The sequence below is a fragment of the Streptomyces sp. GL_141 genome (assembly GCF_057834385.1).
Window position 1 is genome coordinate 8,110,250 of sequence record NZ_CM174402.1, and the last position, 230,686, is coordinate 8,340,935.

The 230,686-nt window shown below is 72.4% G+C and carries 186 protein-coding genes, 7 pseudogenes and 1 riboswitch (2 of these 194 cut by a window edge); of the genes and pseudogenes, 110 read left to right on the forward strand and 83 right to left on the reverse strand.

Annotation, left to right across the window (positions count from 1 at the left end; genetic code table 11):
* The 5 genes from AC3IX6_RS36115 to AC3IX6_RS36135 all read left to right on the forward strand — a co-directional run.
* Window positions 1-1,833 carry the 3' portion of a DUF8189 domain-containing protein gene (locus tag AC3IX6_RS36115; protein WP_489367494.1) on the forward strand. The gene continues 195 nt to the left of window position 1, outside the view, so 1,833 of the gene's 2,028 nt are visible here — the last part of the coding sequence; its start codon lies beyond the left edge, outside the window; its stop codon occupies window positions 1,831-1,833.
* A 476-nt stretch (window positions 1,834-2,309) separates the two neighbouring features.
* Window positions 2,310-3,119, forward strand: a complete 810-nt coding sequence (locus AC3IX6_RS36120; protein WP_489367495.1) for a serine/threonine protein kinase — start codon at window positions 2,310-2,312, stop codon at window positions 3,117-3,119.
* Window positions 3,116-4,555 carry a serine/threonine-protein kinase gene (locus AC3IX6_RS36125; protein ID WP_489367496.1) on the forward strand — a complete coding sequence of 480 codons (1,440 nt, stop codon included), beginning with the start codon at window positions 3,116-3,118 and terminating at the stop codon, window positions 4,553-4,555. The genes AC3IX6_RS36120 and AC3IX6_RS36125 overlap by 4 nt, the downstream gene beginning before the upstream one ends.
* Before the next feature lie 110 nt (window positions 4,556-4,665).
* On the forward strand, window positions 4,666-5,460 hold the full coding sequence (locus tag AC3IX6_RS36130; RefSeq protein ID WP_489367497.1) for an SDR family NAD(P)-dependent oxidoreductase: 795 nt from the start codon (window positions 4,666-4,668) through the stop codon (window positions 5,458-5,460).
* A gap of 69 nt (window positions 5,461-5,529) precedes the next feature.
* Window positions 5,530-6,411 carry a helix-turn-helix transcriptional regulator gene (locus tag AC3IX6_RS36135; protein WP_489367499.1) on the forward strand — a complete coding sequence of 294 codons (882 nt, stop codon included), beginning with the start codon at window positions 5,530-5,532 and terminating at the stop codon, window positions 6,409-6,411.
* 41 nt (window positions 6,412-6,452) lie between these two features.
* On the opposite strand, the gene AC3IX6_RS36140 is transcribed toward AC3IX6_RS36135, so the two are convergent.
* The 3 genes from AC3IX6_RS36140 to AC3IX6_RS36150 form a co-directional block, all read right to left on the reverse strand.
* Window positions 6,453-8,630: a serine/threonine protein kinase gene (locus AC3IX6_RS36140; RefSeq protein ID WP_489367500.1), complete on the reverse strand. Its 2,178-nt coding sequence runs from the start codon at window positions 8,628-8,630 to the stop codon at window positions 6,453-6,455.
* 103 nt (window positions 8,631-8,733) lie between these two features.
* The gene (locus AC3IX6_RS36145) at window positions 8,734-11,088 is read right to left on the reverse strand and encodes an outer membrane protein assembly factor BamB family protein (RefSeq protein ID WP_489367501.1); all 2,355 of its coding nucleotides are present in this window, start codon (window positions 11,086-11,088) and stop codon (window positions 8,734-8,736) included.
* 38 nt (window positions 11,089-11,126) lie between these two features.
* Window positions 11,127-13,154 (reverse strand): serine/threonine-protein kinase, encoded by a 2,028-nt coding sequence (locus AC3IX6_RS36150; protein ID WP_489367502.1) that lies wholly within the window; start codon window positions 13,152-13,154, stop codon window positions 11,127-11,129.
* Window positions 13,155-13,356: 202 nt separating this feature from the next.
* On the opposite strand from AC3IX6_RS36150, the gene AC3IX6_RS36155 reads away from it, so the two are divergent.
* Window positions 13,357-13,947 carry a DinB family protein gene (locus tag AC3IX6_RS36155; protein ID WP_489367503.1) on the forward strand — a complete coding sequence of 197 codons (591 nt, stop codon included), beginning with the start codon at window positions 13,357-13,359 and terminating at the stop codon, window positions 13,945-13,947.
* On the opposite strand, the gene AC3IX6_RS36160 is transcribed toward AC3IX6_RS36155, so the two are convergent.
* A complete protein-coding gene (locus tag AC3IX6_RS36160; RefSeq protein ID WP_489367504.1) occupies window positions 13,931-14,461 on the reverse strand; it encodes an NUDIX domain-containing protein in 531 nt (176 codons plus the stop codon). The genes AC3IX6_RS36155 and AC3IX6_RS36160 overlap by 17 nt on opposite strands.
* 257 nt (window positions 14,462-14,718) lie before the next feature.
* Here AC3IX6_RS36160 and AC3IX6_RS36165 point away from each other — a divergent pair, with 257 nt between their 5' ends.
* From AC3IX6_RS36165 to AC3IX6_RS36175, 3 genes and pseudogenes are all read left to right on the forward strand, one after another.
* Complete coding sequence (locus AC3IX6_RS36165; RefSeq protein ID WP_489367505.1) at window positions 14,719-16,020, forward strand: RICIN domain-containing protein; 1,302 nt, start codon at window positions 14,719-14,721, stop codon at window positions 16,018-16,020.
* Between the two features lie 160 nt (window positions 16,021-16,180).
* Window positions 16,181-18,367, forward strand: a complete 2,187-nt coding sequence (locus tag AC3IX6_RS36170) for an RICIN domain-containing protein (RefSeq protein WP_489371665.1) — start codon at window positions 16,181-16,183, stop codon at window positions 18,365-18,367.
* A gap of 83 nt (window positions 18,368-18,450) precedes the next feature.
* A pseudogene (locus AC3IX6_RS36175) lies at window positions 18,451-18,966 on the forward strand (ThuA domain-containing protein); the annotation flags it as partial.
* Between the two features lie 138 nt (window positions 18,967-19,104).
* Here AC3IX6_RS36175 and AC3IX6_RS36180 read toward each other — a convergent pair.
* Together AC3IX6_RS36180 and AC3IX6_RS36185 are read right to left on the reverse strand one after the other, a co-directional pair.
* Window positions 19,105-20,319: a M4 family metallopeptidase gene (locus tag AC3IX6_RS36180; protein WP_489367506.1), complete on the reverse strand. Its 1,215-nt coding sequence runs from the start codon at window positions 20,317-20,319 to the stop codon at window positions 19,105-19,107.
* A gap of 52 nt (window positions 20,320-20,371) precedes the next feature.
* A complete protein-coding gene (locus AC3IX6_RS36185) occupies window positions 20,372-21,769 on the reverse strand; it encodes a hypothetical protein (protein WP_489367507.1) in 1,398 nt (465 codons plus the stop codon).
* 141 nt (window positions 21,770-21,910) lie between these two features.
* On the opposite strand from AC3IX6_RS36185, the gene AC3IX6_RS36190 reads away from it, so the two are divergent.
* Window positions 21,911-22,114, forward strand: a complete 204-nt coding sequence (locus AC3IX6_RS36190) for a hypothetical protein (RefSeq protein WP_489367508.1) — start codon at window positions 21,911-21,913, stop codon at window positions 22,112-22,114.
* A 33-nt stretch (window positions 22,115-22,147) separates the two neighbouring features.
* Here AC3IX6_RS36190 and AC3IX6_RS36195 read toward each other — a convergent pair whose 3' ends face one another.
* The 5 genes from AC3IX6_RS36195 to AC3IX6_RS36215 all read right to left on the reverse strand — a co-directional run bounded on the left by AC3IX6_RS36195 (window position 22,148) and on the right by AC3IX6_RS36215 (window position 30,464).
* The gene (locus AC3IX6_RS36195) at window positions 22,148-23,221 is read right to left on the reverse strand and encodes a trypsin-like serine peptidase (RefSeq protein WP_489367509.1); all 1,074 of its coding nucleotides are present in this window, start codon (window positions 23,219-23,221) and stop codon (window positions 22,148-22,150) included.
* 30 nt (window positions 23,222-23,251) lie between these two features.
* Window positions 23,252-24,382, reverse strand: coding sequence for a trypsin-like peptidase domain-containing protein (locus AC3IX6_RS36200; RefSeq protein WP_489367510.1), 1,131 nt, complete (start codon window positions 24,380-24,382; stop codon window positions 23,252-23,254).
* Between the two features lie 6 nt (window positions 24,383-24,388).
* Window positions 24,389-28,561, reverse strand: a complete 4,173-nt coding sequence (locus AC3IX6_RS36205; protein ID WP_489367511.1) for an AAA family ATPase — start codon at window positions 28,559-28,561, stop codon at window positions 24,389-24,391.
* Window positions 28,562-28,624: 63 nt separating this feature from the next.
* A complete protein-coding gene (locus AC3IX6_RS36210) occupies window positions 28,625-29,572 on the reverse strand; it encodes an alpha/beta fold hydrolase (RefSeq protein ID WP_489367512.1) in 948 nt (315 codons plus the stop codon).
* Window position 29,573: 1 nt separating this feature from the next.
* Complete coding sequence (locus tag AC3IX6_RS36215; RefSeq protein ID WP_489367513.1) at window positions 29,574-30,464, reverse strand: DNA/RNA non-specific endonuclease; 891 nt, start codon at window positions 30,462-30,464, stop codon at window positions 29,574-29,576.
* A 192-nt stretch (window positions 30,465-30,656) separates the two neighbouring features.
* Here AC3IX6_RS36215 and AC3IX6_RS36220 point away from each other — a divergent pair, with 192 nt between their 5' ends.
* Window positions 30,657-31,511, forward strand: coding sequence for a caspase family protein (locus AC3IX6_RS36220; protein ID WP_489367514.1), 855 nt, complete (start codon window positions 30,657-30,659; stop codon window positions 31,509-31,511).
* Between the two features lie 27 nt (window positions 31,512-31,538).
* Here AC3IX6_RS36220 and AC3IX6_RS36225 read toward each other — a convergent pair whose 3' ends face one another.
* Window positions 31,539-34,400, reverse strand: a complete 2,862-nt coding sequence (locus AC3IX6_RS36225; protein ID WP_489367515.1) for a peroxidase family protein — start codon at window positions 34,398-34,400, stop codon at window positions 31,539-31,541.
* Between the two features lie 413 nt (window positions 34,401-34,813).
* Between AC3IX6_RS36225 and AC3IX6_RS36230 the strand changes: the two genes are divergently transcribed.
* Window positions 34,814-36,520 (forward strand): thiamine pyrophosphate-binding protein, encoded by a 1,707-nt coding sequence (locus AC3IX6_RS36230; protein ID WP_489367516.1) that lies wholly within the window; start codon window positions 34,814-34,816, stop codon window positions 36,518-36,520.
* Between the two features lie 24 nt (window positions 36,521-36,544).
* The gene (locus AC3IX6_RS36235; RefSeq protein WP_489367517.1) at window positions 36,545-37,936 is read left to right on the forward strand and encodes a hypothetical protein; all 1,392 of its coding nucleotides are present in this window, start codon (window positions 36,545-36,547) and stop codon (window positions 37,934-37,936) included.
* A 128-nt stretch (window positions 37,937-38,064) separates the two neighbouring features.
* Here AC3IX6_RS36235 and AC3IX6_RS36240 read toward each other — a convergent pair whose 3' ends face one another.
* From AC3IX6_RS36240 to AC3IX6_RS36255, 4 genes are read right to left on the reverse strand one after another with little or no spacing between them, the layout of a single operon-like run.
* Window positions 38,065-41,121, reverse strand: a complete 3,057-nt coding sequence (locus AC3IX6_RS36240) for a hypothetical protein (protein WP_489367518.1) — start codon at window positions 41,119-41,121, stop codon at window positions 38,065-38,067.
* Window positions 41,122-41,134: 13 nt separating this feature from the next.
* On the reverse strand, window positions 41,135-42,190 hold the full coding sequence (locus AC3IX6_RS36245; RefSeq protein ID WP_489367519.1) for a hypothetical protein: 1,056 nt from the start codon (window positions 42,188-42,190) through the stop codon (window positions 41,135-41,137).
* A gap of 3 nt (window positions 42,191-42,193) precedes the next feature.
* Window positions 42,194-43,189, reverse strand: a complete 996-nt coding sequence (locus AC3IX6_RS36250) for a serine/threonine-protein kinase (RefSeq protein WP_489367520.1) — start codon at window positions 43,187-43,189, stop codon at window positions 42,194-42,196.
* 42 nt (window positions 43,190-43,231) lie between these two features.
* The gene (locus tag AC3IX6_RS36255) at window positions 43,232-44,140 is read right to left on the reverse strand and encodes a hypothetical protein (RefSeq protein ID WP_489367521.1); all 909 of its coding nucleotides are present in this window, start codon (window positions 44,138-44,140) and stop codon (window positions 43,232-43,234) included.
* Window positions 44,141-44,435: 295 nt separating this feature from the next.
* Here AC3IX6_RS36255 and AC3IX6_RS36260 point away from each other — a divergent pair, with 295 nt between their 5' ends.
* The 3 genes from AC3IX6_RS36260 to AC3IX6_RS36270 all read left to right on the forward strand — a co-directional run bounded on the left by AC3IX6_RS36260 (window position 44,436) and on the right by AC3IX6_RS36270 (window position 48,691).
* On the forward strand, window positions 44,436-45,590 hold the full coding sequence (locus AC3IX6_RS36260; protein ID WP_489367522.1) for a N(5)-(carboxyethyl)ornithine synthase: 1,155 nt from the start codon (window positions 44,436-44,438) through the stop codon (window positions 45,588-45,590).
* Between the two features lie 273 nt (window positions 45,591-45,863).
* Window positions 45,864-46,397, forward strand: a complete 534-nt coding sequence (locus tag AC3IX6_RS36265) for a hypothetical protein (protein WP_489367523.1) — start codon at window positions 45,864-45,866, stop codon at window positions 46,395-46,397.
* Window positions 46,394-48,691, forward strand: a complete 2,298-nt coding sequence (locus tag AC3IX6_RS36270; RefSeq protein ID WP_489367524.1) for a M48 family metalloprotease — start codon at window positions 46,394-46,396, stop codon at window positions 48,689-48,691. Before AC3IX6_RS36265 ends, AC3IX6_RS36270 begins: the two co-directional genes overlap by 4 nt.
* Window positions 48,692-48,736: 45 nt before the next feature.
* Here AC3IX6_RS36270 and AC3IX6_RS36275 read toward each other — a convergent pair whose 3' ends face one another.
* Window positions 48,737-48,919, reverse strand: coding sequence for a hypothetical protein (locus tag AC3IX6_RS36275; protein WP_489367525.1), 183 nt, complete (start codon window positions 48,917-48,919; stop codon window positions 48,737-48,739).
* A gap of 206 nt (window positions 48,920-49,125) precedes the next feature.
* On the opposite strand from AC3IX6_RS36275, the gene AC3IX6_RS36280 reads away from it, so the two are divergent.
* The gene (locus AC3IX6_RS36280) at window positions 49,126-53,097 is read left to right on the forward strand and encodes a tetratricopeptide repeat protein (protein WP_489367526.1); all 3,972 of its coding nucleotides are present in this window, start codon (window positions 49,126-49,128) and stop codon (window positions 53,095-53,097) included.
* Window positions 53,098-53,118: 21 nt separating this feature from the next.
* On the opposite strand, the gene AC3IX6_RS36285 is transcribed toward AC3IX6_RS36280, so the two are convergent.
* Window positions 53,119-53,859, reverse strand: coding sequence for a hypothetical protein (locus AC3IX6_RS36285; RefSeq protein WP_489367527.1), 741 nt, complete (start codon window positions 53,857-53,859; stop codon window positions 53,119-53,121).
* Between the two features lie 227 nt (window positions 53,860-54,086).
* Here AC3IX6_RS36285 and AC3IX6_RS36290 point away from each other — a divergent pair, with 227 nt between their 5' ends.
* The 3 genes from AC3IX6_RS36290 (at window position 54,087) to AC3IX6_RS36300 (ending at window position 57,493) form a co-directional block, all read left to right on the forward strand.
* Window positions 54,087-55,250: a PP2C family protein-serine/threonine phosphatase gene (locus tag AC3IX6_RS36290; protein ID WP_489367528.1), complete on the forward strand. Its 1,164-nt coding sequence runs from the start codon at window positions 54,087-54,089 to the stop codon at window positions 55,248-55,250.
* A gap of 99 nt (window positions 55,251-55,349) precedes the next feature.
* Window positions 55,350-56,738, forward strand: coding sequence for a serine hydrolase domain-containing protein (locus AC3IX6_RS36295; RefSeq protein ID WP_489367529.1), 1,389 nt, complete (start codon window positions 55,350-55,352; stop codon window positions 56,736-56,738).
* 122 nt (window positions 56,739-56,860) lie between these two features.
* On the forward strand, window positions 56,861-57,493 hold the full coding sequence (locus tag AC3IX6_RS36300) for a pyridoxamine 5'-phosphate oxidase family protein (protein WP_489367530.1): 633 nt from the start codon (window positions 56,861-56,863) through the stop codon (window positions 57,491-57,493).
* Between the two features lie 26 nt (window positions 57,494-57,519).
* Here AC3IX6_RS36300 and AC3IX6_RS36305 read toward each other — a convergent pair whose 3' ends face one another.
* Together AC3IX6_RS36305 and AC3IX6_RS36310 are read right to left on the reverse strand one after the other, a co-directional pair.
* Window positions 57,520-58,890 carry a pyridoxal phosphate-dependent decarboxylase family protein gene (locus AC3IX6_RS36305; RefSeq protein WP_489367531.1) on the reverse strand — a complete coding sequence of 457 codons (1,371 nt, stop codon included), beginning with the start codon at window positions 58,888-58,890 and terminating at the stop codon, window positions 57,520-57,522.
* A gap of 76 nt (window positions 58,891-58,966) precedes the next feature.
* Entirely contained in the window at window positions 58,967-61,465 is a 2,499-nt protein-coding gene (locus tag AC3IX6_RS36310; protein WP_489367532.1) for a SpoIIE family protein phosphatase, read from the reverse strand.
* Window positions 61,466-61,773: 308 nt separating this feature from the next.
* On the opposite strand from AC3IX6_RS36310, the gene AC3IX6_RS36315 reads away from it, so the two are divergent.
* The 8 genes from AC3IX6_RS36315 to AC3IX6_RS36350 all read left to right on the forward strand — a co-directional run bounded on the left by AC3IX6_RS36315 (window position 61,774) and on the right by AC3IX6_RS36350 (window position 68,648).
* Window positions 61,774-62,616: a CAP domain-containing protein gene (locus AC3IX6_RS36315; protein ID WP_489367533.1), complete on the forward strand. Its 843-nt coding sequence runs from the start codon at window positions 61,774-61,776 to the stop codon at window positions 62,614-62,616.
* A 215-nt stretch (window positions 62,617-62,831) separates the two neighbouring features.
* Complete coding sequence (locus AC3IX6_RS36320) at window positions 62,832-63,395, forward strand: hypothetical protein (protein WP_489367534.1); 564 nt, start codon at window positions 62,832-62,834, stop codon at window positions 63,393-63,395.
* A gap of 273 nt (window positions 63,396-63,668) precedes the next feature.
* Complete coding sequence (locus AC3IX6_RS36325) at window positions 63,669-64,436, forward strand: thioredoxin family protein (RefSeq protein WP_489367535.1); 768 nt, start codon at window positions 63,669-63,671, stop codon at window positions 64,434-64,436.
* A complete protein-coding gene (locus AC3IX6_RS36330; RefSeq protein WP_489367536.1) occupies window positions 64,433-65,059 on the forward strand; it encodes a TlpA family protein disulfide reductase in 627 nt (208 codons plus the stop codon). The genes AC3IX6_RS36325 and AC3IX6_RS36330 overlap by 4 nt, the downstream gene beginning before the upstream one ends.
* Window positions 65,056-65,862: a cytochrome c biogenesis CcdA family protein gene (locus AC3IX6_RS36335; RefSeq protein ID WP_489367537.1), complete on the forward strand. Its 807-nt coding sequence runs from the start codon at window positions 65,056-65,058 to the stop codon at window positions 65,860-65,862. Before AC3IX6_RS36330 ends, AC3IX6_RS36335 begins: the two co-directional genes overlap by 4 nt.
* Window positions 65,863-65,907: 45 nt before the next feature.
* A complete protein-coding gene (locus AC3IX6_RS36340; protein WP_489367539.1) occupies window positions 65,908-66,489 on the forward strand; it encodes a hypothetical protein in 582 nt (193 codons plus the stop codon).
* Window positions 66,490-66,516: 27 nt separating this feature from the next.
* Window positions 66,517-67,248, forward strand: a complete 732-nt coding sequence (locus AC3IX6_RS36345) for a response regulator transcription factor (protein ID WP_489367540.1) — start codon at window positions 66,517-66,519, stop codon at window positions 67,246-67,248.
* Entirely contained in the window at window positions 67,245-68,648 is a 1,404-nt protein-coding gene (locus tag AC3IX6_RS36350; protein WP_489367541.1) for a sensor histidine kinase, read from the forward strand. The genes AC3IX6_RS36345 and AC3IX6_RS36350 overlap by 4 nt, the downstream gene beginning before the upstream one ends.
* A gap of 56 nt (window positions 68,649-68,704) precedes the next feature.
* On the opposite strand, the gene AC3IX6_RS36355 is transcribed toward AC3IX6_RS36350, so the two are convergent.
* The 8 genes from AC3IX6_RS36355 to AC3IX6_RS36390 form a co-directional block, all read right to left on the reverse strand.
* Entirely contained in the window at window positions 68,705-69,340 is a 636-nt protein-coding gene (locus AC3IX6_RS36355; protein WP_489367542.1) for a TetR/AcrR family transcriptional regulator, read from the reverse strand.
* Window positions 69,341-69,475: 135 nt separating this feature from the next.
* Window positions 69,476-70,336 (reverse strand): 3-hydroxybutyryl-CoA dehydrogenase, encoded by an 861-nt coding sequence (locus AC3IX6_RS36360; protein WP_489367543.1) that lies wholly within the window; start codon window positions 70,334-70,336, stop codon window positions 69,476-69,478.
* A 70-nt stretch (window positions 70,337-70,406) separates the two neighbouring features.
* Complete coding sequence (locus tag AC3IX6_RS36365) at window positions 70,407-71,582, reverse strand: acyl-CoA dehydrogenase family protein (protein ID WP_489367544.1); 1,176 nt, start codon at window positions 71,580-71,582, stop codon at window positions 70,407-70,409.
* Window positions 71,583-71,647: 65 nt separating this feature from the next.
* Window positions 71,648-72,823, reverse strand: coding sequence for an acyl-CoA dehydrogenase family protein (locus tag AC3IX6_RS36370; protein WP_489367546.1), 1,176 nt, complete (start codon window positions 72,821-72,823; stop codon window positions 71,648-71,650).
* 67 nt (window positions 72,824-72,890) lie between these two features.
* Entirely contained in the window at window positions 72,891-74,966 is a 2,076-nt protein-coding gene (locus AC3IX6_RS36375) for an acetate--CoA ligase family protein (RefSeq protein ID WP_489367547.1), read from the reverse strand.
* A gap of 1 nt (window position 74,967) precedes the next feature.
* Complete coding sequence (locus tag AC3IX6_RS36380; protein WP_267041223.1) at window positions 74,968-75,159, reverse strand: ferredoxin; 192 nt, start codon at window positions 75,157-75,159, stop codon at window positions 74,968-74,970.
* Complete coding sequence (locus tag AC3IX6_RS36385; protein ID WP_489367548.1) at window positions 75,156-76,472, reverse strand: NADH-ubiquinone oxidoreductase-F iron-sulfur binding region domain-containing protein; 1,317 nt, start codon at window positions 76,470-76,472, stop codon at window positions 75,156-75,158. Before AC3IX6_RS36385 ends, AC3IX6_RS36380 begins: the two co-directional genes overlap by 4 nt.
* Complete coding sequence (locus tag AC3IX6_RS36390; RefSeq protein WP_489367549.1) at window positions 76,469-76,927, reverse strand: hypothetical protein; 459 nt, start codon at window positions 76,925-76,927, stop codon at window positions 76,469-76,471. The genes AC3IX6_RS36385 and AC3IX6_RS36390 overlap by 4 nt, the downstream gene beginning before the upstream one ends.
* Before the next feature lie 415 nt (window positions 76,928-77,342).
* On the opposite strand from AC3IX6_RS36390, the gene AC3IX6_RS36395 reads away from it, so the two are divergent.
* The 7 genes from AC3IX6_RS36395 (at window position 77,343) to AC3IX6_RS36425 (ending at window position 85,547) form a co-directional block, all read left to right on the forward strand.
* Window positions 77,343-78,530, forward strand: coding sequence for an aromatic ring-hydroxylating oxygenase subunit alpha (locus AC3IX6_RS36395; RefSeq protein WP_489367550.1), 1,188 nt, complete (start codon window positions 77,343-77,345; stop codon window positions 78,528-78,530).
* A gap of 53 nt (window positions 78,531-78,583) precedes the next feature.
* Complete coding sequence (locus AC3IX6_RS36400; protein ID WP_489367551.1) at window positions 78,584-79,714, forward strand: polyamine ABC transporter substrate-binding protein; 1,131 nt, start codon at window positions 78,584-78,586, stop codon at window positions 79,712-79,714.
* Between the two features lie 103 nt (window positions 79,715-79,817).
* Window positions 79,818-80,639: an ABC transporter permease gene (locus AC3IX6_RS36405; protein ID WP_489367553.1), complete on the forward strand. Its 822-nt coding sequence runs from the start codon at window positions 79,818-79,820 to the stop codon at window positions 80,637-80,639.
* 59 nt (window positions 80,640-80,698) lie between these two features.
* Window positions 80,699-81,547: an ABC transporter permease gene (locus AC3IX6_RS36410; RefSeq protein WP_489367554.1), complete on the forward strand. Its 849-nt coding sequence runs from the start codon at window positions 80,699-80,701 to the stop codon at window positions 81,545-81,547.
* Window positions 81,548-81,552: 5 nt separating this feature from the next.
* Entirely contained in the window at window positions 81,553-82,650 is a 1,098-nt protein-coding gene (locus AC3IX6_RS36415) for an ABC transporter ATP-binding protein (RefSeq protein WP_489367555.1), read from the forward strand.
* Between the two features lie 88 nt (window positions 82,651-82,738).
* Window positions 82,739-84,055 (forward strand): flavin monoamine oxidase family protein, encoded by a 1,317-nt coding sequence (locus tag AC3IX6_RS36420; RefSeq protein ID WP_489367556.1) that lies wholly within the window; start codon window positions 82,739-82,741, stop codon window positions 84,053-84,055.
* A 154-nt stretch (window positions 84,056-84,209) separates the two neighbouring features.
* Window positions 84,210-85,547 (forward strand): aldehyde dehydrogenase family protein, encoded by a 1,338-nt coding sequence (locus tag AC3IX6_RS36425; protein WP_489371666.1) that lies wholly within the window; start codon window positions 84,210-84,212, stop codon window positions 85,545-85,547.
* Here AC3IX6_RS36425 and AC3IX6_RS36430 read toward each other — a convergent pair.
* From AC3IX6_RS36430 to AC3IX6_RS36440, 3 genes are all read right to left on the reverse strand, one after another.
* Window positions 85,537-86,112: a putative glycolipid-binding domain-containing protein gene (locus AC3IX6_RS36430; protein ID WP_489367557.1), complete on the reverse strand. Its 576-nt coding sequence runs from the start codon at window positions 86,110-86,112 to the stop codon at window positions 85,537-85,539. The genes AC3IX6_RS36425 and AC3IX6_RS36430 overlap by 11 nt on opposite strands.
* Before the next feature lie 74 nt (window positions 86,113-86,186).
* Window positions 86,187-86,639 carry an Ohr family peroxiredoxin gene (locus tag AC3IX6_RS36435; protein ID WP_489367558.1) on the reverse strand — a complete coding sequence of 151 codons (453 nt, stop codon included), beginning with the start codon at window positions 86,637-86,639 and terminating at the stop codon, window positions 86,187-86,189.
* 75 nt (window positions 86,640-86,714) lie between these two features.
* A riboswitch (guanidine-III (ykkC-III) riboswitch) is annotated at window positions 86,715-86,777 on the reverse strand.
* Window positions 86,778-86,829: 52 nt separating this feature from the next.
* Entirely contained in the window at window positions 86,830-87,849 is a 1,020-nt protein-coding gene (locus AC3IX6_RS36440) for an AraC family transcriptional regulator (RefSeq protein WP_489367559.1), read from the reverse strand.
* Window positions 87,850-88,088: 239 nt separating this feature from the next.
* On the opposite strand from AC3IX6_RS36440, the gene AC3IX6_RS36445 reads away from it, so the two are divergent.
* Window positions 88,089-88,844 (forward strand): type 1 glutamine amidotransferase domain-containing protein, encoded by a 756-nt coding sequence (locus AC3IX6_RS36445; protein ID WP_489367560.1) that lies wholly within the window; start codon window positions 88,089-88,091, stop codon window positions 88,842-88,844.
* A 37-nt stretch (window positions 88,845-88,881) separates the two neighbouring features.
* On the forward strand, window positions 88,882-91,014 hold the full coding sequence (locus AC3IX6_RS36450) for a discoidin domain-containing protein (protein WP_489367561.1): 2,133 nt from the start codon (window positions 88,882-88,884) through the stop codon (window positions 91,012-91,014).
* Between the two features lie 84 nt (window positions 91,015-91,098).
* Here the strand turns inward: AC3IX6_RS36450 and AC3IX6_RS36455 are convergent, their stop codons facing one another.
* The 3 genes from AC3IX6_RS36455 to dhaM are packed head-to-tail and all read right to left on the reverse strand — an operon-like array spanning window position 91,099 to window position 92,773.
* Window positions 91,099-92,070, reverse strand: a complete 972-nt coding sequence (locus AC3IX6_RS36455; protein ID WP_489367562.1) for an aldo/keto reductase — start codon at window positions 92,068-92,070, stop codon at window positions 91,099-91,101.
* Between the two features lie 39 nt (window positions 92,071-92,109).
* Entirely contained in the window at window positions 92,110-92,394 is a 285-nt protein-coding gene (locus AC3IX6_RS36460) for an HPr family phosphocarrier protein (RefSeq protein ID WP_489367563.1), read from the reverse strand.
* On the reverse strand, window positions 92,378-92,773 hold the full coding sequence (gene dhaM / locus AC3IX6_RS36465) for a dihydroxyacetone kinase phosphoryl donor subunit DhaM (protein ID WP_489367564.1): 396 nt from the start codon (window positions 92,771-92,773) through the stop codon (window positions 92,378-92,380). The genes AC3IX6_RS36460 and dhaM overlap by 17 nt, the downstream gene beginning before the upstream one ends.
* A gap of 57 nt (window positions 92,774-92,830) precedes the next feature.
* Here dhaM and AC3IX6_RS36470 point away from each other — a divergent pair, with 57 nt between their 5' ends.
* The 14 genes from AC3IX6_RS36470 (at window position 92,831) to AC3IX6_RS36535 (ending at window position 107,261) form a co-directional block, all read left to right on the forward strand.
* Complete coding sequence (locus AC3IX6_RS36470; protein WP_489367565.1) at window positions 92,831-93,607, forward strand: IclR family transcriptional regulator; 777 nt, start codon at window positions 92,831-92,833, stop codon at window positions 93,605-93,607.
* 374 nt (window positions 93,608-93,981) lie between these two features.
* Window positions 93,982-94,752 carry an MIP/aquaporin family protein gene (locus AC3IX6_RS36475; protein WP_489367566.1) on the forward strand — a complete coding sequence of 257 codons (771 nt, stop codon included), beginning with the start codon at window positions 93,982-93,984 and terminating at the stop codon, window positions 94,750-94,752.
* Window positions 94,749-95,747 carry a dihydroxyacetone kinase subunit DhaK gene (dhaK, locus tag AC3IX6_RS36480; RefSeq protein WP_489367567.1) on the forward strand — a complete coding sequence of 333 codons (999 nt, stop codon included), beginning with the start codon at window positions 94,749-94,751 and terminating at the stop codon, window positions 95,745-95,747. Before AC3IX6_RS36475 ends, dhaK begins: the two co-directional genes overlap by 4 nt.
* A 115-nt stretch (window positions 95,748-95,862) precedes the next feature.
* On the forward strand, window positions 95,863-96,486 hold the full coding sequence (dhaL, locus tag AC3IX6_RS36485) for a dihydroxyacetone kinase subunit DhaL (RefSeq protein ID WP_489367568.1): 624 nt from the start codon (window positions 95,863-95,865) through the stop codon (window positions 96,484-96,486).
* Entirely contained in the window at window positions 96,486-98,171 is a 1,686-nt protein-coding gene (locus tag AC3IX6_RS36490; RefSeq protein WP_489367570.1) for a phosphoenolpyruvate--protein phosphotransferase, read from the forward strand. Before dhaL ends, AC3IX6_RS36490 begins: the two co-directional genes overlap by 1 nt.
* A 298-nt stretch (window positions 98,172-98,469) precedes the next feature.
* Entirely contained in the window at window positions 98,470-100,317 is a 1,848-nt protein-coding gene (locus tag AC3IX6_RS36495; RefSeq protein WP_489367571.1) for a glycosyl hydrolase family 18 protein, read from the forward strand.
* Window positions 100,318-100,487: 170 nt separating this feature from the next.
* Window positions 100,488-102,839 carry a chitinase C-terminal domain-containing protein gene (locus AC3IX6_RS36500; RefSeq protein ID WP_489371667.1) on the forward strand — a complete coding sequence of 784 codons (2,352 nt, stop codon included), beginning with the start codon at window positions 100,488-100,490 and terminating at the stop codon, window positions 102,837-102,839.
* Between the two features lie 110 nt (window positions 102,840-102,949).
* Window positions 102,950-103,099 carry a hypothetical protein gene (locus AC3IX6_RS36505; RefSeq protein ID WP_489367572.1) on the forward strand — a complete coding sequence of 50 codons (150 nt, stop codon included), beginning with the start codon at window positions 102,950-102,952 and terminating at the stop codon, window positions 103,097-103,099.
* A 16-nt stretch (window positions 103,100-103,115) separates the two neighbouring features.
* Window positions 103,116-103,274, forward strand: coding sequence for a hypothetical protein (locus AC3IX6_RS36510; RefSeq protein WP_489367573.1), 159 nt, complete (start codon window positions 103,116-103,118; stop codon window positions 103,272-103,274).
* Window positions 103,275-103,300: 26 nt separating this feature from the next.
* The gene (locus tag AC3IX6_RS36515; RefSeq protein ID WP_489367575.1) at window positions 103,301-103,537 is read left to right on the forward strand and encodes a hypothetical protein; all 237 of its coding nucleotides are present in this window, start codon (window positions 103,301-103,303) and stop codon (window positions 103,535-103,537) included.
* Between the two features lie 17 nt (window positions 103,538-103,554).
* Window positions 103,555-103,791, forward strand: a complete 237-nt coding sequence (locus tag AC3IX6_RS36520) for a hypothetical protein (protein ID WP_489367576.1) — start codon at window positions 103,555-103,557, stop codon at window positions 103,789-103,791.
* A 445-nt stretch (window positions 103,792-104,236) separates the two neighbouring features.
* Window positions 104,237-104,599 (forward strand): transglycosylase family protein, encoded by a 363-nt coding sequence (locus AC3IX6_RS36525; RefSeq protein WP_489367577.1) that lies wholly within the window; start codon window positions 104,237-104,239, stop codon window positions 104,597-104,599.
* Window positions 104,600-105,115: 516 nt separating this feature from the next.
* Window positions 105,116-105,544 carry a hypothetical protein gene (locus AC3IX6_RS36530; protein WP_489367578.1) on the forward strand — a complete coding sequence of 143 codons (429 nt, stop codon included), beginning with the start codon at window positions 105,116-105,118 and terminating at the stop codon, window positions 105,542-105,544.
* 241 nt (window positions 105,545-105,785) lie between these two features.
* Complete coding sequence (locus tag AC3IX6_RS36535; RefSeq protein WP_489367579.1) at window positions 105,786-107,261, forward strand: oxygenase MpaB family protein; 1,476 nt, start codon at window positions 105,786-105,788, stop codon at window positions 107,259-107,261.
* Between the two features lie 135 nt (window positions 107,262-107,396).
* Here AC3IX6_RS36535 and AC3IX6_RS36540 read toward each other — a convergent pair whose 3' ends face one another.
* From AC3IX6_RS36540 to AC3IX6_RS36550, 3 genes are all read right to left on the reverse strand, one after another.
* Entirely contained in the window at window positions 107,397-108,647 is a 1,251-nt protein-coding gene (locus AC3IX6_RS36540; protein WP_489371668.1) for a peptidoglycan-binding protein, read from the reverse strand.
* A 189-nt stretch (window positions 108,648-108,836) separates the two neighbouring features.
* Entirely contained in the window at window positions 108,837-110,618 is a 1,782-nt protein-coding gene (locus AC3IX6_RS36545) for a methyltransferase (RefSeq protein ID WP_489371669.1), read from the reverse strand.
* A gap of 173 nt (window positions 110,619-110,791) precedes the next feature.
* On the reverse strand, window positions 110,792-112,012 hold the full coding sequence (locus AC3IX6_RS36550; protein ID WP_489367580.1) for a 4-hydroxybenzoate 3-monooxygenase: 1,221 nt from the start codon (window positions 112,010-112,012) through the stop codon (window positions 110,792-110,794).
* 159 nt (window positions 112,013-112,171) lie between these two features.
* Between AC3IX6_RS36550 and AC3IX6_RS36555 the strand changes: the two genes are divergently transcribed.
* Complete coding sequence (locus AC3IX6_RS36555; RefSeq protein WP_489367581.1) at window positions 112,172-114,556, forward strand: ATP-binding SpoIIE family protein phosphatase; 2,385 nt, start codon at window positions 112,172-112,174, stop codon at window positions 114,554-114,556.
* A 30-nt stretch (window positions 114,557-114,586) separates the two neighbouring features.
* On the opposite strand, the gene AC3IX6_RS36560 is transcribed toward AC3IX6_RS36555, so the two are convergent.
* Window positions 114,587-116,062 (reverse strand): carboxylesterase/lipase family protein, encoded by a 1,476-nt coding sequence (locus AC3IX6_RS36560; protein WP_489367583.1) that lies wholly within the window; start codon window positions 116,060-116,062, stop codon window positions 114,587-114,589.
* 119 nt (window positions 116,063-116,181) lie between these two features.
* On the opposite strand from AC3IX6_RS36560, the gene AC3IX6_RS36565 reads away from it, so the two are divergent.
* From AC3IX6_RS36565 to AC3IX6_RS36575, 3 genes are read left to right on the forward strand one after another with little or no spacing between them, the layout of a single operon-like run.
* Entirely contained in the window at window positions 116,182-117,030 is an 849-nt protein-coding gene (locus AC3IX6_RS36565) for an MBL fold metallo-hydrolase (RefSeq protein WP_489367584.1), read from the forward strand.
* 3 nt (window positions 117,031-117,033) lie between these two features.
* Complete coding sequence (locus tag AC3IX6_RS36570) at window positions 117,034-117,981, forward strand: LysR family transcriptional regulator (protein WP_489367585.1); 948 nt, start codon at window positions 117,034-117,036, stop codon at window positions 117,979-117,981.
* Window positions 117,982-118,038: 57 nt separating this feature from the next.
* On the forward strand, window positions 118,039-119,094 hold the full coding sequence (locus AC3IX6_RS36575) for a tartrate dehydrogenase (RefSeq protein ID WP_489367586.1): 1,056 nt from the start codon (window positions 118,039-118,041) through the stop codon (window positions 119,092-119,094).
* Window positions 119,095-119,131: 37 nt separating this feature from the next.
* Here the strand turns inward: AC3IX6_RS36575 and AC3IX6_RS36580 are convergent, their stop codons facing one another.
* On the reverse strand, window positions 119,132-120,457 hold the full coding sequence (locus tag AC3IX6_RS36580) for a M20/M25/M40 family metallo-hydrolase (protein WP_489367587.1): 1,326 nt from the start codon (window positions 120,455-120,457) through the stop codon (window positions 119,132-119,134).
* Window positions 120,458-120,694: 237 nt separating this feature from the next.
* Between AC3IX6_RS36580 and AC3IX6_RS36585 the strand changes: the two genes are divergently transcribed.
* The gene (locus AC3IX6_RS36585) at window positions 120,695-121,447 is read left to right on the forward strand and encodes a class I SAM-dependent methyltransferase (protein WP_489367588.1); all 753 of its coding nucleotides are present in this window, start codon (window positions 120,695-120,697) and stop codon (window positions 121,445-121,447) included.
* A 142-nt stretch (window positions 121,448-121,589) separates the two neighbouring features.
* Here AC3IX6_RS36585 and AC3IX6_RS36590 read toward each other — a convergent pair whose 3' ends face one another.
* Complete coding sequence (locus AC3IX6_RS36590) at window positions 121,590-121,754, reverse strand: hypothetical protein (RefSeq protein ID WP_489367589.1); 165 nt, start codon at window positions 121,752-121,754, stop codon at window positions 121,590-121,592.
* A gap of 617 nt (window positions 121,755-122,371) precedes the next feature.
* Here AC3IX6_RS36590 and AC3IX6_RS36595 point away from each other — a divergent pair.
* Window positions 122,372-123,112: a CAP domain-containing protein gene (locus AC3IX6_RS36595; RefSeq protein WP_489367590.1), complete on the forward strand. Its 741-nt coding sequence runs from the start codon at window positions 122,372-122,374 to the stop codon at window positions 123,110-123,112.
* Window positions 123,113-123,478: 366 nt separating this feature from the next.
* Here the strand turns inward: AC3IX6_RS36595 and AC3IX6_RS36600 are convergent, their stop codons facing one another.
* Window positions 123,479-124,078, reverse strand: coding sequence for a hypothetical protein (locus AC3IX6_RS36600; RefSeq protein WP_489367591.1), 600 nt, complete (start codon window positions 124,076-124,078; stop codon window positions 123,479-123,481).
* 239 nt (window positions 124,079-124,317) lie between these two features.
* On the opposite strand from AC3IX6_RS36600, the gene AC3IX6_RS36605 reads away from it, so the two are divergent.
* The 5 genes from AC3IX6_RS36605 (at window position 124,318) to AC3IX6_RS36625 (ending at window position 129,290) form a co-directional block, all read left to right on the forward strand.
* A complete protein-coding gene (locus AC3IX6_RS36605; RefSeq protein WP_489367593.1) occupies window positions 124,318-124,641 on the forward strand; it encodes a plasmid stabilization protein in 324 nt (107 codons plus the stop codon).
* 71 nt (window positions 124,642-124,712) lie between these two features.
* On the forward strand, window positions 124,713-125,168 hold the full coding sequence (locus AC3IX6_RS36610; protein WP_489367594.1) for a DNA polymerase ligase N-terminal domain-containing protein: 456 nt from the start codon (window positions 124,713-124,715) through the stop codon (window positions 125,166-125,168).
* 524 nt (window positions 125,169-125,692) lie between these two features.
* Entirely contained in the window at window positions 125,693-127,114 is a 1,422-nt protein-coding gene (locus AC3IX6_RS36615; RefSeq protein ID WP_489367596.1) for a purine-cytosine permease family protein, read from the forward strand.
* Between the two features lie 52 nt (window positions 127,115-127,166).
* Window positions 127,167-128,336, forward strand: a complete 1,170-nt coding sequence (locus AC3IX6_RS36620) for an agmatine deiminase family protein (protein WP_489367598.1) — start codon at window positions 127,167-127,169, stop codon at window positions 128,334-128,336.
* Between the two features lie 294 nt (window positions 128,337-128,630).
* Complete coding sequence (locus tag AC3IX6_RS36625; RefSeq protein WP_489367600.1) at window positions 128,631-129,290, forward strand: transcriptional regulator; 660 nt, start codon at window positions 128,631-128,633, stop codon at window positions 129,288-129,290.
* Window positions 129,291-129,398: 108 nt separating this feature from the next.
* On the opposite strand, the gene AC3IX6_RS36630 is transcribed toward AC3IX6_RS36625, so the two are convergent.
* Complete coding sequence (locus AC3IX6_RS36630; protein WP_489367601.1) at window positions 129,399-130,835, reverse strand: nucleobase:cation symporter-2 family protein; 1,437 nt, start codon at window positions 130,833-130,835, stop codon at window positions 129,399-129,401.
* Window positions 130,836-131,318: 483 nt separating this feature from the next.
* Between AC3IX6_RS36630 and AC3IX6_RS36635 the strand changes: the two genes are divergently transcribed.
* From AC3IX6_RS36635 to AC3IX6_RS36645, 3 genes are read left to right on the forward strand one after another with little or no spacing between them, the layout of a single operon-like run.
* On the forward strand, window positions 131,319-133,838 hold the full coding sequence (locus AC3IX6_RS36635) for a twin-arginine translocation signal domain-containing protein (RefSeq protein ID WP_489367603.1): 2,520 nt from the start codon (window positions 131,319-131,321) through the stop codon (window positions 133,836-133,838).
* Window positions 133,805-134,938 carry an NAD(P)/FAD-dependent oxidoreductase gene (locus AC3IX6_RS36640; protein ID WP_489367605.1) on the forward strand — a complete coding sequence of 378 codons (1,134 nt, stop codon included), beginning with the start codon at window positions 133,805-133,807 and terminating at the stop codon, window positions 134,936-134,938. The genes AC3IX6_RS36635 and AC3IX6_RS36640 overlap by 34 nt, the downstream gene beginning before the upstream one ends.
* Window positions 134,939-134,958: 20 nt before the next feature.
* Window positions 134,959-135,588 (forward strand): hypothetical protein, encoded by a 630-nt coding sequence (locus AC3IX6_RS36645; RefSeq protein WP_489367606.1) that lies wholly within the window; start codon window positions 134,959-134,961, stop codon window positions 135,586-135,588.
* Window positions 135,589-135,674: 86 nt separating this feature from the next.
* On the opposite strand, the gene thpD is transcribed toward AC3IX6_RS36645, so the two are convergent.
* The 5 genes from thpD to AC3IX6_RS36670 all read right to left on the reverse strand — a co-directional run bounded on the left by thpD (window position 135,675) and on the right by AC3IX6_RS36670 (window position 141,128).
* Complete coding sequence (gene thpD, locus AC3IX6_RS36650; RefSeq protein WP_489367607.1) at window positions 135,675-136,577, reverse strand: ectoine hydroxylase; 903 nt, start codon at window positions 136,575-136,577, stop codon at window positions 135,675-135,677.
* Window positions 136,578-136,638: 61 nt separating this feature from the next.
* The gene (locus AC3IX6_RS36655) at window positions 136,639-137,043 is read right to left on the reverse strand and encodes an ectoine synthase (protein WP_489367608.1); all 405 of its coding nucleotides are present in this window, start codon (window positions 137,041-137,043) and stop codon (window positions 136,639-136,641) included.
* Window positions 137,044-137,088: 45 nt separating this feature from the next.
* On the reverse strand, window positions 137,089-138,357 hold the full coding sequence (gene ectB, locus AC3IX6_RS36660; RefSeq protein WP_489367609.1) for a diaminobutyrate--2-oxoglutarate transaminase: 1,269 nt from the start codon (window positions 138,355-138,357) through the stop codon (window positions 137,089-137,091).
* A 110-nt stretch (window positions 138,358-138,467) separates the two neighbouring features.
* The gene (gene ectA, locus AC3IX6_RS36665; RefSeq protein ID WP_489367610.1) at window positions 138,468-139,037 is read right to left on the reverse strand and encodes a diaminobutyrate acetyltransferase; all 570 of its coding nucleotides are present in this window, start codon (window positions 139,035-139,037) and stop codon (window positions 138,468-138,470) included.
* A gap of 1,068 nt (window positions 139,038-140,105) precedes the next feature.
* Window positions 140,106-141,128 (reverse strand): hypothetical protein, encoded by a 1,023-nt coding sequence (locus tag AC3IX6_RS36670; RefSeq protein ID WP_489367611.1) that lies wholly within the window; start codon window positions 141,126-141,128, stop codon window positions 140,106-140,108.
* Between the two features lie 151 nt (window positions 141,129-141,279).
* Between AC3IX6_RS36670 and ligA the strand changes: the two genes are divergently transcribed.
* Window positions 141,280-143,346 (forward strand): NAD-dependent DNA ligase LigA, encoded by a 2,067-nt coding sequence (ligA, locus tag AC3IX6_RS36675; RefSeq protein WP_489367612.1) that lies wholly within the window; start codon window positions 141,280-141,282, stop codon window positions 143,344-143,346.
* A 66-nt stretch (window positions 143,347-143,412) separates the two neighbouring features.
* Window positions 143,413-143,886, forward strand: coding sequence for a GNAT family N-acetyltransferase (locus AC3IX6_RS36680; RefSeq protein WP_489367613.1), 474 nt, complete (start codon window positions 143,413-143,415; stop codon window positions 143,884-143,886).
* Window positions 143,887-143,924: 38 nt separating this feature from the next.
* Here AC3IX6_RS36680 and AC3IX6_RS36685 read toward each other — a convergent pair whose 3' ends face one another.
* The 9 genes from AC3IX6_RS36685 to AC3IX6_RS36725 form a co-directional block, all read right to left on the reverse strand.
* Complete coding sequence (locus AC3IX6_RS36685; protein WP_489367614.1) at window positions 143,925-144,338, reverse strand: rodlin; 414 nt, start codon at window positions 144,336-144,338, stop codon at window positions 143,925-143,927.
* A 111-nt stretch (window positions 144,339-144,449) separates the two neighbouring features.
* A complete protein-coding gene (locus AC3IX6_RS36690) occupies window positions 144,450-145,721 on the reverse strand; it encodes a lipase family protein (RefSeq protein ID WP_489367616.1) in 1,272 nt (423 codons plus the stop codon).
* A 187-nt stretch (window positions 145,722-145,908) separates the two neighbouring features.
* Complete coding sequence (locus AC3IX6_RS36695; RefSeq protein WP_489367617.1) at window positions 145,909-147,696, reverse strand: S8 family serine peptidase; 1,788 nt, start codon at window positions 147,694-147,696, stop codon at window positions 145,909-145,911.
* A gap of 166 nt (window positions 147,697-147,862) precedes the next feature.
* Window positions 147,863-150,649 carry an ATP-binding protein gene (locus AC3IX6_RS36700; RefSeq protein ID WP_489367618.1) on the reverse strand — a complete coding sequence of 929 codons (2,787 nt, stop codon included), beginning with the start codon at window positions 150,647-150,649 and terminating at the stop codon, window positions 147,863-147,865.
* A gap of 98 nt (window positions 150,650-150,747) precedes the next feature.
* Entirely contained in the window at window positions 150,748-152,223 is a 1,476-nt protein-coding gene (locus AC3IX6_RS36705; RefSeq protein ID WP_489367620.1) for a type 1 periplasmic-binding domain-containing protein, read from the reverse strand.
* Window positions 152,224-152,227: 4 nt separating this feature from the next.
* The gene (locus AC3IX6_RS36710) at window positions 152,228-154,228 is read right to left on the reverse strand and encodes a hypothetical protein (RefSeq protein WP_489367622.1); all 2,001 of its coding nucleotides are present in this window, start codon (window positions 154,226-154,228) and stop codon (window positions 152,228-152,230) included.
* Window positions 154,229-154,345: 117 nt separating this feature from the next.
* Window positions 154,346-154,876, reverse strand: a complete 531-nt coding sequence (locus AC3IX6_RS36715; protein WP_489367623.1) for a DoxX family protein — start codon at window positions 154,874-154,876, stop codon at window positions 154,346-154,348.
* Window positions 154,877-155,052: 176 nt separating this feature from the next.
* The gene (locus tag AC3IX6_RS36720; RefSeq protein WP_489367624.1) at window positions 155,053-155,424 is read right to left on the reverse strand and encodes a hypothetical protein; all 372 of its coding nucleotides are present in this window, start codon (window positions 155,422-155,424) and stop codon (window positions 155,053-155,055) included.
* Between the two features lie 71 nt (window positions 155,425-155,495).
* Window positions 155,496-157,133 (reverse strand): phospholipase D family protein, encoded by a 1,638-nt coding sequence (locus tag AC3IX6_RS36725; protein WP_489367625.1) that lies wholly within the window; start codon window positions 157,131-157,133, stop codon window positions 155,496-155,498.
* Window positions 157,134-157,301: 168 nt separating this feature from the next.
* Here AC3IX6_RS36725 and AC3IX6_RS36730 point away from each other — a divergent pair, with 168 nt between their 5' ends.
* The 3 genes and pseudogenes from AC3IX6_RS36730 (at window position 157,302) to AC3IX6_RS36740 (ending at window position 158,725) form a co-directional block, all read left to right on the forward strand.
* Window positions 157,302-157,607, forward strand: a complete 306-nt coding sequence (locus AC3IX6_RS36730) for a flavin reductase (protein WP_489367626.1) — start codon at window positions 157,302-157,304, stop codon at window positions 157,605-157,607.
* A pseudogene (locus AC3IX6_RS36735) lies at window positions 157,544-158,011 on the forward strand (AI-2E family transporter); the annotation flags it as partial. The gene AC3IX6_RS36730 and the pseudogene AC3IX6_RS36735, both read left to right, overlap by 64 nt.
* A 177-nt stretch (window positions 158,012-158,188) precedes the next feature.
* Entirely contained in the window at window positions 158,189-158,725 is a 537-nt protein-coding gene (locus tag AC3IX6_RS36740) for a DUF5133 domain-containing protein (protein WP_489367627.1), read from the forward strand.
* Between the two features lie 14 nt (window positions 158,726-158,739).
* On the opposite strand, the gene AC3IX6_RS36745 is transcribed toward AC3IX6_RS36740, so the two are convergent.
* Window positions 158,740-159,015, reverse strand: a complete 276-nt coding sequence (locus tag AC3IX6_RS36745) for an isoamylase early set domain-containing protein (protein ID WP_489367628.1) — start codon at window positions 159,013-159,015, stop codon at window positions 158,740-158,742.
* Window positions 159,016-159,189: 174 nt separating this feature from the next.
* Between AC3IX6_RS36745 and AC3IX6_RS36750 the strand changes: the two genes are divergently transcribed.
* A complete protein-coding gene (locus AC3IX6_RS36750) occupies window positions 159,190-159,612 on the forward strand; it encodes a hypothetical protein (protein ID WP_489367629.1) in 423 nt (140 codons plus the stop codon).
* Between the two features lie 20 nt (window positions 159,613-159,632).
* Here AC3IX6_RS36750 and AC3IX6_RS36755 read toward each other — a convergent pair whose 3' ends face one another.
* Window positions 159,633-159,899, reverse strand: a complete 267-nt coding sequence (locus AC3IX6_RS36755) for a DUF4235 domain-containing protein (protein WP_489367630.1) — start codon at window positions 159,897-159,899, stop codon at window positions 159,633-159,635.
* Between the two features lie 165 nt (window positions 159,900-160,064).
* Here AC3IX6_RS36755 and AC3IX6_RS36760 point away from each other — a divergent pair, with 165 nt between their 5' ends.
* From AC3IX6_RS36760 to AC3IX6_RS36785, 6 genes and pseudogenes are all read left to right on the forward strand, one after another.
* Entirely contained in the window at window positions 160,065-160,220 is a 156-nt protein-coding gene (locus AC3IX6_RS36760; RefSeq protein ID WP_489371670.1) for a CsbD family protein, read from the forward strand.
* Between the two features lie 362 nt (window positions 160,221-160,582).
* Window positions 160,583-162,004, forward strand: a complete 1,422-nt coding sequence (locus AC3IX6_RS36765; RefSeq protein ID WP_489367632.1) for a D-alanyl-D-alanine carboxypeptidase family protein — start codon at window positions 160,583-160,585, stop codon at window positions 162,002-162,004.
* Window positions 162,005-162,367: 363 nt separating this feature from the next.
* Window positions 162,368-162,772 carry an ATP-binding protein gene (locus tag AC3IX6_RS36770; RefSeq protein ID WP_489367633.1) on the forward strand — a complete coding sequence of 135 codons (405 nt, stop codon included), beginning with the start codon at window positions 162,368-162,370 and terminating at the stop codon, window positions 162,770-162,772.
* Between the two features lie 110 nt (window positions 162,773-162,882).
* Window positions 162,883-163,071: a hypothetical protein gene (locus AC3IX6_RS36775; protein WP_489367635.1), complete on the forward strand. Its 189-nt coding sequence runs from the start codon at window positions 162,883-162,885 to the stop codon at window positions 163,069-163,071.
* Between the two features lie 402 nt (window positions 163,072-163,473).
* Window positions 163,474-163,641, forward strand: a pseudogene (locus AC3IX6_RS36780) (Ku protein); the annotation flags it as partial.
* A gap of 58 nt (window positions 163,642-163,699) precedes the next feature.
* On the forward strand, window positions 163,700-164,155 hold the full coding sequence (locus tag AC3IX6_RS36785; RefSeq protein ID WP_489367636.1) for a hypothetical protein: 456 nt from the start codon (window positions 163,700-163,702) through the stop codon (window positions 164,153-164,155).
* Window positions 164,156-164,167: 12 nt separating this feature from the next.
* On the opposite strand, the gene AC3IX6_RS36790 is transcribed toward AC3IX6_RS36785, so the two are convergent.
* Together AC3IX6_RS36790 and AC3IX6_RS36795 are read right to left on the reverse strand one after the other, a co-directional pair.
* A complete protein-coding gene (locus AC3IX6_RS36790; RefSeq protein ID WP_489367638.1) occupies window positions 164,168-164,710 on the reverse strand; it encodes a cation diffusion facilitator family transporter in 543 nt (180 codons plus the stop codon).
* A gap of 85 nt (window positions 164,711-164,795) precedes the next feature.
* Window positions 164,796-165,017, reverse strand: a pseudogene (locus tag AC3IX6_RS36795) (cation efflux transmembrane domain-containing protein); the annotation flags it as partial.
* A 93-nt stretch (window positions 165,018-165,110) separates the two neighbouring features.
* Here AC3IX6_RS36795 and AC3IX6_RS36800 point away from each other — a divergent pair.
* On the forward strand, window positions 165,111-165,599 hold the full coding sequence (locus AC3IX6_RS36800) for a DUF6328 family protein (protein WP_489367639.1): 489 nt from the start codon (window positions 165,111-165,113) through the stop codon (window positions 165,597-165,599).
* A gap of 142 nt (window positions 165,600-165,741) precedes the next feature.
* Entirely contained in the window at window positions 165,742-166,827 is a 1,086-nt protein-coding gene (locus tag AC3IX6_RS36805; protein ID WP_489364848.1) for an IS630 family transposase, read from the forward strand.
* Here the strand turns inward: AC3IX6_RS36805 and AC3IX6_RS36810 are convergent.
* The 6 genes and pseudogenes from AC3IX6_RS36810 to AC3IX6_RS36835 all read right to left on the reverse strand — a co-directional run bounded on the left by AC3IX6_RS36810 (window position 166,824) and on the right by AC3IX6_RS36835 (window position 170,844).
* Window positions 166,824-167,515: pseudogene (locus tag AC3IX6_RS36810) on the reverse strand (integrase core domain-containing protein). The gene AC3IX6_RS36805 and the pseudogene AC3IX6_RS36810 sit on opposite strands and share 4 nt — an antisense overlap.
* A 106-nt stretch (window positions 167,516-167,621) precedes the next feature.
* A complete protein-coding gene (locus AC3IX6_RS36815) occupies window positions 167,622-168,137 on the reverse strand; it encodes a DUF5133 domain-containing protein (RefSeq protein WP_489367640.1) in 516 nt (171 codons plus the stop codon).
* Window positions 168,138-168,360: 223 nt separating this feature from the next.
* Window positions 168,361-168,714, reverse strand: coding sequence for a DJ-1/PfpI family protein (locus tag AC3IX6_RS36820; protein WP_489367642.1), 354 nt, complete (start codon window positions 168,712-168,714; stop codon window positions 168,361-168,363).
* 328 nt (window positions 168,715-169,042) lie between these two features.
* A complete protein-coding gene (gene hypE, locus AC3IX6_RS36825; protein WP_489367644.1) occupies window positions 169,043-170,107 on the reverse strand; it encodes a hydrogenase expression/formation protein HypE in 1,065 nt (354 codons plus the stop codon).
* A pseudogene (gene hypD / locus AC3IX6_RS36830) lies at window positions 170,100-170,734 on the reverse strand (hydrogenase formation protein HypD); the annotation flags it as partial. The gene hypE and the pseudogene hypD, both read right to left, overlap by 8 nt.
* Window positions 170,647-170,844: a hypothetical protein gene (locus AC3IX6_RS36835; protein ID WP_489371729.1), complete on the reverse strand. Its 198-nt coding sequence runs from the start codon at window positions 170,842-170,844 to the stop codon at window positions 170,647-170,649. The pseudogene hypD and the gene AC3IX6_RS36835, both read right to left, overlap by 88 nt.
* A gap of 429 nt (window positions 170,845-171,273) precedes the next feature.
* On the opposite strand from AC3IX6_RS36835, the gene AC3IX6_RS36840 reads away from it, so the two are divergent.
* The 3 genes from AC3IX6_RS36840 to AC3IX6_RS36850 all read left to right on the forward strand — a co-directional run bounded on the left by AC3IX6_RS36840 (window position 171,274) and on the right by AC3IX6_RS36850 (window position 175,014).
* Complete coding sequence (locus tag AC3IX6_RS36840; protein WP_489367645.1) at window positions 171,274-171,501, forward strand: hypothetical protein; 228 nt, start codon at window positions 171,274-171,276, stop codon at window positions 171,499-171,501.
* 51 nt (window positions 171,502-171,552) lie between these two features.
* A complete protein-coding gene (locus AC3IX6_RS36845) occupies window positions 171,553-174,003 on the forward strand; it encodes a SpoIIE family protein phosphatase (protein ID WP_489367646.1) in 2,451 nt (816 codons plus the stop codon).
* A 108-nt stretch (window positions 174,004-174,111) separates the two neighbouring features.
* On the forward strand, window positions 174,112-175,014 hold the full coding sequence (locus tag AC3IX6_RS36850) for a SigB/SigF/SigG family RNA polymerase sigma factor (RefSeq protein WP_489367648.1): 903 nt from the start codon (window positions 174,112-174,114) through the stop codon (window positions 175,012-175,014).
* Between the two features lie 3 nt (window positions 175,015-175,017).
* Here AC3IX6_RS36850 and AC3IX6_RS36855 read toward each other — a convergent pair whose 3' ends face one another.
* From AC3IX6_RS36855 to AC3IX6_RS36870, 4 genes are all read right to left on the reverse strand, one after another.
* Entirely contained in the window at window positions 175,018-175,380 is a 363-nt protein-coding gene (locus AC3IX6_RS36855) for an STAS domain-containing protein (RefSeq protein ID WP_489367649.1), read from the reverse strand.
* Window positions 175,381-175,382: 2 nt separating this feature from the next.
* Window positions 175,383-175,562 carry a CsbD family protein gene (locus tag AC3IX6_RS36860; protein WP_250739977.1) on the reverse strand — a complete coding sequence of 60 codons (180 nt, stop codon included), beginning with the start codon at window positions 175,560-175,562 and terminating at the stop codon, window positions 175,383-175,385.
* Between the two features lie 97 nt (window positions 175,563-175,659).
* A complete protein-coding gene (locus tag AC3IX6_RS36865; RefSeq protein ID WP_489367650.1) occupies window positions 175,660-175,896 on the reverse strand; it encodes a DUF6213 family protein in 237 nt (78 codons plus the stop codon).
* Between the two features lie 49 nt (window positions 175,897-175,945).
* Entirely contained in the window at window positions 175,946-176,101 is a 156-nt protein-coding gene (locus AC3IX6_RS36870) for a DUF6131 family protein (RefSeq protein WP_489367651.1), read from the reverse strand.
* A gap of 179 nt (window positions 176,102-176,280) precedes the next feature.
* Between AC3IX6_RS36870 and AC3IX6_RS36875 the strand changes: the two genes are divergently transcribed.
* Window positions 176,281-177,360, forward strand: coding sequence for an MFS transporter (locus AC3IX6_RS36875; RefSeq protein ID WP_489367652.1), 1,080 nt, complete (start codon window positions 176,281-176,283; stop codon window positions 177,358-177,360).
* 9 nt (window positions 177,361-177,369) lie between these two features.
* Entirely contained in the window at window positions 177,370-177,762 is a 393-nt protein-coding gene (locus tag AC3IX6_RS36880; protein WP_489367653.1) for a hypothetical protein, read from the forward strand.
* A gap of 71 nt (window positions 177,763-177,833) precedes the next feature.
* Here AC3IX6_RS36880 and AC3IX6_RS36885 read toward each other — a convergent pair whose 3' ends face one another.
* Both AC3IX6_RS36885 and AC3IX6_RS36890 read right to left on the reverse strand, forming a co-directional pair.
* Window positions 177,834-178,250: a GNAT family N-acetyltransferase gene (locus AC3IX6_RS36885; protein ID WP_489367654.1), complete on the reverse strand. Its 417-nt coding sequence runs from the start codon at window positions 178,248-178,250 to the stop codon at window positions 177,834-177,836.
* Window positions 178,237-178,992, reverse strand: a complete 756-nt coding sequence (locus AC3IX6_RS36890) for a lyase family protein (RefSeq protein WP_489367655.1) — start codon at window positions 178,990-178,992, stop codon at window positions 178,237-178,239. The genes AC3IX6_RS36885 and AC3IX6_RS36890 overlap by 14 nt, the downstream gene beginning before the upstream one ends.
* Window positions 178,993-179,021: 29 nt before the next feature.
* On the opposite strand from AC3IX6_RS36890, the gene AC3IX6_RS36895 reads away from it, so the two are divergent.
* Together AC3IX6_RS36895 and AC3IX6_RS36900 are read left to right on the forward strand one after the other, a co-directional pair.
* Entirely contained in the window at window positions 179,022-179,675 is a 654-nt protein-coding gene (locus AC3IX6_RS36895) for a 5'/3'-nucleotidase SurE (protein WP_489371671.1), read from the forward strand.
* A gap of 99 nt (window positions 179,676-179,774) precedes the next feature.
* A complete protein-coding gene (locus AC3IX6_RS36900; protein ID WP_489367656.1) occupies window positions 179,775-180,491 on the forward strand; it encodes a 6-phosphogluconolactonase in 717 nt (238 codons plus the stop codon).
* A 51-nt stretch (window positions 180,492-180,542) separates the two neighbouring features.
* Here AC3IX6_RS36900 and AC3IX6_RS36905 read toward each other — a convergent pair whose 3' ends face one another.
* Together AC3IX6_RS36905 and AC3IX6_RS36910 are read right to left on the reverse strand one after the other, a co-directional pair.
* Window positions 180,543-181,874 (reverse strand): putative Ig domain-containing protein, encoded by a 1,332-nt coding sequence (locus AC3IX6_RS36905; protein ID WP_489367657.1) that lies wholly within the window; start codon window positions 181,872-181,874, stop codon window positions 180,543-180,545.
* Window positions 181,875-182,031: 157 nt separating this feature from the next.
* Window positions 182,032-182,925, reverse strand: coding sequence for a LysR family transcriptional regulator (locus tag AC3IX6_RS36910; protein ID WP_489367659.1), 894 nt, complete (start codon window positions 182,923-182,925; stop codon window positions 182,032-182,034).
* A 507-nt stretch (window positions 182,926-183,432) separates the two neighbouring features.
* On the opposite strand from AC3IX6_RS36910, the gene AC3IX6_RS36915 reads away from it, so the two are divergent.
* The 9 genes from AC3IX6_RS36915 to AC3IX6_RS36955 all read left to right on the forward strand — a co-directional run bounded on the left by AC3IX6_RS36915 (window position 183,433) and on the right by AC3IX6_RS36955 (window position 205,582).
* Complete coding sequence (locus AC3IX6_RS36915; protein WP_489367660.1) at window positions 183,433-192,483, forward strand: SDR family NAD(P)-dependent oxidoreductase; 9,051 nt, start codon at window positions 183,433-183,435, stop codon at window positions 192,481-192,483.
* 151 nt (window positions 192,484-192,634) lie between these two features.
* Window positions 192,635-197,449 carry a beta-ketoacyl synthase N-terminal-like domain-containing protein gene (locus tag AC3IX6_RS36920; protein WP_489367661.1) on the forward strand — a complete coding sequence of 1,605 codons (4,815 nt, stop codon included), beginning with the start codon at window positions 192,635-192,637 and terminating at the stop codon, window positions 197,447-197,449.
* Window positions 197,439-197,795 carry an acyl carrier protein gene (locus AC3IX6_RS36925; RefSeq protein ID WP_489367662.1) on the forward strand — a complete coding sequence of 119 codons (357 nt, stop codon included), beginning with the start codon at window positions 197,439-197,441 and terminating at the stop codon, window positions 197,793-197,795. Before AC3IX6_RS36920 ends, AC3IX6_RS36925 begins: the two co-directional genes overlap by 11 nt.
* 7 nt (window positions 197,796-197,802) lie before the next feature.
* Window positions 197,803-198,666, forward strand: coding sequence for an alpha/beta fold hydrolase (locus tag AC3IX6_RS36930; protein ID WP_489367663.1), 864 nt, complete (start codon window positions 197,803-197,805; stop codon window positions 198,664-198,666).
* Window positions 198,663-199,838 (forward strand): glycosyltransferase, encoded by a 1,176-nt coding sequence (locus AC3IX6_RS36935; RefSeq protein ID WP_489367665.1) that lies wholly within the window; start codon window positions 198,663-198,665, stop codon window positions 199,836-199,838. The genes AC3IX6_RS36930 and AC3IX6_RS36935 overlap by 4 nt, the downstream gene beginning before the upstream one ends.
* Entirely contained in the window at window positions 199,835-201,883 is a 2,049-nt protein-coding gene (locus tag AC3IX6_RS36940) for a class I SAM-dependent methyltransferase (protein WP_489367666.1), read from the forward strand. The genes AC3IX6_RS36935 and AC3IX6_RS36940 overlap by 4 nt, the downstream gene beginning before the upstream one ends.
* The gene (locus tag AC3IX6_RS36945; protein ID WP_489367667.1) at window positions 201,880-202,905 is read left to right on the forward strand and encodes a galactokinase; all 1,026 of its coding nucleotides are present in this window, start codon (window positions 201,880-201,882) and stop codon (window positions 202,903-202,905) included. The genes AC3IX6_RS36940 and AC3IX6_RS36945 overlap by 4 nt, the downstream gene beginning before the upstream one ends.
* A gap of 84 nt (window positions 202,906-202,989) precedes the next feature.
* Window positions 202,990-204,276 carry an alkaline phosphatase family protein gene (locus AC3IX6_RS36950; RefSeq protein ID WP_489367668.1) on the forward strand — a complete coding sequence of 429 codons (1,287 nt, stop codon included), beginning with the start codon at window positions 202,990-202,992 and terminating at the stop codon, window positions 204,274-204,276.
* Window positions 204,277-204,325: 49 nt separating this feature from the next.
* Complete coding sequence (locus AC3IX6_RS36955) at window positions 204,326-205,582, forward strand: MFS transporter (RefSeq protein WP_489367669.1); 1,257 nt, start codon at window positions 204,326-204,328, stop codon at window positions 205,580-205,582.
* A 9-nt stretch (window positions 205,583-205,591) separates the two neighbouring features.
* Here AC3IX6_RS36955 and AC3IX6_RS36960 read toward each other — a convergent pair whose 3' ends face one another.
* A complete protein-coding gene (locus AC3IX6_RS36960; RefSeq protein WP_489367670.1) occupies window positions 205,592-206,887 on the reverse strand; it encodes an MFS transporter in 1,296 nt (431 codons plus the stop codon).
* 99 nt (window positions 206,888-206,986) lie between these two features.
* Between AC3IX6_RS36960 and AC3IX6_RS36965 the strand changes: the two genes are divergently transcribed.
* On the forward strand, window positions 206,987-209,044 hold the full coding sequence (locus AC3IX6_RS36965) for a prolyl oligopeptidase family serine peptidase (RefSeq protein WP_489367671.1): 2,058 nt from the start codon (window positions 206,987-206,989) through the stop codon (window positions 209,042-209,044).
* A gap of 51 nt (window positions 209,045-209,095) precedes the next feature.
* Here the strand turns inward: AC3IX6_RS36965 and AC3IX6_RS36970 are convergent, their stop codons facing one another.
* A complete protein-coding gene (locus tag AC3IX6_RS36970; RefSeq protein ID WP_489367672.1) occupies window positions 209,096-210,778 on the reverse strand; it encodes a flavin monoamine oxidase family protein in 1,683 nt (560 codons plus the stop codon).
* Window positions 210,779-210,942: 164 nt separating this feature from the next.
* Window positions 210,943-211,638 (reverse strand): TetR/AcrR family transcriptional regulator, encoded by a 696-nt coding sequence (locus AC3IX6_RS36975; protein WP_489367673.1) that lies wholly within the window; start codon window positions 211,636-211,638, stop codon window positions 210,943-210,945.
* A 129-nt stretch (window positions 211,639-211,767) separates the two neighbouring features.
* Between AC3IX6_RS36975 and AC3IX6_RS36980 the strand changes: the two genes are divergently transcribed.
* The 11 genes from AC3IX6_RS36980 to AC3IX6_RS37030 all read left to right on the forward strand — a co-directional run bounded on the left by AC3IX6_RS36980 (window position 211,768) and on the right by AC3IX6_RS37030 (window position 223,443).
* Entirely contained in the window at window positions 211,768-213,462 is a 1,695-nt protein-coding gene (locus AC3IX6_RS36980; RefSeq protein WP_489367674.1) for an amidohydrolase, read from the forward strand.
* A gap of 143 nt (window positions 213,463-213,605) precedes the next feature.
* Window positions 213,606-215,309 (forward strand): ABC transporter substrate-binding protein, encoded by a 1,704-nt coding sequence (locus tag AC3IX6_RS36985; RefSeq protein ID WP_489367675.1) that lies wholly within the window; start codon window positions 213,606-213,608, stop codon window positions 215,307-215,309.
* Complete coding sequence (locus AC3IX6_RS36990; RefSeq protein WP_489367676.1) at window positions 215,306-216,286, forward strand: ABC transporter permease; 981 nt, start codon at window positions 215,306-215,308, stop codon at window positions 216,284-216,286. Before AC3IX6_RS36985 ends, AC3IX6_RS36990 begins: the two co-directional genes overlap by 4 nt.
* The gene (locus tag AC3IX6_RS36995) at window positions 216,283-217,173 is read left to right on the forward strand and encodes an ABC transporter permease (protein WP_489367677.1); all 891 of its coding nucleotides are present in this window, start codon (window positions 216,283-216,285) and stop codon (window positions 217,171-217,173) included. Before AC3IX6_RS36990 ends, AC3IX6_RS36995 begins: the two co-directional genes overlap by 4 nt.
* On the forward strand, window positions 217,170-218,180 hold the full coding sequence (locus AC3IX6_RS37000; protein WP_489367678.1) for an ABC transporter ATP-binding protein: 1,011 nt from the start codon (window positions 217,170-217,172) through the stop codon (window positions 218,178-218,180). Before AC3IX6_RS36995 ends, AC3IX6_RS37000 begins: the two co-directional genes overlap by 4 nt.
* Entirely contained in the window at window positions 218,177-219,040 is an 864-nt protein-coding gene (locus AC3IX6_RS37005; RefSeq protein WP_489367679.1) for an ABC transporter ATP-binding protein, read from the forward strand. The genes AC3IX6_RS37000 and AC3IX6_RS37005 overlap by 4 nt, the downstream gene beginning before the upstream one ends.
* A 231-nt stretch (window positions 219,041-219,271) precedes the next feature.
* Window positions 219,272-220,117 (forward strand): ABC transporter substrate-binding protein, encoded by an 846-nt coding sequence (locus AC3IX6_RS37010; RefSeq protein ID WP_489367680.1) that lies wholly within the window; start codon window positions 219,272-219,274, stop codon window positions 220,115-220,117.
* Complete coding sequence (locus AC3IX6_RS37015; protein WP_489367681.1) at window positions 220,114-220,914, forward strand: amino acid ABC transporter permease; 801 nt, start codon at window positions 220,114-220,116, stop codon at window positions 220,912-220,914. The genes AC3IX6_RS37010 and AC3IX6_RS37015 overlap by 4 nt, the downstream gene beginning before the upstream one ends.
* Window positions 220,915-220,921: 7 nt before the next feature.
* On the forward strand, window positions 220,922-221,755 hold the full coding sequence (locus tag AC3IX6_RS37020) for an amino acid ABC transporter ATP-binding protein (RefSeq protein WP_489367682.1): 834 nt from the start codon (window positions 220,922-220,924) through the stop codon (window positions 221,753-221,755).
* 204 nt (window positions 221,756-221,959) lie between these two features.
* A complete protein-coding gene (locus AC3IX6_RS37025) occupies window positions 221,960-223,084 on the forward strand; it encodes a mechanosensitive ion channel family protein (protein ID WP_489367683.1) in 1,125 nt (374 codons plus the stop codon).
* A 107-nt stretch (window positions 223,085-223,191) separates the two neighbouring features.
* Window positions 223,192-223,443, forward strand: coding sequence for an EF-hand domain-containing protein (locus tag AC3IX6_RS37030; protein WP_250740005.1), 252 nt, complete (start codon window positions 223,192-223,194; stop codon window positions 223,441-223,443).
* Between the two features lie 70 nt (window positions 223,444-223,513).
* Here AC3IX6_RS37030 and AC3IX6_RS37035 read toward each other — a convergent pair whose 3' ends face one another.
* From AC3IX6_RS37035 to AC3IX6_RS37050, 4 genes are all read right to left on the reverse strand, one after another.
* Complete coding sequence (locus AC3IX6_RS37035) at window positions 223,514-224,761, reverse strand: cytochrome P450 (RefSeq protein WP_489367684.1); 1,248 nt, start codon at window positions 224,759-224,761, stop codon at window positions 223,514-223,516.
* A 24-nt stretch (window positions 224,762-224,785) separates the two neighbouring features.
* A complete protein-coding gene (locus AC3IX6_RS37040) occupies window positions 224,786-226,180 on the reverse strand; it encodes an NAD(P)/FAD-dependent oxidoreductase (RefSeq protein WP_489367685.1) in 1,395 nt (464 codons plus the stop codon).
* The gene (locus AC3IX6_RS37045) at window positions 226,173-226,415 is read right to left on the reverse strand and encodes a ferredoxin (protein ID WP_489371672.1); all 243 of its coding nucleotides are present in this window, start codon (window positions 226,413-226,415) and stop codon (window positions 226,173-226,175) included. Before AC3IX6_RS37045 ends, AC3IX6_RS37040 begins: the two co-directional genes overlap by 8 nt.
* Before the next feature lie 108 nt (window positions 226,416-226,523).
* Window positions 226,524-227,180 (reverse strand): hypothetical protein, encoded by a 657-nt coding sequence (locus tag AC3IX6_RS37050; protein WP_489367686.1) that lies wholly within the window; start codon window positions 227,178-227,180, stop codon window positions 226,524-226,526.
* 135 nt (window positions 227,181-227,315) lie between these two features.
* Between AC3IX6_RS37050 and AC3IX6_RS37055 the strand changes: the two genes are divergently transcribed.
* The 3 genes from AC3IX6_RS37055 to AC3IX6_RS37065 are packed head-to-tail and all read left to right on the forward strand — an operon-like array spanning window position 227,316 to window position 229,011.
* Window positions 227,316-227,798 (forward strand): hypothetical protein, encoded by a 483-nt coding sequence (locus AC3IX6_RS37055; protein ID WP_489367687.1) that lies wholly within the window; start codon window positions 227,316-227,318, stop codon window positions 227,796-227,798.
* Entirely contained in the window at window positions 227,792-228,043 is a 252-nt protein-coding gene (locus AC3IX6_RS37060; protein WP_489367688.1) for a helix-turn-helix transcriptional regulator, read from the forward strand. The genes AC3IX6_RS37055 and AC3IX6_RS37060 overlap by 7 nt, the downstream gene beginning before the upstream one ends.
* Window positions 228,040-229,011, forward strand: coding sequence for an NAD(P)-dependent alcohol dehydrogenase (locus AC3IX6_RS37065; protein ID WP_489367689.1), 972 nt, complete (start codon window positions 228,040-228,042; stop codon window positions 229,009-229,011). The genes AC3IX6_RS37060 and AC3IX6_RS37065 overlap by 4 nt, the downstream gene beginning before the upstream one ends.
* Before the next feature lie 206 nt (window positions 229,012-229,217).
* Here AC3IX6_RS37065 and AC3IX6_RS37070 read toward each other — a convergent pair.
* A pseudogene (locus AC3IX6_RS37070) lies at window positions 229,218-229,859 on the reverse strand (VanW family protein); the annotation flags it as partial.
* A gap of 314 nt (window positions 229,860-230,173) precedes the next feature.
* A protein-coding gene (locus AC3IX6_RS37075; protein ID WP_489367690.1) for an MFS transporter crosses the window boundary here: on the reverse strand, window positions 230,174-230,686 show its final stretch. 735 nt of this gene lie beyond the right edge of the window; 513 of the gene's 1,248 nt are visible here — the last part of the coding sequence; its start codon lies beyond the right edge, outside the window — the gene reads right to left on this strand; it ends in the stop codon at window positions 230,174-230,176.

Genomic DNA, 230,686 nt, shown 5'->3' on the forward strand with positions numbered 1-230,686 from the left:
ATCCGGGCGAACGGCCGGTGGCACCTGTTCAGCATCGTCGGCAACAGTGCGGCGCCCGGCGAGGCACCGGACAGTGCCGCGGAGATCTCCTTCGCGCACGCCTCCGCGCCCGCCCCGTACGGCCCCTGGACCACCCACGCCGACGCGCTGACCGTCGACCCGGGCTACCACGGCGAGGAGCACCTGTGGGCCCCGCATGTCATCGAGGCCGGCGGCAGGTTCTGGATGTTCTACGCGGGCGGCGGCGCGAGCGGCGCCGCGATCAGCCTCGCCACGTCGGACGATCTGTTCACCTGGACGCGCGAGCCGTCCGGCCCGCTGTTCCGCGGGATCGCGGCCCGTGACCCGATGGTGCTGCGGGCCGGCGGCGAGTGGGTCATGTACTACACGGAACTCTCGAGCCCGGGCGGCAGGCACGTCGTCGCCCACAGGCGCTCCACCGACCTGCTGCACTGGAGCGAGCCGGGCATCGCGTTCGCCGACGCGGCCACGTACCCGACCGTGTCGGTCACCGAGTCGCCGTACGTCGTCGAACGGGACGGCTGGTACTACCTGTTCATCGGTCCAAGGGGCGGCTACGAGGGTACGGACGTGCTGGCGTCCCGGGATCCGCTCCGCTTCGACCTCACCGGGTACGCGGGCCACGTGGCCGGTCACGCCGTGGAGGTGATCGCCGACGGTGAGGCCTGGTACGCCTGCGCCGCGGGCTGGTTCCGCCACGGGCTGCACGTGGCGCCCCTCCAGTGGCGGGACACACCGCTGCCGTGGCAGAGCGCGGACAACCCGGTGGCCGGACTCGACGCCGCCGGCCGCCTCACGGTGTTCGCGCTCGACGCCTCCGACCACTCGATGCTCCGGCGCGTCCAGGTCGACCCGGACACCGACTCCTGGTCGCCGTGGGAGACGTTCGGCGGGCCGGCGGGTGCGGTGCCCACGCTCGGCCGCAACGCCGGCGGCGCGCTCGAGGTGTTCTCGCTCGCCCCGGACGGAGCCAACCTGCACCACCGGGCCCAGCGGCCGGACGGCGGCTGGTACGACTGGGAGGAGTTCGGCGGGCCGGCCGGAGCCGCCCCCGCCGTCGCCCGCGACGCCGCCGGCAGACTGGAGGCGTTCGCCCTGAGCCCCGGCGGCGCGTCCGTAGCCCGGCGGCGGCAAGCGGCACCGGGATCCCGGGCCTGGGATCCGTGGGAGACGGGCTTCGGCGGCGCCGCGGGCGCGCCCCCGGTGGTCGCGGCCAATGCCGACGGCCGGCTCGAGGTCTTCGCCCTCGCTCCCGGCGGGGCCGGGATCTTCCACCGGTGGCAGGAGACCCCGGGTGGTGCCTGGACCCCCGCGTGGCAGCGCTTCGGCACCGCGGCCGGTGCCGCGCCGCGCGTGGCGGGGGACGGCAGCGGCCGGCTCACCGTCGCCGCGATCGGACCGTCGGGCGTGGGAACCTTCAGCCGTCGGCAGTCCGTGCCGAGCGGAGGCTGGGACGCGTGGCTGCCGATGTTCGACTGGAGCGCCGCCGCCCCGGCTTTCAACGCGAACGCCGACGGCCGCCTCGAGGCGTTCTCGCTGTCGCCCGGTGGCTCCCGGCTCGGCCACCGCCGGCAGACCACCCCCGGTGGAAGCTGGGATTCCGGCGGGGAGTTCGGGGAGCCCGGTATCAGGCTCGCCGCCACGCCCGCCGTCGTGTCCGATCCCACCGGGCGCACCCACGTCTTCGCCGTCACCACCGAAGGCAGGATGCGCACCCGCGTGCAGGATCGGCCCAGCGGCGGGTGGCGGCCGTGGACGGCCTTCGGTGACCGGACGGTCGCGCCCGTCGTATCGGGCCGTCCCGCACGGTGATCCCGGAGTGCGGATCGCGCCAAGTAAAAGGGGCGAAAGGGCGGTTCGGTGGGGTCGTGATCCTCCCGGCACGGTGACCTTCCCCACCCCGGCAGGTTCCGTACGCGACGTTTCGCGGCCGGGGGAGCGAGGGCCGGTCACGCACGGCCGACCGCGGTGGGCGGTGTGCCGCACTCGCCCGCCGCGGGCCGACAACTTCCCCCGAACCGCGCGCCAGAGAGTCGAAAACGACCCCAAACCGCCATCGCCGCAGAGGGCCGGAGTGACCGCGGACACGGGGCGAACCGCCCGGGGGGAGAGGGCCGACGGGCCTCCCGGCCAGGGGGCTCGGAGGGCCTCCCGGGGCAGCCGGTGCGGGCCGTCCGACCCGGCGGGCCGTCCCGGCCGAAGTGGCTGAAGTGCGCCGATGAACTCCCTTGAGAGATGAGTATTGTTCAACTCGTCGGTCCGGCACGACGCGTGGAACGGGGGGAGCGGTGAGCGGGGTAGTCGTCCATCTGCCGCAGGGGTGCAGTGGCGCCGACGGCGGCGAACCGTACGGCGATGCGGTGACGTTACGGCTCGGACCGGGCGAAGTCGCCCGCTTCGGACGCGGATCCGCGAAGATCCCCGTTGAGCTGCGCCTCGCCGACGCGGCGATCTCCCGCCTCGCCGGTGAGATCCACGTGACCGACGACCACTGGCAGTTGACGAACCACAGCACCACCCACAGCTACCTCGTGGAGAACCCGGAGGGCGCCGGGGAGTACCTGAGGGTCCCGCCCCGCCGGGTCGGGGCACCCGTCCCGTTCGAGTTCTCGCGCGTCGTGCTGCCCACCCGCAGCGACGTCCCCGTCTCCTTCCAGGTGTTCGCTCCCGATCACGTCTACCTGGACCCGGAGGCCATGGGCGCCCCCTGGGGCCGACTCACGGTCACCGCCTACTCGCTGGACGAGACGGCCACCTACTTCCTGGTGCTCCTCGCGCTCTGCGAACCGCGCCTGCGCGACCAGTCCCGCGTCGCGGTCCCCACCACGCCCCAGATCGTCGAACGGCTCAGGGGCCACGTCGCCTGCGCCACACTGACCGCACGAGCGGTCAGCTCGCACATCGACTACCTCGCCGACGAGAAGCTGCGCATCGGCGCCGCGGACCCGCGCGACCCCGGCAAGGGCGACCGCCGCAACGGCAAGCGGGAGGAGATCGTCGGGCTCGCCCTGCGGTTCGGGCTCGTGCGCGAGGAGCACCTGACGCTGCTGCCGCCCCTGACGGGGGTCGGCGGGCGGGAGCGGCAGACCGCGCGATGACGACGCCCCACGCCCTGCGCGGCATCACGGAATGCGACGGCACGGATCTGCTCCCACCCGGCCACCGGGTGCAGGGGTGGACGATCACCGACCTGATCGGGGCCGGCGGCTGGTCCACGGTCTACGCCGCACGGCCCGCCGACCGGTACCCGGACCGGACCGGCCGGGCCCCCGCTCACCCGTCCGCGGCGCCCGCCGACATCGCTCTCAAAATCATGCCGACCGCCGGGTATGCCCCGCGCCAGACGCGCAGGATCGTGGAATCCGCCCGCCGGGAGGTCGAACTGGGACGCAGGGCCGGGCACGCGCGGCTGATCCGCCTCCTGGACTCCTTCGTCCTCGAGGCACCGGACCGCCCCGCCCTGGACGGCGCGATCGTGCTGGTCATGGAGCGGGCCGCGGGCAGCCTGCGGGAACTCCTCGACGCCGGGGTGGCCGAGGCCGACCGGGCCCGGCTCATCGCGGGGATCTGCGAGGGACTCGCCCACCTCCACCGGTCGGGCTGGGTCCACGCCGACCTCAAGCCGGAGAACGTCCTGCTGGACGGCGGCCGTTGCGTGAAGCTCTCGGACTTCGGGCTCGCCACCCAGATGACGGGAACGTCCGGGTACGCGCCCCCCATGGGCACCTTGGACTACCTTCCGCCCGAGCGCTGGCGGGCCCCCCTCGGGGAGCTGGGCGTGAAGGTCCGGCCGAGTGCCGACATCTGGGCCCTGGGCATCATCATCCACGAGGTGTTCGGCTCCGGCGCCTCCCCGTTCTCCGGCGCCACGCCCATGGCGCGCGGCGCCGCCGTCCAGGAGTACGGGGAAGGGCGCGCGCCGCTGCGCATGGACCAGGCCGTACCGCCGTTCTGGCGCGAGCTCGCCGCCGACTGCCTCGCTCCGACCCACGAGGCGCGTGCCCCGCACACCGCCGAGAGCCTGCTCGCCCGCATCACCGCCGAACAGGAGGCGCGCGGGAGGGGCACGGGACGGCTGTGGGGCCGGGCCCGCGCCGCGATCCTCACCACCGCGCTCTGCGGGATCGCCGGTACGACCCTGTGGTCGGACGCGGCACGGGCGAGCTCCTCCGCACTGGACGGCCTGAAGGGTGCGGCGGCCGGCACGATCCGGGTGTTCAACGCGGAGAAGGGCTGCCAGGAGCGGGCCGACCGGGACCCGCAGTGCAGTCTGGGCCTGGCGATCGACCCGATGCGCCAGTACACCGCGGACAACGTCGTACCGACCCGGGTGTGGCACGGCGACGTCCTCGCCGTCGACTGCCAGTTGCCGGACGGCCGGGCCATCATCGACGAGGCGGACCTGCAGTCCACCCGCTGGTTCCACGTCCGCCTCCCGCCCGGCTCCACACCTCCCACGGCATGGCTCCCCGCCGTCCGCACGAAGGACCGTCCGGCGCTGCGGGGGTGCCCGCAGCCCGCGGCCGGGCGCTGACGCTCCCGGCCGGTACCGGCACGTTCTCGGTCGCCCCGCAGAAGGGGGGCTGGGAGACCCGGGTTGATCCGGTCCTGGCCGGCCCGAAGACGGGTGGCGAAGCTGTGGCCGTGACCGACAACAACAGCGATGTGACCGGCTTCCACGACCGTGTCGTCCTGATCACCGGCGGAACCAGCGGGATGGGCCTGGCGACCGCGCGCCTGCTCCTGGAAGCCGGCGCCCACATCGTCATCACCGGCCGCGACGACGCCCGCCTCGACCGCGCAGCCCGGCAATTGGACCAGGCGTCCGACCAGGGTGCCCGTCTGCTCACGGTCCGGGCCGACTCCGCCGACCTCGCCGATCTCGACCGCCTGGCCGCCCTGATCCGTGAACGGCACGGACGTCTGGACGGGGTGTTCGCCAACGCCGGGGTCGGCGTGTTCCAGCGCAGCGACGAGGTCACCGAGCGGGACTTCGACCTCAGTGTCGACGTCAACTTCAAGGGGGTGTTCTTCACGGTCCAGAAGGTGCTGCCGCTCCTCGACGCGGCGGGTGGCGGATCCATCGTGATCAACGCCTCGTGGACCCTGCACCGGGGCCTGGCCGGCGCACCGGTGTACGCGGCCACCAAGGCCGCCGTCCACAATCTGGCCCGCACGCTGGGCAGTGACCTCGCCGGGCGCGGCATCCGGGTGAACTCGATCAGCCCGGGCTACATCGTCACCGAGATGTTCGATGCCGCCAACCCGGACCCCGCCTCGCACGATGCCATCCGCGCCCAGGTGCCGCTGGGGCGGCTCGGCCGGGCCCAGGACGTCGCCGAGACCGTGGCCTTCCTCCTCTCCCCGAGGTCGTCCTACATCACCGCCCAGGACATCGCCGTCGACGGGGGCCTGGCGACCGCCATCCCCGCCCCCTGACCGCGGTGGCGGCTGCCTGGCCCTGACAGGGCCAGGCAGCCGCCCGTGCCGACCGGCGACAATCGCCGTATGAGCACAGCCACCAACCTGGGCGAGTTCCTCCGCACCCGCCGCTCCCTCCTGCACCTCGAAGACGTCGCACTGCCGGACTTCGGAGGCAGGCGCAGGGTCGCGGGTCTGCGCCGGGAGGAGATGGCGCAGCTCGCCGGAGTGAGCGTCGACTACTACACCCGGATGGAACAGGGCCGCGTGCCCAACCCTTCGGACGCGGTGCTCGACGCCCTCGCCCGCGCCCTGCGGCTGGACGAGGATGCCGCCCGGCACGTGTACCGCCTCGCCCGACCGCAGCCCGCCGCCCGGCACGCACCCGTGCGCCGGCCCCGGCCGCAACGCGTGCGCCCCATGCTCCAGCGGCTGCTGGACGACCTGGTGGACATGCCGGCGATGGTGATGGGCCGGCGCATGGACGTACTGGCCTGGAACGCGGCAGCGGTCGCCCTCTTCGGCGACTACGCGGAGCTGGACCCGGCCGAGCGCAACATCGCCCGCATCACCTTCCTCGACGAGACCTCCCGGGAGCTGTACGCGGACTGGGCCTCCTGCGCCCGCGAGAACGTGGCCTACCTCCACCTGGACGCGGGACGGCACCCGCAAGACCCGAGACTGGCGAGCTTGATCGGCGAACTGTCGATGAGGAGCGAGGACTTCCGCCGCTGGTGGGCCGAGCATCCGGTGCAGGACAAGACCTCGGGCACCAAGCGGTTCCACCACCCCGTGGTCGGCGATCTGGAACTCGCCTACGAGACCCTGCGCACGACGGACGACCCGGATCAGGCCTTGATCACATATGCCGCCGAGCCGGGCAGCCCCTCGCACGACGCCCTGCGGATGCTGCTGGCCTGGGCCACCGAGGCCCCTTCCTCCAGGCCGGCCGACGACCGCGCGCGCTGACCTCCCGGGCAGTCGCCCCCATGGCCGGGGCGCGGCGCAACTCAGTCGAGCGGTACGGCCGCGAGGCGGTCGACGGTCTGGGGGTAGAGCCGGTTGCCGCGCTGGACGATCATGGTCGGTCCGTCGGGCATGTTCACGGCGCCCGCGGCGAGCGTCCACGCGACGCGGCGGGCGGCGACGTCCACCGCGACGACCGCCTGACCGGCGCCGCCGACCGCCGCGTAGAGCTCCCCGCGGAACGGGGCGGGAGCCGCCAGCATGGAGACGTACGCGCCCGGGTCGTGGGTCCACACCTTCTTCCCGGTCGACTCGTCGAAGGCCTGGAGCGCCCCGTCCGCGGCGTACACGGTGCCGTTCACGCAGACGGGCGCGCTCAGCAGTTTCGTGCCCTCCGGCTCCAGCTTCCAGGCCACCGCTCCCGTCACCAGGTCCACCGCCGTGATCCGCTCCTCGAAGTCGAAGACGTGGCGGTCCGAGGCGACCGGAGGGTTGATGCCTCCCGACTGGTTCGGCGACACCGCCTCCTGGTCGGTGCGGACCCGGCAGGCCCACAGGACGCGGCCGTCGCGCAGGTCCACGGCGAAGACGCGTGCGGGATCCGAGCAGATCAGCCGGCCGCCGGAGATGACCGACGACATCATGAGGGAGCCGAGCGAGTCCAGGACGGCGCCCTCGACGCGCGTGCGCCAGCGCAGCTTCCGGGCTACCAGCTCGTAGGAGAGCAGCCACGCCTGCTCCTGCTGTTGCCGGTCGCCGGATCTGAAGTACGCCTTGAGGTAGAGGCATTCGGCGTCCGCGGCCAGGAGCTGCGTGGTGTGGGCGAGGTCGCCCAGGACGGCCGGGTTGGCGGCGTCGGCGGCGAGGTGGCCGGTGCGCGGGTCCAGGTATCCCGCGCTCGCGTTGCCCTCGTCGTCGAAGACGAAGCCGACGAGCTCGTCGCCCGCCACGGCCACGTCGACCTTGGCGGTCTGGGTTTCCCACAGGATCCGGCCGTCGGCGGTCGAGATCCCGCTCAGGACGTCGCCCGTGTGGATCAGGACCTCGTCGGAGGCGACGGCCGCGGAGGCGGAGAAGGGGGACGGGACCGACCACAGCGGGGCCGGAGCGGTGCCGGGCGGGCGGGAGGACCGGCCGGGACCGGGCACCGCGGTACGGTCGGCCGAGCCCGGGCCGGGGCCCGAACCGGAGCCCGAACCGGGGAGGTTCCCGGTGGCCCACAGCGCCGAGGCGCCGCCCGCGACGGCGAGCCCGGCGGCCGCCGCGCCCGAGATCAGGGCGCGGCGGGAGAGCGCGCGGCGCGGGGCGGGGGCGCGCAGCGGAGCGGAAGCGACGCCGGCGACGTCACCGATCCGGCGGGACAGGTCGGCGAGGAGCGCCTGCGGCAGCAGCTCGGCGAACTCCCCGGGGTCGAACGGCCCCCACGCGTCGCGCAGCCGGCCGGGCGCGGGCCGGTCGCCGGGCTCCGGCGACAGGCAGGCGGCGAGCGTCCCGCGCAGTCCGTCCGGCAGGCCCGTCAGGTCGGGGTCGGCGCCGTCCCGCAGCAGTTCGAGGGTGCTCTGCCGGCCGCGGGCGTCGTAGGGGCCGTGGCCGGACGAGGCGAACACCAGGACCGCCGCGAGGGCGAACACATCGCCTTCCGGGCCGGGCGGCCCCCCGCGCGCCTGCTCCGGTGACATGTACGCCGGTGTGCCCGCGAGTCCCCCGGGCTCCGTGAGACGGGGGCTGCCCGGGGCCTGGGCGAGCCCGAAGTCGATGAGCCGGGGGCCCTGGGCCGTGATCAGTACGTTCGACGGCTTGACGTCCCGGTGGACGAGCCCGGCACGGTGCAGGGCGGCGAGCGAGGCGGAGAGCGCGGCGCCGAGTCCGCGGACGACCGGTTCGGGCAGCGGCCCCCCGGCCGCCACCGCCTCGGCCAGCGAGGGCCCGATGAGGTAGGCCGTGGCCAGCCAGGGCCGCGCCGTGTCGGGGTCGGCGCCGAGGAAGGCCGCGGTGTGCTCCGCTCCCAGGGCCCGTACGGCCTCGGCCTCCAGCGTCAGCCGCTGACGGTAGCCGGGCTGGTCGCGCAGGTCGGACCGGACGGTCTTGACCGCGGCGAGGCGGCCGCCGGCGGTGCGGGCCAGGAAGACGGTCCCCATGCCGCCGCCGCCCAGCCTGCCGAGGAGGGCGTACTCCCCGAGCCGTTCGGGATCGTCGGGCAGCAGGGGCAGGAGCGTGGACATGACCGGTGGACTCCTTCGGGGCGGCGGTCGGACCTGTGCGTGCGTGCTTGCGTGTGCGGGCGGCGGCGTGGGGGTGAGGGCGCGCGGGGGAGAGGGCGCGGGGTCAGTCCGCCGGGAGGGCGACGACGGCGGACGGCCGGGCGACGAGCAGGGCGCCGGGTACCGCCGCGAGTTGGAACGGCTCCCGGGCCTCCACCCCCGCGAGCCCCGTCTGCCACAGCCGTTTGCCCGACGGGATGCCGGTCGCGGTGACCTGGTGCAGGGTCGCGAGGTAGAGGGTGCGTCCCGAGGCGCTCGCGGTCATGCTCCCGAGCATGTTCCACTCCAGGTTCTCGGTGAGCGTCTGCTCCCACAGGGTCCGGCCGGTGTCCGGGTCGACGGCGACGACGGGGCCCGTCCCGTCGTCGGCCAGGTACAGGGTGCCGCCGCTGAACAAGGGCGGGGCGTTGGTCCCGGCGACCAGGGCCTGCGACTCCCACAGCCGGGTGCCGGTCTTCAGGTCGTAGGCGTGGGCGCGACCGCGGGAGAGCAGGAACAGCCGCCCGCCGCCCGCCGGGTCCACCACGGAGGCCGGGCCGCCGTGCACGTCGGGGTGGGAGCGGTTCCAGAGCACGCGTCCGCTGCTCCGCTCGAAGCCCGCGATCGGGAGGGTCCGGACGGCCGTGACGTCCCGGAACATCGGCCGGGGTACCTGCACCTCCACGACGACCGTCTCGGGGCCGACGGCGATGACGAGTTGCTCGCCGCCGAATCCGCTCGGCAGCGGGGTGCGCCACAACTCCTTGCGGCGCTCCAGGTCGAACGCCGCCAGCAGGTATCCGCCCGTCGGACTCCCGTCCCCCACGCGCAGCCACGCCGTGGAGCCGTCGGCGGCGAGCACCCCCGCGAGCTGCTCGTCGCGCTGGAGCCACTGGGTCCGGCCGTCACGCATCGAGCAGAGCGACAGCCCCTCGCGGGTCGCCGTCAGGAAGCGGTCGCCGGGCACCTGGACGGGCGGGGTGCTGCCGCCGGCGGGCAGCTGCCACACCTCCTTGCCGGTGCGCAGGTCGTGCCCGTACAGGACGTCGCCGCGCGTCATGAGGCAGTGGTCGGCGCTGCTCACCGGGAGGAGCCGGATGCGGGCCGTCGGGTCGTCCAGGCGCCACAGGGCGGCCGGTGGCATCCCGGGCACGCGGGGGCTCGTACCGGAACCGCCCCCTGCCGCGGACGGCCCGGTGCGGCTGTCCTCGCGGGTCAGTGCGGACCGGGCGAGGGTCCCGAAGACCCCCAGGGCCGCCCCTGCCGCGCCGGCCAGCAGGCCGGACAGCACCCGGCGGCGGGTGGGCGGGGCGGGCGCGTCGGGGGTGGCCGGGGCCGGAACCGGGCCGGGGGCCGCCGCCTGGGTGGCGGGGTGCGGGGGCTCGTGCGCGCCGGCGCCCGCCGGGGCCCGGCCGTCCGCATGCCCGTGCCCGTCCCCGTTCCCGTCCGCATCCGCATCCGCATCCGCATCGGGGATCTCCAGGTCGGCGATCGCCTGTGTGCGTACGGCCAGTGCGGCGACGACCCGGCCGGGCAGCGGGTCCGGTGTCCGCTCCGCGTCCTGCCCTCCGGGGGCCAGCGTCCGGCGCAGCTCCGTGGCGGTGGGGCGGTCCGCCGGGGAGGCGGCCAGCGCCGCGGCCACCACCTCGCCCAGCTCTCCCGGCAGTTCGGGCAGTTCGGGCCGGTCGTGGCGGGCGCGGTAGGCCAGTACGGGCGGCGGGCCGTCCCCGAAGGGGAGCCGCCCGGTGGCCGTGTGGAGCAGCAGCACCGCCAGGGAGTACACGTCGGCAGCGGTGGAGGAGGGCCGCCCCGCGGCCACCTCCGGGGCCATGAAGGCGGCGGGCACGGTCGACACCCGGCTGTGCGGTGCGGGCCGCCCGGGCCCCGCGTCGGGTCGCGGCCCTTGGCCCGGCCCCCGCACCCGGCCCGGCACGGACGCCACGGACGGCATGCGGCACGCGTGCAGGGCCATCAGCAGCGGGCGGGCCGTGGTGAGCCAGACGCCGTCGGGTGCCACCGCGCCGTAGCTGATGCCCAGGGCGTGCAGGGCGGCCAGGGTTTCGGCGATCTCCGCGGCGAGCCGCACCGACTGATCCAGGGGCAGGATCCCGGACTCCGTTCCGGGCCGCCGCCCCACGTCGGACAGGGACACGGCAGGGGTGTGTACGAGGGCCACCCACGCGGGCTCGGTCCCGGTGCTCAGGTCCAGTACGGCGGGCACTCCCGGCACGGCCCGACGGTGCAGCGCCTCGGCCGCCTCGTACGCGGCCGGGGGCAGCAGGCACACCACGGCGTGCCCGTGGTCCCGGTCGCGGCCCACGTACATCCCGCCCCGCGCCGGCACCGGCCGGGGGCCGGGCCAGCGGGCCAGCAGCCGGTACGGCCCGGCCGACCGCGGGTCCTCGGGGCGCAAGCCCTCCTCCAGACGTCCGCCCCCCACGCGTTCCCCCCTCACCTCGTGACCCCGCCCGGGGCCGGTCACATGCCCGGCAGGGCGCGGACCGCGCTGCCGCGCTGCCAGATGACGCTGCCTCCGGCGACCGCTCCCCGCCAGGGAACGTCGGCCCGGCCCTCCCCGGCCGGGGCCGGTGCGAACACGTACTGCTCGGCCGCCCGCCCGCCGTGCACCACGAGGATGCCGAGCTCGGGCCTCCGCAGCGGCGCGAAGATCCCGGATCCCGCCACCAACGGAGCCTGGTCCTGCGCCAGTTCCTCGGCCGCCAGCACGGTCCAGGCGGAGGCTCCGGTCTTCGCGTCGACGCTCCGGAGCTGGCGGCCGTCGGCGACGTACACGGTGTCCCCGGCCGGCGTGGGCACGCCGAAGCCCGCGCTGTCGTCCGCGGGCAGGGTCCACAGCTGTTCGCCGCGCCCCCGGTCCAGGCAGGTCAGCGTTCGGTCTCCGGACCCGCCCAGCAGCACTCCGTTCGCGGACAGGGCCGTCCGCGAACCGTCCGTGCCGGCGGGCCGCCGCCACACGGGGCCGCCGTCGGCGGCGGACAGGGCCACCACCCCTCCGGAGGCGGAGGCCAGGAGCAGCCGACCGTCCTCGGCGGCCGCCGAGAGCACCGTGCCCGACACGGGGACGGGCACACGCCAGCGCACCGCGCCGTCCGCCCGTTCGAGCGCGGCCAGGCGGCCGTCGGCGTCGAGGACGTACACCTGGTCCTCGTCGGCGGCGAGCAGCCCGGTCACCCCGTCGCGCGCGCGGTGGCGGACCGTACCGCTGCCGGGGTCCAGGAACAGCAGGGAGCCGTCGGGGTCCAGGGCGACGGGACGGCCGCCGCCGACGAGGTCGCGCACCACCGGTCCGCGCCAGCGCTGTTCGCCCGAGACCGGGTCGTGGAGGAGGAGCTCGCCGCCGCCGTCCGCGAAGCACACCCGGCCGTCGACCTCGACCGGCCCGAAGGCCGGCTGCGCCGCGGCGCCGTCGTACGACCACAGGGGCCCCGGCACGGTGCCGGGCGGGCCGCTCCAGCGGGGGGCGGGGGTACGGCCGGGGCCGTCGTCCTGCTGGAGGGTGCGCAGGGCGGTGGCACCGGTCGCCGCGAGGAGCACGGCCGCTCCGGCGCCGGTCAGCACCCTGCGCCGGGTGGGCAGCCGTGGGCCGGCGCCCAGGGCGGCTGCGGCCCGCGCCATCTCGGCGGCGTCGGCGAGCACCGTGGGAGGCAGCCAGCGGGTGGCGGCGCGCAGGGCGGCTCCCCGCGGGTCGAGTTCCGCGGCCACCTCCGCGGCGGCGGGCCGGTCCGCCGGCCGCTTTTCGAGGCAGCCGCGGATCACGGGCGTCAACTCTGCCGGTACGCCGGTGAGGTCGGGGGCCTCGTAGGCGATGCGGAAATCCGAGCGAACGGGGTCTCCGTCGTAGAAGGCGTGCCGGCCGGTCAGCGCGAAGACGAGCAGCGCACCGAGGCAGAAGACGTCGCTCGGTGGTCCGAGGGGACCCTTCACCACCTGCTCGGGCGACATGTAGCCGGGCGTTCCGGGGCGCTGCCCGGTCGCCGTCAAGGTGGCGTCCCCGGTCACCCGGGCGATGCCGAAGTCGACGACGCGGGGGCGGTCGGCGCCGAGGATGACGTTCGACGGCTTCAGATCGCGGTGTACGACCCCGGCCGCGCCCAGGGCCGTCAGGGCCCGGCCGAGCGCCCCGGCAAGGACCCGCACGGTGGGCGCGGACAGGGGGCCGTGCCGCAGTACGGCGGCGGAGAGGGTCGCCCCGGGGACGAACTCGGCGGCGATCCAGGGAACTTGCCCGGCGGTCGAGGAGCCGAGCACGTGGGCGACGAAGGGGTTGCGGACCGCTGCCGCGGCGGCGGCCTCGCGGGCGAACCGCTCGCGCAGGTCCGTGTCGCGGAAGAGTTCGGGCCGGATGGTCTTCAGGGCGACCGCCCGTCCCCGGCGGCGGGCGAGGTAGACCGTCCCCATGCCGCCGGCCCCGAGCACCCCAAGGACCCGGTGACCTCCGAGCTGCGCGGGCGTACCGCCCGGCAAGGGGGCGATCACTGGTGTCATATCGTTGATCGTATGGGTGCACCCGTCAACCATGTTTGAAATCAAGGAAGTTGACGTACTCCGGCGAGGCGGGGGCGCACCTCGGCCGCACCGGACGCGCCGGGTGCGCGGGGCATCCGTGTGCCTCGGGCGCCGATTCGAGCCCGAGCCGGGCTGTACGTGATCTTGAGACTGCGGGCAGTCCGTGGCAGGCTCATGTCGCATGATCGATGAATTCGCGAAGGACAACCTGCACGGGAGACTGCGGCGGGACCGCGAGGCGCTGCTCTGGAAACTCGACGGCCTGTCCGAATACGACGCCCGCCGACCTTTGACGGCGACCGGGACCAACCTCCTCGGCCTGGTCAAACACGTGGCCACCGTCGAGGCCAGGTACTTCGGCGAGGTCCTCGACCGCCCTTCCCCGGAACCGCTGCCCCGGTGGCAGGACGCCAACGGCAGCGATCTGTGGGCGACCGAGGACGAGACCCGCGATCAGATCACCGGGTTCTACCGGCGCACATGGGAACACTCGGACGCGACGATCGACGAGCTTCCCCTGGACGCCCCGGGCCACGTGCCGTGGTGGCCGGAGCCGCATGCCGACACGAACCTGTTCGCCATCATGGTCCATGTCCTCGGCGAGTCCATCCGCCATGCCGGGCACGCCGACATCCTGCGCGAGGGCCTCGACGGCCGGACCGGGTTGCGCGCCGAACACGAGAAGCGGATCGACGAGGAAGCCCGTGCGGCCTACCGCGCGAGGATCGAGCAGGCCGCCAGGTCGGCCGCACCCGTCAAAGCCACCCTCTGAGCGAGATCTGCGGCCCCTCGGTGAGGAACGAGAGCAAGGCGATGCGAGTCGTGGGGACGAACTCGGACGGCAATGCGGCCGCGTTCACCCAGCGGACCTGAGCGTGCTTGTGGGGCTCGCGGTTCTCGGGGTCGCCGGTCCATTCGTACGTGGCGAAGACGACGCTGAGGAAACCGTTGGGAGCTTCCACGCCCCGAGCGCCATGGATGACGTGGGCGACCACGAGGGACTCGGGCTTCACCGTGAGGCCGGTTTCCTCGTAGAGCTCGCGCACCGCGGTTGCCGTGACGGGCTCACCCGGCTCACTCTTGCCGGCGGGCAGGTCCCACAGCCCCTGGGCGAACTTCGCGTTCTCGCCGCGCTGGAGCAGGACGACTCGGTTCGTGGCCCGGTCGTGGACGATGACGGCCGCGACCAGCACCGTCATCGAGTCGAAGGCCGGTGTGAGGGCTCGGGAGCGCTCGTCGTCGTGCTGCGCCACGAGGACTCCCTTCACCGGGTGGGTTGTTGGCATGTTAGGCGAAGGGGCGCGTCCGCGACGGGCGACGGAGATCCGTGATGCGGATGCCTTCATGAATGTGGTCCAGACCAAGCCCTTGACAGGGTTTTCGTTCACTACTTAAATCACTTTGTGATGAAAGGGTCCCACCGGGCTCGCCTCCTCGCCCCCCATCCCTGTCGGCGCGGCAACCATGCGGGCCCCCACGCCCCGCGTTGTCATCTGCATGCCGCAGGGCGACATGTTCGTCACGCTCCCCGGAAGGGAGAGTCATGCACCCCCCACACTTATCCCGACGCCTGCTGCTGTCTCTGGTCTCGGTCCTGACCCTCGCCTCGCTGTCCACCGGACTTGCGCAGGGTGCGCCGGCGCCCGGGCCGGCGGCGCGGCCACCCGCGACCGCGGCCGCAGCAGCCGCCGCCGTCACCTTCTCCGACGAGTTCGACGGACCTGCGGGCTCCGCCGTGGACGGCCGGAAGTGGCAGATCGAGACGGGCGACAACGTCAACAACCACGAGCGGCAGTACTACACGGCGGGCAACCGCAACGCCGCCCTCGACGGCCAAGGCCACCTGGCCATCACCGCCCGCCGCGAGAACCCGGCCAACTACCAGTGCTGGTACGGAAGATGCGAGTACACCTCCGCGCGGCTGAACACGGCCGGCACGTTCACCACGACGTACGGCCGCGTCGAGGCCCGGATGAAGATCCCGCGCGGACAGGGCATGTGGCCCGCGTTCTGGATGCTGGGCGGCGACATCGGCCAGGTGGGCTGGCCCAACTCCGGTGAGATCGACGTCATGGAGAACGTGGGCTTCGAGCCCTCCACCGTCCACGGCACCCTGCACGGTCCCGGGTACTCCGGCAGCGGCGGAATCGGCGCCGGGTACACCCTGCCCGGTGGTCAGGTGTTCGCCGACGCCTTCCACGCCTTCGCCGTCGACTGGAGCCCCGACGCGATCACCTGGTCCGTCGACGGCACGGTCTACCAGCGCCGCACCCCCGCCGACCTCGGCGGAAAGCAATGGGTCTTCAACAAGCCCTTCTTCCTCATCCTCAACCTCGCGGTCGGCGGCTACTGGCCCGGAGACCCGAGCGGCAGCACGGTCTTCCCCCAGCAACTCCTCGTCGACTACGTGAGGGTCAGCACCGACAGCGGCCAGCCGGGCGGCGGCGGTCCCCTCACCGGCCTCGGCGGGAAGTGCGTGGACGTCGCGGGAGCGGGTACCGCCAACGGAACCCCCGTACAGCTCTACGACTGCAACGGCACCGCCGCCCAGCGCTGGAGCGCGGGAACCGACGGCACCATCCGCGCGCTCGGCAAGTGCCTGGACGTGGCCTCGGGAGGTACGGCCGACGGTACGCCGGTCCAGCTGTGGGAGTGCAACGGCAGCGCCGCCCAGCGGTGGGCCGTCCCCGCCGCCCGGGACATCGTCAACCCGCAGGCGAACAAGTGCCTGGACGCCGCGGGAGGCAGCTCGGCCAACGGCACCCGATTGCAGATATGGACCTGTACCGGGGCGGCCCACCAGAAGTGGACGGTGACCCGCGTCCTCGCCCAGTACAACGGCTGACCCCTCCACCCCTCCCGTCTCACCCACCCCCCACTCAGGCCGTACAGCCGGCACAGGAGAAGACGTGCTCAGCTCCCCACACACGCACACGCACAAGCCCGGAGCGGTTCGCCACGGCGCAAGCCGGGCCCGCGTCACACGGCCCTGGGTCGCGGCCCTCGTGGTCGCCGCCTCGGCCGCTTCGGTCCTCACCGCCCTCCATCCCAGCCAGGCCGCCACCCCACGGGCCGCCACGCCGAACGCTTCCGCGAAGGCGGCGGCCGACCTGCCGACGGGCTGGTCCACCGTCGTCAATGCCGGCAGCGGCAAGTGCGTGGACGCACGGTCGGCCGCGACCGCGAACGGCACGGCGGTGCAGCAGTACTCCTGCAACAACAGCACCGCGCAGCAATGGAGCTTCACGCCGACCGGCGACGGCTTCGTGCGGATCGGCAACCGCAACGCGAGCACCCAGGTCGTCGACGTGAGCGACACCTCCTCGGCCGACAACGCCGCCCTGCACCTCTGGGCGTACGGCGGCGGCAACAACCAGCAGTGGCAGGCCGTCGACGAGGGCGGCGGCGCGTACCACTTCGTCAGCCGCCACAGCGGGAAGTGCCTGGACGTCCCGGCCGCCTCGACGGCCGACAGCGTCCAGCTGGTGCAGTACACCTGCAACGGCACGGCGGCCCAGCGCTTCCAGGTGGCGCCCGTGAACACCGCGCCCGGGGACGTGGACCTCGGCCCGAACGTGGTCGTCTTCGACCCGTCGATGCCGTCGTCCACCATCCAGAGCCGGCTGAACTCCATCTTCCAGCAGCAGGAGACCAACCAGTTCGGCTCCCAGCGCTACGCCGTGATGTTCAAGCCGGGTACCTACGGCAACGATGTCAACGTCGGCTTCTACACCCAGGTCCTCGGCCTCGGCCAGTCGCCCGACGCGGTGACGATCAACGGCGCCGTGCACGTGGAGGCGGACTGGTTCCCGCCGCAGAACGCCACCCAGAACTTCTGGCGCGGCGCGGAGAACCTGTCGGTGAACCCGACCGGCGGCACAGACCGTTGGGCGGTCTCGCAGGCGTCCGGGTACCGGCGCATGCACGTCCGCGGCAACCTCGAGCTGAGCGACGGCGGCTGGGCCAGCGGCGGATTCATGGCCGACAGCAAGATCGACGGCCAGGTCCGGTCCGGCACCCAGCAGCAGTGGCTGACCCGCAACTCCCAGCTCGGCAGCTGGACCGGGTCCAACTGGAACATGGTGTTCGTCGGCAGCCAGGGCGTGCCGGGCAACACCTTCCCCAACCCGCCTTACACCACGGTGAACCAGACGCCGACGGTCCGCGAGAAGCCCTTCCTGTACGTGGACGGCGCGGGCGCGTACAAGGTGTTCGTACCGTCCCTGCGCACCGACTCCACGGCCACCAGCTGGGCCGGCGGGAATGCGGCGGGCAGCTCGCTCGGCATGGACCAGTTCTACGTCGTCAAGCCCGGAGCGACGGCCGCACAGATCAACGCGGCACTGACCGAGGGGAAGAACCTGCTGGTCACCCCCGGTGTCTACCACCTCAGCCAGACCTTGAAGGTGACCCGCCCCGACACCGTCGTCCTCGGTCTCGGCCTCGCCACCTTCATTCCTGACAACGGTGTCACGGCCATGACGGTGGCCGATGTCGACGGCGTGAAGGTCGCAGGCGTCCTCTTCGACGCCGGAACCACCAACTCGCAGACCCTGATGGAAGTCGGCCCCGCCGGCGCCGCCGCGAACCACGCGGCGAACCCCACCTCCCTGCACGACGTCTACTTCCGGGTCGGTGGCGCCGCGGTCGGCAGGGCGACGACCAGCCTGGTGGTCAACAGCGATCACGTCATCGGCGACCACATGTGGATCTGGCGCGGCGATCACGGCAGCGGCATCGGCTGGAACAGCAACACGGCGGACACGGGGCTCGTCGTCAACGGCGACGGTGTCACCATGTACGGCCTGTTCGTCGAGCACTACCAGAAGCACCAGACCATCTGGAACGGCAACGGCGGGCGGACGTACTTCTACCAGAACGAGATGCCGTACGACCCGCCGAACCAGGCGGCGTGGATGAACGGGTCCACGCAGGGCTACTCGGCGTACAAGGTCGCGAACTCGGTCACCAGTCACCAGGCGTACGGGCTCGGCAGCTACTGCTACTTCAACGTCAACCCGAGCGTGACCGCCGAGCGTGCCTTCGAGGCCCCCAACAACTCGAACGTGCGCTTCCAGAACATGGTGACCGTCTCGCTCGGCGGCACCGGGACCATCCGGCACGTCATCAACGACCGGGGCGGACCCTCCAACGCGTCCACCAACGTGGCCAACCTGGTGAGCCACCCGTGAGGCGGCTCGTAGCACGGCTGCTGGTCCTGTTGGCCTGACGGCCCCGGCCTCCCGGTTCCTGGTCGGCGTGTAGGTGAAATCGACTGCTGGCGAACGGAGGGGTCAACGACTACCAGGTCGTCATGTTCCTGGACGACGCACCCAAGACGGGCGCCCAGCGGGCCGGCTTCGAGCGGTACGTGAGGGCCGGCGGCGGCTGGATGGGCTTCCACTCCTCGGTGTTCACCACCAACGCCGGCTCATGGCCCTGGTACTACAACGGGTTCCTCGGCAGCGGGAACTTCCGGACCGACACCTGGGGTCCGACCACGGCGGTGCTGCGCACGGAGGACCGGACGCACCCCTCGACCGCGGGGCTGCCCGCGACATTCACCTCGGCGGTCAGCGAGTGGTACGGCTGGTCGAACGACCTGCGCGCCAACGGGAACATCAAGGTCCTGGCATCGGTCGACCCGACGAGCTTCCCCCTGGGCACGGACCCGAACCAGTCCTGGTACAGCGGCTACTACCCGATCCTCTGGACCAACACCCAGTACAAGACGGTGTACGCCAACTTCGGGCACAACGCCATGGACTACGGCTCCAACACCCGGCTGTCCCGGATCGCGGTCCGGGGCGATCCACAGTCCACCTGACCGCTCACCCCTGAGGCTCTGCCTCCCCCTGATGTCCACGTTCGGGAGAACAGCCTGTACCGCCCGGGTCGCCCCCGGGAGGTACAGGCTCGGTCGCTGCCTTCACTTGGTCGCCTTCAGCGCGTTCACGTCCTTGGCCAGCGCCGTCACCTTGGCACTCAGTTCCCCGAGTTGCCTGCTCAGGTCTGCCAGGCCGTCCTGCCGGCCCAGGCTGCCGTTCCCGTTGGCCGCCGCACGGCTCCGTGTTCGGGCGGCCCCGGCCGGGAGGCCCTGGATGGAGATCTCCACTTCCTGCCATGCCGTCAGCACGGCCGACTGTTCGGGGCTGCCTGCGCCGAACAGTTCGCCGGCCTTATGGAAGGTGGTGCGGGCGAAATCATGGAACTGGGCCTCGGCGCCGGACACTTTGAGCGATTCGAACCAGATCGGCCCGGCGGCCTCCCAGGCGAAGCCGCCGATGCCCACGGCGGTCAGGTAGAACGCCCTGTTCGGAATGCCGGAGTTGAGGTGTACCCCGCCGTTGTCCCCTTCCTCGGTGTCGGGGAGGTGGATGAACTTGCTCATGCGGTCGGGCTGGGGGTCCCTTCCGAACAGCGGATTGTTGTACGCGTGCCCCGGGGCCTTCATCGATCGCAGGGCGTCGGCATCGATTCCGGGGGTCCACACGTCGGCGCCGATCAGCCAGTCCGCCTCCTCGGCCGCCTGCTTCAGCGACCACTGCTTGACCAGCGACCCGAAGACGTCCGAAACCGACTCGTTCAGGGCGCCCGACTGGTTGTGGTACTCGAATCCAGCGGTGTGCTCCGTCACTCCGTGCGTCAGCTCGTGGGCGATCACGTCGAGGGATCCGGTGAGGTCACCGAGCACCTTTCCGTCCCCGTCGCCGAAGACCATCTGCCGTCCGTCCCAGAACGCGTTGTTGAACTTCACGCCGAAGTGGACGAACCCGTCCAGCCGCATCCCCCGGCCGTCGATCGAATCGCGCTGGAAGACCTCTCCGAAGAAGTCGCGCGTCAGACCGAGTCCGTCGAACGCCCGGTTGGTGGACTCGTCCACGGACTCCGGTCCGTCTTCCGACCTGGCCAGGACAGCGGTCGGGAGGAAGCTCTTCTCCTCGCAGTCGAAGACGGTGCGGCGGCCGTTGCCGGGGGCGGCCGCGCCGGCGAAGGAGGCCCGGACCTCTCGCTGGCCACGCAGGCGAGCAGTGGTCAACATGGTGTCCAGGGCCGCCTGGCGCACCTCGCTCTGGTCGCTCTCCAGGAGCCTCCTGAGGAGGTACGGGGGGATGATGCAGTTGAGTCGCGAGGTCCTGCTCATAGGGCGACACCTCATGGATAGGAAGGACGGTTGACCTGAGCGGACTGGCCCCCTACCCGCCTGAGCGGGCCTTCTCCAGGAGCTCCAGGTAGGGCGTCTCCGCCGTGGAGCCGCGTACCGGCGAAAGACCGTACCGGTCGATGTTCTTCTCGGCCGCGTTGGGATTTAGATTGAGGGGATCGAACTCGATCCGTTCATCCGGTGGCGACACGTCCACGACTACGCGCGGCCACTCGCCATTGTCCACTCTGAACACGGTGATCTGCTGTCGACCCCGGGTCACGTTCAGAATTTCACTGCTGTTCGAGATCTCGGATCGATACCTGTACTTCGTGTCGGCAGGATATCCTTGCTCCTTCTTGGCATCCTCTGCGAGCTTCTTGCCTCCGACCCCGGAACGCTCGTACGCAGTGGGCATTTTCATTCTGTCTTTCCTGATCACGTACACCTCGGTCTGGGCCCGGATGACTTCCCACTTGCGCTTGTCCGGATCCTTGACCTCGATGACCACGTCCTGCGCGACCTCCGCCCCTGGATTCAGCACGGTGCCCACCGGCGTGACGAAGGCGCCATCGTAGATCAATTCGAATGCGCCGGTCTTGGTGTCGGCGCTGTTGTTCGCGGGCCCGCCATGGATCCAGTACTTGCTGTCGAGGATGTAGACGGGAACTTCGCCCGCGTTCTTCACGTACAGATGGACCGTGACGTGCAGCTGAGACGCGCCTTTTTGCAGACTCGACTCTTTGAACTGCGCCCCGCTCTGTATCAGCGGGGTTCTCACATAGGGAAGATAGATTTGCGAGTAGGCCAGGTTGGCGCCGGCGAGAAGGGTGGAGACGATGACCCCGATCGCGATCGTCTTGGGATTGCGGAGACCTTTCCACGCCCGCAGCCTGATGAGTCCGACCAGCGCCACCGAAGCCCAGACGCAGAGGGCGATCCCGATCAGGGTGTAGCCGGTGAACCGCTCGCCGATCTGCAGCAGGAGGAGGCAGATCCCGCAGAGGAGGGCGATGACGACTCCGCCCAGAACGGCCACCCCCGAGTAGCGCCATCGCCGCTTGCCCCAGTAGTCGACCGCCGCCGCGGCGGCAGCCAGTTCCACCATGGCGGCAACGAGGACGGTAACTCCTGCGATCCGTCCGCCGTAGGTCAGGGCATCGCCGCTGTCCGACATTCCGATCTGGAAGAGCGGGTACGCGGTCGCGAGGAATCCGAAGACCATGAGAAGGCCGATGGTCAGGCGCCGAACGGGCCGGTCCGGCCAGACACCGCAGTCCCCGCCGAGCCATTGGATGTCGTGGTGCCCGACCGACACACCGGCACGATCCAGGATCCTCCGGAGCTCCCCGGCAGACCGGGCCTCTCCCACGCGGTGGCCGTCGATCAGGACCTTCCGCACGCCGAGGTCATCAGGCGGTCCTACGGATACCTCGGGGGTGTTCGCCATGACATCAGCCTCCTCTCAGTCCGAGGGAGGTGCCCCCGGAGCATGCCCCCTGAGCGCTGCCGCGTCAGGGTGCGGTCAAGGTGGCGCAGGGCGAAGCTGGAGTTGACGTGTAGGTATCGCTCGTCCCCGAAGGGAGCTCCCATGCGTAGGCGCATTCTCGGATTCACCGCCGCACTCGTACTGGCCGTTCTCGGCACCGCAGTCCCCGTCGCGTCGGCCGTCGTGCCGACGGTCACCGGACCGGAGTGCGTGGCCGACAAGGTGGGGAAGGTGGAGTACGACTCCAGTACCGGCCTCTTCACTTGCATAGGCGGCGCGCTCGACGGCGAACCGATCACCGGGTGAACGCGGCCTTGGGCATGCATGTGCGACACCGGCCTACACCCAGTTGACTTCCGCCCGCTCCAGCAGCGGGTCGTCCGTCAGCTGGAACAGCGGCACGGCGAAGTTGCCCGACCTGAACCGGCCGCCGAAGTGGAGGCCGAGGACCCGGTGGTCGGCCAGGTCGAAGACGGGGGAGCCGCTGTTGCCGCCGAGCGTGGAGCAGTCGTGCGTCATGGTGAACCCGGGACCGTCCGGAACCAGCGCCGTCGCCGTGCCCGGCTGGAGCCGCTTCACGTTGTAGATGTCCATGAAGATGCGGCTCATGGCCTCCGGTTCGTTGCGGCGGCCGTCCGCCGCCGGGTAGCCGACCACGTACACGGGCCGGCCCTCCAGGTCCGGCGGAGCATCGGCGGCGACCGGCAGCGGCGTCGGCAGCGGACCGCCGCCGCCCGCCACCGGGGACACCCGGAGCAGCGCCATGTCGACGTCCCGGTGGATGCCGATGACCTCGGTGACCTTGAACTCGAACGATCCGTCGGTGGCGGGCACGCCGAGTTCCTCGGCGGTGTCGATGCGCGCACCCATGCCCTGGCGGAAGGTGAACCCGCCGTCGCCGTCCGCACGGCTGAACTCGGCCGCGACATGGCGGTTGGTCATCACGGCGAACGGCGAGACCAGGAAGCCCGTGCCCAGCCAGTCCAGGTCCGCGTGGCCGGAGACCTCCACCCGGCCGACCCGCTCGATCGACGCCCTGATGCCCGGCCGCTGCCCGTCGAGCAGGGCCCAGTCGCCCGCCTGCGAGGCGAAGTCCTGGCCCTGGACCAGGATCGCCGGGCGGCCTTCGAGCAGGACGATCGCCTCCACGCCGAAGGACTCGTCCGCGTCGACGTCGTCCCTGCGGCCCGCCGCCAGCTTCTCCAGCCCGCGCACCCCGGCTTCCAGCACCCTGGCCCGCTCCTCCCGGGCGGCGCGACCGATCTGCGCGGCCGCCTCCTCCTCCCGGGGAAGCTCCTCGGCGGACTCGGGGATCTCGGCGTCCAGCCCCTTGCGCACGCGTGCGGCCACCTCCAGCAGATCCTCTCGGAAGACCTGCTCGGGCCCGGTCGCCACCGGTGATCGACCGCGCATCTCACACCTCCTGTGATCGTGCCCGTCGCGTCAGCGCGACTGGGCCGCCGCGATCTCGTCGTGGATCTGCGGGGTGTGCTCCCGCAGGTGCCGCATGATGGCACTCAGTTGCGTGCCGACGTTCACGAAGGCCGTGCTCTTGCCCTGGAAGCTGACGTCCGTCACGCGCCGCGTGCCGCGGTGCAGGGCCACCACCGTCCAGTCGTCGGTCAGCACGGGCGAGCCGGAGGAGCCGCCCCGGGTGTCGGTGAAGTAGCGCACGTCCGTGTCGTCCGCCTCGAAGGCGAGGTTGTTGCGCAGCGCGATCCGCTTCGGCTCTCCACCCGGGTGCTGAATGATGTTGAGTGCCACCGGCGTGTCCTTGTCCACCGCCAGCGGCGCGGTGGCGATGCGGAGGAAGGTGTCGGGCGGGGCGCCGGTCAGACGCAGCACGGCGTAGTCGAGCTCCTCGTCCCAGGCCACGAGTTCGCTGGCCGGTACCTCCTCGACGTTCGTGTCGTCCTCGCTCAGGTAGTCGAACCGGGAGCGTGATCCCTGGGCCTGGAGCCGGAGGTCCGACGGGTCCGCCACCTGCTGTTGGCCGTCGGTGCGCTTGCGGGCGTTGACCACGTGGTGGTTCGTGACGAGGAGGCCGGGGGCGATGAGCCATCCCGTGCCGCTGTGTGGCAGCGCCACCGGCTGGAGCAGGGCGCCCCCCTGGTACGGCAGCACCTTGATGCGGGCGACCGAGGAGCCGGCCAGCGCGCCGCCGGTCAGGAAACCGAAGGGCACCGTGTCGTCCCGGAAGACGATCTCTTCCTTGGTTTCCCCGGTGCGGACGTCGGGTGCCACGTCGGGCTCACCCGCCGCGTCGCGCGCCACCCGGTCCAGTGCCTTGAGTATCACGTCGCGGGCGGCGGCGTCGGTCAGTTGGTCGGCGGCGTTGCGGAGCCAGACGGACAGCGGAACGGTGCCGTCGATCAGCCGCTCCACGTGGTTCATCTCGTTGAGGTCCGAGTGGACCTGCTGGAGGGGCGCCGCGAGGAGTGGCAGCGAGCCGATGTACTTCGGGAGGATTCCCGCGAACAGCAGCTTCCGGAGTGCCGGGTCCGACAGTCCTGCCTCCACCGCCGTGTCCCGCAGCTGTACGACGTCGTCCTGGGAGAGATACGTGTCGCTCATGGTCGATCAGGCCGCTCGGTGGCCGTTCCCTTCGGCTGGACTCTCCGCTGAGAGGTCCGCCCCGCCCGGCTGAGGGGCGACCGGCCGCGTGCCCGTGGGCACGGCCGGGCCGGGGGTGGCGGCCGGGCCGGGGGCGGCGGCGCCGGCGCCCATCGCCGCCGCCACGCCCGAGGCGAGCTCGCCGCTCCCGCCGTCGAGGGCCAGGAGGCGCCCGGCGAGCCGGTCGAGCGTCCCGAGCCGGCGCGCCTCACGCAGCATGCCCTGCACCCCCTGGTGGGTGGCTCCGGTCGCGGACCGCAGGACAGTGGCAGAAGGATCGGGCGGGCCGGCGGAGTCCTCCAGAAGGCGGAGCAGCGGGGCCCGCAGCTCCGGCCGGCCGGCCACCACCCGGGCGATCGCCTCGCCGAGTATGTCCAGGACCCCGTCCTCGGTCGCGGGCAGGCCCACGACGTCCAGGGCGTGCTCCAGGATCAGCGGGTGGTCGTGCGAGACCTCGGCGACCGCGGCACGCACCAGGGCGGGCTGGCGGACGAGCTCCGCGTCGGGCAGCCGACGCAGTCGCTCGGCGAGCCTGCTCCCGGCATCCTGATCGTGTTCCTCGGTGCGGGACGCCAGCTGTGCACGGGTCAGCAGGGCGCCCAGCGCCTCGAAGTCCTTGCCCAGGCCCGTGGCGATCTCCTCGGCCTCGGCGAGGTCGTCGCCGGCCTCGGCGAGGTCGCCGTCCGCCTCTGCCAGCCGCGCCGAGACGAGGAGCAGCTCCAGCTGCAGTGCCGGGAAGCCGTCCTCATCGGCGCGCTCCACGGCCGCGTCGGCGGCCGCCCGGGCTTCGGCACGACGGCCCAGCCGGTCCAGGATCTCGACCCACAGCGGGTGCAACGGGCTGCCCGAGGTCCACGGGCGCCGCCCCTCGATCCGGGCGGCGGCCTCCTCCGTGTACCCCTGCGACAGCAGGTCCTGGACCTCGCGGGCGGCGATGCGCTCCCAGTCCTCCTGCTCCGCCTCCGCCATCACCTCGTCCGGGGTGTGGCCGCCGAAGCGCCCGGCGAGGTACGCGGCGGACCGCCCCGCCATGTCCTCGTCGGCCCCGACGAGGAACCGCTCTACACCGGGCAGCCAGCGCAGGTCCACGTCGCGCGGGCTCTCGTTCAACCGCAGCCGGTGGTAGATCTCCTCGGCCCGCGGCTCCAGGCCTTCGCGTACCGCGTAGTACGCGACGGCACGCCGCCCGACCGCCCGCATCACGTCCGCACGGGCGCGGTCGGCCAGCCGCAGCATGATGGCGCGCAGATCGGCCCGGTGGCGTACGGTCCCGGGGCCGGCGGATTCCACCTGGTCGAGCCGGGAGAACAGCTCGAAGAGGCGCTCCGCCTCCCCGTCGGAGTCCACCGTCAGTCCGCACGGTCCGGCGAGGACCTCCCGGATCAGCGCGGGGGTGATGGTCCGCAGTGCCAATCCGGCCTGCGCGAGAGCGCGGACGTCCGGGTCCCCGATGCGCCTGAGGATCCGCTCGTAGAGGGTCCCCTGGATGAGCATCTGGTCGACCTTGCGGTAGAAGTGGCGGCGCCGCCGGGGCAGGCTCTCGATCAGTTCGTTCAGCGATTCGGCCCGGTTGCCCTCCTGCTCGGCTGCCCGCGCCGCCAGCTTCAGACTCAGCGGGTTCCCGCCCACGCGGTCGGCGAGCTTCTCGGCGAGACGTTCGTCGGTCACCCCGCAGGAGACCAGGAGGGCCACGGAGGCCTCCGGGCCGAGGTCGTTCAGCTCGATCGTCAGGGGCTCCACCACTCGGGCCGGATGGTGCTTCAGCAGCCGCCCCGCGACGACGGTCCGCAGCCGCGGGTGCACCTTCTGGAGGGCCGACCAGAGACCCCACATGCGGCCGAGCTCCGGGGAACCGCTGTACTGGGCCTCCTCGAAGGAGTCGATCACGAGAACCAGGGGCGGCTGCTCCGCCGCGGGCACCCCCACTGCCTGGACGACGAGTGTCGCGAGCTGCGCCGCCAGCAGGCCTTCGCGTGCCGAGGCCAGGGCGTGCACCCCCGACTGGGAGAGCCGTGCCATCGTCGCCCGGGTGGTGGCGAGCTCGTAGAGCTCTTCGACCGTGCCCTCTTCGGCCCGGTGGAGGCCGACGGTCTCCTCGCACGTGTGCGCCAGGGCGTCGAAATCGGCGTGGTGCCCGGGGTACTGGACGCTGAGCTGCCGGGCCATCTCCGCGATCAGGGTGGCCGGTTCGCGGGCCGAGAGGGTGGGCCTCGCGAAGTCGACGTACGCGAAGGGGAACGTGGTGGGGAAGTCGCGCAGGCTGTCCCGGAGGAACGTCGCGAGCAGGGTGCTCTTGCCGACGCCGCCCAGCCCGTGGACCAGTACCGGCCGCTTCGTGCCGGCGGCGACCGCGAGGGTGAACTCGTCCTGGAGCGGCGTGGGCAGTCCGATGTAGGCGCGCAGTCGGGCGAGTTCCTCGGCGCGCCCCTGGAAGGAGCCGCGTGCGAGGCGTTCCAGGGGCTGCATCAGCCGCGCCCGGTCCAGCAGCCGCTGGACCTCCGCGCTCTCGGGGATGCCGGTGATGCCCGGGATCTGCGCGAGCCACAACACCGCCTGGAGCGTGTGCGGCAGTTGGCCCAGCTTCTGGTGGGCGAGGTCCGGGGGCGTGCCGTCGAGGTAGGCCAGCGCGATGCTTGCCGGGCCCGTGCCGGGCGGGATCTGCTCCAGGTTGGCCAGCAGGGCGCGGCGGGCCCCTTGCGGACCGGCGAAGCCGCGCAGCGCCGTGTCGCGGACGTCCGACTTGAGTACCCAGGTGAAGGTGTTGCGCGCGCCGACGGCCCGGCAGTCGGGCAGCAGCTCCACCCCGGCCGCCCCGGAGGGCTCCCCCTCGCCGGGCAGCTTCAGCCGTGAGGGGTCGAACCTGCTCAGCAGGGACGCCGCTTCCCGGTAGGCCTTGCGCAGGTCCGACACGTCTGCGGGGCCGGCGGAGGCCACGGCGGTGCTCAGCTGCTCGCTCAGGCGCGCGCCGAATTCCTCGCCGGCGGCGAGCTTGCCGTAATGGCGGACCGACGCCGCTGCCGCCGTGGAGATCTTGCGCATGTAGCTGTCGGGGCCGCAGGCCTCACAGGCTTGGAGAACGGCGGGGACGGCCGTTTCGACGAGGGCGGAGATCCGCTGGACGTCCGGGGGAGTCGAAGGCGAAGCCTCGGTGAAGAACTGCCGGAAGAACTCGCGCAGATCCTCCGGGCCGAACATCCGGGCGGTGTCCCTGACCTCGTCCCTGCGTATCTCGTAGGGGAGCTGGCGCATCGTCGGCGAGTACCCGAGCAGCACCAGCCGGGGCGGTACGTTCGGCGGCGTCGGCCTCTGCTCGTGGATGGTCAGGGCCAGCTTGCCGATGCAGTCCCAGACGTCGGAATTGGGGTCGAGCTTGTCGCAGTCGTCCAGCACCAGCCAGTACTGCCCCTGCGCGGTGGTGGCCTGGTTGACGGCGCGGTGCACCGCCGCATCGATCTCGGGTAGTGGATCGTTCAATTGTGTCGGATTCAACGGCGGGAGGGGAGGGAGGGGCGGGAGGGCCGTGCCCGAGAGCGTCGACGGGACCGGGCTCGGGTCCGCGACGCACTCGGCGAGCCGCTGGACCACCTGCTCGGCGGTCGAGGCCCGGTTCAGCGTGACCCGCACCGGGCGGAAATTGCAGTGCTCGCCTATGTGCCGGATCAGCTTGTAGCTGTAGGAGCGCCCACTGTCCGGCTCTCCGTCCACCACCAGAACGGTCTTGTCGGGATTCTCGAGGAACTCGCGGATCCGCTTCCTGAAATCCGCCCGGTCGATGAACACCTCGGCGCCGTTGCCGAGCACATTGCTGAGGAAGAAGTCCTGGGTTGAAACGTGGAGCCGTACGGCCTCCTCCAGCTCGTTCCTGAGGCGCTTGGCCTCCACCGCGGCCGGGAGGACGTCGAGCGTGCCCAACCGCACGAGCGTGCTGAGGAGGAGGAGTTGCATTTCGACGCCGCTGTTCCGCACTGCCTCGACCAGGGCGACAGCATTGTCGTGGCTCACGTAGTTCAGCGGAATTCTGCTCACGTACTCGGGCGAGAACCCGAACTGGATCAACTTGCGTCGGGGTTCGCCGTCGATGAAGAGGTGATCTCGCACCAAGTCGGTGACGAGTCCCCATTCGGTATCCTTGGGAGACATACCGCACCTGCACAGCCGCCGTAGCGGCGCGGAAAGACGGACTGCCTGATACCTGCCATGGTTTCACTCGCCCCGGTCGCTCGCAACGCGGCCGAACAGGGTGCGCAGCTCCTGCTGGACGGGCGCGCTGCGCAGGTACTCGGCGATGCCGTGGTGGTTGCCGCTGTCGTTCCTGACCAGGTGGTCAGTGATGAGGGCGGGTGGATCGTACTCGGGCCGCAGCCAGTGGTCGAGCGCCACCAGGTCCCGCAGGTCCGAGACGTTGGACCAGGCCGCCACACCCGCCGGGACCGCCGTCGGGAGCGCGAGCCGGTCCTGGACCTCGGTGATGCCGAGGGGGGACCCCACGCTGACGAGCAGCGTGACGTCCCGTCGCTCCTCGCGGAGCACCTCGTAGGCGATGACCGAGCCGAGGCTGTGCCCCAGCACGGCGAGCGGCCCGTCGCCCACGCCGGCCAGCTCGCCCCGGACGACCTCGCGCATCGCCTCGCCGAGGCCGCCGAAGAAGTACGCGAACACGTCCTCGAAGGTGAGCTTCACGAGCAGCTCGAAGACGGGCGCGCGCATGAAGAGGGGCAGCGGCAGCGCCTCGGCCAGGTCCGGCGGGGCCGGTGCGGGCGCCGCGTCCTCGGTCCGCCCGAGGGTCTCGGCCGAGTAGGCCATCTTCGCCAGCCAGTGGGCCAGTTGCTCCTCCCCGGCCTGCGCCGACCGACTCCCGAGCGCCGGACCTGCCGCCCGGCGCGCCTCGCGCAGCGTCTGCTCGACGAACTCCTCCGGAGTCCGCGGCACCCCCGGGTCCGGGAGTTCCGGGGCGGGCGGCGGGCCGCCGGCCAGCGGGTCGGGCTCGTCGTCGGGCAGGGGAGTGCCGTACCGGACCGGCGCCCAGTAGGCCATCCGCGACGCCGCACCCATGTCCCTGCCGAACAGCGCCCCGTCCCACTGGGCCTTGAGCAGTTCCTTGCGGACCTTGTTCCCGTTCCCGTGGACGTAGACGACGGTGGCGTCGTCCATCTCAGCCGTCCAGGACCACGTCGTCGTAGCTCTCCAGCCGCTTCCAGCGCTCCGCGGGTGCGCGGGTGACGGGCATGAGGTCGGCGGCCGGCAGCGGTCCGAAGTCGAGGTCGGTGAGCTCGACGATGTCGGTGACGGGCACCTGGAAGGTGCGGAACGCGCCGAGCGGTGGCGGATCGCCGGGCCTGGCGCCCGCCATCGCCCGCTCACGGTCCCGGCTGAGGTCCGGGCTCTGGTCGAGGATGTACCCGGTCGAGGCCAGTTCGCCGTTCTGGATGAAGGCGGCCACCTTCCAGAACCGTAGCGGCACCTGGATGCCCCGGTAGGGCGGGTCGGAGTCGTGCAGTACGGGACCGGTGAAGACGGACAGCTTGCGGTCGAACTGGGCCGCGTGGTCCAGCAGATGGTTCTCCAGCCCCTGCCACAGCGCCTTGCCCTGGTTGAAGACGTCCTGCTGCGGGGCCGCGTTGGTGAAGTAGAAGGTGTCGACGTTCGCGCGGTCGGCCTCGGCCGCGGCACCCCAGACCGGGTCCAGGCGGCGGACCAGGTGCCCCCGGTCCAGGGAGTTGTCGCGGTAGATGTCGTTGCCGGCCTGCTGGGACTCGGGCACGCGGGGGTCGAATCCCCAGTTGTCGTCGCGGGGTACGTCCTCCACGAGGAGCTCGCCGTCGATGCAGACGGCGGTGGAGGCGGCCAGCCTGCGGTCCGGGCGCAGGACGACGGTGAAGTGGGTGTAGGGCAGGACCACGGTCCCGATCCCGCCCGCGGCCGGGACGGGGAGCGGGACGACGGTACCGAGGAAGGACTCGTCGTAGCCGGTGCGATCGGCGAGGGAGCCCTGCCGCGCCGTGGCGTCCGCAGCCCGGTCCGGTGGCGTGTCAATTGCGTTCATAAGATAGCAATACCGCGCGCAAGTGATCATTTACGGTGCGATGCGACGGGCCACCCGAACAGCGGCCCTCCGGCCGGCTCCCCTGGACAGGCCCGATCGGGGGGCGTCCCCGAGACCCCGGTTCAGGCGGCGGCCGCCGCGGAACCCATGCTGTCGACCCCCCTGCCCCCGCCACGCTCCCGAGGAGTACCCGTGCCCACTGGCCTGTCCATCCACGTCGGTCTGAACAAGGTCGATCCCGCGGCGTACGACGGCTGGGACGGCAAGCTCCTAGCCTGCGAGAACGACGCCCGCGACATGGCGTCGGTCGCCCGCGCCGGCGGGTTCGGCGACACCGTGATCCTGACCGGCGACGGCACCGTGGAGAACATCACCGGGGAACTGCGCAAGGCGGCCGGACGGCTCAAGAGCGGGGACATCCTGCTCTTCACCTACTCGGGCCACGGCGGCCAGATGGACAACGTCGCCGGATCGGACGACGAGCCCGACCGGCTGGACGAGACGCTGGTGTTCTTCGACCGCCAGTTCCTCGATGACGAGCTGTACCGGGAGTTCCGGCGGTTCGAGGAGGGGGTCAGGATCTTCGCCCTGCTGGACTGCTGTCACAGCGGCAGCGCCATCGAGTCCCTCCAGGGGCTGCTCACCCCGGAGGCGCTGCAGTCGCAGTTCCAGACCCGTGACCCGGAGCAGGTGGAGGCGGCGTCCCGGCTGATGCCGCTGCTCAAGCAGCAGGAGATCTTCGCCCGGGACCGGTCCTTCTACGAGGGCCTCCAGCGCGAACTCAAGGACGCCGACGGCGGCCGCCCGGCGCCCGGCGCCGTACTCATCGCCGCCTGCCAGGACAATCAGGTGGCGTCCGACGGAGACGTCAACGGACTGTTCACCGCGAACCTTCTCGAGGTGTGGGGGAAGGGAGCCTTCCTGGGCGACTACCGCACCTTCCACCGCGACATCCAAAAGCGCATGCCCGCCAACCAGAGCCCGAACTTCTACACGACGGGCAGCCCGTCGGACGGATTCCTCAAGCAGAAGCCGTTCACCATCTGACACGGGCAGCCCGAACGAGCGGGCCCCTCAGCCGCGACCGTCTCCGGTCCCCTTCGCCGTGGCCAGGCGCCAGGGCGCGAAGGCACTGGCCGTGCGGGGCAGGAGGCCCGCCAACTCGGGGCAGTGCCGCGCCACCACACTGCTCATGCCATTGCGCTCGATCCAGTCGATGCCCAGAGGGGTGTACACCTCGGGCCTGAAGTCGACCGTGAGGAACCGGTCGCTCTGCAGTCGGCGGGTCGCCATCAGGATGAAGACGCGGAAGGCGGTGTCGCTGAAGCCGAAGCCGTGAGGCGGGTTCTCGGCGAAGAGACCGACCATGGTGTCGATGTGATCGACATCGCGGTAGACCTCCTTCAGGCGTGCGACGGTCTCCGCATCGCTCGACACGTCCTCGAACCGCCGCACGCGCGGCTTGTGCAGACCGGCCCGGAAGTCGTTGTAGCGCGGTACACCGCGACGCCGGGTGCGTACCAGATCGACCACGGACAGGTCGATGACCTCGCCGTCCCGCTCGAACGACCGCAGGGCGTGCGGGTAGTTGTTCAGCGTGATCGCGCCGGGATGAGCGATGCCCAGCGAGTACAGCGAGTTGGCCAGACCGGTCTTGCGGATGAGCGCCTCCGCGGCGGGGCCCTGCACGTCGTTGAAGCCGAGGGTGTCCAGACGCCGGCCGAGCCGGTGGTCCACGATCTCGAAGTCGTCGGGGAGCAGCGGGTGCATGCGGTAGACGGTGACGAAGTCCTCGGTGAGCGAGTACGGAGCGGCGTGGTGGTCCGGCAGGGTCTCGGGGATGCCGGTCAGCGAATGCGCCTCGAAGAGCCACAGTCCCAGTTGTTCGAGCCACTTCTTCGGCGGTCCCTGCCAGTTGGTCTTCAGGCCGACGTCGATCACTTCGGTGGCGAGGATCGCGGGAGTCCACTCCACGGTGTGGATCTTCGCGATGAGAGCCGAGACGACCAGTCGCGCCGTGTGGTAGACACGGTCCTCGCTCAAGGCCGGGTACTCCTGCCGCAGTGCCGCGCACACGGCGTTGTGCTCGCGGGCGAAGAGGGTCTGCATGGCGCTGAGGCCGTACCACCAGCTCTCGGCGAACCCCGTGAGAGGGAGGCCGTCCGGCCCGGCCGGCAGGTGGCCGTCCTCCAGGCTCAGTGAGGCACCGCCCCCCGGCTCGCGCAGCGACCTTCCGGTGTCCTCGTTGCCGCCGTAGATCTCGGAGCCGTCCCACCACTGGGACGCCGCGTTGGCGAACTGCGTCGGCGGGCCCTTGCCGTCGGCCGGGTACAGCCCCTCGTTCTCGGCGAAGCGCATGACGTCCTCGGGACGTCCGCCCGGAGTGTTCCGCCACGTGACACCGGGAGGGAGCGGCACCTCTACGCTCTTCGTGCCGGTGGGGTAGCGCTTGTGGTTGACCCAGTCGTGCACCTGGAACTGGATCCAGGCGGCGGCCAGGACGTTGAGCGAGCGTGCCGGAATGAAGACGTCGCGGTGCAGCAGCTCGCGGCTGACGGTGACCGGGTTCGGTACGTCGAACAGTTCCGGCTGGTGGACGGGCACGAGGTTGCGGCCGAAGGCGGACCCGACAGCGCCCATCTTCGGAGCGGACAGGTCGTTGTAGGTGCCGTCGTAGCTCCGTGCGAGCCGCATGTCCTCGTCGATGGGATCGGGTACGGGCCGGGCTCTGGGCGGCGCCTCGTGGAGCTCGGTGTCGAGCAGATTGTCCTGGCGCAGCTTCTGCCGGAAGGCCAGGAGGTTCAGCAGACCGAGGCTCGTGGGCAGCCGGTGCCAGGGGACGAACCGGTTGAGGCCGCGGAAGGCGGCGCGCAACGGCACGCCCAGCACGGTGTTGCGCCGCGGCTCGACGTTGGCGAACCGGTGGCCCAGGCGGTGGGAGCTGCTGGCTTCGTAGGCGACCTTGCGCGCACGGTTGAGGTTTCCGAGGGGCCGGAAATCCTCCGTCGTGTTCCACGGGTTGAAGGCGAGCTCGTCGACCCGTGCGGCTGCGGCGCGTGCCTCGGCCGAGCTGATGTCATGGCACGGGACGGTCAGCGTTGCCACCCGCACGAGAGGCGTATCGGCCTCCTTCCACTCGGCCGCGCCGTCTTCGATGGGCGTCCGGCGGGCATCCACGTAGCGCTGGACGTACAACTCGAAGACGACATCGGCCTCCTTCAGCCGCCGACCGAGTTCGTGCTGCAGGAAATCGGGGTCACTGCCGGAGGGTGCGGGGGCCGACGGGGCATCGTGTGCCGGGCGCAGCTGATAGCGCACCGGCCCCGCGTCACCCCACAGGATGGCGCCCCGGCTCCAGTACGTCTCCAGCGCCAGGCTGCTCACGGGGCGGCTCGTACCCGCCCGCACGTTGCGGCGCATGCGCGCGGCCGTGGACCAGCCGACCGCGAGCGGCAGGGTGACGAACAGCGCGACGGCCTTCCGCGGCGTCGAGTCGGCGCCCGCCATGGCCTTCGCGAATTCGACGAACTCCACCGCGTCGCGCGCGTGCGAGACCGGATGGCTCGTCATCAGCAGGTCGTGCGCTTCGCCGGCTCCGGCCGTGATGCGCAAGGCCGCTCCGCGCATATCGGGGGCGTGGTCCGGCTGGCGGGCGCCGTTCGCATTGGAGAGCCGCACGGTGACGGGGTACTCGGCACCCGGTTGGGCGAAGCCGGACCGCAGGTCGGGGGGCAGGTCGCCGACGAAGGCCAGACGCGCGTTCTCCGCGCCGAGAACGGCCTTGGCGTGGAACGTCCGCGCGAGGCCGGAGGCGCCGCTGCGCCTCATCGACTTGAGCTGGACCCGCATGAGCTCGCGGGCGAGCCGCTCGAAGACGAGCCGTTCCGCCTCGGGGTTGCCGCCCATGTACTGCTCGTACTGGCTGGTCTCGGCCATGTGTGCCTCTTCGCCAAGGCGCACCCCGCTCTCCGGACGCAAGGCCGGCGGACGACGAGGTGACGCTGCACGGCTGCCCGGGGGACTGGTCCGCGGGCACCTGGGTTACACACGGCAACCCTGACTCAGTGGTGCGGCCGCGTCGCGCGGAACAACGCAGACGGGTGGCATCCGCCCGTACGGCCCGCCCGTACGGCCCACTCCAGGTGCGGGAGCGGGATGCGTCGAGTACTGGCAGACTGGTTCAGGAAGGCCGCACGGCATGCTGTCCGGCGCGTGCGAGCGCTTCTTCCCGCCATCAGTGGGCCGCTACGGCCACCACAGCTCCTCGCCCGAGGCGTCATTCCCGCATTCTGACGGGGACGCTCGGGGCGTCTCCGTCAGAATGCGGGGGAGTGGACGAGGGAACGGCGATGAGGGTTTACGAAGCCATAGTCAAGGGCCTGGAAGAGGTCGGAGTCCGGGCCGCTTTCGGCGGTGCCGGAGAGAACGCCGCCGGCCTGATGCTGGCGCTGAAGCATTCGCAGCAGATCCGGCCGGTCATCACACGGCACGAGCAGGCCGCGTCCTTCATGGCGTGCGGCCACGCGATGTACACGAACGAATTGGGCTTCTGTTTCGCCACGGCAGGTCCCGGTGCGTTCAACCTGTTCTCCGGTCTGGCCGTCGCGATGTCCGACTCCTACCCCGTCCTGGCCGTCTCGGGATACGCCTCCAGGGAATGGGAGGGATGGGGCTCCCTCAACGAAACCTCGGGCCTGAACCGGACGCCCGACTCCCGGGCCATGTTCGCCGCCACGACGAAGAAGTCCTTCCTGCTCGCCGACGCCGACGCCACGTGCGACGTGCTCGAGGAAGCCGTCAACGTCGCCTTCGAGGGAAGGCCCGGGCCGGTGCACATCCACGTTCCCGAGGACCTCACCCACCGCGGCGTCGAGGTGACGAACTTCCGGCACATCCGGCTCGACGTGGCCCCGGTCGTCCCGGATCCGGCCCGGGTGGCGGAGATCGCCGCGGTGCTGGCCGACGCCCTCACACGGCACAAGCGCATCGTGGCCCTCGTCGGGTTCGGCGCGATCCGCAGCGGAGCGGGAGCGGAGGTCCGGCGCTTCATCGAACGGTTCCAGATTCCCCTGCTCACCACGCTGGACGGCAAGGGCATCGTCTCCGAGGGACACCCGCTCTCGGTGGGTGTCTTCGCGGACAGCGGGCACGCCAGTGCGTGGAAGGCGTTTCGCGAGGCCGATGTCGTGCTGTGCGTCGGCAACTCCCTGAACCAGCACGCCACGTTCAACTACCGCGAAGACCTCTTCGAGAACAAGGTGCTCGTCCATGTGAACATCTCCGAGGCCGAGTTCCACAAGGCCTACCGGCCCGACCACGCGCTGCTCTCCGACGCGCGCCTCGGGCTCGCCGCACTTCACGAGGCGCTGGACGAACGGGTCGGCGAGGTCCCGCCGGTCGACGTCGACGGCCGCGACTACGAAGCCCGTCACATCACGCACCTGACCGGGAAGATCCACCCGGGGGAGCTGGCCCAGACGATCGGCAGGATGCTGCCCCCACGAGGTGTTCTGCTCGCCGACGCGGGAGCGCACCTCGCCTGGCTCGGCTACTACGTCGAGCTGGAGGAGGGGCAGAACTTTCGCAAGGTCGGCTCCTTCGGGCCGATGGCCGGCCATGTCAACGGCGCCATCGGAATGAAGGTCGCGCACCCGGAACGCACCGTCGTCGTCGGGTGCGGCGACGGGTGCTACTCCTTGTCGGGTTTCGAGCTGATGACCGCCGTCGAGAACGACATCCCCGTCATCTGGATCGTCTTCGACGACCAGGAATTCAAGCTGATCAAACTGTTCCAGCTCGTCACGTACGGGGAGACGGGGCTCGTCGAGTTCCAGAACCCCGACTTCGCCGCGTACGCGCGGGCGTGCGGCGCCGACGGCTACCGCGTCGAGACGCTGGAGGAGTTCGAGAAGGCGTTCCGCGCAGCGCTCGCCTCCGGCCGGCCCTCCCTGATCGACGCCCGGATCACGCGATGGGCCGTCCCCCACTACAGCCCCTCGCCCGACGGAGTCATCGCCGGCCTCGTCGAGACCATCGAGGCACGCTTGCGCGGCTGACGGCGTCCGGGAAGGGACAGCGCCATGAACGACCCGATGAACACCCACAGCCGCGCCGGGTTCGAGGCCCTCGTGAACCGCCCTCTGCTCCAGTCGATCTGGCGTCGCCGCACCCACCGGGTCAGCCGCGGCAGCTCGGTCGAGGCCGGTTCGATGAGCTGGGCCTCCACCGCGCCACGAGCCCCGCTGACAGAGCTCGAAGAGGCCGTCCTCATCGCCATCACGGGCTGCTCCGGCCTCACCATGCCGGACCGTCCTTTCGCAGATCCCCGCGACGGCAAGCCCATCATGGCCAAGCCGAACCTCAACATGGCCGGCCGGACCGCGGGCAGCCCCGACAACGCCCAGGGCACGCACTTCTTCCTGATCAACGACAGCGGCACCTACTTCCTGCGCAACCTGCCCCCCGCATCCGACGGCGGGGCGACGGCGTTCGACGCGGAGACCCTCTGCTCCCGCGCCGCCGAGGCGAAGGTTCGGCTCCTCGACCACCGCATCGACGTACCGGAAGGAGGCCGGGACTTCCCCGCCTACCTCGACTCGAACCGGTTCCTGTCGAACCTCCCGGGCACCACCCTCCTCTTCCCCGTGGTGGACCTGTCACGGCAGTACATCAACGGGCTGATGTACCTGCTGACCCAGCCCGAGGGGGCACGGCCGGCGATCGTCGACGACCGGAACCTCTACCGCTCGGCGGGCGTCCGGAAATGGGTGAAGTCGGGGTTCCTCAACGAGGACATCAAGCTGCCCCTGGGCTTCATCTGGGCCATGCGGACGCAGATCGAGGCCGACCTGCTGCTCCAGAACCTCATGCTCACCGCCGACGCCATGGGTCTCGGAGCCTGGATCCACGCCTCGATCGCCCCGTCGATCATGCTGGGAGACCCGAAGTTCCGTCCCGCCTACGGTCCCATGCTCGATTTCGACTGGACCGTCCCGCGGTGGAGGCCGGCGGACCTCCTGCGCTGGCAGGTGCCGCTGCCGCGCTACGCAGACCTGAGGGCGACCGCCGTGGGCCTGCGCCACAACGGCGAACATCTCATCAAGGCGATGTGTCCGCCCAACTACGCAACCATGGGCGAGGCGGTCGACGCCGTCGTGGCGGGCAAGTTCGGGCCGACCGGCATCTACTCCGACGAGGGACTGTTCGCGCGCATCTACCGGGGGGACTTCGGAAGGAAGTACCTGCACGAGGCCAGCGACTACTCCGCCGACGTCATCGCCTGCACGCGGGACATCTGCACCTACATCTACGAGACGCACGGGCGGTTTCCCGCCCACTGCGACACGATCCACGTACCGGGCGTGTGGCTGCAGGCCCATCACCTGGAGAACGCCTACTACGAGCGGTACTTCCGCGACGGCCTGACCGAGGCCCACCGCACTCACGACGAGTACTGGCACGGGGCAGGGTGACGGGCCCCCACCTCAGTCGAACCGTACACAGATGGCCACCGGCAGTCTCGGCGACCAGGTTTCGGTGCTGCCATGGTGCGCTCCGCCGGTCGGCTCCGCCACGCGCGGACCTTCGGCGGCTCCAGCCGCTACCGCCGAGTACCTCCGGATCCGCGACGCTTGGCACCGCACCTCTTCTCATGGGCACGGCCCACCTCCGCGGCCTTGGTGCCGAGATGGTGTCCGAGCGCCCGGTAGGCGTCGAACTGGGCGTGGTCGAACCACTGGTCGAAGGTGGCCTGGCGGGGGAACGCCTTCTCCCGGAGGGCGTAACTGAGCAGCTCGTACGGCATGTCGGGGGTCAGGCCGGCCTTGACGTAGATGATCGTCCCCTTGGTGTCGGCCGGTGCATCGGGCGAGAACTGGACGGGTTCCGGGTACTCGATCGTGCCGCGCACCACGCAGGTGGCGGAGAACCGGCCGTTCAGGGAGGCCATCGGCACTTCGGGCGCGAGCGGTTTCGCGCTGCCGGGAACCAGGTTCAGCAGACTCTGCCCCTCGTCGTCGAAGGTGATCGTCACTCCGAGGTCCTCGTAGGCGAGCGTGATCGCCTGCGCGAGCGTGGTCGCCAGCGGCGGCGAGTCGCCCGAGGCGTCGATGACATAGACGGTCCGGCAGCGCAGCCGCAGCATTTCGACCAGACCGAGATTGTCGAAGTGCCCGCCGTCGGTGCACAGCAGTAGGGGAGTGGTGTCCGAGTACCGGCCCACCAGCTCCTGGAGTTGGTACCGCAGCCGCCGTACCCGCGGCAGCCGCGGCATGATCCGGTCGGGCCCGTACGTCGCCAGTTCCGCGAGGTACAGGGGGTTGGGCACCCAGGTGCCGAGCCGCACGTTGGACAGCGCGAGCAGCCGCTCCATGAACATCGTCTGGGTGCCCATCGCGGAGGCGAAGGCCGCTCCGGACACGGCGACGGCGGACTGTACGGTCAGGTCGCGCCCGATCAGCGGCGGGGCCGTCTTCTGCAGGGTGCCGGTGCGGACCCACCCCGTGTCGGGTCCGCCGCAGTAGTCGGAGGCGAAGGTGAAGGGGACGGCGGGCCGGCCGGGCGCGGTGCGGTTGCGCAGCGAGACGGCCGCGGAGGCGGCGAAGATGACCTGGGGGAAGCCCTCCACCCGCTGGGCGTAGGGGTTCAGCAGGGTCGGCTCGTTGTTGTAGTCGTACGGCAGGGCGCCGACCGAGCCGTCCTTCAGCACCGCGCGGCGCACGGCGAAGGCGCCGGCCAACCGCTGTCGGTAGAAGGGGTGCAGGCTGAAGGTGGTCTGGTCGATCACGAGCGTCAGCACGACGAGGGCGATCGGCACGCCCCACTGCCACCCCGGGTGCCAGCTGCCCGCGTAGACGGCGGCCCAGGACATGAGGGCGAGGCCGAAGAACGCGACCAGGAGCAGCACCAGCCAGCACACCACGGCTTTCACCCAGCTCGTGCCGACCTGCGTGACGAGGGAGGTGCCGCCCCTGGCGAACGGACCTGCCTGCTCACCGTCCGGCCTCAGCCTCTTCACCGTTTTGTGGACCGCGATGAACCACGTACCCATGGCGGTCGCCGCCGCGGTGATCGCGCCGAGCAGGGCCACTCCCGACCCGCTGTCGTCCCAGTACCCCCCTTTGTCGGCCTTGTGGGCCAGAGAGGCGAAGAACCAGATCACCGAAGGAATGACGATCGAGTACGCGGCGACCGCCAGCGCGAGGCCGGTGAGCGTGTTCACCGTGCTGCGCAGCCATGCGGGCCGGGACGTGTCGCTGCCGGCCCGCGCGAAGGCGTACCCGACGGACACCAGGCCGGCCAGCCCGAACAGGACGAGGACGGGGCGCCAGGCGTTCGGGTGGAGATCGAGGGACGCGACGAACACCCCCGCTCCCGCCCCGAGGGAGCGGAGATCGGTCAGCGGAACGTTCGAGTAGAACCGGTGCAGGAACTGGCCCGCCACGGCGAAGACCAGCGCCAGCATGCCGAAGGAGACGGCCATCCCCCGCAACACCGCCCCCGCGGCGTTCAGCTTCTCCTTGGGCGCGTCCGCCAGGTACTTCGCGTGCCGGCGGATGTGGTCCTCCTCCGGGCTGCCGGGCGCGAACACGTCCGCGGGCTCCGCGAGACCGGGCCGCACCGACGGGCTTCCGTCCGGGGCCCGGAGCCGGGCATCGGTCAGGGCCAGTTGGAAGGCCCCGGCGGTGTACCCGCCGCCGGACACCGAGACCAGATACCTCGCCTCGAGCAGTTGCCCGCGCAGTGCCTGCAACGCACCGAGGGTGACCGAGGCCGACCGGATGCCGCCGCCGGAGACGCAGAAGCCGACCTCCGCGGGCTGGCGACCGGGCGGCTGGTACGCGCGGGTACGCCAGCGGGTCACCGCGCTGTCCTTCGGGCTCGGGGCCTCGGCCCGGCGTGGTTGTCCCGGGTCGGGGGCGGTCCAGCTGGGCCGGGCCTCCCAGTCGTGGGGCGCCGCGGGCGGGAGGATCACGTCCGGATCGCTCCACTGGCTCTCCGTGCCGTCCACGAGCCTGTGGGCGCGGGCCACGACGGGACGGGGACGGTCCTCCCGCGCACTCCGGACGACGGAGGGGCCCAGGACCCGGCGGCAGTAGAGGATGACGACGATCAGGATGGCCGCTGCCACCAGCGGGACGACGAGCGCCCATTTCGCCTGGGCGAAACAGGCCGCCCACGTCAGGTCCGGTACCGGGTCGGCGGCGAGCCGGTTCAGGGCCCGCCAGAGGAAGATGTTCTCCACGCAGTCCGCGACCACCGGCACGGGGGTGAGGGCGAGGGCGCGCCGGGCCCACAGTCGCGCGGACTCCCGGTAAAGGAAGAGGTGCCCGAGCCCGAAGGCCCCGGCAAGGGCCGCCGCGTACCCGGGAATGAACATGCGCCAGTCGAGCACGAGGCCGTCCTGGAACAGCTTGCCGCCGTCCCCGTCGTTCCTGCCGTCCGCGCCTTCGACGCCGTTCACGATGGCGCGGGCCTCTTCGGCCGTCGCCGCGAACTGCAGGAGCACTTCGGCGTTCCCCGGGGGCTTGTCGAGGAACGGGAGATCCACCGCGTACCAGATGATCATGCAGAGACCGGCAGCGAGCCCGAACAGACACAGCCCCACCGCCCAGCCCGGAACCTTACGCAGCCTCGACTGCGCCGGAGCATTCGGCATGTACGCAGAGTAGTCAACCGTATCCCGGCCGGACGTCATTTGTGCCGGTGTTATCGGGCGGTTTTGCCCGGAAGGAGTCGAGTTCCGCGGCACGTTCGTGGTACGGCAACCGCGACATCTTGGAGACCAGGGCCCACATCCGGCGCTCGCCGGCCAGCTCTCCCGGAAGGAGGAGGCCGAGGGATTCGGCGAGCGGTTTGCGTCCCGAGTTCACGAGTGCTCGCACGGCCGCAGCCCACTCGTCGGTTGCCGAAACGGCCGCGCGGTACCACACCGGAATCAGGACGCCCGGCAGGACCACGGCCATGAGCAGCAGCGGCACATCGGGGCGAGCGGTGGTCAGGGCTGCCGCCGCACACAGGACGACGGCGCAGTGACCGAAGACGAGGGCAACGAAGAAGTCGACGTTCGCGCGTGCGAGATCGACCTGCCGGCGGACCTGTTCCGGCGCATTCCCGGTCAGTTCGTTCCACATCACCTGGGTGTCGAGGCGGAATCGGTCGTAGCCGTACTCCTCAAGGCGCCGGATCGCATTCCCCAGCTTCGTCGGTGCCAACTGCTCGGGGGCGACGGGGTAGCGGGCGAGTCGTTCGCGGAGCAGCGCTCGCTGTACGGCGGTGCGCCGCCGGTCCTTGCGGGCAGCCCGCGCGATCCGCGGGTGGGCGCGCAGGGCGGTCAACCGGACGAGGTCCTCCGCTGCCAGCCGGTTCTCCCGCTCCTCGCGCTCCAGCCGCATCAGCGTGATCCGGTCCTGCAGGTCCTGCTTGGCCTGCCGCCGCCGAGCGCACCCGTACGCGGCGAACGCGCTCGGCCAGAGGGCGTACCCCTCGAGCACGCGGTAGAGAGGGTTCTGCAGGGCGCTGAGGGCCAGCCCGAGGAGTACCGAGACGCTCAGCACTCCGACGGACAGCGGCGTGACACCCGCGGACCACAACTTCGCGGACCAGCCGCGCCCCAGGCTCGGCCAGACGGCCACGACGAAGAGGCACACGTTCAACGCCGTCGGCAGGAGCCATCCCACCAGCAGGGTCCAAGCTCCACCCAGAGCGGTTTTGGCGATGTCACCCATGGGTCACCACTCGTCGTCATCGTCGTCGAAGGGTGGTCCGGGCGGTGTGCTCTCGGCTGACCCGTCAGGCGGGGGCGGGGCCGCGCCGGGGGGCGGAGGCAGGTAGGGCATCGGTGCGGCACGGGGCTGCTCGGGCGAGCGAATCTCGGCGGAGCGCAACTCGGCAGGGCGCAACTCGGCAACGAACTCCAGGCACGAGGCGTAACGATCCTCAGGACGCTTGGCCAGCGCCTTGGCCATCACGGCATCGACACCGGGCGCGATCTCCGGACGCCTCTCGGAGAGGGCTGGGGGCGGATCGTGCATGTGTGCCCACAGCAGCGCCATGTCGCTGTCGCGCTCGAACGGCGGCCCGCCGGCGAGGGTTTCGTAGACGACACAGGCGAGGCTGTAGAGGTCGCACCTGCCGTCGACGGGGCCCCCGGAGATCAGCTCCGGTGCCATGTAGTCGACCGAGCCGGCGAACGCGCCCGCGCTGGTGACGCCGGCGAGCGACAGCGACATCTTCGGCACACCGAAGTCCGTGAGGTAGACGTGCTCGCCGTCGGCGCCGGCGGCGACCAGGATGTGGCCGGGCTTGACATCCCGATGCAGCAGACCGTTCGCATGGGCCGCGTCGAGTGCGGATGCCACTTGAGCGGCGATGCTCAGCGCGGTCGGAACGGGGAGCGGGCCCTCCAGGTCCAGCAGGGTCCGCAGGTCCGGCCCGGGGACGTAGCGCATGGCGAGGTACAGGACGCCGTCGGTCTCACCGACTTCGAAGATCGGCAGGATGTTCGGGTGGCCGATCGACGCGGCACTCCGCGACTCGTGAGCGAAGCTGCGTCGGAAGGCGTCGTCACGGTGGAGCTCGGGGGCGAGCAGCTTGAGCGCGACCGTACGGTCCAGGCGCAGGTCCTTGGCGCGGTAGACGACGGACATGGCCCCACGGCCGATCTCGCGCTCCAGCCGGTAGCCCGCGATCTCCGTGCCTTCCGGGAAACCTCGGGGTGCCTCCATCGATCAGCCACCGCCTTCACGCCGCTTGCCGAGTCCTGGTGGTCACACACCACCCTCGATGAGGGTCCAGCCCGAGGAGACCTGGGCGAGCGGGCCGACGTTGGCGTAGGTGCCGTTGACGAGCGTCGAGGTCCAAGCGGTGCCGTCGTTCTTGTAGAAGAACAGGCTGTCCGAGGTCCGGCCCACCTTGTCCCAGATGCCGGAGGTGCCTATCTTGCGGAAGTCGATGCCGGAGCCGTCGGTCGCCTTGGACACCCGGAACTCGAGTTCGCCACCGGCCCTCGCCCAAGACAGCACGGAATCCTTGGTCGCGGTCAGTTCCCCCAGGAAATCGTCTCTCGGAATGCTGCCCGTGTCCGTGTAGACGCCGCCCGCGAGGGTTCCGTAGCCCACGTTGCTCCAAGGGAAGTCGACCGACCCGTGCCTGGCCGCCGAGACCAACGTGTCGCACGATGCCGCCATGGTCCCCCAGCCCTTGCTGAAGTTGTCGTACACGCGCACCTGCCGGTAGACGCCGTTCTTGAGGGTGCCTGTGACGCCGTGGCCGGTGTTCCCGTTGTAGAAGATCACGGAGTCGCCGGACGCTTCGACGAAGGTCCAGCCCGTGGAGAAGTTGTCGAAGGTCTGGGTGCGGGAATACCTCCCGCCCGTGAAGGTGCCCACCTCCCCGGCGCCGGTGTTCTTGTCGTACAGCACCAGGGAGTCGCGGCTCGCCGCGGCGTGCGTGTAGCCGGCCGGGAGGTTGAACGCCGACTTGTACTGCCAACGGCCGGCGGAGAGGGTGCCGGTGCCTGCTTCGCCGCTGCCGGCCTTGTAGAACAGGATCGAGGTGCTCGGCGTCGTCTCGTTGCAGTACGGCGAAGCGGCGGACGCGGATGTCACCGGGCCGGCCAGCAGGACGGCCGTCGCGGATGTTGCGGTGGCCAGTGCGGCCACCAGGTATTTCTTCATGATTCTCTCGACTTCCTCGCACGTGGGCGCCGGGATTCCCCTGCGCCCACGCGCGCGAATCTGAAGGAGGACGCACGTGCGCGCAGCCGGCCCCCACGGCGCCGCACGGCCGCCGCAACCGAGCTCGTTCCACGCTCGTGCACAGACGTCCTCGTTCATCGTGCGCCGCCCATGGCCGCACCGCATCTCGTTGCGGCGGCAGGCAGTCCCGAGGGTGAGGGTGTGGCCGCACGATGTCCGACAAGGTCGCCCATGCTCCGGGGTGTGTTAAACATGAACTAATCAAAGGGGCATTTTGCAGCAGCTCAAGCTCGGAATCATGTCGCAGTCCCGTAAAGAGAACGAGCACCGACTGCCGATCCACCCAGCGCACTTCGAAAACATCGATGCGGATCTTCAGTCCAGTATTTATCTGCAGACCGGTTATGGAGAGCACTTCGGTGTCCCGGACCGGCAGCTTGCACCGTGGGTCGCCGGTTTCCGCTCACGTGAAGAGCTGATCGCAGAGTGTGACGTCATCCTCCTGGCCAAACCACTGCACGAAGATCTGGCCGACCTGCGGGACGGGCAAGTGCTGTGGGGGTGGCCGCACTGCGTACAGGACGAAAGGGTCACGCAGGCCGCCATCGACCGCAGGCTCACGGTGATCGCTTTCGAGGCGATGAACCACTGGACCCGGGACGGTGGATTTAGTCTGCACGTTTTCCACAAGAACAACGAGCTGGCCGGCTACTCGTCGGTGCTGCATGCCATGCAGCTGACCGGGGCGACCGGTGACTACGGGCGTCGGCGGCGTGCGGTGGTGATCGGTTTCGGCGCCACCGCACGCGGTGCGGTTACCGCGCTCAGCGCGCTGGGCGTGCACGATGTGGACGTACTGACTGCCCGCGGCATCGCCGCCGTCAGCTCACCGATCCACTCCGCGCGGATCGTGCACTTCGATCACGACGTGGCCGACGACACCCTCGACCCGCGGCGCAGCATCGTGGTCACCGAGAACGGTCCGGAGCCGCTGGCCGACTTCCTCGCCGGACACGACATCATCGTCAACTGCGTGCTCCAGGACACCGCGGCGCCGCTGATGTTCCTGATAGAGGAGGACCTGCCGAAGCTCGCGTCCGGCACCCTCGTCATCGACGTCTCCTGCGACGAGGGCATGGGTTTCGCGTGGGCTCGGCCCACCACCTTCAACGCGCCGATGTTCACCGTCGGCGACCACGTCCACTACTACGCCGTGGACCACAGCCCCTCCTACCTGTGGGATGCGGCTACCTGGGAGAACAGCGAGGCGCTGATCCCGTTCCTGCGGTCGGTCCTCGAAGGGCCGGCCGGCTGGGACGGCAACGGTACGATCCGCCGAGCGATCGAGATCCGCGGCGGCACCATCCAGAATCCCGCGGTCGTGGCCTTCCAGCACCGCGCCGAACAGTTCCCGCACGCGCTGCTCTGAACCGGCCGGGCGGATCGGTTCACTGATCCGGTTCACTGATCGAGGCGCGGGCGACGGCCGCGCCCTGGGCGGATCCCTCGGCGTCGCCGTATGCACAAGCCATCGGGACCCGCGGGCCCGGAACGCCTCCGTGTCAGCGGGTGCGAGGGCGGGGCACCGTGCTGATCGCGGACGGGGTTCTGCGAGGGGGCGGAGGGGTACGGACCCAACTGATCCTGCTGGGTGGGCTGGGCCGCCATGAGGTGGCCGAGGGGTACGGAGGGTGGGGGCTTCATGAGCGAGGACCTGCGGAAATCCGATCGCGGTCAGGGCATCGACGTCGAGCGCCTTGCTCTCGCGGCGCTGGGAAAGGTCGCACCGGAAGAGGTGCCGGCCTTTGAGCAGGGAATAGCCGGGTACGTCGAGGAGGCCCGCGAACACCTCGGCGGACGGAGGCGCCGGCGGCGTGCCAAGCCCGGCGAGATCGACGCTCCCGAAATCTGGGGGGTCGTCGGTCCCGCCGTCGTCTACGTGGTCGTCGCACTGTGCGACGGCGTACTGGACGGCGTCAAGCAGCAGCTGAGCGGCGCGACGGAGCGCCGTACGGACAGTGCCGTGAAAGGGGTGCGCCGCCTCTTCGGCCGGCAGGAACGGGGAGAGGACCCTGCCGTGCAGGAGGCCCCGGAACCCGGGACCGTCGAGCCGGGCGTCGCGCGTCGCGCCGGCATCGTCCGGCTCAGCCGCGAGGTGGGTCTGGACGAGGAGCAGGCCGCTCGTCTCGCCGACGCCATCGAGGAGTTCCTGGACGGTCAGGGCGAGACCGGGTGATCCTGGGCAGGGTCCGGGGCAGTGCGGCGCACCGTGACCTGGCGGATCGACCGCGGCGTTCCGCCGCGTTCGACCTGTTCGCCTTCCCCCTCAACACGCGGCTCCTGCTCCTGCTGATGGCAGCCACGGTGTACGCGGGGAACCTGTTGGCATCGGCGCTCGGCTCCTACCCGCACTCCGGTGTCCGGGGCCTCGCCCATCCGGTCCTGTCCGCCCAGTGGGTCGTCTACCTCTCCGTCGGCACCTTCGCCTTCCGCGACCGGCTGCGGCGCCGGGGGTGCACCCCGCTCGACCCGGACGTGTTCCCCGCCATCGTCGCGCGCATCGGCGCACTGTCGCAGGAGATGGGGATACGGCGGGCTCCGACGCTCCTCAAGGAGAACCGCAGGGCCAAGAGCCGCAGCACGGGCCCCGGAACGAACCGGTTCGGCATGCGTCCCTACGCGATGGCATCCGGGACGGACCTCTTCGGCATGCGCCCCTATCTCGCCCTGGGGCCGGTGATCCTGGCCCTGGGAAGCAAGAAGGAAACACACTTCGCCCACAGCTTCGACGCGATCATCCGGCACGAACTGGCCCACCTGCGGAACCGGGACATCCCCTTGCACAACCTGGCCACCGGCGTCCGGTGGGCCAACGGCGCGCAAGTGCTGGCCGTGGTACCGGTGAGTCTCGTCTTCGGGATCCTCGACGGACGCCGGGAACTGATCGTCGCCGCCGTCGCCGCTACGCTCTTCGCGCTGGCGGTCGAGTTGATGGTGCTGGAGTTCTACCGCGCCCGGGAGGACTACGCGGATCAACGCGCGGCCCAGTACGGGGAGAACGGCGCGGAAGACCTCGCCTGGACCCTGTACGACGGCGAACGGACCGGCCCGCGCCACAGACGGCCCGGCAACCGTCCGGTCGGCCGGCGGCCCCACCTCTTTTCGCCCCACCGCCCCTCCGAGCAGCGCGCGTCCCTGATCCGCGACCCGGCTCCGCTGCTGCGGTTCAGCCCCGGGTACGCACTCCTCGCCGGGTTCCTCGTGGGCGCATTGCTGGCCACCGTGCCCCACGCGCTGTCGGTCTGGTACCGCTACGGGCCGGCCGAGGACGGGATCGTCCTCGCGACGGCCGCACTCGCCGGGGCGCCCTTGGGCGTCTTCGCCGCGCTCGGCATGTGGAGGCACACCTGGAACAGCGAGGCGGCCGGACGATCGCCGCGGCCTCTGCGCCATGCGGGTCTCCTCGCCCTGGGAGTGCTGCTGGGCACGGAGCTCACCCCGTACGGGGCGGACTCCGCGCGGATTCCCCTTGCCCCCCTGCCCCTGATCTCCCTTCTCGCCTGCTGTTCGCTGCTGACCTGCTGGCCGTGGGCCGTAGCCCGTGCGGCGTCCGCAACTGCCCGTGCACCCGGCGCTCCCGGTGTCGCGCACCTGCTCCTGCCGACGGCGGGGGCGGCCGTCGTGGGTGCCGGCTCCTTCGCCCTGCTGATGCTGGGCGGCTTCGAAGTCCTGGTGTTCTGCGCGCTCGTGACCGCGGCTCCGCTGCTCGCACTGCGGCTCGTATTCCTCGCCGCCCCCGCACACCTCACGGACCGGATCCGGCGCGTGGTGCGGACCGGTGGTGCGACGGTGCTCGGGGCATGGACCCTCGTCCTGCTCGTGACCTGCACGGCCGCCGCGAAGGAATCCGTCCGCATCATCGAGGAGGACAACGAGCGCGTACGGAACATGCTCGGCGCCCTCGGAGCCCTCGGGGACGGCCGGGCATGGATCCTTGCCTTCGCGCTCGCCGCCTTCGCGGTCGCGGTGCTGGGGCCACGAGGAGCGGGCGGACCGGGCCGGCTGCGCAGGACGGTCCTGGTGATGGGCCTGGTGCTCGCGACGGTGACCACGGCGGGGGCCTGGCGCAGCCAGGACGCGGCGGCGGTCCTCTATTGCTCCCCGTACTCCCCGTGGGACGGGAAGGTGTTCGTCGAGCTGGGCAGCCGGGACAGGAGGCTCGAGTTCCCGGATTGGCTCCGAACCGTCGAAGCGGACCTGAAGGCCGTCGACGGCGAACTCGGACGATTCGCTGTCGACGGCACGCCGCGGTACGTCGGTCCGGCCGAGGGCGTGGAGAGGTACCGGCGCATGCGGCCGACCAGTCCCCTCGGCCCCGAGCTGACCCCTGAAAGTTTCCGCGAGGCCACGTACCGCTTCGAACTCAGCGACCCCGCTGCGTTCCCCGAGCTCAGGACCGTGCTGCTCCGACTCGACCGCACGGGTCGACTGGAGCCGCACCACGTCGACCCCTGCCATCCCGAGCGATGAACAGCCCTGTTCGCGTACGAGCTGTCACCGCGGGGACGAGGGCATTCAGTGCTGGGGGCCGCCCAGGCGTTCGAGAAGCCAGGTGACGACCGCACGCGCGGCGCCGCCGGCGGATCCGCGCACCACCGCGTCGGCAAGGGGGTGGGCGGGGGGTGTGCCTCCGGCCGCGGCCGGAGGCTGCTGGGGTGCGGGGTGGGCGCGCTGCGTGCGCCTGGGGGAGCGGGACACGGAGTCCTCCAGCGGACGTTGTCGTGAGTTCGGGTCAGCCGGCCGGCCTGGGCACTACCTTGGTGGCGCGGAAGGGCCGGTAGGGGATCCGCGGACGGATGCGGACGCTTGCGGATCCGGCCCAGGCCGGGCTGGGGAACGGCCTGCCATGGCGGCCCGTCCGGCGGACGGGCGCGGCAGCGCGTCGGATCAGGGGTGGTACGCGGGTGGCAGCGGGAGACAGTCCGCAGGCGCAGGAAACGCTGCGGCGGTTCGCCGTCCGGATGAAGGAGCTGCGGATCGATGCCGGCAGCCCGTCCGGTCCGCAGATGGAGGAGTTCTCGCGCAAGTCCATCGACCGGCGCGTGGTCAGCGAGCTGCTGGTGGGACGTGGCGGGAGCCGACGGGTGCCGGGCTGGGAGAAGGTCGAGGCGTTCGTCACCTCCTGCCGGCGGTACGCCGCGGCGACCGGGGCGCCTCTCAGCGCGGTGCGGGCGGACCTCGACGAATGGAAGCGTGCGCACGCGGACCTCGTCCGGATCGTGGAGGAGTTCGACCGCGCTCACACCGCCGCGGGGGACATGTCCGCCGCTCCGGCCGTTGGCCGGCTGGGACGGTCCGGCTACCTGAACCAGGTCCGCCGGCTCGGATCCCCGGACCTGATCGGGCGGGAGGCGGAACTGGCGGTGATGGCCGCGTTCGGCACGGCGGCCGAAGGTCCCGGCTACTTTCGATGGCTGGCACCGGCCTGGGCCGGGAAGACCGCGTTGATGGCCTGGTTCACGCTGAACCCTCCCCCCGATGTGCGCGTGGTGGCGTTCTTCATCACCGGGCGGCTGTCGAGCCAGTACGACCGGCTGGCGTTCTGCGAGGTCGTACAGCGACAGCTGTACGAAATCCTCGGCGAGGAGGAGCCGCCCGTCACCGAGTACACGCGCGACGAACAACTGCTGCACGCTCTTGACCGTGCCGCACTGCTGTGCGCGGAACGCGGGGAACGGCTGCTGCTGCTCGTGGACGGCCTGGACGAGGACCGGGGCGTCGTGGTGGGGCCGGGCAGCCACAGCATCGCGGCGCTCCTTCCCGCCGAGCCGCCCGCCGGGATGCGGGTCGTGGTGGCGGGGCGTCCCCATCCGCCGGTCCCCGACGACGTCCCCGAGCACCATCCGCTGCTGCGGCCCGGCACCTCTCACGTGCTGTCGGTGTACCCGTCGGCGACGGCGGTGCGGCGGGACATGCTGGACGAGTTGGACCGGCTGCTCGCGGCCAACGGGGTGGAACGGGACCTGCTGGGCTTCCTGACCGCTGCGGGCGGTGGCCTCAGCGCGGCTGACCTGGGCGAGCTCACCGGATGCGGATCCTGGACGGTCGAGCGGCACCTCCGGTCGGTGTCGGGCCGCACGTTCCGGACGAGCGAGCACCAGTGGATCACCGGACCGGAGCTGTACCTGCTCGGCCACGAGGAACTCCAGCAGTTCGCCGTGCGCAGCCTGCACGGCGAACTGGACGACTACCGCGGACGGCTGCACGCGTGGGCCGACCGGTACCGGGACCGCGGCTGGCCGGCAGGTACGCCGGAGTTCCTGCTCCGTGGCTACAACCAGCTGTTGCGCGAGACGGGCGAGGTGGCCCGACTGGTCGGACTCGCACTCGATCCGGCCCGCCAGGAACGGCTGTTGGACCTCTCAGGAGGAGATCTGGAGGCCCTCACCCAGATCGCCGCCGCCCAGGACCTGCTCCTCACCCAGGAGACGGTGGACCTCGACGCGATGCTCGCCCTGGCCGTACACCGTGATGCCCTCCACGACCGCAACGGCAACTTCAGCCGTCAACTGCTCGTACTGTGGGCGAGCCTGGGCCACTTCGAGCGGGCCGTGAACCTGGCCCGGTCGCTCGCCGATCCGGACCGGCAGCTGACGGACCTGTACGCGATCATGGCGGCGCCGGTCGTCGAGGGCGCACGTGGACTCAGTGATCAACAGATCGGCAGCCTGATCCAGGACGCCGCCGGCATCAGACACACCATGCACGAGGAACGGGACCGGGAAGGAGCGCTGGCAGGCCTCGCGGAGACGCTCGCCGACATGGGAAGGATTCCGCATGCCCTGGAAATCGTCCGGACGATGACGGACCTCGAGTACCAGGCCGCTGCGTTGGCGTGGATCGCCGACGCACTCGTCGAGACGGGTGACACCGAGGAGGCCCTCGCCGTGGCGCGGCAAGCCGGCGCCGTCGCCCGCACGGTCATCGACCCGGACGGACGCATCCGAGCGCTCCGCGATGTCGCCGGGTGCCTGGTCGGGGCAGGGGACGCCGACGGGGCCTTCGCCCTGGCTCGACAGGCACTCGAAGTCGCCCGCACCATCACCGACGCCGAGGATCGGGCATGGGACTTTCGTGACCTCGGTGAGACCTTCGTCGAGGCGGGCGACGCGGAGCAGGCGCTTTCCCTCGCCCGGCAGGCCATCGAGGTCGCCCGCACCATCGTCAGTCCGGATCGTCGGACGTGGGTCCTGACCGACATTGCCGAAACCCTGGCCAAGGCGGGTGACGTGGAGCGGGCCCTCGCCCTCGCCGGAAGCCTGGCGGACCTCGATCACCGGGCCCACGCGACAGCCAAGATCGCCGTGGCCATGGCCACGGCCGATTCCCGGGAAGACGGGATCAAGCTCGCCCGCAGCATTGCCGTCCTGCGACAGCGAGACATGGCGATGCAGGGGATAGCCGACGCCTTGATCGCCGAAGGACAACTCGAACAAGCGCTCACCCTCGTCCGAACCGTCCATGACCCCGCGGAGCGGGTGCGGAGCCTGACCGAGGTGGGGAACGCTTTCGTCGGGGACGGCCATGCAGGACGGGCCCTTGCCGTCGCCCGGGAAGCCGCCGAAGTCGCCCATACCATCAGCGACCCCAAATTCCGGTCTGATGCCCTCGCCGAGATCGGGAGCACCTTGGCCCGGGCGGACAGCTTGGAGGATGCCCTCGCGCTGGCCCATCAGGCCACCAGCCTCGCACGCACCGCCTATGACACCTTCGCGGGAGTCAAGGCGATGGCTCTTGTCAGCAGAGCTTTCGCCTCCACGGGTGACGCGGAACAGGCACTCGTCCACGCCCGCCTCGCCGGCGCCATCGCCCGCACCCATGCTCATCCCGATTGGCCGCAGTGGGGGCTGCTCTGGGTCGCCGACTCCCTGGCGGCAGCGGGGGACACCGAGCAGGCATTCGCCCTCGCTCGTCACACCGCCCGTGACCTCGCCCGCGACGTCCGCAGCCTCGATGGCTCGATGGAGATCTTGATCCGCACGATCGGATGCCTGGCCGAGGCGGGCGCGAGCGAGGAGGCCGTCACCCTCGCCCGCCAGGTCTGTGACCTGGCACGCACCCTCATCGACCCGGAGGAACAGGCCCAGGCTCTGGCCGAGATCGCCGAGGCCGTTGCCGAGGCGGGGAACCCGGAGCAGGCCCTCTTCCTCGCCCGTCAGGCAGCCAGGATCACGCGCACCATCACCTCCGGCAGCGAGCAGGCAGACAGTCTGATCTGCGTTGCCTCCGCCTTCGCGGCCGCGGGACGGCCGCGCACTGCCGTTCGAGCAGCCGAGTGGGCCATCGCCGTCGCCCGTACGGGTACCCGCGACCAGGCGCGCATCACGGCCCACGCCGCTGCCGCTCTCGCACGTGCCGGGGAGCCCGAGCGGGCGCTGGTCCACGCCGGGACGATCGCCGACACCTACTGGCAGATCCACGCGCTGGCCGCCATCGCCAAGACCCTCGTTTCGGCAGGAGGCCTACGGCAAGGGCTCGGCCTTGCCCGGCAAGCGGCCTCCAGTGCCCACACCATCACCGATGCCGAGGAGCGGGCGGAGAGTCTGACGGTCATCGCCGAGGCCTTCGCGGAGGCGGGTGAACGGGAGCGGGCCGTCGACCTCGCCGGCCAAGCCACCGCCTTCGCCCGCAGGATCACCGACCCTCAGGGGAAGGCCGAGGCCCTGACGCGCATCGCCGCGCTCATGGGCTCGGCTCACCCCGCCCGGCGCCTCTGCGCGGAGGCACTACGTCTGAGCAGGTGGGACACAGTCGTCGTCGTGCTGAGTGCCGTCGCTCCGGAGTCGCTGTACGCGCTGTCCCGTGCCTTGCACGGCATCAGTGGCATCAGTGGCATCGAGCACGTCGAGTCGTTGTCGTTCCCGGCTCGTGAGTGACGCTCCCCGAAGACGTCCGTACTACTGGAGCCGGGAGACGTCGACCGAGTCGGCGGGTGCGGGGGGATCGGCCGGGACGGGCTCGTCGAAGGCGGAGAAGGATGCCTCGACCCGCCTGCCGGGTGCTTCGGTGCCCTGGATCCGCAGGAGGTACGGCTCGTCCTCGGTGGACACCTGGTACGTGCCCGTCTCGTCCTCGTTCCGGCTCGTGACCGTGATCGCCGGACGGCCGTCGACGGCGGTCCGCGGTCCCTTGGCCAGCTGTTCGTTCGACGGCTCCGAAGAGAGCTCCTTCTTGAAGGAGTCCAGGTCGCACAGTTCGGCGAAGTTCCGCAGCAGGGCGCTGCGCGTAGTGCCGTGCAGATAGCGGCCGTTGACGAGCGCGATCGCGTCCTCGGCCGCCGCGCCCGGTATCTGGGCCCGAAGGAGGGCGTCGTCGAGCTTCATCCACACGTCGTCGCCGCGTTTGACGATGTCAGCCGTGCCCGAACCGCCGGGAGGCGTGACGGTGCCGACGCAGTTGCCCCGCTCGTCGAACCGGAGGTCCAGCGCGGTGGTGCCCGACGTGTCGGTCACCTCGGCCACCATGCGCATGGACGTGACGCCGGACATGGCCTGACGAGAGGCGTCCGCGATGGCCCGGGCGCTCTGGTCGGCGATGCCGTTGTCATCGGCCCCGGCGGCTCCCGCGCCCGCGAGGATCAGCAAGCAGGCAGCTCCGGCGGCCGCGCAGTGGGCCGTGGCTGCCCGGGGTACGGACATCCGGCCTCACCTCCCTCCGGCCGCCTCCGGACGGCATCCGCCGTGGCTGCGGCCATGGCCGTAGTCATGGTCTCCGGACCGGTACGGACGTCACCTGATCAGCGTAGGTCCGGGCCGCGGCAGGCGCAGTCCGGGCGACCGCCGGCACGATCCGTCCGGACTGCGGCCTGCGCTGGTCACGGGCTTCCCGGGAGGCCCTGGCGGCTTTCGCGAGGCAGGCTGTTCCCATGAGGTCACATCCTCGATCGCCCGTACGGCCAGGAGTGTCCTCCCGGCCGGGAGCGGGCGGTCACGGAGAGGTCCTGTTCACGCTGGCGCAGTGGGCGCCCTTCGCGATCGCGCTGGGCGTGCTGGGGATCGAGCTCTCGCCCGCACACGATCTGGTCACGGGTCCCCTCCTCACCACGACGCCGGCGCTGGCCGCGCTGACGATGGGCCCGGTGGGCACGCTGTCCGCGGCAGCCATCGCGGTGGGTGTGAACGTGACCTCGGCGACCTACAACCAGTCGTGGGGAACCCAGACCCAGCTGATCATCGGCAACTTCCTGGGGCTGATCGTGGTGTCCGTGGCCAGTGTCATCCTGAGCAACGCGGTGCGCACGCGCAGGCAGAGCGAGCTCGACCAGGTCCACCGGATCGCGGTGGCGGCGCAGGAGGTCGTCCTGAGGCCCGTACCCGAGGTTCTGGGCCCCGTACGGGCGGCCAGTCTGTGCCTCGCGGCCGGGACGGGGGCCCTGGTGGGCGGCGATCTGTACGAGGCCGTGCACACGCGCTACGGCGTCCGCCTGATCGTGGGGGACGTCCGGGGGAAAGGGCTGTCGGCCATCCGCGCGGTCGCGGTGGCGCTGGGCGCGTTCCGGGAGGCCGTTCACTACGAGGAAGACGTGCAGGAGGTCATGAACCATTGCGCGGCCGCGCTGCGGCGAGAAGCCGCCGTAACGGGTACGTACTCGCAGGCGGAACTCCCCGAAGTGCTCATGGAGGGTTTCACCACCGCGCTCATCGCCCAGGTGGCGGACGAACCGGTGGTGCGGCTGGTCAACCGGGGCCATCCGCCTCCGCTGATGCTGCGCGAGGGCAAGGTCCGGGCCCTGATGCCCGCCTCGCCCATGCCGCCGCTCGGTCTCGAAGACCTCGTCGAGGGTCCTCCTGCCGAGCCCGAGAGCCACCCGTTCCTGATCGGCGACCGGCTGCTGCTCTACACCGACGGCGTCATCGAAGCCCGCAACCGCGACAACGACTTCCTCCCGCTGCCGGAGATCATGGAGGAGATACCCGCCGGCACCTCCCCGCAGGAGTTCCTGGACGAACTGCACAAGGCGCTCGTCCGCCACACCGAGGGCCGCCTGACGGACGACGTGGCGATGATCCTCATCGACCGGCTCGTATGAACGCGTAGGCCCTTCCCTTGTCGGCCGCCCCTGCGTAGCTTCGCCGCTGCCGGGCAGCACCGCCCGGTGATGTCGACACGGGGGAGAGCGATGAGAGGCATGCGCAGAACACGCGGAACACACACCACACGCACCGCACGGGGCCGCCTCGTGGTGGCCGCCGCGACGGTCCTGGTCGTGGCCATGGGCCTGCCGTCCACGCCGGCCGGCGCACACGACAGCCACGAACCCCTCCTCGCCGCCCTGCGCGCCCAGGCGGGGACCGCCGTCGGCGGCGACGGCATCCCCGGCGTGATCGCCCGTACCTACAAGGACGGCGTCTCCTGGACCGGTACCGGAGCCATGGACGCGGGAACACCCGTACGCAATCCCGACAGCCCCTTCCGGGCCGCCTCGATCACCAAGACCTTCACCGCGACGACCGTCCTCCAGCTCGTCGCCGAGGGCAGGCTCAGCCTCGACGACGACGTGTTCGGCCTGCTGGGCCCGGTCTTGAAGACCAACCCCGTCGCGGGCTGCAACCCGGGCACCGGGCAGTGCTTCAACCCGCCGCCCGGCAGCCCGCCCATCACCGTACGGAACCTGCTCCAGCACTCCAGCGGCGTCTTCGACTACCTCGGCGACCTGGGGGTGCTGGCGAGTGCCGGCAGCAGTTTCCCCAACCTGCCCGACTACTCCGCCCAGCAGCTCGTCGACGAAGGCGCCTCCCACGGACCGCAGTTCGCGCCGGGCGCCGGTATGCACTACAGCAACACCAACTACGTCCTGCTCGGCATGGTCATCGAGCGGGTGACCGGACGCCCGTGGGCCGACGAGGTCACCCGCCGGGTCATCCAGCCGCTCGGCCTCACCCACACCGTGCTCCCCGGATCCACGACCACCCTGCCGACGCCCCACGACCAGTTCTTCACGAACTACCTGCGACCGCGCGGGGTGTTCGGCCACCTCTCCCGTCCGGCCGCCGACTGGAACCCGTCGATCGGGGGCGCGGCCGGAGCCATCGTGTCCACCAGCGGTGACCTGGTGACCTTCATCCGCGCCCTGCTCACCGGCCAACTCCTGCCTCCGGCGCAGCTCGCGCAGATGATGACCGACCTGAACCCCACCGGGGCCGGAGCCCCCGGCTCCCCGCTCCCCGGCGTCCCCTGCGACCCGGCCCGCGCCTGGCCGGAGTGCATCGTCAACCCGTCCATCAGCACGGTCAGTTCGGGCGACAGGGCCACACCCGGCTACTGGTACGCGAGCCGCCCCTGGAAAGCGGTCCAGGCCGACTACGGACTCGGGCTCACCCGCCGCACGATCACCTGCGCGAACGGCTCCACCGTCGTCCTGTACGGGCACAACGGCGGCGGATTCGGCTCGCTGAGCTACCTCTACGCCACGGCGGACGGCAGCCACGCCATCGTGCTCAACATGAACGGCGACTGGCCGCTCTGGGAGCTGTACAGCCTGAACGGCTTGCTGGCGGCCGAATTCTGCACCGCCTGACAGCTGTCCGGCACAGGCTTCATGATCGACATCACCCTCCGGAGGACCGCTGCCTTGCGGACACCCGTGGCATAGTCGCGGCAAGGCGGCGGTCCGGCCGCACGGGCAGACGGGGGCGGGCAGTGGACGCAGGAGCGTACGAGGAGATCGGTTCCGCGGAGGAACTGCGCGAGCTGCTCGGCGAACCCACCGCCGTGGCCCGCGACAAGGAACGGCAGGCCCTCCACGAGCACCACAAGCAGTGGCTCGCCCGTTCCCCCCTCTGCCTGATCTCCACCTCCGCCGCCGACGGCACCTGCGACGTCTCGCCCAAGGGCGACCCGCCCGGTTTCGCCAAGGTCCTCGACGACACCACCCTCGTGATCCCGGACCGCCCCGGGAACCGCCGTGCGGACGGCTACCACAACGTCCTGACCAACCCCCACGTCGGTCTGCTCTTCCTCATCCCGGGCCGCGGCGACTCCTTGCGCGTCAACGGCCGGGCCCGGCTGCTCCGCGAGGCACCCCTCTTCGACGACCTGACCGTCAAGGGGCACCGCCCCACGCTCGCCCTCCTCGTGGAAGTCGAACAGGTCTACTTCCACTGCTCCCGGGCCTTCGTACGCTCCGCCCTGTGGAAGCCGGAGACCTGGAACCCCGGGGCGGCTCCGTCCCGGGCCAGCATCTCGAAGAGCCTGGAGCGCACGGAGGAGTCCCTGGAATCGCTGGAGCGCTACTACGGGCCCTCGTACGACGAGAAGAACATGTACATCTGACCGGCGGTACGAGCCGGCCGGACCGCTCAGGCGCCCGCGGCGGCGCGCCGGATCGTGGCGAGTGCGCGTGCCACGTCGTCGTCGGTGGTCGACCAGTTGCTCACCGAGATGCGCATCACGCGCCGCCCGTGCCAGGTGGAGCCGCTGATCCATGCCGTCCCGTCGTCGAGCAGGCGGGCGAGCACCCGCTCCGTGCGCGCGTCGTCGCCGAACTCGGCGCAGACCTGCGTGAACACCACGTCGTTGAGGACGGTCGCACCGTCCGTCGCGGTGATGCCGGTGGCGAACGCGGCCGCGTGCCCGCACAGCCGCTCGACGAGGTCGGCCACGCCCGACCGGCCGAGGGACCTGAGCGCCGCCCACACGGTGAAGGCCCTGCCGCGCCGGGAGAGTTCGGGGACCTTGTCGGTGGGGTCGCCCTGCTCGTGCTGGATGAGGTAGTCGCCGCGCAGACCCATCGCCGCCCGGACCGCGGAGGGGTCGCGCACGATGGCGAGGCCGCAGTCGTACGGGACGTTCAGGGTCTTGTGGGCGTCCGTCGCCCAGGAGTCGGCGTCCGCGCAGCCCGCCGTCAGGTGCGCGTACGAGGGGGACGCGGCCGCCCACAGCCCGAAGGCGCCGTCCACGTGCACCCACGCGTCCGCCTCGCGAGCGGCGCCGATCGCCTCGGCGAAGGGGTCGAAGGCCCCCGAGTGGATGTCTCCGGCCTGCAGGATCACGATCGTGGGGCGCTGCCCGCGGCCCTGCGCCAGGGCCTGCCGCAGGGCCGCGGGCTCGATGCGGCCCTGCCCGTCCGCCGCGATCAGTTCGGGCTGCCCGAGCCCCAGGTAGCGAAGCGCCAGGTCGATGGCCATGTGGCGGTCCTCGCCGGCGAGGACGCGTACCGCGGGCCCGCCCGTGAGGCCGTCGCGTGCGACGTTCCAGCCGGCGCGCCGCAGCACCGCGTCGCGCCCGGCGGCGAGACAGGTGAAATTGGCCATCGTGGCACCCGTGGTGAAGCCGACGGCGCTGTCGCCCGGCAGGCCGAGCAGGTCCAGCAACCACGCCCCGGCCACCTCCTCCACCGCCGCGTACGCGGGCGAGGCGGCACGCATGACGCTGTTCTGGTCCCAGGCGCTGACGAGCCAGTCGGTGGCGAGCGCGGCCGGTTCGGTGCCCCCGACCACGAACCCGTAGAAGCGGCCACTGGGAAACGCGGTGAGGCCTGGCTCGCAGGCCGTGGCGAGCAGGTCGACGACATCGGCCGGCGTACTGGGAGCGGCGGGCAGTTCGCGGCCGAGCGCGCGCACGATCTCGTCGACCGAAGCGCGGGCGGGAACCCGGCGGTCGTTCAGGCTCGCCAGCCAGCGGACGGCATGGTCGTGGGCCCGTCGGAGCGCTGCCTCGCGCGCGTCCATACCTCGGACTATGAGGCAGCGGCCACCGCCCCGCAAGCCACGGTCGCACCGGCGGCCCCAGGCCGGGCACGGGCCGTCACGGGAGGGGCAGGATCTGTTCGGACCAGACGGTCTTGCCTCCCCTGGCGTAGCGGCTGCCCCAGCGGTGCGAGAGCTGGGCGACGATGTACAGGCCCCGGCCGCCTTCCTCGGAGCTCCGCGCACGCCGCATCCGCGGTTGCGTGTTGCTGGAGTCCGAGACCTCGCACGTCAGGGTGTCCGCCCGGATCAGCCGGAGCCGGATCGGGCCGCCCGCGTGGCGAACGGCATTGGTGACCAGCTCGCTGACGATGAGCTCCGTGCTGAAGGCGAGCTCGTCGAGGTCCCAGGCGGTCAGCTGCGCCAGGACGAGGTGGCGCGCGTCGGCGACGACCGCCGGGTCGGCGTCGAGCAGCCACGTCGCGAGGGAGCCGGCGTCCACCACCCGGGTACGGGCCAGCAGGAGGGTGACGTCGTCCCTCAGCCTGCCCGGCGGCAGCCCCTCCACGATGTCGTGACGGGCCTCGCGCAGCGGCCGGCCGAGTACGTCCGCGCGCAGCAGCCGGGCCGCCAGGTCGCCCATGCCCTGGTCGATGTCCCCCTCTCCGCGTTCGATGAGCCCGTCGGTGTACAGGGCGAGGACGCTCCCCGGTGGCAGCTCGCGTTCGACCGCCTCGAAGGGCCAGCCGCCGACCCCCAGGGGCGGGCCGGGGCTCAGCTCGACGTACTCCACGGTTCCGTCCGGGCCGACCACGGCCGGCGGCGGGTGCCCGGCGCTCGCCATGACGCACCCGCGGGTCACCGGGTCGTAGACGGCGTACAGGCAGGTGGCCCCGGCCGGTCCGCCGGGCACCGGCGGGCCCGCGTCCCCGTCTTCCGCGCTGTCGCTCTCGGCCTCGGCGCCGACCTGCAGGACCATGTCGTCCACGTGCGCCAGCAGTTCCTCGGGCTCCAGCTCCAGATCCGCCATCGCGCGTACGGCGCTGCGCAGGCGACCCATCATGGCCGTGGCGTGCAGCCCGTGACCGGTGACGTCCCCGACCACCAGGGCGACACGGGCCGACGACAGGGGGATGACGTCGAACCAGTCGCCGCCCACTCCGCTGTCCGCGTCGGCGGGCAGGTACAGGCCGGCGGCTTCCACCGCGGGTGTTTCCGCGGTGGCCGGCGGCAGCAGGCTGCGCTGCAGGCCCACCGCGGTGCGGCGCTCCTTGGTGTACCGGCGCGCGTTGTCCACGGCGACGGCCGCACGGGCCGCGATCTCCTCCAGGAGCGCCAGGTCGTCGGCCTCCAGCGGGGGAGCGTCCCCCGTGCGCCAGAGCGTGATCCGGCCGAACCCGATGCCGCGTGCACACAGCGGCGCCGTCATCGCCGAGTGCGCACCCGGGACGGCGGTGGCCCACGTCGGCGGGTCGCTCCCTGGTCCCTCAGGTGCCGCTCCGAGGAGCGTGACCAGCTCTCCGCGGCATTCCCGGGCCCCGGTCGCGGCCGGTTCGGGCCCTCCCGCCCCGGTCGCCGCCGGGTGGGCGCCGGCCGTGGCGAGCGGAGCCGCGAACCGGGTCGTACCCGTACGCAGCGCGTCCGCCGCCGATCCGGCGACGGCCATCCGGATCAGGGGCAGCGGGAGGTGATGCCCGTCGGCGGGTGGTTCGCCGCCGCTCAGAACGGTCTCCACGAGATCCACCGCGGCGCAGTCGCCGAACGAGGGTGCCAGTACGCCGACCAGGTCCTCGACGGTGCGCAGGACGGACAGGGAACCGCCCAGCGCGCCGGTCGCGCGGTACAGCAGGTCCAGGCGCCCGCGCGATCGCTCGTGGTCGGTGACATCGGTGAACACCGCCGCCACGCCCATCGGCCGTCCGTCGGGTTCCTGGAGCCGGAACGCCTGGATGGTCACGATCCGCCCCCCTCGGGAGTCGTCCAGGGTGCGCGCGGTCGTGTTGAACCCGATCAGCGGGTTCCCGCCGCGCAGGACCTCCCGCAGCCGGTCGTCGATGATCCGCGCGTCCTCGGCCCACAGGAAGTCGGCCAGGCGCCGGCCCTTCAGGTCGACGGGCACTCCGGTGTAGGGCAGCAGGTGCGTGTTCGTCCGCAGCAGGCGCAGGTCCGCGTCGAAGACGGCCAGGCCCACCCGCCCCTGCAGGAACAGCTCATGGGTGAAGGCGTGGTCCTGCCGCCACCGGGCGACCAGCTCCAGGGGCGCGCCGAGTACGAGGAAGCGGCTCGCGAGCCCCGGCGTGCCGTCGTTCAGCGGGATGACGCGGAAGCCGATCTCCAGCTCCCGCCCCGAGCCGTGGCGCAGGGTGGCCCGGCCCTGCCACCCCTCCCGGCGGTTGTGGCTGCCCTGCGCCAGCACCGCTTCCCAGCCGCCCGCGTCCGGGTCCGGGTCGGCGAGGAGCTCTCGGGCCGGTCGGCCGCACACGTCCGCGGACCGGCGATCCAGGAGCGCTTCGGCCGCCGGTGTCCAGGCGACGATCGTCCCGGCACCGTCCAGGAGTGCCGCGGCCGTGTTCGTGACGGCGAAGGGATAATCCTGGTCGCTCTCCGTGGCGCGCATGCGTGCCCATCTCGTCAGCCCGGTCCCGGTCCCACTGTCCCCATGCTGGTCGAAGTCCGGAACGGGAGCCAGAGGCGTTGCGCCGTCCGGTACGGCTTCGGACGTCTGTCAAGTGTCTCGCGCACAGTGTCTCGCGAGCATCCGCGCGGTGCGCGACCCGCGGGCGCCCGGGTGAGCGGCCCGTTCCTGTGCCCACCCTGCGGGCTTCCTTAAGGGACCTTGAAGAACGCCTCCGGATCGCCATTTCCGCTGGTCACCACCCTAGGCTCGGGGAACCGTCTCCCCTTCCCGCCGAGAGGTCCCCAGGCATGAGCCGCAGCAGAACCCCCGGAACTCCGTCCCGCGTCGAGGCGCGACGGAAGAAGACGGTGCGCACGCGCATCGTGCTGTCCCTCACCGCGGCGGCCGGGGTGGTGGCGGTCGGGGTCGCGGGGGCCGTCTCCGACGACGGCGCACGGGCCACCGCGGCGAAGTCCCGGGCGGCCGTCTCCGGTGGTGAACAGGCGGCGGAAACCCCCTCCACCCCCTCCGCACCCGCACGCGCCGCCGATGCCGCCTCCGAGACGGGCGCGATGCCGTCGGCGGCGCCCGGCACCGACTCCACGGGATCCGCCGCCCCCACGAAGTCGGCGGCGCAGGACACCCCGGCCCCCGCGGCCCCGGCCCCGGCCGCCAAGCCCAAGCCCACCCGTACGCCCACCGCGACCACCGGCGGCGGTACAGGCGGATCGGGCGGCTCCTCGGGTTCCTCCGGCTCCTCGGGCTCCTCCGCCGTGGAGTCCGCGGTCCTGGCCCTGGTCAACAAGGAGCGGGCCGCGGCCGGCTGCGGCGCGCTGACCTCGAACGCCAAGCTGAGCGCCGCGGCACGGGCGTACAGCGACACCATGGCCCGCAGCGGCGTCATGTCCCACACCGGACCCGACGGGTCCACCATGACCTCCCGCGTGGAAGCCGCCGGATACGGCTGGTCCCGCCTGGGCGAGAACATAGCCCGCGGCCAGGCGGACGCCGCCGCGGTCATGAAGGCGTGGATGAACAGCCCCGGCCACAAGGCCAACATCCTCAACTGCGGCTTCCGGGAGATCGGCATAGGTTTCCACAAGGGCGACGGCGGCCCCTGGTGGACGCAGAACTTCGGAACGGGCAAGTAGGAGAACCTTCACCCGCCCCGCACCCACGGGGCCCGGCACACGTCGTCCTCCGACCCGTACGCGGGTCAGGAGGACGTCTGCGTTCCCCGCGCATCCAGGGCCGTCCTAGGGTCGTACGGGGGTCATACGGGGGCAGTACGGGGCCGACCCGCGGGCCGGGTTCGTTACGGGGGAGGCGGTGACGGGCGGCCGGGCGGGTCGGCCACTATGGGGCCGTGCCCCGAATTCCGCGCTACCTGCTCATATGGCTGTCGTGCACGGCCGCCAGCGTGACCGCCGTGCTCGGCACGGTCCAGTTCGTCGTCGGGTCGACCAGGCACACGCCTCCGGTCGCGCGGTCCGCCCCCGTGGTCGTCGAGACGCCGCCGGCCTGGACGGCGGCGCCGGAGCAGTCACCGAGCCCGCAATCCCCGGGCGCCACCCCCGGCGGTTCTCCCGTGGCGACCGAGCGGCCGTCACCCCCGGCTTCGACACCCACCTCCGTGAAGGCCCCGACGGCGACGCCCCGTACGACAGCGCCCAAACCGACGGTCGACTGCAGCGGGGGCGGACTGGGCCTGCACACCGTCCCCTCGGAGGGCGGCAAGGTCACCGTGCGCTACGGCAACCGCGGCGTGTGCCTGATCTCCGCGGTACCCGGGCGGGGATACAAGGCCGCCACCTCACAGACCGCGGACGACACCCTGACCGTGACGTTCTCCAGCGCGGACCATCGTTCGGTGATCACGGCCACGATCACCCCGTCGGCGCGGGCCAGCGTGCGCGAGTCGTCCTTCTGACTGATCCCTTTTCCGGTTTCACCCCCTTGTGGACACCTATCTCCCGAGCCCCGGTGAAGCGGAAGGTGAGCTGTTCCTTAGGGGAACCTCAAGATCACGTCCAGCCGGTTCCGGCGGCCCCCGGCGGTCCTATGCTCGCCTCAGCCGAGCGGCCTTCGGCGCCCGGGCACCACTGCCCCGGTGACCCGTAAAGCTGTCGTGCCATCGGCTCCACCGCTCCGGAAGGCGCTTCGCGCCTCCGTACTCCGAACCGTGCCCTGGGGTGTCTTCGCCATGACTTCTCGCATACTCCGACCCGCCCGTGCCACCCGCCGCACGCCGCGTTCCGCCGCGCCGCTCGGCGTACGGCTGCCCCTGGTGGCCGCGGCCGTGGTCGCCGCCGGGCTGACCGCGGCGTGCGGTCCGTCCGCCCAGCCCACCGGTGCCGCCGCGCCGGTCGCGGCCGGACAGGCGTCGCAGAGCCTCGCGGCCGTAACGGAGTCCGCGTCCACCGAGGCCTCCCCGACCGCGTCCGCCGCGCCGTCCGCGCCGCCGTCGGCGTCGGCCGGTACCCCGGCCGGCGCCTCGCCCACCCCCTCGCGCGCCCAGCCCGCGAAGCCCGCTCCCAAGCCCTCCCGCACCTCCGCGGCGCCCGCCCCGGCGGCCCGGATACCCGGCCCCGGCTACGACAGTTCGGCCGACGCACAGAAGCTGATCGACGCGGCGCTGCGATCGGCCAAGGCCGACGGCCGGATGGTGCTGCTCGACTTCGGCGCCAACTGGTGCGGCAACTGCAAGGCGGCCGACAAGGTGTTCGCCCAGCCTCAGACGGCGTCGCTCCTCGGAGCCTCGTACCACCTGGTCAAGGTGGACATCGGCGGCAACAGCTCCGCCAACTCCGCGCTCCTGCGCAAGTACAGCCCCTCGGGCGGGACGTACAAGATGCCCGTCCTGGTCGTCGTCTCGCCGTCCGGCACGGTGCGCACCGACACGCACGTCACCGGCAACCCAGCCCTGACCCCGGACGGCCTCGGCTCCTTCCTCCGCCAGTGGGCGTCATGAGACGACCGGTTCCGCGCTCCACCGCCCTGGCCGGTGCCGGCCTCGCGGTGGCGCTCGCCGGGTGCCTCTACGCCGCTGCGGGCACCGCCTCCGGCGACGGTGGCGGCGACGGCGGGGAGGCGCCCGGCCCGGGGAGCGCCGCCGTCAGGCCCATGTCCGCGGCCGCGGTCGTGGATTCCGGGGTCCGGCCGCACGCGCCCGCGCTGGCGGGCGCCGACCTGGACGGAAAGCCGGTCAGCCTCGCCGAGTTCCGGGGCGAGGTCGTCGTGCTCAACGTCTGGGGCTCGTGGTGCGGACCCTGCCGGGCGGAGGCCGACGACCTCGAACGGCTCAGCGGGCAGACCCGCACCCAGGGCGTCCGGTTCCTCGGGATCAACATCCGCGACCGGGACCGCGCGGCGGCGCAGTCCTTCGTACGCGCGCACGGCCTGGGATTCCCCAGCCTCCACGACCCCACCGGCGAACTCCTGCTCCGCTTCCCGCCCGCGCTCCTCAACCCGCAGACCATCCCCTCGACGCTGGTGATCGATCGCCACGGCCGGATCGCCGTCAGCATCGGGGGAGCGGTCACCGACGAGGAACTGAGGCCCTTGCTCGTCCGCGTCGCGGAGGAGACGGCATGACGGCCCTCACCGGCATGACGGCGCTCACCGGCACGACGGCGCTCGCCGCTGCCGAAGCAGCCCCCTCCCTCCTCCACGGCACGCTGGCCTTGGCCGTCCCCGTGGCCTTCTTCGCGGGACTCGTCTCCTTCCTCTCGCCCTGCGTCCTGCCGCTCGTGCCGGGCTACCTCAGCTACGTGACCAGCCTGTCGGTCTCCGACCTGGCGGACGCCCGCGGCGGGCAACGCAGCCGCATGGCGGCCGGCGCGGCGCTGTTCGTCCTGGGTTTCACGGCCGTACTGGTCTCCGGAGGCGCCCTGTTCGGGTACTTCGGCCGCACCCTGCTGGCCCACCAGCAGGTGGTCACCCAGGTGCTCGGCGTCTTCACCGTGCTGATGGGGCTGTCCTTCATGGGCTTCCTGCCGGGTTTCACCCAGCGGGAGTTCCGCAGCCACCGGCGGCCCGTGCTCGGCCTGGCGGGCGCGCCGCTGCTGGGGGCGGTGTTCGCGGTCGGCTGGACCCCGTGCATCGGCCCGACGCTGGCCGCCGTACAGGCGCTCGCCTGGAGCGAGGCCAGCGCGGCCCGCGGCGCCCTGCTGATGGCGGCCTACTGCCTCGGGCTGGGCCTGCCCTTCCTCCTCGCCGCCCTGGCCTTCCGTCGGGCCCTGAGCGCCTTCGGCCTGGTCAAACGGCACTACCAGTGGGTCCTGCGGACCGGCGGCGGCCTGCTCGTCCTCGTCGGCGTGCTGCTGGCCTCCGGCGTGTGGAACGACCTGGTCTACCGGCTCCAGTTGTGGAGCGCGGCGTTCACCACCGCCGTCTAGAGCCGCCCCCCATTCCCCACTCCTTTCCTGACGAAGGCACAGCCGATGAACGCTTCCCCGTACGCGAGGGACTCCCGCAAGGCCGGCGTCGCCGCCGCCCTGCTCACCCTCTTCTCCCTGGCCTCCCTCGCGGCATGCGGCGGGCAGCCCGCCGAGACCGGCTCAGCGACCCGCTCCGCGCCCACGACGAGCTTCACCGAGAACGGGGTCACCGTCACGCTGTCGGTCTCCGACTGGCAGCCGCCGCGAGGCACCTTGACCGCGGTCTTCACCCCCGAGGAGAAGGGGTTCCACCTCTACAGCACCGATCTGCCCGCCACCGGAATCGAGGGCGTCGGCCGGCCGACCTCCCTGGACGTCACCGGCGTCCTGCGGGCCGACGGGAAGCTGACGGCCGCGGCGGACGTACGGACGATCAGCGTGCCCGGCGTCGACGCCCCGGTCCCCGTCTACCCGGACGGCCCGGTCACCACCACCCTGCCCGTCCGCCTGGACGGCAACGGGGACGCGACCGTCCTGCTCGGGTACGCGAGCTGCAGCACGCAGGAGGGCTGCACCATTCCGGTCTCCGACCGCCCCGTCCACCTGCACGTCACCGACGAGGGCCCGGCCTTCGGCGCCCGATAGGAACGAGCGTTCACCTAAGGTGTGCCCATGCCGAGCGTCCTGGTCGTCGAAGACGACCCCAGCATCCGCCAGTCACTCATCGAAGTCCTGGCGGAGCACGGCTATGCCGTACGCAGCGCGGGCGACGGTTTCGGCGCCCTGCGCGAGGTCACGCAGTCGCCCGTCGACGCGGTGGTCCTCGACCTGGGGCTGCCCGATCTGGACGGAGGAGACGCACTGCGCATGATCCGGGGCATCTCCTCCGTACCCGTCCTGGTGGCCACCGCCCGCGACGACGAAGCCGAAATCATCCGGCTCCTCAACGCGGGCGCCGACGACTACCTGGTCAAACCCTTCTCCGGGGGACAGCTCATCGCACGCCTCTCCGCCGTCCTGCGGCGCACCCACCACCTGCCGCCCGCCCATGCCGTGCACGGCGCCCGGGGTGCGCGGCCGGCGCCGGCGGCCGAACCGCTGCGCCCCACCACCGTGGGCGAGCTCGCGGTGGACCCCGGGGCGCGCACCGCGCACCTGTCCGGCGTCGAGCTGCGGCTCACCCGCCGCGAGTTCGACCTCCTGGCCTTCCTCGCCCACCACACCGGCCAGGTCGTCTCCAAACGGCGGCTGCTGACCGAGGTCTGGCGCGAACCCTACGTCGACGACCAGACCGTCGACGTGCACCTGTCCTCGCTGCGCCGCAAGCTCGGCGAACGCGCGGCGGCCCCGCGCTACCTGCTGACCGTCCGCGGCGTCGGCATCAAGCTGGTGGCGCCGCGGTGAGACGCTCACTCGCCGGAGTGGCGCTCGCCGTCACCTCGATGGTCGCCCTCTCCTTCCTCATACCGCTGGCCGCCCTGGTGATGTCGCTCGTCAAGGAGCAGAGCGTCACCGCGGCCGAGCAGCGGGCCGCCGCCCTGGCCCCCGTACTGGCCCTGACCACGGATCCGTCCGCCCTGCGGGAATCCGCCGCCAGCCTGGACGCGGCCGAGTACGTGGTCGTCCACCTGCCGGACGAACCCGCCCTCGGCGCCTCCCGGGCCCCGGCGGCCCTGCTCGAACGGGCCCAGCAGGGCCGCGAGTCCATCTCCCAGCGGATGCCCGGCGGATGGATCTGCCTCCAGCCGGTGGTGCTGCCCGGGGACCAGGTCGCCGTCATCGAGAACTTCGTCCCCGAAGAGGAGCTGACCCGCGGGGTCACGGCCTCCTGGACGGTCATGCTCCTCCTCGCGGTGGGACTGGTCGGCGGTTCCGTCCTGGTCGCCGACCGGCTCGGCGCGAAGGTCGTCAGGTCCTCCAAGAGGCTCGCCCACGCCTCCCAGGCCCTGGGCCGGGGCAATCTGGACGCCCGCGTGGACCCCATGGGACCCAGGGAACTGCGCGAGGCCGGCATCGCCTTCAACACCATGGCCCACCGGATGACCGAACTGCTCGCCGTCGAACGCGAACTGGTCGCCGACCTGTCCCACCGGCTGCGCACCCCGCTGACCGCCCTGCACCTGGCCACGGAACGCATGGCCGGCTCACCGGAGTCGGCCAGGGTCGAGGCCGCCGTGTGCGCCCTGGAAACGGAACTCCGGGCCATCATCACCGCGGCCCGCACCCCGCTCGCCGTGGGCCCGATGGGTCAGGGCATGCTCGGCCCGGAGACGGGCACGGCACACCACGCCACGAACCCGGGACCGGCCGGCCCTCGCTGCGAGGCGGCGGACGTCGTGCGCCACCGGACCGCCTTCTGGGCGGTCCTGGCGGAGCAGCAGAACCGTCCCTGCTCCCTCGACCTCACCCAGGAGCCCGCGGCCGTCGGCCTCTCCGAAGACGATGTCGCCGCCGTGGTGGACGCGCTCATCGGCAACGTCTTCCGGCACACCCCGCCCGGCACCGCGTTCGCCGTGCGCGTCGCCCGTACCGCCCAGGCCGTGGAGCTGGTCGTGGAGGACGAGGGTCCCGGCATCCCCGAACCGGACCAGGCACTCTCCCGCGGAAGCAGCACCGGTTCCTCGGGCCTCGGCCTGGACATCGCCCACAGGGCCGGGTCCGTCACCGGCGGCTCGGTGCGCATCGCCCGCGGCTCCCGCGGCGGCGCCCGGATCACCGTCGTCTTCGGCCTGGCCGCACCCCTGCCGTCCGGGCGCGCCCCGCGCGGCTCCCGGAGGCGTACGGGATGGCCGCGCGGCCGGTGAAGGACCGGTACGGGCCGCGCGGTCGGACGGCCGGGGGAAACCTCCGGCGCGACCTCTCAGGCCGCCGGTGAAACCTCCGGCGCGACCTCGGGGAAGACCGGGGCGATCCCGAGGGCCGGCGCGATCGCCCGCCAGATCGTCGACTGGGCCGTGGCGAGGTCGATGCGGGGGTCCTCCAGCATCAGACGGTTGCCGAGGCCGTCGCACAGCGCCAGCACCAGCGTGCCCACCTCGGTGACGTCGCAGTCGGTGAACTCGCCGGAAGCGATGCCCCGTTCCACGACCCCGGCCACCCACGCGTGCAGCTGGTCGTACAGGTCGACGGCGAGGTCCCGGGCCGTGCCGTCGCGCAGGGCGCGCACCCACAGCTCCTGCCAGAGCTTCCAGTCCTGGCGGAGCTCGGCGTCCGTGGGCAGCATGCTCCGTACGATCCGGGCCAGGACGACGGCGGCCGGGAGCGAATCGTCCTCGCTGCCGGTGTCCGTGCCGGTCTTGGCGAAGGAGTGCGTCATCGCCTCGGCGAAGAGCTTCTCGCGGGTGTCGAAGTGGTAGTGGAGCAGGGCCTTCGAGACACCGGCGTGCTCGGCGACCTTGCGCATGCTGACGTGCTCGAAACCGATGTCGGCGATCACTTCGCACGCCGCGTTAAGGATTCGCTCCCGCGTTTCGAGTGCGCGCTCGGCCTTGGTCACGTTGGCTGCTCCCCGTGTCGGCACCCGTCGGATCGGGTGCGTGGGTGGGCGGAAGGCCCCGGCGGCCCGGCCCGCCGAACCCCCATCCTCGCGCATGGGGGATCCGGGCGGTCCCGGGCCGCCGGGACACCGCGGTCAGGAATAGGTGTGGAACCCCCGGCCGGTCTTGCGGCCGAGCAGGCCCGCGTCCACCATCCGGGCCAGCAGCGGCGGCGGGGCGTACAGCGGCTCCCGGTACTCCGCGTACATCGACCGGGCGATGGCCTGGACGGTGTCCAGCCCGATGAGATCGGCCAGGGCCAGCGGACCGAGCGGGTGCGCGCACCCCAGGGTCATGGCCCGGTCGATGTCCTCGGCCGACGCGGTCCGCGCCGCGGCCATCCGTACGGCGGCCAGCAGGTACGGAACGAGGAGCGCGTTCACCACGAACCCGGCCCGGTCCTCGGCGTGGACGACCTGCTTGCCGAGCACGCCGGAGGCGAACTCCCGTGCGCGCCGGAGGGTTTCCGGGGAGGTGAGCAGGGAGGGCACCAGTTCCACCAGGGCGAGCACCGGGACGGGCTGGAAGAAGTGGAGGCCGACGACCTGCCCGGGCCGCGACGTGGCCGCCGCCAGCCGGATGACCGGGATGGAGGAGGTGTTCGTCGCGAGCACCGCGTCCCGGCGCCCGACGGTCCGGTCGAGCCGGGCGAAGACCTCCAGCTTCGCCCGCTCGTCCTCGGCCACCGCCTCGATCACGAGGTCCCGGTCCGCCATCGCCTCCATGTCCGTGGTCATCGCGATCCGGCCCGCCGCCGCCTCACGTTCGGCGTCGGTCAGCTTCCCGGCGGCCGCGGCCCGGGCCAGGGAACGGGTGATCCGCTCCAGGCCGGCGTCCGCGGCCGCCCGGCTCGTCTCCACGACCACCACGTCGCGTCCGGCGCGGGCACAGACCTCGGCGATGCCGGAGCCCATCAGGCCGCACCCCACGATCCCGACGCGTTCGACATCGGTCATCGGCCTCCCCCTTCGGACGCTGCGTATGCGGTGGATGCGGCGGATCCGTCGGATGCCTCGCCCGCGGAGGTCACCCGGCCGACGGCATCCGCAGCACGCCCGTGCCGCGCTTGACGAGTTCGCCCGCGATGATCAGGCGCTGGATCTCGGAGGTGCCCTCCCAGATCCGGTCGACGCGCAGTTCGCGGTAGAGCCGTTCGACGGGGTACGAGCGGTCGTAGCCGCGGCCGCCGAAGATCTGCAGGCAGCGGTCGACGACCCGGCCCGACGCCTCGCTCGCCGACAGCTTGGCGATGGCCGCCTTCGCGTGCAGCGTCTTGCGGTCGAGGGCGCCCTCGTCGACCTCCCAGGCGACCTGGTGGGTGTAGGCGCGGTTGACGGCGATGTCGACGGCGCAGTCGGCGAGCATGCCCTGGATCAGCTGGAAGTCGGCGATGGGGGAGCCGAACTGGCGCCGCTCGACCGCCCAGTCCCGGGCGAGTTCCAGGGCCCGCTCCGCCGCTCCGATCGTGCGCGCGGCGATCATCAGCCGTTCCTCGGTGAACCAGGAACGGGTGATGTCGTAGCCGGTGCCCACCTCCCCGAGCACGGCGTCCGCGGGCAGCCGGACATCGGTGAAGGTGAACTCGGGGTGCTCGTAGACGAAGGTGTGCATCCAGCGCGGCACCCGGGTCATCTCGATGCCCGGGGTGTCCTTGTCGACGAGGAACAGGGTCGGTGCCCGCTCCTCCCCGGCGGCCGCGAGCACGATCATGAAGTCGGCGTGGTCGCCCACGGTGACGAACCACTTCTCGCCGTTCAGCACCCAGCCGCCGTCCCCGGCCCGCGTCGCCGTGGTCCGCAGGCTCTGCGGGTCGGAGCCGGCCTCGGGCTCGCTGACCGCGTAGCAGTCGCGGCGCTGTCCCCGGATCACCGGGACGAGGTACCGCTCGCGCTGCTCCGGCGTGCAGAAGGACAGGGCGTTGGCCGGACGCCACACCATGTCCCACAGGGCGCCGGTGAGCCGTCCCAGTTCGGCCTGGACGGTGACCTGCTCCAGGATGCTCAGGCCGGCGCCGCCCCATTCCACGGGCATGTTGACGGCCTGGAGGCCGCTGTCGAGGACGGCGTCGCGGATCTCGGTGTGGGCCTGCGGGGGCAGGCCGTTGTTCTCCTCGCAGTCGAGCTCGTACTTCGTGATGAACCCGGTGAGGGCGCGCGCCGAGTCGCGGAGCTCTTCCTGACGGGCGGTGAGGCGGAAGTCCATGGGGTGTTCGTCCTCGTGATCGTGGTGGAGGGGCAGGTGGTGGCGGTGGCGGTGAAGGGGGCCCGTCAGGTGCGGCCGGGCAGCGCGAGTGCCCGCGTACCCCGTTTGACGAGTTCGTTCGCGATGATCAGGCGCTGGATCTCGGAGGTGCCCTCCCAGATCCGGTCGACGCGCAGTTCCCGGTACATCCGCTCGACGGGGTACGAGCGGTCGTAGCCGCGGCCGCCGAAGATCTGCACGCACCGGTCGATGACCCGTCCCGCGGCCTCGCTCGCGGCGAGCTTGGCCGTGGACGCCTTGGCGTGCAGGGTCTTGGGGTCGGTGTGCGGCCGGTCGGCTTCCCAGGCGACCTGGTGGGTGTAGGCGCGGTTGACGGCGATGTCCACGGCGCAGTCGGCGAGCATGCCCTGGATCAGCTGGAAGTCGGCGATGGGGGACCCGAACTGGCGGCGCCCGACCGCCCAGTCGCGGGCGAGTTCCAGGGCCCGCTCGGCCGCACCGACGGTCCGGGCCGCGATCATCAGCCGCTCGTCGGTGAACCACTCCTTCGTCAGCTCGTAGCCGTTGCCGACACCGCCGAGCACGTCCTCGTCGGCGACGAAGACGTCGGTGAAGGTGAACTCGGGATGCCCGTTCACCGCGGAGTGCATGAACCGGGGGACCCGGGTCATCTCGACGCCCGCCGCCCCCTTGTCCACGAAGAACAGGGTCGCGGCCCGCTCCGGGCCCGCATCGGCCTGCACCAGCAGGAAGTCGGCGATGTCACCGCAGGTGACGAACCACTTCTCGCCGTTCAGCAGCCAGCCGCCCCCGGTGCGGGTCGCGGTGCTCGTGCACGAGCCGGGGTCCGAGCCGGCCCCGGGTTCGGTGACCGCGAACGCGTCGAACCGCTCGCCCCGGATGACGGGGAGGAGGTACTTCTCGCGCTGCGCCTCCGTGCCGTGGGCGAGGACGTTCGCGGGCCGCCAGGGGATGTCCCAGAGACAGTTGGTGACCTTGCCGAACTCCTCCTCGACGATGACCTGGTCCAGCAGGGACAGGCCGGCCCCGCCCCAGGCGGCGGGCATGTTGATCGCGTAGACGCCGGCGTCCATGGCGGCGCGGGTCAGTTCGCGGACCGTCGCGGCGGGCAGCGGGCCGCCCGCTTGCTCGGACTGGTCCTCGTACCCCATCAGGAGGTGTGCGTAGGCGGCGGCGCGGGCCTTGAGGTCGGCCTGCTCGGGCGTGTAGCGGAAGTCCAAGGCGTGCTCCGTGGGTGGAAGGGTCGTGAGGAAGGGGGGACTTGGGGTGAGGGAGGGCGGTACGGGGTCAGACCAGGACGGCTCGTGCGTCCAGCGCCAGGGCGCCGTCCGGGCGGACCAGCAAGGGGTTGACCTCCAGCTCCGCGATCTCCGGATGCGCGGCGGCCACCGTCGTGATCCGTTCGATCACGGCCGCCGCGGCGGCCACGTCCACGGCCGGCCTGCCGCGGACACCAGCGAGCAGGGCGGCGGTCCGCAGCCCCCGCAGCAGCTCCTCGGCCCGCCGCGCCGGTACGGGAGCCAGCGCGAAGGCCACGTCGCGCAGGGTCTCGGTGAGGACCCCGCCGAGCCCGACCATGGCCACCGGTCCGAAGCGGGGGTCGCGGTTCACGCCCACGATCAGCTCGATGCCGTCCGAGAGGTCCGCCATCGCCTCGACCGAGTACGAGCCGGCGCCGAGCCGGGCGCGCATGTCCCGGTAGGCGGCGAGGAGCGCGTCCCGGTCCGCGAGGCGCAGCGCCACGCCACCCGCATCGGACTTGTGCAGGAGGTGCAGGGCCTTCAGCACGTACGGGCCCTCGAACTCCCCGGCCGCGGCCAGCACTCCGGCCTCGTCGGTGACCTCACGGGCGGCCGGGAACGGCACTCCGGCGGCGCCGAGCAGTGCGCGTACCCCGTGGTACCCCACATCCCGCAGCGGCGCTGCGGCGGCGGGCGGCGAGGGGAGCCCCGGTGCGGAACCCGCCGCGCGGCCGGCCATCGCCGACAGCGCGCGGGCGGCGTCCTCGGTGGCGGCGAACACCGGTATCCCGGCCCCGGCCAGGATCCGGCAGCTCGGCGACCCCGGATACATCGACTGCACCACCAGGGGCTTCGCCGATCCCGCGACGTGCGCGACGATCTTCTCGGCGGCCCGGGTCTCGCCCTCCGCGAGCGAGGAGCCGCCCGCCTGCCCGCCGCCCAGGCCGCCCTCGGACGCCGCGTACCCGCCGAAGTACCCCGTCATCAGGACGGCGTCGACCTCGTCGGCGGCGAGCAGGTGCCCGACCGTGTCGGCGTACGACAGGGGCTCCTGCTCGCCCCTCCCCGCCAGGTCGACCGGATTGGCGACCGCCGACTGCTGCCACAACACGGTGCGCAGTCCTGCCTGGGTCGCCTCGGCGAGCTCCGGCACCTCCAGCCCGGCGTCCTCGGCGGCGTCCGCCGCGATCGCCCCGTGGCCGCCGCCGTCGGTGAAGACCGCGGTCCGCCTTCCTCCCGTACGAGCCCCGGGGCGGCTGCTCACGGCGGCCAGGACGACGGTCATCTCCCGCGGCGTGCGCACGAGTTCCACCCCCGCGTCGCGGCAGGCGGCGGCCACGACATCGGCCGAGGTGGTGAGCGCCCCGGTGTGCGACCGGGCGCTGCGGGCCGAGGCGGAGCCGCGCCCGGCGGTGAGCAGGACCACCGGTTTGCCCGCCGCGGCGGCGGCCCCGGCGAAGGCCCTGCCGTCGCCGAAGTCCTCGGCGTACACGGCGATCGCGGTGGTGGCCTCGTGGCGGGCGCAGTCCTCGACGAGGTCGACGAGGGTGACGTCGGCCTGGTTGCCGAGGGAGACGAACCGGGAGAAGCCCAGCCCGTGCGGAGTTCCGCGGAGCTGGAGTTCGAGTGCGAGGTTGCCGCTCTGGCTCAGCAGGGCGACGCCGCCGGGTGCGAAACGGTCCGAGGCGAGGTACAGCTCGGTCGTGTTGTCGGCGATGCCCAGACAGTTGGGTCCGACGAGCACGGCTCCGGCCGCCCGGACCCGGGCGACGACCGCGCGCTGGCGGGCCGCTCCCGCCGGGCCGGCCTCGGCGAAGCCCGCGGTGATGCCGACGATCGCCTTCGCCCCGCAGGCCAGGGCCTCTTCCACGGCGGCCTCGAAGCCGCTGCCGGGGACCGAGATCACCACCAGTTCGACGGGTTCGCCGATCGCGGTGAGGGACGGGGCCGCCCGTCTGCCGAGGACGGTGCCGCCGCGCCGGTTCACCAGGTGCACCGGGCGCCGCCCGTCGGCGCGCAGGGCCTGCGAGGCCACCGCGTGGCCGTACTTCGCCGGGTCGTCGCTGGCGCCGACCACGGCGACCGAGCGGGGGTCGAAGAGAGCGCTCAGATCACGTTCCATGTCACTTCTCCACTCGGAGCGCGGAGTTGGGGCAGCTCTCGGCGCAGGCGCGCGCCGCTTCCTCGGCGCCGGGCGGGACGGTGACGGAGAGGACCTTCGCGTAGCCCCACTCGTCGAGTTCGACCAGGTGGGGTGCGTGTTCCTGGCACAGTCCGTAGCCCTGGCAGCGGGTGGAGTCCAGCAGGAGTTTCACGGTGTTCCCTTCAGGGCGGGCAGGCGGGCTCCGGTCCGGTCGTCGGCCGCGTCGGCCGCGTCGGCGACGTCCGGTACGGCCACGGCGAGGCGGCTCCCGTGACCGCCCGCGGGCGAGGAGGCGGTGGCGCAGCCGGGACAGGGTGCGTGCAGGTGGGAGCGGACGAGTTCGGGGAAGGCGCGCAGGAGGCTGCGGGCCAGGCCCGCGGCGGCGTCGAGCAGGCCGCACGCGCCGCGCCCGGGCAGGCCGCGCGACCACCGGTCCAGGTGGGTGAGGGTGTCGGGGCCGGCGGTCCCCGAGGCGAGGGCGTACACGGCGTCGCGGACGGCCGCGGTGCCCGAGACGCAGACCCCGCACTGCCGCGCGCTCTCCGCCGCGAGGTGGCCGACCGCGTCGGCGGCGGTGCCCACCGGGCAGGCCCCGGCGGCGAGGAAGCGGATCGCTCCGCAGCCCAGTGCCGTGTCCGCCGCCGCGAGCGCGCCGGGTTCGAGGGGGAGGTCCAGGGCGCGGGCGTCGACGAGTCCGCCGAACAGGCCGCCCATCAGGGCCCCGGCCGCGTCCGGAACGCCGAGCTCGGCGGCCAGCGCGCGCAGGGGGACTCCGTAGGGGACCTCGGTGAGGACGGGGGTCGCGCTCCCGCCGGACAGGGTGACCAGGGTGGAGCGGGCGATCGGCTGCCGCAGGCCGGGACGGGTGGCGGTGAGGGCGATGCGGGCGAGCGTCTCGACGTTGGAGACCAGGGTCGGCGCACCGCCGACACCGCGCTCGAAGGGGCGGGGCGGCTTGGCCGTGGGCAGGGCCGGCCCGCCGTCGATCCGGCGGACCACCGCGCTCTCCTCCCCGGCGACGTAGGTGTGGGCGGTCACGACGACTTCGACGGGCAGGCACGGTTCCCGTTCGGAGAGGGCCCGGCGGACGCGGTCGGCGGCCACCGGGTCCGAGAGGTAGACGTAGCCGCGTACGGCGCCGGTGACCGCGGCGGCGCGGGCGAGGCCGTCGAGGACCAGATGGGGCCTGGCCCGCAGCAGCCAGCGGTCCTTGACCGAACCGGGCTCGCCCTCCTCGCCGTTCGCCACCACCACCGGGACGCCGCCGCCCTCGCGGACGGCACGCAGCTTGACGGCGGCCGGGAAGCCGGCCCCGCCGCGCCCGCGCAGACCGGATGCGGCGAGGTGGCGCAGCAGTTCGTCCGGGCCGGTGGCGTCGGCGTAGCCGCCGGTGGCGAGGTACGCCTCGACGTCTTCCGCCGTGCCCGGCACGGCGCCGAGCACGGAGCCGGGTGGCCGCCCCGTCGGGAATCGGATGGTGGTCATCGGCTGCTTCCTGTCCGGGGGTTGGCGCGCAGGGTCCGTACGGCGCTCTCGAGCGCGGTGCGGTCCCCGGCGGTGCGGGCGTATCCCGTTCCCGGGAGGCCGATGAGCATGCGGTGGTGGTCGAGGACCACCTCGCCGGCGAGCAGGGCGGCCGCGCGGTCGCCCTGCCCGTGGCCGCCGGCCACGGCGGTCACCAGTGCGGCGACCTCGGCCAGGTAGCGCAGCCAGTCGCGCCGGCTGCCCCGCAGGATCAGGCGCTCCAGGCGGCGTCGCTCGGAGGCGACCAGCTCGGGCGGCGGTGCGGGTGGGGGACTGGGTGGGGGAACGGGTGGGGGAGCGGGTGGAGGATCGGGCTCGGTGGGTGAGGAAGCGCGCAGGGCGGCGACCGCAGCGGGCAGTTCCCGCTCCGGTTCGGGGGTGAGCCCGAGCCAGTCCAGACGCCGACGACCGCTCATGCGTGCCTCCGGGAGGAGTGGGGGCGCCGTGGCGACCGGGCCGTGCCGGGAGCCGGGGGCGGTGCGGGGATGCCCGGGGCTCACCGCAGGGACGCCGATGGCGCGCGGCGGGAGATGGAGAGGGAGGGGGAGGAGAGGGAGTGCGAGCCCGGGCGGATGCCAGGGCGGCGGGGCTGCATCCGGCCGGACAAAAGGCTCAGAAGAGGGTGAACTCCGGTGCGGCGACGAGAATTACGCTAGCTGACCGATCGGTCAGCGTACAAGTCTTGACCCAGCGGAAATCAGCCAGCAATCTGACTGTCCAATCGGTCAGCAAGGCCTCGGCGTCCGCCCCGGCCCGCTGCCCGCCGCCGGGTCGTCTCGCTGCCCCTCGCCGAGACCGATCGCCGCACCGCCGGTACGGAGGAGTCACCCGATGCACTCCAGAGCCCCCGAGAAGCCCCCGGCCGACCAGCCGGTCCCGCACGTTCCCGGGCCCGCCCTGTCAGCCCGCCACTACACCGATCCCGATGTCGCCGCCGAGGAGATCCGGCACGTCTTCGCCAAGTCCTGGCAGCTCGTCTGCCACGAGTCCGACCTGCCGAACCCGGGCGCCCGGCTCGCCGCCACCGTCGCGGGCCGCGAGGTACTCGTCGTCCGCACCGAGGACGGCGCCCTCGCCGCCCACCTCAACGTGTGCCGCCACCGCGGAACGCGCCTGGTCACCGCCCCCGAACCGGCCGGCAAAGCGATCCGCTGCCCCTACCACGGCTGGACCTACCGCCTCGACGGAAGCCTGGTCGGAGCCCCGGAGGCGCGGCAGATCCCCTGCCTGGACAAGCCCGCGCTCGGCCTGCTCCCGGCCCGCGTCGAATCCTTCCTCGGGTTCGTGTTCGTCAACCTCGACCCCGACGCCGTGCCCCTGGCCCAGCAATGCGCCGGGCTCGCCGGGGCCGTGGGCCACTACGCCGGGGCCGGCCTGGTACCGGTCGGCCGCGCCCGGATCCACGACCTGGCCGCGGCCGAGGTACAGGAGGCCAACTGGAAGGTGACGGTCGACAATTACCTGGAGGGCTACCACGTACCGGTGGCCCACCCGGGGCTGATGCGGCTGCTCGACTACCAGGGCTACACCTGCGAGATCCAGGAGTCCTACGCCCTGTTCGCCTCGCCCCTGCGGGACAAGCCGTCCTCGAACTGGGCCGAACGCCTCTACCAGCGCATCGCCGCACCCATGCCCGGCCTCACCGAAGCCGACCGGCGGGTCTGGCGGTACGCGGTCATCTACCCGAACACCCTCATCGACTTCTACCCCGACCACGTCCTGGCCTGGACCGCGATCCCGACGGCGGTGGACCGGGTCGCCGTCCCCGGCGCGTTCTACACCCGGCGCGGCACGAGCCTGCGCACCCGCATCGCCCGCCGCCTGAACATCCACATCGGCTGGATCACCAACGACGAGGACGTCGAGCTGGTCGCCCGCGTGCAGCAGGGGCTCTCCACCCCCGGCTTCGAGCCCGGCCCGCTGTCCCGCCGCGAGGCGGCGGTCGGCTGGTTCGCCGGCCGCATCCGGGCGGACCTGGACGCCGTCGCGGATCCCGGCCCGGCCGGCGCCGAGCACTGAACCGAGCCCGAGTCTCCCTTTGTTACCCAGGCCCCCTACGGAGAGGACCCCGCATGTCCCCCGAGGCACGCTCCCTGTCCAGACGCTCCCTCCTCCGCGCCGGCACCGCCGCCGCACTCGGCCTCACGGCGGCCGGCTGCGGGTTCGCCTCCGGTGACGACCCGGCCGGACGAGCGACCGCGCAGACGCCGATCGACGTCAAGGTCGACGGCGACCTCGTCTACTTCAACTGGGCCGACTTCGTCGACCCGGCCGTCTTCGAAGGCTTCGAGAAGGAGTACGGCGTCAAGGTCGTCCAGTCGAACTTCGACTCGATGGAAGGCATGGCCGCCAAGCTCAACTCCGGGAACCAGTACGACATCATCTTCCCCACGGCGAAATGGTCCCAGCGCCTCGCCGCCGGCGGGAAGCTGCGGGCCATCGACCACACCCGGCTGAAGAACGCCGAGGCCGTGTTCGCCGGCTACGACTACTTCGCCGACCCCTGGTACGACCCCCGCTCCCGGCACACCGTGCCCTTCACCATGTACAAGACCGGCATCGGCTGGCGCCGCGACCGGCTCGGTGACCTGACCGGTTCCTGGGACGACCTGTGGAACGAACAGGCCAAGGGCAAGGTCTTCGTGCTCGACGACCGCGACGAGGTGCTCGGCATGGGCGCGCTCAAGCTCGGCCTCGGCCTCACCACCGACGACCAGGACGACCTCGCGCGCGTCACCGACACCCTGCGCTCGCTCCGCCCCCGCCTGCGCGGCTTCTCCAGCGACAGCTACAACAACCTGCTCAACGGCAACGCCGACATGACACAGGCGTGGAGCGGGGACATGGCCGCCATGCTCGCCCAGGCCGAGGATCCCGCCGTCTTCGGCTTCGAGGTCGCCCGTGAGGGCGCCCCCCTCAACTCCGACTGCTACGCGATCCCCGCCAACGCGCAGCACCCCGGAACCGCGATGCTCTTCATCGACTACATGCTCCGCCCCGAGAACGTGAAGAAGAACATCGAGTACATCGGCTACCCCATGCCGGTCCGCGGCAGCGAGGACACCTACACCGCGCTCGTGGAGCCGTTCCCCCAGTGCCAGGTGACGGCGGCCGACCTCAAGGACGACCTCTACTTCCGCAACGGCACGGCGAAGGGCGAGCAGCACCGCGACGCCGCCTGGACCGATGTGAAGGCCGGCTGACATGCCACGACCTGATCTCCCGGGTCCGCGGGACCGATCCCTCGCGCCCCGTCCGCCGCGCAGGGGACGGGCCGGGAAGGAGGCGCGGCTGTGGACCTGGTTCATGCTCCCCGGCACCCTGTGGATGACCGGGTTCCTCCTCGCCTCCCTGCTCCTGGTGGCCACGCTCTCCCTGGGCACCACCGACCCGCTCGGAAACCCGCGCTTCGGGCTCAACTTCGAGAACTTCGCCGCGCTCGCCGATCCGGCCTACCGCACCGTCCTGCTCCGCTCGCTCGGCTACGCGCTGATCACCTGCCTCATCTGCCTGGCCGTGGCCTACCCCGTCGCCTACGCCATCGCCCTGCGCGGCGGCCGCTTCAAGAGCCTGCTGATCGCCGCGATCGTCGTCCCGTTCTTCGCCAACTACCTGGTACGGATGTACGGCTGGTCCGTGGTGCTCTCCGACGACGGGCCGGTGCTGAAGGCCCTGCGCGCGATCGGCCTCGCCGACGGCGACACCAAGATCCTCCAGACCGCCCCGGGGGTCATCGCCGGACTCGTGTACGGCTTCGTCGTCTTCATGATCATCCCGTTGTACGCGGCCATGGAGCGCATGGACACCTCGCTCATCGAGGCCGGACGCGACCTCTACGGCGGCCCCTTGAGGACCTTCCTCTTCGTCACCGTGCCCGCCACCCGCCAGGGCGCGGCCGCCGGCTGCGTCCTCGTCTTCCTGCCCGCCATGGGCGACTTCGTCAGCGCCCAGCTCATGGGAGGCCCCGACCAGATCATGATCGGCAACCTGATCCAGGACAAGTTCTTCCAGGGCCAGAACTGGCCGCTCGGCTCGGCCCTGACCATCCTGCTGATGGCGGTCCTGCTCCTCGGGATGCTCGGCTACCTGAGGCGCACCCGCAAGGACGAGGCGGAGGCGGTCCGATGAGCCCGCGCCCCGTTCCCCGTACGGCACCTTCACCTTCACCGTCACCAGACCCGTCACCGGTGCCGTCACCTCGTACGCCGCGCGGGAAGCGGCGCCGCGGAGCCGACCGCCGGCCCCGCTTCGCCATCGCCGTCACCGCGGTCTTCTTCGCGCTGCTCTACCTCCCCGTCGGCGTCGTCGTCCTGTTCTCCTTCAACGCGCAGAAGTCCCTGACCGTCTTCGACGGGGTGAGCCTGCGCTGGTACCGCGCGTTCCTCCGCGACGACGTGCTCGTCGGCTCGTTCGGCATGAGCCTGCGGGTGTCCCTGGTCGCGATGGCCGTCTCGCTCGTCCTCGGCGTGACCCTCGCCCTGGGCCTGGTCCGCGGCCGTGGCCGCCTCGGCTCCTTCGCCGGCCTGGTCATGCTCGTACCGCTGGTCACCCCGGAGATCGTCACCGGTGTCGCGTCGATGATGCTCTTCAAGGGTCTCGGCATCACCCTGTCCACCACCACCGTGATGCTCGCCGAGGTCACCTTCTCCATCTCCTACGTCACGGTCATCCTGCGCTCCCGCATCGCCGCCCTGAACCCGGAGGTCGAGGAGGCGGCGATGGACCTCGGCGCCACCCGCGGACAGGCCCTGCGCCTGGTGACCCTGCCCGCGCTGCTGCCCGGCATCCTCGCGTCCGGGGTACTGATCTTCGCGCTGGTCTTCGACGACTTCGTCCTCGCCTACTTCACCACCGGCGTCGACCCGCAACCGCTCTCCGTCCGCATCTACTCGGCGATCAGGTTCGGCGTCCAGCCCACCATCAACGCCGTCGGAACCCTGATGCTCGTCGGGTCCATCGCCCTCATCGCCTTCGCGCTCTCCATCCCGCGCCTCTTCGGCCGCCGAGGCGGCCTCGATCTGCTCCCGGGGAAGTGACATCGATGCACCACCCGAACCCGCACCCGAACCCGCACCCTGCCGTCCGGCTCGACCACGTCGCCAAGCGGTACCGCACCACGGACACCTACGCCGTCCACGACGTCAGCCTCGACATCGCCCCGGGCGAGTTCTTCTCCCTCCTCGGCCCCTCCGGCTGCGGAAAGACCACGCTGCTGCGCATGACCGGAGGCTTCGTCGACCCCACGGAGGGCAGCGTCCTGCTCGACGGCGAGGACGTCACGGGCCTGCCGCCCAACAAGCGCAACGTCAACACCGTCTTCCAGAGCTATGCCCTCTTCGACCACCTCTCGCTCGCCGACAACGTGGCCTTCGGCCTCAAGCGCAGCGGCGTACCCCGCGCCGAGATCCGCCGACGGGTCGGCGAGATGCTGGACCTCGTGCAGCTCGGGGAGCTGGCCGGCCGCAAACCGCCCACGCTCTCCGGCGGCCAGCGCCAGCGCGTGGCCCTCGCCCGCGCCCTGGTCAACCGGCCCCAAGTCCTGCTCCTGGACGAGCCGCTGGCAGCCCTTGACCTGAAACTGCGCCGCCGGATGCAGGTCGAGCTCAAGCAGATCCAGCGCGAGGTCGGCATCACCTTCGTCTTCGTCACCCACGACCAGGACGAGGCCCTGACCATGTCGGACCGCCTCGCCGTCATGAACGAGGGCCGCATCGAGCAGTGCGGCACGCCGGAAGACGTGTACGAGCGTCCCACGAGCAGCTTCACGGCCTCCTTCATGGGCACCTCCAACCTGGTCCCGGGGACCTACCGCTCCGGCCGCGTCGTCCTCGACCAGGGCCCCGCCCTGCCCGTCGGTCCCCGGTCCGGCGTCCCGGACGGCAGCCGGGTCAGCCTCTCGATCCGCCCGGAGAAGATCTGGCTCTCCGGCTTCGAACCGGGCATGGCCCAGGTCAGCGGAGTCGTCCGGGAAACCGTGTACTGCGGCCCGACCACCACCTACCTCATCGAACTGGCCCCCGGCGTCACGGTGTCCGTCCTGGAGCAGAACACCGTCCGCTCCCGCATGGAGGACCGCTGGAGCGGCGGCGAGCAGGTCGAGATCGGCTGGAACCCCGAACACTGCCTGGTCCTCGACTGACCCCGCTCCTAGCCTGACCGGCCCTCGACTGACCGGTCCTCCCCTCGCCCCCGCCCTCACCCGGCACCGACCGAAGGAAGCACACCCCATGAACCACGACGTCATCGTGCTCGGCGCCGGACTGGCAGGTCTCGCCGCCGCGCGCGACCTGGCCGCGGGCGGGGCCGACGTCCTCGTCGTCGAGGCCCGCGACCGGGTCGGCGGACGCGTCGAGCAGACCAGCCTCCCCGACGGCCGGCTGGTCCAGCTCGGCGGCGAGGTGGTGGGCCGGGCCCACACCGCCTACACCGCCCTGGCCGCGGAACTGGGCCTCACCCTGGTCCCGAGCTACGTCGCCGAGCCCGGCGCCCTCGTCCGCGCCACCCCCGAAGGAGTCTCCGCCGGGGACCCGCCCCACTGGTTCGGCCCAGGCGACGACGCCTGCCACGCCAAGGTCGGCGCCGCTTTCACGGCGCTCGCCGCCGGCGTGGACCCGGCCGACCCCTGGGCCCACCCCGAGGCCGCGCACCTGGACCGGCTGTCCGTCGGCGACTGGCTCCGCTCCCAGGGCGCCACCCGGGCGGTCGTACGCCTCTGGGAGATCGGCCAACTCGCCCTCGCCGACGGCTCCTGCGAACGGACCTCCCTGCTCGCGGCCCTCCGCAAACACGCTGCCGTACCCGGCACCGGCCACTACGAGTACGAGGCGTGGGAGGGCCTGCGCGTGGCCGAGGGTTCGGCGACCGTGGCCCTGCGCATGGCCGAGGGCCTCGGCGGCCGGATCCGTACGGGCTCACCCGTCGAGGCGGTCGCCGTACGGCGGCCCGGCCGCAGCTCCGTACGCCTGGCAGGCGGCGAAACCCTCACCGCCGCCGCCGTGGTCAGCGCGCTTCCGGCCGGACCGCTCCGCGCGGTCGCCGTCACCGGGGTCTGCGCTGAACGGCTCGCCTCCCTGCACCGCCAACGCCACGCCCTCGCCGCCAAGTTCACCGCCGCGTACGCCAGACCCTTCTGGCGCGACCAGGGCCTCAGCGGCCTCTCCGAAAGTGAGGGAGTCCTCGGCAGCACCTGGCCCCAGAGCGAAGGCATCCTCTCCGCCCTCGTCCCGCCCGAACGCTACGGCGTCCTCCTCGGCACGCCCGGCCCCCTGCGCACCGCCGAACTGCTGGCCGACATCGCGCGCCTCTACGGAGACGAGGCGTACCGGCCGCTCGCCACGTTCATCCGGATGTGGGGCACCGACCCGTGGACCCAGGGGTACGTCACCCAGTGGACCCCCGGTGACGTCATGGCCGTCGGCCCCCGGCACGGCACCCACGAACCCCCCTTCTACGTCTGCGGGTCCGACCAGTGGGTGGCCGGATACATGGAAGGCGCCGTCCGCACCGGACGCGCCGCCGCCGAGGAGGCCCTGCGCCGTGGCTGACGCTCCGCACGACTTCATCGCGCCGCACGACCCCACCGCGCCGCACGACCAGACCGGGCCCGCGCACGACCAGACCGCGCCCTCGCAGGGCCACCCCGGGCCCCTGCACAACCACATCGGGGGAGCGGACCGGCCCGCCGCCTCCGGCGCGACCATGCCCCTCACCGACCCCGCCACCGGGCGCGTGCACCGTCACGCCCCGCGCTCGGGCCCCGCCGACACGGACGCGGCCTGCTTCGCGGCGGCGGCCGCGTACGGGCACTGGTCCACCACCACCCCGGCAGTCCGCCAGCGCGCCCTCCTCGGCATCGCCGACGCCATCGAGGCGCACGCGGAGGCCTTCACGGCCGCCGAGACCGGGGACACCGGAAAGCCCGCCGCGCAGTTCAGGGACGAGGAGCTGCCCGCGATCGTCGACGCCGTCCGCTACTTCGCCGGAGCCGCCCGGAACCTCCCGGGCGCCGCCGCGGCCGAGTACACCGAGGGCCGCACCTCCCTGCTGCGCCGCGAAGCGGTCGGGGTCTGCGCCCAGATCACCCCCTGGAACTACCCGCTGATGATGGCCGCATGGAAGATCGCTCCGGCCATCGCCGCCGGCAACACCACTGTGCTCAAGCCCGCCGACACCACCCCGACCTCGTCCGTACTCTTGGCCCGGATCGCCGCGGATCACCTGCCGCCGGGCGTGCTCAACGTCGTCTGCGGGGACCGCGACACCGGCCGCGCCCTCACCGCCCATCCGGCGGTCGCCCTGATCGCCGTCACCGGCAGCGTCCGCGCCGGACAGGAGATCGCGGCGGCCGCCGCGGCCGGCCTCAAACGGGTCCACCTGGAACTCGGCGGCAACGCACCCGCCATCGTCCACGAGGACGTGGACGTGGAGGCCACCGCCGCAGCGCTCGCCGCGGTCGCCTTCTACAACGCCGGCCAGGACTGCACCGCACCCACCCGGCTCCTGGTCCACCGCCGGATCCACGACGCGTTCCTCGCGGCCTTCGCCGCCCACACGGCCGGGCTTCGCGCCGGCGCAGACTTCGGCCCCCTCAACAGCTCCGTCCAACTGGCCGCCGTACAGGGCCTCCTGGACCGTCTCGCACCCCACGCCGGGATCGTCGCCGGCGGCAGCAGGCTCCCGCGCCCCGGCTTCTTCCACGAGCCGACCGTGGTCGCGGGCGTCCGCCAGGACGACGAGATCGTGCAGGAGGAGATCTTCGGACCCGTCGTGACCGTCCAGTCCTTCGCGGACGAGGCAGAGGCCCTGCACCTCGCCAACGGAGTGCGCTTCGGCCTGGCCGCGAGCGTGTGGACCACCGACCACGACCGCGCGATGCGTGCCACCCGCGCCCTGCACACCGGCATCGTCTGGGTGAACACCCACGGCACCACCGTCTCCGAGATGCCCCACGGCGGAGTCAAACACTCCGGCTACGGCAGCGACCTCTCCCTGTCCGGCCTCCTGGACTACACCCAGGCCAAGCACGTCATGCTGTGAGCGAGGCGGCCAGGGAGGGGTAGTCCAGGACCAGACCGTCCTCGTCGAAGACGATGTCCGCGCGGAAGCCGTCGGACGCGTAGCGGACGCGCGCGCCGTGCTCGGCGCGCGCGAGATGCGTGTACGTCTGCCGGTCCGCACTGACGGCGAGGTCCGGGACCGAGACCCAGGCCATGAGGAAGTGGTGCGGTCCGGTTCCGGGCCGCTGGTGCAGGCCGTGGCGGAGCACGGGCATGGTGTTGGTCAGCGGGCAGAGGCCCAGGTCGCAGTCGAACGCGCCGTCGAGATCGGGGCGGTACGCGCCGTCCACGGTCCAGCGTCCGGAGTCGTTCCGCAGGTCCAGCTCGCGGGTCGACGCCGCCGTCTCGACCGTCAGGTGGAGGCGCGAGGTCACGTAGCCGTCGGACGTTTCGAGCGCGTACGCCAGCCAGTACGGCTCGGGGTCCAGACCGACGGCGCGCCCGCGCGCGGCCAGGGCGCCCTGACCGAGGTCGACCCAGGCGGTCGAGTAACCCGAGCCGGGGAAGACCTCCCAGGTGCGCACGAGGCGCCGGGATCCGCTCATGCCGTCACCGTATCCGCCCGCGCGGTGCCCGGCCGGCAGCCGCAGGCGTCCTCCCGCGCCGCGTCGCGCCGGGCTCAGGCTCCGTCGCCGGTGGCGGGGTCGTCCACCGCCAGGAGCGTCAGCGGGATGTTGCCGCGCACGGCCTGCGCGTAGGGGCAGACCGCGTCCGCCCGGTGCAGCAGCGGCTGCAGGTCCGCGGCCCGCCACCCGGGCAGGCTGACGGTGAGGGCCACCGCGAGGCCGTAGCCCGCCGGCGTGTCCGTCGTGCCGAGCTGTACTTCGCACGCCACGTTCGCGGCGGAGGCGTCCGCCCCGAACTCGGCGGCGACCTCCGCGAGCGCGGAGGTGAAGCAGGCGGCGAAACCGGCCGCGAAGAGCTGCTCGGGGTTGGTGGTGCCCGGGACCTTCTTGCGCGGCGGGGCGAGGCGGACGTCCAGGCGCCCGTCGTCGGTGCGGACGGACCCGGTACGGCCCCCGGAGGCGTGCGCGGTCGTCCGGTACAGGCTGCGGGTGAGTGGCACGGTCATGGCGTTCGGCCCATCTTGCTCGACGAGGACGCTGCCCGGGCGCGGACAGCGGAAGGCGCCGCTCGTGCGGCACCTCGCGCGTCGTCGTGCGTAACCGGGTACGGCGCATCTCGTCCGGGGCCTTGGGTCGGCCGCCGGACAATCTAGCAACGGGGACGGCCGTCCGGGGCGTCACCCGCGGTGACCCTCCTCACCCGCGCCCGGCCCCGTCGCGATCCGCGGACGCGGGCCGGTGCCTGCTCCGGTACGCCCCCGGCGGCATGCCCTCCCACCGGGTGAAGGCACGGACCAGGGCCGTCGCGCCGCTCAGGCCGACGAGCGGCGCGATCCGGTCCAGCGGCAGGTCCGTGGTCTCCAGCAGCCGCCCGGCCCGGCCGTGGCGGGCCGTGTCGAGGAGCGCGCGCCACGACGTGCCCTCCGCGTGCAGGGCCCTGCGCAGGGTCCGGACGCTGAGGCTGAGCTCCCCGGCGGGGCCCTCGGGGCCGGCGTCCGCCAGCGCGGCGTCCTCCAGCCACTGCCGTACGCGCTCGGCGACGGTCCCGGCGGCGGACAGCCGGTCCAGCAGCCGGTCGGCGTAGGAGCGGTGCAGGGCGTTGAGCGCCGGGTCGTAGAGGGGGCGGCGCCGGTCGAGGTCCGCGTCGGCGACCGTGATCGCCGTCTCCGGGGCGTCGAAGGCGACGGGACAGCCGAGGACGTCGGCGTACGGCTGCGCCGCGCCCCTGCGGGGGTGGGCGAACGACACGGCCAGGGGTGCCCAGTCGTCGCCGGCGATCCAGCGGCCCGCCCGCACCATGCTGCTGACGACCGCCTCCACCTGCTGGGGGTGCATGGCCGCGGGGGCGACGGTCGGCCGGTAGCAGACCCGGCCGACGCCGTCGTGGCGGTGCAGGGTCACCGTGCCGGCCTGGCTCACCAGCGGGTGGTAGCGCTCGGCCGCCTGCGCGGCGTCCGCGAGGCTGGCGCAGGTGAGGACGAGGTGGCCCAGGATGTGCAGGCCCTCGGGCCTGATGCGGTCACCGACGAGGAGCCCGGTGTGCGGGCCCGCGCCCACGGCGCCGAGCACTTCGTCCCACAGGGCGCGCATCTCGCCGAACTCCAGCCGGTCCGTGGGCAGGGCCCAGGAAGCCGGCCCGCGGGCGCCCTCCACCGTGGCGCTCAGGACGGCGAGGGCGTAGCACGCGGTGACGGAGGGCGGCTCGATGACTGACACATCGGTCAGTCAATGCGGGCGCGCCGCCCCCGTCAACACCGCACCCCACCCCACCGCCCCGGGGGACGACCGCCCGGGCGGGTCCGGAGAGTCAACGGGTTGGCCGCCGGAGTCAATGACGGGGCCGCGGGCCGCTCCTAAGGTCGGCCTGCGGGCAGCGGGGGACTCAGGGCCTCCGCAGCGCCGGGGACGTTCTGCCCCGCCGCCGTCCCGGTCACCACCGCTCAGAGGAGTACGCCGTGATTCTCTTCCTGCTCCCCGCGGGCGACTACGACCCCACCGAGGCGGCCGTGCCCTGGGCCGCGCTGCGGGACGCCGGCTTCGATGTGCGGTTCGCGACCCCGGACGGGAAGGCCGCGTACGCCGATCCCCGGCTCACGGACCTCGGCTTCTCCTGGCTGTCTCCCTGGCTGATGACCCGCCGCGCCGAGCTCGCCGCCTACCGGTACCTCACCGAGGACCCCCATTTCCTCGCCCCCTCCTCGTACAGGGAGGTGGACCCGGCCGACATCACGGGCCTGTTCGTCCCCGGCGGCCACGCCGCGGGCATGCGCACGCTGCTGGAGGACGCCACCGCCCAGTACCTGTTCGCCCGGACCTTCACCCAGGGGCTGCCGGTGGGGGCCGTCTGCCACGGCGTGCTGCTCGCCGCCCGCGCCAAGGATCCCGCCACCGGGCGCTCGGTCCTCCACGGCCGGCGGACGACGGCCCTGACGTCCCTGCTGGAGCTGACCGGTTGGAACCTCACCCGGCTCTGGCTGGGCCGCTACTACCGCACGTACCGCACCACCGTTCAGCAGGAGGTCACCGCGGCCCTTGCCGATCCGGCCCACTTCCTCGCCGGCCCGCCGCTGCCCGTCCGCGACACCGCCGCCCGGCCCGGACGCGGCTTCACCGTCAAGGACGGCAACTACGTCTCCGCGCGGTGGCCCGGCGACTGCCACCGGCTGGCGGCCGACTACCTGGCCCTGGTCCGCACCCACGTCATGTCGTGAAACGCATCGTGAAAGAGAAAAGGAGAAAGGGATGGGGATGAACCGACGAAGAGCCCTCGGGCGAAGGAGAGCCCTCGGGCGAAGCCGGTACCTGTTAACCGGCCTGGTCCTCGCACTGGTCACCCTGCTGCTCGGCCCCTCGGCCGCCGGCGCGTCGGCGGGCCCGCAGTGGTGGGAGCCGGTGGCGCGCCCGGCCCCGGACTCGCAGGTCAACGTCACGGGGGAGCCGTTCACCGGGACCGACGCCCAGGGCCGGGTCCGCGGATACGTGGACGGGCACGTCCACCTGATGTCCAACGAGGGCTTCGGAGGACGGCTGGTCTGCGGAAAGGTCTTCTCCACGGCCGGGGCGGCGGACGCGCTCGGGGACTGCCCGGAGCACTACCCGAACGGCGTCCTCGCCCTCTTCGACATGATCACCAAGGGCGGTGACGGCCGGCACGACCCCACCGGCTGGCCGACGTTCCGCGACTGGCCGGCCCACGACTCCTCCACCCACCAGCAGACGTACTACGCCTGGGTGGAGCGGGCCTGGCGGGGCGGCCAGCGGATCCTGGTGAACGACATGGTCACCAACGGCGTCATCTGCTCGCTGTACTTCTTCAAGGACCGCGGCTGCGACGAGATGACCGCGATCAGGCTCCAGATCCAGAAGACGTACGAGCTCCAGGACCACGTCGACGCCATGTACGGCGGCCCCGGCAAGGGCTGGTTCCGGGTCGTCACCGAGCCGGGCCAGGCCCGCAAGGTCATCGAGGAGGGCAAGCTCGCCGTCGTCCTCGGGGTGGAGACCTCCGAACCGTTCGGCTGCAAGCAGGTGCTGGACGGTGCCCGCTGCACCATGGCCGACATCGACCGTGGCCTCGACGAACTCCACCGGCTGGGCGTGCGCAGCATGTTCCTGTGCCACAAGTTCGACAATGCCCTGTGCGGAGTCCGGTTCGACTCGGGCACCCAGGGCATGGCCATCAACGCCGGCCAGTTCCTGTCGACGGGCACCTTCTGGAGCACGGAGCCCTGCCCCGGCGCCGCACACGACAACCCGATCGGCTTCGGGCTGGCCGCCGAGGGCCATGAGGGGACGGGCGCCGCCGTGACGGCCGAGAACACCGCCACCTCCCGCGAGGAGGCGGAGGCCAGGATCCGGAGCGCACTGCCGGAGGGTGTCGAACTGCCCGACTACGGCGCCTCCTTGCAGGCGGCGCAGTGCAACCGCCGGGGCCTGACCGCCCTGGGCGAGTACGCGGTGCTCGGGATGACCAAGCGCAACATGATGCTGGAAATCGACCACATGAGCGTCAAGGCGGCCAACCAGGCGCTGCGCGTGCTCGAAGCCGAACGCTACTCCGGCGTGCTCTCCACCCACGGCTGGATGGACGACAGCTGGACCGAACGGGTCTACCGCCTGGGCGGCTTCATCACGGGCCACATGTACGAGGCGCCCGCCTTCGCCGCCGAGGCGCGCCGGCACGCCTCCCTGCGGTCCAAGTACGGCGCCGGGTACGGGATCGGCACCGACATGAACGGCTTCGCCTGGCTCCCCGGTCCCCGGGCGGCGGCCGGGAACCCCGTCCGCTACCCCTTCCGCAGCCCCGACGGCGGCTCGGTCCTCGACCGCCAGGTCACCGGCTCGCGCGTCTGGGACGTCAACACCGACGGCGGCGGCACCCACTACGGCCTCGTACCGGACTGGATCGAGGACATCCGGGTCACCGGCGGTCAGGACGTGGTCGACGAGCTCATGCGGGGAGCCGAGGGGTACCTGCGCACCTGGGCGGGAGCCGCCGGCCACACCACCCCGTACGTACCACTGGTCCGCGGCCACCGCCCCTACGCCGGTCACCTGGCCTCCTCGCGCCCCCTGCCCGCGGGATTCACCCACGAGGGAGTCTGGAAGCTGCTGCGGGACCCCGCGCCCGGCACGGTACGGCTCTACGAGTGCAAGGTGGCGAACCACTCGCTGCTCACCCCCGACCCGGGGTGCGAGGGGCAACAGCCCCTGGGCGCGGTCGGATACGCGTACACCAGGGCGGTACCGGGCTCGGTCCCCCTCTACCGGTGCTACGCACCTTCGGTGTTCGACCACTTCGTCTCCAACAGGCCCGACTGCGAAGGGCCTTACGTGAAGGAAGGCCTGCTCGGCCACGTCATGCCGGTGGCTGCCCCGTAGCGACACGACGCCCACACGACACAAAGGTGCCCCCGGCGCGTGCGACCCGGGGGCACCCTCGTGCGGAGCAGAGCTCCGTACCCGCTAGTTCCACGGCAGCCGGGATCTGTGGGACCAGTAGGCCTCAGGTGTCTCGGCCAGGGCCGAGAGCCGGGTGAGCTGCTCGGCGTCGAGGTTCACCCCGGTCGCCTGCAGGTTGGCGGTGAGGTGCCGGGTCGTGGCGGCACCGGAGAGGACGATGCGGGCCCACGGCTGGTGGAGTGCCGCGGCCAGGGCGACGGCGTCGAACGGGGCGTTCGTCGCCTCCGCGAGCGAGGCGAGGACCGGAGGGACGGGCTGCGTCCCGGCCAGACGTCCGTTGGCGAGGGCCTCCTTGACGATGACGGTCAGGCCGGCTTCGTGCGCTTCGGCCAGAGCCGGTCCGGCGGAGGTCTCCAGCAGGTTCCAGGTCGCCTGCACGCTGCCGAACAGCGGTCGGCCGTCGACGGTGAGCTCCAGGGCGGCGCGGATGGCGTCGCGCTGGCCGGGGCCGCTCGTCGTCAGGCCCACGGTGACGCCCGCGGTCGCGAGCGCGGCGAGCCGGCGGTGCAGGGCGGTGTCGGTGAGGGCCGGGCTGTCGGGGGTGACCGAGTGGACCTGGTAGAGGTCGAGCCGGCTGCCGAGCCACGACCGGGTCTCGGCGACCTGCCGGTCGTAGGCGCCGATGCCGTGGTCCTTGACCTCGGGGACCGGGGCGCGGGTGTTCCAGGAGCCGGTGTAGGTGTATCCCCACTTGCTGCCGACGAGCAGGCTCCGCGGGGGCCTGCGGCTGGTCAGCCAGTTGGAGAGGAACTCCTCGGCGTGGCCGTAGGAGCGCGCGGTGTCGACGTAGCGGATCCCGCGGGCGTGGGCCAGGTCGAGGAGTTCGTGGGTGCGGCGGCGCATCGCGGCGAAGGTGCGCGCGGCCGGCAGGTCGCGTTCGCGTCCGAGGGTGATGTAGCCGGGCCGGCCGACTGCGGCCAGGCCCAGTCCCATCCGCTCGACCGGCGACTGGGGGCGTGCGGGAGGTACGGGCATGGCCGGCGGCTCTTCCGGTGGAGTGGCGGCGGGGCGGTGCTATTCGGCGGTGGCGAGGATATCGGCCAGCGCGGTGGCGGCCTCGTGCGCGTCGGAGCCTTCGGCACGCACGGTCACGGTGCTTCCGGCGGTTGCGCCCAGGCCCATTACGGCGAGGACGCCGGTCGGGTTGACCGTCCTGCCGCCGTGTTCGAGCCGTACGGAGCTGGCGAAGCCGGCGGCCGCCCGGGCGAGCTTGCCCGCGGGGCGGGCGTGCAGGTTGGCGGGCAGGACGACGGTGATCTCGTGCGGCGTCGTGGTGGCGGTCTCAGAACTTGACTGCATGGCGAGCCTCTCTGGCTGCGTGGGAGACCGTCTCCAGGTCGGCCCCGGACGAGGCGGTGACCACGGCGGCGACGGCTCCTTCGACGAAGGGCGCGTCGACGATCAGCACGTCGGCGCGGGGGTGGTCTTCCAGGACGGTCTTGGTGGTGAGGACGGAACTGCCGAGGTCGGGGATGACGAGGACGCCGGCTCCGCGGTCCGCTTCCGTGATCGCTGCGAGGACCAGGTCGTAGCTGGTGCCGATCCGGCCGTCCTCGGTGCCTCCGGCGGTGGTGACGGGGACGTCATCCGAGCCGAGCTGCTCGAGCAGCAGGCGAAGGCCCGCCGCGAGCTCGGCGCTGTGTGAGACGAGTACGATGCCGACAGGTGTGGTGCTCATGAACAATGACACTAATTCTCGAAACGAGATTCAGCAATGCTGAACGGGGAGTAACTTATGGTTCAGGCGGTACAGCGGGCGGCCCGCATCTTGCGGGAGCTCGCGACCACGGGGCCCCGGCTGGGTGTGACCGAGCTGGCCGACCGCCTGGGCGTGTCCAAGCCCACCGTCCACGGCCTGCTCCGCACACTGGAGGCCGAGGGCATGGTGGTCCAGGACAAGGATTCCTCCAAGTACCAGCTCGGGCCCGCCCTCGTCCGGCTCGGCAACGCCTACCTGGACACCCAGGAGCTCCGGACCCGGTCGCTGACCTGGGCCGACCAGCTCGCCATCCGGACCGGTGAAGCCGTTTGGGTGGCCGTACTCACCGACGATCACGTCCTGGTGGTCCACCACGCCTTCCGCCCGGAAGGCGCCGTGCAGATCCTCGAAGTGGGCGCCACCATCCCGTGGAGCACTTGCGCCCTCGGCAAGGCCGTCGTGGCCTGGGCGCCGCCCGCCGTGCGCGAGCAGCTGCTCGCCGGCGAACTCGCGGTGCTCACCGGCTCCAGCGTCGTCGACCGGCAGCAGCTGGCGGGTCAGCTGGACGAGGTCCACAGGACGGGCTACGCGCTGGAGGACCAGGAGTCCGCCATCGGTGACGCGGGCATCGCGTCCCCCGTCTTCGACCGTTCGGGTGATGTGGTGGGGGCCATCGGGATCGTGGGTCCCGTCGAGCGCCTGCTGGCCGAAGCGGCGCGCGGGGAGCTGGCCGTCGCGGTCCGGGAGACCGCCCGCAACCTCTCCCGCGACCTGGGTGCGCCCAGGGGGACCGCCCGGCGCGCGGGCGCCTGACCTTTCGGTCCGCTCTGCTTCGCACCGCGTACCCGCCCGACGCTCCTTACGTCCCCGCATCCGACCGAAGCCCGTCCAGGAAGCCCCCGCACGCCTTGTTCCAGGCGCCGGGCCGCCCTGGGCGGGCTTTCGCCTTCCCCGTGCGGAACGGTGGCCCCCAGGACCTCTTGACAGGCCTGAAACGTGGGCTTAACTTCCGAACAACGTTCATCAATGATGAACGTTGATTCCGGGAAATGCCTTTCCGGTTCCCCTTGAGCCGGCCGCCAGGCTGGTGACCCCGACCCCCCAGCCTGGCGGCCACCTCCCCTTGATTCCCGCCCCGCGCGGAGGAGGTGAGACGCCCCATGCGCCGCTCGGCGCCGGGCGCCATCATGGAAGAGAACACTTACCCCCAAAAGCTCCTCGCCGAAATGCTGGGCACCGCGATGCTGGTGTTCATCGGCGTCGGATCGGTACCCGCGACCCTGATCATCGGCGGTGAGGCCCCCTTCACCATGGCCGAACTCGGAATGATCTCGCTGGCGTTCGCCACGGTCGTCATCGCCCTCGTGTACGCGATCGGCCACATCTCCGGCTGCCAGATCAATCCGGCGATCACCCTGGCGCTGGCCGTCACCAAGAAGATGCCCTGGCGGGACGTCCCCGGCTACATCGCCGCCCAAGTGACCGGCGCGGTACTGGGATCCCTGGCCATCGTCGGCGTGCTCGGCCACGAAGCGGTGGACGTCGGTCTGGGCATCGCTTCCTTCGGAGCCCGGACGAGCAGCACGCAGGCGTTCTTCGCAGAGGCCGTCGGCACCTTCATCCTCGCCTTCGTCGTGTTCGGCGCCATCGACCGAAGATCGGCCGGAGGCTTCGCCGGTCTCGCCATCGGACTGGCCGTGTTCGCCATCATCATTCCGATCGCGCCCGCCACGGCTGCCGCCATCAACCCCGCCCGTGCCATCGGTCCCATGGTCACGGGTCAGGTTTTCGGGGCACAGGTCCACTGGGATCAGTTGCCCGTCTACCTCGTCGCCGAGATCGCCGGTGCGGTGGTGGCCGGGTTCCTGTATGCCTTCCTCAATACCCGCCGTTCCGAGGTCGCTCAGGCCGAGCCGTCGGTCGCTCCGGCCCCGGCCGTTGAAGGAGTCCTGTCGTGAAGAAGCTCATCAATGCTCCCGAGGCGGTGCTGGACGAGGCCCTGGCCGGCATGGCCGCCGCCCATCCCTCGCTGGCGGTCGACACCGAGAACAGGGTGATCCGCCGGGCGGGCGGCATGCGGCTCGGCAAGGTCGCGCTCCTCTCCGGCGGCGGCTCCGGGCACGAACCGCTGCACGGCGGCTTCGTCGGATTCGGCATGCTGGACGCGGCCTGTCCGGGGGAGGTGTTCACCTCACCCGTCCCCGGTCAGATGCTGAACGCCGCCCAGGCCGTGGACGGTGGCGCGGGCGTGCTCTTCATCGTGAAGAACTACACCGGCGACGTCCTCAACTTCCAGATGGCCGCCGAACTGGCCACCGAGGAAGGTGTCCTGGTCGAGACGGTCCTGGTCGACGACGACGTCGCCGTCAAGGACTCCACCTGGACGGCGGGACGCCGCGGGACCGGCGCCACCGTCTTCGTCGAGAAGATCGCCGGGGCTCGCGCCGAGCAGGGGGCCGACCTCGCCACCGTCGCGGAGACGGCCCGGCACGTGAACGCCTCTTCCCGCTCGTTCGCCGTCGCCCTGACCGCCTGCAGCACTCCCGCCTCCGGCAAGCCAGGCTTCGACCTGCCCGAGGACGAGATCGAGGTCGGGGTCGGCATTCACGGCGAGCCCGGACGCAGCAGGGAGAAGATCCGGCCGGCCAAGGAGATCGTGGCGACCGCCCTGGAGGCGATCCTCGACGACCTCCCGCTGACGGACGGGGACGAGACCATCGTCATGGTCAACGGCCTGGGCGGCACACCCCTGCTGGAGCTGTACGTGGTCTTCAACGACGTCGCCGCCGCGCTCGGTGCCCAGGGCGTCGTCATTGCCCGCAGCCTGGTCGGAAACTACATCACCAGTCTCGACATGGCCGGTGTTTCCATCACGGTGTGCAAGGCCGATCCCGACATGCTGGCCCTGTGGGACGCACCCGTCAGCACGCCCGCCCTGCGCTGGGGAATCTAGAGCCGGGCGGGTCCGACCACGTGAGGGTTCGGACCCGCCCCCTGTAGGCCCCCGTACGCCCCCCTTTGAATCGCCGCCACCCCGACCGGCGTGACCCCCGAGAACGGAGACTTCCGTGGACACCGACCTTGCCCGCACCTGGGTGCAGGCGATCGCCTCCGCCGTGGAGAAGCAGCAGGACCATCTGACCCAGCTCGACTCGGCCATCGGTGACGCCGACCACGGCGTCAACATGCAGCGCGGATTCTCCGCCGCCACCAAGGCCCTGGCCGATTTCGAGCCGGGCACCGTGGGAGACGTGCTGGTCAAGACCGGCACCACCCTCATCTCCAGCGTCGGAGGCGCCTCCGGCCCGCTCTACGGCAGCGCGTTCCGCGCCATCGGCAAGGCCCTCGACACGCCGACCGTCGAGGCGGAAGCGTTCGCGGGAGCCCTTGAAGCCGGCCTGGACAGCGTACGGAAACTCGGTGCGGCATCGCCCGGGGACAAGACCATGATCGACGCCTATACGCCGGCGCTGGACGCGTTCCGCCGGACGGTCGAAGCCGGCGGCGACTTCGCCGCGGCCGCCCTCGCGGCCGCCACCGCCGCCGAGGAAGGCATGCAGGCCACCACGCCCATGCAAGCCCGCAAGGGACGCGCCTCCTACCTCGGCGCCCGCAGCATCGGCCACCAGGACCCCGGTGCCACCTCCACCGCGCTGATCTTCCGCGCCCTGGCCGAAACGGTAACGCCCTGATGATCCGCCGCAGTTACTCCGGCCACCCTGCCTCAGGCGGTACCGCTCTGGGCGTCCTGCACCGTACGGACCGCCCGCGCACCACCGTGGTGCTGCCGCGCCGCAGCGCCGGCGACCCCGTCCAGGAGGTGACCGGCGCCTTCGACGCCGTCGCAGGCCAGCTGATCGCGCTGTCCACCACCCTGCGCGAGCAGGGCAAGGACGAGCAGGCCGACATCATGGAGGTCAACGGCTACATCGCACTCGACGAGGACCTGCGGGGGCAGGCGGTCGAGCGGACCCGTCAGGGGCTCCCCTCCTCCGTGGCGGTCCGCCAGGCCATCGACACCTACGCCGCGGTCATCGGCTCGCTCGACGATCCCACGCTCGCGGAACGCGCGGCCGACGTGCGCCAGGTCGGCCGCCGCGTCCTGGCCCACCTGCACGGCGACACCGGCCCCCTGCCGGACCAGCCGCTCGTCCTGGCCGCCCACGAGATAGGCGCGGCTGACCTGCTCGAACCCGGACAGACGGTGATCGCCGCCGTCTCCGTCACGGGCGGCCCCAACTCGCACGCCGCGATCATCGCCCGCTCCCTCGGGATCCCCCTCCTCCTGGCCGTCGACCCGAGGTTCCTGGAGCTGCCCGACGGCCAGGAGGTGCTGCTGGACACCGGGGGCGCCGCGGCGGTGACCCACCCCGACGAGGACGAACGCGCGGCGGCGCTGGCAGCCATGGACGCGGCGCGGATCCTGCGGGCCACGCTCGCCAAGGAGCGGCACCTGCCCGCCGAGACGCTCGACGGGCAGCGCGTCACCCTGCGCGCCAACGTGGCCACGCCCGCCGAGACCCGCAGGGCGCTGGAGGCCAGAGCCGAGGGTGTGGGCCTCCTGCGCACCGAACTGCCGTTCCTCAACGCCCGTACCTGGCCGACCCGAAGCCAGCACGCCGCCGCCATCGGCCCGGTGCTGCGCGCGCTCGAAGGACAGGTGGTCATCGCCCGCACCCTGGACTTCGCGGACGACAAGCTGCCCCCCTTCCTCGCCGACGGCAACGGGGACCAGCGGCTGGGGCGGGGCCTTCCGTACATGCTCGCCGAGCCGGACGCCTTCGCCGATCAGTTCCGCAGCCTGCTCGCCTCGGGCAGCGGGACCGACTTGCGCATCATGATCCCCATGGTCGCCGACGTCCACGAGTTCCGCGCCTGCCGACGGCTGCTCGCCGCCGCCGCCGACGAGCTGGGGGTGTTCGCGCCGCCCCTGGGCGTCATGGTCGAACTCCCGGAAGCGGTCGCCGCCGCCGACGACCTCGCCCGCGAGGCGTCGTTCCTCTCCATCGGCAGCAACGACCTCACCAGCCAGATCCTCGGCATGGACCGTCGCGACCCGGCCGCCACCCCGGCACTCGCCGCCCACCCCGCCGTGCTCCGCGCCATCGCGCAGGTCGTCACCGCGGCACGCCGTCACCATCGTCACGTCTCGGTGTGCGGTGACGCCGCCGCGCACCCCCTGGTGACCCCGCTCCTCGTCGGGCTCGGCTGCGACTCGCTCTCCGTCTCGCCCGCGGTCCTCGACGAGGTCCGTGCCCGCGTCCGCCGGCTCAGCCACCAGACCTGTGCCGACGTGGCCGCCACCGCCCTGTCCCGGGAGAGCGCCGAGGACGTGTGGGAGCTCGTACGGCAGCACTGCCTGCCGGCCTTGCCCTGAGGTCACCCCGTCTTCGGTCATGCCCTGAACCCTGTTGCGGATCACCCTCCGCAACAGGCTTCCGGCGTTCCCACGCGCCGGGCTTCGTGCTGTCCAAAATCCCCTCCTGCATCCTCAAGTTGCCCTGAATTACGGTCAGTTGATCGCTGCGGAATAAGACATTCTGTTAATGGTCTGGACCTATTGACTAATTGGTCCAGACCTTTCTAGTCTCGCCGCAGCGCCATCGGCAAAGGCCGCACAGTGCGCATCACGGACCACCCCCATGAGTTGCCCGTCCGCACCTTGAGGAGCACCGTTGAACCCCCAATCCACCCCGAACCGCAGTCGGTTCAGATCCAGGACCCTCGCGGGTCTGACCGCGCTGCTGCTTCCGCTGGCCGCCATGGTCGGCCTCGCGGCCCCCGCGGAGGCCGCCACCTCGGCGACCGCCACCTTCAGCAAGCCCTCCGACTGGGGCTCCGGCTTCGAGGGCAAGTGGACGGTGAAGAACACCGGAACCACCGCACTGACCTCCTGGACCGTCGAGTGGGACTTCCCCTCCGGCACCACCGTCACCTCCGCCTGGGACGCCGTCGTCACCAGCTCCGGGAACCACTGGACCGCCAAGGACAAGGGCTGGAACGGAAGCCTCGCCCCCGGAGCCTCCGTCACCTTCGGCTTCAACGGCACCGGCACCGGCTCGCCCAGCGGCTGCAAGCTCAACGGCGGCTCCTGCGACGGCGCCGGCACCCCCGCAGACAGCGCCCCCTCCGCCCCCGGCACCCCGAGCTCCTCCGACATCACCGACACCTCGGTGAAGCTGTCCTGGGCCGCTGCCACCGACGACAACGGCATCAAGAACTACGACGTCCTGCGCGACGGCACCAAGGTCGCCACCGTCACCGACCCGGCCTACGCGGACACCGGCCTCACCGCCGGCACCGACTACGCGTACACGGTCAAGGCCCGCGACACCGCCGACCAGAGCGGTCCCGCCAGTGAGGCGCGCTCCGTACGCACCACGGGCGGCTCCACGACACCGGTCCCCGGTTCCACCGTCAAGCTGGGGTACTTCGCGAACTGGGGCGTCTACGGGCGCAACTACCACGTCAAGAACCTGAAGACCTCCGGCTCCGCCGGCAAGATCACCCACATCAACTACGCCTTCGGCAACGTCAAGGACGGCAAGTGCGTCGTCGGCGACGCGTACGCCGACTACGAGCGGTCGTACACGGCCGAGGAGTCCGTCGACGGGGTCGCCGACACCTGGGACCAGCCGCTGCGCGGCAGCTTCAACCAGCTGCGCGAGCTGAAGAAGGAGAACCCGGATCTCAAGGTGCTGTGGTCCTTCGGAGGCTGGACCTGGTCCGGGGGCTTCGGCAAGGCCATGGAGAACCCGGACGCCTTCGCGCAGTCCTGCTACGACCTGGTGGAGGACCAGCGCTGGGTCGATGTCTTCGACGGCATCGACCTCGACTGGGAGTACCCCAACGCCTGCGGCCTGACCTGCGACACCAGCGGCCCGGACTCCTTCAAGGCCATGATGAAGGCCATGCGCGGGAAGTTCGGCACGAACAACCTGCTCACCGCGGCCGTCACCGCCGACGCCTCCGAGAACGGCACCATCGACAAGGCCGACTACGCGGGCGCCGCGCAGTACATGGACTGGTTCAACGTGATGACCTACGACTTCTTCGGATCCTGGGCGGACAAGGGCCCCACCGCACCGCACTCCCCGCTCACCGCCTACGAGGGCATCCCCAAGGCCGGCTACAACTCGGCCGACGCGATCGCCAAGTACAAGGCCAAGGGAGTCCCGGCCGACAAGCTCCTCCTCGGCATCGGCTTCTACGGCCGCGGCTGGACCGGCGTCACCCAGGACGCCCCCGGCGGAACCGCCACCGGAGCCGCCGAAGGCACCTACGAGAAGGGGATCGAGGACTACAAGGTCCTCAAGTCCTCCTGCCCGGCCACCGGCACGGTCGCAGGCACCGCCTATGCCCACTGCGGCACCAACTGGTGGAGCTACGACACCCCGGAGACCATCACGTCCAAGATGGGCTGGGCCAAGGAGCAGAAGCTCCGCGGAGCGTTCTTCTGGGAGTTCAGCGGCGACACCGGCGACGGTGAGCTGGTCGGAGCCATCGACAGCGGCCTGAAGTAGCCGATGCCGTCTCCCCTGCGCGCCGACCCCCTGCGCCCCGATTCCTTGTGCACCGACCCCTTGTGCACCGGTCCCGCACGCGCCGACGCTCCCTCCCGGAGGAACGAGTGTTGATCCGATCCAAGCCCGCGCGGCGCCCCGCCGCCGGCCGTCGGACGTCCGGCAGCCGGGTGGCCTTCGCCGCCGGCGCCGCGGCGGCCACGATCGCCGGACTGCTGGTCGCCGCCACCCTCGGAGCCGCGCCCTCACAGGCCGCCGCCCCCGCCGACAACCAGGCGTGCCGCCCCGACGGCATGTACACCACGCCCGGCGTGGACGTCCCGTACTGCTCGGTCTACGACACCGAGGGCCGCGAGAAGATGGGCGCCGACCACCAGCGCCGCGTCATCGGCTACTTCACCGGCTGGCGCACCGGCAAGGACGGCACTCCCGCCTACCTGGTGAACAACATCCCCTGGGACAAGGTCACCCACCTCAACTACGCCTTCGGACACGTCGGCGCCGACAACAAGCTCTCGGTCGGCACGGACGGCCCGGACAACGCCGCGACCGGGATGACCTTCCCCGGTGTCACCGGTGCGGACATGGACCCCGACTACGCCTACAAAGGTCACTTCAACCTGCTGAGCAAGTACAAGAAGCAGCACCCGGACGTCAAAACCATGATCTCGGTGGGCGGTTGGGCCGAAACCGGCGGCTACTTCGGTGACGACGGCAAGCGCGTCGCATCGGGCGGCTTCTACTCGATGACCGTCAACGCGGACGGGACCGTCAACCAAGCCGGCATCGACACCTTCTCGGACTCCGCCGTCGCCTTCGTCAAGAAGTACGGCTTCAACGGCGTCGACGTCGACTACGAGTACCCGACCTCGATGAAGGATGCGGGCAACCCGCTCGACTGGTCGATCGCCAACGACAAGCGCGGCTCCCTGGTCAAGGGATACGCGGCCCTGATGAAGACGCTGCGCGAGAAGCTGGACCGGGCGGGCGCAGCCGACGGCAAGCACTACCTGCTGTCGATCGCCTCCCCGTCCTCCGGCTACCTGCTGCGCGGCATGGAGACCTTCCAGGTCACCCAGTACCTGGACTACGTCAACATCATGTCCTACGACCTGCACGGCGCCTGGAACAAGTACGTCGGCCCCAACGCCTCGCTCTTCGACGACGGGAAGGACGCCGAGCTCACGGCGGCCAACGTGTACGGAACGGAGCAGTACGGCGGGATCGGCTACCTCAACACCGACTGGGCCTACCACTACTTCCGCGGAGCGATGCCCGGCGGCCGCATCAACATCGGACTTCCCTACTACACCCGCGGCTTCAAGAACGTGCAGGGCGGCACCGACGGTCTGTGGGGCACGTCCTCGACCAGCACCTGTCCGGCCGGCTCCGGCCTGACCAGCTGCGGCGACGGCGCCTCCGGCATCGACAACCTCTGGCACGACAAGGACGACAACGGCAACGAGTCCCCGGCGGGCTCCAACCCGATGTGGCACGCCAAGAACCTGGAGAAGGGAATCGTCGGCGACTACGCCACCACGTACGGCTTCCCCGCGAACACCACGCTGACCGGCACCTACACCCGCACGTACGACTCGACCCTGGTCGCACCGTGGCTGTGGAACGACACCAAGAAGGTGTTCCTCTCCACGGAGGACGAACAGTCCGTGGCCGCCAAGGCCGACTACGTCATCGACCAGGGCGCCGGCGGCACCATGATCTGGGAGCTCGCGGGCGACTACCGCTGGGACGCCGCCGCGCACGGAGGCAGCGGCCAGTACGTCTCCGGCTCCACCCTGACCACGCTGATGTACGACAAGTTCAAGAACGCCACGGCGTACTCCGCGACCCGCTCGACCGTCGCGCTGCCACAGCAGACCCTCCCGATCGACGTGACGTTCACCGGCTTCGCCCTGGGCGACTCCAACTACCCGATCAACCCGAAGATCCACATCGTCAACAACTCGACGGTGAGCCTCCCGGGAGGAACGGAGTTCCAGTTCGACTACGCCAACTCGGCTCCCGGAAACGCCAAGGACCAGTCCGGCTTCGGCCTGAAGGTGATCCGTCAGGACCACACGGCCGCCCACAACATCGGCGGCCTCAAGGGCACCTACAACCGCGTCTCGGTCAAGCTGCCGTCCTGGCAGACCCTGGCCCCGGGCGGTTCCGTGGACATCGACTTCACCTACTACCTGCCCGTGTCGACCCCGGCCAACTGGACGGTCGACATCGGGGGCACCCCGTACGGCCTGACCGGCGACCTGACCCGCGGCACGACGCCCGGCAGCAGCCCGTCCCCGTCCCCGACCGGGAGCCCCTCCGGCTCGCCGTCCTCCTCGCCGTCCTCGACGTCGGGCAGCTGCACCGCACCGAGCTGGAAAGCCGACACCATCTATCCCGTCAAAGGCACCCAGGTCTCCTGGAAGGGCCGCACCTACACGAACAGGTGGTGGAGCCTGAACGAGGACCCCTCCACCACGGGCCAGGACGGAGTCTGGACCGACAACGGACCCTGCTGATCCCCGACGCATGACCCGGAAGGGTCTGGCCGGCATCCCGCGGGATGCCGGCCAGAGCCTTGCCCGGCGGCCACCCGAACGGCCCGCCGGCCGCGCGGCACTCCCTTGCCGTGCCGGAGGCTGAAGGCCGCCGCCCCGTTCCGCACTCGGCGTACAACACGGTCGCCGAGGCCCACGACAACAGCTTCAAGCACATCTTCCCGAGGCTCTCCGAGGTGGACACCACAGATCACGTGATCGAGCTGCTCAAGGCCCGCTGAGACGGTTGTGGTCCTGATGGGCGTACGCGGCTCCGCCGGCCGGATCAGGGACGTGGTCCTGTCCCGGGAAGAGGGCGGACGCTATGCGTGGCGCCTGGGCCTGGGCGCCATGGCCGGGATGCTGGTGCCGCTCCTGATCGGCATCGTCACCGGCCACGTCGCTACGGGAAGCTGATCGCCCTGTCCGCCTTCCTCTTCGGCATGGACGTTCCGCGCGGCTCCACGGCCGCCCGTACGGCCGTCTGTGCCCGTCGGACCCTCCTGTTCACCGCGGCCGCGGCCCTGGGCATCGAGGTCGAGGGAAACCTGCCCGCCACCGTGGCCGCCATCGCCCTGGTCAGCCTCCTGGTACAGGTGCGCGGCGTCGGACCCGGACCACTCATCCTGCTGCCGTTCATCACCGGCCCCCACACCTGCCGCACGGGACCTGGGTACTGATCGGCATCGTCACCACCATGCGCCCCAGCTGGGGCCAGCCGAACGAGCGCATCGTCAAACGCCTGGTCGGCACCGTTCTCGGCGCAGCCGTCGCGGCCTCGGCCACCCTGCTGCTCTGGCCCCACCACGAAGAGACCAACGTGCCGGGCCGCATCGCACTGCTGCTCAGCGCCCAGGCCTGCTGGCTCGACCGGGCCGCCTCGGTCATCGGGCATCCGCTGCCCCAGGAACGACTGCAGCCCGCCGCGGCGTAGAAGCCGCCGAGGCGGACCTCACCGCCTCCCGCGCCCGCCTGGCCGCACAGCCACACCCCGCAGCCGAACTCCTCGCCGAACTGGACGCCACCACGGCAGCATCGGCCCGGCTGCGGGAACTGATCCACGCGCACTACCCCTACGACGCGTCCGAGCTGCCCTTCACCGCCGATGAACTGCGCCGCATCGCAGGCGACCTGCGCTCGGCATCCGGGCGTTCGGTCCGGAACGGGCCGGCAGCCCCTTCCGGCCGCTGGCGGAGGCTGTTCGCGGCTGCGTGAGGGCCGTAGAGCGTCCGTTCGGGTGGCGTTGTCCCCTCCCCGATGGTAAGTGCGCCTGGATGCACGCCGGTCCGTGCTGTGCTGTGGCCACGACCCGACCACGGTCGTACGCGGGCCCGCCCGCTGTTCGCGGCAGGTACGGCCCCAACAGCGAAGGAGGACTGATGTCGCACTACCGGAAGGACCGGCGAAGCCGGAGCAGGATCGGTCAACTGCTCGTCCTGATCATGGTGTTGGCAGTTCCGCTCCTGGAGGTTTCCGGAGCCCGTGCCGCCACGGTCCACTCCAAACAGGGCCCCGACTGGGATGCCATCGCCCGCTGTGAATCCGGCGGGAACTGGCGGGCGAACACCGGCAACGGCCATTACGGCGGCCTGCAGTTCACCCAGTCGAGCTGGAAGGCGGCCGGGGGCCGCAAGTACGCACCACGCGCCGATCTCGCCACGAAGGCGCAGCAGATCGCCACGGCGAGGAGGCTCGCCAAGATCCAGGGCATGGGGGCCTGGACCTGCGCACGCCGCATCTGAGGGACCCGCCGCATCGGATCGCCGGGCTCCAACAGGGCGATTCGGCCGCCTTGTTGGAGCGGCTCCTTGGACGGCGAGGCCGTCGATCAGTTCGGCGCCGGGGATCTCCGTGAAGCGCTTCCCGGGCGCGATGAGTTTCCCGCGGCGGCGCCCGCTGTCGATCAGCACGTACGGCATGTCACGGACGGCCGTGGCCATCAGAAGAGGCCTGGTCGTTCGGCAGCCCCTGCCCGCAGACGCGCCCCTGGGCTCCGTTGCGCTGCTCTGGTGCCGGTCTGACACCGCTCTGGCCGGCGGAGCGGTACACGGCCGGGCGAGGTGGGTGTAGACGGCATGGGTCCGGTCGGGCTGGAGTGCCGTCTGACGGGCCGCCCACCCTGTCTGACCTGCCGATTCATGCGAAATGCAGGTGGGGTGGGGGTGTGGTGTGCGGATGCGGGCCCGGGGGCCCTGTGTCAGCTTGGAACGAGTGGGGGCTGGACCGGGGGGCGTCTTCCCCGAAGGGGTGCATCACAGATGAACCGACTTCTCGCCACGGCCGTGAGCACGGCCGCCGCAGCACTGCTCGTGGCCGGCGGGGCCGCCTCGGCCTTCGCCGCCGCGCCCACCGACGACGCGACCACGGAGCTGTGCAGCAGTCTGACCGAACTCAAGGCAGACAACGCGAAGTTGCGTGCGCTCGACCCGGCGACAGCCACCAAGGACCAGATCAAGGACGCCCACAAGGCCGTCCAGGACGACTGGAAGACCGTCGCCGAGTCCACCGCGCAGTTCAATGCCGCTCAGAAGGACGCGGTCAAGACCGCGGCCAACGATGTGAAGAAGACGTACGAGGACCTGCCCGGCGACACCACCGGCGCCGAGGCCCTCACCAAGCTCACCCCTGACCTGCAGAAGCTCGACACGGCCGTCGCGAGCGCCCAGACCGGCCTCCAGTGTGGCTGACCGGCTGACCGGCTGACCGGCTGACCGGCTGACCAGCGGACCGGCTGACCAGCGGACCGGACGCATCGCCGGGCGGGGCGCGGTACGGGCGCGCCCCGCCCGGCGATGCACTGTCGTCGGCGCCGTGCGGGCAGGAGTTCGGGGGCGCCCACATCAGGGTGATCCACGCGGTTGACCGGACCCGGGCCACCGCCAAGGACGTTGTAGGTCCGATCGGTCCCAGCGCCCCCAGGAGCCCCGCGTGCCCCACTTGCCCTTGCCCTTACCCGCCACCCCCGACTCAACCCCCGACTCCACCGCCACCCCCGACTCCAGCTCCGCCCCCGTGCCCGCCCCGAGCCCCGGCCCGATGCGCCAGACCCTCGGTGAGTGGCGCATCGGGCTCGTGGCCTGGCGGCTGCTCGTCCTGCAGACGGCGCACCCCGTCGTCGCGGCCGGTACCGCCCGTTACTCCACCTACCGCGCCCACCCCTGGCGGCGCATCGAGCACACCATGGACAGCGGCAGCCGGCTGTTCTTCGGGGGCCCCGAGGAGCGCCGGCGCGAGATCGCCCGCCTGCAGCGTGCCCATCGCCGGATCCGCGGCACCGACGATGTCGGGCGCCCGTACAGCGCCGAGGACCCGGAGGTCCGCGCCTGGGTGATGGTGACGCTCTACGAGGCCATGACGGCCATGCGCGAGCTGTCCGGCGACCCCCTGAAGCCGGCCGAACTCGATGTGCTCTACGGGGAGTTCAAGGAGGTCTGTGAGGCCCTGGGCATCACCGGCGAGGTCCTCCCGGCGACCGCCGCCGATGTGCCCGGCTATGTGGAGCGGACCGTCCGTGAAGTCCTCGAATGCGGCGACACGGTCCGCTACCTGCTCTTCGACATGCTCCGCGAGGCCCCCGCGCCCCGGCGCCTGGGGTGGCTGCGGCCCGCCTGGCCGCTGCTGCGCGCCGTGGCCGCCCGCACGCTGATCACCCTCACCCTCGCCGACCTGCCCTCGCCCTGGCACGAGCGCTTCGGCATGCCCCGGACCCGGACGGCGGCCGTCCTGTCCTGGGTGGTGCACCGCGGCATGCGCCAGGTCATGACCCGGCTGCCGGACCACATGCGCTACCGCGGCCAGTCCGGCGACAGCCACCGCCCCGACGCCCGCCGGTCGGCGCCCCCGCGCCTGCCCCGGCCCCGGGCGTCCGACTCCCGGCCGGCCCGGCTCGAAGCCTTCTTCCGGCAGGTGCTCGATCAGACCGGCGACGGCCGCGTCGACTCCGCCGACCTCCAGGCCATGGTCCACAACGTGTGCTGGCAGCTCGAACTGCCCACTGCCCACGAGGACCGGCTCTACGCCGCGTTCGAGACCTGGTGGAAGCAGCTGTGCGCGGGCATGGACACGGACGGGGACGGCGCGGTCGAGTGCGCCGAGTTCGTGACGGCCATGCTCAACGGCATGGATCAGGAGCCGGATTACCTGGAGAACGGCCTGAAGCCCGCGATGCGCGCCCTGTTCCGGACCGCGGACACCGATGGCAGCGGACACCTGTGCGCGGACGAGTACCGGATCCTCTTCGGCGGCACCCGCGTGCACCCGGCCGAGCTCAATCACGGCTTCCGGGAACTGGACGCGGACGGCGACGGCAGGATCAGCGAAGAGGAATTCGTCGCCGCGTTCACGGAGTTCTTCACCGCCCTCACGGAATCGACCGCCGGCACGGCCCTCCTCGGCCGCCCCTGACACGGACCCGCGTACCTCGCCGCCGCGGATCTCGAAGGGGGTCTTGACGCCCCGGCGTACCGACCGGCCCGCACCATAGGGCCGGTCGGCACGTTTCACCCGCCCGCGCCGCAGAACCGCGAGGGCGGCCGGGTCTTACGCGAAGAGCCGGCGCCAGGTCTCAGGACCCGGGTAGCCGTCCGCCTCCGCGCCGCTCCAGCCCTGTGCCCGCTGGAACGCCTCGACGTTGCGCCGGTCGCTCTCGGACCAACGGGGTCCGGGGCTTTCGGAGTAGTGCCGCCCGTAGCCGCGCTCCACGAGCCGGCGTCCCAGCTCGGCCACGTGGCCGTTGGACTGCCCGGGCCGGAAGTGCTGCCGGCCGGGGAAGGCGGAGCCGGTCGCCGATCCGTCGCTGCCGGAGGCGATGTCCCGTCCCCCGCCGCCGGTGAGCAGGGCCCAGGTGGCCGGGCCCGGGACGCCGTCGGCCTCGGCGCCGCGCCATCCCTGCGCCTCCTGGAAGGCCTTGGTGGCGGCCCGGTCCGCCGAGCTCCACACGGGTCCCGGACCGGAGGTGTAGAAGCGCCCTCCGCCTCGGGCCACGAGCATCTTGCCGAGCCGGGTGACGTGCGCGTTGTTCGCCCCGGGGCCGAAGGCCTGCGCGCCGGGGAACGAGCCGCCGGAGTCCTCGTCTCCGCCGCCCTCGCGCAGGCCCGTGTAGCGGTAGGCCACGTAGCGCGAGGAGTTGTTCCAGTACGCGTACGGGGTCGTGCGCTTCAGGGTGTGCGGGCGGGTCTGCTCGTAGGCGGTGTACTGGGTCCTGGCCGAGTCGGCCCAGCCGCCGAAGATCACCACGTGGGAACCCGCGCCGGGGTTCGAGGGGTTGTGGAACAGCAGGATGTCGCCGGGCTGCAGTTCGGACTTGGAGATGCGCTGCCCGTACTGGTCCAGGCTGCCGGTCCACTGGTTGGAGCCGAGGCCCCAGGCCATCGACACGAAGCCGGAGCAGTCCGTCCGGTAGCCGTCCCGGTAGGCGTTCATGCTGTACGGAACCTGCGCGTCGACCCACTGCCGGGCGCGGCGCATGATCTCGGCCCGGGTGGTGGCGGTGGCGCCCGGGGAGGCGTTCAGGCGCGTCGTGGGGGCTTCCAGGAGCGGGCCGGCCGGACCCTGCGGAGTGGACTGCGCGCCGTCGGGGGAGGGGGTGCGACTCGTTTCGACGGCCTGGGCCGAGGCGGCCGGCCCGGGCAGGACGGCCAGGCCGCAGGCTCCGGCGACGGTGGCCACGGCCATGGCGCGGACCCGCCCGCGCGGTGCGTGCCGGGCGACGGAGGCTCGGCGCTCGGACCGGCAGCCCGGGCAGGGGCAGTTCGTGCCCGGCTGTATCTCGGTGAACTCGATCATCGATATGATGGGACAAATCCCTCCTGGTAGGAACATATAGGACCCAACTTGATCATGGTCCATGGTCTGCCGGGAGGGGCTCAAGTCCTGCCGGGGACAATCCGGCGTGTCGGACGGCTCGCGCCGCCGGCCCCCTCTCCCGGCCCTCGCTCACGACGGACCTGGAGAGGGGGCCCACCGCCCGGCGGGCCTCGCCTACCGGGCCTTGCGGGCGTGCAGGACGTACGCCTCCAAGGGGAGCGGGGTGCGGTCGAGCAGCTCCAGTCCGGCGTCGGCGAGCAGGCGGGCGTAGTGCCCGGCGCGGCGTTCGCGACCGCCGACGTTGCACATCATGTGGAGGTCCCAGGCCGTGGCCAGCGAGGGGGAACCGTCGACCGGCAGCAGCCGTTCGACGATCAGCAGGTCGGCGTGGGCGGGCATCGCGCGGGCGCAGTGGCGCAGGATCTCCCGGCACCGGTCGTCGTCCCAGTCGTGCAGGATCCGGGAGAGGACGTACACGTCACCGCCGTGCGGTACGTCCGCGAAGTCGCCGCTGCGGTAGTCGCAACGGGCACCGCAGCCCGCGGAGTCGAGCGAGCGGCGCGCGGCCTCGACGGCGTGCGGGCGCTCCAGGAGCATGCCCCGCAGCCCCGGGTGCGCGGTCAGGATGCGCCCGAGGAGTTCGCCGTTCCCGCCGGCGACGTCGACGACGGTCCGCGGGGTGGACGCCCGGGCCGCCGTGGTGATCACCGGGTGGTCGGGGAGCGGTTGGAACATCCGTGAACTGGCGGCCATGGAACGGTCGAAGAGATCGGCGAGTTCGGGGTCGCGCGCGAAGTGGTCGAAGTGGTTCTCGCCGAAGAGGCGGTCGAAGGCCGGCTGTCCGGTCCGCACGGTGTGGTCGAGCGCGGCGAAGGACCGGTAGAAGGGGCCCGCGTACATCAGGGCCAGCGGGCGCATCGTGTCCGGGGAGTCCGCGCGGAGCAGGGCTCCGAGCGGGGTGAGGCGGAAGCTTTCCTCTTCTACGGTGTCCTTGGTGCTCTCCGTTTTCTCGGTGCCCCCGGTGCCTTCCGTGTGCTCGGTGTGCCCGGTGTACTCGGCCACGACGTCGAGCATCGTGAGGTAGCGCAGGAGCGTGGCGAGGCTCTCGGGCCGGGTTGCGGTACGCCGGGCGAGTTCCCGGGTGCCGGTGGCCGCGTGCGGGTCCATGGCGTCGGGCAGGCCCAGACGTGCGAACGCGCCGAGCGCCTGTGTGGTCCACGCTCCGGTGAGGAGGCGTAGGAGCGTCTCGGCGGGGCGGCCCGCGTCCGGGCGCTCCTGCGGATCCGCGCGGAGGTGGTCGTCGAGGGCGTCCCGGTGGTCGCCGGGTGTGTAGAGCTCGAGGCGGCGGTAGCCGCACGCCCCGGACGCCGGGGTGGTGAAGTAGAGGACGGTGCCGTCCTCGTGCGGGTTGTACCCGCCGCCGTCGGGGCGGGCGCCGTGCCGGGCGAGCACCGCACACAACCCGCGCAGCACCAGTGGGTCCGGGTGCTCCAGTTCGAGGGCCAGGTGGGTCTCGTGGCCCCGGGCGCGTTCGTGCGCGGCGATCGCGCCCAAGTCCGACTGCGGGGGGACCGTGAGGGCGAACACCTCCACCGCGCGGCGCTCTCCGGCCGGGCCCTGGACGCGGGGGCGCAGGATCCGGACGTCGAGCTCGGCCAGGTCGCGGCGGTGGCGCCGGGCGAGCCGTTCCCGTACGACGACGCTGGGCTGGGACGGCGTGTCGACGGCGAGCCCGCAGTCGGCGAGCCGGCGGCGCAGGTCCTGCGGATCGGTGGGGAAGAGCAGCAGGCCGGCGTGGGCGAAGCGGCAGTGCGGGGCCAGGGACTCCAGTTCACGCCCGCGCAGCCCGGGCAGCAGGAGGGGCAACAGGGTGGCGGTGTCGTGTTCCCGCACGAAGGCTACGGCCGCGCGCAGGCGGGCCGTGTCGTCGGGAAGCATCGTGCCGTCGGGAAGCATCGTTTCGCCTCGAAGCGTCGCTTCGGCGGGGCGGGTCGCTTCGTCGGGGAGGGTCGTCGTCATCGCGGAGGTTCCTCGGGCGGTGCTGGGGCGGTGCTCCGGCGGAGCGGGGCATGGGGGACCGACTGTGCGGTGATTGAGGGAAAGGCGGATGGTGAGGGGAAGAGCGGTGGTCACACGCCGACGTAGTTCTCGGCGAACCAGTCCTGGTGGGCGCGGGAGGTGCGCAGGGAGTCGAGGCGGGCGCGCCGCAGGGAAGCCTGGAAGAACGATCCGCCTGACGGGCCCGGGCCCGGATCCGGGATCGCGTGCAGCAGCCCGGTCATCCACTGGGTGAACTCCTGTGCGCGCCAGATGTGCGCCAGGGATTGCGCCGAGTAGCGGTCGAGGGCTGCGTCGTCTCTTCCGGAGAGGGTCTCGGCGAGGGCTCCGGCCAGGATCTCCGCCTCCAGCACGGCGAGGTTCGCGCCCTTCGCGGCGGCCGGCGCCGTCAGGCTCGCGGCGTCGCCGGCGAGCAGGAGCGAGCCGTGGCGCAGCGGTTCGATCACGTCGCACGCGAGGTCGACGACGCCGCGCTCGATGATCGGCCCCCTGTGCAGCGGACCGTGCTCCGTGGCGCGCATCCGCAGGTCGAGTTCGTCCCAGATCCGCTGCTCGGACCAGGCGTCGGCGGGGGCGCCGCGCCGGCACTGGAGGTAGTAGCGCGTGATCTGCGGGCTGCGGGCCATGTGGCCGGCGAAGCCGCGGTCGTGGACGGCGTAGGCGACGGCGTCGAGGCTGGGAGGTGCTTCGGCGAGCAGGCCGAGCCAGCTCACCCCGTGGTCGTGGTGGTGGCGGACCGCGTCCGGTGGCAGTGAGCGGCGGGACGCTCCGTGGCGGCCGTCGCAGCCGGCGACGTACCGGGCGTCCCATCGGGAGGGCCGGCCGTCCGGCTCCCGGGTGGTGACGTACGGCCGGGCGCCGTCGGCATCGTGGACCGACAGGGCCTCGGTCTCGAAGTGGATCCTGCCACCGGCGCCGAGGTAGTGCGTCAGGAGGTCCGTGACCAGGTTCTGCTGCGGGTAGACGGTGTGCTGTTCGCCCCGGCCCAGGGAGCCGTAGTCGAGGCGGAAGCGGCCGTCCCCGGTACGGAACTCGCACGTGCCGTGGGTGCGTCCGTGCCGGTGCAGCCCGTCGGCGAGGCCGTGGCGGTCCAGGACCCGCACGGTGTTCGGTGCGAGGAAGCCGGCTCGGGCCCGGGTCTGGACGTGTAAGCGGTCGGCGCGTTCGAGAACGACGCAGTCGATCCCGGCGGCGAGCAGGAGGTTGGCGAGCACCAGGCCGGCGGGGCCGGCGCCGAGCACGACCACATCGGCCGAGGCGCTTAAGCGTCGACAATTCTGACTTTCTGTCATAGCGCCGGAATCATAAGCACGGAAAAACCCGATGAAGATCACCAATAACCCACATGCAGCAATAGAGTGAAAATCACTGGATCACTCGCCGGTGCGTTGCCGACGCCCGGCGGCGACGCGGGTGGCGGGTCCGCGTAGAGACATTGCGTAACCGGGCTGATGGTCCGCACCGTCGAGATCCTGGGCCGCCGGCTCGGCCGCGTGGACCCGCGCGCACTGCGGACGCGCATCGGCCTGGTCTCCAGCGCGCAGCGCGTTCCGGAGAGCGAGACCGCGCACACGGTCGTCCTGACCGGCTCGACCGGCACCGTCCAGACCTCTGGCGCATGGACCCGCGTCCGAGCCGCACTGACCGCCTCGTCGAGGCCCTGGCCTGCTGCGCGGTCGCCGGGTCCGGCCCCCGGGACGATACTGAAGGTCACGGTGCGTGGAGGCGACATGCGTGAACCGGAGCGTCGCGGCCCGAGGCGGGCCTCGGTGCCCGTCAGTGCCGTCAGTCAAACGGCAGCGGTCGTCCTGGACGAGGCCGGCGTGGTCCTCGCGCGTTCGCAGTGGGCTGCGACGCTCCTGGGCTGCGCGCCGGGCCAGACGTGTGCGCCCCTGCTGGGGGTGCTGCCGCGCGCCGGAACGGAGGGGGCACCGGGCGGCGGTCACCTGGTCACCATTCCGGGTGATGCTGACGGTGCTGGTCACGGTGGCGGCGACGCGGGTCACGCGGTCACGCTGGTCTGCACCGTTGTCCGGCTAGCGGCCCGCACCCCGGGCGATTCCCCCGCCGAGGCGCAGTGGCTGGTCCTGGTCACCCCGTCGGAAACCGAGGCGGAGGCGGCCGAGCGCGATGCGTGGCGGCGCCGGAAGGGGCTGTCGCACGCCGCCGCAGCGGGCATCGGCACCTCCCTGGACGTGACCGAGATGGCCGAGACCCTCGTGGATCTGCTCGTCCCCGACTTCGCCGACCTGGCGACCGTCGACATCGCCGAACAGGTGCTGGTGGGCGACGAGCCCCCGCACCTCGACACCAGCGGGGACGTCCGCCTGCGCCGGATCGCCGCCGCGCAGAGCCCGGAGATATCCGCCGAGGACCTCCTCGCGGTGGGTGAGGCGCTCCCCCCGGTGGCGGACAGTGCGTTGATGCGTCCCCTCATGAAGGGGCTGCCCGTGCTGGTCCCGGACGTTGCCGTCCTGTACGCGAAGCTCGGCGTGGATCCGGAGAGCATGCCGCTGTTCGTCCCGAGCGGGGCTCACTCGTCCGTGGCGGTGCCGCTCTACGCACGAGGTCTGATCCTCGGCTGCGTCACCGTCTGGCGCAGTCAGCTGCCCTCCGCGTTCGGCGAGGAGGACGCGGCCCTGCTGCACGACCTCGTCTCCCGGGCCGCCTTGGGCGTGGACAACGCGCGCCGCTACACCAAGGAACACCAGTCGGTACTGGCCCTGCAGCGGAGCCTGCTGCCGCGCTCGGCCCTGGACTCCGCCGCCGCGGAGACGGTGGGCGTCTACCAGCCGGCCGGCGGCGGTCTCGGAGTCGGCGGGGACTGGTTCGACGTGATCCCGCTGCCGTCGTTGCGCGTGGCGTTCGTCGTCGGGGACGTCGTCGGCCACGGCCTCGATGCCACCGCGGCCATGGCGCGCCTACGGACCGCGGTGCAGACTCTCGCGGACCTCGACCTGGACCCGGGCGAGCTCCTCACGCACGTGGACGACCTGGTGCTCGGTCTCTCCAGCGAGGACGCGACCGGCGATTCCCGCTCCGAGACGGCGGTGCTCGGCGCGACCTGCCTGTACGCCGTCTACGACCCGGTGACGAGGAAGTGCGCCGCTGCCACGGCGGGACATCCGCCGCCGGCCGTGCTGGCGCCCGGTGAGGAGCCGGTCTTCGTCGACACGATGCCGGGACCGCCCCTGGGGATCGGCGGAATGCCCTTCGAGGTGACGGAGTTCGACGTACGGCCCGGCAGCACCCTCGCGTTCTTCACGGACGGACTCGTCGAAAGCCGCGGCGGCGACATCGAGGAGGGGATGGAGAGACTGCGGGCCGCGCTGGCCGCTGCGGACTCGAACCGGCCCCTGGGTGAGATCGGCCAGAGCATCTTCGACAGCGTGCTGCCCCGAGAACCCTCCGACGACGTCGCCCTGTTGCTCGCCCGCCCCCATGCCCTCTCATCCGATCAGGTCGCCGAGTGGCAGCTCGCAGCCGACCTGTCCCTCGTCGCGCAGGCCCGTGAGCTGGTGGTCGGGCAGCTCTCCAGCTGGCAGTTGGACGAACTGAGCTTCGTGACGGAACTCGTCGCGAGCGAGCTCGTCACGAACGCGATCCGGTACGCCGGGGGACCGGTCGGACTCCGCCTGATCCGCGACCGCGTGCTCGTCTGCGAGGTGTCCGACCCCAGCAGCACCCAGCCCCGCCTGCGCCGCGCACGGGAGTCGGACGAGGGCGGGCGCGGCCTGTTCCTCGTGGCCCAGCTCACCGACCGGTGGGGCTGCCGGTTCACCAGTACCGGGAAGACGATCTGGACGGAGCAGCCCATAGGCGAGGGGCCCGCCTAGGCGCGCCCCTCGCCTAGGCGCGCCCCTCGCCTAGGCTCCTGCGGCCCCGAAGCGCAGGGTGGTGCGCGAGGGCAGGTCGTACCGGTCCCAGTGCGGCACGGCCGGGTGGTGGGGGTCGCCGGTGCGTACGAACGAGATCCAGGCCTGGTGCACGCGCCGGGCGAGATCGTCCCTGATCCGGGTGTCCATCCCCGCCAGGAACGGCGCGTGCGACCACGTGGCGAAATTGTTGAAGACGAACGGCAGGTCCAGGCAATGCGGCGCACCCAGCCGGCCGTCGTGTGCGGGGGTGGGGAAGGCGAACTCGTACGTCCAGACCGGGCGACCTCGTGCCGCCCGCGCTCGCGCGAACGCCAGGGTGGGCTTCCTGAACAGCTCGTCGGTGGTCAGGTCGATGAGCACGTCGACCGGTCGGCCACCCGGGCGGGCGGCCTCGTACGCCGCGTAGGCTTCGGCCGCGCCGTCACCGAAGCTGTCCCGTGCCCGCCGGAGCACCTGTTCCCTGGTCGCCGACGCGTACGCCTCGCCCAGCGCGAAGACGAAGGCGGTCTCTTCCCCGGTCCAGCCGATGAGCACGTCGATGTCCGCGCCCGGACCGTCGAGCAGGTTCTCGACCGGTTGCCGCGCCGCCGTCACGCCGTCGAGGACCGGCATGAACGGCGTGGTCCAGTGCCCCCATCGCGTGGTGGCCGCGAGGAGCTCGGCGGTGGCTTCGACCAGTCGCGGCCACGGCACCTTCCGCAGCGCGTCCACGTCCTTCGCGCCGACGATCTCCAGGTAGGCGGCGGTGCGGGCCAGCGCCTCGGCCGGTGTGGCGAGGGGCATGGCGAGCGGCAGGCTCTGGAGGATAGCCCTGCGGAAGAGCCGGCCGCCGCCGGCGTGGCCGGCGAGCGCCGCCGCGGACAGGGCGCCGGCGGACTGGCCGGCGACGGTGACGTTGTCGGGATCCCCGCCGAAGGCCGCGATGTTCTCCCGCACCCAGCGCAGCGCCGCGAGTTGGTCGGTGAGCCAGACGTTGCCGCCCTCCGCGCCGTCCTGCTCGGCGAAGTACAGCAGTCCGAGCGGTCCGAGCCGGTAGTTGAGGTTCACCACCACCAGGTCGCCGTTCCGCGCGAACGTCTCGCCCGAGTAGTTCGGCATCGCCCCGGACCCGGAGATGAAGGCGCCGCCGTGGATCCAGACCAGGACGGGGCGGCGGGCGTCATCGAGGCCGGGCGTCCACACGTTGAGCGTCAGACAGTCCTCGTCGAAGGGCGCGAAGCCGTGGCCGCCGAGCAGCGGGTCGACCTCGCGGACGATCTGCGGCGCACTCGGGCCGTACGCCGTCGCGTCGAGGGTGCCGCTCCATCCGGGGTGCGGCTGCGCGGGGCGCCAGCGGAGGGTCCCGACGGGCGGCGCCGCGTACGGCACGCCCTTGAACACGGCCAGGTCGCCCTCGGCGACGCCGCGGACCGGACCCGATCGCGTGTGGGCGACGGGCGCGGTGCGGTCCTGAGTGAAACCCATCCTGTGCGTCCTTCCAGGCCGGCCCGGATCCAGGGGACCCAGGGATCGTGAGCCTCACGGTATTGCGTATTTCTTGCGAACGTCAATATTCTTCGATTAATCATCAAGGGGAGGCCCGTATGACGGCGTGGCGCATCGGTACGACGGTGATCCACAAGGTGCTGGAGGCGGAACTCGCCGTGCCCCTGTCGGGGGTCCTGCGGACGGACGACACCGCACTCCTGAAGAGGTACCCGTGGCCCGCTCCCGACTTCAGCAGGGCCGACGGCACCTTCGTCCTCTCGGTCCACGGGCTGGTCGTGGACACCGGTGCGCGCCGGATCCTCGTGGACACGTGCGTGGGCAACGCCCGGGCGTCGGTTCCGTTCCTGCGCATGCTGGACTCGACGTGGCTCGAAGACCTCGCCGCCCTCGGCTACCCTCCGGAGTCGATCGACACGGTCGTGTGCACCCACCTCCACTTCGACCACATCGGATGGAACACACGCCTGGTGGACGGGAGTTGGGTGCCCACCTTCCCCCGTGCGCGCCACCTCGTCACCCGGGTGGAATGGGACCACTGGGCCGACGACGCGGACACAGACCTCGACGACACGATGCGGCCCCTGATCGATGCGGGGCTCGTCGACCTCGTCGGGAACGACCACCGGGTCTGTGACGGCGTACGCCTGGAAGCCGCCCCCGGGCACACCCCGGGCCAGGTCGCGGTCGTGATCGAATCCGGCGGGGAACGCGCCGTGATCACCGGCGACCTCGTGCACCATCCGGTGCAGTTCACCGAACCGGACGTGGCCGGCTTCGCCGACACCGACGCGGTGCAGGCCGCCGCCACCCGGCGGGCCTTCGTCGACCGGTACGCCGACACGGGAACGCTCGTGATCGGCACCCACTTCCCCGCTCCTACGGCCGGCCTGCTCCGGCGCGGCGGCGACGGGGGCGTCCGGTTCGTCGTGGACGGCCTGCGCTGAACCGTGGACTTCCGGCAGCTGACGTACTTCCTCGCCATCGTCGACCACGGCGGCTTCACCCGCGCGGCCGCGGCGCTCTACGTGTCCCAGCCGTCCCTGTCGCAGGCGATCCACGTCCTGGAGCGGGACGTGGGCAGCAGCCTGTTCCACCGGATGGGCCGGAAGGTCGTCCTCACCGAGGCCGGCTCCGCGCTGGTCGCGCCGGCACGCGACGCCCTGCACGCCCTGGAGCTGGCCAGGTCCGGCGTCGGCGCCGTCCGGGAACTGCGCGCCGGTCGCCTGGAGATCGCAGCGATGGCCTCACCGACGATCGAACCCCTCAGCACCATGCTCCGGCGCTTCGCCGAGCACCATCCGGCGGTGTCGCTCAGCCTGCGCCTGGCCCTCACCCGCGAGGACGTGGTCGAGAGGGTACGTACGGGAGCCTGCGAGCTCGGACTGCTGACCACCGCCACCGTCACCACCAGCGCTGCCACCGTCACCTCCGGTGCCGTCACCACCGCCTCCTCGCCGCTGCCGCATGCGGACGTCGTCCCGTACCACGTCGGAGATCACCGGCTCGTCCTGGTCACGCCGCCGGACGGCCCGTTCCCGGCCGGCCGGGCAGTGCGCCGCGAACAGCTCGAAGGGCACCGCCTGATCGTCGGGCAGCGGGGGACCGGGATCCGCGCCTACGTCGACGACCTGATGGCACAGGGCATCGACATCCGCATCGCGGTGGAGAGCGAGCACCGCATGGCCTTCCTGCCCTTGGTGCTCGGAGGCGTCGGGCTGGCGGTGGTGACGGAATCCTGGGCCGACCTGGCGGAGCGGGCGGGAGCCCTCGTCCTCGACCTGGAACCGGCCTGCGTCCAGCGCAACGTCCTGGTGAGCCGCAAGGGGCAGCTGACACCGGCTGCGCGCGCCTTCCTCGGCATCGCCGTCCCACCGGCCCATAGGAGCAGCCTATGAGTCACATCGGGGATGCGTGTTGGACCCGGGCGGCTGACGATTGCTGGAATGCGAGCCATGACGAACCACAGCATCGCCCTCATCCCCGGCGACGGCATAGGCACCGAAGTCCTCCCGGCGGCACGCGAGGTCCTCGACACCGTCGGCAAGCGCCACGGCATCACCTTCGCCTACGAGCAGTTCGACTGGTCCTGCGAGCGCTACCTCCGCCTCGGGTCGATGATGCCCGAGGACGGACTGGAGCGGCTCCGCCGCCATGACGCGATCCTGCTCGGCGCCGTCGGCTACCCGGGCGTGCCGGACCACGTCTCCCTGTGGGGACTGCTCATCCCGATCCGCCGGGCCTTCCACCAGTACGTCAACCTTCGCCCCATCCGCGTGTTCGACGGCCTCCCCAGCCCCGTCCGCACGGCCCTGCCCGGCGAGGTGGACTTCGTGGTCGTCCGGGAGAACACCGAAGGCGAGTACAGCGAGATCGGCGGTCGGATGAACCGCGGGCTCCCCGATGAAATGGCCGTGCAGCAGGCCGTGTTCACGCGGGCAGGTGTGACCCGCGTCCTCGACTTCGCCTTCCGCCTCGCCGAACGGCGCGGCGGCCCCCTCACCTCCGCGACCAAGTCCAACGGCATCGTGCACACCATGCCGTTCTGGGACGAGCTGGTGGCCGAGCGCGCCGCCGAGCACCCCGCGGTCGAGTGGAACCAGGAACACATCGACGCACTGGCCGCCAAGTTCGTCCTCGACCCCGCACGCTTCGACGTCGTCGTCGCGTCCAACCTCTTCGGGGACATCCTCAGCGACCTGGCGGCGGCCGTGGCCGGCGGCATCGGCATTGCCCCGTCCGCCAACCTCAACCCGCAGGGCGCGTACCCGTCCATGTTCGAGCCGGTCCACGGATCGGCCCCCGACATCGCCGGGCAGGGCATCGCCAATCCGATCGGCGCGATCTGGTCCGCCGCCATGATGCTCGACCACCTCGGCCACCCCCGGGCCGCGGCCGAGATCACCGATGCCATCGCCCGGGTCCTGGCCACCACTCCCGTACGCACCCGCGACCTCGGCGGCCGCGCCTCCACCGCCGCGTTCACCTCCGCCGTCCTCCAGCACCTCTGACGGAAGACCGGCGCCGCCGCGCCGGGGGCGGCTTCCTTTACGCGGACAGTCTGAGGACCGCGTCGAGGAGGCATGCCCCGCCGAACATCAGGTCGGTGATCCGGGCGTGCTCGTCAGGTGCGTGGATGAGCCGCATGATGTCCGCGTCACTCGCGGACGGAAAGAATCCGACGACCTTCGTGTCGGGGAAGGCGCGGGCATCCGTGGCGGCCGGATTGATGTACGGCAGCACGCGCGCACCCGGTTCGTGGGCCGCGACGGTATCGCCCAGGACGCGCAGGAGTTCCGGGTCGTCGTGCGTGCCGCGGCTCACCCGGCCGTGCAGCAGAGACACCTCGACACGGTCACCGACCGCCCTCTGGATCTCCGCCACCCAGCGCTCGGGCCGTTCGCCCGGAAGGAGACGGCCGTCCAGCACCACCTCGGCTTCGACGGGCACCACGTTCTGGCGCTGCCCCGCGGACAGCATGGTGGGAGTCGCGGTGTTGTGCAGGCCGGCGCCGACGAACTCCCGCAGGACGGGATCGATGGGCAGGTGGTGCGCCCGGGCCCAGGTCGGGTCCTTCAGCAGCTGTTCGATCGCCACCGCACCCGGGCCCCGGTGCAGGTCCGCCAGGGTGCCGAGCATGCGCCGCGAGGCCGGAAGCAGTACCGACTCCGGGGCGAACGCGCGCAGCCGCAGCAGGGCCTCGGCCAAGGTGAAGACCGCCGACTCCGAGCGCGGGACGGAGGCGTGGCCGCCCGGCCCGCGGGCGGTGATCCGCATCCGGGCGCTGCCCTTCTCGGCCACTTGGGCGGTGTAGACGGGGCCGCCGGGCGTCATGAAGCGCTGGCCGCCGCCTTCGTTGAACGCGAACTCGGCCTCGACGAGGCTGCGGTGGTTCTCCCACAGCCAGTACGCCCCCAGCCGGCTGCCGGCTTCCTCGTCGGCGGTGACCACCAGCAGCACGTCCCGCCGGAGCGGGATCCGGTGCGCTGCGAGGAGTTGCATGATCAGCAGGCTCGCGGCGACCTGCCCCTTCATGTCGAGGGCCCCGCGGCCCCACACGCAGCCGTCGGCAACCTCGCCAGAGAAGGGGGGACGGCTCCATCCGCCGGGCTGGGTCCCGACCACGTCGGCGTGGCCCAGCAGCATGAGCGGCGGTTCCTGTCCGGTCCCGGGCAGCCGGGCGACCAGGTTGGCCCGTCCGGGCGCGGACTCCAGGACCTCGTGTGCGATGCCGGAGGCGGACAGCTCGCGGGAGAGGTGTCGTGCGACGGCGATCTCATGGCCCGGAGGGTTCGAGGTGTCCAGGCGGATGAGCGCGGAAAGGTGGCTGACGAGGTGGCGTTCCTGGTCGGCCCAGGAGAAGGGCAGAGGCATCGGCCGAGGTGAGGTGGACATCTGGGCTTCGAAGCCTCCGTGGCTTGGCGCTGTGCGCAGAGCTGCCGTTACACGTGTAACGATAAGGGAAGTACCTGTCTGGCACCGTCGGATGCTCCGGGCCGGCCCGATGGCCGGGTGTGTTCCGAATCGTGACCGCGCACTCCTCTGCGAGGGCGTTCGGTCGAACCGAAATCCGTATGCCTGCGCGGCGGGTGTGGGGTTAGCGTGCCCACCATGACGACCGCCGGCGGCTACGAGAAGCACATCGAGGAAGCCCTGCGGGCGACCATGTCGGGCTGGGACTTCGGCTGGCTGCGGGGCCGGGCCACCGGAGAGGGCCCCTCGTGGGATTATGAACAGCAGGCCCGGGCCCTGCTTCCGCACGCGCGAAGCCTCCTGGACATCGACACCGGCGGCGGCGAACTCCTGGCCTCGTTCGCCCCGTTGCCGCCGCAGAGCGCGGCCACCGAGAACTGGGCCCCCAACCTCCCCCTGGCGCGGCAACGCCTCGCCCCGCTGGGGGTGGAGGTCCACCATGCGTCGGGCTCGAACCTGCCGCCCGGCCCCTTCGATCTGATCCTCAACCGCCACGGGTCGCTGGACGCGGCGAGCATCCGCACGGCACTCGCGCCGGGCGGCCGGCTCCTCACCCAACAGGTGGGCAGCCGCAACCAGTTGGAACTCAACGAAGCCCTCGGCATCCCCTCGCCGAGCCACCCCGACGCGTGGACCCTGGAGGTCGCCGTACGGGCGCTGGAAGACGCGGGCCTGCACGTGACCACGGTGCGCGAGGAGATGAACCCGTACACCTTCCACGACATCGGGGCGGTGGTCTTTCAAGTACGCGCCATCCCATGGCAGTTCCCCGGATTCGACCCTTCCGGGCACGAACCGGGGCTACGCCGACTCGACCGGCATCTCAGGGCCGCAGGCGGTTTCACGGTGCACGACCACCGCTTCCTGATCGAGGCCCAAGCTCGGCGCTGACGGCGCGGCCGACCGCATCCGGGCCCGGGCCCGGATGCGGGCACGGTGGGCCGGCCCCGTCACCCCTGGACGCGGGGTTCGTGGCGATGGGGCCCGGAAGAGGCCGCCCTCCGGGGCCCCTCCCGGGCCCCTCCCGGGCGCGTCAGGGAGGGCCGCGCCTCGGCCCGCGCCGTGCGGGATGCGGGTCGGTCTCGGGCAGCAGCCCGAGCATGTCCAGCAGCAGCGCCAGCTCGCTCGCGTCGGCGGCCCGTGAGGCGACAAAGCGGCGCGCTGCCGCACGGTCGGTGGTCCCGGTACACGTCAGCAAAGCCGGCTCGTCACAACCAAAGGGATCCTTCACCCGGCCGATCCCACCACGCCGTCCCGCTCTGTGCACGTGCAGTGGTCCGCTTGATCGACCGGCGTCCGAGTGGGCGGATCCCTTCGGGGCGCCAGGGTTGCGATCCGAAGATCCTCGGCCCCCACCCCCTGTCGGCCTGACGTGCTGCTCGGCGAGCGTGGCGCACTGGCCGGAGGGAACGCCGCCGCCGTCCGGTTCCCCCTCCGGACTGTGACATGCGTCATGCCCCATAGGTCACCCAGTAGCCCTCCGTGGAGATCCTTTGCCTCTGCACATTTCCGCGTATGTCCCTGTTTGGCGAAGACATGCCCCACTCCGACGAAACCGGAATCAGGCACTCCCATTTCTCCGGTTCCAACAGGGCTGACAGGGATGGGATCTGGCGGCGGGCCAGGCGGCCGGCGCAGTGGCCGCGGCGGTGGAATGCACGATCTTCGGGCTGTTTCAAGCCTTGCCCCGAACGCTCCGCGCGTCCGAGCGGCGGCGGCTTGCCAGGCTGCTGGAGGGCTTCTAAGAATGGCGATTCCTCCGGCGCCTTCGCGGTCCGGCGCCGGGAGCTTCGCGATCACCGAGTGAGGTCCCGCATGAAGAAGCACCGTAAGAAGACGCACCACAGGAAGATGGTCATCGCGGTGGGGGTGCTCGCCCTCGTGGCCATACCCACCACGGCCATGGCCTGCCTCGACCCGCAGACGAGCGACCCGATGCGGCCCGTCGCGGCCGAGCGTGACAGCCGTCCCTGGTACGGCGACCCCGGTGCCCAGCAGCCTGCGGAGGTCCCGGTTCAGCCCGACGCCCCCACGGAGATCGTCGATCTCCCGGTCGCCCAGCCGCCCGTCGAGCCGGTCCCGGAGTACGCGCCTCCCGCGCAGCCCGAGACGCAGCAGCCGGTGGAGCCGCCCGCCGAGCCGGCCGTAACCCCCGGACCCCCGGACTCCGCGGCGCCCTCCGGCGCGGCGGCCGAGGTCCTCGCGCTCGTCAACCAGGAGCGCGCCGCGGTCGGCTGCCCCGTACTCACCGTGAACGCGAAGCTCACGAAGGCCGCACAGGACCACAGCGAGGACATGGCCGCCCACTCCACCATGTCCCACACCGGCTCCGACGGCTCCGACCCGGGTCAGCGGATCACCCGCGCCGGGTACCAGTGGCGTACGTACGCCGAGAACGTGGCGTACGGCTACCCCACCGCCGCCAAGGTCATGGAGGGCTGGATGAACAGCCCGGGGCACAAGCGGAACATCCTCGACTGTGACCTCAAGGAGATCGGCATCGGCCTCGCCCAGCCCGGCCAGTACTGGACACAGGACTTCGGCGCCACCCGCTGAAGCCCTGGTCAGCGCCGGACGGCGCCGGCCAGTGGCGCGGTGTCGAGCCCGGCGCCGTGGCGGAGTCCCACCAGGAAATCCTGAAACGCCTCCGTGGAGGTGTGGGAAGGGGAGCAGCCCAGTTCCTCGGATCGTGTGTGGGCTGGAACTTCCATGCCAGGTGCACCACGGCGTCGGCGCCGCGGAAGAGCCGGTCCAGGTCGCTGCCGCCGGGAGTTACGTCCGGCGCCTCCCAGTGCACTCCGTCCACCCGGTGGCCGGGCCGGCGGCGGGCCGCACCCGTCAGGTCGGACACGGCCGGATCGCCGGCCAGCGCGTCGATCGCGCTCGTGCCCGCGTTGCCCGTCGCTCCCGTCACCACGACCTTCATGACGCCCACCCCGCCTTCGGCATCCGCCCCGCGACGTGGCGCGGAGCGGCCGGTGCCGCTCGGGGTGCGTCGCGCAGGGCGCGGCCCACGGCTGCCAGCCGCAGCGCTTCCAGGGTGTCGGCCTGGCGCTCGGCGCGTGCCAGCAGCCGGCCCATGGCGTCTACGTCCAGCAGGGGATCAGAGCGGGCCAGGGTGTGCAGGGCCCGCCAGAGCTCCTTCTTGCCCTCGACACCGAGCCTGATGGCCTCCAGTTCGAGGACGTCGCTCAGGGGCGAGCGGGAGAGCAGCCTGCCGTTCGGCTTCAGCCGCCCGGCCTGTGCCGCGGCGATGGCCATGAGCATGCGGAGGTTGTCCGCGGGAACGTCGAGAGCCATCATGATCTCGCGCAGGCTGTCGCGGTACTCCGCGATGTCCTCAACGAGGGCGGCCAGGCGCGGCCCGGCGTCGGTGCCGCGGTGGGCGCGTGCCGTCCGCTTGACGAGGGCGATGCCCGCCCCCGCACCGGCGAGGTGGTCGTTGAGGTAGAGGCCCAGCAGGCGGTGGGCGTCCTGCGCGGTGCGCTTCTTGTGAGAGGTCTGCGCTCGGGGGTGTTCCATGGCTCTGCTCCTTCCCCGGCCGGTCCGTCGGTCCGTCGGCCACTCCGGCGCCTTCCCGCTCAGGAGCCCGGCACACGATGCCTCCACCCACCTGTCCCGGGGGGAGGGGCGTCTCGACTCCGATGCTGTCCGGGTCGACTTTTCACGGCGTCCGTGGTGTGCGTCGCACGCGTGTGGGCAGGCGCCGTGCGGGGTCCGGTGGATCCGGCCACGGGACCGGCGCGATACGAGGAGCTGCCATGCCTCGCGGTTCAAGTCCCAAGCGTGAACGGCAGTACGAGCACATCAAGGAGAGCGCCGAGCAGCGCGGTGAGAGCACGAAGCGGGCGAAGGAGATCGCGGCCCGCACGGTCAACAAGGAACGGGCGCGTTCCGGCGAGTCCAAGACCGCCAGCCGGTCCTCGATACAGGACGTGTCTTCCGCGAAGCGGGGCGGCCAGCGCTCGCACAGCGGCGCGCGGGGCCCCACGAAGGAACAGCTGTACAACGAGGCGAAGCAGCGCAACATCCAGGGCCGCTCCAAGATGGACAAGGCCGAACTCAAGCGCGCCCTCGGCCACTGACCGGGCAAGCCGAGGAGGCAGTGCTCCCTCTGTCCGGAACGGCGAGGCACCCGATGCGCTGACGCCGGACAGTGAGGCGCGGCGCCGTCGCGGTACCCAGGGGTCGTTCCGGTGACCCGCACGACAGGCGGTTCGCCACGCCGACGGAGGACCATCCGCTGGAGTACCGCGAGTTCGAGGGCGTGATCCCGCACGGTGAATACGGCGGCGGCACGCTGATCGTCCGGGACGAAGGGACGTACCGCAACCTCTCCACCGACCGGGGCGGGCACGAAGTCCCGCTCGCCGGCGCGCTGGAGCCAGGGCACGCTTCGTTCGAGCTCGTCGGCCGCACACTGCACGGTGCATACTCACTCACTCGTATCCGCACCGCGCAGCCCGAGGGGCGAGAGGCCTGGCTGCTGGTCAAGCACGCTGACGACAGGACGAGGCCCACGGGCACGCCGGACCCGCGGCGGGAACGGTCGGCCCGTACCGGCCGCACGCTGCGACAGGCCGCCGCCGGCCGACCGACGGGTGAACGGTGATGACAGCACCCCGTGTTTGCGGGCGGGCCGGCGCACCGTCGAGCTCAGCCGACCGGAGAAGGTCCTCTTCCCGGAGGACGGCATCACCAAAGCGGACCTGGCCGGCTACTACCGCTCCGTAGCCCGCCGGATGCTGCCGCACCTTCGCGGCCTGCAGAGGAGGCCGCCACCGTGACCCGCAACCGGGCCGCCCTCTCCGACGTGGACGCGGCCGGTTCAGGATGAGCGGAGCGTACTGAAAATTCCGTCAGTGTCAATCCGTGGGGGCCGAGTCCTGTGTGTGCACACCGCATCGCAGGTCATGGGGGGCCTTTCGGGTGGATGTCCATGCGTAGTGGTGGGAGATGTCGGGGACCGGCATGTGTGTAGGGAACATTCGACGCAAGGGATTGACTGGAATTTCAGTCAGTCCCTACGGTGAGCCCCAGCCTGATCGGCTTTGGAGGGGCGGGGCGGCTCAAGGGCCGTGCGGATGCCCGTACATGGGAGAGTAAATGGGAACAATTCCCTCAGAGATACCGGACGTGACACCTCCTGCGGGCATCGAGTTGCACTCGATCGACTGGGTGCCGCTTGAGGAGCGGCACGGGAAGCCCGCGAACGTCGGCGCCATCTGGTTCGTCGGCAGTCTCAATCTCACCGGTCTGGCGACCGGCGTCGTAACGCTCTCCATGGGGGCTTCGCTCGTCTGGACGGTGATCGCCACCGTCCTCGGATCACTCTTCGGCACGTTCTTCATGGCGTTCCACTCGGCCCAGGGTCCTCAGCTGGGTCTGCCCCAACTGGTGCAGTCCCGCGCTCAGTTCGGGTATCTGGGCGCGGCGTTCACCGTGTGGGTGTTCGCCCTCGTCAACTACGTGGCTTTCAACACCTCCGACGCCCTGCTGTCCGGCCAGGCCCTGAACATGCTCACCGGGATTCCGAACGGGCTCGGCTATGCCCTGGCCGCCGTGGTGGCTGCCGTGATCGCCCTGTTCGGATACGAATGGATCCACCGGCTGAACAAATGGCTGACCTGGCCCTTCGTCGTGATCACCGCGGCGATCACCGGGGCCGCCCTGTTCGGCGGAGGGATGCCGGACGGGGTCTGGGACGCCGGCCCCTTCGAACTCGCCCCGTTCATGCTCGTGTTCGTCTTCGTCGCAGGCTTCCAGCTGGGCTGGGCGCCGTACGTCTCGGACTACTCGCGCTACCTCAGGCCCGACGTCCCGGTCCGCAGCACCTTCTGGTGGACCTACCTGCCCAGTGCGATCTCCGGGATCTGGGTGTTCGTCCTCGGAGCCGTGGTTTCGGCCGGTGCCCCGGAGGGTGCCGACCCGGTGACCGCCCTGAAGTTGGCGGCGGACCGGCTGTTCAACGGGTTCGGTACGGTCGCCGTCGTCGTCCTGCTGGTCGGGCTGCTCTCCATCATGGCGATCAACCAGTACGGCGGCAGCCTCTCCATGATCTCGATCGTGGACTCGTTCCGGCCGGTCAAGCCGACGAGGGCCATCCGGATCGCGACGATCGGGATCATGATGGTGGCCGTCGGGACGGTCTCCGTCCTGGTGGGCATCGACCAGTTCAACTGGTTCTTCTCCAACGTCGTGGTCGTGCTGACGTACCTGTTCATCCCCTGGACGGCCATCAACCTGGTCGACTTCTTCTTCGTCCGGCGCGGCCTGTACGTCGTCAAGGAGATCTTCAACCCGCAGGGCATCTACGGCCGTTGGGGGTGGCGGGGGAATCTCGCCTACGCCATCGGCCTGGCCTGCATGGCGCCGTTCATGGTCATCACCGGCCTCTACGTCGGGCCCGTGGCGGAGCACCTCGGCGGCGTCGACTACTCGATCTTCGTCGGACTGCCGGTGGCCGGCGGCCTCTACTGGCTCTTCGCCCGAAGCCTCGACCTCGCCACCGAACGTCGGCTGGTCCGGGAGGAGGGGCTGCTGGACGCCCTCCACTGAGCAACCCCGCGCCTTCATGCCCGTAGGGAACTTCCATGAGTAGGAGCACCACGTGAAGACCGAGAACGACGGCCACAAGCCGGCCATCAGCCGCAGAACCCTCCTGACCCGCACCGGAGCGGCCGCAGCCGCGCTGGCGGTGGGGCCGGTCCTCGGCGGCATCCAGCCCGCCATGGCCGCATCCTGGCGCGTGCCGGGGGAGGAAACCTCGCACAAGCGGACCTGGATGGCCTGGCCGTCCAGCTCCACGATCTGGGGCACTCTGCTGTCCAAGATCCAGACTGACATCGCCAAGCTGGCCAAGGAGATCGCCAAGTACGAGCAGGTCGTCATGTGTGCGGACGGCTCGTCGGCCGCATCGCAGGCCAGGAGCATGTGCGGGTCCACCGTCACGGTGATCAGCTCGGTTCCCGTCTCGGACTGCTGGATGCGCGACACCGGCCCGCTGTTCCGCGTGGACGGGGCCGGTGGCCTGGACTCCATCGGCCTGAACTTCAACGCCTGGGGCGAGAACGCCACGAGCTTCTACGGGATCCCGGCCTCCGCCTACAACAAGGACCGTGTGCTCGAGCAGAACCTCGCCGCCTACAACGGGACCCCGTTCGCCAGAACGTCCGTGGTCGGCGAAGGCGGCGGTGTGGAGTACGACGGCGACGGCACGCTGATGGCGACGGAGAGCTGTTGGGTGAACTCCAACCGGAACCCCGGCAAGACGCGGAGCCAGATAGAGGCGGAGCTGCTCGCCCGGTTCGGCGCCTCGAAGATGATCTGGCTGCCCGGAGTCACCGGCGAGGACGTCACCGACGGCCACATCGACGGCACCGCCCGGTACATCAAGCCCGGCGTGGTGATGGTGCAGTTGGCCGGCGCCGTGCGGCCGGCCGTCTGGACCGCCAACGCCAACGCCATCCGCAACGTCCTGGTGAACGCCACCGACGCCAGGGGGCGCCGACTCCAAGTCCTCACCATCGAAGGCCCCGACACCCTGCCCCGGATCTCGCGGGGCAAGCAGGCGGCGTTCCTCAGCTCCTACATGAACTGGGCGGTGACCAACCAAGCGGTGATCACCACCCAGTTCGGCGACACCGCCAAGGACGCGGCGGCCAAGGCGGCCATCTCGGCCGCCTACGGCAGGCCCGTCGTCCAGCTGAACCTCGACAACCTCTACGGCAACGGGGGCGGGGGCGCCCACTGCGTCACGATGCAGGAGCCCAACCGCTAACCAAACCGCCCGGGTCTCGCTCCTGAGACCCGGGTTCCGCCGTGTATCCACAGGGTTGCTGTGGACATCGCGATCATCTCTCTTCACCCCTCCACGGCCTTTGAATCGAAGGGGAGCGGCCGGTTCCGACCTTCCTAAGGTCTGTTAGTGTGCCCGCGCTTGGTGTTCGTCCATCATTCCGTTTCCCCTCGCGCGCGGAGCGTCCGAGGGGTGTTGCGAGGTGTCGTGTACGTGTACAGCGCTCCGTTTTCCCCTGCCGAGGCCAGATCCGCGCGGGCCCGCATGGGTCTGACCGTGACGCAGGTGGCCGCCTCCATGGCCTCCTGCGGCACCCCGGTCGACCCCGAGCTGGTCCTGGCATGGGAGCGTGGCTCCCACGCGCCCTCCGACCAGCACCTCTTCGCGCTGGCCGATGTGTTGTGGTGCGACACGGTCACCCTGATGGGCACCGGGCCGAGGACGCTCGTAGAGTTCCGGCTGGCCCGCCGGCTCGGTGTGGAGGGGCTGGCGCACCGCCTGGGCATGGACCCGTCCGAGTACCGCGCGGCCGAGTCGGCGCAGCAGTGGCACGGTGATGCCCGGCAGACGCGGGTTCTGGTGGAGGCCCTGGGTCTGTCCTTGCGCGGGCTGACCGGAATCGTGGGCCGGGACGGCGAGTTGGCGGACCATCTGCGGTCGGCCATCGCCGGACGGTGGAAGGTCCACGTCGACCCGGTGGTGGAGATCGTCGCCGTGGACACGACGAGCGTGGGCGATGCGCTGCGCACGATGCACGGGGAGTTCTCCGAGTTCTCCGAGCGGTACATGGGCAACCTCGTGGCCCGCAACGACGACTCCAGGCTCAAGGAGATCGCGGCGGAGCGTGCGGCGTACCTGCGCCGACTGGCCGACCGGTTCTGGGAGTTGATCGGGGAAGAGGGCGGGGATTCCCCGTACCCCGGGACGGGCCACTGAGAGGGGGAGTGCGGCGGCGGCAAGGCCGGAACGGCGGGGAATCCGCTGCTCCGGCCTTGCCGTCGGGCTAAGGCGGTCTCCCGGTCACCCGGTCTCCCGGTCACCTGGTCAGTGGGCGAGTGCTCCACTGCCCGGCCGGGCGATGGGGCCGTCCTCCATGTCGTCCCAGTCGATGTCCATCGTGCTGCGGCTGGTGAAGACGTTGAAGATCAGGTTCAGGGCGATGGCCGTGAGGGCGCCCAGGGTGATCCCGCTGTCGAGTACGGCCCGGACGCTGTCCGGCATCCTGGCGAAGAACGGCGCGACCGTGGTCGGCAGCAGTGCGGCGCCGAGACTGACCGCCAGGATCAGGGTGTTGCGCTCCTCGCGCAGATCCGCCTTGCCCAGGATCTGGACGCCGACCGCGGCCACGATGCCGAACATGGACACCGCCGCCCCACCCAGTACCGGGTGCGGGATCGAGGCGACGAGGCTGCCGGCCTTCGGTAGCAGTCCGAGGGCGATCATGAAGACGCCGGCCGCCGCGACGACGTAGCGGCTCATGATCCTTGACATGCGGACGAGGCCGATGTTCTCCGCGAACGCCACGTACGGGAACGAGTTGAGGATGCCGCCGAGCACCGTCGCCACGCCGTCGGCGCGCAGGGCGCGCGCGATGGTGTCGGCGTCGACCCGCTTGCGGGTGATCTCCCCGATGGCGTAGACGTCCCCGGTGGTCTCCACCATCGTGATCAGCATGACGACGAGCATCGCGATGATCGGGAACAGCTCGAACCGTGGCATGCCGTAGTGGAACGGTGTGGTGACCCCGAACCAGTCGGCCTGCTCCACCACTCCGAAGTCGACGTCCCCGAAGAGCCATGCGACCGTCGTGCCCGCCACGAGCCCGAGTAGCACGGCGAGGCTGCTGAGGAGCGGCTTGCCGACCCGGACCAGGGCCAGGATGAAGAGCAGGGTGCCGAGCGCGTACGCGAGGTTCTCCGGGGCCCCGTACGCGGGTGTTCCGATGAGGTGGGCGCCACCGGCCGCGTCCTGGAGGGCCACGGGTATCAGGGTGATGCCGATGATGGTGAGGATGGTGCCGATGACGACCGGCGGGAAGTACTTCACCAGCTTGCTGAAGAGCGGGGCGAACAGGAAGGTGGCCATGCCCGCCGTGATCACCGCTCCGTAGACGACGAGCAGCCCTGCGGTGCCGCCGCCCGCGCCCGTGCCGATGGCGATCATGGGGGAGACCGCCGTGAAGGTCACGCCTTGGACCAGCGGCAGCCGGGCGCCGACCTTCCAGACCCCGAGGGCCTGGATGATCGAGGCCACGCCGCAGGTCAGGAGGTCGGCGTTGATGAGGTGGACGAGCTCCTGGCGGCTGAGGCCGAGCGCGTTGCCGAGGAGGACGGGGACGATGACGGCCGCGGCGTAGAAGGCCAGCACGTGCTGGAATCCGTACAGGGCGAGCCTGGGGACGGGGAGCGACTCGTCGACCGGGTGTGTCTTCTGCCGGGAGGAGGGCTGCCGGTTGGACGGCCGGGAGGACTGTCGGGGCATTCTTGCCATCTCTGCCTTGCCTTCGCGAGGTAGGTGAATGAGAAAACCGCCGCCCTCCAGCCCCGGATGACAGGGCGAGGGCAGGCCGGCTCGCACGGAGCCGACGCCGGGCGGTGTTGCCGACAGCACGTCGCTCTGCATGCAGATGTGTCCCGAGTTGGCGGGACGTCCTTCGATCGATGGATCGGATCACGGGTTGATCATTGGATCCGAAGGGATTTCGACCGGAGGGCGCTCACCATAGCCAAAGGCGGGGTTTCCTCGCGAGTAACCGGAGTAAGACTTCTCAGTTCGCCCGCCGGATCGCGCCCGCCACCCACCGGGAACCGACGTCCCCGCAGGCCGGCGGCCCCTCGGCGGGCTGTTAAAAACACCCTTTGGGCCGTTCGGAGGCAATCACGCGTCGCTCTCCCGCCGTCCGCGCCGGAGCCGCCAGAATCACCGCTCGGTCAGGGTCCCCGAACATCCCAGGAGACAACCGTGGTGCTCTCTCGACGAGATCTCGTGAAAGGAGCCGCCGCGGGCGGCCTCCTGCTCGGGTTCCCCGGACTCACCGTCCAGTACGAGGCCGTGGCGTCGCCCCCCTCCAGACCCCTGGCCGACGCGGTCGCCGACGCCTGCGCCCGGCTCTCGGACCGCGGCTGGCGCACCCTGCTCCTCGCCGTCACGCGGGGCGTACTGGACATCGGGGCCGCGGACCTGGCCGCCGAGCTGGCCAAACCCGTCCCCGAACTGGACCGCTCCGTACCCGGCTTCGAGGACTTCTCCCCGACCCTGCCCGCCCGTGGCATCGAGGCGGGGCACCCCGCCCGGAGCCTGCTCTACCACGCGTTCGCCTCGCCCCACGTGACGACCGACGGCCGCGGCCGGACCCTCGGCGCGTTCCCGAGCCTCGCCGAGATCGAAGCCGTCGAGAACTACGTCTACGGGGTGCGCCCGCCGACGCTGGCCCGGCTCCGGGAGACCGCCGGGGAGAACCCGCTCGGCGTGGTGGTCTTCGCCCTCGACTACCGCGACGCCACCGGGTCGGTGCACGGCCGCCACGCCGACCTCTGCTTCTCCCGGACCGGCATCACGCGCATGGGGACCACCGGCCCGCACTACGACGCCAGGACCCGCCAGTTCGCCCCGCAGGACCCGAAGAGCCCGTTCGTCTTCCGTACGGTGCCCCAGCGCTTCGCCCCGTACCTCGCCATGCAGGTCACCGGGGCCGACAGCCGTACCTTCGGCCCCCGCGACATCGTCCCGGGCGACGACGAGCGCACCTTCTGGGTGCCGGTGCACAAACTGTTCCCCGGGCGGGAATGCATCGAGGGGCTGGACCTTTCCCTCACCCTCGGCTCGTACATGATCAACGAGAAGCTCAAGCGGATGCACCTCTTCCTCCGGGAGCAGGGCTATCCGACCGAGTGGACCGGCAAGGACCTGGACAAGTTCCCCTTCACGATCCGGGGCGAGAAGATCGCTGCCCTGCTGCCGCCCCAGAAGGAAGGCAACGGCTCCGGGGTGCTCGCCCCGCGGCCCGGGCCCTTCGCGGACCGCGCCCGGTTCGAGGGGGAGTGGCTCAGCTTCAACGTGTCCGCGGACCTGGTCAAGGAACCGGGAATCCTGTACTTCTCCTCCGTCCAGCTGATCCCGGGATCCCTGGAGACCGAACCGACCTACCTGGAGGGGACCGCCCCGGACAACGACCGGCGCTCCCCCGAGTACGTCAACATCCGCCACCGTCTGCACGGCGACGGGCGGCTGGAGAACCTCAACCTCAACCCCGACATGGACACGATCATCCGTGAGGGCGGCTACCGGGCCCAGCACTGGGTGGACTTCGCCGGAGACGGCTTCGTCTCCGTCGACTGCCCCCAACTCGCCTCCGAGATCGACACGTTCAAGCCGGCCTTCTGCAGCGTCGCGCCACCCGACTTCTTCCCCCACGTCAACCAGCACGATCTCGCGGTGTGGTGGCGCACCGAGGTCCCCGAGGCGATCCGCGCGGCACTGTGGGCGGTACCGCCCCACCCGCTCTCGGAGTTCCGCTTCGCCGGCGACATCACCCTCCCCAAGGGCTTCGACATCTACGACGACACCCTGACCGCCGTCCTCGGCCATCCGGCGCCCGGCGAACCCCTCGCCCGCCCGCTGCCCGCCGGCGCACGCGGCCGGTACACCGGCCTGCCGGACGCGGCGGCCGGGGTGACGGACCCGGGGTGGGAGGTCAGCCAGGGCCTCGTCTACAGCGAGCCCGGACTGCCGCTCCAGCGCTACATGCAGGCCTACAGCCTCGGCACCCCCTTCCTGGAGGACGTCAAACTCTGTGCGGCCCTGGGCAGTTACTGGCCCTCCGTGGCACCCGATGCGACCCGCACGTTCACCCCGCTCAAGGACGCCCCCGGCTTCGCCTATCCGTGGCCGACGATCGTGCCGCTGACCGACGCCGAGATCGGCATGGAGGAGAGCGACGGGCTCGGCAGGCTGCCCTGGGACGGGATCCGGGGCCCGGAGGTTCGTACGGCGGGCGGCAGGCAGGTGGTCGCCTACCAGGACATCGACAGGGCCGACTACATCACCACCCAGGACCGGCTCACCGCGCACCTCACCGCGCGGGTCGACCTCGCCGAGACCAAGTCCCGGGTCCTGGCCATGTCGGCGGTGTACTGGAGCCTGGGCATCCACGACCCCGAGTTCGTGACCCGGTTCGGCGACAAGGCCGTGATCGAGATCCTGAAGGCCAAATCGGCGTGGGCGGTGCTGTCCTTCACCGCGGTCGACGCCGACGACACCGGACTGGCGCAGGCCCAACAGGCCACCGGCAGCCGCCTCACCGGGACCCGTCGCTACCGGGTCCGCATCTACCGGCCGGGAGCCGAATCGCGGGACCCCGGCGACATCCAGAAGGTCCTGGTGGAGATCGAGGAGGACGTCCTGGCCTTCACGGACGGCACGGCCGTACTGCTGCGCAGGGGCGGAGGCCAGTGGACGCGCGACGCCACGATCCCGACCAGGTGACGGCGGACGGCACGGATGCGGACGCGGCTGCGGACGTGGACGTAGACGCGGATGTGGACGCGGATGTGGGTGTGGACGTGCTCATCGCCGGAGGCGGACCCGCCGGCTGCGCGGCCGCGATCGTGTGCGCGGCGGGCGGGCTGCGCACCGTACTGGCGGAGCGCGCCGACGGCCCGACGGACCGGCCGGGCGAGGCACTGCATCCGGGCGCCGAGACCCTCCTCGCACGCCTCCTGCCGGACGGCTTCGAGTCGGTGGTCGGAGCCCGGCACGAGGGCATCAACGTCGGCTGGGGCGGCCCACCGCGCTTCGAGCCGTTCGGCAGCGACGAGGACGGGCCGTGGCGCGGCTTCCAGGTCGACCGGCGGCGGCTGGACGGGCTCCTGCTGGACCGGGTCCGGCAGGCCGGGGCGGAGGTGAGGATGTCCTGTCGGGTGCTGGAACCCCTGATGGAGGCCGGTGTCATGACGGGCGCCCGCACCCGGGGCCCGGGGCCGGGCACGGCGGTGATCCGCGCGCGGACCGTCATCGACGCGACCGGCCGCGCCCGATGGGCCGGCCGCGCACTCGGGCCCACGGGCGCCGGCCGGGCGCGATCGCCCCGCCTGCTGATCCGCTACGGATACGCGGTGGGCGCCTGCCCGGTCCGCGACGAGGCGCCCGCGATCGTCGCGGACCACACCGGCTGGACCTGGACGGCCCGGGTGGGGGCCGCCCGGTACCAGTGGATGCGGCTGGACTGGGTACCGGAGCAGAGGCCGCGCAGCTGGCTTCCCGAGGAGTTCGCGGGCCTGACCCCCGAGGGCCCGGCACGGGCCGCCGACGTGACCTGGCGGCTGTCCGGGGCTCCTGCGGGACCGGGCTGGTTCGTGGTCGGCGACGCCGGCGCGCAGCTGGACCCGGCCTCCTCCCACGGCGTACTGCGGGCCCTGCTGTCCGGCTGGACGGCCGGCAGCCTGACGGCGGCCGTGGCGGACGGCGCGCTCGGCCCCCACCAGGCCGCGGCCACGTACCGGCAGTGGCTGTACGAGGGCGCCGAGCGCGACATGCGGCACCTCGCCGGTACGTACGCGGGGCTGGGAGCGCGGGGCTTCGGCTGACCCGGCTAAGGTGGCGCCTCATGAGCGAGCGCATCAGCCGGACCGGACCGGTGGACAGACCCGTCCGCATACGTGTGGCCGGCGGCCTGCTGGCGTGTTCGGTGGTGCTGCTCGCCGGCTGCGGCGACGGCGGCGATCGGTCGGACAAGTCGGCGGCTACACAGGACGCGTCGCCCTCCGCGTCCGCCACGCCCTCACCCTCGCCGACGGAGTCGTTCGGCTCCCCGCCGTTCCCCGGCCCCGGGGCCGACGTGCTCATGGCCAGGATCGCCGGGCGGTGGGGCATGGAGAGCCACCGGACGGGCCGCTACGGACAGGGGCCGCTGGAGGCGAAGCGGGTGCTCCCGGAGGGGTTCACGCTCTTCGTGCGGATGAACAGCGATGAAAAGGGCCGAACGCACCGCGTCGAGTGCATGGTGCTGAACTCGACGTCCCAGAAGGCCGCAGCCACCCTGGCGGAGTGCGCGGACATCGCACTGGACGGCAAGGTGACCCCTCGGCAGAAGGAGTGGATCTCCGCGCAACTCGCCATCGCCGACGAGCCGGACGGCCCGAAGGAGTCCATCGACGTCCTCACCGAGAGCGGCTTCAGGATGCGGCTCGTCGCACGGATCACCGGGAACATCCTGACCATCACCCCCGTGGAGTAGGCGCCGACCCGGCCGACCCGGCCGGGCAGATGCCAGGTCGGGGCGGGTTGGGTGAGGCCGGGCCGGGTGAGGCCGGGGCCGACGCGTCAGCCCACGGGGGTGAAGTCCTGCGAGGCGATGTACCCGGGGCGGCGCACGGGGGCGGCGAAGGGCTTCGACGGGCGGTTCTCGACGCTGTTGAAGACGAGGAACACGTTGCTGCGCGGGTACGGCGTGATGTTGTCACCCGAGCCGTGCATCGCGTTGCAGTCGAACCACGTGGCCGAACCGGCCTTGCCGGTGAAGACCTTGATGCCGCAGGCCGAGGCGAACTTGGTCAGCGCCTCGTCCGACGGTGTGCCCGCGTCCTGCATCTGGAGGGACTTCTTGTAGTTGTCCTTCGGCGTCGCACCGGCGCAGCCCAGGAAGCTCCGGTGGGAGCCGGGCATGATCATCAGGCCGCCGTTGGTGGTGTAGTTCGGCGTCAGGGCGATGGACACCGACACGGTGCGCATGTGCGGCAGGCCGTCCTCGGCGTGCCAGGTCTCGAAGTCGGAGTGCCAGTAGAAGCCGCTGGCGCCGAAACCGGGCTTCACGTTGATCCGGGACTGGTGCACGTACACGTCGGAGCCCAGGATCTGCCGCGCGCGCCCCGCGACGCGCGGATCGGCGGCGAGGGCCGCGAACGCCTCGCTGATCCGGTGGACTTCGAAGACGGAGCGCACCTCCCGGGACTTCGGCTCCACGACGGACCGGTCGTCGGCCAGCGTCGAGGGGTCCCGGAGCAGCCGGTCCATCTCGGCCCGGTAGACGTCCGTCTCCTCGGGCGTGATGAGTTCGTCCACGGACAGGAAGCCGTCGCGCTCGTAGCTCTCCAGCTCGTGGGCCCATATCGGGCCCGGCGTGCCGGGCTCGGACCAGACGACGGGGTCGACGCGGCCGGTGAGCACCTCCTCGGAGCCCCGGGTCGGATACAGGTCCTTCACCGTGCGGGTGGATGCGTAGGTCATGGCGGTGCCTGCCTCTCCTCTCGGTTCTGTGATCTCGGATCTCTGTGCGTTCTTCGGTCCGTCAGCCGTGGCCGGGCTCGGCGAGCAGCGGGTACACGCCGTTCTCGTCGTGGTCCTCCCGGCCGGTCACCGGCGGGTTGAACACGCACAGGCAACGGAACTCGTGCTTCACGCGCAGGGTGTGCCGCTCGTGGCCGTCGAGGAGGTACATGGTTCCCGGCGTGATCGTGTAGGTCAGGCCGGTCTCCTCGTCGGTGAGTTCGGCCTCTCCTTCCGTGCAGACCACGGCCTCCACGTGGTTCGCGTACCACATGGACGTCTCGGTACCGGCGTACAGGACGGTCTCGTGCAGGGAGAAGCCGACGCGTTCCTTGGCCAGGACGATGCGCTTGCTCTCCCAGGTCCCGGATGCCGCCCTGACGTGGCGGTCGGTTCCCTCGAGGTCCCGGAACGAGCGGACGATCATGGTGGTGCCCTTCGTGGTGTGCGGCGGATGCTGCCGGGGTGCCGGTCAGGCGGTTTCGCGGACGGAGCGGGCGAGGATGCAGAGGCCCTCGTCGAGTTCGTCGGCGGTGACGGTGAGCGGCGGGAGCAGCTTCACGACCTCGCCCTCGGGGCCCGAGGTCTCGATGAGGAGACCGTGCTCGAAAGCCCTCCGGCTCACCGCCGCCGCACGCTCCTTGTGGGTGAACTCGACGCCCCAGACCAGTCCGCGGCCGCGGTACGTGGCACCCAGCCGGGCCTGCTCGGCGCACAGCTCGCGCAGCGCGCGCTCGATGTGCGCGCCCTGGGCGAGGGTCCGCTCGCGCAGGACGCCGTCGGCCCAGTAGGTCTCCAGGGCAGCCGTAGCGGTGACGAAGGCCGGATTGTTGCCGCGGAAGGTGCCGTTGTGCTCGCCCGGCTCCCACAGATCCAGTTCGGGCTTGAACAGGCACAGGGACATGGGCAGTCCGTAGCCGCTGATGGACTTCGACAGCGTGACGATGTCGGGCGTGATGCCCGCCTCCTCGAAGGAGAAGAACTCGCCGGTCCGGCCGCAGCCCATCTGGATGTCGTCGACGATCAGTAGCATGTCGCGGCGCCGGCACAGGTCCGCGAGCGCGCGGAGCCACTCCGCGCGCGCCACGTTGATCCCGCCCTCGCCCTGGACCGTCTCGACGATGACCGCCGCCGGGTGGTTGAGGCCGGATCCCTGGTCCTCCAGCAGGCGCTCGAACCAGAGGAAGTCGGGGACCCTGCCCCCGAGGTAGTTGTCGAAGGGCATCGGGGTGCCGTGGACCAGGGGGACGCCGGCGCCGGCCCGTTTGAAGGCGTTGCCCGTGACGGCGAGGGAGCCGAGCGACATGCCGTGGAAGGCGTTGGTGAAGGACACGACCGACTCGCGGCCCTTGGCCTTGCGCGCCAGCTTGAGCGCAGCTTCGACGGCGTTGGTCCCGGTGGGCCCCGGGAACATCACCTTGTAGTTCAGTGCGCGGGGTTCGAGGACGTGGGACCGGAAGGTCTCGAGGAAGGCCCGCTTGGCGGTCGTCGACATGTCGAGCCCGTGCGTGATGCCGTCCCGCTCCAGGTAGTCGAGCAGGGCCCGCTTCAGGACGGGGTTGTTGTGCCCGTAGTTCAGGGACCCGGCTCCCGCGAAGAAGTCCAGGTAGCCGCTGCCGTGTTCGTCGTACAGCCGGCTTCCCGTGGCGCGCTCGAAGACGACGGGCCAGGCGCGGCAGTAGCTGCGCACCTCGGACTCCAGGGTCTCGAAGACGGACAGGACCGGCTCGGTCATGGTCAAGGGAACTCTCCAATGAACGGGGGGTGTTCGGGGCAAGGTGGTGCCTACGGGGCGTTGCCTACGGGGGCGTTGACTGCGAGGCATGGCTCACGGCGTGTGCGGCTCCGCGCTCAGAAGGAGAGCGGACCGATGCGATGCAGGACCTCCGGGGCGTACCCGCGGTCCGGGAACTCCTCCGGGGCGAACAGCACTTCGCGTGTGAGCGTGGCGCCGTGCCGTGCGGCGTACGAGGCGAACAGCCGCTCCGACGCGAGGTTTCCGGGCGAGATGGTGGTCTCGAGGGAGCTCAGCCCGTGTTCTGCCGCCACGCGGGCGGAGAGGCCGTCGAGCAGGGCCCCGGCGATGCCCAGGCCCCGGACGGACTCGTCGACGGCGATCTGCCAGACGAGCAGGGTCCCGGGGCTCTCGGGCCGCAGGTACCCGCTGACGAATCCGACGGCACGCCCGGACGCGTCACGGGCCACCGCGGAGGTGCCGGCGAAGTCACGGCACCAGAGGAGATAGCTGTAGGCCGAGTTGAGGTCCAGCGCCCTCGAATCGCGGGCGAGGCGCCACAGCAGGCGTCCGTCGCCCGGGCGGGGGCGGTCGATGTGTGTCGTCGCGGTGGACGGGGCGGTCGGGGTGGACGAGGTGGTCGGCGGTGTCTTCCGGTAATGGGCCAGTTCTGCATGAGCAGTCATGCGGGCCGAAGCTACCGAGGGTTGGAGCAGATTGCACGGCCCTGAAGGGTTATGGGGAAGGCGCTGCCCGTGATATGTGGAAACGCCTCCCCGGAGTGACGAAAGTGCCAGCAATGCGCCCGGTTTTCTGCGAAAAATGCTGATATCTCCACCCCACCCCCGGTTCTATAACGAGCAGGTAACGTCTTTGCTCTGTCTCATATTTTCCACTTGAATGTGATGTCTTCCTCGGCGGACCGGGGTTTCGTTCACGGCTGCGCGGTTAATAGGAGACCGCGCTGAGCGTGAGGGTCTGTTCCGCCGGGGTGCGGGCGCCACCGACCGGACTGCCGGTGGTGTCGGTCCAGGCGCGGGTCGGAGTGGTCTCGGCGAGCCGGCCCGACACGTCCGAGAGGCCGATCGCGAGTCCGCTGTAGCGGTTCACGAGCCGATGGGTGCCGGTGGGCGTGCCGTCGGCCGTGGAGTTCGGGATGACGAACCACTGCTGTCCCACGGTGGGCCCGCTCCGCGGCGCCTTCGTCGCGGTGGGCCTGGCCGCCCATGCGCGCCCCGAGTCGGCCTTCGCGTCGACTCCGAGGAGCTGACGGGTGGAGGAGTTGGCGATGCGGTACGAGCCGTCGCCGTTGGAGGTGAACACCCACTGGGCGAGGGCCGACCCGCCGGCGGAGGGGAGGGACGTGGTCGCCGTACTGCCCTGGACCTGGGCGAGGTGGCGGCCGGTGCCGCCGGTGATCGTGTAGGACCTGCCCGGATCTATGACCGCGGCGGGAGCGTTCGTGTCGATCACGGTCTCGCAGTACTCGCCGTCGGCGCCCCCGGAGCAGAAGAACGAACAGTACGACCGGAACTGCTTGCCGACGATGGTGGAGCCCGTCTTGTTCACCGAGTCCAGCATCCAGCGGTACCAGGAGCCGGTGCGGTACGCGCCGGAGTCGCCGGCGAGGCGCCACTTCTGGGTGGCGAGGTTGTCGGTGACGTAGAAGCGCTGCGGCTCGCTGCCGTCCTGGTTGACCGCCTCGGGCTGGCCCACGTACAGGCCGAGGTAGGCGTTGTAGGCGATGTTCATCGTCAACAGGTCGGATTTCGCGGGCAGTTCGCCCGCCGCCTGCTGTTCCTGGACGTTGCCGGGGTTCGCCGGGTCGTAGTCCTCCGCCACCGGGGTGTACCCGGTGGTGTGGGTGGCGTCGACGGGTTCCATGTTGCTCTCCAGGCCGCCCGTTCCGGGCTGGGACCACGCGCCGTCGTACCACTTCCGCCACGAACCGGTGCCATCTTCCCGGACATGGGGGCGCGGGCCACGTGCGCCCGGCTGCCCGCCGTCCACGCACCGGGGACGCCGCCCTTCGGGATGACGCGGGAGTTGTAGTAGACGTAGAAGTAGCCGGAGGCGGTGTCCACGAACAGGCGGGCATCGCCGTTGCCGTAGTGGTACGTCTCGTGCGGGAAGGCCGCGGTGTCGCCCCGGAGGGTGCTGTGGGGCGAGGTGAGCACGTGGTCCTTGATGGCCCACGTCCTGCCCTGGTCCCCGGACACGGCGTAGTCGATCGCGTCGTAGTGCAGGCCGTCGCCGAAGGGTCGCGGGGTGAACTCGTTGTGCACCAGCCCGTACCAGTCGCCGGTGTCGGGATCCACCCAAACGCCCATCAGGTCGCAGTAGTTCTTCTGCGCGTAGTGGGAGGTGTCCGGGGCGTACGTGGCCTCGCGCCCGGTCGGGCTGTTGTTGCACCGCCACGTGGTGTCGTCGTTGCGGTCGTCGGCGTTCGCCGGATCGACCGCGGTGCTCAGCGCGGCGGAGCGGGTGGCGGAGTCGAAGTCCTTGCCGGTGTAGAAGGTCCACTTGCGGGGATCGTTCGCCGCGTACAGGGCGTGGGCCGACTGATAGTAGAACGCACCGTTCTTGTCGATGTACGTGGCGGCGGGGGTGTCGTCGGGGTGGGTCCAGGAACCCTTCGCACCGATGGAGACGGTGTACGTGGCTGTGGGGGACAGAGCCGGCCGGGCCGAAGCCGGAGCGGAGGCGAGGGCGGCGAACAGGGCCGCGGCCGTGGCGGCGAGCGCGATGGCGGTCCTCGTCCCGGAAGGGGCTGACACGAGTGCTCCTCTCAAGCCCGGGCCGTCCGCCGGACGTGGGGGCCTGCTAGCGACAGGGCGTCAATTAATTTGAATAGAAGCCGAATTAATCAACGGCTGTCAAGGCTCGGCGCCGAGGGGCGTTGTCAGTGCCGTGGGAGAGGATCTTTCCATGACGATCCTTTCCGCCGATGAGGCGCCGTTCAGCCTGTCCAGCCGCCCCGACTACGCCGCCGCCCTCCAGCAGTTGCGCGAGGCCTCCCGGGCGTACTACGGGGGCGAGAGCGACCTGCTCGACGACGCCGCCTACGACCGGCTGCGGCGCTCCGTGCTCGCCTGGGAGGCGGAGCACCCGGACGAGGTCGCCCAGGATTCCCCGACCGGCCTGGTGGGGGACGGTGCCGCGCCCGTCGGCGACATCGCGCACACCACCCGGCTGCTCAGCCTCGACAACGTCTTCGACGCGGACGGCCTGGTCGCCTGGGGAGCTTCGCTCCAGCGCCGCCTGGGGCACGAGCCCGCGGGCGGGTTCACCGTCGAGCCGAAGATGGACGGCGCCGCCGTGGCCGCGCGGTACCGCGACGGGCGGCTGGAGCAGATCATCACCCGAGGCGACGGTACCCACGGCGAGGACGTCAGCCACGTCATCGGCACCATCGAAGGCCTGCCCGAGCGGCTGCCGCAGCCCGCCACCTTCGAGGTGCGCGGCGAAGTCCTCTTCACGCAGCAGCAGTTCGATACCGCGAACGAAGTCCGCACCGCGCACGGCGCACAGGTCTTCGCGAACCCGCGCAACGGCACCGCCGGCACCCTGCGGGCCAAGGACCGGCCCTACCGGCTGGCGATGACGTTCTGGGCCTACGGAGCGGTCGAGCTCGACGGCGTCGCCCTCGCCCCCTCCGGAGCCACGCACGCCGAGGCCCTGGCCGCCGTGGCCCGCGCGGGCGTGGGGACCACGGCCGATACGCCCGCCGGCCTGCACGTGGTCGCCACCCTCGCCGAGGCGCAGCGGAAGGTCGACGAGATCGCCGCGCTGCGCCCCGCCCTGCCGTTCGGCATCGACGGCGTCGTCATCAAGGCGAACGACGCGGCCGAGCAGGCCGCGGCCGGGTTCGGGAGCAGGTTCCCGTACTGGGCGATCGCCTTCAAGCTGCCGGCCGTCGAGCGGCAGACCGTGCTCAGGGACGTGGTCTGGGAAGTGGGCCGTACCGGCGTACTCGCCCCGACGGCGCTCCTCGACCCGGTGGACCTCGACGGATCCACCGTCACGCGGGCCACCCTCCACAACCCCGCCGACATCCGCCGCCGCGACCTCCACCTCGGGGACACCGTGACGGTGTACAAGGCGGGCGACATCATCCCGCGGGTCCAGGCCGCCGTCACGGGCCTGCGTCCGCAGGGCGCGATCGAGGTGCCGCTGCCCACGGTCTGCCCGCAGTGCGGCGGAGGGATCAACAAGGACCAGGAGCGGTGGCGCTGCGCGAAGGGCACGGCGTGCGCGCTGCCCGCACTGATCGAGTACGCCGCCGGTCGCGACATGCTCGACATCGACGGCCTGGGCAAGACGTACGTCAGGGCCCTGATCGAGTCGGGTGACGTGACCGACGTCGCCGACCTGTTCACCCTCACCGAGGAGCAGCTCACCACCGCCTCCGGGAGCGCCAAGCGGGGGGCGAAGCTGGCCGAACAGATCGCGGCCGCCAAGTCCAGGCCGCTGAGCCGCGTCTTCTGCGCGCTGGGCGTCCTCGGCACCGGGCGCAGCATGTCCCGTCGCATCGCCGCCTACTTCGGGACCATGGACGCCATCCGGCAGGCCGACGCCGAACGGATGCAGGAGGTCGACGGCATCGGCGGGGAGAAGGCTCCGGTCATCGTCGAACAGGTCGCGTCCCTGGCCGCGGTCATCGACAAGCTGGTGGCGGCCGGGGTGAACATGCGGGAGCCGCGGCAGCCGGAAGTGACGCGCGAGGGCCCGCTGGCCGGCACGACCGTCGTCGTCACCGGCAGGATGAGCGGCCCGCTGGCGGGCGCGGGCCGCTCGGAGGTGAACGCGCTGATCGAGAAGGCCGGCGGCACGGCGGGCAGCAGCGTCAACTCCAAGACCACCCACCTGGTCTGCGCTCCGTCCGCGAGCGGGAAGCCGAGCTCCAAGGCCGTCAAGGCCACGGAGCTGGGCGTCACGGTCCTCACCCCGGAGGCCTTCGCGGAACTCGTCGCCGACTACCTGTCCGAGAGCTGACGGGTGGCCGCCCACGGCTTACGGCCGCGACCGGCCCGTCGCCGTCACCGCATCAGGATGCGATCCGTGGCGAGCGACGGGTCGATGAGGATCTTGGCCGTCCGGGAAGTCCGCGACGCCGACTTTCCGCAGTGGCGCGCCCTGTACCGCGGCTACGCGGACTTCTACCGGGTGGAGCAGACCGAGGAGGCCGCCGCACGCGTGTGGGGGTGGGTGAACGACCCCGCCCACGAGGTGAGCGCCCTCGTCGCCGAGGACGCGGACGGCCGGCTGATCGGCCTGGCGCACTACCGCCCGTTCGCCCGTCCCCTGTCGGCCACCACCGGCGGGTACCTGGACGACCTGTTCGTCGACCCCGCCCACCGCGGGTCCGGCGCCGCCGATCACCTGCTCGCGGCCTTGCGGGAGGTCGCCGCCGCACGCGGCTGGAGCGTGGTCCGCTGGATCACGGCCGACGACAACCACCGAGCCCGGGCCAAGTACGACCAGGTGGCCACCCGCACGATGTGGGTCACCTACGACATGGCACCGGCCGACTGACGAAGCGATTCGATCGGTGCTCGGTCTGGGGCGGGTCGTCAGCTGCCCTGGGAGACGTTGCCCGAGAGGACCGGGATGTTGTCCAGGATGTGGGAGAGGGCCTCGTCGCCCTTGCCCTGGGTGGAGTTCTCGGTGCACTGCTGGTTCTGCGGGTTGGAAAGGACGTTGATGTCCTGGACGCCCACGTTCGCGAGGATCGCGACCAGCGACTGGGCGTTGACCTTGACCGGCAGACCGATGCACGGCTTGTTCAGCGTGCCCTGGACCGCGGAGAGCTGCGGGCTCATCGCGCCCTGGGTCTTCTGGTTGCCGTAGGCCTGCACGGCACCGTTGCCGTTGACGGTGTTGATCCCGTTGTCATTGCCGATGGCCATGGCCGGCGCGGCCATGGCGGCGCCGGCGCCGATCGCGGCGGCGGTGGTGACTGCGGTGACCATCATCTTCTTCAGCATTACCTGGTGATCCTTCGTTGGAGCGGGTGGTACCCGTCGGGTGTTTCGCCTTGGCAACGCTCGCGAGCGGAGCACGTGGCGGTAAGTCACCCGTTTGCAGGACGAGTCCGCTCAGAAGAGGCAGCTTGCGGCCGTCGGAGTGCCGGTGCGTCGTGCGTCCATCCAGGCGATCGCGTCGTCCAGCGGGCCGTCGCCGATGGTGTGTCCTTGGTCGGCGTAGTACGTGAACTCCAAGTCCACGCCCTTGTCGCAGAGCTCCCGGGCCAGTGTCTGGTTGAGGTTGCTCAGCACGTCGTTCCCGCCCTGCGGCATCAGCACGGGGACCTTGATGGTGGCCTCGCCGGCGGCGCTGGCCTTCAGCGCGGCGTTGAGGGGTGCCAGATCGGCGCCGGGTCGCAGGATGTCCGAGGCGGGCGGCAGATCGGGGTCGGCGGCCATGCAGGGCTGTGTCCAGATGCGGTCCGCGGCGGCCAGGCCCGCGGGGGTGAGCAGCTCGGCGGGTTTGACCGCCGGGTCGGCCGCAGCCGCCCCGTTGACGAGCAGCAGCAGGATCCCGGTGTAGGCGGTGGCCGACGCGTCCTGCTGGGCGAACAGCGCGGGCATCCACTCGAACCCGACCGCCGGCGCGTTGGCGACCACGCCCTTGAGGTCGACCTCGGGGGCGTACGCGGCGGCGTGGTGCGCGCTCCACAGCGCGGCGTGCCCGCCCTGCGATCCTCCGTAGACGAGCGTGGTCGGGGTCGACCCCGGGTCGATCCCGCGGGCGGCGCGGACGATGTCGAGGGTGGCGTACGCGGCGGACGTGCCGTTCAGGTACGGGTGTCTGACCCCGGTCACGCCCAGGCCGATGTAGTCGGGCTGTACGACGACGAACCCGCGCGCGAGCAGCTTTCCGACCGGGCTCGCGTCCTGCAGCCCGGCGAAGGCCGGGATGCGGGACGGGGCGCACGCCGAGCCGATGCCCATGGTGCCGTGGTCCACGGCGGCGACGGGCCGCCCGCCGGCGGGTGCGGGCCCGTCGGGCACGGTCACCAGCCCGCTCGCGGCCACCGGCTTGCCGTCCGTCCCGGTGCTCAGGTACATCACCAGGAAGGTGTGCGACGGCAGCGTCAGCGCGGCCTCGGGCGGCGTGTAGGGGCGTTGGCGGATCACCGTGCCGGGCTTGCCCGGTGGCAGCGGGTTCGGCGGGTCGTAGAACGCGTCGCCCTCGGGTACCGGCGCGGACACGGTCGGCCCTTGCCTGCTCCGTCCCTCCGGCCCCCGGTCGTCACCGCCGCCGGTGCAGCCCGCCAGCGTCAGTGCCGCGGCGATCGAGGCGATCGCGGCTACGACGGCCCGGCGGGCCGGTCTGCCCGGGCGGTGACGGCTCTGTCCGTGCGACAAGGAGGAACTCCTCTGCGTACGCGGCTGCCGTGCGGCGCCGCCGGCCACGCGTGAAACGCTAGTCGAGTTCACTTCGAGCGTCTACGCTGCCCGGCCGACCGGCCGGCCCGACGACCCCCGCGCACGCACGGCGGCCCGGCCCTCCCTGGGAGGGGGAGGACCGGGCCGCCGTGCGAGCGGTGCGGGGTCAGGAGGCGAAGCAGAGGGACTGGCCGGTACCGAAGCCGTAGCAGTCGATGCGGCGCGAAGTGGTCGCCGTCAGACCGGAGTTGTCGGTCACCGTCAGCTCGGCGGTGTAGCTGCGCTGTCCGGCCGGGTAGCGGTGGGCCACGGCGGCGCCGGTGCCCGTGGCGGAGTCGCCGAACTTCCACTTGTACGAGGCGATCGAGCCGTCGGAGTCCTGGGAGGCCGAGGCGTCGAAGGAGCAGTCCTGGTACCAGCAGGACACGGAGAACGCGGCGGTCGGCGGGGTGCCCGTCGGGGGCTGCGTCGTCCCGGCGGTGACGGGCTTGGTGACGTTGGCGGTGCGCCCGGAGTCGTCGGTGACGGTCAGCTTGACCGAGTAGGTCCCGGCGGCGGCGTACTCGTGCGACGGCTTGACGCCCTCGCCCTTCGCACCGTCGCCGAACTCCCAGGCGTACGAGGCGATCGAGCCGTCCGGGTCCTTGGACGCCGAGGCGTCGAAGGCGCAGGAAGCGGCCGACGTGGAGCACTGGGCGGCGAAGTCCGCGACCGGCTCGCCGGGCTGGGTGGGAGCGCCGAGCTTGGTCACGTTCAGGAACTTGTCGGGGGAGTTCGTACCGGCCCCGGTCACCACGCCCGACTGCGCGTTGTTCACCAGCGCGTCGCGCACCTGCTGCGGGGTGGCGTCGGGGTGCGCCGAGAGGTAGAGCGCCGCCGCTCCCGCCGTGTGCGGCGTGGCCATCGAGGTACCGCTCATCGTCTGCGTGCCCCCGCCCATCTTGGTGGAGACGATGGAGCCGCCGGGGGCGAACAGGTCCAGGCAGGAACCGTAGTTGGAGAAGCTCGACCGGGCGTCGTTGCTGTCCGTGGAGCCGAGGGTGATGGCCGCGGGCAGTCGCGCCGGGCTGGTGTTGCACGCGTCCTTGCTGTCGTTGCCCGCCGCGACGGCCACCGGAACGCCCGCGTTGATGACCCCGGCCACGGCGTCGTCGAGCGCACGGTCAGCGCTGCCGCCCAGGGACATGTTGACGACGGCCGGCTTCTTCGCGTTCTTCGCGATCCAGTCCATCCCGGCCGCGATCTGCTCCGTGGAACCGGAACCCTGGCAGTCGAGCACGCGCACCCCGACCAGCTTGACGTTCTTCGCGACGCCGTACGCGCCGCCGCCCACGGTCCCCGCGACGTGCGTGCCGTGCCCGTGGCAGTCGGCGGAGTCCGCGTCGTTGTCGATGAAGTCGTAGCCCGAGGAGGCGCGGGAGCCGAAGTCCGCGTGCTGCCGGTACAGGCCGGTGTCCGCGATGTACGCGGTCACCCCGCTGCCGTCGTTCGGGTAGGCGTAGGAGCCGTCCTTCGCCCCGTCGACGCGGTCGATGCCCCAGGAAGGCGGGTTGGGCTGGGTCCCGGACACGCGGAAGACGGTGTCGGTCTGGACGTAGCGGACGCCCGGTGCGGCCGCGAGGCGACGGGCCTGCTCCGGGGTCGCCTTCACGGAGAACCCCTTGAGGGCGGCCGTGTACAGCTGACGGACCGCCCCTCCGTGGCGGTCCGTCAGCGTCTTCGCCTCCCCGGCGGTCTCGGCCGTGGCGGCGGCGCGCAGGGAGGGCGCCCCGTCGAGGACGACGAGGTACCGGCCGCTCACCGTGTCCGCCGCGCCCTCGCCGAGGACCCGGCCCTCCGCCGGTCCGGCATGGGCCTGGGTGGCGGCGCCGAACAGGCCGAGGACGGTCGCGGTGGCGGCACCGAGACATATGGCCCCGAGCCGGGTGCTTCTTGCCGCACGCTGTGCACGCATCCAACTGCTCCTACTGATCGGGTTCCTGGACGCCCCGGCGTGGGGGCCGGGGCACGGGGATCACCCTCGTGACACCCGGGGAGCACGGCAATCCGTATCCGGGTCCGTAGGAGTACCTATTCGCGGGGGGAGTACCTATGTGCCGCCGTCACCCGCACCCCGGCGGCTACGGAGTGCGTACCTCCGTGCGGCTGCTGACCTTCAGCTTCCGCAGCACCTTCGCCACGTGCTGCTCCACCGTGCGCGGCGAGAGGAACAGCAGCTCGGCGATCTCCCGGTTGGTCCGGCCCGAGGCCACCAGCCGGGCCACGTCCGCCTCCCGCGGGGACAGCCCCTCGCCGTACCCGGCCCGGCCGCGCCGGGGCGCCGACACGTGCCCGCTCCCGCGCAGCGCCCGCCGGCACCGGGCCGCCTCCCATGCCGCCCCGATGCGCTCGAACTCCGTAGTGAGGAGCGCCAGTTCGTCTGGATCCGGTACGCATTCCAGGGCCGCCTGCACGGCCTGGGCCGCGCTGTGCGGCCGGCGCAGCGCGGCGAACGCGGCCGCCGCCCGGCGGTAGTGCGCCGAGGCCTCCTGCGCCTGTCCGGCGGAGCGGGCCACGGCCGCCCGGCACAGCGGCAGCGCCGCCAGCGCCAGGGGATGGTCCCGCCCGGCGATGGCCTCGGCGTACTCGCCGGTCAGCCGCCCCGCGTCGGCGCACCGGCCGGCCCGGACGTACGCGTCCACGCCGGCCGCCGCGAGCTCGGCGGCCCAGCCCCAGAGCCCCTTGTGCCGGACGAGCGCGAGCCCCCGGTCGGCCTCGGCGCAGGCCTCGGCGGCCCGGCCCCGCGCGAGGTGGATGCGTACCGCCGCGGCGCCCGCGGCGGCCAGGACGGGCGAGGCCGCGTTCTCCGGATCGCCCAGGGCGGCCGCCGCGAGGTGCTCCCCGGCCTCCTCCCACTCCCCCTGCGCGGCGCCCAGCAGCCCCAGCACGAGGCGCGCCTCCGACTCGATCCCGGAAGCCCCCTGGGCCGCCTCCCACACCTGCCGGGCCCGCTCGCCGAGCCCCTCCCAGCGCCCCTGGCTCCACTCCAGGCGCAGCACGGTGGCGTCGATGATCCCGCGCAGGTACGGGGCTCCGCACGCGGCGGCCATCCGGTCGCCCTCCCGGCGGAACAGCTCGGCCTCCGGGTCCTTGCCCAGCCAGGCCGCGGCGTCCGCGAGGTTCCCGCACATCCGCGCGAGCTCCAGGCGCCCCGCCCGGTCCACCGCGCCGGCGGCGAGCAGCGCCTCCGCCTCGCCGCGGACCGCCCCCTCGCCGAGGGTCATCCGCAGCACGAGGTGATTGCCGCGCACCGCGAGCCGCAGCGCCTCGTCCCCGTGCGCGGCGGCGATCCGCTCGGCGCGGTCGATCCACTCCTGGTAGACCGGGTACGGTTCCCCGCCCCAGGTCGGCATGGCGAGCCCGGCCATGCCGCGGGCGGCGCGGGCCGGCCGTTCGTGGAGCTCGGCGACGGCGCGGGCGGTGTCCAGCCGGCCCTGGCGGTGGTCGCCGGCCTGGTTGTTCAGCAGCAGCCCCAGATTCAGCCGGATGTCCCCGCGCACCGCGTCGGGCAGCGCCGCGCCGTCGTCGACCACCCGGCGCAGCAGCCGTGCGGTGCGCCGGTGGGTGAGCCCGATCGTGGCCGCGCGGCTGAGCCGCAGGGCCAGCCGGGCGCAGTCCTCGGCGGGCAGCGCGGGGTCGTCGAGCAGCCCCTCGAGGAGTTCCACGGCGAGCGCGGTGTCCCCGATCTCCCGGGCGTGCTCGGCCGCGTCCTCCGCGTAGCGGCGCCACTCCCGCACGGCCCCGGCCTGCCGGGCATGGTAGGCGAGCCGGACGAGCGGAGGCGCGGGCAGCGCGGCCAGCGCGGTGACGGCCCGCAGGTGCAGGCGCCGCCGCTCGGGGCCCAACAGGGCCTCGTGGACGGCCTGCTGGGCCAGCCCGTGCCGAAATCCGTACCGGTCCGAGCCCCAGTCGTGGAGCACCCCGGCCCGCAGCGCTGCCCCCATCGCCTCGGCCCCGGCCTCCTCGCCGAGCCCCGCCACGGCGGTGACCAGGGCCTCCTGCGCCGGATCGCGCAGCACCGCGGCCGCGTGGACGACGGCCAGGGCGGGCGGGTTCAGGCCGGCGGTGCGGTCGGCCATCGCCTCCTGGAGCAGGGCGGGTACGGCCGTGGGGGCGCCCGGCCCGCGGACGAACTCCTCCAGTACGAAGGGAATCCCGGCGGTCCGCTCGTGCAACTCGGCCGCCAGCCGGGCCGATACGGGGCCACCGGTGAGCGCGGCGGCCAGGGTGCGCACCTCGCCCGCGTCGAGCGCCTCCAGCCGCATCAGGAGGGACTCGTGACCGGCCGTCCGCCGGTAGGCGCGCCCCAGCGGCAACCCGGGGGCGGGCAGGTCCTCCCGACGGTACGTCAGCACGACGGCGAGCCCCGGCGGCGGATCCTCGATCAGGAACCTGATCAGGTCGCGGGTGCCGTCGTCGGCCCAGTGCAGGTCCTCCACGACGAGCACGGCCGGACACACGGCGGCCAGCAACGCACCCACCGCCCGGAAGATCCGGTGCGTGGCGGCGGCCGGATCGTGCAGCGGCTCGCAGGGCGGGGGAAGCCGCTCCGCGAGCTCCGGCAAGTACGGACGCAGCGCCCCGCACACCGGGCTGAGCCCCGCCGGGACGGCGTGCGCGAGGGTGCGCAGCACGTCGAACAGCGGCCCGTACGGGAACGGCTCGCGCAGCGGCGGACAACTCCCGGACAGCACCCGCGCAGCGCGGTCCGGCCGCCGCGCGAGCACCTCGCGCACGAGCCGCGTCTTGCCGATCCCGGCCTCGCCCTCGATCAGCACCACGGCGGGCGGCCGGGCCAGCGCGGAACGCATCGCCCGAATCTCCGCATCCCGTCCGACCAGCACCGATGCGCCCATCCCCGCAGTCATGCGGGTGGAGTCTACGCAGCACCGCAGGCCCCCGGTAGGGGTTCCGGCCCTGCCGGGGCCGGGCGACGGCGCCCCACGTCACCGGGGCGCGTCGCGCGTCATTGCTCCTGTGGTGGTTTGCCCTCCGCCGCGGAGACTTCGACGAATTCCACCTGGCCCTTGGCGTTGAGACGCAGGACGGGGACGGCCTTGTTGCGCGGATTGCCGTTGTTCTGGAAGGAGATGAACCCGCTGGCCCCGGCCACCTGCTGGGTGCCGTCCATCTGGTGGAACATCCGGGCCACGGCGTCGCCGACGACCTGGCCCTGCCAGCGGGCGGCCATCTGGATGCCGTGGGCCGCCGCGAGGACCGCGTCGTGACCCATCAGGGCCCCGCCGTCCTCGCGGGTGTCGTGCGGGAACCACTGCTCCAGGATCCCGCCCGGCTGGAAGTTCTTCGCCGAGGGCGCGGACACCGCCTGCGGCGCCGCACGGTACATGTCGGGGTGGGCGAGGCCGGTGTAGAGCACCTCGATGCCCGTCTCGGCGGCGCGGGCGAGCTGTGCGGGGCTCAGGTTGGTCGTGTCGTCCCCGGTGAACACGGTGAACTGCTGGTCGGTGCAGCTGCGGTTGGCGAGCGCGTCGAGGAACCGGGTGAGGTGCAGGCCGCGGCCCGCGAAGTAGACGAGTTGCGGACGCTGCTGGCACAACTGACCCGGCATGTAGCGCAGTTCGTTCTGCCAGGCGCTACTGACGGAGGAATCGTAGGTCATGCGCTCGGCGACGAGCTTGTGCGTGCCGTCCTGGAACGCCTTGGTGAAGGCGCTGCCGAGGGTGGCGGAGTACAGGTCTCCCTCCGCCACGTCCTGGATGACGACGCCCGTGGTGACTCCGCGCCGCTTGAGGTACCCGGCTCCCGCGAACGCCTCGTCCTCGTTGGTGGGGGCGATCCGGACGAAGCCGTTGATGTCCTTGATGGTCGAGGCGGTCATGGTGGCGCCGACCATGGCGATCCCGTTGTCGGAGAGGCGCCGTATGGCGGCCAGGTTCTCGTCGGTGCTGGGGCCGAGGCCGGTCACCGCGACGAGCCGGTCCGGGGAGTCCTTGCGGGCGATCAGTTCGCCGACGGTGTGCTTCCACTGCGTGGACTTGCTGCCCGGGTTGGCTATCAGCAGCCGGATCTTGGGAGTGGCGGCCAAGTCGCCCTGGTTGTGCCGGTACTGGGCGAGGTAGGCGCCCTGCAGTTCGTGCCGGACGCCCTCGGCGGAGTTGCTGTCGGAGGCGGTGGTGGTGAAGGAGGTGAAGTAGGCGACGCTGACGTACGGTTCCTTGTCCGCGTTGGCGAGGACCCGGCGGTTCTCCGCCTCGATCTTCGCGCTGACGGCGTCGAGGTGCGGCGCGAAGACGTAGGAGCCGTCGCTCACGCCGACGCACTCGTCGCCCCGGCCCTGCTCGACGACCCCGTCGGCGCACTTGGCCTGGCGTTCCTGGAGCCAGCCCAGGCCCAGCCAGAGCGCCCCGACGAGGGTGACGGTCGCCGCGGTGGCCAGCGCGACGCGGCGTACCACGTGCAGGGGCCATTCGAGTCTGGGCACGCGCTCAGCCCTCCCAGCCCGCGGTCTGGGGATCGCGCCAATGCCGGTACCGTTCGGCCTCGTTGAACAGGGCCACGATGTCGTTCCTCCGCAGTTGGGACAGCTGGGTGTAGCCGTCGGCGATCAGGTTCCCCAGCCTCATGGCGGGGTCGGCGAGCGGATCGCTCCACACCCAGCGGGTGGTCACCAGGGTGTGGATCACGGACTCGGTGTCCATCACGCGCCCGGGCCGGCGCGGGACGATCCCGGAGAGGAGCTCCAGGGGCCCGCTGCGGGAGGGGAGCCGGTTCGGAGCGGTGGTGATCGCGTCGAACTCGGAGATCCACTGCGCGGCCGGTACGGCGGTGAAGCGCCGGGTCAGATGGGTGGTGACCTCCTCGGTCCGCCCACGGGCGAGCTGGTGGTACATCTCCTGCACCGGCTTGCCCTCCCCGCGGAAGTACTCCGCGAGGAGTTCGTGCGCGGCGTCCCACCCGTCGGGGCGCGCGGCCAGCCGCCACAGCAGCAGCCGGCGCAGCCACGGGTGGAGTACGGGAACCACGGCGACGGGTCCGGTCAGCAGCCAGCGGGCCCGGATCTCGCCGAACAGGGAGTCGTCGGGGCTGAGCAGCCGGGTGGCCACGGAGAAGTCCCGGGCGGCGGCGCATTCGGCCAGGGCCGCGCGCTGGGTCCCGTCGAAGTCGCGCAGGAGGTGGCCGAGGGCGGTGTCGGCGAGCGTGGCGGAGTCCTCCCCGGTGCGCAGCGGCCGGTCGGGCAGGGTGCGCAGCCAACGGTCCTGCTGGGGGCCGGAGTCGGGGAGCGATCCGGCCTGGCGCAGCACGTCGAGCACCTGGTGGACGGCGCGCGGCAGCCCGCCCGTGAGCCGGTGCACGAAGGGGGTGAGGCGGGTCAGCGGGGCCAGGTCGCTGTGCCCGCCCAACTGGAGCTCGATCCGGATCCGCACCTCGTCCAGATTGAGGTCGCGCAGCCGCAGCGGGTACCACCAGCTGTCCTCGCTGTCGCGGGGCGGCCGGTGGGCGTGCCAGTCGGCCAGGGAGGCACGGTCGGGACCGCGCAGCTGCCAGGGCCAGGAGTCCCCGGTAGCCGGACCCCAGCGGGGCAGCCAGCGGTTGGAGCTGGCGACGACGGTCAGCGGATCGCTGGCGTGCCCGGCGACGACGGTCTGGTCGTGCCGGGAGCGCAGTAACAGGTCGAGGAAGTGGCGGCCGTACTCGGTGTGGGCGTTGTCCAGGAGCAGCAGGTACGAGCGGGGCATGAAGTTGCGGGCGGTGTTGCGCCTGAGGTCTTCCAGGAAGGCCGAGAAGAGGACGAGGTCGAGCCGCTCCTGTTCGTTCTCGTCGCCCTCGTGGCGCCACAGGTTGAGCTCCACGAGGGCTTCCATCGGGTCCGCGCTGCGGGTCATGGGGTGGCGGCCGTACCAATGGGCCCCGGTCGTGAGCCGGCTGCCCAGTCTCCCGCCGAGCAGGCCGGGCACGGTGCGGCGGCCGCGCCGCAGGGCGTCCTGGAACAGGGCCAGCGCGGCGCTGGAGGCGCCCTCGGGCATGCCGACCGCACCCATGCCCACTTCGAAGAAGGCCGCCAGGTAGTCGCCGTGGCGGGCCTCGTTCTCCTCCTGGAACCGGTCCAGCTGGCGCTGCACCGCGCGCCGGCCCTCCGCGAGGTTGCGCATGCGCAGTTCCTGGTCGGAGGCGAGCAGGCCGAGGCTGAGCAGCGGGAAGTGGGAGCGTCCGTAGCGGGGCAGCTTCCGTTCGAGCTGGCGGGCCAGGAGTCCGAGGGCGTAGCGCGGCAGCAGCGACTGGGCCCCGCCGAAGTTGACGAAGGCGAAGGGGTAGTCGGGCCCGAAGCGCTCCATGAGCGCGCTGTGCGCTTCGCTGGCTCCGCTGCCGGCCGGCCCGAGGAGCATGGTCAGGGGCCGCTCGGCCGCCGGGTTCTCCTTCAGGCACGAGTCGACCAGCGACACGATGCCGCTGCGGCCCCGCAGGCCCATGCCCGTACCCGGCTCCATCACGTGTGCTCCCCCCCCAGGACGCGCTTCGAGGACTAGAGCCTGCCATCCGGAGCCGGAGTCAGACAGGGGTTTCCGCTCCTTGATTCCATTCCGGTCGGCGAGGGGAGGTCCGGATCAGTCCTCGTCGGCTCCGGCCGCGGAGTCCATCGCGGCGACGCGCCGGTTGACGACGACGGTGGCCGCGACCGCGCTGAGGGCGAACGCCACCGCGATGACGGCGGGACGGTCGAGCCGGTGCCGGCTGAGGTGGTCGAGGGAGATGCGCCCCGGCCCCGTAACGCCGAGGGAGGCGGCGACGGTGCCGAGCAATGCCGGGTACTCGAAGCCGCCTCCTTGGGCGAAGAAACCGGCGGGAGCGTGGACCGCGACGGCCCCTGCCATGGCGCCCGCCGCGGCGGCGCCCGCCGCGGGCGTGGCGAGACCCAGCGCGAGCAGGGCACCGCCACCCGCCTCGCCGAGCCCGGCGGCGAGGGCGCTGCGCCTGCCCGGAGCGAAGCCCATGTGTTCCATCGCCCGGGCCGTGCCCTCGAGGCCGCCACCGCCGAACCACCCGAAGAGCTTCTGCGTGCCGTGGGCCATCAGGACCCCGCCTGCCGCGAGGCGCAGGGAAAGCAGTCCGAGGTCCTTGCGGAGGGTGAAGTGCATGGAGTGGCCTTTCGACGGGAAGGGGGTCGGCGGAATGTGTTCCACACCTTCCGTTCCGCCACACCGCACCCGCGCCGAACGAGGGCGCCGCAGCCGACGGGGCGGGCCCCGCCGCCGCCCCCCGTCCGGCCGACGCCGCCCACGAGCAGGTCGTACACCGCGAGGTCATCGGCGGACTACTCCTGCTCCTCGATCCCGACGGCCTCCTCCAGTTCCCGTTGAGCCGTGCGCCCCGATTCCTCCCGCTCGTCCAGCAGGGCGTTCGCGATGGCGTCCAGCTTGCGCTGGATCGCATGCTCGGCCCGCCGTTCGGAGTTCTTGAGCAGGGCGAGCAGCAGCAGGGACACCGCGCCCATGGCGTCACCGGCGAGGTGCTGCCATTCCATCGGCAGGTGGAAGAGGTGCACGAGGACGAAGGTCGCCACCAGGAGGACGCACAGGAAGGAGAAGAGCGCCGAACTCGTGAAATTGGATGCGAGTTCCGCGAGCTTCTCGAAGGGGCCGAGCCGCCCCGGTCTGCCCTTTTCGGCCGGATGCTCCAACGTCATGCCCGGCGTCTGCCCACAGACGGCCGTCCGAACCGTCTCCAGGACCTGAGCGCGCGGCGGAACCCGGAGCGTCAGAATCCGCCCCGGAGCCGCATGCCGAGGGGGCGGCCGTCGGGGTCGACCAGGGCGTGGTGCAGCGGCGTAGCGAGCAGGCGCCGGACGGCCGGCAGCCGTGGAGCGACGTAGCGGCGCAAGCGGCCGGCAGGGCGCGGGCCACGGCGCCCGGCCGCGTGCCAGGCGTCCAGCGCCGCGGCGGCTTCGCCGAACCGGTCGAACGCGGTCGACGGATCGCACAGGGCTTCCGCCGGCGCTGCTGCCTCCCCGCGCGGCCCGCCCCCGCCCCCGGCACCGGCGTCGAGGTGCTCGCGCATCAGCTCCAGGCGCAGCTCCCGGGCGAACGGGCGGGCCCCGTCCCCGAGCCCGCCCGGGTCGCGCGGCCGTCTCGGATCGGCGGCCCGGTCGAGGACGGTGCAGCTCAGCTCGGAGTCGTGCGTCCACGAGCGCAGGTTGACGTTGTCGGACCCGACGGCGGCCCAGACGTCGTCGATCACGCACACCTTGGCATGTACGTAGACAGGGGTCCCCGCATGGTTCTCCAGCCCGTACACCGCGACCCGGTCTCCTCCGGCGCGGCGCAGTTCCTCCAGGGCGGTGATCCGTCCGATCAGGCTCATGGGCCCGGTGAGCAGGCCGTCCTGCTCCGGAACGGAGGGGATGACGGCGGCCAGCCGCAGCCGCGGATGCGTGCGCAGGGCCCTGGCGAAGCAGTCCACGACGCGCGGGGACCAGAGGTACTGGTCCTCCACGTAGATCAGGGTGCGGGCCCGCCGCAGCGCCTTGAGGTAACCCCGGGCGATGCTGCGCTCGCCGTCGGGGGCGAAGGGATAGCCGCGCAGCAGACGGTTCGGATAGGTGCGCAGCACTTGGACGGCGTGCCGGCCGCACGGCGGGGGATCGGGCTCCTGCGGCGGCAGTTCGTCCGCACGGGTGTCCTCCCGGGCCAGCAGTTCGCGCAGGCGCATCAGCGGACTGCGGCTGAGCGGCGCGGGATCCTCCCAGCGCTCGCGGAAGACGGCTTCGATGTCGCCGACGACCGGCCCCCGCAGGGCGAGCTGCACGTCGTGCCACGGCGGGTGCGGACCGTACCGGGGCGCCAGGGGCAGCGATTGGCGGTCGCCGCGGTGGTCGGCGTCGTCGTTGCGGTTGTGGCAGAGGTCGATGCCGCCGACGTACGCGACATCGTGCTCGGGGCGGCCGGGGTGCCGCAGCACCACCATCTTCTGGTGGTGCGAGCCGCCGGGCCGTACGCGCAGGTCGAGCAGGCACTCGCCGCCCGCCGCTTCGACGTCCTTACTGAGGGAGCGGTTCTCCTCCTCGCTGAACCGGAAGCCGTCCAGGTGGGAGCGCCACAGCAGCCCCTTGACGATGACACCGCGTTCGGCCGCCCCGCCCAGTACGGCCGCGACCTCCGTACCGGGTCCGCGGAGCCGCTCGTCGGGATCGCCGCGCCAGTCGGTGAACAGCAGCAGGTCGCCCGCGCGCATCTCCCGGATCCGCGCGAGGAGCTCGGCGAAGTAGGGGGCGCCGTGGACGAGCGGCCGGGCCTCGTTGCCCTCGGACCAGGCTGCCCCGTCCGCCCGGCGGTCCTCCAGCCGGGTGGCGGTGTTGCCGCGTTCTCCAGGCGCCAGGAGCCAGTCCGAAGCGGGCATGGTAGGCCTCCACTCACAGGGGTACCCGCTTCCCACCCTTCCACTCGGGACGGCGGGCCGCACCGCCCGCACCGCCCGGAAGGACCGGAGGGACCCAGAAGGCCCCGGAAGGAGACGTCGTGACCGGAAACGGAACTGGACGCGTTCGCCGACGTGCTGGACGGGCCCGTGTACCTGTTCACGGCCGCCGCGGCCGGTGCCGGGGGCGGTGCCGGGGCCCCGGACGAGCGGGCGGGCTGTCTCGTCGGCTTCGCCTCGCAGTGCTCGATCAGGCCGCCGCGCTTCATGGCGTGGCTGTCCACGCTCAACCACACCTTCCGCATCGCGTGCCGGGCCTCGCACCTCGCCGTGCACGTGCTCGGCCGGGACCAGCTCTCGCTGGCGGAGCTCTTCGGGGGTGAGACGGGCCGGTCTTCATCGGCGTGGGCATCTACTTCCTGGGCGTACCGCTCGCCGTTCCGATCGGCGTGGTGATCTTCCCGTCCTCCTTCGTGCCCCTCGTGGGCGCCGTCGTCTCCGGAGCACTCGCGGTCGTGGTCGCCCTCGTCACGGAAGGCGTCTTCACCGCCCTGATGGCGCTGATGGTCGTCCTCGTGGTGCAGCAGATCGAAGGACACGTGCTCCAGCCGTTCATCCTGGGCCGGGCCGTGCGCGTCCACCCGCTCGCCGTCGTCCTGGCCGTGGCCACGGGCGGCACCATCGCGGGAATCGGCGGATCCGTCGTGGCGGTCCCGCTCGTCGCCGTGACCAATACGGTGGTCACCCACCTCCGGGCCCACCCCGCCCGTGCCGTCACGAGCGCGGTGCCCCCGGCGCCCCCGTCCGGCGCCGCGCCGGACGACGAGCAGGCGGGACCCGAAGAAGCCCCGGACCGCTGATTCAGGAGGGGCGAGAGGGCAACACCAGGGGTCAACCGCGGACGCCTCACGAGGCCGGATCGGGCGGTTGTGGGCGCCGTGCGTGCGTGTACGCGTGCCGGTGCGGTGCCGCGCCTGCTACACAGCAGGGCCCCTCGGACAAGGAGCGGCCTTAGCGGAGGAGCGGGGAGCGGACGGATGGATCACCCGGCACAGCGGCTCAGGACGCCCGCGGCGCCGGCCGCGCCGCCGCGACCGCAGGAGGTACGGGCCACGGCCGCCCGCGCCGCGGGGGTGCTGATGGCCCTCGTCCCCTGCACCGTGGCCAAGGCCCGCCGTCTCCTGACCGAGGTGGCCGCGGGCGCGGGCACGGACCTACGGGCGGCCGCCGAAGCCGTCCTCGCCGCCCGGGCCGGCGAACCCGTCGCGCCCGCCGTCGAGAGCGTGCTGCGCCATGTGCTCGCCCGGTCCCATGTCCCGCCCGGCCCTCCCGCCGGGTCCTGGTCGCCGCCGGATCCGGACACGCTGCGCCGGCACGTGAATCACCTGCGCGCCGCCCGCCGCCGCGTGCTGGCGGACCCCGGCGACGCGGGCGTGCGCAGCGAGCTGGAGGAAGCCGCGTACACGCTCTGCGTCGTGATGGGCCGGAGCAGCGCCCACGGCGCACTGCTCGGCGCCGAGGAGCTGATCGCCGTCAGCAGGCTGAAACCGGGGACGCCGGAGCGGAGCGGGTGATCGCCGCGCCGCGGTCAGGTGAGCAGGCGGCTGTTGCCTTCCGCGTGCCCGTCGGCGGCCGGCTCGTCGAACCAGTAGTCGCCGGCCGCGAGGTAGCGGAAGCTGTGGGAGGCCTTTGCCGGGAGGGCCACGGTCACGGCGCGCATTCCGTCGGTCCGGGGTTCGAGGACGTGCGCGCCGGGATGCCAGTCGTTGAACGTACCGACGACGCTCACCGGCCCGGGCGGGAGGTCCCCGGGAAGGACGAAGGTGACGTCGGTGGTGTGCTTGCGGCGTTTGCGCTCCAGCACGGACTGCTCCTCTTCTCAGGGCGAGCGGTGCCCGCCGACCGGGGTCAGCATGACGACCGCCGCGCGTTCCGGCTGACGACTCGCCGTACGGGCACCCGCATCACCCGTCCGGAGCGGATCCGCTCGCGTGAATCCCCACCGGCCGGCCCCTCGGCCCCGTAGGCGTGCGGTCGAATGAACCTCCCCCGCCTGGGCAGACGCCGGGCCGACGGGCAGGACGGAACAGGGCAGGAGGTGGTCGCCATGACCTCCGTCGGCAGACAGCACAGTCACGGGCTCGGCGGCCTGCGAGCGGCCGACCGGCACGCGCGCAAGGTCGCCCGCCGATGGCGGCACGACGGATCCGAAGCACGGTGGGCGCGCAGCGACCTGCGACTGCGGCGCATCCTGTCGATCGCGTTCGCGCCGCTGTTCACGGCCGGTGGCACCCTCTTCGTCCTGCTGGCCCTGCGCGCCGGCGAGCAGGGAACTCCGTCCCGGGCGCTGTGCATGGTCCTGGCCGCGGCCTGCTTCCTGATGACCGGTGTGGCCCTCCTCGACCTGTACGTGATCAAACGCCGACGCCGCGAGCAGCGGCGTTGGCACCACGACTCCTGAACCGCGCCGGCGCCGCCGCCTCAAGCGGGCCAGGTGCCGGTCAGCCGTTTGGCGGCCACTGCGCCGCCGCGGTCGATCGTGGCCTTGACCGCGGCGAAGACGGCGCCCTGGAGGGCCGCGGCGATGAGGATCTCCCGCCACGAACGGTCCTCGTCGGTCGCGCTCGGTGCGTCGTCCTCGTGGCCGAGCCGCTTCCAGATCTGCTTGAAGGCCACACCGGCCAGCAGACCCCCTGTCGCACCGAGCGCCAGACCCACGGGTTTGTAGGCGATCTTCGAGGTCTCCACCGCTGCCTCCACTCCGTAGCCGTTCCTCCCGGCGCCTGCCCCGAGCCGCTCGCGGCTAACGCGCCGAGCCGCGCGGGCAGGTTTACCGGACGGCTGTGCGGACAGACGCGGCACGTCAGATGATCGCCAACGATCGGAGTGAGAGCCGTGTCGGGTGAGCAGAAGATGAAGGCCAAGAAGGAACAGGCGAAGGGCAAGGCCAAGGAAGCGATGGGCCGCGCCGTCGGCAACGAGAGCCTCACCGCCGAGGGGCGTGCGGAGCAGATGAAGGGCGATGCCCGCCAGGCCAAGGAGAAGGCCAAGGACGCCGTCAAGGACTAGGCCGTCTCTTTCGGATCTTGCCGGGCGGCGCGGGCCAGGCAAGATCCGAAAGAGACGGCCTAGCGGCGCCCTCAAGGGCGAGCCGGGCAGAGCGACTTCACCGGCCCCGAAACCCGATCGGCCACGGCCTCCGTCCCCGGAAACGGGCGACGGAGGCCGTGGCCGTATCGATGCGTACGGCGACCCCTCAGCAGCCGTCCCGGGGACCTCGTCCGCGGCTGCTGCGGGACTGGTACACGGTGGAGCGCCTGCGGAGGCACGGCAGCCGGGATTCCGATGCGCGGGGCGGCCATGCTCCGGTGTGTGCCCCTCGGCAGCCGAGGGGCACGTGCCCCCACCGCGAAGCCCGTCCCGGGAGTGTCATGTCCGTCCACGCGTTCCTCCGACGGTCCGCCGAGCTGCCCGGGCGCGGCCGCCTCGCCGCCTGCCGGGCCGGTGACGCGGCCTTCGCCGCCGCCCGTCGCGCGGTGTCGACGGCGGCGCTGCCCTGGCCCCACGAGGGCCAGGCGAGCGTGCGGGTGGAGGGGGTCGGCAGCCTCGGTACGGTCGGCGAGCAGATCCCGGTGCCGATCGCGAGCCTCACCAAGGTGATGACCGCCTACGTGGTCCTGCGCGAGCACCCGCTCGGCCCGGGGGACTCCGGTCCCGTGGTCCGTGTCGACCGGCCCGCCGCCCGCGAGTCCGGCTCCGCCGTCGAATCGGTCGTGCCCGTGGAGGAAGGGCAGGAGTTCTCCCTGCGGGAGCTGCTCGCCTACCTGCTGATTCCCTCGGGCAACAACATCGCCCGGCTCCTCGCCCGCTGGACCGCCGGCTCCGAGGCGGCCTTCGTGCGCCGGATGAACGAAGCGGCCGCGGACCTGGGCATGGCCCGTACGACCTTCACCGGCTCCTGCGGCATGGACACCGGGAACATCAGCACGGCCGTCGACCTGCTCCTCCTCGCCCGTACGGTCATGCGGGACGAGGTGTTCCGGACCATCGTGGCCACCCCCTCGGTCCGTCTCCCGGGCGACCGGGGCGAGGCGCGCACCACCAACCGGCTCCTCGGCCGGTACGGCGTCGTCGGACTCAAGACGGGCACCAGCACCCCGGCCGGGGGCAACGTCCTGTGGGCCGCCTACGCGGACTTCGGCGGCACCCGCAGGCTCGTACTCGGCGCCGTCCTCGCCCAGCGGAGCGGCTGCTCACCGGTGCGCGCCCGGGCCGCGGTCTGGGCCCACACCAGGCGGCTCGTCAAAGCCGTCCGGCACACCCCGCTCCACGCACCGGACCCACGGGCAACGCCCCTGCCCACGGCGCCGGCCGTGGCCCCGTCCCCGGTGCCGCCGAGTCGTGTCGCGCGGCAGGGTGCCGGGCCGGGAGGGGGCCGGTCGTCCTGTCTGGTCGCGGCCGAGCGGGGTAGCCGGTCGACAGGGGCCGGCGCGGCAGAGGAGGCAGCCATGAGCGAGCACGGACACGAGGCCGCGGGGAGCGGCTCCGCAGGCAGTGACCCCGCACGGACTGACCCCGCAGGGAGCGACACCGGGGGGCACGACGCCAAGCGGCAGCGTCCGGGCATCGGGCGCGAGGAGCAGGTACGTCCCCACGACCCCCGGGGCAGCCGGTCCCAGGGAGGCTCTCGTCCCGGGCTGCTGCCCGACGAGGGAGCCATGGTCGACGAGCACGGGCGCCCGTCTGGAGTTCCGTCGCGGACGGGGACCGGGTCCGGCTCGCCGCCGTCCGACCCGGAACGCGTCGAGCGGGCCGTCGCGGAGGAGGCCGGGCCGGGCGCGTCCGGCCGGTGAAGCTTGCGTTCCACGGGTGTGGCCGACCATCGAATCGGGTCGGAGCGTGTTCCCGCACCCGTGGTGGACAGCGGGAAGGGCCGCTCCCGGCGAGGTGAGGGAGGTGAGGGGGAGGCCTCCACCACCTGCTCGACTTCGTGCGTACGGCGCGGGAGCGGGGCTTTCAGGTGAACGCGTGGCAGTGGCAGCGCCAGCCCACGAGCCTGCTCGTGCTGATCGACCGCCTCCGGGCCGGCGCACGGGGTGAACCCGTGTGGAGTGGGTACGCGCACCGATGTGGACGCCACCGATTCCCGGGCCCTCGTCACCGTCGATTCCGGCGGTCGGGTCCGGGGACAGAGAACGGAGGCCGCGGGAGCGGAGATGACTCTGCATCTGAGCCGGCACAGCGATCTCGACGGTACGGCCGCGCCCGCCATGGCCCGCGACCTGACCCGGGACTTCTTCGACGACGCCTCGCGCGGCGGCCGCTCCGTGGCCCCCGAGGTCATGGACACGACGCTGTTGCTCGTCAGCGAACTCGTCACCAACGCGATCCTCCACACGGTGGACGGCTGCGTACTGGACCTCGCACTGGAGCCCGACGAGATCGCCATCGACGTCACCGACCACAGCCCGGCCGAGCCGCGACTGAGGGAGCCCGATCTGGAGGGCGGCGGTGGATGGGGCTGGGCCCTGGTCCATCGGCTCGGCAGCGGTGTACGGATCCGGCACCGGCCGGGCGGCAAGACCATCCACACCGGAGTCCGGCTGTTCCCACCGCAATGACCATGGGCGCCGGAAGGCCCGTGCGTGCGTACCACCGCTCCGGGTAGGCGCGGGACGTGAGCGAGGGGTCGTACGTACGACCGCACGACCGCGGGCCTAAGGAGAGAACCGTGAAGGGGACGCATCAGGGCCGGGGGAAGACGGCCCGTTCCGAGGAGACGGCGCGGAACTGCTGGGAGGACTTCGAAGCGGTACACGGCCAGATGGACCGGCTGTTCCGCCAGCGGTCCCACCGCACGCGGCGGACGGAGGGAACGGGCACCGAGCGCGGTGACGACGGAGGGCGGCGACGCGTATGAACACGCGGGCGGACAGCCCACGGCGGGGACGCTCGTGGCCGTCGGCCTGGCGGGAGCTGCGCCGGCGGCCGTCGCGGGCTGGGTGGACTGGGCGGAGCTGCGGACCGGCGATTCGAGCGGGACATGACTCCGCGGAGGCCGCGGAGCTGAAGTGGCTGGGCGCCGAGATCGTGGAGGCCGACACGGACGAGGAGGAGGGCCTCGCCCCCGCCTTCGAGTACGCCTACGGAGCCTTCCCCGCCACCCGGCTCGCCGCGAACCGCGACCGGCTGCGGAGCGCCTGGGCCTGAGCGCGCGGGCGCACGGGAGCGGGCGCACGAGAGAAGAACGGCGGTGGTGGTCATGGTGCGACCGGTGTGGGCGGGCGTGCTGAGCTTCGGGCTGGTCAGCCTTCCCGTAGGCATGTACACGGCGACCGACAGCCACACGATCCACTTCCATCAGCTGCAGCGGGGCACTTCGGACCGGGTCCGCAACAAGCGCATCAACGAGCGGACCGGGGAAGAGGTGCCCTTCGAGGAGATAGTCAAGGGCTTCGACGACGGTGACGCCTACGTGCTCGTGGAGCCGGAGGAACTGGACGAGATCGCGCCGGGCCGCTCCAGGTCGCTCGACATCGAGGGGTTTCGTGGACCTGGCCGCACAGAAGGAACTGCGCATGGCCGAGCAGCTGGTCGAGGCGCTCAGCATGGAGTGGAAACCCGAGGAGTTCCACGACACGTTCCGGGAGAAGGTCGCCGCCCTGATCAAGGCGAAGCGGGCGGGCGGGAGCGTGGAGAAGGCGGAGCCCGCGGCCGAATCGACCAACGTGGTCGACCTCGCGGAGGCGCTGCGCGCCAGCGTCGAGCGGGCCGGCGGCTCCCGGGGGAAGCCGGGGAAGCGCGCCCGGCACGGGAAGCCCTCGAAACACGCGGGGAAGCGCGTCGACGGTACGCCCGAGGCGAAGGATCCGGCGGCCATGACCAAGGCGGAGCTCTACGAGGAGGCCGCGGCGGCGGGGATCCCCGGGCGCTCGACCATGACCCGCGACGAACTCCGCGAGGCGCTCACCGCCTCCGGCCGCGGTTCGCGCAAGGCGGCCTGACGGGCGGCCGACTCAGCCCCGTGCGCTCCTCGTCCGGCCGGGCTCCTCGGGCGTGCCCGCCGGTGGCGCCGCCCGGCGGGCCGCCGCCGCGTCGGTGACGTCGAGGAACACCTGGTCCAGGTCCTTCCACCGGGCACGCGCCGCGCTCCGGATCCGGACCATCGCGTCCTCCACGGTCTCGCTGTCGTACCCCGGCGTCAGGTCGATGCGTGCGGCCAGCAACACCGCGTCGGGCCCCCGCCGCATGGTCAGCAGCGCCGGAATGCTGTCGATCTCCGGCTGCGCGGCCAGGAACTCCCGTACCTCCCGCTGCAGACCGGGGTCGGCGGCCTCGCCGACCAGCTGCTCGCGGGCCGTCCGGCCGAGGGTGTGGGCGACGTAGACGAGCAGGAGCCCGATGAGGAGGGAGGCGCAGGCCTCGTCCGCGATCTTCCCGGTCGCCATGTGCAGGGCGATGCCGGCGAGCGCCACGAGGACGCCGAGGCAGGCGGTGCTGTCCTCGGCCAGTACGGTACGCAGCGCCGGATCGCGGCCCGCCCGGATCGTGGAGGCCATGCTCCGGCCTCCGGCCCGGGCGGCCCGCGGGGCGCCGGCTGCGGGTCAGGGAGGTCAGCAGGAAGACCTCGTTGAGGCTGTCCGCGATCGAGTGCGCGGCTTCGGACAGCAGGGCGGGAGAGCCCGTGACCACTCCACCGACGGCCTTGGCCCCGCAGATGACGAGATTGGCGGCCAAGGCCACCCACACCGTCCTGCGGGTCTCGGTGTCCTGCCCCGCCGCTGCCATGCGCAGGCCCTCCGCCGTGTCGGCTCCACCCCGGCGCCTGCTCGGTGGCGAGGGGCCCAAACCTCCGCCGCCGGGCATCCCGCGGCCGGCGCGCCGCGGAACATGATGCGGGGGCCCCGGGGTAGACGAGGGACGACCAGGCCCGGGGACACCCTTCGGAGAGGCGGCCCGATGCCGAACGACGCGGAGCAAGCGGGACGGGACGAGTCCGCGGAGGAACGCGCGGACCGGCAGTGGCAGGAACTGGTCCAGGAGATCCGGGTCGCCCAGACGGGTGTCCAGATCCTGTTCGGATTTCTGCTCACGGTGGCCTTCGCCCCCGTGTTCGCCGGGCTCGCACAGACCGAGAAGACGATCTACGTCGTGACGGTGGTCCTGGGATCCCTGGCGACCGGCGCCCTCATCGGCCCGGTGGCCTTCCACCGCATAGTCTCGGGGCGCAGGATCAAGCCCGAGGCCGTCGCCTGGGCCGCGCGCCTGACCTTCACCGGCCTTCTGCTGCTCCTGGCCACGTGCACCTCGGCCCTGCTCCTCGTCCTCCGGGTCGCCACCGACAACACCCTCGCGACGTGGCTCGTCGGCGGAGTGTTCGCCTGGTACGTGCTGTGCTGGTTCGTGCTGCCCCTGTGGGCTCGCGTCCGCTACACCGCCAAGGGCTGACCCGAGCGGGCCCCCCGGGGCGTGTCACGGCCGCGCCCTAGTGATCCGGTTTTGAGGTCTGGGCTCGCCTCGTGAGTCGTGTTCTGTTTCAGATCTTGGGGTTCGCCTGACGTGACTGGCTTGCGGCCGGTGTCCTGGACGGATGGGTGATACCAGGCTGCCGCCGGTCGTGCTGTCGGATGCCGAGCGGCTGACGTTGGAGGACTGGGCCAGGCGGCGTTCGACCGCGCAGGGCCTGGCCCAGCGTGCTCAGATCGTGCTGGCGTGCGCGCGAGGGTGGAACAACACCGTCGTGGCCGCGCGGCTGGGCATCGAGCGCAAGACAGCGGCGAGATGGCGGTCCCGGTTCCTGCGGGACCGGCTGGACGGGCTCGCGGACGAGCCCCGGCCGGGAGTGCCGCGGACCATCACCGACGCCCAAGTGGAAGAAGTGGTGGTCCGCACTCTGGAGGAGACCCCCGCAGGCGGGACGCACTGGTCGAAGCGGGAGCTTGCCAAGGTCGTGGGGATCTCCCCGGCGAGCGTGCTGAGGATCTGGCACGCCTTCGGCCTGCAGCCGTGGCGGACCGAGACCTTCAAGATCTCCCCGGACCCGTTCCTGATCGACAAGATCCGTGACGTCGTCGGTCTCTACCTCGCCCCGCCGGCCAACGCGGCGGTGTTCGCGGTGGACGAGAAACCGCAGATCCAGGCCCTGGAACGGACCGCGCCGGTGCTGCCGATGCTGCCAGGGGTGCCTGAGCGGAGGAGTTTCGACTACGTCCGGCACGGGACCGTCGATCTGTTCGCCGCGTTGAACACGGCGACGGGCAAGGTGATCACGAAGCTGTCCGCGCAGCATCGGGCCGTGGACTTCCGGGACTTCCTCGACGAGATCGACTGCCAGACCGATCCCGGTCTGGCGGTCCACGTGATCTGCGACAACCTCTCCGCTCACAAGGCGCCAGTGGTACGCAAGTGGCTGCTGGCGCATCCGCGCTTCCACCTGCACTTCACGCCTACGTACTCGTCGTGGATCAACCAGGTCGAGCGGTGGTTCGCCGAGCTGGAACGACGCTGCCTCGCGCGCGGAGTGTTCTGTTCCCTCGACGACCTCAAGGCCGGACTTGAGAGGTGGATCAAGGTCTGGAACGACGAGGCCCGACCCTTCAAGTGGACCAAAACCGCCGACCAGATCCTCGACCGCATCTGCCGCTACTGCGACAGGATCTCCAAACCGGATCACTAGGTGTATTGACCCGCAGGGTTGTTGACGCGGCTGATGGGTGGGTGTCCCCCAGTGCGGTGTGGCAGCGGTGGTGGTTGTAGGTGTGGAGGAAGTCTGCCAGGGCGGCTGTCCGCTCGTCGTTTGATGTGTAGGGCCGCTGGTAGGCCCATTCCTCGAGCAGGGTGCGGTTGAAGCGTTCGACCTTGCCGTTGGTCTGCGGCCGGTAGGCGCGGGTGGGTTTGCCGGTCGCGCCGAGGCCGGCCAGGACGGATTTCCAGGCCAGGCCCTTGCGGTAGGCCCAGGCGTTGTCCGTGAGGACGCGTTCGTAGCGGCGGATCACGGTCCCGGTGGGGCGGTCGATCCAGGCGAGGCGGTGCAGGTTGTGGCGGGTCAGGATGCGGTGGACGGTCGAGGCGGGCAGTCCCAGGACGGGCCCGATGCGGGCGGGGCCCAGTTTGAGGGCCCGACGCAGGTCACACACTCTCGCCTCGACGTCGGCCGGGGTCCGGTGCGGCGTCATGCGAGGCCGGCTGGACCGGTCGTGCAGCCCGGCCTCGCCTTCCGTCCGCCACCGGCGCATCCACTTGTGGGCCGTCGCCCGCGATATGCCCATCTCGGCGGCCGCGTGGGCGACCGGGCGGCCAGAAGCGACCCGTTCGACCAGCAGGCGCCTACCGAAGACGGTCAGTCGGGCAATACGGTGGGACACGAAGACCCCCGTCGTGCAATGGGTTCCTAGACAGCTCCCACCACACCGGAGGTCTTCGCCATGTTCAAGACCTACCCAGTGTCAACAACGCTCGTGATCAATACACCTAGAGCGTGGCGGCGAGCTGTTCCTCCGCCGCGTTGATGGCTTCGAGGGCGGTGGGCCTGCCCATCAGGACGCACAGGGTGTACGCGGTGTCGTCCATGGCCCGCAGGGCCGCGGGGTCGTGGGGCGCGGCCGCGAGGCGGGCCTGGCAGCCGCGCAGCCGGGTCAGGACCTCCTCGGTCCGGGCGGGATTGGGCGCGAGCCCGGCGGCGCGGGGTCCGCCCGCCGGTCCGCGGGTCCGGGCGGCTTCGACGGCGCGGCGCAGGGCGCGTTCGAGCCGGGCGGGCAGGGCGGTGCCGCACGCGGTGGCGGTCATCGCGGCAGCCAGGTCCTCTACGGCGACCTCGGCCAGGTCCGCGGCCGTCGCGAGGATGCGCAGCGCGTCGCGGGCCGAGCAGGGGGTCGTGGCCATGAGCATGCCGACGGCCCAGTTGCCCGCCGGCGCCGGGTGCCCGTGCGTCCGGGCGGCGACGGGGGCCTGTCGGGTCGGTGGAGTGGGATCTCCGGGTGTCGGCACGGGGTTCCTCCGGTCCGGGTCGGTGGGTCGGTGCGGTGGTCCGCGTACGGACGGTATGCCCGCCGTCTGAGCACGGACCGCACGGCGCGCTGGTTCAGGGCTCGAACACCCGCCATGACCCGTGCGGCCGACCGCCTCGGACCGTTCGGCGCCCCCGGCGTGTGCCGCGGGCGCTCCCCGGAGTGTCCCGGGGAGCGCCCGCGTCAGGTCCGCCCGTGCCCGTTCACGTCCCGAATTGCTCGACGATCGCCGCGCAGAAGGCATCGAGGTCGTCCGGTTTGCGGCTGGTGACGAGCGTCGAGGGCGCCGCCTCGCAGACGCGCAGGGGTTCGTCCAGCCGCAAGGCGTCCGGGTTGGCGAGCCCGCGGGGCGGCACGAAGGCGTCCGAGGTGTCGCCCGCGAGGATGTGGTCGACGGGGAAGCTGCCGGCCTTGTCGAGATGGTGGTACGCACGGACCCGGCCCGGCCCGGTCGACACCAGCTGGGGGTTCCAGCCGGCCTGTTCGACGGCCTTCCAGGGCTCCGTGAGCTCGATCTCCTCCACGCCCTCGGGTGCGGTCGGAAAGGCGATGCGCACCGGATTCGCCTCCTTCGGTTCCTTCAGTCGGGGGGTTCCGGCACCTCGGGCCGTTCGGCGGGCGAGGGCTGCCCGGGAGCCGGCTCGGGGCCCGACGGACCGGGGCCGGGACGCGCGGGTACCGGATCGCGGGGCAGTGCGTCGGGCCCCTGCGGCGTGGGCCCGGGGCCTTCCGGCTCAGGCCCGGGGTCGGGGTCGTCGGGGTGCGGTTCGGTGGTCCGCCGGTCCATGCGCCTCACCTCCGGGTCGGCTCCGTGCATCTCCACGGGCTCCGTCCGTACGGGGACCGGGTGCACGGGGGGCGCCTGCCCCGTCCCGGGCGCCTCAATCAGCAGATCCGCGGCAGCTGCTCCCCGATCGGCAGGTCCACCACGCGGGTGCCGTCCAGCCGGGTCCGGGCCACGACCATCCCCGGGTGGGCCTCCACGGCCTCGCCGATCACGGTCGCCCCGCGCCCCAGGGGATGCGCCCGCATCGCGTCGAGCACGGCCTCGGCGTGCTCGCGCGGCACGAAGGCCACGAGCTTGCCCTCGTTGGCCACGTAGAACGGGTCCAGGCCCAGGATCGAGCAGGCGTTCGCCACGGCCGGGGGCACGGGCACCCGGGCCTCGTGGATGAGGACGCCGGTGCCGGAGGCCGTGGCGATCTCGTTGAGAGCGGCGGCCAGCCCGCCCCGGGTGGGGTGGCGCAGGACGTGCAGGTCCGGGGTGACCGCGAGCATGGTCCGGACGAGGCCGGCCAGCGGAGCGCAGTCGCTCTCCACGTCCACCCCGAACTCCAGGCCTTCGCGCACGCTCATGATGGCCACGCCGTGCAGCCCGATCTCACCGCTGACGATGACCACGTTGCCCGCTACGACCCGCTGCGCACGCAAGTCCACCCCCGCGGGGATGACGCCGATGCCCGCGGTGTTGATGTAGACGCCGTCCCCGTGCCCGCTCTCCACGACCTTGGTGTCCCCGGTGACCACCTCCACGCCCGCGGCGCGGGCCGCCTCGCCGATCGCGCGGGCCACCCGGGAGACCACGGACAGCTCCACGCCCTCCTCCAGGATGAACCCGCAGGAGAGGTACGCCGGTTCGGCCCCCGACATGGCCAGGTCGTTGACCGTGCCGTTGACCGCGAGGTCGCCGATGCAGCCGCCCGGGAAGAACAGCGGGCGCACGACGTAGGAGTCCGTGGAGAAGGCCGGCCGGACGCCGCCGAGGGTGAGCGCGGCCGAGTCCCCGAGCTGGGCGAGGGCGGCGCCGCCGAACTCCGGGAGGAAGAGGTGCTCGACGAGTTCGGCGGACAGCGCGCCCCCTCCGCCGTGGCCCATCACCACCCGGGGATGGTCGCGCAGCGGGGCCGGGCAGGCCCAGCCGGTGATGTCCAGGGGGGCGGTCTCAGCCAACGGGGCTCGCCTCCAGCGATGTCGTCGGGGAGGCCGGCGCGGCCTGGAGGTCGAGCCGGCGGTAGAGGTAGTACGCCGCGCAGGCACCCTCGCTGGAGACCATCGTGGCGCCGAGAGGCGAGCGCGGTGTGCACAGGGTGCCGAAGTCCTCGCACTCGTGCGGTTGATGAGCCCCTGGAGCACCTCGCCGCTGCGACACTCGGCGGGCTCCCGCGTGGTGATCCCGGTGACCGAGAAGCGGTGCTCGGCGTCGAACTCCCGGTAGCGCTCGGACAGTCGCCAGCCGCTGTCCGGGATGACGCCGATGCCGCGCCAGGCCCGGTCCGTGACCTCGAAGACGTCTTCCAGCATGGCGAGGGCGGCGGGGTTGCCCTCCGGGCGGACGGCGCGCACGTACGCGTTCTCCACCGTGTGCTCGCCCCGTTCGAGCTGGAGCACGGCGGGGCGCACGCCTTCGAGGATGTCCAGCGGCTCGAAGCCCGGCACCACGATCGGCACCCGGTACCGCGCCGCGAGCTCGGGGTACTCCGTCATCCCCATCACGCTGCACACGTGTCCGGCGGCGAGGAAGCCCTGCACCCGGCAGCTCGGGGATTGCACGATGGCCTCGATGGCCGGGGGAACCCGTCGCCGGCCGCGAGCGCCAGCACGGCTCCGCCGGCGGCCGCGTTGCCGCCCAGCGCGGAGACCACGAGTCGGTCGGTGGTGGTCAGGACGGCCTCGACCAGGTCGTCCATGGCGTTGATGTTGGCCCAGGACTCCCGTACCCCCGTCGTCGGCCCGTCGGCCCGTCGGCCCGTCGGCCCGTCGGCCCGTCGGCCCGTCGGCCCGTCGGCTCAGACGGCTCAGACGGCCCGGCGGCCCTCGCCGCCAAGGCGGTCGTGGACGCCGGCTGCCGCATGCTCGCCGCCACCGCGTTCCTCGGCCCGGCCCCCGCGTCGGCCTCCGGCGACGGAGTGCGACCCCCGTCGCAGCCATGAGGCCGAGGCCGCACCCCGCACCGGGCGCCTACCCAGCGGGGCGCCGCCGATGCGGAAACGGTCGTAGAGCCCGGGCCGCGGGACCGCGGGCTGACGCCACCGGTTTGCGCGGCTCCGGGCGGGGCGGCCGCCCGTGCGGGGCCGCCGCCGAGCCGCGCGGGCCCCCGTCGAGTGAGGAGGACGGCCATGGACGAGCAGGGTGGCGCCGGAGGAGTGCCGTTGGAGGGCGGGGGGAAACAGGACCGGCGCCGCAAGGCGCACACGGACCGCCGCGACGGCGGGACCACGCCCGCGGCCGACACGGACGAGGCCAGCCGCCTGGACCGTCCGCAGCAGCCCGAGAAGGCGGGCGGGAAGCCGGGCCGGAAGCCGGGCGGGAAGGGGACCCGGTGGGTCGGACCGCGCGATGCGTGACGCCGCGGCCGCACCTGAGCGGGCGGCAGACGGGCGTGGGATGCTCAAGGGGTGAAGGGCGATGCCGCACCCGTGGGTGAGGGCGCCGCACCCGAGGTGGTGGCGCTCGCCAGGGTGGTGGCCAGACTCCGGTCGGAAGTCGTCGACCTGGAAGGCGTCGCCGCGACCACGGCCGTGGTCGAGCGGGCCAAGGGCGTACTCATGGCCCAGGCGGGGGTCTCCGCGGACGAGGCGTACGCGCTGCTCCTCGAACGGGCCGGCCGGCGCGGCCGCACCCTCCTGGAAGAGTGCTGGATCACGCTGGGACAGCTCCGGGTCCGCAAGCCGGCGGGGACCGCACGGATCTCGCTGCCCACGGCCCCGGCCCTCGGCCCGAAGAACGAGCCGGGCACCTCGGCGTTCAGCCGTCGCCGCTACCTCTCCGGGCATCACGAGGGTGACGGCGAGCTGAACCGCCTGCTGGCGCGGATCGCCGACGGCCTGGCCGCCGTGCACGGCGGCGACGACATCGCGGAGCTGCTGGTGACCGTGCTCGGCGCGGCCACCGACGTGGACGCGGTGATGATCTACACCGTGGCCGCCGCCGGGAGCCTGGATCTGACCGGAAGCGCCGGAATCCACGAGGCGCTGGCCGAGCAGTGGCGCCACATCCCCCCGCTGAGCGGTGTCGCGGCCCTCGAAGCGATCGCCGGCCGCAGCGCCCTCTGGCTGGAGGACCCCGATCAGGACGCCCGCCGCTACCTGCTGATCGGAGACCCGCCGGGACGATGGCCGACGCGCGCCTGGGTCCCCGTACCGGGCGACGGTCAGCCGAGGGCGGCCATCGGTTTCCTGCGCACCCGGCCGGGCCCCTTCGCCGCCGACACGCGGGCCCTGCTGCGCCAGGCCACCCGGCTGTGCGCGGGGCCCCTGGGGGCGCCGGAACGCCTGCGGGACACCGAGGCCGTGGCAGCGGTCGGCGGCGACTACGCGGCGGCCGTCCAGCTGATCCTGGACACCATGGCCGGACCGGCGACCCTGCTCACCCCCCTGCGTTCGGAGACCGGTGAGGTGGAGGACTACCGCATCGACGCGGCGGCGCCCGATTCGGTGGACGTGGCCGGCAGGCGCGGCAAGGAGCTCGTGGGCCGCCGGATCCTGGAGACGTACCCCACCGTCGCGGGCACCGCCCTCTGGGAGGGGTACCTCGAGACGCTCACCACCGGAACCAGGTACGAGGGGGAACCCTTCACCTACGAGGAAGTCGTCGCCGGTGTGCCCCGGCAGTCGGTCTACTCGGTTCGGGCGTCCAGGCTCGGAGACCACCTGGTCGTGTCCTGGATCTGCCACGACACCAGCCAGCGCGAGGTCCGCCGACTGGCCGACATGCAGCGCCTCGGCAACCTCGGCTGGGCGGGCTGGAACCTGGCCACCGACACCGTCACCTGGTCCGATCAGGTCTACGCGATCTTCGACCGCGATCCGGGACTGGGGCCGATGACGCTGGAGGAATTGCCGAGCCACCTCGTCCCCGACGACCTTCCCCAACTGGGTGCCGCCGTCGAGCGGCTGCTGAGCGAGGGGCAGGCCATCGACCAGCCTTTCCGGATCATCACCGGGCGCGGAGTCCGGTACCTGCGGATCGTCGCCGAGGCCCAGACGGACGCCGACGGAACACCCGTCGAGGTGCACGGCTTCTTTCAGGACCTGACCGCACAGCACGACATCGAACACGCCTTGCACGAGAGCGAGCGGGCCGTCCTCCTCCAGCGGGGCATGCTCCAGGCCGAACGCGCGCTCGCCGCACGCCTCCAGGACACGCTGCTGCCGATCCCCGAACAGTCCCTGGAACTGGCCGGCCTGTGCATCGACGTGGCCTACGTCCCCGCCGACAGTGGGGTCAACGTCGGCGGCGACTGGTACAGCGCCATCGAACTCCCCGACGAGAGCGCCCTGTTCGTCGTCGGAGACGTGGCCGGCCACGGGCTGGCCGCCGTCGGGACCATGGCCCAGCTCCGGTTCACCACGAAGGGCATGGCGGTGACCGGCTCGCCCCTGCCCGACGTCCTGCGCCGGCTCAACACCCTGCTGATGCACACGGGTTCGGACCCGTCGGGCAGCGCCACCGCCACCATGGTCATGGCCCGCTACCGGCCCCGGGACCGGCGGCTGATCTGGGTCCGGGCCGGCCACTTGCCGCCCCTGCTGATCCGCGGCGACCGGGCGGAGTTCCTGGAGCAGCCCCAGGGCGCCCTTCTCGGCGCGACCTTCGAGGCCTCCTACGAGCAGGCCGCGGTCGACCTGCTGCCCGGCGACCACCTGCTCTTCTACACCGACGGGCTCGTGGAGGAACCGGGCGAGGACATCCAGACCTGCCTCGACCGCCTTGCGGAGACGGCGGCGGGTCTCCTCCGGGAGGGCATGGGGGAATCCCTCGCCCGCACGCTCGCCGCGCTGTGCACGGCCCACCGCGACGACATCTGCGTCCTGCACGTCCACGTCCCGGACGAGGGGGTTCCGTAAAAAAGGGGTCAGCCTTCGCCCGTGCGGGTATATCCCCACGGGAAGACCACGACGGTTCCCGCCGCCCCCAAGGGCGGCCGGTGCCCACCCATCCGTCGGAGGAAGCTCATGGCACCCGTTTCCAGCGACACCGAGGATTCGCTCCGCATCGACCTCCGCACCGAGGCCCCCGATGTCCCGGAGGATCCGCTCACCGTCAGCACCGGCGAGGCGCGGACCCTGTCCGTCGCGCTCTTTCGACGGCTGAAGGAGCTGAGCGAAGGGACGCCGGAATACTCGTACGTGCGCAATACGCTCGTCGAGCTCAACCTCAGCCTGGTGAAATACGCGGCACGCCGCTTCCGCAACCGCTCCGAGCCGATGGAGGACATCGTCCAGGTCGGCACGGTGGGCCTGATCAAGGCCATCAACCGGTACGACGTCGAGCGGGGGGTCGAATTCACCACGTTCGCCATTCCCACCATCACCGGTGAGATGAAGCGGTTCTTCCGCGACACCAGCTGGTCCGTGAAGGTCCCGCGGCGCCTCCAGGAACTGCGCCTCGACATCGCCAAGACCCACGACGTGCTCGAACAGCGACTGGGGCGGCACCCGACCGACCTGGAGCTGGCACGGCACCTCGGCATCACCACGGAGGCGCTGGACGAGGGCCGGCGGGCCGCCAACGGCTACGTGGCGGGCTCCCTCGACGCCCCTGTGGGGCCCGAGACGGACGCCGGCCCCCGCGGCTGGCCGCTCGGGGAGGAAGAGGCGGCGTACGACCGCATCGAGTGTCTGGAGACGCTGAAGCCGCTCATCGCCACGCTCAGTGACCGCGACCGGCTCATCCTCTCGCTGCGCTTCGGCCAAGAGCTGAACCAGTCCGAGATCGGCGATCGGCTCGGCCTGTCCCAGATGCACGTGTCACGCCTGCTGAGCCGCATCATGGCCCGGCTGCGGACCGGGATGCTGGAGGACGCGGACGAGGGTGAGGGCGAGTCCGCCCCGGAGGGCGCAGGCGCGGCCGGGTAGGCGTCAGGGGCCGTCGGGCCCGGGCGGCGGGGCGGTGTCGACGGGGAAGAGGGGGAGGGAGCCGGTGATCTCCAGCAGCCGCAGCATCTGGGCGCCCGGCGCGGCGAGGCGCAGCGTGTGCCCGGACTCCACTGCCTGCATGCGGGCCCGGAGCAGCAGGTTCAGTCCGGCGGAATCGCAGAAGGTGAGACCGCTGAGGTCGACGACGATGTCCGTGGGGCCGCCCGTGCGGGTCACCGCTTCGAGCAGCAGGGCGCGCACCTCGTCGACCCGGCTGATGTCCATCTCGCCCGACAGTCGGACCACGGCCGCCTCCCCATGGGGAGGCGGCCCGGTGGGATCGTGCGCGCCCTGCTCGTGCGGCATCCTCAGCGCTGTCCCTTGGCCTTCTTCATCTTGTCCGCGGCATCGGAGGCCATTTCCTCGGCCTTGCCGGCCATCCGCTCGGTGCTCCCCTCAGCCTGCATGCGCTTGTCGTCCATCGTGCTGCCCAGGCTCTCCTTGAGCTTTCCCTTGGCCTGCTTCGCCTTTGCCTTTGCCTTGCCCATGACGGGGTTCTTCCTTCCTGAGGGGGGTACTGCTGCCACCATGCGTCAGGGGGCGGCAGCCTGCAATGTGTGGCGAATCGCCGGATATGTGGCTGCTCTATGGGCGCGGAGAGGCCGAAGTGAACCCGATGCATTCGACGTCGATCTGATCGGCGAGTTCGGTCAGTACGTTCGCCAGGTCCCGGACGGTCCGCTCGTCGCCGCGCATCTCGCCGGTGCGCTCCGATTCCAGCCAGTCGGCCGCGAGTCGACGCAGCAGGCCGGTGACGTGATCGGCGGGGATCAGTAGTGCGCCGTCGTCCGCGGGTATCAGCGGTATGGACATCTGGATCATGGAACCGTCTCCCGGAAAGCGCGCCCGTGCGCGTCCGTCCGCCTCCGCGCTACCAATAGTGCCGCCGCCCTCCGACGGCGTGCCCGACGGATCCGAGCACCCACAGGACGACCCCTACGACGACGAGGATGATCCCCAGCGTCCACAGGATCGAAATGCCGAGGAGGTAGCCGACGATCAACAGGACAATGCCAAGCGCGATCATGATGTTCTCCCATCTCGCAGGCTGCTTCTGCCCCGATCCCGTCCCGGAATGCGGTGGGACGCGGCCCGGTCCGGCGCCGTCGACGCGAGAAAGTATCTTGACGTCAAGATTGATCTCGGGCAGGCTGCCGCTGGTATCTCGATGTCGAGATACTTTCGCGAGGGCGGGGAGGCCATGGGATGCGGCGGCGCGGTACGGGGATCCGAAAGGGCGCGCAGGGGTGGCGGAAGCGGTCGGGGCAGGGGTCGCGGCGGCCCGGGCTGGTGGCCCAGTTGCGGCGGCCGCCGGGGGGCCGGGACGCGCGGATCATGCTGTTCGCCCAGCTCCTCGACCGCGCCGGTACCGGCATGTGGGCCGCCTCCTCGGTCCTCTACTTCACCTTCGTCCTCGGCCTGGACGCCGGCCGCATCGGACTCCTGCTGGGCGCCGCGGCCGTGGCGGGCATCGCCGGATCGCCCCTGGCGGGGCACCTGGCCGGACGGTTCCCGGTACGGTCCCTGCTGATCGGCTGTCACCTGCTGCGCCTCGCAACCCTCGGCGCCCTGCTCGTGGTGACCCGATTCGACGTGCTCCTGCCCCTGGTGGCCGTCACCTACCTCGGCGACCGGGCGGCCAAGGCGATGGAGATGCTCTTCGCGACACGGGTGGCGGGCGAGCGGCGCGGCACCTATCAGGCGCTGTCGCGCAGCACGGCGAACGCAGGCTACGCGGTGGGCGCGGGGATCGCCGCCGCCGGTCTCGCGCTCGGGACCCCGGAGGCCTACCGGGCGCTGATCCTGGCCAACGCGCTGTCGTTCCTCGCGGCCGCCGCGCTCGTCTGGCGCACCCGGGAACCGCGGGCCGAGGGCCGGGTGGCCGCGGGCACGGGGCAAGCGGCGGCCGGGGAGGCGGCGAACGCCGGAGTGGCGGCAACCGGGGAGGCGGCAACCCGGGACGTGGCGACCGGAGATGCGGCGACCGGAGATGCGGCCACCGGAGATGCGGCGCCGGGGAACGCTGCGCCCGGCCGGACGCGGGCGCCGAGCCCGTGGCGGGACCGCGGCTACCTGCGCTTCGTCCTGCTCGACGTCCCGATGGGCCTCGACGACTCGGTCCTGGCCGTCGGCCTGCCGCTGTGGCTGGTGGTCCACACCGACGCGCCGCACGCCCTGGTCCCGGCCTTCCTCGTCATCAACACCGTGCTGGTCGTCGTCCTCCAGCTCCGCGTCTCGGCGAGGTTCGAACACCCCCGGCAGGCCGCGGCGGCGGTAACCGTGTAAGGGCTGACGATGCTCGTGTGCTGCGTCCTGCTGGCCCTCAGCGCCGGGACCGGGGCGGTGGCCGCGTCGGTGGTCCTGCTCGCGGCGGCGGTGCTGGTCACGGTGGCGGAACTGCTGCGGTCGGTGAGTTCCTGGGAACTGGCGGTCTCGCTCGCCCCCGAGCAGGCGCGGGCCTCGTACCTGGGAGTGGCGGGCATGGCCATGTCCGTCCAGAAGTCGGCCGGTCCGCTGCTCCTGACGGGCGCGGTCATGACGGCCGGGCCCGCGGGCTGGCTGGCCCTCGGTGCGGGGATCGCGGCCCTGTCGGTGCTCCAGCGGCGCTCCGCGGTCCGCCGCTTGGACTCCGTCCTCGCCCCGCCCGCTCCCGCGGCGCCCTCGCCGTCGGCCACGCACACGGGCTGAAACCGCGTACCCCGGCGCCGGGGGGCACCGGGGTACGGATGGCACAGGTTCGGGTACGGGTCCGGCGCGGCTCAGGCCTGGTTGGCCGGACCGTCCATCGTCCGGGCGGAGTTGTGCGCGGTGAACCCGACGTGCGGGTAATAGTTCACGGCCGCCGGGGCCGATAGCAGGATCAGCTTGGCCTGGGGCGCGGCCTCCCGGGTGGCACGGATGAGGTCGCGGCCGACGCCCTTGCCCTGGTGGGCGGAGTCGACGGCGAGGTCGCTGAGGTAGGTGGAGTACGCGCCGTCGGTGATCGAGCGGGAGATCCCGATGAGTCGGCCGTCCTCGTCGCGGGCGACGATGACGAGGTTGGAGCCGGCGAGCATCCGGGTGAAGCGCTGGGTGTCCTCCACGGGACGGCGTTCGGCGAGGGTGGACGCCCGGTACAGGGCCGCCGCTTCCTCCACGTCGAGGGCGCCGCCGATGACCTGTTCACACTTCCACATGCTGGTGCTGCTCCTTGCTCGGTTCTTCGCTGACGGATCGGCCGAGTCGTTCGCCGAGTTCTTCGAGTCGGGACTTCAGGTGGCTCCGGTTGGCGAGGAACCGCCGGGGGTCGAGGAGGCCGTCGGGGACGGTGACCCCGCGGGTCGCCAGGGTGTCGGCCAGCGGAGTCTCTGTACGCCAGGTTTCGTCGGCGGCCGCCTGGACCAGCCGGTACGCGTGCTCGCGGTCCGCGCCGTCGGCGACGAGGCCGAGGAACACTTCGGAGGAGTGGACGAGGCCGTGGGTCTCCTCGATGGTGCGGGCCATCCGCTCGGGGAAGACCTCCAGGCCCCGGATGACGGCCGCGGCCGAGACCAGCTGGTAGTGCGCGATCGTCAGGCTGTCCGGCAGGACGATCCGCTCCACCGAGGAGTGCGCCAGGTCCCGTTCGTGCCACAGGGCGACGTTCTCGTACGCGGCGCCCGCGTGGGCCCGCAGGACCCGCGCCAGTCCGCACAGCCGCTCGCTGGTCGTCGGATCGCGCTTGTGCGGCATGGCGCTGGAGCCCTGGTAGGCGCTGGTGCGGGGTTCGTCGACCTCGCGTACCTTCGTGCGCTGGAGCATCCGCATCTCCAGGGCGAACTGCTCCACGACGGCGCCGGTGAGGGCGAGCGCGGACAGCAGCTGGGCGTGCCGGTCGCGGGCGACGACCTGCGTGGGGATCGGTTCGACGTGGCTACGAGAACGACTGCGCGGGCGCACCCTCGGGAGCCCCGGTCTTCGGCGTCTGCCTGGCGGCCGGCCCCTGCGGCCCCGACTCGCCCAGCGCGACCCCCGCCGACACCGTCAAACTGGCCCTGCGCGGCGGACTCGCCGCCAAGGCGGGCTGGAGCGGCGCCCCCGACCTGGTGGTCACCGGCATCAACTCCGGGCTCAACGTGAGCTCTTCGGTCAACGACTCCGGCACCGTCGGAGCCGCGATCGCCGCCATCGACATCGGCGTCCCGGCCGTGGCCTTCAGCGCCTCCTCGAACGCGGACATGAGCGCGCACCCCGTGGAGAACTACCGGGCCACCGCGGCGTTCGGAGCCGAGTTCCTCGCCGGACTGAAGGAACACCGGCTGCTCACCGACGCGTTCGCCCTCAAGGTGGACTATCCCGACATCAGCGCCGGCGCGCAGGCCCGGCCGCCCGTCTGGACCCGGGTCGGCTCCGGCGCGTACGCCTACCACGGCTACGTGCGCAGCGGCGGCGGGGACAGCTTCGACATCGCCCTCGGCGACTGCGCGTCGGCGAACCCCGGCAGCCCGGAGTGCGTGGAAGGCCGTCCGGACGCCGACTCCACGGCCGCCCTCGGCGGCGCCGTCTCAATCACCGCCGTCACCTCCGACCGCACGTACGGCACCGCCGTCGACGGGAAGCGGGAGCTGAAGAAGACCGAGTAGTACGTGAAGAAATCCGCCCCCCGCTCCTGAGACCCACGCGGCAGGCGCAGGCGTCAGACCCACCTTGCAAACCCGCACGCCACGAGAACGGAACATCCCATGAAGATCGTCATCGCGCGGGGCTACGAGGACCTCAGCCGCACCGCGGCCGACATCGTCCTCGGCGAGATGCTGCACGACCGGCGGGTCAACCTGGCCCTCACCGCGGGTGCGAGCCCCGCGGGCACGTACGAGATCGTCACCGAGAGGCTGCGCGCGAACCCCGGGGCCTTCTCCGACGTGCACTTCTACAACTTCGACGAGGTGCCGCTCGGCGGCAGGGAGCACGGCCTGACCCTCTCCGCGCTGTACGAGCACCTCTACGGGCCCGGTGGGGTGCCGGAGGCCAACATCCACCCGCTCACGGTCGCCAACCACGCTTCCGTGGCCCGGGAACTGCACGGGAACGGAGGGCTGGACCTGATGCTCATCGGGCTCGGCGCGGACGGCCACTTCTGCGGGAACTTGCCGTACGCCACCCGCTTCGAGCAGGAGATCTACACCTACGAGCTCAAGGACTCCTGTCCCTGGTACGGGGACGCCCTGCGGCTGCTGCCCGCCCCCGCGGAGGTCCCCTCGCACGTCGTGACGATGGGGGCGGCCATGCTCGCCAAGGTGCGGCGCCTGGTGCTGATCGTGCGCGGCTCCGCCAAGGCGGACGCCCTCGCCGGCATGCTGGAGCGCGAGATCTCGACCGACTTCCCGGCCACGATCCTGCGCACGCACCCCAACCTCGTCGTCATCGCCGACCGGGAGGCGGCGTCGGGGCTGGGCTGACCCGGCGAGGGGCGGATCCCGGGCGGTCCGGGGTCCGCCCCCGCGGCTCGCTCAGAACCAGGTGAGGGTGAGGGGGAAGGTGGTGGTGGCGGTGGTTGGGGTGGTGTCGGTGGCGGTGGCGGTGATGTGGAGGGTTCCGGTGGCCCAGGGTTTGCCGGTGATGCGGCCGGTGGTGGCGTCGAGGGTCAGGCCCCAGGGGAGTCCGGTGGCGGAGTAGCGGACGGGGGGTTTCCCGCCGGTGGTGGTGAGCTGGATGGTGCAGTTCTGGTTGAACTTGCAGCTCTGCGGGCCGGGGTTGACCAGCTTCAGGTCACCGGGGGTGGAGGTCGAGGTGGGCGTCGGCGTGGGCGTCGGGGTCGGGGTGGGCGTCGGAGTCGGGGTCGGGGTCGGCGTGGGTGTCGGCGTCGGTGTGCCGCCGCAGCCCGGCGTGGCCTCCGGGGGCAGTGGGACGCGCCAGATCTGGGTGTCGTTCTCCGAGCCGACGAGCAGGCTGGTGCAGTCGAGGTACGTCACCGTCTCGCCCTGCGACTGGGCGGGCAGGGCCACGTCGGCGAGCTTGGTGCCCGCGGTGTCGTACACCGAGGCCGTGTTGGCCCCCAGCGGACCGCCGCTGCGCAGGGTGTAGGAGGCCCCGGACGGGGAGAACGCGCCGTCGGTGGCGAAGACCGGGCCCGGCCGGACGGCGGCCAGGGTGCCCAGCTGTCCGGGGACCGGTGGCAGCGGGGCCTGGTACAACTGGCCTGCCGCTCCTATGAGTTTGCTGGCGATGTGGATCCGGCCGGTGACGGGATCGGCGAGCAGGGATTCGGCGTCGTGCTTCCCGTCGGGGTAGGCGAAGCGGTGGGTCACGGGAGTCACCGAGGCGTTGGCGAGTTGGTCGGGCTCGGTGAAGGAGTGCACGGTGATCTCGGCGCGGTTGCCGAAGTTGTCACCGATGTCGCCGACCAGGATCGCGGGGCGGCCGGAGGAGTCCTTGCCGATGGCCAGCCCCTCCCAGTCGGTGTTGCCGACCCCGGAGACCGTGTACGTGGCCTTGAGCAGGCCGGTGGCGCCGCTGCAGTCGATGGCGAAGACCTGGTTGGTGTTGCCGCTGTCGTTGACGGCGTAGAAGACGCCGGGGTGCTTGCGGCTCATGGCGAGCCCGCTGATCTCGGCCATGCCTCCGGGGAGCGTGCACCGGCGCTCGGGAGCGGCGGCAGCGGCGGCAGCGGCGGCGCCGCCGGACAGGGGTGCGGAGAGGGGTGCGGACGCGGGCATCAGGGCGGCCGCGTCGGCGGGCCCGGCGGCGGGTCCGGTCAGCCAGGCAGCGGCCGGCAGGACCGCGGCGAGAGCGGCGGTGGCGAGGACGGCGGCTCGTGGGGGCGTGAGGAGTAGTCGGAACATGCCCACCATGTGAGGGGGAGTCAGGTGACGGCGCCAGGGTCAATCGCCGTCCGTTCGAGCATCGTTCAATGCCGGGCGTGCATGTCCGGTCGTCAGGAAAATCCTCCTGCCCACGCGGCCGGACGCGCGGCGGGCGGGCCCCGGTCGGCCCGCCCGGTCACCGGGAGGGCTCGCGTACGGGGGCCTTGTGCCGGGCGTGCGCGATGAAGGCGCGGGCCGCGCGGCTGAGCGGCCGGCGGGCGTGCGCGATGCCCACCGGGCGAAGGAGGGGTGGGGTGAAGGAACGTATCTCCGCCCGGCTTCCGAAGGCCCGGGCGACCACGTCGCGGTACCAGATGAGGGAGCCCCGGCCGTCGGTCACCCCGGTCACCCAGCCGAGGCGTTCGTCCACCTCCAGACAGGGCACCGGGCGCACGCCCAGACAGCTGAACATGGCCTCCATCTCGGTGCGCCGGCCGGTCCCGGGGGTGGGCAGCACCATCGGCAGCCCGTCGAGTGCGCGGAACGGTAACGGGTCGGGCAGCGCGGACCCGACGGGGGAGATGAGCACCACTTCGCGCTCCTGGATGAAGTGGGTGGAGAGGTCTTTGTCGAGGGGGAGGTCCACGAGGGCCAACTCGGCCCGGCCCTGAGTGAGTTCTTCGACCACCGCCTCGCGGCTGTCGTACTGGTGGAGCCTGACGTCGAGTCCGGGGTGCCGCTCCGTGAACGCGTGGATCAGCTCGGAGGCCAGGTCGAGGGCCAGGGTGGGGGTGGTGACCAGGGACAGGGCGGCCCTGGCGCCCAGTCCGTGGGGAGTGCCGATATCGTCGATGGCCTCCACCGCGCCGAGCACGGTGCGGGCCAGCCGGACGACCCGGGCCCCTTCCGGTGTGAGGTCCACCCCCCTTCCCCGGCGTGCGAGGAGATCGACCCCGAGGTCGCGCTCCAGGGCCTGGACGGCACGGGACAGGGCGGACTGGGCGACGAAGACGGAGGCCGCCGCGCCGGTGATGGAACGGCAGTCGGCGACGGCGACGAGGTAGCGGAGCTGGGCGAGGGTGGGCGTCATGACCGGAAGGTAACCGGGCAAGGGTGTACCTGTAAGACCGCGTCGGGTGAACAACCATCAGACTCCGCAAAGGTGTTCATGCCGGGCCGGTGACAACCCATACCCATGCGGCATGAGCCGGGGATGCCGCGGCGGGCGGGCCGGTGCACCGCAGGCGCCCGGCCCGGTCCCAACACCGCAGGTCATGGCCTCGGGGGCGGTGCCCCGAGGGTGCGGTCGGGGGGCGGTCCGGGTGGGCTGGGGTGGTCCGGCGTGCGAAGTGAACGGCTCCGGATGACCGTTGACAGTGCAGGGCCGTCACCGCACGATGCATCCCGGCAACAGGGAATTTGACCACCGCTCAACCCTGTCCCCGCCGGATCGTCCGGCCGTTCCGCGCGTCGCCCGCCTCGGATCCGCAGCGGGAGGGCGTCTCGTCCGCCGTCCTTCCCGCACAGCCTCCTGCGCTTTCCCCCGTCTTCCCTCCCGCACTGCGCCATGTCACACAGCACTGGAAGAGGAGCGTCCGTGTCCCCCCAGCCCGAGCCGTCCCCCCAGCCCCCGCGTGCCCTCCCGCCCCGGCAGTCCCCGCCGGCTCCCCGTGCGGCGCGGCCTTCCCGGACCCCGCGGCCTCCGCGATCCGCACAGGCCGCCCGGTCCGCGGCGACCGAGCGGCCCGGGGAGGAGCCCGCGCCGCCGGGGGAGAGGGGCGGGCCCTCGGGTTCCGAGCGGCCCGAGCGGTCGCCTTCCGCCAGGCAGTCCGGGCGGCAGTCCGCCCGGCAGTCCGGGCGGCTCCGCGCCGGCGACCGCGACCTGGTCGTCGCGGTCAGCCCGTTCGGGGAGCCCAACCCCCGGATCGTCACCGCCGCCGAGCGCGCCGGCGCCCTGGGCCTGCTCGACCTCGGCCGGGACGCCGGGTCCGCGCGGCGCGCCATGGCCGAGATCGCCCGCCGCCTCGGAGCCGGCCGCTACGGGGTACGGGTGCCCGCGGACTGCCCGGTCAGGCCCGGGGAGCTGCCGGCCGACGTGGACACCGTGCTGCTCGCCGACCCCGCGCACCACACCCCGGACGGGGTGGCCGGCTGGGCGGCCGCCGCCGGACGGCCCCGGGTGTGGGCCGAGATCACCGATCCGGTCGAGGCCGCGGCCGCGGTGGCCGCCGGGGTGGAGGCGCTCGTGGCCAAGGGGCACGAGGCGGGCGGCCGGGTGGGCGGCACCACCACCTTCGTGCTCCTCCAACAACTCCTCGCGGACGCCGCGTTCGGGCTGCCCGTCCGGGCGTACGGCGGCATCGGGCCGCACACCGCGGCCGCGGCCGTCGCGGGCGGAGCCGCCGGGGTGCTGGTCGACGTACAACTGGCCCTCACGCCCGAGGGGGAGGCCGGGCTGCCCGCCGAAGTGGCCGCGGCCGTACGGGCCATGGACGGATCCGAGACCAGACTGCTGCGGGGCCACCGGGTGTACGCACGCCCCGACCTGACCCCGCCCGAGGGCCCGGTCGACACCCTGCTCGGTGCCCGCGACCTGCGCACGCAGCTGCTCCCCGTCGGACAGGACGGGGCCTCGGCGGCCCGGCTGGCCGCCCGCTACCGGACGACGGGAGGCATCCTCCAGGGCATCCGGTCGGCCGTCGCGGATCACCTGGCGGCCGTCGTACGGGCCCGGCCGCTGGGGGGCGGCCACGGCCCGGGGCGACCGCTCCCGGTGGCGCAGGGGCCCATGACCCGGGTCAGCGACCAGGCGGCCTTCGCCGAAGCGGTGGCCGCCTGGGGCGGGGTCCCCTATCTGGCGCTCGCGGTCATGGAGGGGCAGCACGTGCGCAGGCTCCTCGCCGAGACCGCCGAACGGCTCGGCGAGCGGCCCTGGGGTGTGGGCCTGCTCGGCTTCGCCCCGGCCGCACTGCGGGCCGAGCAGCTCGAGGCCGTCGCCGAGGTGCGCCCGCCGTACGCGATCATCGCGGGCGGCACCCCCGGTCAGGCGGCGCCCCTGGAGGCCGCCGGGACCCGGACCCATCTGCACGTGCCCTCGCCGGGCCTGCTGGAGCGGTATCTCGCCGACGGGGCCCGGCGGTTCGTGTTCGAGGGGCTGGAATGCGGGGGCCACGTCGGGCCGCGCGCCTCCTTCCCGCTGTGGGAGGAACAGATCGAGCTGCTGCTCGCCTGCCCCGAACCGGCCGCACTGGACGTGCTGTTCGCCGGCGGAATCCACGACGCCCGGTCCGCCGCGATGGCCGCCGCCGCGGCGGCCCCGCTGGCCGAACGGGGTGCGCGCATCGGGGTGCTCATGGGCACCGCCTACCTGTTCACCGAGGAAGCGGTGGCCGCGGGCGCGGTCCTTCCCCGCTTCCAGCGGGCGGCGCTGGAGTGCGCGGACACCGTCCTGCTGCACACCGCGCCCGGACACGCCACCCGCTGCGCGGTCACCCCCTACGTGGACACCTTCGAGTCCACCCGGCAGCGGCTCGCGGACGGCGGCGCCGAGCCGCGCGAGGTGTGGGAGGAGCTGGAGCGGCTCAATCTGGGAAGGCTCCGGATCGCCAGCAAGGGCCTGCGCCGCGGGGCCGAGGGCGACGGGCTGGAACCCGTGGACGAGGAACAGCAGGGCTCCGAGGGGCTGTTCATGCTCGGGCAGGCCGCCACCCTGCGCGGCGGGACCACCACGGTCGCCGCCCTGCACGCCGAAGTCACCGAGGGCGCCACCGAGGTGCTCGACCGGCGGGCCCGGGAGCTCGCCGGTGCGGAACCCGAGGGAGATCGGGCGACCGAGACGACCGGCGCCCGGAGCGCCGTGCGCCCCGATCCGCTGGACGTCGCCGTCGTCGGCATGGCCTGCGCCTACCCCGGCGCACCGGACCTCGCCGCCTACTGGGCACGGATCCTGGACGGGAGCGATGCCGTGACCGAGGTCCCGGCCGAACGCTGGGACCCCGAGCTCCACTTCGACCCGGACCCCGCACGTGCCGGGGAACGCACCCCGTCCCGCTGGGGCGGCTTCCTCGGCCCGATGCCCTTCGACGCCCTCGCGCACGGCATCCCGCCGGCCTCGCTGGCCGGGATCGAGCCGGTGCAACTGCTCGCCCTGGAGATCTCGGACCGGGCCCTGGCGGACGCCGGGTACGGCAAGGACCGGGAGTTCGACCGGTCCCGGACCTCGGTCGTGTTCGGCGCGGAGGCCGGCACCGAGCTGGCGGGCGCGTACGGGCTGCGCGCCCTGTACCCCGGATACCTGGGCGAGCTCCCTCCCGAACTGGACCAGCAGCTCCCGCGGCTCACCGAGGACTCCTTCCCCGGCGTACTCGCCAACGTCATCGCGGGCCGGGTCGCCAACCGGCTGGACCTCGGCGGCGCGAACTGCACCGTCGACGCCGCATGCGCCTCCTCACTGGCCGCACTCGACCTCGCCTGTCGCCAACTGCAAGACAAGGACAGCGACATGGTGCTGTGCGGCGGAGCCGACGTGCACAACGGCATCAACGACTACCTGCTGTTCTCCTCCGTCCGCGCACTGTCCCCCGCGGGCCGCTGCCGGCCCTTCGACGCGGCCGCCGACGGGATCGCCCTCGGTGAGGGAGTGGGCGCGCTCGTGCTGAAGCGGCTCGCGGACGCCGAACGGGACGGCGACCGGGTGTACGCCGTGATCAAGGCGGTCGGCGCCGCCAGCGACGGACGCTCCCTCGGCCTGACCGCACCCCGGCCGGAGGGGCAGCGCAGGGCCCTGGACCGGGCCTACGCGCGGGCCGGCATCAGCCCCGGCGAGGTCGGCCTGATCGAGGCGCACGGCACCGGCACCGTGGTCGGCGACACCACCGAACTGGCGGTACTGACCGCCCTGTTCACCGAATCGGGCGCCGCTCCCGGAGCCTGCGCGCTGGGATCGGTGAAATCGCAGATCGGGCACACCAAGTGCGCGGCCGGGCTGGCCGGACTGATCAAGGCGGTCCGGGCGGTCCACTCGGGCGTACGCCCGCCGACCCTGCACCTCGACGCGCCGGTCCCGGCCTGGAACGCGGAGAGCAGCCCCTTCTCCTTCGACGCCGGGGCCCGGCCGTGGGCGGAGCCCGCCGAGCGGCGGATCGCCGGAGTGAGCGCCTTCGGCTTCGGCGGTACCAACTACCACGCGGTGCTCACCGGTTACGCGGGGGCCGAGGAGCCCCGGCACGGACTGGAGGAATGGCCGGCCGAACTGTTCTGCTTCCGCGGCGAGGACCGGCGCGCCGCGGGCCGGGCGATGGCCCGGCTGGCGGCCCGGCTGGAGCAGAACGACGCGGCCGGGCGCCCGTGGGCCCTGCGGGACCTCGCGGCCGAGGCGGCGGCCGGAACCGGCGCCGTACGGGTCGCGGTCGTGGCCGCCGACCTGGACGAGCTGGCGGTCCGGCTGGAGCGGGCGCGGGCCTTCGCCCCGGGCGCGGGGGTCCACGTACGGGAGGATGCGGCGGAGCCCGGGCAGGTGGCCTTCCTCTTCCCCGGTCAGGGCAGTCAACGCCCCGGAATGTTCCTTGAGTTGTTCACCGCCTTCCCCCGGCTGCGGGAACTCCTCGACGAGGCTCCGAGCGCGGTGGTCTCCGCGATGTTCCCCCCGGCGGCCTTCACCGCGCAGGGGCGTACCGCCCAGCGGGCCGCGGTCACCGACACCCGGGTGGCCCAGCCGGCCCTCGGGCTGGCGGGCTCGGCGGCGCACCTGCTGCTCGGGGAACTGGGCGTACGCCCGGACTGCGTCGCCGGGCACTCGTACGGAGAGCTCACCGCACTGTGGGCGGCGGGCGTGTGGGACCAGGAGAGCCTGCTGCGGCTGAGCGCGCGCCGGGCCGAAGCCATCGTCGCGGCCGCCGGGACGGATCCGGGGGCGATGGCGGCGGTGACGGCCGCGCCGGAAGAGGTGCGGGAGATCGCCGCGCGGGCCGGGTGTGTGATCGCGAACCACAACGCACCGCGCCAGTGCGTGATTTCCGGTCCGGCCGCCGCCGTGGCCGCCGCGGTGGCCGCCCTGCGGGACGCGGGACTGACGGCGTCCCCGCTCCCCGTCGCCTGCGCCTTCCACAGCGAGGTCGTGGCGAGGGCGGCCGCCGCCCTGGCCCAGGAACTCGCCGCGACGGAACTGGCCGACGCCGCCGTCCCGGTCTGGTCCAACACGACGGCCGGCCCGTACCCGGCGGCCGCCGACGCGGTACGGGACCTGGTGGCCCGTCAGGTCGCCGAGCCGGTCCGGTTCGTGGAGCAGGTGGAGCACATGTACGCGGCCGGAGTACGGACCTTCGTGGAGGCCGGGCCGGGCCGCGTCCTCTCCGGACTCGTCGGCCGCATCCTGCACGACCGGCCGCACACGGTGGTCCCGCTGGACGTGCCGGGCGAGCACGGCCTGCTCCGGCTGGTCACGGCGCTGGCGGAACTGGCCGCGGCGGGCGTGCCGGTGGAGCCGGAAGCCCTGTTCCGGGGCCGTACCTCCCGGCTCCCCGAGCGCGCTCCGCGCCGCCCGGGCTGGCTGGTCGACGGCCACCTGGTCCGCACTCGGGACGGCAAACCCGTCCCCGGCGGCCTCCGCCCGGCCCGCCGGGTCCACGTCGCGGTATCCGAAGAAGAGGGAGCCCACCAGATGACACAGCCGACGAACGGCACCGAACCGGCGCAGGGCGTTGCCGGTCTGGGGGCCGGCGGGAACGGGATGCCCGCCTTGCCGGGGGGCCGCGGGAACGGCGGGCCCGGTCACCTGTCGGCTCCCGCCGGGGGCGCGAACGGCGGGCACTGGCTGCCGGCCGGGGGCCCCGGCGAAGGTGGCCCGTTCGGGAGCTCCGCCCGGGACGGGGCGCCGGCGGCCGGACCCGAGAGCGCTCGCTTCGCCGGCAACGGGCACGGCGCCGCCCCGGGCGCGGGTGGCCACTGGCTGCCGGACGGCGGGCCCGGGGTGGGCGGCCCGGGTGGGGGCTTCGAGTCGGTCGGGGGCCCGCCCGCAGGGCGCGTGGAAGGGCGCGTCGCGGAGCCGGGGGCCGGCGGTCCCGTTGGGGGTGCCCCCTGGTTGCCGGGTGGGGGATCCGGTGCGTACGCGGGGTCTGGTGCGGGTCCGGGACCGGTGGGGGGTCCGGGGGCCGCAGGGCTTGCGGGCGGCGGGTTCCCGGAGCCGGGGACCGGCGGTCCTGCGGGGGGAGGGCACTGGTTGCCGGGTGGGGGTCCTGGTGTGGTGGGGGGCCCGGGCGGCGGGCCCGCGGACGCGCTCAACGGCCGGGCCGGGCTTCCGGCGGCCGAGGGGGCTGTTCCGGCCCTCCCCGGGAGCGGTGGGCCGGCGGCCGGTTCGGTCGGGCGGGGTGGGGACGGCCGACAGCTCCGGACCGCGAACGGCGTTCCCGGCGCAGGTCTGGAGCCGCTGTCGGGCCCGCCCGCCTGGGCGGGCGCCCGCTCCGGCCACCTGGCCGGGCACGCCGTACCTGCGCCTGCGCCTGCGCCTGCGCCGGCTCCTGCACCTGCTCCGGCCGACCGCCGCGAGGAGGCGGTCCTGGAGTACCTCCGCGGCTCGCGCGAACTGGTGCAGGCGCAGCGGGACGTGATGATCGGCTACCTGGCCTCGACGGCGACGGCACCGCCCTGGACCGGCCCCGATCCGGCCCTGCCGGGGTACCGCCCTGTCAGTGGCCCGGCCCTCGCGATCCAGCCCCCCAGCGCCGGTGCCCCCCATGGCCACGAGGGCCCGCAGGGCGCGTGGGCGGCCTCGGGCGGGGGCTTCCGACAGGGGCTCGCGGGCCCGCAGGGTCCGGGTGGGGCCCCGGGGACGTTCCAGAGCGCGGCTCAGGCCGGCCCCTGGGCCGAGGCCCGGCCGGACGGCCACGATGCCGCCTGGTACGGGGCTCCGGGCGAGGCCCCGATGGGTGCGGATCCCGGTGTCGGCGTCGGGGCGGCCGGGCCGTGGCCCGGGGCCCCTGGTTCCGGACCGTCCGGCGGCGTGCAGGCGGGCCCCGGGGTGTTCCCGGGCGCGGCTTCGGCGGGCCACTGGGCTGCTCCCGGAGCGGACGGCCGAGGCGTGCAGGGGGGAGCGGACGGGGCCGGGGGTACGGCCCACGGCGCGCCTCCGGCGGGCGCCGTACGCGGCTTCGGGGATGCCGGCCCATGGCCGACGGCCGCCGACGGCACGGCTTCCGGGGCCGGACTGCCCGGCGGTCCAGGGGTGTTCGCGAACGCGGCGGCTCCCTCCGCATGGGCCGATGCCGGGCCTCACGGCGCAGGCCCGGCCGGAGGCGCCGACGCCTCCTGGTCCGCCGCCCACGGCGGGGGCACGCCCCCGGGCCCTGGAGAACCCGGACCGTGGCCGGCCCCCGCCGGGGGTGTTGACGCCGGGATCCCGGGTCCGGGCATGCCCGGCGGCATGGCCCCGGGCAGCGGGATGCCGGGTGGTGCGTTCCCGGGCTCCGGGTTCCCCGGTGGTGACACGGCCGCGGGAATGCCCGGCGGCATGGCTCCGGGCAGCGGGATGCCTGAGGGCGCGTTCGTGGGATCCGGGTTCCCGGGCGGCGCGGCGGCGGGTTCGGGGCTCGCCGGTGGCGGGGCCGTAGATGCCGGGATGCCCGGCGGTGTGGCCCCGGGCGGCGGGACGCCTGGTGGTGGGGTCGTGGGTGCCGGGATCCCCGGTGGGGTCTCGGGGTCGGGGATGCCCGGTGGCGCGGCTCCGGGTGGTGGGTTCCCGGGCTCCGGGATGTCCGGTGGTGCTGCCCAGGGGGTTGGGCCCGGCGGCGACGCGGTTCCGGGGGCTGGTCTGCCCGGGGGTGAGGGGCGTGGGGATGTCGGCGGCAGCGGGGACGCGGGACGTGAGCGGGTGCGGTCGGCCGAGGAAGTGATGGACGTGATCGTGGAGATCGTCCACACCCGGACCGGGTACCCGCGGGACATGCTCGCTCCCGAGCTGGACCTGGAGGCGGACCTGTCCATCGACTCCATCAAGCGGGTCGAGATCATCGGCGCCCTGGCCGACCGGATCGGCCTGCCCCAGGACCCGGGCGGCTCCGCCGAGTCCGCGATCGAGGAGCTGTCCCGGATCAAGACCCTGCGCGGCATCGTGGACTGGGTCTCCGGCCACACCGCCCGCCCCGAGGCCCCGGCCGCCGAAGCGGCGGCCACGGCAACGGCCCCGCCCACGCTCGACCGCCTCCGGGTGGAGCCGCAGGCGCTGCCGCCCGCGCCCGGGGACCCGGAGGTCCTGCGGGGTCTGCGGATCGGGGTCGTCGGGGACCCCGGAGACGGCCAGGGCATCGGGCTCGCGGTCACCGGCGCCCTCCGGGCCCAGGGGGCGGACGTACGGCAACTGGCCGAAGCCGAGGGCGGGTTCGACGCCGTCCTCGACCTGTCCGCCCTGCGGCCGGGAACGGCGCCCGTCCTGCCCGAGGCCTTTCCCGGGCTGCAACGGGCCCTGACCGGCGGCGTGCACCGGCTGCTCCTGGTCACCGCCCGGGGCGAATCCGCCGGAGCGGGCGTGCACGGCTTCGCCCGCAGCGCCTCCCTCGAATACCCCGGCAGGCTGATCCGCGCCGTGGAAGTCCACTCCAAGGAGGACCCCGAGCGGATCGCGGCGCAGCTCCTCGCCGAGCTGAGCTGCGCACCGGCGGAGCCGGCCGAAGGTTCGGCCGACGCCACCCGGTCCGTGGAGGCGCCCGCCTCCGTCGTCTACACCGCCGACGGCCTGCGGGTCACCCCCCGGCCGGTCCCCGCACCGCTCGTCCCGGGCGACGGGACGCCGCCCCTCGACGCGGGCTCGGTGGTCCTGCTCACCGGCGGCGCCCGCGGGATCACCGCCCGGGCCGCCCTGGCGCTGGCCCGGGCCACCGGATGCCACGTAGAGCTCATGGGTCGTACGCCGCAACCAGCCGCAGAGGCGGATGAGTTCGGGCACGCCGCCGACCGGGTCGCCCTGCGCGCCGCGCTGATCGCCACCGGCCTGCGCACCCCCGCGGAGATCGAGGCCGCGGCCTCGCGGATCCTCGCGGAGCGAGAGGTGCGGGCCACCCTGGCCGCACTCACGACGGTGGCCGCCTCCGTCGGCTACCACTGCGCGGACGTCACGGACGAGCAGGCGGTACGCGCCGTCGTGGCCTCCGTGCGGGCCCGCCACGGCCGGCTGGACGGGATCGTGCACGGAGCCGGGACCCTGAGCGACGGACTGCTCCGGGACAAGCAACCAGCCGCCTTCGCCGAGGTGTTCACCACGAAGGTGACCGGCGCGCGCCACCTCGCCGCCGCGGCGGCCGAACACGGCGAGGGGCCCGCGCCCCGCTTCCTCGCCCTCTTCGGCAGCGTGGCCGGCGTGTACGGAAACCGGGGGCAGACCGACTACGCCGCCGCCAACGACGCCCTCGACGGTCTCGCGCACCTTTGGGCGGAGGACTTCCCAGGCCGGGTGCTGTCCGTCGACTGGGGTCCCTGGGCCGCGGAGGCGGGCGGGATGGTCAGCCCCGAACTGGCGCGCGCGTACACCCGCCGCGGCATCCCGCTCATCGACCCGGATGCGGGCGGCGCGGCGTTCCTCGCCGAACTCGCGCACGGGACCGACGTACAGGTGCTCCTGATGGCGGCCGAGGGGCACGGGGGCGGTGAGCGGCGTGGCTGACCGCCCCCGACAGGGCCAGAGCCGGGCGCAGGACCAGAGCCGACGCCAGGGTCAAGTCCAGGACCAGGCGCAGGACCAGGCTCAGAGCCGGAGCGCCGGCCGGCGACGGCATCACCGCGGCCCGCGTCCCACCGATGCGGCGATCGTCGGGATGGGTGCCGTGTTCCCGGGCGCCGCCGACCTCGCCGCGTACCGCCGCAACCTCCTGGCCGGCACGGACTGCATAGGCGACGTCCCGCCGGGGCGATGGGACCCCGCGGTGTACTACGACCCGGACGGCGCCACCGGACCGGTCTCCGGCGACCGGTTCTACTGCCGGCGCGGGGGCTTCGTGGACGGGCTCGCCGCCTTCGACCCGACCCGGTTCGGCATCATGCCGGCCACCGTGGAAGGAGCCGAACCGGACCAGATGCTCGCCCTGCACGCCACGGCCGAGGCCATCGCCGACGCGGGAGGCGAGAGCCGCCTCCCGGCCGACCGCTCACGGATCGGGATCGTGCTGGGGCGCGGTGGGTTCATGGGTGTGGCCACCGCTCGGCTCGACCAACGCGTGCGCACCGCGCACCAGTTGGCGCAGACCCTGCGGGAGCTCGCGCCCGAACTCGGTGAGCGGCGGATCGCCGCGGTGCGCTCCGCCTTCCAGGAGGCCCTGGGTCCCGAACGGCCCGACGCGTCGATCGGACTCGTACCGAGCTTCACGGCCGCCCGGACCGCCAACCGGCTCGACTTCCACGGACCGGCCTACACCCTGGACGCGGCCTGCGCCTCCTCCCTGCTGGCGGTGGACCAGGCGGTGGGGCTGCTGGCCGGCGGGCGCTGCGACGTGGTGGTGGCCGGGGCCGTGCACCACTGCCACATCGCCACCTTGTGGAGCGTGTTCACGCAGCTGCGCGCCCTGAGCCCCAGCGAGCGGATCCGGCCCTTCGACCGGCGTGCCGACGGAACCCTGCTGTCCGAGGGCACCGGAGTGGTGCTGCTCAAGCGGCTGGCCGACGCGGAGCGCGACGGCGACCGGATCTACGCGGTGATCCGCGGCACCGGCGTGGCCGGGGACGGCAAGGCGGCGAGCCTGATGAGCCCGCTCGTCGCGGGCCAGGTACGGGCCCTGGAACGGGCCTGGCGGGAGGCCGGTCTCGACCCGCGGGCGCCCGGCGCGCTGGGACTGCTGGAGGCGCACGGGACTGGCACTCCGGTGGGGGACGCGGCCGAACTGGACACCCTGGCCCAGGTGTTCGGGCCTCGCGTGAGCGGCGGGGCCGGGGCTGCCGACCTGGGCACCGGCCTGGACGCCGGGAACGCGATCGGCTTCGGCTCGGTGAAGTCCATGCTCGGCCACACCATGCAGGCCTCCGGCATGGCCGGGCTGATCAAGGCCGCGCTCGCGGTCTACGAGGGGGTGCTGCCGCCGACCCTGCACCTGGAGGAGCCGCACCCCGCCCTGGCCCGGACCCGGATGCGGCCGGTGACGGCGGCCCTACCGTGGGAACGCGGCCCGGCGCCGCGCCGCGCCGGGGTGAACGCCTTCGGTTTCGGCGGCATCAACGCCCACGTGGTGCTGGAGGAGGCTCCCGGCGCCGCACGAGGGTCCGTACCCGTGCGAGGGGCCGCACCCACACGAGGGTCCGCACCCGCCGCACGAGGGACCACCCCGCCACGACCGTCCGCACCCGCGGGCCGGACGGCCCCCGAGCGACCGGCCGCCCCCGTACGCCGGTTCCTGCCCCTGGGTGACCAGGCCCCGCCGGTCGGGGCGCCCGCGCGGGAGGAGGTGCTGCTACTAGCGGCCTCCGACGCGGCGGAGCTGGCGGACCGGCTGGCGGACTGCCAGACGTCCGGCTCACCAGCGTCCGGCTCACCAGCGTCCGGCTCCCCGGCATTCGGCGGGGACGGGCCCTGCCGGCTCGCGATCGTCGGCCCCACGCCCCAGCGGCTCGCGCTGGCCGCGAAGGTGGTGGCGCGCGGCCGGGCGTGGCGGGGCCGCGGGGAGGTGTGGTTCACGCCCGAGCCGATGGGCGGCCGGCTGGCCTTCCTGTTCCCGGGTCTGGAGCCGGAGTTCGCCCCGGCGCTGGACGACGTCGCGGACCGGCTCGGGCTGGAACGGCCCCGGCTGACCAGGGGCGACGAGCTCACGGAGCGGGCCCTGGACGCCATCGCGACGGGCCGCTTCCTCGCCCGGGCGCTGCCCGAGATCGGCATCAGGGCCGAGGTGCTGGCGGGCCACAGCCTGGGGGAGTGGGCGGCCATGGTGGCCGCCGGGATGTACCGACAGGACGCGGCCGACACCTTCCTGGACTCCCTGCGGCCGGGGTCGGTGAAGGTGCCGGACCTGGTCTACGCGGCGCTGGGATGCGGGACCCGCCGGGCGGAGGCCGCGCTGCACGGACTGGACGGAGTGGTGGTCAGCCACGACAACTGCCCCCACCAGTCGGTGATCTGTGGCGGCCCGGCCGAAGTGGCCACGGTCCTCGAACGGTTGAAGGCCGAGGGCGTCCTCGGACAGGAACTCCCCTTCCGCTCCGGCTTCCACACCCCCATGTGGGAGCCGTACCTCGGACAGGTCCGCGCCGCCTTCGCCCGACTGCCGCTCCAGCCCGGCACCTTGCCCCTCTGGTCGGCGACCACCTGCGCGCCGTTCCCCCCGGAGCCCGGGGCGGTGCGCGAGCTCGTGGTCCGCCATCTCCTGGAACCGGTCCGGTTCCGCGAGCTGACGCTCCGGCTGTACGAGGACGCGGGCGTCCGCGGCTTCGTCACGCTGGGCCCGGGCAGCCTCCCGGGCTTCATCGAGGACACCCTGCGCGACCGCCCCCACCTCTCGGTGGCGGCCTCCTCGCCCCGGCTCACCGGGCTCGCCGCCCTGCGCCGCACCTGCGCCGCCCTGTGGACCGAAGGGCACGCCCCGCGCTGGGACCGGCTGGCCCCCGACGAGCCGGTAGGCCCCCACCGGACAGCCGCCGGACCACCGGCGGCGCCCGCGACCGCGCCCGCGGCCGGACGCAGCGTGCTCCTGGACCTCGGCTCGCCACTGGTCCGCCTCGGCGAAGCCGCACGCACCACCCTCGCCGGCCTCCTGCCCCAGGCCACCACCCCGGCGGCCACTTCCACCACCCCGGCGGCCCTCGCTGCCTCAACCCCGGCCGTCCGAGCCGCCCCGACCCCGGCGGCCCTCGCTGCCTCAACCCCGGCCGTCCGAGCCACCCCGACCCCGGCGGCTCCCGCGACCCCGAACTCCTCCGCCCCGCCCACCTCTTCCCCAACCACCCCGGTGGCCGAAGGACTCCGGCCGGTCCTGCTCTCCGCCCTGGACGCGGCCCCCGCCGGAGGGGAGGCCGAGCCGCACACCGAGGCCCGCCCCCGCCCCGGCGCCGGCGCCCAAGCCGGGAGCCACACCCTGCGCCTCTCCCTCGCCACGCTGCCCTACGTACGCGACCACTGCGTCTACCTGCAGCCCGAGGGCTGGACGGAGGACTCCGACCGGTTCCCCGTCGTCCCCATGACGACCATGCTGGAGCTGGCGGCCGAGGCCGCGCTGCGGGACGCACCGCCCGGTCTGGCCGTCGTCGGCTACGAGCGGGTACGGGCCCTGCGCTGGCTCCCCGTGGAGCCGGCCCTCGACGTGGAGGTCACCGTACGGCCCGCCGGACCGGGCCGCGTGCGCGTCACCCTCGGGGCGTACGCCGACGTGTTCGTCCTGCTCGGCGAGCGCTACGAGCCCCTGCCCGGCCCCGACACCACCCCGCTGCGCGATCCCGGGCCGGCCCCCGTCAGCGCCGAGGCCCTCTACCGGGACCGGTGGATGTTCCACGGCCCCCGCTTCGCCGGGGTGCACGAGGTGCGGGCCGTCGCCTCGGACGGCATCCGCGGCGTGCTGCGGGCGCTGCCCGACCCCGGGGCGCTGCTCGATGCCGCCGGGCAGCTCTTCGGGCACTGGATGCAGCTGAGGCTCCCCGTGGACCGGCTGGTGTTCCCGGCCACCGTGGACGCCATCCGCTTCTCGGGGCCGCCGCCCGCCCCGTACGAGCTCGTCGGGGCCACGGCCCGGATCCGCGAGGTCCGCGATGTCACCGTGCGCGGCGACATCGAGCTGCTGCGGGCCGACGGCCGGGTCTGGGCCCGGATCGACGGCTGGACGTACCGCCGCTTCGGCGCCGACGAGCGGGTCTGGCCGATGAAGTTCACCCCGGAGGTCTGCGGCATCGGCGAACCCCGCCCCGAGGGCTGGTGCCTGGCCCGGCGCCGCTGGACCGATCCCGCATCGCAGGAGCTGGTCATGCGCCGCTACCTCGGCGCCGCCGAGCGCGCGGCCTACGAGCGGCTGGCGCCGCGCGCCCGGGCGCCCTGGCTGCTGGGCCGGATCGCCGCCAAGGACGCGGTGCGCCACCTGCTCTGGGACGGCGGAGCCGGGCCGGTCTTCCCGGCCGAGGTGCCGATCGGCAACGACCCGGCCGGGCGGCCCTTCGCCGGGGGCGCCCTGGCCGGGGGAGTCCGTCTGACGATCGCCCACAAGGACCGGATCGCCGTCGCCCTCGCCCACCCCGGCCTGCCGGTCGGGATCGACGTGGAACAGGTGACCACCGATCCGGACGCGCTCATCCGCATCGCCCTGGCGCCGGGCGAACTCGGCCTCGCCGAGCGGCTGGCGGCCCGGGAGGGAACCGGACTGCCGGCCGCGCTCACCGCCCTCTGGTGCGCCAAGGAGGCGGCGGCCAAGGCCGCCGGAACCGGACTCGGCGGCCGCCCGCGCGACTGGCGCACCAGCGGCGACCCGGACTCCGGCGAACTGCGCGTGCTCTCCCCGGACGGGCACCCGTACCCGGTCCGCACCACCCTGCTCACGGACACGTCACCCGGCCACCCCGGCCACCCCGGCAACACCGACCCCCCGGGCCACGTCGTCGCCTGGACCGACCGGGCCGCGACCCCGTCCCCCGTCCCCTTCCACCTCACGGAGACCAGTCATGGCAGCTGACATCCTCGCCGAGATCACCGGCATGCTCGTGGAGATCGTCGGTGACGAGCACCTCCTCGCGGACGAGGTCACGATGAAGACGACGTTCAACGAGGACCTCGCCCTGGAAAGCATCGAGTTCGTCGCCCTCGCCGAACTCCTCCACCACCGCTACGGCGCCCGCGTCGACCTGATGGGCTTCCTGTCCGAGAAGGACATGGACGGCATCCTCGCCATGTCGGTGGGCGAACTCGTCACGCACATCGGCCGGATCACCCACACGTCCCTCGCCCACACGTCCCTCGCCCACGCCTCCCTCACCCGCGCCTCGGCGGGAACCGCCGCCGTCACCGGATCGGACGGCTGAGCCCGCCATGGCCTTCGTTCCCGCGGGTACCGTCCGTTTCCACGTCCAGCAACTCCCGCCCACCGCGCACGCGGACGGCCCCGACGCCACCGACCGCCCCGTCGTGGTGTTCCTGCACGGGCTGGTCGTCGACAACCTCTCCTCCTTCTACTGCCCCCTGGCCGTCCCGGTGGCCCGGGCCGGGCACGAGGTGGTCCTCTACGATCTGCGCGGCCACGGCCGTACCGAGCGGCCGGCCACCGGCTACGACAGCCGCACCGCCGTACGGGACCTCTTCGCCCTGCTCGGCGCCCTCGGCCTCGGGCACCGCCCGGTGCACCTGGTCGGCAACAGCTACGGCGGCACCCTGGCGCTGCACGCCGCCCTGGCCCGGCCCGATCTGGTCGCCGGGCTCACCCTGCTCGAACCCCCGCTCAGCGGGGCCTGGGTGGACAACATGGTGGACACCCTGTCGGCGGCGGCGCTCGGCCTGGAAGACAGCGCGGTACCCGCCGAACTGCTCACGCTGCGGCTGCGCAAGGCGGCCAACCTCACGGCCATCGCCGACGACCTGCTCAACCGCACCACCCTCATCGACGACATAGCCGCGAGCCGCACCTTCACCCCGGACGACTACGCAGGACTGCGCTGCCCCGTCCTGATCGTCTGCGGCGAGCACTCCGAACTGGTCCCGGGCGCCCTGGAACTGGCCCGCCACGCCCCGCGCGTCACCGCCGTCGAGATCCTGCCGGGCCTCGGGCACGACGTGCTGAAGGAGAGCAGCGGAGCGCTGCGAGCGGCCGTACTCGCCCACCTCGATGCCACGGCCGCGGCGACATCCGCGGTCGCGACGACGCCGGTGCGATCGCGGGCGGGAGCGCTGGTCCGATGAGGGTGCTCTTCACGGTGCCGCCGCTCGCGGGGCACGTCAATCCGACCGTGGCGGTCGGCTCCGAACTGGCCGCCCGCGGCCACGAGGTCGCCTGGACCGGCCCGCCGGGGGCGCTGTCCCGGCTGCTGCCCGAACACGCCCGGATCCTCTCCGCGGGCGCCGAAGCGGGCGGCGACTACGCCCTGCTGCACGCCCGCTGGCGCGATCTGCGCGGGGTCGGGGCGCTGCGGTTCCTCTGGGAGGAGGCGCTGGTCCCGCTGGCCAGGGCGATGCTCCCGGGCGTGGTCCGGGCGGTCGGCGCCTTCCGGCCGGACGTGCTGGTCGCCGATCAGCAGGCCCTGGCCGGACCGGTGGCCGCGCGGCGGCTCGGGGTGCCCTGGGTGACCTCCGCCAGCACCTCGGCGGAACTCACCCTGCCCTTCGCGGACTTCCCGAAGGTCGGGGAGTGGGTGGCCGCGCAGATCGCCGGACTGCTGGCGGAGTGCGGAGGCGGCCCCGAGCCGGCCGGCACGGTCTGGGATCCGCGGTTCTCGGAGCGGCTGGTCCTGGTCTTCTCCAGCCGCGAACTGGTCGGAGGAGACCGGAAGTTCCCGCCGCACTACGCCTTCGTCGGCCCGGCCTTCGGAGCCCGCCCGCCCGCTCCCCGGTTCCCCTGGGAACAGCTGGACCCGGAGCGGCGACGGGTGCTCGTCTCGCTGGGCACCCTCAACCAGGAGGCCGGGGGCCGCTTCTACGGCGCGGTGCTCGGCGCCGCCGAACGCCTTGGGGGAGACGTCCAGTTGGTGCTGGCCGCCCCCGCCCCGCTGGTCGGGGCGGTCCCCTGGAACGTACTGCTGCGCGACAGCGTCCCGCAGCTGGAGTTGCTCCCGCACCTCGACGCCGTCGTCTGCCACGGCGGCCACAACACCGTCTGCGAGGCCCTCGCGCACGGGCTGCCGCTGGTGGTCGCGCCGATCCGCGACGACCAGCCGATCGTCGCCCGGCAGGTCGTGGAGGCCGGCGCCGGGGTGCGGGTGCGGTTCGGCAGGACCAGGGCCGAGGAACTGCGCGACGCCCTGACGGCCGTACTGGACGAACCCGGCCACCGCCGGGGTGCCCGGCGGATCCAGGCCTCATTCGCCGCGGCCGGCGGCGCCGCCGCCGCGGCCGACCGGTTGGAGGAACTCCTATGACGCGCTCCCCGCTCCCTTCCCCCGCCCGGGCCCCCCTTTCCGTGCCGCTCCTCCCGTCCGGCGTCCGGTGGACCTCCGCCCTCCTGATCGCCGCCCTCGGCGCGGGCACCGTGCGCACGGCCCGCCGGCTGCGGGCGGTCCCCGTGCTGCCCATGGCCGCACCCGCGGACGCCGGGGTGCCGCGCGCCGCCGGCTGGCGGCTGCTCACCGCCGGCGGGGTCGAGCCCGACGCGGCCACCTTCCTCGCCGCCTGCGCGCACGCCGACCGGGAGGGGCTGCGGGTACTGGACCTGCTGCCCGGGGACCTGCCCACCGAGCGGCTGCTCGGCCTGCTGCGCCTGGTGGACCCGGCCGGATACCGGCAGGACCGGCTCGGCGAGGGGCGCGGGGCCGGCTTCGCCGTGCTCGTCGCCGAGGAGGTGCTCGCCCGGGCCGGGGTGGACCCGGCGGGCCCGGACGCCACCCCGGCGGAACTCATGGCCGTGATCCGGCGGGTGAAGGAGTACGCCGCCGACGCCACGGGACTGGCCATCGCACCCGCCCTGAGCTGCGGACCGCTCGCCGGCTCGGGCGGACCGGCGCGGGCGGCCGAACTGCGGGCCCAGGGACTGCCGCCCGGGGCGCTCGCCGCCGCCCAGCTCGCCGGGCTGGCCCTGCTGGCCGGGGTCGCCGTACGGCAGGGCCGGTGGGGGGCCGCCGCGGCGGGGCTGTACTGGATCCAGCCCTACCTGGCCCTCGGCCGGCCCGGCGCGCCCCTGCGTCCCGGCGACCTGGCCCGGGCCACGGCCGCAAGGCCCGTACGCTCCCTCGGCGCGGCTGTGCGTACGGCCGCTGCGACGCCCCGTACGCCGCGACCCGGGGCCGTGCCCCGTGCGGCGAACGGCCCGGCCGCCGCGCGGGACACGGAACGGACCGGCATCCGGGCAGAAGCGGTCCCGGCGGAAGTGGCCCGGGCGGAGGCGGTCCGAGCGGAAGCGGTCCGCGCCGAGGCGGACCGTGCCGCGTCGGTCCGCGCCGAGGCCGTCCGGGCGTACCGGGCCGACCTGGCCGCCGGGCCCGACCGGTTCCTCGAACCGCGCCGGCCGGACTGCCCCTGGTGCGGCTCCGGACAGCTGACCGTCCGGGTCCGGGTGCCCGACCTGCTCCAGGGCAAGCCCGGCCGCTTCACCCTGGAACAGTGCGGAGCCTGCGGGCACGTCTTCCAGAACCCCCGACTCTCCCCGGAGGGGCTGGAGTTCTACTACCGCGACTTCTACGACGGCCGCGGCGGCGAGGGCGCGGCCACCGTCTTCGGCCGGCTCGGCGCCGCCTACCGGGGCCGGGCCGACATGCTCCGCCCCCACACCGATCCCGTGTCCTGGCTCGACGTCGGCACCGGCCACGGCCACTTCTGCAACGCGGCCCGCGCCGCCTGGCCCGACACCCGCTTCGACGGGCTGGACATGGGCGACGGGGTCCGCGAGGCCGAGCGGCGCGGCTGGGTGGAGACGGGATACCAGGGCCAGTTCCCGGAGTTCGCGGTGAAACTGGCGGGCCAGTACGAGGTGGTCAGCATGTACCACTACCTGGAGCACACCCGGGACCCGCTCACGGAACTGGACACGGCGGCCGCCGTCCTCGCCCCCGGCGGCTACCTCACCATCGAACTCCCCGACCCCGAGTCCCGGATGGCCCGGCTGCTCGGACCGGCCTGGCTGCCCTGGTTCCAGCCGCAGCACCAGCACCTGATCCCCTCCTCGAACCTGCGCGAGGCACTGGCCGACCGGGGCTTCACCGTCCTTGCCGAGGAACACGGGGCCGCCCACCAGGGCAACGACTTCTTCGGCGCGGTGGCCCTGACCGTGACCCGGCTGGCCCCCGACCCGGACCGGCCCTGGGGACCCCCGGCCACCCCCGGCCGACGCGCCCTGACCGGCGCCGTACGGCTGGCCTCGCTGCCCTGCTTCGCCGCCGCGGCCGTGCTCGACGGACTGCGCACCGCCGTGGCCCACCGCACGGACGGCGGCAACGCCTACCGGATGCTGGCCCGCAAGGACGAGCGGTGACGGGCCCCGGCGCCCAGGCGGACCGGGCACCGTCCGGAACCGGTCCCACCGGAACCGGTCCCACCGAAACCGGCACCACCGGAACCGGCACCGGTGCACTCGCCGGAGGCGACCTCGCCCGCCGGGCCACCGCCGACCCGCTCTTCCGCCTGGTCTCCTACGCCCTGGAGGCCGCGCACGGCCGCCCCCCGGCCGCCGTCTGGAGCGCCCCGTACACCTTCCACCTGGGCTCCCCGGGCCTCGTCGCGGCAGCCGGCTGGCCGGTGGCGGCCGCGGCGGCCCCGCGCACCGACGGCCTGGTCCGGCTCAGCTCCCTCGCCCACCCGGCGGACGGCTGCGACCTGCCGCTGACCCTGTCCGGGCCGCCGCCATCCACCCCGGCCTGGGCCGCCCGCCCGTACGCCCTGCTGCGCGCGCTGGCCCGGGCCGGCTACGGCCGCGGCGGTACCGACCTGCACGTACAGGGCTCCCTCACCGCCGCCGCCGGGCTGGCCACGGAGGAGGCCGCCGACTGTGCGGTGGCGCTCGCGGTGGCCGACGTCCACACCCCGCCGGGCGAGGACCCGGACCGGTCCCGGCTGGCCCGGCTGATGGCGCAGGCGCTGCCGGACGGCGACGACCCCCTGCGCCGGGGCGCCCTCTTCGCCCGGCCGGGCAGGGCCCTGCTGCTCGGCCACGGCCCGCCCCGGCCGGAGCCCCGGCGGCACCGGCAGCGGTACGTGGTCTTCGACCCGGCCGGGTCGGGGTCCCGCCTGGTGCTGCTGGCCCTGCGGCCGGACCGCGACGGCACGCAGGACCGTACGGCCGAACTGGCCCGGGCCGTCGGATGCGCCCGCCGGGCCGGGGCCCTGAGCGCCTGGCCGCCCGGTCGGCGGCCGGGGCGGAGCGTCCTGGTCCTGCTGCCCGAGGCCCGGCCGGCGGCGGTCCGGGCGGCGGTCGCGGAGGACTTCCGCGACCGGGGGCTGCCCGTGCCCCGGTTCCTGAACATCACCGTGGCCGGCGCGGCCCGCCGCGAGGCCTGAGACCGGGCCCCGACAGCGGGCCCCACACCCGACCCCGACCCCGAACCCGAGCACCACACCACTCACCACGAGGAGGAACCACCCATGCCCCTCCATCCCGCGACGGCGGAGAGCGCGAGCACGCCCGCTCGCGCGAGACACCGGATCCACCGCTCCGCCCTGGTCGCCTGCCTCGGCGCCCTGGGCCTGCTGGGCGCCTTCACCATCGCCAACTCCCAGGCGGCCGAAAGCGGTTCCGCGGCACCCACCGCCGCGGCCGCCCTGCCCACGTACGACCACGTGGTCGTCGTCGTGTACGAGAACAAGCAGTACGGCGAGATCATGGGCAGCGCCAACGCCCCGTACATCAACCAGCTCGCGGGCGGCGGCGCGAGCCTGACCGGCATGAAGGCGCTGACCCACCCCAGCCAGCCGAACTACTTCAACCTGTTCTCCGGTGCCACCCAGGGCATCACCGGGGACGGCTGCTACACCCCGCAGTCCATGACCGCGGCCAACCTCGGCCAGGAAGTGATCGCGGCCGGAAAGACCTTCGCCACGTACAACGAGGACCTGCCGAGCGAGGGTTCCACGGCCTGCACCAACGGCCAGTACGCCCAGAAGCACAACCCGTGGTTCGCCTTCAAGAACGTGCCGCTCAACACCGGCAAGACCTGGGCGCAGTTCCCGCAGAACAACTTCGCGGCGCTGCCGAACCTGTCGTTCATCGTCCCCAACCAGTGCAACGACATGCACTCCTGCTCGGTGGGCACGGGCGACACCTGGACGAAGAACAACATCGACGCCTACGCGCAGTGGGCGAAGGCCAACAACAGCCTGCTGGTGCTGACCTGGGACGAGGACAACTTCCTCGGCTCCAACCAGATCGCCACCGTCTTCTACGGGGCGAACGTCAAAACGGGCACGTACTCCACGGCCTTCAACCACTACAACCTGCTGCGCACCTTCGAGGACCTGTTCGGCACGACGCACGCAGGGAACGCCGCCAACGTCCAGCCGATGAGCGAGGTGTTCAGCTCCACGACCCCGACCCCGACTCCGACCCCGACACCTACGTCCACCCCGACCCCGACCCCCACCCCCACGCCGACTCCGACCTCGACCTCGTCCGAGCTGAAGCTGGTCAACCCCGGCCCGCAGAGCTGCAAGTTCAACCAGAACTGCACCATCCAGCTCACCACCACCGGCGGGAAACCCCCCGTCCGCTACTCCGCCACCGGACTCCCCTGGGGCCTGACCCTCGACGCCACCACCGGCCGCATCACCGGCAAACCCTGGGCCACCGGAACCCTCCACATCACCGCCACCGCCACCGACACCACCCCAACCACCGCCACCACCACCTTCCCCCTCACCCTCACCTGGTTCTGACCGACCTGGTTCTGACCCACCCGGTTCCCACAGCGTGAAGGAGGCACCCGTGTACCTGTCGACCAGCCGTGCGGCGGACATCGCCGCAGACCCTCCGGCCCGGAAGGGCCCCCTGCGGGCCGTCCCCGGCACGGTGCTCGCCCTCGGCATGGTCAGCCTGATCACGGACGTCTCCGCGGAGATGGTCACCGCCGTCCTGCCGCTGTACCTGGTGGCCGGACTCGGGATGTCGCCGCTCGCCTTCGGCGCCCTGGACGGGCTCAACCAGGGCGCCACCGCGCTGCTGCGCCTCGTGGGCGGACGGGTCTCGGACCGCACACAGCGCCGCAAGCTCGTCGCCGGCGCCGGCTACGCGCTCTCCGCCGCCTGCAAGGCGGCGCTGCTCGCGGTCACCACACCCTGGTCGGTGGCGGCGGTGCTCGCCGCCGACCGGACCGGCAAAGGACTGCGCACCGCCCCGCGCGATGCGCTGATCTCGCTGTCCTGCCCGCCGGGGGAGCAGGGCCGCGCCTTCGGGGTGCACCGCGCGCTGGACACGGCCGGGGCCCTGCTGGGACCGCTGGCCGCCTTCGGCGTGCTGTGGGTGGCGGTGGACGGGTACGAGGCCGTCTTCACCGTGAGCTGCTGCCTCGCGGTGCTGGGGGTGCTGGTGCTGGTCCTGTTCGTACGGGAGAGCCCCGCGCCCGCGCCGGCGGCCGGGACGCCTCCGGCCCGGAGCCTGCTGCGGATCCCGGGCCTGCGACGGCTCTGCCTGACCGCTGCCGTGCTCGGCCTGTTCACCGTCGGGGACGCCTTCCTCTACCTGCTGCTCCAGCGGCGCCTGGACCTGCCGGCCGTCTGGTTCCCGCTGCTGCCGGTCGCCACCGCGGCCGTGTTCCTGCTGGCCGCCGTGCCCGTGGGCCGGCTCGCCGACCGGCTGGGCCGCCACCGGGTCTTCCTCGGCGGCCACCTGCTGCTGCTCGGCGCCTGTCTGCTGCTCCTGACCCCCGTACCGCCCGGCCCCGTGCTCGTGCTCGGGGTCCTCGGCCTGCTCGGCCTGTTCTACGCGGCCACCGACGGGGTGCTGATGGCCGCCGCCGGGCCGCTGCTGCCCCCCGGGCTGCGCACGACCGGGCTGGCGGTGCTCCAGACGGCGCAGGCCCTGGCGCGGTTCGCGGGTTCCCTGCTCTTCGGCGCCGCCTGGACCCTGTGGGGGCCGGGCCCGGCGCTGGCCGCGGCGGCCGGCGGGCTCCTGCTGGCCCTGGCCCTGACCACCGCCTTCGCGGGCCGCGGCCCCACCCCGGGCGAGGAATCACCCGCGGGGTGAGGGCGCACGTCAGGCGGTCGACCCGCTCGGTTGCGGCTCCGCCTTCGCGGCCCGCTGCCGCAGGGAGTCCTCGTCCGTGTCCGCGTCGTAGGAGATCAGCTTCGGCAGCAGGGCGGCCAGCAACGCCACCGAGGCCACGCAGGCGAGTCCGCCGCTCCAGAAGGCCGAGCGGGTACCGGTCCAGCCGGCCATCGCACCCGCGCGAACCTGCCCGAGCTGCGGGCCGACGGTGTACGAGAGCACCTCGATGCCCGCGAGCCTGCCCCGCAGCTCCTCGGGGATCGTCTGGTTCCAGATGGTGGCGCGCCCCAGCCCGCTGAGCATGTCGCCCGCGCCGGCCACCGCGAGGCACAGCAGCACGAACCAGATGTTCCCGGACCAGCCCGCGGCCGCGATGGCCAGCCCCCACACCCCCGCCCCGCAGACCACCAGCAGCCCGTGGCGGCGTACCCGAGAGGCCCAGCCGCTGGTCAGCCCCAGCACCAGCGAGCCCACCGCGCCCGCCGCGTACATCAGACCCAGCGCCCACACGGCGTCGAGCTCGTCCGCCAGGAACGGGAAGATGGCGTTCGGGAAGGCGAAGAGCATCGCCGCCATGTCCACGGCGTACGTGCCGAGCAGCACGGGCCGGCTCCACGCGTACCGGGCGCCCTCGGCGATCCCCCGCAAGGAGGGCCGCTCGGCGTCCCGTGCGGGCGGCGCCGGGCGCAGCCGCAGGCACAGCAGCACCGATACGAAGAACCCCGTGACGGTGACCGCGTACGCGGACGCGTACCCGGCGTACGCGACGACCAGGCCGGCCGCCGCGGGACCCGCGATGGCGCCGAACTGGTAGCGCAGCCCGTTCAGCGCGGCCGCGGCGGTCAGCTGGTCGTGCGGCACGATACGCGCCATGAGCGAATCCATGGCCGGCCGCTGCAGGCCGGTCAGCGCCGATACGCACGCCGCGACCACGTACAGCGGCCACAGCAGGGGGGTCGGCAGGGCCGAGTTCACCAGAAGGACCAGGGCCAGCACCCCGAGCCCGGCCTCGGTCAGCAGGATCAGCCGCCGCCGGTCCACGGCGTCGGCGAGGGCGCCGCCGTAGAGGCCGAAGACCACCAGCGGGAGCAGCTCCACCGCGCCCATCGCACCGACCGCGAGCGGCGAGTCCGTCAGATGCTTGATCTGCAACGGCAGCGCGATCATCGCCATGAACGAGCCGAAGAAGGTGACCGTGCCCTGGTAGAACAGCAGCCGGAAATCGGGGCTCGACCGCAGCGGGGAGAGGTCCGGCAGTACGGAGGCGAAACGGGATCTGCTCACGAGGGGCCATCGTGGGCTCCCGTCCTTCCCCCGGCAACCGAATTTCGGTGGTTGCCCGGGCGGGGACCCGGCTGCCCTCCGATCCTGCACAATCGGCGGATGAGCGATGAAGACCCCTACCTCTGGCTGGAAGACGTCACGGGCGAGGCCGCCCTGTCCTGGGTGCGTGAACGCAACGAAGAAACGGTGTCCGCGCTCGCCTCGGACCCCGGGTTCAAGGTGCTGGAATCGGAGGTCCGCGAGGTCCTCGACGACGACGGCAGGATCCCGTACACGACCCGGCGGGGACGCCACCTCTACAACTTCCGGCAGGACGCCGACCACGTACGCGGTCTGTGGCGGCGCACCACCCTGGAGGAGTACCGCAAGGACCGGCCCGACTGGGAGCGGGTCCTGGACCTGGACGCGCTCGCCGAGGCCGAGGGGGAGAAGTGGGCCTGGGCGGGCGCCGCCGTCCTGGCCCCCGATCACCGCCACGCCCTGGTCATGCTGTCGCGGGACGGGGCGGACGCCTGTGTGGTGCGCGAGTTCGATCTGGTGGACCGGGAGTTCGTCCCGGGCGGCTTCGAGGTCGCCGAGGCCAAGACCCGGATCGGCTGGATCGACCGGGACCTGGTCTGGATCGGCACGGACTTCGGCCCCGGCTCGATGTCCGCGTCCGGCTACCCCCTCCAGGTCCGCCGGTGGCGCCGGGGCACGCCCCTCGCGGAGGCGGAACTGGTCTACGAGGGCCGGCCGACGGACCTGTCCGCCTCCGGCTGGCACGACGACACGCCCGGTTTTGAACGGGACTTCGTCCACCGCCAGATCGACTTCTGGCAGGGGGAGCTGCTCCTCCTCCCCGGGGACGGAACCCCGGATCCGGCCCGCACGGCCGATACGGCCGGGCCCGAGAAGATCGACGTCCCCGACGACGCCGGTGCCTCCGTCCACCGCGAGTGGCTGCTCGTCGCGCCGAAGTCCCCGTGGCTCGGCCACGTCGCGGGCAGCCTGCTCGCCTTCGACTTCGAGGCCTTCCGGGCGGGGGAGCGGGAAGCGGCGGTGCTCTTCACCCCGGACGAGCACACCGCCCTCGCGGGCTGGAGCTGGACCCGCCACCACCTGATCCTCACCACCAACGCCGACGTCTCCTCCCGGCTGGAGATCCTGACCCCCGGGCCGGGCCCCGACGGCTGGAGCCGCACCCCCCTGTCCGGCGTACCGCCGCTGTCCACGGCCTCCGTCACCGGCACCGACCCGGACGTGAGCGACGAGTTCTTCCTGAACGTCGCGGGCCACCTCCAGCCGTCCACCCTCTACCGGGGCACGGCTCCGGCCGGCGCGGACGAGACCGTCAAGCAGGGCCCGGCCCTCTTCGACACGGCCGGCCTCGCGGTCCGCCAGTACTTCGCGCGCTCCGCGGACGGCACGGAGGTCCCGTACTTCGTCGTCGGCCCCGAGGACCGCACCGGCCCCGGCCCCACCCTGCTCTACGGCTACGGCGGCTTCGAGATCTCCATGGTCCCGTCCTACAGCGCCGTCACCGGCCGCGCCTGGCTGGCGCGCGGCGGCACCTACGTGGTGGCCGGCATCCGGGGCGGGCACGAGTACGGGCCGGACTGGCACAAGGCCGCGCTCGGCGCGAACCGGGTCCGGGCCTACGAGGACTTCGCGGCCGTGGCCCGGGACCTCATCGCCCGGGACGTCACCACCCCCGCCCAGCTCGGCATCGAAGGCGGCAGCAACGGCGGGCTGCTCATGGGCGCGATGCTCACCCGCGACCCCGAGCTGTTCGGCGCGGTCGTCGCCCACGTGCCGCTGATGGACATGCTCCGCTTCCACAAGCTGCTCGCCGGAGCTAGCTGGATCGCCGAGTACGGGGACCCCGACAGCCCGGCCGACCGGCCCCACCTGGAGGGGATCTCCCCCTACCACCAGGTCCGGACCGACGGGCCCCCGTACCCCCCGATGCTCCTGCTGACCTCGACCCGCGACGACCGTGTCCACCCCGGGCACGCCCGCAAGATGGCCGCCCGGCTGCGGGAGTCGGGGCACCCCGTGCTCTTCCACGAGCACCTCGGCGGCGGCCACGCGGGCGCCACCGACCACGGGCAGACCGCCTTCAACGAGGCGCTGGTCCACACCTTCCTGTGGGACCGGCTGACCCCGCGGCAGTGACCCCGCCGAGGTGACCGCACGGGGCTCCGGCGCGCTGCGCGCGGCCCGGGATCAGATCTGGCAGCTGATCTCGGCCGCGACGCGCTCGCCGGAGGAAACCGCCGCGTTCAGCGTGGAGTTCTCCACGTCGGTGTGTTCGCCCGCGAAATGGATCCGGCCCTCCTGGAGCCCCTCGCACCCGGCGATCGAGGTGTACTGGCCGACCTTGTAGAAGTGGTAGGCGCCCCGCTGCCAGGGGGCCCGCGACCAGTGGTCCTCGTACGCCCTGCCGGTGAAGGCGGCCCGGGTGCCCGGGTAGACGTGCTCGATCTGCGAGAGGAACCAGTCGACGTCGGCGGCGGGCGCCGGGCCGTGCGCGGCCCCGGTGAGCACGTCGCGGGCGGTGTTCCCGCCGGGGAAGTTGACCAGCAGCGACGGTGTTCCGGCGGGTGCGCCCGCGACCGAGCCGTCCCAGGCGGTCTGGTAGCCGACCGGGCCGGTGTTGCTGATGCCGTTGTACCCGAGCTGTGGCCAGGTCTTGGCCGAGAGCTCGGTGACGATCTTCGCGTTCTGGCCCATGCCCTGCTGCCGGACGGCGGTCAGCTTGCGGGCGGAGAGCCCGGCTCCGGAGAGGTCGACCTCGCGCAGGGTACTGAAGGGCAGGGCCAGCACCACGTGGTCGGCCGGCACCGAGACCGTACTGCCGCCCTGGTCGAAGACGCAGGTGTACGAGCCGTCGGCGCCGCGGCGCAGGGCGACGAGCCGGTGGCCCCGGCGGACCGTGCCGGCCGGGAGCTGGGCCGCCATCCCGCTGACGAGCTGGTCGTTGCCGCCGATGAGGTGGTACTTCTCGTCGAAGCCGCGCCCGCCGGCGAAGACCGACGAGGCCCCGAGGAAGCCGATCATGCCCAGCGCGGAGGCCTCGGCGGGCTCGCCGCCCGACTGGAGCTGGAGGGCCTGGATCAGCTGGCCGAGCCGGGAGCCGGGGGCGAGGCCGATCTCGTCGAGGTAGTCCAGGCAGGAGAGGTGGTCCAGCCGGTACGCCTCCGCGGTGTAGCCGTCGTAGCGGGCGGTGCCGGCGGCCGCGTACGAGGCGCTGAACGCGTCGTAGGCAGCGGCGATCCAGTCGTCCTGCTGCTGGAGCCCGGAGTAGGAAGCCCCGTCGACCCAGCCCGCGTAGTCCCCGGCGTGCAGTTCGCCGCCGTTGGCGATCTCCCTCTGCAGCCCGAGGCTCCGGGCCAGTTCGAGGACCGCGGTGTCGGTGGAGCTGATGAAGGAGCCGCCGTGCTCGTGGACCGCGCCGCCGGAGAAGAACCCGCGCAGGGACCAGCAGCGGCCGCCGATGCGCGTCGTGTCGGCCTCGTACACCGTGCTGGCGACCGGGTTGCCCCGGTTCCACAGCCGGTGCGCGCAGCGCAGTCCGGCCAGTCCGGCGCCGACGATCACGACGCGCGGGGCGGCGGGGCCGGTCGCGGCGGCGGCGCGGCGCGGGGAGAGCAGGCCGCCGGGGAGGGCGGCGGCCAGGGCCGCGGCGCCCGCGGCGCCGAGTATCCGGCGGCGGCCGGGCGTACGGGTGCCCGGGTCGGGCTGTTCCTGGGCCCGGCGGGCGCGTTCGCGGCGGGAGTCCTCGGCGTGCTCGCCGAGGACCTCGGCGACGGGCATGCCGCGGCGGCGGGCTTCGGCGTGGGCCGAGAACGCGGTGCGGAGCGGGTCGGGGATGCCGGCGCGGTGGGCCGGCTGGTGCGCGTGCTGCATGTGATCCCTCTTCTCGGAATCCTGCGGAGACGGCAAGAGTCGAACTGAGGGGGAGTAGAGCGGTGGCGCAACGCCGTTGTCAACGGTGTTGCGCCACTTCGGGCAGGTGAATTCCCGCGGACGGGTGCCCGCGGACGGAGCGGCGGGGGGCCGGCCGTCCCCGTTCAGGCTCCGCGCAGCGCCTCGACCCGGTTCTCGATCGCGGTGATCAGGGCCTCGACCCTGGCTTCGAAGATCTGCTCGTCCGTGACCTCGGCCAGCTGGGCGCCGAGCCGGGTGATGTTGGGGAAGCCCGCGGGGTCGACCAGGCGGTACTCGCGGTTCCACGAGGACTCGTCGGCGGCCCGGACCTCCGGGTCGAACAGCAGGTAGGCGGCGCGCTGGCCGACGTAGGCCAGGAGGGAGTCGCCGACCATCCGGTAGTGGACGGCCGCCTCCGCCCCTTCGAGGCCGGCCTCCGTCACCGCGCCGAGGATCAGCTCCACGACGCGGAACTCGTTGGGCCTGCGGGTGGTCCGGCTGGCCATGGTCGAGCCGACCACCGGGTACCGGAGCGCGACTTCGAGGGAGCCGTCGGCGAGTGCCCGCAGCCGGTCCTTCCAGTCGAGCCCCTCGGGGATGCGGTCGAGCACCTCGCCGAGCGTGCGGTCGGCGACCGACAGCAACAGCTCGTCCTTGTCGCGGAAGTGCCGGTAGATCGCGGTCGGGTCGGCGCCGAGCTCCTCGCCGAGGCGCCGCACGGTGAAGGCGTCCTCGCTGCCGCGAGCCGCGATGCGCAGGCTCGCTTCGATGATCGCGTCGGGTGTGAGCTGGCTGCCCGCGCGCTTGGACCGGGCGGGTGTGTCGGATGACTTCGGCATGGTGGGGCCAGTGTAACGATGTGGAACAGAGCGAGCGCAACACCGTTGACAACATTGTTGCGCTCCCGTTCACTCCTCCTCAACGAACCAGCCGTGCGGGGCTCACCCGCCGAGCCGAAGGATGCGTCGATGGGCAACACCAGGCAGCCGACCGGGCCGCGTGCCGACATCGTCTTCGTAGGGGGACGGGTCTTCACCGGCACCTCACCCACCCCGATCGACGCCGCCGTCGCCGTCGGAGGCGGCCGGATCATCGCCGTCGCCGACGCGGCCACCGTGCGCTCCCTCGCGGACGCCGACACCGAGGTCGTCGACCTCGCCGGAGGACTGCTCGTCCCCGGATTCCAGGACGCCCACGTGCACCCCGCGGTGGCCGGAGTCCAGATGCTCGGCTGCGACCTGAGCGAGGAACGCACCATCGACGGCTACCTCGCGGTGGTCGCGGAATTCGCCGGAGCCCACCCCGACGCGGCCTGGATCCGCGGCGGCGGCTGGTCGATGGACGTCTTCCCCGGCGGCACGCCGACCCGGGCCATGCTCGACGCCGTGGTCCCGGACCGGCCCGTCCTGCTCACCAACCGGGACGGCCACGGCGCCTGGGTCAACACCAGGGCCCTCGAAGTCGCGGGAGTCGACCGCACCACCCCCGACCCGGCCGACGGCCGGATCGAGCGGGAGGAGGACGGAAGCCCGGCCGGCACCCTCCAGGAGGGCGCCGTGGAGCTGGTGGCACACCACGTGCCCATCGCGACCCCGGACGAGGCGCTCGCCGGCCTGCTCGCCGCGCAGGAGCACCTCTTCTCCCTCGGCGTCACCAGCTGGCAGGACGCCATGATCGGCTCCTTCCCCGGCAACCCCGACAACTACGGCGTCTACCTGCGCGCCGCCCGCGAGGGCTCCCTGCGCGCCCGCGTCGTCGGCGCCCTGTGGTGGGACCGCGAACGCGGCCTGGAACAGATACCCGACATCGAGGAGCGCCGCCGCACCGGACAGGTCGGCCGCTTCAACGCCACCAGCGTGAAGATGATGCAGGACGGCATCGCCGAGAACTTCACCGCCGGCATGCTGGAGCCCTACCTCGACGGCTGCGGCTGCGCCACCAACAACTCCGGGCTCAGCTTCATCGATCCGAAGGTGCTCACCGCGGCGGTGGCCCTGCTCGACCGCGCGGGCTTCCAGATCCACTTCCACGCACTCGGCGACCGGGCCGTGCGCGAGGTGCTCGACGCCCTCGCCGAAGCCCGCGAGGCCAACGGGGCCAACGACAACCGCCATCACCTCGCGCACCTCCAGGTCGTCCACCCGGACGACATCGCCCGCTTCGCGAGCCTGGACGCGGCCGCCAACATCCAGGCGCTGTGGGCCGCCCACGAGCCGCAGATGGACGAGCTCACGATCCCCTTCCTCGGACCGGAACGGGCCCGCCTCCAGTACCCGTTCGGCGACCTCCAGCGCGCCGGAGCCCGCCTGGTCGCGGGCAGCGACTGGTCGGTCAGCAGCCCCAACCCGCTGTGGGGCATCCACGTCGCCGTCAACCGCTCCGTGCCCGACGAGGCCCCGAACGCGACCGGGACCTTCGAACCGGCGCCGCCGTTCTTCCCCGAGCAGGCGCTCACCCTCTCCCAGGCGCTCACCGCCTACACCGCCGGCAGCGCGTGGGTGAACCACCTCGACGAGGTCACCGGCACCGTCGAGGAGGGCAAGTACGCGGACCTCGTCGTCCTCGACCGCGACCCCTTCGCGCACCCCCCGATGGAGATCGCCGACACCCGCGTGCTGCGCACGTACATCGACGGCGAACTGGTCTTCGCCGCGACCGACTGAGCGACGGCCACCCGCACCGCACCCGGACCGCATCCGCACCCGGACCGCATCCGCACCGCACCGTCACCGCACAGCCACCGGCCGGGCCGCCACCGGCCGAGCGTCACCCACCCCACCGAGCTCATCCCTCAGGGAGTCAGACGATGTCATCCACCCGATCGGGATCCCCGCTGCGCCAGGGCCGCCGCACCCAGAGCCGCACCCAGAGTCGCAGCCGCATGCGCCACGCCGCGGCCGCCGTCCTCGCCTCGGCCGCCCTGCTCGTCACGAGCGCCTGCAGCGGCGCCGCCGCCGACAAGGACGCGGACCGGGCCACCGCGTACAAGATCACGGACAAGACGCCCGCCGCCACCGGGAACGTGGACTCCTTCACCTGGTCCGTCTACGCGGAGCCGACCACCATCGACTACGCGTACTCCTTCGACTTCCCGCCCAACCAGATCCTCTCCAACGTCTGCGAGAGCCTGCTGCGCTGGAACCCCGACCTGACGACCTCCCCCGGACTCGCGGCCTCGTACACCAACCCCACGCCCACCACCTGGGTCTACCAGATCCGCCCCGGCGTGCGCTTCCACGACGGGACGGCGCTCACCGCCGACGACGTCGTCGCCTCCCTGAGCCGCAACCTGGACCCCGACACCGCCAGCGTCTGGGCGAACCAGTACAAGAACGTCAAGTCCATCGACAAGACCGGCCCGATGGAAGTCACCGTCACCCTGGCCAAGCCGGACTCCACCTTCAACAAGTACCTGGCCGCCGGCCCCGGCACCGTGGAATCCGCCGCCACCCTGGCCAAGTCCGGCAAGGACTACGGCAATCCGCAGACCGGCGTGAACTGCACCGGCCCCTTCTCCTTCGGATCCTGGACCTCCGGCCAGTCCCTCACCCTCAAGCGGTTCGACGGGTACTGGAACCAGGAACTGAAGGCCAGGTCCGGCGAGGTGAAGTTCGTCTTCCTCGCCGATGCCACCACCCGCGTCAACGCCTTCCAGAGCGGGGAGGTCGACGGCGGCTGGATGGTCCCGCCGAACGCCTACACCCAGCTGGGCTCCACCGGGGCGGGCAAGCTCTACTTCGGACGCAACACCACCGTCGCCGACGAGGTCGTCGCCAACCTCAAGGGCCCCCTCGGCAACCCCAAGGTCCGCCAGGCCCTCCTCATGGCCACCGACCGCAAGGGCATCGTCAAGGCCGGCGCCGGCGGGGTCGGCGAGGTCTCCGACTCCCTCGTCACCGACAACCTGTGGGCCGACGCGCCCCCCGCGACCCGCGAAGCGCTCCTGAAGGACCTGCCGAAGTACCCGTACGACCCGGCCAAGGCCAAGGCGCTCGCCGCCGAGGCCGGAGTGAACGGCCAGGAGATCGTGATCGCGACCAGCCCGCTGGACTCGCAGACCACGATCATCACCCAGGCCATCGCCCAGGCCGCCACCGCCATCGGACTGAAGCCGCGGATCGACTCCCTCTCCGCGGAGAAGTACACGACCCTCTTCACCGACCCCGCGGCCCGCGAGGGCATCGACCTCTTCCTCACCTTCTGGTACACGTCCATCACCGACCCGCTGGACATGTTCGCCTCCCTGGAGACCGGAGCCTTCAGCAACTACGGCAGCTGGTCCGACCCGGCCTTCGACGCCGCCGTCGAGAAGGCCGTCGGGGCCTACGACCCGGCGGACCACGCGGCTGCCAACGCCGAGGCGCAGAAGATAGCCTCGCGCGAACTGCCCTGGCTGCCCCTCTACACGCTCCCCGTCAGCGTCTTCATGGGCAAGAAGATCACCGGCGTCCAGCCCTCCATCGCCTACCTCTACTACCCGTGGGCGGCCGAGATCGGAGCCAAGGGATGACGGCCGCGGCGAAGGCCGCGACCACCCGCGCCGTACGGGTGCTGCGCCGCCTGGCCGGCATGGCGGCGACGCTGCTCGTCACCTCCTTCCTCGTCTTCTCCTCCCTCTTCCTCGCCCCCGGGGACCCGGCGAGCTTCCTCATCAAGGGGCGCAGCCCCAGCCCGGAGGACCTCGCCGCCCTGCGCAGCCAGTACGGCTTCGACGAACCCTTCCTGGTCCGGTACTGGAACTGGCTCGAAGGGGTGCTGCACGGCGACTTCGGCCGCTCCTACCTCTTCCACCAGGACGTCTCCTCCGTCATCTGGTCGCGCCTGCCCTCCTCCATGCTGCTGATCGCCGTATCCGGCCTGATGATCGCCGTGTTCGGCATCGGCTCCGGCATCATCGGCGCGCTGCGCCGGGGTTCGCGCACCGACCGCTCCCTGATGCTGTTCGTCACGGTGGGCGCGGCCGCACCCGCCTTCGTCGCCGCCCTGCTGCTCAGGTCGGTGTTCGGGGTGCAGCTGGGCTGGTTCCCCACCATCGGCAACGGCGAAGGCCTCATGGACCGGCTGCACCACGTGATCCTCCCGGCGGCGGCCCTGTCCGTCACCTTCACCGCCCTGGTCACCCGGGTGACCCGCTCGGCCATGCTCGACGAACTGAGCCGCGACCACGTGGAGGTCGCACTGAGCCGCGGAGCACCACGGCGCACCGTCATCCGGCGGCACGTCCTGCGCAACGCCCTCGGCCCGATCGTCACCGTCTCCGCCCTCCTGGTCTCCGGCATGCTGGTCAGCACCGCGATCGTCGAGACCGCCTTCGGAATGTCCGGCGTGGGCTCCCTGCTGGTGCAGTCCGTCGACCAGCTCGACTTCCAGGTCGTCCAGGCCATCGTGCTGCTGGTGGTGGCCGCGTTCGTCGTCGTCAACGCCCTCGTGGACCTCCTCCAGCCACTGATCGATCCGCGCACGGCCGCGGCCGGGAGCGCCCGATGAGCACCCTTCCCGAAACGGGCACCACGACCCGTGTCCCCCGTGCCCGGCGCGACCCGCTCGCCCGGCTGCGCCGCCTCGGTGGCAGCCGGCTCCAGCGGACCTGCCTGGCCCTCCTCGTCCTGTTCGTGCTCGTCGCGATCCTCGGCCCCTGGATCGCCCCCTACGACCCCACCTTCGGACAGCTCGGCGACACCCTCCTGGGGCCGAGCCCCCAGCACTGGCTGGGCACCGACCAGGGCGGCCACGACACCCTCTCGGCCCTGCTGGTCGGCACCCGCACCAGCCTGGCCGGACCGCTCGCCGTCGTGCTGTTCTCCACGCTCCTCGGCGCCGCCGTCGGCCTGTTCACCGCCTGGCGCGGAGGCTGGATCGACACCGCCGTCGGCCGGGTCCTCGACGTCCTGTTCGCCTTCCCCGCACTGCTCCTCGCGATCCTCGCCGTGGCCCTGTTCGGCAAGGGGATGACCGCTCCGGTGATCGCCATGGCCATCGCCTACATGCCGTACACCGCACGCCTCGTACGGGGCCTGGCCGTCCGGGAGAAGTCCCGGCCCTACATCGCCGCCTACCAGGTGCAGGGCCACTCGCCCCTGTACGTCACCGTCCGCAGACTGCTGCCCAACATCGCCCCGACGCTGCTCGCCCAGTCGACGGTGAACTTCGGTTACGCACTGCTCGACCTCGCAGCCCTCTCCTTCCTCGGACTCGGCGTGCAGCCGCCGACCCCCGACTGGGGAGCCATGATCAACCAGGGGCAGGCGGCCGTCCTGCAAGGCCAGCCGCTCTCCGCGATCGCGCCCGCCGTGGCGGTCGTCCTGGTCGTGGTCGCCTTCAACGTCGTCGGGGAAGACCTCGGCGACCGCCTCGCGGGGAGGGACTCCCGATGACACTGCTCGACTACGAAGCCCTGCGCGTCACCCTCCCCGCGATGGCCCGCCCCCTCCTCGACGGCGTCAGCCTCACCGTCGCGGCCGGCGAGGTCGTCGCCCTGGTCGGCGAATCCGGCTCCGGCAAGTCCGTCACCGCCCGCGCCGCCCTCGGCCTGTTCCCCCAGGGCGCCGAGACCTCCGGCCGGGTCCGGGTGGACGGCACCGACCTCGTCGGCGCCACCCCCGCGAGCCTGCGCGAGGTGCGCACGAACAAGGCCGCGATGATCTACCAGGACCCCCGGGCCGCCATCAACCCGGTGCGCCGGGTGGGGGACTTCCTCACCGAACCGCTGCGCCTGGTGCACGGCTGGTCCAAGGCCCGGGCCAACGTCAGGGCCGCCGAACTGCTCGACGCGGTCGGCCTGCCCGACCCCGTCCGCCACCTGAACCAGTTCCCGCACGAGCTCTCCGGCGGCATGCTCCAGCGCGTCGTGATCGCCGCGGCCCTCACCGCCGAACCGAAGCTCCTGCTCTGCGACGAGCCGACCACCGCGCTCGACGTCAGCACCCAGGCCGAGATCCTGGCCGTCCTGGGCCGGCTCCAGCGCGAACGCGGCCTCGGACTCCTCCTCATCACCCACGACATCGAGCTCGCCGCCTCCGTCAGCGACCGGATCTACGTCATGTACGCGGGCCGGATCGTCGAAACGGCTCCCGTGGCGGAACTCTTCGCCTCCCCCCGGCACCCCTACACCGCGGGCCTGCTCGGCTCGTCCCCGCCGCTCGAAGGCCCCGCGGCCCGCCTCACCCCCATCCCCGGCGCCCCCATGGGCCTGCTGGAGTCGGCCCCCGGCTGCGCCTTCGCACCCCGCTGCCGGTTCGCCGAACCGGGCCGCTGCGACCAATCGCCGCCGCGGCTCCTGCCGCACGGCCCGGCCGAGGTCGCCTGCCACCGCGCCGCCGAACTCGCGCCCGAACTCGCGCCCGAGCTCACGCCCCGGCTCGCGCTCAAGGAGGACCGATGAACACCGAGTCCGGCAAGGACGCCGGGTCGAGCGCGAACAGCACCCCGGAACTCCTCCGGGTGACCGGACTGCGCAAGACCTACCGGACCGGCGGGACGGAGGTCGTCGCCGTCGACGACCTGTCGTTCTCCGTACGGGCCGGCGGGGCGCTCGGCATCGTGGGGGAATCCGGTTCGGGCAAGACCACCACGGCCCGGATGCTGATCGGCCTGGAACGCCCCGACGCGGGCGAGATCCTGGTCCAGGGCCGGCCGCTGGCGGCCTCCGTACGGGGGAGGCCGGCCCGGCTGGCCCGCGCCAAGGCGGTCCAGATCGTCTTCCAGGACCCCTACCTCTCCCTGGACGCGCGGCTCTCCATCGGGGAGACGGTCGACGGCGTGCTCCGGCTGCACGGGTGGTCCGACCGGACGGTCCGGGCCGCACGGGTACGGGAACTGCTGGCCCAGGTCGGCCTCGGCGACCGCGAGGCGGCCGCCCTGCCCCGCCGGCTCTCCGGCGGCCAGCGCCAGCGCGCCGCGATCGCCAGGGCGCTGGCCGTCGAACCCGCCGTCCTGGTGCTCGACGAAGCGGTGTCCGCCCTGGACGTGTCCGTACAGGCGCAGGTGCTCAACCTGCTCTCCGACATCCGGCGCGACACCGGGATCGGCCTGGTCTTCGTCAGCCACGACCTGGCCGTCGTCCGCTACGTCTGCGACGAGGCGCTCGTCATGTACCGCGGCCGCACGATGGAACACCGCCCGGTCGACGAGCTCCTCACCGACCCCCACCACCCGTACACCCGGCTGCTGCTGGCCTCCGTACCCCGTCCGGGCTGGGACCCCGACTCGATCAGCCGGCGCCGCCGCGAGCTCACCCCCTGACCGCACCGGCGGCGGCGGGGCGCGACGCCGGGGCGGGTTCGTGGGGCCGCCCCGGCCGGGAGGCGGACGGACCGCCGCCCGCGGGCATCCGGGCGATCTTGGCCGGATCCGCCCTGGCGTCCCCGGAACGCATGGCGGAAGATCCCTCAGCGGGCACCGCCCGTGGCTTACGATCGCCGCGGACGATCCCGCCCGTGATCGCCGATCGACCCGCACTCGTGGAGGTCAACCGTGTTCCGGACGGCCAGAGGAAACCGCAAGCGCCCCGCCGGCCCCCGAATCCGCGTCGCCGCGGCCGCGGCGGCGGGCGCGTTCCTCGTCGCGGGATGTTCCTCGGGCGATGACGGCCCGAGCGAGGCGGCCGGCGGAGTGCCCGTGGTGGAGAAGGGCAAACTGACGACCTGCACCCACCTGCCCTATCCGCCGTTCCAGTTCGAGAAGGACGGCAAGGTCGTCGGTTTCGACGTGGCCCTGGTCGACCTGGTGGCGACCCGGCTCCAGGTCGAGCAGAAGATCCTCGACACCCCCTTCGAGAACTTCAAGACCGGCGCCTTCCTCAACTCCGGCGAGTGCGACCTCGCGGCCGCCGGCATGACGATCACCGACGAGCGCAAGAAGAACGTCGACTTCTCCGTCCCCTACTTCGACGCCACGCAGGCGCTGCTCGCCACCAAGAAGAGCGGCATCACCTCGCTCGCCGACCTCAAGGCGAAGTCGAAGAAGCTGGGCGCGCAGGCCGAGACCACCGGCGAGAGCTACGCCAAGGCCCAGGGCTTCGACCCCGTCGCCTTCGAGAGCTCGGACGCGGTCATCAACGGACTGCGCACCGGCCAGGTGGACGCGGTCGTCATCGACTACCCCGTGGTCCAGGGCTGGCTCAAGGACCCCAAGAACGCCGCCGAGTTCACCCTCGGGCAGAACATCGAGACCGGTGAGCAGTACGGCTTCTCGGTGAAGAAGGGCAACACCGCCCTCGTGGCCGCGATCGACAAGGCGATCACCGACGCCAAGGCCGACGGCACCTACAAGAAGCTCTACGAGCAGTGGATCGGCCCGCTGCCCCAGACCACCCCGTGACCTCCCGGCTGACCCGGCGCCAGCGCCGCCGGGTCTCGCAGGGACTGCAGTACGCGCTCTTCGCCGCCGTGCTGGTGCTGGTCGCCGTGTCCGCGGACTGGGGCAGGCTGCAGAACCAGTTCGCCCAGAAGGACCTGGCGCTGCGGCTCTTCCCGGAGATCATCACCACCGCCCTGCGCAACACGGTGATCTACACGACCTCCGGGTTCCTCCTCGGTCTGGTACTCGGCCTGGTCATCGCCATGATGCGGCTGTCCTCCGTGGCCCCCTACCGGTGGGTCGCGAGCGTCTACATCGAGCTGTTCCGGGGGCTCCCGGCCCTGCTGATCTTCATCTTCGTGGGTGTGGCGGTACCCCTGGCGTTCCCCGGTACGGAGATCCCCGGAGGCACGTACGGCAAGGTCGCGATCGGACTGGGACTGGTGGCCGCCGCCTATATGGCGGAAACGATTCGGGCCGGCATCCAGGCCGTGCCCAAGGGGCAGATGGAAGCCGCCCGCTCACTGGGCTTCTCGCACGCCCGCGCCATGGTCTCGGTCGTCATCCCGCAGGCCTTCCGCATCGTCATCCCGCCCCTCACCAACGAACTCGTCCTGCTGTTCAAGGACTCCTCGCTCGTCCTGTTCCTCGGTGTGACGCTGTCGGAGCGGGAACTGACGAAGTTCGGACGGGACCTCGCCAGCCAGACCGCCAACTCCACCCCGATCCTGGTCGCGGGCCTGTGCTACCTCCTGGTGACCGTGCCGCTGAGCTTCGTGGTGCGCCGCCTGGAGGCCCGTGCGGACAAGGCCGTGTGAGGAAGACATGCATCAGGAGGCCCCAGCGGTGGACACGACGGCCACGGACCGCCCGGAGATCGAGATCCGGGGACTGCACAAGTCCTTCGGCGCCAACCACGTCCTGCGCGGCATCGACCTCGACATCGCCCGGGGCGAGGTGGTGTGCGTCATCGGACCCTCCGGATCGGGCAAGTCGACGTTGCTGCGCTGTGTGAACCTGCTCGAAGAGCCCAGCGAGGGCCGGGTGTTCGTCGGCGGAACCGAACTCACCGACCCGGACGTCGACATCGACGCCGTACGCCGCCGCATCGGGATGGTCTTCCAGCAGTTCAACCTCTTCCCGCACGTGAGCGTGCGCGAGAACCTCGCGCTGCCCCAGCGCCGCGTCCTGGGCCGGGGCAGGGAGGAGGCCGAGGCCGTGGCCCGCAAGAACCTCGCGCGCGTCGGCCTCTCCGACAAGTCCGAGGCGTACCCGGCCCAGTTGTCCGGCGGCCAGCAGCAACGGGTGGCGATCGCCCGGGCCCTGTCGATGGGCCCGGAGGTGATGCTCTTCGACGAGCCCACCTCCGCGCTGGACCCCGAACTCGTCGGTGAGGTGCTGGCGGTGATGCGGGTCCTGGCGGGCGAGGGCATGACGATGATGGTCGTCACCCACGAGATGAGCTTCGCCCGCGAGGTCGCGGACCGGGTCGTGTTCATGGACGGCGGAGTGATCGTCGAACAGGGCCCGGCGGCCCAGGTGGTCGGGGCTCCCCTGGAGGAGCGGACCCGAGGCTTCCTCAACCGGATCCTGGACCCGGCGGCGGCCGAGGCACCCGGGCCCCGGGGAGAAGACCCGCCGCGGGGCGGGGACGCCTGATCACGTCGAGCACCCGACCGGGCCCACCTGCACCGGCGTGTTGATCATGGGGCAGGATGGCACCCCGTTCCGCATGCGCACGCATGCGCGAACGCGGCCCCAGCACGACGAACTGACAGGTGACAAGGTGACCACACCCCTCATCCGGCGGCCCGCAGGGCCAGCCACCGCATCCCCGGTCCGGCGAGGGGCGGAGGACGTCCGTTGAGCCGGGAACTCGTCCTGCACGACTGGCTGGTCGCCGGCATCGCGCTGGTCGCGGGCGGGCTCGCCGGGCTCCTCCTGCGCGCCCTCGTCCGGTGGCTGGCCAAGCACGCCCTGCGGACCCGGTGGAGCGGCGACGACATCATGGTCGACGCGCTGCGCACCCTCGCACCGGCGGCGGCCGTCATCGCGGGCGCCGCCGTGGCCGCCTCGACGCTGCCGCTCAGTACACGGGTCTCCGGGTGGGTGAACCACTCGCTGACCGCGCTGCTGATCCTCGTGGCCACGGTCGGCGTGGCCCGCGTCGTCGCCGGCCTCGTCCAGTCCTTGGCGCAGGCCCGGACGGGAGTGGCCGGATCGGCGACCATATTCGTCAACATCACGCGCGTCCTGGTGCTCGCGATGGGCCTGCTCGTCGCCCTCGAATCCGTGGGCGTGTCCATCGCGCCCTTGCTCACCGCCCTCGGCGTGGGCGGTCTGGCGGTCGCCCTGGCCCTGCAGGACACCCTCGCCAACCTCTTCGCGGGCGTGCACATCCTCGCCTCGAAGACGGTGCAGCCCGGTGACTACATTCGCCTGACGAGCGGTGAGGAGGGGTACGTCGTCGACATCAACTGGCGCAACACCGTGGTCCGCAACCTGTCGAACAACCTGGTGATCATCCCCAACGGGCGGCTCGCGCGCACGAACATGACCAACTTCACCCAGCCCGAACAGCCGTTGACGATCATGGTCCAGGTCGGAGTGGGCTACGAGAGCGACCTGGAGCACGTCGAGCGGGTGACCCTCGAGGTGGTCGACGGGGTGATGGCGGACATCAACGGCGCGGTTCCCGACCACGAAGGAGCCGTACGCTTCCACACCTTCGCGGACTCCAGGATCAACTTCACGGTGATCCTCGGCGTCGGCGAGTTCAGCGACCAGTACCGGATCAAGCACGAGTTCATCAAGCGGCTGCACAGCCGCTTCCGGGCGGAGGGCATCTCGATCCCCGCCCCCACGCGGACGGTCGCCCTCCACCAGGAGGACTCCCGGTCCGTGCCGCCCGCCGCGGCCCCGCCGGTGGCGCCCGTACCGCAGCAGCGCGAGGCGCCCGTCGCCGCTCTGGCGGACGGTGCGCGGTAGCGGGGGACACCGGAGGAGGACGGCGGGGAGGCGGGTCATAAGCTGACGCTCCGGGGCCCGCGCCCCGCCGTCACCCGCACCGCGCCGCCCACCGGAAGGACCCTGTCATGAGTGAGAAGGCCCGCAAGCTCTTCGACGCGCTCGACCTGAACAGCGACGGGGTGCTGACCCGGGTCGAGGTGATCACGGCCCTGCGCAGCAAGGGCCCCACCCTCGCCGCCCACGGCGATCTGCCCTTCTGGGCCGTGGGCGACGTGGACACCTCCTCGGCCCTCTTCGACCGGGCGAACGCGGACGGCGACGACGTGCTGACCTTCGAGGAGTTCGAGCGCGAGGTCGACCGCCGCTTCGGCTGGTAGCCGCGAACGGGCTCCGGACCAGGGTCGGTCCGGGGCCCGGGCCCGTATCAGGGTCCGTATCGGCGCCCGTTCAGGAGCGGATCCCGTCGCAGGCGATCCGCAGGTGCCGGGGCCCGCGCAGGACCGCGTTCTGCCGGTAGGGCGGCGGGTCCTCCAGCAGCCGCGGGTTCTCCAGCCGCCGGGCCAGCTCGCTCAGTGCGAGCTGCGCCTCCAGCCGGGCCAGTGGGGCGCCGAAGCAGCTGTGGATGCCGCTGCCCAGGCCCAGGTGCTGGATGTCCTTGCGGTAGGGGTCGAAGCGGTCCGGGTTCTCGAAGCGGTTCGGGTCCCGGTTGCCGGAGGCCAGGATCAGCCACATCGAGGAACCCTTGGGGATGGTCACCCCGCCGACCTCGATGTCCACCAACGGGGTGCGCTGCGGCAGCAGTTGCACCGGAGGCTCGAACCGCAGCAGCTCCTCCACCAGGGGCACGGCCAGACCGGGCTCCTTTCGCAACTGCGCCAGCACGTCCGGGTTGCGCAGCAGGGTCAGCATCCCGTTGGTGATCAGGTTGACCGTGGTCTCGTGGCCGGCGATCAGCAGCAGGGCCGCAGTGCTCAGCAGCTCCATCGTGGACATGGACTCGTCCGGGCCGTGTCCCACGGCCAGTTGGGAGAGCATGTCCTCGCCGGGATCCTTGCGACGCTGTTCGATCAGCCCGGCCAGGTACATGCCGAGCTCCATGCGGGAGTCGTGGGTCTTGCGCTGCCGTTCGGCGGGATCGGCGTCCGGATCGGGGTCCAGGCTCGCGGCGAGGGTGTCGGCCCAGACGTGGAACTTGGCCTCGTCCTCGCGCGGTACGCCGAGCAGCTGGCAGATCATCGTGACGGGGAACGGGTACGCGAACTGGTCGACCAGGTCGATGTCCTCCGTGTCCCCGGTGGCCCCGAGTTTGTCGATGAGACCGGTGACGATGTCCTTCAGCCCGCCGCGCATCCCGTCGACGCGGCGCGGGGAGTGCGGCGGCCCGAAGGGCCGGTTGGTCATCCGGCGCAGCCGGTCGTGCTCCGGCGGGTCCAGCTTCAGGAAGCTCGGCGGCAGCGCGGTCTCCTCGGCCTCCCCGCCCTCGGCGAGCGGGTCCCCGGCCGTGGCGGCCAGGTTGCGGGAGTCGGAGCTGAGCCGCGGATCGTGCAGCAGGCTCTGGATGTCGTAGTAGGTGCTGATGACGTACGGTCCGGTCCCGTCGTGGAAGACGGGGGTCTTGCGCAGCTCCTCGTACAACGGGTACGGGTTCGCGCGGCTGGAATAGTCCAGGATCTGGCTCAGGATGCCGTGGGCCATGGGGGTCCTCCGGGAACGTGCGGGTCAGTGCCCGGCGGGGGTGAAGGTGGCGATCCGGCGGTCGGCCGGCGAGTACCCGCTGAGGGTGATGGTCGGGCCGTGCGTGGGCACGGAGGGGTCGGGGAAGTCGGCCGGGATCGGCCGCTGCCCGTCGGGGCGGCGGTCCACCGTGGTGAACGGGGGCGGGAACGGCGCCGTGCACTCGATCTGCTTCTCGTAGAACTGCAGCCAGCGCGCGTTGTCGAAGGTGACGGCCCCGATGACCCGGCCCTGGTAGCCGTAGACCCCGGTGAACCGGCGCTCGGCCCGCGACCCCTGGGTGATCATGATCTCGGTGCCCATGGAGGGAACGCCCACGGACTTGATGTTCACGCCGAACTGGGAGGACCAGAACGCCGGCACCCACAGGTGCGGCCGGCGGTCGGTGCTCTCGCTCAGCATGTTGTGGGCCGCGGTCTCGGCCTGCGCGACGGCGTTGCCCCAGTGCTCCAGGGAGAGGAACTGGTAGCCGAACAGCGCGTGCGGGGAGCGGGCCACGTCGCCCGCCACGTAGATGTCGTCGGTCACGATCCCGCGGAGGTCGAAGGCCCGGCAGCCGGCGTCGCAGGCGATGCCGCGCGGACCCGCGCCGAGCCCGGAGCCGGTCAGCCACTCGGTGTTGCGCTGGGCGCCGAGGGAGACGACCACCACGTCGCATTCCAGCGTGGTGCCGTCGGAAAGGTGTGCGGCGCGCACCCGCCCGGTGGAGTCGCCCTCCAGGGCGGTCACCGAGATCCCGGTCCGCAGGTCCACGCCGTTCTCCCGGTGGAGTTCGGCGGCCACGGCCCCGATCACCCCGCCCAGGGCGCCTACCAGGGGGCCGTTGCCGCGTTCGGCGACGGTGACCTCCAGCCCGCGTTCGCGGCAGGCCGAGGCGATCTCGGAGCCGGTGAAACCGGCGCCGATGATCAGGACCCGGCGCGGTCCGGCGGCCAGGGCCCGGGCCAGACCCGCCCCGTCCTCGCGGGTGCGCAGGGTGAAGACCCCGTCGAGCTCGCCCTCGGCCTCGTTCGGCCAGGGCCGGGCCCGTACCCCGGTCGCGATCAGGAGCCGGCCGTACGGGACCTCCTCGCCGTCGGCGAGCTTGACCGTACGGGCCGCCATGTCGAGACCGGTGGCCGCGACGCCGAGGCGCCATTCGGCTTCGATGTCGCGCCGCCGGGGGAGCAGGGTGCGCTCGGCGTCGGCCATGCCCAGCAGCACCCCCTTGGACAGCGGCGGCCGGTCGTACGGCTGGTGGGGCTCGTCGCCGATCATGGTCAGCGTGCCGGCGAAGCCCTTCTCCCGCATGACCTCGGCGGCGCGCAGTCCGGCCAGCGAGGCGCCGACGACCACGATGCGGCCGGAGCGCTTGAGCTGCTCCAGGGCGGTGTCAGCCATCGGAGGCCTCCCCTCCGGAGCGGGCGGGGGCGGTGGCGGCCAGGTCCATTTCGTCCACGAGGATCGCCTGCACGGGGCAGGCGGCCACGGCCTGGGCCACGCGCTCGCGCTGGGCGTCCTCGGCCTGCGGATCGTAGAGCAGCCCTTCGTCCCCGTGCATGGCGAAGACGTCGGGGGCGAGGAAGGCGCACTGCGCGTATCCCTGGCACCGGTTGAGATCGACGACGAGCCTCAGCAAGGTGTGGTCCTTTCGGTGCCCCCCTGGGCCTTCCGGACCAGCGTGCGCGCGGGGGTGGCGGGGGGCCCGTCCGCGGCGGCCATTGGAGTGAGGTCCCGGCGCCCGTCAGGGGGCAGGGAGGCGGGCGGGCCGGGAACGGCCCCGGCCCGCCCGCAGGATGTACAGGCTCACGAGCAGGGCCCAGGCCGGGAAGACCAGCTCGGACCAGGGCAGGGAGGAGCCCGCCACCAGCAGCACCAGGCCGGCGAGGTACCCGGCCACGGCCAGCGGGCGCGGGAAGGCTCCGATCCGGCGGCCGATCGTGGAGGTCGCGAACACGAACACGGCGGCCATCCGCATCCCGTACGTGGTCAGCAGGGTGTAGGCGAAGTGGCGGCCGAACTCCTGGGGCTGATCGGCGTCCAGCACCGTCCCCGCGGCCGCGGCGGCGCCGAAGAGACTGGCGACGAAGATCATCCCGCTGCCCAGGAAGACGGTGGCGACGAACCGGTCCTCCGCTTCGCCGGAGTGCTCCCGCAGGGCGCCCATGAACCACAGGAAGGCGATGCCCGCGAAGGGGACCAGCTCCAGCGCGGTGGTCACCGCGTCCCGCTGCCCCGAGGTGACCTCGATGTCGGCCGCCCCGCCCCCCTCGGGCAGGCCGATCCGGGCCAGCACGATCGCCGCCGCCATGAGGACGGCGAAGAGGATCCCCGCGAGCCCCGCCGCCCTGGGGGTGCTCAGGCTCTGTCCCGGGGGCGTCCCCGGTGCTTCTGGTCTCATGCGTCCAGCAAGCCCGGGGTGCGGCCGTGGTGCCAGCGGGGCCGGGCGCCCGGGTGACACGGGGACCGGGCTCCGCCCCCGTGCGGCCGATGTAAGAAATCATTGACATGAGGTATGGATTCTTTTACCTTCGTAATGTCAAAGTTCTTTTACACGGGAGCGGGTGCGGTCGTGGCCTTCGAGGAGAAGCGCGCGTGGATCATGGGGGTGGTCGCGATCGTCGGGTACGCGGTCTACCTGGCCCTCGTGCTGGGCCGGTTCGGGATGGGCGGGTCCGGCGACGGGGTCCCCCTGGCGGAGGTCCCGTACATCACGCCGCTGCTCTGGACGGTCGGCGGCGCCATCGCCGCCGCGATCCTCCTCAACATCGCCGTGGCGGTGGCCGAGCCCGGCGAGGCCGACGTCAAGGACCAGCGGGACAAGGAGATCGGCCGCCTCGGCGAGCACGCCGGGCAGTCCTTCCTCGCCATCGGCGCCGTGGCCGCGCTGATCCTCTCGATGGCCGGCGCGGACCGCTTCTGGATCTCGAACGCCCTCTACCTGGGCTTCGTCCTCTCGGCGGTGCTCGGTTCGGCCGTCAAGCTCGCCGCCTACCGTGTGGGGTTCCAGTCGTGGTGAAGCCGACCGGCATCACGAACCGGATCAGGATCCTGCGCTTCGAGACCGGGGAGATGACCCAGGCGGAGCTCGCGGAGCGCATCGGCGTGACCCGCCAGACCGTCATCGCCATCGAGAAGGGCCGCTACTCGCCCTCCCTGGAGACGGCCTTCAGGATCGCCCGCGCCTTCGCGGTACCGCTCGAACAGGTATTCCAGTACGAAATCGATGCAGACGACGCAAACGAGGAAGGGACGACGCCGTGAAGGCGATCGTGCAGGACACGTACGGCTCCAGCGAGGTGCTGGAGCTCAGGGACGTCGAAACGCCGAGACCGGGCAAGGGGGAGGTGCTCATAGCCGTCCGGGCCGCCGGCCTCGACGCGGGGGTCTGGCACCTCATGAGCGGCAAGCCCTACCTGCTGCGGATCCTCGGCTACGGGCTGCGCGCACCCAAGGTGCCCGTACGCGGCCGGGAGGTCTCCGGGCGGGTCGAGGCGGTCGGCGAGGAGGTGACCGCCTTCGCGGTGGGCGACGAGGTCTTCGGCATCTGCGAGGGCTCGTTCGCGGAGTACGCGACCGCCCGGCAGGACAAGCTGGCGGCCGTGCCCGCGGGGCTGCCGTTGGCCGAGGCGGCCGCCCTCCCGATCTCCGGGCTCACGGCCCTCCAGGCGCTGCGCGACGCGGGGCGCGTACAGCCCGGCCGGCGGGTCCTGGTCATCGGGGCCGCCGGCGGGGTCGGCACCTTCGCGGTCCAGCTGGCGAAAGCCTACGGAGCGCACGTCACCGGCGTGTGCAGCACCACGAAGACGGAGCTGGTGCGCGGGCTCGGCGCGGACGAGGTCATCGACTACACCCGTGAGGAGTTCGCGGACGGCGTCCGCCGCTACGACCTCATCCTGGACATCGCGGGCAACCGCCCCCTGTCCCACCTCCGGCGCGCCCTGACCCCGCGCGGAACGCTCGTGATCGTCGGCGGCGAGGGCGGCGGCCCCTGGCTGGGCGGCATGGGGCGGGTCCTGTGGGCCGCACTGCTGAACCCCTTCGTGCGCCACGGCCTCAAGGGGTTCATCTCCGCCGAACGCCAGGCCGACCTGGAGGTGCTGGGGCGGCACGTCGAGGACGGCACCCTGACCCCGGCCGTCCACCTCACCTGCCGGCTCGCCGAGGCCCCCGCGGCCATCGACCGGCTCCACCGGGGCGAAGCACGCGGAAAGATCCTGATCACGCCCTAAGGCGTGGGTGCCGTGCCGGGGGCGGACGTGGTCGGAACCGCGGACGTGCTCGGAGCGGCGGACGCGGAGGGTGCGGCGGGCGCCGGGGATGCGCTGTCCGTGGCTGACGCCTCGGGCGCCGCGGCGGGGGTTCCGGGGGAGCCCGAGGGGGTCCCGGGGGTGGCCGACGGGGTCGCACCGGGGGTGGCCGTGGGGGATTCCGGGACGCAGACGATCTCGTCGCGCGGGGTGTAGTGCGTACGGAACGTCTCGCGGCCGACCTCGTGGCCGCCGCGGACGAAGACGCGGTCCACGGAGACGTCGAACCCTTCCAGCGGGGTCTGCGGCTCGCAGGTGGGGCCGGCGACCGTGCGCTTCGCCGGCGGCGTGACATGGGTGCGCGGGCCCTTGGTCGCACGGATCTCGTCGTACTGCTTCGTTCCGAGCAGGGTCACGGTCACCGAGTTCGCCGTGGACGAGGCCCGGACGGTCACGGGGTGCCCCGAGTCGTTCTGCCAGCGCAGGTCGAGGGTGCCCCAGGCGACGGTGGCCTCGCGGCCCTCCGGGTACCGCTCGATGTAGAAGGAGTGCGCCCCGTGCTCCACCGGCTTCAGGCCCGCGAAGAACATGGCGTTGTACATGGTCGTCGCGACCGCGGAGACGCCGCCGCCGGGGGACTTCACGTAACGGCCGTCGTTGATCATGATGCCGTCGACGAAGCCGTTCTCCACGGTCCGCTCGCCCACCGCCTGGTTGAAGCTCCAGATGTCGCCCTGCTCGACGACGGCCCCGTTGATCAGTTCCACGGCGCGCGCGATGTTGTGCGTGCGGTAGGGCGCGGCGGGATAGGCGACGGTGAAGGTGGAGAGGACCTGCTGCCCGACGGCTGCCTTCGTCCCGGTGGTTCCTGCCCCGGCTGTGGCTCCTGCCCCGGCGGTGGCCGACGGGGCGGCCGTACGGTCCGGGGCGGGCCCCTCCGCGGCTGCCGCGGCGCCGGCGGCGAAGCCGCCGAGGCCGAGCACGGCGGCCGTACCGGCCGATATCAGGGCGATCCGCGTGGTGGCCGTACGGCCGTGGGCGCGTCGCATGTCTCTCCCTGTCGCTTCGGAATCCGAACCACACAAGTTTGGTCTAAATCGGACCAAAAGGGTGAGAAATGTGCCGGGTCTCACGATATGGAGGCTTACGGAACCGAGCGGATCCGCCTGACCAGCAGCGATCCCGCCAGGGCCAGGGCTCCGGCCAGCGCGTACAGGGCCGTGTACCCGCCGAGGTGGGTCACGACGGGGGCCGCGATCACGGGAGCCAGAACCTGCGGCAGCGCGTTGGCGATGTTGATGACGCCCAGGTCCCGGCCCCGGTCCTCGGCGGTCGGCAGCACGTCCGTGAGCAGGGCGAAGTCCACCGCCGTGTACACGCCGAAGCCGAGCCCCAGGACGAGCGAGGCGACCACCGCGCCGGTCCAGGTCTGCCAGACGGCGAGCAGCAGCGTGGCCGCGGCGATGACCAGTCCCGACCGGATGACGTAGGACTTCCGGCGGCCGCTGCGGTCGGACCGGATGCCGCTGATCACCACGGTGGAGAGCAGGGTGAGGGCGTTGAGCGCCGTGAGGATGAGGACGCCGGTGTCCGCGTCGCCCCGGTAGCGCACGGCGTCGGTGAGGTAGTAGAGCAGGTACATCGTGCTGATGGAGTA

Coding starts and splice junctions, on each gene's coding strand:
- AC3IX6_RS36990 (WP_489367676.1), top strand. CDS start 215,306: ATGACGGCCGCGGCGAAGGCCGCGACCACCCGCGCCGTACGGGTGCTG.
- AC3IX6_RS36285 (WP_489367527.1), bottom strand. CDS start 53,859: ATGTCCGTACCCCGGGCAGCCACGGCCCACTGCGCGGCCGCCGGAGCT.
- AC3IX6_RS37035 (WP_489367684.1), bottom strand. CDS start 224,761: ATGGCCCACGGCATCCTGAGCCAGATCCTGGACTATTCCAGCCGCGCG.
- AC3IX6_RS36860 (WP_250739977.1), bottom strand. CDS start 175,562: ATGGGCAAGGCAAAGGCAAAGGCGAAGCAGGCCAAGGGAAAGCTCAAG.
- AC3IX6_RS36790 (WP_489367638.1), bottom strand. CDS start 164,710: ATGGCCTCCACGATCCGGGCGGGCCGCGATCCGGCGCTGCGTACCGTA.
- AC3IX6_RS36905 (WP_489367657.1), bottom strand. CDS start 181,874: ATGTTCCGACTACTCCTCACGCCCCCACGAGCCGCCGTCCTCGCCACC.
- AC3IX6_RS36930 (WP_489367663.1), top strand. CDS start 197,803: ATGGCCTTCGTTCCCGCGGGTACCGTCCGTTTCCACGTCCAGCAACTC.
- AC3IX6_RS36400 (WP_489367551.1), top strand. CDS start 78,584: ATGTCCCCCGAGGCACGCTCCCTGTCCAGACGCTCCCTCCTCCGCGCC.
- AC3IX6_RS36435 (WP_489367558.1), bottom strand. CDS start 86,639: ATGACCGTGCCACTCACCCGCAGCCTGTACCGGACGACCGCGCACGCC.
- AC3IX6_RS36700 (WP_489367618.1), bottom strand. CDS start 150,649: ATGACTGCGGGGATGGGCGCATCGGTGCTGGTCGGACGGGATGCGGAG.
- AC3IX6_RS36605 (WP_489367593.1), top strand. CDS start 124,318: ATGCCTCGCGGTTCAAGTCCCAAGCGTGAACGGCAGTACGAGCACATC.
- AC3IX6_RS36515 (WP_489367575.1), top strand. CDS start 103,301: ATGGACGTTCCGCGCGGCTCCACGGCCGCCCGTACGGCCGTCTGTGCC.
- AC3IX6_RS36255 (WP_489367521.1), bottom strand. CDS start 44,140: ATGAAGAAATACCTGGTGGCCGCACTGGCCACCGCAACATCCGCGACG.
- AC3IX6_RS36575 (WP_489367586.1), top strand. CDS start 118,039: ATGACGAACCACAGCATCGCCCTCATCCCCGGCGACGGCATAGGCACC.
- AC3IX6_RS37020 (WP_489367682.1), top strand. CDS start 220,922: ATGCATCAGGAGGCCCCAGCGGTGGACACGACGGCCACGGACCGCCCG.
- AC3IX6_RS36555 (WP_489367581.1), top strand. CDS start 112,172: ATGGTCCGCACCGTCGAGATCCTGGGCCGCCGGCTCGGCCGCGTGGAC.
- AC3IX6_RS36750 (WP_489367629.1), top strand. CDS start 159,190: ATGAACCTCCCCCGCCTGGGCAGACGCCGGGCCGACGGGCAGGACGGA.
- AC3IX6_RS36630 (WP_489367601.1), bottom strand. CDS start 130,835: ATGCCCCGACAGTCCTCCCGGCCGTCCAACCGGCAGCCCTCCTCCCGG.
- AC3IX6_RS36470 (WP_489367565.1), top strand. CDS start 92,831: ATGGTTCAGGCGGTACAGCGGGCGGCCCGCATCTTGCGGGAGCTCGCG.
- AC3IX6_RS36385 (WP_489367548.1), bottom strand. CDS start 76,472: ATGACCACCATCCGATTCCCGACGGGGCGGCCACCCGGCTCCGTGCTC.
- AC3IX6_RS36185 (WP_489367507.1), bottom strand. CDS start 21,769: ATGGCGAACACCCCCGAGGTATCCGTAGGACCGCCTGATGACCTCGGC.
- AC3IX6_RS36450 (WP_489367561.1), top strand. CDS start 88,882: ATGAACCGACGAAGAGCCCTCGGGCGAAGGAGAGCCCTCGGGCGAAGC.
- AC3IX6_RS36865 (WP_489367650.1), bottom strand. CDS start 175,896: ATGATCCAGATGTCCATACCGCTGATACCCGCGGACGACGGCGCACTA.
- AC3IX6_RS36710 (WP_489367622.1), bottom strand. CDS start 154,228: ATGGAGCCGGGTACGGGCATGGGCCTGCGGGGCCGCAGCGGCATCGTG.
- AC3IX6_RS36160 (WP_489367504.1), bottom strand. CDS start 14,461: ATGCCAACAACCCACCCGGTGAAGGGAGTCCTCGTGGCGCAGCACGAC.
- thpD (WP_489367607.1), bottom strand. CDS start 136,577: ATGACCTACGCATCCACCCGCACGGTGAAGGACCTGTATCCGACCCGG.
- AC3IX6_RS36980 (WP_489367674.1), top strand. CDS start 211,768: ATGGGCAACACCAGGCAGCCGACCGGGCCGCGTGCCGACATCGTCTTC.
- AC3IX6_RS36645 (WP_489367606.1), top strand. CDS start 134,959: ATGAGCGAGCGCATCAGCCGGACCGGACCGGTGGACAGACCCGTCCGC.
- AC3IX6_RS36315 (WP_489367533.1), top strand. CDS start 61,774: ATGAGCCGCAGCAGAACCCCCGGAACTCCGTCCCGCGTCGAGGCGCGA.
- AC3IX6_RS36420 (WP_489367556.1), top strand. CDS start 82,739: ATGAACCACGACGTCATCGTGCTCGGCGCCGGACTGGCAGGTCTCGCC.
- AC3IX6_RS36600 (WP_489367591.1), bottom strand. CDS start 124,078: ATGGAACACCCCCGAGCGCAGACCTCTCACAAGAAGCGCACCGCGCAG.
- AC3IX6_RS36920 (WP_489367661.1), top strand. CDS start 192,635: ATGGGTGCCGTGTTCCCGGGCGCCGCCGACCTCGCCGCGTACCGCCGC.
- AC3IX6_RS36230 (WP_489367516.1), top strand. CDS start 34,814: ATGAGGGTTTACGAAGCCATAGTCAAGGGCCTGGAAGAGGTCGGAGTC.
- AC3IX6_RS36430 (WP_489367557.1), bottom strand. CDS start 86,112: ATGAGCGGATCCCGGCGCCTCGTGCGCACCTGGGAGGTCTTCCCCGGC.
- AC3IX6_RS36360 (WP_489367543.1), bottom strand. CDS start 70,336: ATGACCGATGTCGAACGCGTCGGGATCGTGGGGTGCGGCCTGATGGGC.
- AC3IX6_RS36685 (WP_489367614.1), bottom strand. CDS start 144,338: ATGCTGAAGAAGATGATGGTCACCGCAGTCACCACCGCCGCCGCGATC.
- AC3IX6_RS36405 (WP_489367553.1), top strand. CDS start 79,818: ATGCTCCCCGGCACCCTGTGGATGACCGGGTTCCTCCTCGCCTCCCTG.
- AC3IX6_RS36805 (WP_489364848.1), top strand. CDS start 165,742: ATGGGTGATACCAGGCTGCCGCCGGTCGTGCTGTCGGATGCCGAGCGG.
- AC3IX6_RS36365 (WP_489367544.1), bottom strand. CDS start 71,582: ATGGACTTCCGCCTCACCGCCCGTCAGGAAGAGCTCCGCGACTCGGCG.
- AC3IX6_RS36850 (WP_489367648.1), top strand. CDS start 174,112: ATGGCACCCGTTTCCAGCGACACCGAGGATTCGCTCCGCATCGACCTC.
- AC3IX6_RS36870 (WP_489367651.1), bottom strand. CDS start 176,101: ATGATCGCGCTTGGCATTGTCCTGTTGATCGTCGGCTACCTCCTCGGC.
- AC3IX6_RS37050 (WP_489367686.1), bottom strand. CDS start 227,180: ATGAGACCAGAAGCACCGGGGACGCCCCCGGGACAGAGCCTGAGCACC.
- AC3IX6_RS36840 (WP_489367645.1), top strand. CDS start 171,274: ATGGACGAGCAGGGTGGCGCCGGAGGAGTGCCGTTGGAGGGCGGGGGG.
- AC3IX6_RS36940 (WP_489367666.1), top strand. CDS start 199,835: ATGACGCGCTCCCCGCTCCCTTCCCCCGCCCGGGCCCCCCTTTCCGTG.
- AC3IX6_RS36545 (WP_489371669.1), bottom strand. CDS start 110,618: ATGCTTCCCGACGGCACGATGCTTCCCGACGACACGGCCCGCCTGCGC.
- AC3IX6_RS36375 (WP_489367547.1), bottom strand. CDS start 74,966: ATGGAACGTGATCTGAGCGCTCTCTTCGACCCCCGCTCGGTCGCCGTG.
- AC3IX6_RS36425 (WP_489371666.1), top strand. CDS start 84,210: ATGCCCCTCACCGACCCCGCCACCGGGCGCGTGCACCGTCACGCCCCG.
- AC3IX6_RS36800 (WP_489367639.1), top strand. CDS start 165,111: ATGCCGAACGACGCGGAGCAAGCGGGACGGGACGAGTCCGCGGAGGAA.
- AC3IX6_RS37000 (WP_489367678.1), top strand. CDS start 217,170: ATGACACTGCTCGACTACGAAGCCCTGCGCGTCACCCTCCCCGCGATG.
- dhaM (WP_489367564.1), bottom strand. CDS start 92,773: ATGAGCACCACACCTGTCGGCATCGTACTCGTCTCACACAGCGCCGAG.
- AC3IX6_RS36460 (WP_489367563.1), bottom strand. CDS start 92,394: ATGCAGTCAAGTTCTGAGACCGCCACCACGACGCCGCACGAGATCACC.
- AC3IX6_RS36330 (WP_489367536.1), top strand. CDS start 64,433: ATGAGACGACCGGTTCCGCGCTCCACCGCCCTGGCCGGTGCCGGCCTC.
- AC3IX6_RS36235 (WP_489367517.1), top strand. CDS start 36,545: ATGAACGACCCGATGAACACCCACAGCCGCGCCGGGTTCGAGGCCCTC.
- AC3IX6_RS36290 (WP_489367528.1), top strand. CDS start 54,087: ATGAGGTCACATCCTCGATCGCCCGTACGGCCAGGAGTGTCCTCCCGG.
- AC3IX6_RS36760 (WP_489371670.1), top strand. CDS start 160,065: ATGAAGGCCAAGAAGGAACAGGCGAAGGGCAAGGCCAAGGAAGCGATG.
- AC3IX6_RS36655 (WP_489367608.1), bottom strand. CDS start 137,043: ATGATCGTCCGCTCGTTCCGGGACCTCGAGGGAACCGACCGCCACGTC.
- AC3IX6_RS36765 (WP_489367632.1), top strand. CDS start 160,583: ATGTCCGTCCACGCGTTCCTCCGACGGTCCGCCGAGCTGCCCGGGCGC.
- AC3IX6_RS36135 (WP_489367499.1), top strand. CDS start 5,530: ATGAGCACAGCCACCAACCTGGGCGAGTTCCTCCGCACCCGCCGCTCC.
- AC3IX6_RS36310 (WP_489367532.1), bottom strand. CDS start 61,465: ATGCGCGCCACGGAGAGCGACCAGGATTATCCCTTCGCCGTCACGAAC.
- AC3IX6_RS36240 (WP_489367518.1), bottom strand. CDS start 41,121: ATGCCGAATGCTCCGGCGCAGTCGAGGCTGCGTAAGGTTCCGGGCTGG.
- AC3IX6_RS36910 (WP_489367659.1), bottom strand. CDS start 182,925: ATGACGCCCACCCTCGCCCAGCTCCGCTACCTCGTCGCCGTCGCCGAC.
- AC3IX6_RS36925 (WP_489367662.1), top strand. CDS start 197,439: ATGGCAGCTGACATCCTCGCCGAGATCACCGGCATGCTCGTGGAGATC.
- AC3IX6_RS36560 (WP_489367583.1), bottom strand. CDS start 116,062: ATGGGTTTCACTCAGGACCGCACCGCGCCCGTCGCCCACACGCGATCG.
- AC3IX6_RS36225 (WP_489367515.1), bottom strand. CDS start 34,400: ATGGCCGAGACCAGCCAGTACGAGCAGTACATGGGCGGCAACCCCGAG.
- ectA (WP_489367610.1), bottom strand. CDS start 139,037: ATGACTGCTCATGCAGAACTGGCCCATTACCGGAAGACACCGCCGACC.
- AC3IX6_RS36740 (WP_489367627.1), top strand. CDS start 158,189: ATGGATCACCCGGCACAGCGGCTCAGGACGCCCGCGGCGCCGGCCGCG.
- AC3IX6_RS36190 (WP_489367508.1), top strand. CDS start 21,911: ATGCGTAGGCGCATTCTCGGATTCACCGCCGCACTCGTACTGGCCGTT.
- AC3IX6_RS36935 (WP_489367665.1), top strand. CDS start 198,663: ATGAGGGTGCTCTTCACGGTGCCGCCGCTCGCGGGGCACGTCAATCCG.
- AC3IX6_RS36140 (WP_489367500.1), bottom strand. CDS start 8,630: ATGTCCACGCTCCTGCCCCTGCTGCCCGACGATCCCGAACGGCTCGGG.
- AC3IX6_RS36510 (WP_489367573.1), top strand. CDS start 103,116: ATGGGCGTACGCGGCTCCGCCGGCCGGATCAGGGACGTGGTCCTGTCC.
- AC3IX6_RS36250 (WP_489367520.1), bottom strand. CDS start 43,189: ATGGAGGCACCCCGAGGTTTCCCGGAAGGCACGGAGATCGCGGGCTAC.
- AC3IX6_RS36950 (WP_489367668.1), top strand. CDS start 202,990: ATGCCCCTCCATCCCGCGACGGCGGAGAGCGCGAGCACGCCCGCTCGC.
- AC3IX6_RS37040 (WP_489367685.1), bottom strand. CDS start 226,180: ATGGCTGACACCGCCCTGGAGCAGCTCAAGCGCTCCGGCCGCATCGTG.
- AC3IX6_RS36695 (WP_489367617.1), bottom strand. CDS start 147,696: ATGCGTGCACAGCGTGCGGCAAGAAGCACCCGGCTCGGGGCCATATGT.
- AC3IX6_RS36720 (WP_489367624.1), bottom strand. CDS start 155,424: ATGACGTTGGAGCATCCGGCCGAAAAGGGCAGACCGGGGCGGCTCGGC.
- AC3IX6_RS36390 (WP_489367549.1), bottom strand. CDS start 76,927: ATGAGCGGTCGTCGGCGTCTGGACTGGCTCGGGCTCACCCCCGAACCG.
- AC3IX6_RS36205 (WP_489367511.1), bottom strand. CDS start 28,561: ATGTCTCCCAAGGATACCGAATGGGGACTCGTCACCGACTTGGTGCGA.
- AC3IX6_RS36455 (WP_489367562.1), bottom strand. CDS start 92,070: ATGCCCGTACCTCCCGCACGCCCCCAGTCGCCGGTCGAGCGGATGGGA.
- AC3IX6_RS36475 (WP_489367566.1), top strand. CDS start 93,982: ATGGAAGAGAACACTTACCCCCAAAAGCTCCTCGCCGAAATGCTGGGC.
- AC3IX6_RS36295 (WP_489367529.1), top strand. CDS start 55,350: ATGCGCAGAACACGCGGAACACACACCACACGCACCGCACGGGGCCGC.
- AC3IX6_RS36490 (WP_489367570.1), top strand. CDS start 96,486: ATGATCCGCCGCAGTTACTCCGGCCACCCTGCCTCAGGCGGTACCGCT.
- AC3IX6_RS36965 (WP_489367671.1), top strand. CDS start 206,987: ATGAGCGATGAAGACCCCTACCTCTGGCTGGAAGACGTCACGGGCGAG.
- AC3IX6_RS36195 (WP_489367509.1), bottom strand. CDS start 23,221: ATGCGCGGTCGATCACCGGTGGCGACCGGGCCCGAGCAGGTCTTCCGA.
- AC3IX6_RS36985 (WP_489367675.1), top strand. CDS start 213,606: ATGTCATCCACCCGATCGGGATCCCCGCTGCGCCAGGGCCGCCGCACC.
- AC3IX6_RS36880 (WP_489367653.1), top strand. CDS start 177,370: ATGCTCGTGTGCTGCGTCCTGCTGGCCCTCAGCGCCGGGACCGGGGCG.
- AC3IX6_RS36200 (WP_489367510.1), bottom strand. CDS start 24,382: ATGAGCGACACGTATCTCTCCCAGGACGACGTCGTACAGCTGCGGGAC.
- AC3IX6_RS36770 (WP_489367633.1), top strand. CDS start 162,368: ATGACTCTGCATCTGAGCCGGCACAGCGATCTCGACGGTACGGCCGCG.
- AC3IX6_RS36715 (WP_489367623.1), bottom strand. CDS start 154,876: ATGCACTTCACCCTCCGCAAGGACCTCGGACTGCTTTCCCTGCGCCTC.
- AC3IX6_RS36855 (WP_489367649.1), bottom strand. CDS start 175,380: ATGCCGCACGAGCAGGGCGCGCACGATCCCACCGGGCCGCCTCCCCAT.
- AC3IX6_RS36155 (WP_489367503.1), top strand. CDS start 13,357: ATGATCGATGAATTCGCGAAGGACAACCTGCACGGGAGACTGCGGCGG.
- AC3IX6_RS36415 (WP_489367555.1), top strand. CDS start 81,553: ATGCACCACCCGAACCCGCACCCGAACCCGCACCCTGCCGTCCGGCTC.
- AC3IX6_RS36975 (WP_489367673.1), bottom strand. CDS start 211,638: ATGCCGAAGTCATCCGACACACCCGCCCGGTCCAAGCGCGCGGGCAGC.
- AC3IX6_RS37030 (WP_250740005.1), top strand. CDS start 223,192: ATGAGTGAGAAGGCCCGCAAGCTCTTCGACGCGCTCGACCTGAACAGC.
- AC3IX6_RS36345 (WP_489367540.1), top strand. CDS start 66,517: ATGCCGAGCGTCCTGGTCGTCGAAGACGACCCCAGCATCCGCCAGTCA.
- AC3IX6_RS36215 (WP_489367513.1), bottom strand. CDS start 30,464: ATGAACGCAATTGACACGCCACCGGACCGGGCTGCGGACGCCACGGCG.
- AC3IX6_RS36125 (WP_489367496.1), top strand. CDS start 3,116: ATGACGACGCCCCACGCCCTGCGCGGCATCACGGAATGCGACGGCACG.
- AC3IX6_RS36305 (WP_489367531.1), bottom strand. CDS start 58,890: ATGGACGCGCGCGAGGCAGCGCTCCGACGGGCCCACGACCATGCCGTC.
- AC3IX6_RS36725 (WP_489367625.1), bottom strand. CDS start 157,133: ATGCCCGCTTCGGACTGGCTCCTGGCGCCTGGAGAACGCGGCAACACC.
- AC3IX6_RS36395 (WP_489367550.1), top strand. CDS start 77,343: ATGCACTCCAGAGCCCCCGAGAAGCCCCCGGCCGACCAGCCGGTCCCG.
- AC3IX6_RS36180 (WP_489367506.1), bottom strand. CDS start 20,319: ATGAGCAGGACCTCGCGACTCAACTGCATCATCCCCCCGTACCTCCTC.
- AC3IX6_RS36565 (WP_489367584.1), top strand. CDS start 116,182: ATGACGGCGTGGCGCATCGGTACGACGGTGATCCACAAGGTGCTGGAG.
- AC3IX6_RS37055 (WP_489367687.1), top strand. CDS start 227,316: ATGTCAAAGTTCTTTTACACGGGAGCGGGTGCGGTCGTGGCCTTCGAG.
- AC3IX6_RS36970 (WP_489367672.1), bottom strand. CDS start 210,778: ATGCAGCACGCGCACCAGCCGGCCCACCGCGCCGGCATCCCCGACCCG.
- AC3IX6_RS36900 (WP_489367656.1), top strand. CDS start 179,775: ATGAAGATCGTCATCGCGCGGGGCTACGAGGACCTCAGCCGCACCGCG.
- AC3IX6_RS36150 (WP_489367502.1), bottom strand. CDS start 13,154: ATGACACCAGTGATCGCCCCCTTGCCGGGCGGTACGCCCGCGCAGCTC.
- AC3IX6_RS36265 (WP_489367523.1), top strand. CDS start 45,864: ATGAGCGAGGACCTGCGGAAATCCGATCGCGGTCAGGGCATCGACGTC.
- AC3IX6_RS36525 (WP_489367577.1), top strand. CDS start 104,237: ATGTCGCACTACCGGAAGGACCGGCGAAGCCGGAGCAGGATCGGTCAA.
- AC3IX6_RS36580 (WP_489367587.1), bottom strand. CDS start 120,457: ATGCCTCTGCCCTTCTCCTGGGCCGACCAGGAACGCCACCTCGTCAGC.
- AC3IX6_RS36835 (WP_489371729.1), bottom strand. CDS start 170,844: ATGGACGACCTGGTCGAGGCCGTCCTGACCACCACCGACCGACTCGTG.
- AC3IX6_RS36885 (WP_489367654.1), bottom strand. CDS start 178,250: ATGTGGAAGTGTGAACAGGTCATCGGCGGCGCCCTCGACGTGGAGGAA.
- AC3IX6_RS36520 (WP_489367576.1), top strand. CDS start 103,555: ATGCGCCCCAGCTGGGGCCAGCCGAACGAGCGCATCGTCAAACGCCTG.
- AC3IX6_RS36335 (WP_489367537.1), top strand. CDS start 65,056: ATGACGGCCCTCACCGGCATGACGGCGCTCACCGGCACGACGGCGCTC.
- AC3IX6_RS36875 (WP_489367652.1), top strand. CDS start 176,281: ATGCGGCGGCGCGGTACGGGGATCCGAAAGGGCGCGCAGGGGTGGCGG.
- AC3IX6_RS36245 (WP_489367519.1), bottom strand. CDS start 42,190: ATGGGTGACATCGCCAAAACCGCTCTGGGTGGAGCTTGGACCCTGCTG.
- AC3IX6_RS36530 (WP_489367578.1), top strand. CDS start 105,116: ATGAACCGACTTCTCGCCACGGCCGTGAGCACGGCCGCCGCAGCACTG.
- AC3IX6_RS37005 (WP_489367679.1), top strand. CDS start 218,177: ATGAACACCGAGTCCGGCAAGGACGCCGGGTCGAGCGCGAACAGCACC.
- AC3IX6_RS36595 (WP_489367590.1), top strand. CDS start 122,372: ATGAAGAAGCACCGTAAGAAGACGCACCACAGGAAGATGGTCATCGCG.
- AC3IX6_RS36340 (WP_489367539.1), top strand. CDS start 65,908: ATGAACGCTTCCCCGTACGCGAGGGACTCCCGCAAGGCCGGCGTCGCC.
- AC3IX6_RS36325 (WP_489367535.1), top strand. CDS start 63,669: ATGACTTCTCGCATACTCCGACCCGCCCGTGCCACCCGCCGCACGCCG.
- AC3IX6_RS36550 (WP_489367580.1), bottom strand. CDS start 112,012: ATGACAGAAAGTCAGAATTGTCGACGCTTAAGCGCCTCGGCCGATGTG.
- AC3IX6_RS36210 (WP_489367512.1), bottom strand. CDS start 29,572: ATGGACGACGCCACCGTCGTCTACGTCCACGGGAACGGGAACAAGGTC.
- AC3IX6_RS36585 (WP_489367588.1), top strand. CDS start 120,695: ATGACGACCGCCGGCGGCTACGAGAAGCACATCGAGGAAGCCCTGCGG.
- AC3IX6_RS36165 (WP_489367505.1), top strand. CDS start 14,719: ATGCACCCCCCACACTTATCCCGACGCCTGCTGCTGTCTCTGGTCTCG.
- ligA (WP_489367612.1), top strand. CDS start 141,280: ATGACGATCCTTTCCGCCGATGAGGCGCCGTTCAGCCTGTCCAGCCGC.
- AC3IX6_RS36995 (WP_489367677.1), top strand. CDS start 216,283: ATGAGCACCCTTCCCGAAACGGGCACCACGACCCGTGTCCCCCGTGCC.